The organism is Blastopirellula marina DSM 3645, assembly GCF_000153105.1.
Taxonomy (GTDB): Bacteria; Planctomycetota; Planctomycetia; order Pirellulales; family Pirellulaceae; genus Blastopirellula; species Blastopirellula marina.
In genome coordinates this window covers 3877082-4068484 of record NZ_CH672376.1, presented here as the reverse complement: position 1 = coordinate 4068484, position 191403 = coordinate 3877082, and the positions used below count along the sequence as shown (strand labels likewise).

151 protein-coding genes, 2 tRNA genes and 1 other RNA gene (1 of these 154 running past the window's edge) are annotated in these 191403 nt (G+C 56.6%); 103 read left to right on the top strand and 51 right to left on the bottom strand.

Translation table 11 applies throughout. From position 1 onward, the window contains the following. The 9 genes from DSM3645_RS30695 to DSM3645_RS18165 form a co-directional block, all read left to right on the top strand. On the top strand, positions 1–315 hold a 315-nt coding region (locus DSM3645_RS30695; RefSeq protein ID WP_002653747.1), incomplete at its 5' end, for a hypothetical protein. 549 nt (positions 316–864) lie between these two features. After that, complete coding sequence (locus DSM3645_RS18210) at positions 865–1881, top strand: DUF1559 domain-containing protein (protein ID WP_002653746.1); 1017 nt, start codon at positions 865–867, stop codon at positions 1879–1881. Between the two features lie 62 nt (positions 1882–1943). Beyond that, positions 1944–2492 carry a hypothetical protein gene (locus DSM3645_RS18205; protein ID WP_040351959.1) on the top strand — a complete coding sequence of 183 codons (549 nt, stop codon included), beginning with the start codon at positions 1944–1946 and terminating at the stop codon, positions 2490–2492. Between the two features lie 311 nt (positions 2493–2803). Beyond that, positions 2804–4099: an aminopeptidase P family protein gene (locus tag DSM3645_RS18200; protein WP_040352770.1), complete on the top strand. Its 1296-nt coding sequence runs from the start codon at positions 2804–2806 to the stop codon at positions 4097–4099. 611 nt (positions 4100–4710) lie between these two features. Then, positions 4711–6474 (top strand): TolC family protein, encoded by a 1764-nt coding sequence (locus DSM3645_RS18190; RefSeq protein WP_202594957.1) that lies wholly within the window; start codon positions 4711–4713, stop codon positions 6472–6474. Positions 6475–6673: 199 nt separating this feature from the next. Next, positions 6674–6747, top strand: a tRNA-Met gene (locus DSM3645_RS18185). A 296-nt stretch (positions 6748–7043) separates the two neighbouring features. Next, on the top strand, positions 7044–8351 hold the full coding sequence (locus DSM3645_RS18180; RefSeq protein WP_131282692.1) for a hypothetical protein: 1308 nt from the start codon (positions 7044–7046) through the stop codon (positions 8349–8351). Positions 8352–8442: 91 nt separating this feature from the next. After that, positions 8443–8928, top strand: a complete 486-nt coding sequence (locus DSM3645_RS18175; protein WP_040351957.1) for a hypothetical protein — start codon at positions 8443–8445, stop codon at positions 8926–8928. A gap of 1022 nt (positions 8929–9950) precedes the next feature. Next, the gene (locus DSM3645_RS18165) at positions 9951–10763 is read left to right on the top strand and encodes a hypothetical protein (RefSeq protein ID WP_002653738.1); all 813 of its coding nucleotides are present in this window, start codon (positions 9951–9953) and stop codon (positions 10761–10763) included. Positions 10764–11773: 1010 nt separating this feature from the next. Here the strand turns inward: DSM3645_RS18165 and DSM3645_RS18160 are convergent. Together DSM3645_RS18160 and DSM3645_RS18155 are read right to left on the bottom strand one after the other, a co-directional pair. Beyond that, positions 11774–13081, bottom strand: a complete 1308-nt coding sequence (locus DSM3645_RS18160; RefSeq protein ID WP_040351614.1) for an IS701 family transposase — start codon at positions 13079–13081, stop codon at positions 11774–11776. Between the two features lie 272 nt (positions 13082–13353). Next, positions 13354–13941 (bottom strand): recombinase family protein, encoded by a 588-nt coding sequence (locus DSM3645_RS18155; protein WP_002653737.1) that lies wholly within the window; start codon positions 13939–13941, stop codon positions 13354–13356. A 443-nt stretch (positions 13942–14384) separates the two neighbouring features. Between DSM3645_RS18155 and DSM3645_RS30270 the strand changes: the two genes are divergently transcribed. Further along, positions 14385–14906, top strand: a complete 522-nt coding sequence (locus tag DSM3645_RS30270) for a hypothetical protein (RefSeq protein ID WP_131282690.1) — start codon at positions 14385–14387, stop codon at positions 14904–14906. 3 nt (positions 14907–14909) lie between these two features. On the opposite strand, the gene DSM3645_RS18140 is transcribed toward DSM3645_RS30270, so the two are convergent. The 9 genes from DSM3645_RS18140 to DSM3645_RS18100 form a co-directional block, all read right to left on the bottom strand. Next, positions 14910–15371 carry a hypothetical protein gene (locus DSM3645_RS18140; RefSeq protein ID WP_002653734.1) on the bottom strand — a complete coding sequence of 154 codons (462 nt, stop codon included), beginning with the start codon at positions 15369–15371 and terminating at the stop codon, positions 14910–14912. A gap of 2 nt (positions 15372–15373) precedes the next feature. Further along, positions 15374–15712 carry a hypothetical protein gene (locus tag DSM3645_RS18135; RefSeq protein WP_002653733.1) on the bottom strand — a complete coding sequence of 113 codons (339 nt, stop codon included), beginning with the start codon at positions 15710–15712 and terminating at the stop codon, positions 15374–15376. A 4-nt stretch (positions 15713–15716) separates the two neighbouring features. Next, entirely contained in the window at positions 15717–16052 is a 336-nt protein-coding gene (locus DSM3645_RS18130) for a hypothetical protein (protein ID WP_002653732.1), read from the bottom strand. Then, a complete protein-coding gene (locus DSM3645_RS18125; RefSeq protein WP_002653731.1) occupies positions 16049–16249 on the bottom strand; it encodes a helix-turn-helix domain-containing protein in 201 nt (66 codons plus the stop codon). Before DSM3645_RS18125 ends, DSM3645_RS18130 begins: the two co-directional genes overlap by 4 nt. A 2-nt stretch (positions 16250–16251) precedes the next feature. Next, complete coding sequence (locus DSM3645_RS18120) at positions 16252–16647, bottom strand: hypothetical protein (RefSeq protein WP_002653730.1); 396 nt, start codon at positions 16645–16647, stop codon at positions 16252–16254. After that, positions 16640–17155 carry a hypothetical protein gene (locus tag DSM3645_RS18115; RefSeq protein ID WP_002653729.1) on the bottom strand — a complete coding sequence of 172 codons (516 nt, stop codon included), beginning with the start codon at positions 17153–17155 and terminating at the stop codon, positions 16640–16642. The genes DSM3645_RS18120 and DSM3645_RS18115 overlap by 8 nt, the downstream gene beginning before the upstream one ends. Before the next feature lie 9 nt (positions 17156–17164). Next, entirely contained in the window at positions 17165–17479 is a 315-nt protein-coding gene (locus DSM3645_RS18110; protein ID WP_002653728.1) for a hypothetical protein, read from the bottom strand. A 9-nt stretch (positions 17480–17488) separates the two neighbouring features. Next, the gene (locus DSM3645_RS18105; RefSeq protein ID WP_002653727.1) at positions 17489–17797 is read right to left on the bottom strand and encodes a hypothetical protein; all 309 of its coding nucleotides are present in this window, start codon (positions 17795–17797) and stop codon (positions 17489–17491) included. Positions 17798–18248: 451 nt separating this feature from the next. After that, positions 18249–18932, bottom strand: coding sequence for an SOS response-associated peptidase (locus DSM3645_RS18100; protein WP_002653726.1), 684 nt, complete (start codon positions 18930–18932; stop codon positions 18249–18251). Positions 18933–19014: 82 nt separating this feature from the next. Between DSM3645_RS18100 and DSM3645_RS18095 the strand changes: the two genes are divergently transcribed. The 3 genes from DSM3645_RS18095 to DSM3645_RS18085 are packed head-to-tail and all read left to right on the top strand — an operon-like array spanning position 19015 to position 24332. Next, positions 19015–19761 (top strand): ImuA family protein, encoded by a 747-nt coding sequence (locus DSM3645_RS18095; RefSeq protein ID WP_081444884.1) that lies wholly within the window; start codon positions 19015–19017, stop codon positions 19759–19761. Continuing rightward, a complete protein-coding gene (locus DSM3645_RS18090; RefSeq protein WP_002653724.1) occupies positions 19712–21247 on the top strand; it encodes a Y-family DNA polymerase in 1536 nt (511 codons plus the stop codon). The genes DSM3645_RS18095 and DSM3645_RS18090 overlap by 50 nt, the downstream gene beginning before the upstream one ends. Then, on the top strand, positions 21213–24332 hold the full coding sequence (locus tag DSM3645_RS18085; RefSeq protein ID WP_237564852.1) for an error-prone DNA polymerase: 3120 nt from the start codon (positions 21213–21215) through the stop codon (positions 24330–24332). Before DSM3645_RS18090 ends, DSM3645_RS18085 begins: the two co-directional genes overlap by 35 nt. A 6-nt stretch (positions 24333–24338) precedes the next feature. On the opposite strand, the gene DSM3645_RS18080 is transcribed toward DSM3645_RS18085, so the two are convergent. The 4 genes from DSM3645_RS18080 to DSM3645_RS18065 form a co-directional block, all read right to left on the bottom strand. Further along, complete coding sequence (locus DSM3645_RS18080) at positions 24339–24701, bottom strand: SpoIIAA family protein (protein ID WP_002653722.1); 363 nt, start codon at positions 24699–24701, stop codon at positions 24339–24341. 120 nt (positions 24702–24821) lie between these two features. Further along, positions 24822–26525 carry a glycoside hydrolase family 88 protein gene (locus DSM3645_RS18075; RefSeq protein WP_040351951.1) on the bottom strand — a complete coding sequence of 568 codons (1704 nt, stop codon included), beginning with the start codon at positions 26523–26525 and terminating at the stop codon, positions 24822–24824. A gap of 106 nt (positions 26526–26631) precedes the next feature. Then, positions 26632–29019, bottom strand: a complete 2388-nt coding sequence (locus tag DSM3645_RS18070) for a DUF1588 domain-containing protein (RefSeq protein WP_002653720.1) — start codon at positions 29017–29019, stop codon at positions 26632–26634. 50 nt (positions 29020–29069) lie between these two features. Beyond that, a complete protein-coding gene (locus DSM3645_RS18065; RefSeq protein ID WP_002653719.1) occupies positions 29070–30389 on the bottom strand; it encodes a DUF1552 domain-containing protein in 1320 nt (439 codons plus the stop codon). Positions 30390–30833: 444 nt separating this feature from the next. Between DSM3645_RS18065 and DSM3645_RS18060 the strand changes: the two genes are divergently transcribed. Then, positions 30834–33446, top strand: a complete 2613-nt coding sequence (locus DSM3645_RS18060) for a PSD1 and planctomycete cytochrome C domain-containing protein (RefSeq protein ID WP_237564851.1) — start codon at positions 30834–30836, stop codon at positions 33444–33446. Positions 33447–33460: 14 nt separating this feature from the next. Next, positions 33461–34915 carry a DUF1501 domain-containing protein gene (locus DSM3645_RS18055; RefSeq protein ID WP_002653716.1) on the top strand — a complete coding sequence of 485 codons (1455 nt, stop codon included), beginning with the start codon at positions 33461–33463 and terminating at the stop codon, positions 34913–34915. A gap of 9 nt (positions 34916–34924) precedes the next feature. Here DSM3645_RS18055 and DSM3645_RS18050 read toward each other — a convergent pair whose 3' ends face one another. Further along, a complete protein-coding gene (locus DSM3645_RS18050) occupies positions 34925–35653 on the bottom strand; it encodes a YebC/PmpR family DNA-binding transcriptional regulator (RefSeq protein WP_002653715.1) in 729 nt (242 codons plus the stop codon). Between the two features lie 967 nt (positions 35654–36620). On the opposite strand from DSM3645_RS18050, the gene DSM3645_RS18045 reads away from it, so the two are divergent. Beyond that, positions 36621–37325, top strand: coding sequence for a tetratricopeptide repeat protein (locus DSM3645_RS18045; RefSeq protein ID WP_002653713.1), 705 nt, complete (start codon positions 36621–36623; stop codon positions 37323–37325). Between the two features lie 1306 nt (positions 37326–38631). Here DSM3645_RS18045 and DSM3645_RS18035 read toward each other — a convergent pair. The 19 genes from DSM3645_RS18035 to DSM3645_RS17940 form a co-directional block, all read right to left on the bottom strand. Beyond that, positions 38632–40920: a hypothetical protein gene (locus DSM3645_RS18035; protein WP_131282688.1), complete on the bottom strand. Its 2289-nt coding sequence runs from the start codon at positions 40918–40920 to the stop codon at positions 38632–38634. A gap of 693 nt (positions 40921–41613) precedes the next feature. Continuing rightward, complete coding sequence (locus DSM3645_RS18030) at positions 41614–42525, bottom strand: dihydrodipicolinate synthase family protein (protein ID WP_040351949.1); 912 nt, start codon at positions 42523–42525, stop codon at positions 41614–41616. Between the two features lie 30 nt (positions 42526–42555). Continuing rightward, positions 42556–44286, bottom strand: coding sequence for an L-arabinonate dehydratase (gene araD / locus DSM3645_RS18025; RefSeq protein ID WP_002653707.1), 1731 nt, complete (start codon positions 44284–44286; stop codon positions 42556–42558). 513 nt (positions 44287–44799) lie between these two features. Continuing rightward, entirely contained in the window at positions 44800–46467 is a 1668-nt protein-coding gene (locus DSM3645_RS18015) for a GntP family permease (protein ID WP_002653706.1), read from the bottom strand. A 278-nt stretch (positions 46468–46745) separates the two neighbouring features. After that, positions 46746–47225: a carboxypeptidase-like regulatory domain-containing protein gene (locus DSM3645_RS18010; RefSeq protein ID WP_002653705.1), complete on the bottom strand. Its 480-nt coding sequence runs from the start codon at positions 47223–47225 to the stop codon at positions 46746–46748. 66 nt (positions 47226–47291) lie between these two features. After that, positions 47292–48314, bottom strand: coding sequence for a DUF1559 domain-containing protein (locus DSM3645_RS18005; protein ID WP_002653704.1), 1023 nt, complete (start codon positions 48312–48314; stop codon positions 47292–47294). Between the two features lie 144 nt (positions 48315–48458). Beyond that, positions 48459–49760, bottom strand: coding sequence for a DUF1552 domain-containing protein (locus DSM3645_RS18000; protein ID WP_002653703.1), 1302 nt, complete (start codon positions 49758–49760; stop codon positions 48459–48461). Between the two features lie 11 nt (positions 49761–49771). Then, positions 49772–52471 carry a DUF1592 domain-containing protein gene (locus DSM3645_RS17995; protein WP_237564850.1) on the bottom strand — a complete coding sequence of 900 codons (2700 nt, stop codon included), beginning with the start codon at positions 52469–52471 and terminating at the stop codon, positions 49772–49774. A 48-nt stretch (positions 52472–52519) separates the two neighbouring features. Next, entirely contained in the window at positions 52520–53512 is a 993-nt protein-coding gene (locus DSM3645_RS17990) for a hypothetical protein (RefSeq protein ID WP_002653701.1), read from the bottom strand. Next, complete coding sequence (locus tag DSM3645_RS17985; RefSeq protein ID WP_002653700.1) at positions 53509–54024, bottom strand: sigma-70 family RNA polymerase sigma factor; 516 nt, start codon at positions 54022–54024, stop codon at positions 53509–53511. The genes DSM3645_RS17990 and DSM3645_RS17985 overlap by 4 nt, the downstream gene beginning before the upstream one ends. 435 nt (positions 54025–54459) lie before the next feature. After that, positions 54460–55524: a methyltransferase gene (locus DSM3645_RS17980; RefSeq protein WP_002653699.1), complete on the bottom strand. Its 1065-nt coding sequence runs from the start codon at positions 55522–55524 to the stop codon at positions 54460–54462. Positions 55525–55608: 84 nt separating this feature from the next. After that, on the bottom strand, positions 55609–56325 hold the full coding sequence (locus DSM3645_RS17975) for a hypothetical protein (protein ID WP_002653698.1): 717 nt from the start codon (positions 56323–56325) through the stop codon (positions 55609–55611). Positions 56326–56506: 181 nt separating this feature from the next. Continuing rightward, positions 56507–57883 carry a DUF1552 domain-containing protein gene (locus tag DSM3645_RS17970; RefSeq protein ID WP_040351947.1) on the bottom strand — a complete coding sequence of 459 codons (1377 nt, stop codon included), beginning with the start codon at positions 57881–57883 and terminating at the stop codon, positions 56507–56509. Positions 57884–57923: 40 nt separating this feature from the next. Continuing rightward, positions 57924–60203 carry a DUF1592 domain-containing protein gene (locus tag DSM3645_RS17965; RefSeq protein ID WP_081444883.1) on the bottom strand — a complete coding sequence of 760 codons (2280 nt, stop codon included), beginning with the start codon at positions 60201–60203 and terminating at the stop codon, positions 57924–57926. Positions 60204–60405: 202 nt separating this feature from the next. Continuing rightward, positions 60406–61611: a hypothetical protein gene (locus DSM3645_RS17960; RefSeq protein ID WP_131282686.1), complete on the bottom strand. Its 1206-nt coding sequence runs from the start codon at positions 61609–61611 to the stop codon at positions 60406–60408. Between the two features lie 42 nt (positions 61612–61653). After that, complete coding sequence (locus DSM3645_RS17955) at positions 61654–63036, bottom strand: DUF1552 domain-containing protein (protein ID WP_002653694.1); 1383 nt, start codon at positions 63034–63036, stop codon at positions 61654–61656. A 41-nt stretch (positions 63037–63077) separates the two neighbouring features. Then, positions 63078–65486, bottom strand: coding sequence for a DUF1592 domain-containing protein (locus DSM3645_RS17950; RefSeq protein ID WP_040352765.1), 2409 nt, complete (start codon positions 65484–65486; stop codon positions 63078–63080). A gap of 117 nt (positions 65487–65603) precedes the next feature. After that, a complete protein-coding gene (locus tag DSM3645_RS17945; RefSeq protein WP_002653692.1) occupies positions 65604–67196 on the bottom strand; it encodes a FecR domain-containing protein in 1593 nt (530 codons plus the stop codon). Then, on the bottom strand, positions 67193–67723 hold the full coding sequence (locus DSM3645_RS17940; RefSeq protein ID WP_237564849.1) for a sigma-70 family RNA polymerase sigma factor: 531 nt from the start codon (positions 67721–67723) through the stop codon (positions 67193–67195). The genes DSM3645_RS17945 and DSM3645_RS17940 overlap by 4 nt, the downstream gene beginning before the upstream one ends. A gap of 483 nt (positions 67724–68206) precedes the next feature. On the opposite strand from DSM3645_RS17940, the gene DSM3645_RS17935 reads away from it, so the two are divergent. The 3 genes from DSM3645_RS17935 to DSM3645_RS17925 all read left to right on the top strand — a co-directional run bounded on the left by DSM3645_RS17935 (position 68207) and on the right by DSM3645_RS17925 (position 75113). Continuing rightward, entirely contained in the window at positions 68207–69205 is a 999-nt protein-coding gene (locus DSM3645_RS17935; RefSeq protein ID WP_002653690.1) for a DUF1559 domain-containing protein, read from the top strand. A 113-nt stretch (positions 69206–69318) separates the two neighbouring features. Next, a complete protein-coding gene (locus DSM3645_RS17930) occupies positions 69319–69708 on the top strand; it encodes an Ig-like domain-containing protein (protein ID WP_002653689.1) in 390 nt (129 codons plus the stop codon). A 134-nt stretch (positions 69709–69842) separates the two neighbouring features. Continuing rightward, the gene (locus DSM3645_RS17925) at positions 69843–75113 is read left to right on the top strand and encodes a FlgD immunoglobulin-like domain containing protein (RefSeq protein WP_002653688.1); all 5271 of its coding nucleotides are present in this window, start codon (positions 69843–69845) and stop codon (positions 75111–75113) included. A gap of 314 nt (positions 75114–75427) precedes the next feature. Here the strand turns inward: DSM3645_RS17925 and DSM3645_RS17920 are convergent. Further along, positions 75428–75501, bottom strand: a tRNA-Met gene (locus tag DSM3645_RS17920). Between the two features lie 361 nt (positions 75502–75862). Here DSM3645_RS17920 and DSM3645_RS28600 point away from each other — a divergent pair. The 3 genes from DSM3645_RS28600 to DSM3645_RS17900 all read left to right on the top strand — a co-directional run bounded on the left by DSM3645_RS28600 (position 75863) and on the right by DSM3645_RS17900 (position 81850). Further along, entirely contained in the window at positions 75863–78088 is a 2226-nt protein-coding gene (locus tag DSM3645_RS28600) for a prenyltransferase/squalene oxidase repeat-containing protein (protein ID WP_002653687.1), read from the top strand. Positions 78089–78331: 243 nt separating this feature from the next. Then, complete coding sequence (locus DSM3645_RS17905; RefSeq protein ID WP_002653685.1) at positions 78332–80683, top strand: MJ0042-type zinc finger domain-containing protein; 2352 nt, start codon at positions 78332–78334, stop codon at positions 80681–80683. A 177-nt stretch (positions 80684–80860) separates the two neighbouring features. Then, on the top strand, positions 80861–81850 hold the full coding sequence (locus DSM3645_RS17900) for a nucleoside hydrolase (RefSeq protein WP_081444928.1): 990 nt from the start codon (positions 80861–80863) through the stop codon (positions 81848–81850). A 133-nt stretch (positions 81851–81983) separates the two neighbouring features. On the opposite strand, the gene DSM3645_RS17895 is transcribed toward DSM3645_RS17900, so the two are convergent. From DSM3645_RS17895 to DSM3645_RS17875, 5 genes are all read right to left on the bottom strand, one after another. After that, complete coding sequence (locus tag DSM3645_RS17895; protein WP_002653683.1) at positions 81984–83435, bottom strand: sodium:solute symporter family protein; 1452 nt, start codon at positions 83433–83435, stop codon at positions 81984–81986. 204 nt (positions 83436–83639) lie between these two features. Continuing rightward, positions 83640–84299 carry a non-canonical purine NTP pyrophosphatase gene (locus DSM3645_RS17890; protein ID WP_002653682.1) on the bottom strand — a complete coding sequence of 220 codons (660 nt, stop codon included), beginning with the start codon at positions 84297–84299 and terminating at the stop codon, positions 83640–83642. Between the two features lie 4 nt (positions 84300–84303). After that, positions 84304–86820: a DUF3656 domain-containing U32 family peptidase gene (locus DSM3645_RS17885; protein ID WP_002653681.1), complete on the bottom strand. Its 2517-nt coding sequence runs from the start codon at positions 86818–86820 to the stop codon at positions 84304–84306. Positions 86821–87072: 252 nt separating this feature from the next. Then, positions 87073–87810: a TVP38/TMEM64 family protein gene (locus DSM3645_RS17880; RefSeq protein WP_116344431.1), complete on the bottom strand. Its 738-nt coding sequence runs from the start codon at positions 87808–87810 to the stop codon at positions 87073–87075. A gap of 97 nt (positions 87811–87907) precedes the next feature. After that, positions 87908–88165: a hypothetical protein gene (locus DSM3645_RS17875; RefSeq protein WP_002653679.1), complete on the bottom strand. Its 258-nt coding sequence runs from the start codon at positions 88163–88165 to the stop codon at positions 87908–87910. Between the two features lie 297 nt (positions 88166–88462). Between DSM3645_RS17875 and DSM3645_RS17870 the strand changes: the two genes are divergently transcribed. The 26 genes from DSM3645_RS17870 (at position 88463) to DSM3645_RS30265 (ending at position 106122) form a co-directional block, all read left to right on the top strand. Beyond that, positions 88463–89008 (top strand): hypothetical protein, encoded by a 546-nt coding sequence (locus DSM3645_RS17870; protein ID WP_002653678.1) that lies wholly within the window; start codon positions 88463–88465, stop codon positions 89006–89008. Next, complete coding sequence (locus tag DSM3645_RS30510) at positions 89005–89181, top strand: hypothetical protein (RefSeq protein ID WP_002653677.1); 177 nt, start codon at positions 89005–89007, stop codon at positions 89179–89181. The genes DSM3645_RS17870 and DSM3645_RS30510 overlap by 4 nt, the downstream gene beginning before the upstream one ends. Then, the gene (locus tag DSM3645_RS17865; protein ID WP_050769417.1) at positions 89160–90236 is read left to right on the top strand and encodes a GNAT family N-acetyltransferase; all 1077 of its coding nucleotides are present in this window, start codon (positions 89160–89162) and stop codon (positions 90234–90236) included. The genes DSM3645_RS30510 and DSM3645_RS17865 overlap by 22 nt, the downstream gene beginning before the upstream one ends. 93 nt (positions 90237–90329) lie before the next feature. Beyond that, positions 90330–90704, top strand: a complete 375-nt coding sequence (locus tag DSM3645_RS17860; RefSeq protein ID WP_002653675.1) for a DNA-directed RNA polymerase subunit alpha C-terminal domain-containing protein — start codon at positions 90330–90332, stop codon at positions 90702–90704. Between the two features lie 73 nt (positions 90705–90777). Then, on the top strand, positions 90778–91239 hold the full coding sequence (locus tag DSM3645_RS17855) for a hypothetical protein (protein ID WP_002653674.1): 462 nt from the start codon (positions 90778–90780) through the stop codon (positions 91237–91239). Then, positions 91232–91549 carry a hypothetical protein gene (locus DSM3645_RS17850; protein ID WP_040351945.1) on the top strand — a complete coding sequence of 106 codons (318 nt, stop codon included), beginning with the start codon at positions 91232–91234 and terminating at the stop codon, positions 91547–91549. The genes DSM3645_RS17855 and DSM3645_RS17850 overlap by 8 nt, the downstream gene beginning before the upstream one ends. Then, positions 91539–92024 carry a hypothetical protein gene (locus DSM3645_RS17845; RefSeq protein ID WP_040351944.1) on the top strand — a complete coding sequence of 162 codons (486 nt, stop codon included), beginning with the start codon at positions 91539–91541 and terminating at the stop codon, positions 92022–92024. The genes DSM3645_RS17850 and DSM3645_RS17845 overlap by 11 nt, the downstream gene beginning before the upstream one ends. Before the next feature lie 202 nt (positions 92025–92226). Continuing rightward, the gene (locus DSM3645_RS17840; RefSeq protein ID WP_131282684.1) at positions 92227–93396 is read left to right on the top strand and encodes a hypothetical protein; all 1170 of its coding nucleotides are present in this window, start codon (positions 92227–92229) and stop codon (positions 93394–93396) included. 8 nt (positions 93397–93404) lie between these two features. Continuing rightward, positions 93405–93698, top strand: coding sequence for a hypothetical protein (locus DSM3645_RS17835; protein WP_002653670.1), 294 nt, complete (start codon positions 93405–93407; stop codon positions 93696–93698). Positions 93699–93781: 83 nt separating this feature from the next. Continuing rightward, positions 93782–94351, top strand: coding sequence for a thioredoxin family protein (locus tag DSM3645_RS17830; protein ID WP_002653669.1), 570 nt, complete (start codon positions 93782–93784; stop codon positions 94349–94351). 72 nt (positions 94352–94423) lie between these two features. Beyond that, a complete protein-coding gene (locus DSM3645_RS17825; RefSeq protein ID WP_002653668.1) occupies positions 94424–94792 on the top strand; it encodes a hypothetical protein in 369 nt (122 codons plus the stop codon). 173 nt (positions 94793–94965) lie between these two features. Then, complete coding sequence (locus DSM3645_RS30690; protein WP_040351943.1) at positions 94966–95403, top strand: hypothetical protein; 438 nt, start codon at positions 94966–94968, stop codon at positions 95401–95403. Then, a complete protein-coding gene (gene terL, locus DSM3645_RS17815; RefSeq protein WP_002653666.1) occupies positions 95297–96586 on the top strand; it encodes a phage terminase large subunit in 1290 nt (429 codons plus the stop codon). The genes DSM3645_RS30690 and terL overlap by 107 nt, the downstream gene beginning before the upstream one ends. A 76-nt stretch (positions 96587–96662) precedes the next feature. Then, positions 96663–96824: a helix-turn-helix domain-containing protein gene (locus tag DSM3645_RS31840; RefSeq protein WP_081444878.1), complete on the top strand. Its 162-nt coding sequence runs from the start codon at positions 96663–96665 to the stop codon at positions 96822–96824. Positions 96825–96911: 87 nt separating this feature from the next. Continuing rightward, positions 96912–98477 (top strand): phage portal protein, encoded by a 1566-nt coding sequence (locus DSM3645_RS17810; RefSeq protein WP_002653665.1) that lies wholly within the window; start codon positions 96912–96914, stop codon positions 98475–98477. Positions 98478–98530: 53 nt separating this feature from the next. Continuing rightward, positions 98531–99682, top strand: coding sequence for a hypothetical protein (locus tag DSM3645_RS17805; RefSeq protein WP_002653664.1), 1152 nt, complete (start codon positions 98531–98533; stop codon positions 99680–99682). 103 nt (positions 99683–99785) lie between these two features. Then, positions 99786–100514, top strand: coding sequence for a hypothetical protein (locus DSM3645_RS17800; protein WP_002653663.1), 729 nt, complete (start codon positions 99786–99788; stop codon positions 100512–100514). Positions 100515–100687: 173 nt separating this feature from the next. Then, a complete protein-coding gene (locus tag DSM3645_RS17795) occupies positions 100688–101917 on the top strand; it encodes a phage major capsid protein (protein ID WP_002653662.1) in 1230 nt (409 codons plus the stop codon). Positions 101918–102068: 151 nt separating this feature from the next. Further along, positions 102069–102419, top strand: a complete 351-nt coding sequence (locus tag DSM3645_RS17790; RefSeq protein WP_002653661.1) for a hypothetical protein — start codon at positions 102069–102071, stop codon at positions 102417–102419. A gap of 178 nt (positions 102420–102597) precedes the next feature. Next, a complete protein-coding gene (locus DSM3645_RS17785) occupies positions 102598–102840 on the top strand; it encodes a hypothetical protein (RefSeq protein WP_002653660.1) in 243 nt (80 codons plus the stop codon). Next, the gene (locus tag DSM3645_RS17780) at positions 102837–103166 is read left to right on the top strand and encodes a hypothetical protein (protein WP_002653659.1); all 330 of its coding nucleotides are present in this window, start codon (positions 102837–102839) and stop codon (positions 103164–103166) included. Before DSM3645_RS17785 ends, DSM3645_RS17780 begins: the two co-directional genes overlap by 4 nt. A 131-nt stretch (positions 103167–103297) precedes the next feature. Continuing rightward, positions 103298–103741 carry a hypothetical protein gene (locus DSM3645_RS17775; RefSeq protein ID WP_002653658.1) on the top strand — a complete coding sequence of 148 codons (444 nt, stop codon included), beginning with the start codon at positions 103298–103300 and terminating at the stop codon, positions 103739–103741. Positions 103742–103745: 4 nt separating this feature from the next. Beyond that, positions 103746–104657 carry a phage tail tube protein gene (locus DSM3645_RS17770; protein ID WP_002653657.1) on the top strand — a complete coding sequence of 304 codons (912 nt, stop codon included), beginning with the start codon at positions 103746–103748 and terminating at the stop codon, positions 104655–104657. Between the two features lie 41 nt (positions 104658–104698). Further along, positions 104699–105124, top strand: coding sequence for a hypothetical protein (locus DSM3645_RS17765; protein ID WP_002653656.1), 426 nt, complete (start codon positions 104699–104701; stop codon positions 105122–105124). Continuing rightward, positions 105124–105507, top strand: a complete 384-nt coding sequence (locus tag DSM3645_RS17760; RefSeq protein ID WP_002653655.1) for a hypothetical protein — start codon at positions 105124–105126, stop codon at positions 105505–105507. The genes DSM3645_RS17765 and DSM3645_RS17760 overlap by 1 nt, the downstream gene beginning before the upstream one ends. A gap of 9 nt (positions 105508–105516) precedes the next feature. Continuing rightward, entirely contained in the window at positions 105517–106122 is a 606-nt protein-coding gene (locus DSM3645_RS30265) for a hypothetical protein (protein ID WP_002653654.1), read from the top strand. 273 nt (positions 106123–106395) lie between these two features. Here DSM3645_RS30265 and DSM3645_RS17745 read toward each other — a convergent pair whose 3' ends face one another. Beyond that, positions 106396–106659, bottom strand: coding sequence for a hypothetical protein (locus DSM3645_RS17745; protein WP_002653652.1), 264 nt, complete (start codon positions 106657–106659; stop codon positions 106396–106398). Positions 106660–106808: 149 nt separating this feature from the next. On the opposite strand from DSM3645_RS17745, the gene DSM3645_RS30505 reads away from it, so the two are divergent. From DSM3645_RS30505 to DSM3645_RS17715, 6 genes are all read left to right on the top strand, one after another. Next, positions 106809–106952 carry a hypothetical protein gene (locus DSM3645_RS30505; protein WP_154657812.1) on the top strand — a complete coding sequence of 48 codons (144 nt, stop codon included), beginning with the start codon at positions 106809–106811 and terminating at the stop codon, positions 106950–106952. A gap of 520 nt (positions 106953–107472) precedes the next feature. Continuing rightward, positions 107473–108210: a hypothetical protein gene (locus DSM3645_RS17735; RefSeq protein ID WP_002653650.1), complete on the top strand. Its 738-nt coding sequence runs from the start codon at positions 107473–107475 to the stop codon at positions 108208–108210. 22 nt (positions 108211–108232) lie between these two features. Beyond that, positions 108233–111142 (top strand): hypothetical protein, encoded by a 2910-nt coding sequence (locus tag DSM3645_RS28595; RefSeq protein ID WP_002653649.1) that lies wholly within the window; start codon positions 108233–108235, stop codon positions 111140–111142. A gap of 9 nt (positions 111143–111151) precedes the next feature. After that, positions 111152–111697 (top strand): hypothetical protein, encoded by a 546-nt coding sequence (locus DSM3645_RS17725; RefSeq protein ID WP_002653648.1) that lies wholly within the window; start codon positions 111152–111154, stop codon positions 111695–111697. 6 nt (positions 111698–111703) lie between these two features. Beyond that, complete coding sequence (locus tag DSM3645_RS17720) at positions 111704–113344, top strand: hypothetical protein (protein WP_131282682.1); 1641 nt, start codon at positions 111704–111706, stop codon at positions 113342–113344. After that, the gene (locus DSM3645_RS17715; protein WP_002653646.1) at positions 113341–114486 is read left to right on the top strand and encodes a hypothetical protein; all 1146 of its coding nucleotides are present in this window, start codon (positions 113341–113343) and stop codon (positions 114484–114486) included. Before DSM3645_RS17720 ends, DSM3645_RS17715 begins: the two co-directional genes overlap by 4 nt. Before the next feature lie 25 nt (positions 114487–114511). Here the strand turns inward: DSM3645_RS17715 and DSM3645_RS17710 are convergent, their stop codons facing one another. Continuing rightward, the gene (locus DSM3645_RS17710) at positions 114512–114799 is read right to left on the bottom strand and encodes a hypothetical protein (RefSeq protein ID WP_131282680.1); all 288 of its coding nucleotides are present in this window, start codon (positions 114797–114799) and stop codon (positions 114512–114514) included. A gap of 190 nt (positions 114800–114989) precedes the next feature. On the opposite strand from DSM3645_RS17710, the gene DSM3645_RS30500 reads away from it, so the two are divergent. The 7 genes from DSM3645_RS30500 to DSM3645_RS17685 all read left to right on the top strand — a co-directional run bounded on the left by DSM3645_RS30500 (position 114990) and on the right by DSM3645_RS17685 (position 121790). After that, positions 114990–115127 carry a hypothetical protein gene (locus tag DSM3645_RS30500; RefSeq protein ID WP_154657811.1) on the top strand — a complete coding sequence of 46 codons (138 nt, stop codon included), beginning with the start codon at positions 114990–114992 and terminating at the stop codon, positions 115125–115127. A gap of 499 nt (positions 115128–115626) precedes the next feature. Further along, positions 115627–115851 carry a hypothetical protein gene (locus DSM3645_RS30260; RefSeq protein ID WP_002653644.1) on the top strand — a complete coding sequence of 75 codons (225 nt, stop codon included), beginning with the start codon at positions 115627–115629 and terminating at the stop codon, positions 115849–115851. A 14-nt stretch (positions 115852–115865) separates the two neighbouring features. Beyond that, entirely contained in the window at positions 115866–116066 is a 201-nt protein-coding gene (locus DSM3645_RS17705) for a hypothetical protein (RefSeq protein ID WP_002653643.1), read from the top strand. A gap of 154 nt (positions 116067–116220) precedes the next feature. Then, entirely contained in the window at positions 116221–116913 is a 693-nt protein-coding gene (locus tag DSM3645_RS17700; protein ID WP_002653642.1) for a family 16 glycoside hydrolase, read from the top strand. A gap of 32 nt (positions 116914–116945) precedes the next feature. After that, complete coding sequence (locus tag DSM3645_RS17695) at positions 116946–117638, top strand: rhamnogalacturonan acetylesterase (protein WP_002653641.1); 693 nt, start codon at positions 116946–116948, stop codon at positions 117636–117638. A gap of 217 nt (positions 117639–117855) precedes the next feature. Further along, positions 117856–120414, top strand: a complete 2559-nt coding sequence (locus DSM3645_RS17690; protein ID WP_002653640.1) for a DUF1592 domain-containing protein — start codon at positions 117856–117858, stop codon at positions 120412–120414. A gap of 50 nt (positions 120415–120464) precedes the next feature. Next, positions 120465–121790, top strand: a complete 1326-nt coding sequence (locus tag DSM3645_RS17685; RefSeq protein ID WP_002653639.1) for a DUF1552 domain-containing protein — start codon at positions 120465–120467, stop codon at positions 121788–121790. A 239-nt stretch (positions 121791–122029) separates the two neighbouring features. On the opposite strand, the gene DSM3645_RS17680 is transcribed toward DSM3645_RS17685, so the two are convergent. Both DSM3645_RS17680 and DSM3645_RS17675 read right to left on the bottom strand, forming a co-directional pair. Beyond that, positions 122030–125545 carry an efflux RND transporter permease subunit gene (locus tag DSM3645_RS17680; protein ID WP_002653638.1) on the bottom strand — a complete coding sequence of 1172 codons (3516 nt, stop codon included), beginning with the start codon at positions 125543–125545 and terminating at the stop codon, positions 122030–122032. A 13-nt stretch (positions 125546–125558) separates the two neighbouring features. Beyond that, the gene (locus DSM3645_RS17675) at positions 125559–126728 is read right to left on the bottom strand and encodes an efflux RND transporter periplasmic adaptor subunit (RefSeq protein ID WP_002653637.1); all 1170 of its coding nucleotides are present in this window, start codon (positions 126726–126728) and stop codon (positions 125559–125561) included. Between the two features lie 1385 nt (positions 126729–128113). On the opposite strand from DSM3645_RS17675, the gene DSM3645_RS17670 reads away from it, so the two are divergent. The 9 genes from DSM3645_RS17670 (at position 128114) to cas2 (ending at position 139293) form a co-directional block, all read left to right on the top strand. Continuing rightward, entirely contained in the window at positions 128114–129559 is a 1446-nt protein-coding gene (locus DSM3645_RS17670) for a hypothetical protein (protein WP_131282678.1), read from the top strand. Between the two features lie 90 nt (positions 129560–129649). After that, complete coding sequence (locus tag DSM3645_RS17665) at positions 129650–130528, top strand: alpha/beta fold hydrolase (RefSeq protein WP_002653635.1); 879 nt, start codon at positions 129650–129652, stop codon at positions 130526–130528. Further along, entirely contained in the window at positions 130528–131436 is a 909-nt protein-coding gene (locus DSM3645_RS17660) for a triphosphoribosyl-dephospho-CoA synthase (RefSeq protein WP_002653634.1), read from the top strand. Before DSM3645_RS17665 ends, DSM3645_RS17660 begins: the two co-directional genes overlap by 1 nt. Continuing rightward, positions 131433–131924 (top strand): 6-pyruvoyl trahydropterin synthase family protein, encoded by a 492-nt coding sequence (locus DSM3645_RS17655; protein WP_002653633.1) that lies wholly within the window; start codon positions 131433–131435, stop codon positions 131922–131924. Before DSM3645_RS17660 ends, DSM3645_RS17655 begins: the two co-directional genes overlap by 4 nt. A 219-nt stretch (positions 131925–132143) precedes the next feature. After that, positions 132144–132623: a chemotaxis protein CheX gene (locus DSM3645_RS17650; RefSeq protein ID WP_002653632.1), complete on the top strand. Its 480-nt coding sequence runs from the start codon at positions 132144–132146 to the stop codon at positions 132621–132623. Positions 132624–132731: 108 nt separating this feature from the next. Beyond that, positions 132732–133760, top strand: a complete 1029-nt coding sequence (gene fliG, locus DSM3645_RS17645; protein WP_002653631.1) for a flagellar motor switch protein FliG — start codon at positions 132732–132734, stop codon at positions 133758–133760. Between the two features lie 1053 nt (positions 133761–134813). Beyond that, on the top strand, positions 134814–137972 hold the full coding sequence (gene cas9, locus DSM3645_RS17640) for a type II CRISPR RNA-guided endonuclease Cas9 (protein ID WP_081444877.1): 3159 nt from the start codon (positions 134814–134816) through the stop codon (positions 137970–137972). 110 nt (positions 137973–138082) lie between these two features. Beyond that, on the top strand, positions 138083–138973 hold the full coding sequence (gene cas1 / locus DSM3645_RS17635) for a type II CRISPR-associated endonuclease Cas1 (protein ID WP_040352758.1): 891 nt from the start codon (positions 138083–138085) through the stop codon (positions 138971–138973). A gap of 14 nt (positions 138974–138987) precedes the next feature. Beyond that, complete coding sequence (gene cas2, locus DSM3645_RS17630) at positions 138988–139293, top strand: CRISPR-associated endonuclease Cas2 (RefSeq protein WP_002653628.1); 306 nt, start codon at positions 138988–138990, stop codon at positions 139291–139293. Positions 139294–139652: 359 nt separating this feature from the next. Here the strand turns inward: cas2 and DSM3645_RS17625 are convergent, their stop codons facing one another. Continuing rightward, positions 139653–140513, bottom strand: coding sequence for a formate/nitrite transporter family protein (locus DSM3645_RS17625; RefSeq protein WP_002653627.1), 861 nt, complete (start codon positions 140511–140513; stop codon positions 139653–139655). Positions 140514–140982: 469 nt separating this feature from the next. Here DSM3645_RS17625 and DSM3645_RS28590 point away from each other — a divergent pair, with 469 nt between their 5' ends. The 6 genes from DSM3645_RS28590 (at position 140983) to rpoN (ending at position 146756) form a co-directional block, all read left to right on the top strand. Next, positions 140983–141654 carry an ester cyclase gene (locus tag DSM3645_RS28590; protein WP_081444876.1) on the top strand — a complete coding sequence of 224 codons (672 nt, stop codon included), beginning with the start codon at positions 140983–140985 and terminating at the stop codon, positions 141652–141654. 298 nt (positions 141655–141952) lie between these two features. Further along, positions 141953–142049: signal recognition particle sRNA small type (gene ffs, locus DSM3645_RS29530), an RNA gene on the top strand. A 269-nt stretch (positions 142050–142318) separates the two neighbouring features. Then, entirely contained in the window at positions 142319–144175 is a 1857-nt protein-coding gene (gene dnaX / locus DSM3645_RS29525) for a DNA polymerase III subunit gamma/tau (RefSeq protein ID WP_002653624.1), read from the top strand. Between the two features lie 48 nt (positions 144176–144223). Further along, positions 144224–144586: a YbaB/EbfC family nucleoid-associated protein gene (locus DSM3645_RS17610; RefSeq protein WP_002653623.1), complete on the top strand. Its 363-nt coding sequence runs from the start codon at positions 144224–144226 to the stop codon at positions 144584–144586. 32 nt (positions 144587–144618) lie between these two features. Then, positions 144619–145218 (top strand): recombination mediator RecR, encoded by a 600-nt coding sequence (gene recR, locus DSM3645_RS17605; RefSeq protein WP_002653622.1) that lies wholly within the window; start codon positions 144619–144621, stop codon positions 145216–145218. A gap of 41 nt (positions 145219–145259) precedes the next feature. Then, a complete protein-coding gene (rpoN, locus tag DSM3645_RS17600; protein WP_002653621.1) occupies positions 145260–146756 on the top strand; it encodes an RNA polymerase factor sigma-54 in 1497 nt (498 codons plus the stop codon). Between the two features lie 12 nt (positions 146757–146768). On the opposite strand, the gene DSM3645_RS17595 is transcribed toward rpoN, so the two are convergent. After that, on the bottom strand, positions 146769–147848 hold the full coding sequence (locus DSM3645_RS17595; RefSeq protein WP_161603383.1) for a glycosyltransferase family 2 protein: 1080 nt from the start codon (positions 147846–147848) through the stop codon (positions 146769–146771). A gap of 270 nt (positions 147849–148118) precedes the next feature. Here DSM3645_RS17595 and rfbB point away from each other — a divergent pair, with 270 nt between their 5' ends. Genes rfbB through rfbC form a run of 3 tightly spaced genes read left to right on the top strand, consistent with a single transcriptional unit; the run spans position 148119 to position 150687 of the window. After that, positions 148119–149195: a dTDP-glucose 4,6-dehydratase gene (rfbB, locus tag DSM3645_RS17590; RefSeq protein ID WP_002653618.1), complete on the top strand. Its 1077-nt coding sequence runs from the start codon at positions 148119–148121 to the stop codon at positions 149193–149195. A 3-nt stretch (positions 149196–149198) separates the two neighbouring features. Next, positions 149199–150110, top strand: coding sequence for a glucose-1-phosphate thymidylyltransferase RfbA (gene rfbA / locus DSM3645_RS17585; RefSeq protein WP_002653617.1), 912 nt, complete (start codon positions 149199–149201; stop codon positions 150108–150110). A gap of 46 nt (positions 150111–150156) precedes the next feature. Beyond that, positions 150157–150687, top strand: a complete 531-nt coding sequence (gene rfbC / locus DSM3645_RS17580) for a dTDP-4-dehydrorhamnose 3,5-epimerase (protein WP_002653616.1) — start codon at positions 150157–150159, stop codon at positions 150685–150687. Here the strand turns inward: rfbC and rfbD are convergent. Then, the gene (rfbD, locus tag DSM3645_RS17575; RefSeq protein ID WP_002653615.1) at positions 150679–151548 is read right to left on the bottom strand and encodes a dTDP-4-dehydrorhamnose reductase; all 870 of its coding nucleotides are present in this window, start codon (positions 151546–151548) and stop codon (positions 150679–150681) included. The genes rfbC and rfbD overlap by 9 nt on opposite strands. A gap of 255 nt (positions 151549–151803) precedes the next feature. Here rfbD and DSM3645_RS17570 point away from each other — a divergent pair, with 255 nt between their 5' ends. The 9 genes from DSM3645_RS17570 (at position 151804) to DSM3645_RS28585 (ending at position 162942) form a co-directional block, all read left to right on the top strand. Further along, positions 151804–152745, top strand: coding sequence for an ABC transporter permease (locus DSM3645_RS17570; RefSeq protein ID WP_002653614.1), 942 nt, complete (start codon positions 151804–151806; stop codon positions 152743–152745). Beyond that, the gene (locus DSM3645_RS17565; protein ID WP_002653613.1) at positions 152745–153995 is read left to right on the top strand and encodes an ABC transporter ATP-binding protein; all 1251 of its coding nucleotides are present in this window, start codon (positions 152745–152747) and stop codon (positions 153993–153995) included. The genes DSM3645_RS17570 and DSM3645_RS17565 overlap by 1 nt, the downstream gene beginning before the upstream one ends. A 131-nt stretch (positions 153996–154126) precedes the next feature. After that, entirely contained in the window at positions 154127–154837 is a 711-nt protein-coding gene (locus tag DSM3645_RS30255; protein WP_131282676.1) for a class I SAM-dependent methyltransferase, read from the top strand. Between the two features lie 378 nt (positions 154838–155215). Beyond that, positions 155216–156370: a polysaccharide pyruvyl transferase family protein gene (locus tag DSM3645_RS17555; RefSeq protein ID WP_161603382.1), complete on the top strand. Its 1155-nt coding sequence runs from the start codon at positions 155216–155218 to the stop codon at positions 156368–156370. Then, a complete protein-coding gene (locus DSM3645_RS17550; protein WP_002653609.1) occupies positions 156357–157259 on the top strand; it encodes a phytanoyl-CoA dioxygenase family protein in 903 nt (300 codons plus the stop codon). Before DSM3645_RS17555 ends, DSM3645_RS17550 begins: the two co-directional genes overlap by 14 nt. A 128-nt stretch (positions 157260–157387) precedes the next feature. Next, positions 157388–158533, top strand: coding sequence for a hypothetical protein (locus DSM3645_RS17545; RefSeq protein ID WP_131282674.1), 1146 nt, complete (start codon positions 157388–157390; stop codon positions 158531–158533). After that, the gene (locus tag DSM3645_RS17540) at positions 158530–159735 is read left to right on the top strand and encodes an acylneuraminate cytidylyltransferase (RefSeq protein ID WP_002653607.1); all 1206 of its coding nucleotides are present in this window, start codon (positions 158530–158532) and stop codon (positions 159733–159735) included. The genes DSM3645_RS17545 and DSM3645_RS17540 overlap by 4 nt, the downstream gene beginning before the upstream one ends. A gap of 68 nt (positions 159736–159803) precedes the next feature. Continuing rightward, complete coding sequence (locus tag DSM3645_RS17535) at positions 159804–160697, top strand: N-acetylneuraminate synthase family protein (RefSeq protein ID WP_002653606.1); 894 nt, start codon at positions 159804–159806, stop codon at positions 160695–160697. Between the two features lie 361 nt (positions 160698–161058). Beyond that, positions 161059–162942 carry a glycosyltransferase gene (locus DSM3645_RS28585; protein WP_081444875.1) on the top strand — a complete coding sequence of 628 codons (1884 nt, stop codon included), beginning with the start codon at positions 161059–161061 and terminating at the stop codon, positions 162940–162942. A 143-nt stretch (positions 162943–163085) separates the two neighbouring features. Here DSM3645_RS28585 and DSM3645_RS17525 read toward each other — a convergent pair whose 3' ends face one another. Both DSM3645_RS17525 and DSM3645_RS30250 read right to left on the bottom strand, forming a co-directional pair. After that, on the bottom strand, positions 163086–164570 hold the full coding sequence (locus tag DSM3645_RS17525) for a sulfatase family protein (protein ID WP_002653604.1): 1485 nt from the start codon (positions 164568–164570) through the stop codon (positions 163086–163088). Positions 164571–164772: 202 nt separating this feature from the next. After that, a complete protein-coding gene (locus tag DSM3645_RS30250; RefSeq protein ID WP_131282672.1) occupies positions 164773–164991 on the bottom strand; it encodes a hypothetical protein in 219 nt (72 codons plus the stop codon). A gap of 374 nt (positions 164992–165365) precedes the next feature. Between DSM3645_RS30250 and DSM3645_RS17515 the strand changes: the two genes are divergently transcribed. The 7 genes from DSM3645_RS17515 to DSM3645_RS17485 all read left to right on the top strand — a co-directional run bounded on the left by DSM3645_RS17515 (position 165366) and on the right by DSM3645_RS17485 (position 177894). Next, the gene (locus tag DSM3645_RS17515; RefSeq protein ID WP_237564846.1) at positions 165366–166523 is read left to right on the top strand and encodes a hypothetical protein; all 1158 of its coding nucleotides are present in this window, start codon (positions 165366–165368) and stop codon (positions 166521–166523) included. A gap of 155 nt (positions 166524–166678) precedes the next feature. Continuing rightward, a complete protein-coding gene (locus tag DSM3645_RS17510) occupies positions 166679–169423 on the top strand; it encodes a hypothetical protein (protein ID WP_131282668.1) in 2745 nt (914 codons plus the stop codon). Between the two features lie 32 nt (positions 169424–169455). Then, complete coding sequence (locus tag DSM3645_RS17505) at positions 169456–171534, top strand: vWA domain-containing protein (protein WP_002653600.1); 2079 nt, start codon at positions 169456–169458, stop codon at positions 171532–171534. Positions 171535–171560: 26 nt separating this feature from the next. Continuing rightward, complete coding sequence (locus DSM3645_RS17500) at positions 171561–172445, top strand: ABC transporter ATP-binding protein (protein WP_116344519.1); 885 nt, start codon at positions 171561–171563, stop codon at positions 172443–172445. Positions 172446–172466: 21 nt separating this feature from the next. Continuing rightward, complete coding sequence (locus DSM3645_RS17495; RefSeq protein WP_002653598.1) at positions 172467–174773, top strand: ABC transporter permease; 2307 nt, start codon at positions 172467–172469, stop codon at positions 174771–174773. After that, complete coding sequence (locus tag DSM3645_RS17490) at positions 174773–176374, top strand: SUMF1/EgtB/PvdO family nonheme iron enzyme (protein ID WP_002653597.1); 1602 nt, start codon at positions 174773–174775, stop codon at positions 176372–176374. The genes DSM3645_RS17495 and DSM3645_RS17490 overlap by 1 nt, the downstream gene beginning before the upstream one ends. A gap of 116 nt (positions 176375–176490) precedes the next feature. Further along, the gene (locus tag DSM3645_RS17485; protein ID WP_161603380.1) at positions 176491–177894 is read left to right on the top strand and encodes a formylglycine-generating enzyme family protein; all 1404 of its coding nucleotides are present in this window, start codon (positions 176491–176493) and stop codon (positions 177892–177894) included. A gap of 30 nt (positions 177895–177924) precedes the next feature. Here the strand turns inward: DSM3645_RS17485 and DSM3645_RS31405 are convergent, their stop codons facing one another. Further along, positions 177925–178068, bottom strand: coding sequence for a hypothetical protein (locus DSM3645_RS31405; RefSeq protein WP_002653595.1), 144 nt, complete (start codon positions 178066–178068; stop codon positions 177925–177927). A 457-nt stretch (positions 178069–178525) separates the two neighbouring features. Between DSM3645_RS31405 and DSM3645_RS17480 the strand changes: the two genes are divergently transcribed. The 8 genes from DSM3645_RS17480 to DSM3645_RS17445 form a co-directional block, all read left to right on the top strand. Further along, entirely contained in the window at positions 178526–179920 is a 1395-nt protein-coding gene (locus tag DSM3645_RS17480) for a PepSY-associated TM helix domain-containing protein (protein ID WP_040351936.1), read from the top strand. A gap of 500 nt (positions 179921–180420) precedes the next feature. Next, entirely contained in the window at positions 180421–181437 is a 1017-nt protein-coding gene (locus DSM3645_RS17475) for a DUF1559 domain-containing protein (protein ID WP_002653592.1), read from the top strand. A 101-nt stretch (positions 181438–181538) separates the two neighbouring features. Next, positions 181539–183191: an alpha/beta hydrolase gene (locus DSM3645_RS17470; RefSeq protein ID WP_002653591.1), complete on the top strand. Its 1653-nt coding sequence runs from the start codon at positions 181539–181541 to the stop codon at positions 183189–183191. Positions 183192–183447: 256 nt separating this feature from the next. Then, complete coding sequence (locus tag DSM3645_RS17465) at positions 183448–184398, top strand: DUF1559 domain-containing protein (RefSeq protein WP_002653590.1); 951 nt, start codon at positions 183448–183450, stop codon at positions 184396–184398. Positions 184399–184455: 57 nt separating this feature from the next. Beyond that, positions 184456–185280 carry an ABC transporter ATP-binding protein gene (locus tag DSM3645_RS17460; protein ID WP_002653589.1) on the top strand — a complete coding sequence of 275 codons (825 nt, stop codon included), beginning with the start codon at positions 184456–184458 and terminating at the stop codon, positions 185278–185280. Next, positions 185277–188123, top strand: a complete 2847-nt coding sequence (locus DSM3645_RS17455) for an ABC transporter permease (RefSeq protein ID WP_002653588.1) — start codon at positions 185277–185279, stop codon at positions 188121–188123. Before DSM3645_RS17460 ends, DSM3645_RS17455 begins: the two co-directional genes overlap by 4 nt. 47 nt (positions 188124–188170) lie before the next feature. After that, positions 188171–188929: an ABC transporter ATP-binding protein gene (locus DSM3645_RS17450; RefSeq protein ID WP_002653587.1), complete on the top strand. Its 759-nt coding sequence runs from the start codon at positions 188171–188173 to the stop codon at positions 188927–188929. Then, positions 188926–191403: the 5' portion of an ABC transporter permease gene (locus tag DSM3645_RS17445; protein WP_002653586.1), read on the top strand. Its footprint extends 300 nt past the window's final position; only the first 2478 of its 2778 coding nucleotides appear in the window; its start codon is at positions 188926–188928; its stop codon lies beyond the right edge, outside the window. Before DSM3645_RS17450 ends, DSM3645_RS17445 begins: the two co-directional genes overlap by 4 nt.

The window sequence follows — 191403 nt, the reverse complement described above, 5'->3', positions numbered from 1 at the left end:
GACGTCCAAGTCTACGAAGGAGCCGTGGACGTCTACTTGCATGCCTTCCAGGGAAACGTCTCGCAAGACAATCGCCTGAGTGCCGGCGAAGCGTATTCGTTTGACAAAACGAGCCGAGCGCTGCCGTTCGCTCCGGAACGATTTCTGCGCACCTTTCCCAAGACGCCTCGAAAGACCAAGACCGAGCTCGCATACAATCGCAGCGAAATCGAAATGATCCATGTCCGCCGTACAGCCCAACCGCCGGTCATTGACGGCAATCTGGAAGAGTGGGACCTATCCGAAGCGTTCACCGCGGCGTGGATCGAACCATAGCCCCCTTTATTGATGGGATCAACGGACTGCGTCGCTGTCGACTCAACTGAGCCGAATCCTTTCCGTAGGCGTCAGCATCGGAAAAGTTCTGCGACGTTCGTGACCGCAACGATTGCTGCAAATTTGCGCCTGCTTGCACGTCATGTCGGCAACTCTTACTGGAACATGACGCGCGACTCAGCAACGGATTCGCTTTTTCTATGCGCCGCTTTCCGTATCGGTTTCGCTGCTGCTCTCAAAATCCCATCTAGGGGAGTATTGCAGTCCGCCTATCGGCGTGGGCTAGGTTGCTAAGCTGCGCAACTAGTCCGTCCCAAATTGCAGGCAAGTTGGCCGACTGCAACAAAAACTATGGAATTATCGAAGATATCACGAAACATCGATGACCCCAAAAGTGTGGCTACTCAAGAATTGCGCAGAAACGCCCAACTTGCGATTGGCATGTAAAGTGCTTTAGCACTTTGCACCTCTCCTCTTTGATACGCCCATCTTGATCGGACGAAGTTCGATCAAGATCGATTCATCTTTTTTAAAGGGCCATGTCGATTTATGTCGCAATCTCATCAAAATCAAAAAGGCTTCACTCTGGTCGAACTGCTGGTCGTGATCGCGATCATCGGAGTCTTAATCGCGTTGCTTTTGCCGGCGGTGCAACAAGCGCGCGAAGCGGCGCGGCGGATGCACTGTAGTAACAACTTAAAACAGTTGGGACTAGCGCTGCACAACTATGTCGACACGCATGGCAAGCTGCCGGCGTCGAGCAGCGGATACGGCGGCTGCGTCGGGGACGCCGTGAACGGCGAGATCAAAAATGCCAATGGTCTCGTTGCGCTGCTCCCTTATGTCGAGCAACAGAACCTTTACGATCAATTCAACCACAAAGAAGCGTATTCGATCTCCAGCAGTCACCAGAAGGCGACCGGCACGATCGTGGGAGATCCGCTCACCAATGGAAACGCCGCGCTCGCCGGAACGGAGCTGCAAGCTTTCAATTGCCCTTCAGATAACAATCCCACCAAAGGGAGACTTGTCGGCGGAGCTTACGGCCCCGGCGGTTCTTTTTCAGGCGCCGCGACCAACTATGATTTCGTCGTCTACTGCTCGCTCGAATATTCTACCTGCAACAGCTACGTTACTCAGTCTAGTACTTCCAAGCGGATGTTTGGCGCCGACCACAATACCAAACTGGCGGATGTCGTCGATGGTCTGAGCAACACGTTCATGATGGGCGAAACGACCAAGTATCACGTCAACGGCGGCGCCTTCGCCTGGTCGTATCGCAGTTGGGTCATGACCGGCGTCGATCCTTATTACAACGGGACGAACGGCGGCATCAACATCTGGCACCAACCCCAGGTGGATCACCCCGCTTGGCAAAGCCCTCCGTTTGTTCCGATTCGAGGACGCGCTCGCAGCTGGTGGTGTGCGACGGCCAGTTTGCATCCCGGCGGATGTCACGTGGTGATGGGGGACGGATCCGTTCAGTTCATCCCTGAAACGATCGACAAAGCGACGCTGTTCAATCTGACGGCGATGGCCGACGGAAACGTCGCCAAGCTGCCTTAGAGTGCGCCGCTTGCAAGTCACATCATTACCAACGTTATCTTTAATCCTGGTAGGTGAAATTGATGTTTTGTCGATGGAAATTTAGTATCCTGCTTGTCTTGTTCGTGACCATCGGGTGCAGTGATCCTGGACCGCTGCGCCATTCCGCCAAGGGAACGCTCTTGCTCGACGGAGAGCCGCTGCCCTACAAGAGTCTTTACTTTTGGCCGATTGACGGAACGGTCGGTCAAGGCGCCGGCGGTTGCACCGATGGAGAAGGGAAGTTCAACTTGCATACCGTCGTCCCTGGCGCTTTGAGGGACTATCGTGGTTGCCAGCCTGGGCGCTATTGCGTGATCGTCGGTGAGCCGCTGTTACCAATCGGCGATACTTCCTCGGAAGCCAACATCCAAGGAGAAGTCGTCGACGGCGAAGGGCCCGCCGCCGCAGTCGCGATTGCCGAACCTACCCGCCGAAGCAAAGGCAAACCCAGCATCCCCGCGATTTACCAGTCGCAAAATACAACCCCGTTGATTGTCGAAGTCAGTGAAGAAGTTGAGTTCTACGAATTGACGATGGATTCAAAACCGAGAGCGTCGCTCACGGCGGTGCAGTACCATAAGCGAAACTAGGTCGCTGCGGCGAAACACCGCCACGAGTTCTATACTCCTGCGACTTCTGATAATTCAACAGGGCGGCTTCTCACGAGAAGTCGCCCTGCTTTCGTTCCTACTCTTTGAACGGACGAGCCAGAACGTTAGTCTGGCGGTTGTCCGTCGGCCGGCGAAGATGCGTTTTCAGCGACGGGGCAGTTGGTTTCGGCGGTTCTTTCGGCTATGACTGGGGACAAAATGCGGACGCAGCGGTCTTCTACGGCGGCTGGACGCCGCAACTTGTCGGAATCGAATTCTCCGCTTCGGCTTCACTTTCAGGGAAACATTGGATGCGTCATCAACCTATCGATTCGGGCCTGTTTGTCGAAAATCGAGCCAATCTGAAGCAGCTTTTACCTGCTAACTCGTTAGCGATCGTCCACGCCAACGACGTGCTGCCGACAAACGCCGATGGTACGTTCAAAAATTTTCCCAATACGGATTTGTTCTATCTATCAGGCGTTGAGCAGGAAGAGTCGATTCTATTGCTGTTTCCCGACTCGCCCGAGCCGGCGCAGCGTGAGATTTTGTTCGTTCGCGAGCCGATCGAAATCTTGGAAATCTGGGAAGGGCACAAGCTGTCGAAGGAAGAAGCGACCCAAGCTTCCGGCGTCACCACGATCAAATGGCTGAGCGAGTTTCCCGGAATCTTGCGCAACTGCATGTTGAGCGCAGAGCAAGTCTTTTTGAATCAAAACGAACACCGCCGCGCCGCCGCGATCGTACAAACGCGGGACGATCGGTTTGTGGAAGATTGCCAGCGCCAGTTTCCGCTGCATACCTATCGCCGCCTGGCGCCGCTGTTGCATCAATTGCGAGCGGTCAAATCGGATGCCGAAGTTGAATTGATCCGTCGCGCCTGCAGCATCACCAAGGGGGGATTCGAACGGCTGCTGAAGTTTGTGAAGCCCGGCGTCACCGAACATGAAGTGGAAGCGGAGCTCTGGCACGAGTTCATTCGTAATCGCGGCGCGTTCGCCTATTCGCCGATTATCGCGTCCGGCAAAAACGCGTGTGGATTGCACTACGTTCAGAACGACCAGATCTGTAACGATGGCGATATGTTGCTATTGGATGTCGCGTCTAACTACGCCAACTACAACTCGGACCTGACGCGCACAATTCCGGTCAATGGTCGCTTTACGTCGCGACAACGCGATGTCTATGACGCCGTATTAAGAGTGATGCGGGCCTCGATCGCAGGCGCCGTCGTCGGCAAGATGCATCGCGACTGGCATCACGAAGCGCAGTTGATGATGAACGAAGAACTCGTCCAGCTAGGCTTGCTGACCAAGGAAGATGTGGCCAAGCATACGCGGGAAGCGCCTGCCTGCAAAAAGTACTTCATGCATGGTCTAGGACATCCGATCGGGCTCGACGTGCATGATGTGGCGCCAACTAACGTCCCCTTCGCCGCCGGTTGGGTGCTGACGGTCGAGCCCGGCATCTACATCCCAGCAGAAGGCTTCGCCGTGCGGCTCGAGAACGACATTCTGATTACTGAAGCGGGGCCGATCGACCTGATGGACGATATCCCCGTGGAAGCGGATGAAATCGAAGCGCTGATGGCCGCAGCAGCGAAGTAATTTGGCCCTGACGCTCGTCCGGCCCTGATAGCTTTGCTATCGGGGCTGACGGGAGTCTCATTTTTCTCATCTATCCGCACGAGCCTCTTCTGTGTGCTGTCGGCTATCGCTAGCGAGTGAGCGCAGCGACCTCTCTCTCGCGTGATCAAGACCGTTCGAAATGGGCGATAAAGCCGCTCATTCGGGTCAGATGAATGTCCCCAACAAGGCGGAGTCTTAAGGCCTTTTAATGTAGACCAATATCGAGCGTAAATCCGCTATTTCCTAGGGTTTCGCGACGCGCTGCAAGGCAAACCGAAAGCGGAATAGCGCAGGCAAGCTGGTCAAGGTAGGGATTCTCTGGTCTGTGTTCAATCTTCTGCCGATAAGAATTTTGCCGGCTGTTTCTACGCCTATGCATGTGCGGTCAATAGCAATATTGCCGTGCGGGAGGGGGAAACGGAATTTTTCAGAAAATTTCGCCGGGTTGAGGAGCGCTGCTCCTTTCCAGTTCCAACGTGACGAACTGCAAGTACTTCCTATTCAGCAGATTTGCGACAATCGCAGGGTGTTCCATGATGCGACAGAACAACTTGGTGTGCTTCTTCAAGGCGATGCCCGAGAAGCATGTGATGACGAATTTGGCAGCTTTTCTCCTGCTGCTGATTCTGTCTGGTTGCTCCATCCCCTGTCTGCGCCGTGCTGAACAGGGGCCCATTATGCCGCCTGACTTCACCGGGCGAACCGACGCTGAGAACTCTGCCCACATGGGCATCGTTGAGTTTTTTGATGATCCAACGTTGGCCGAATTGCTGACCGTGGGGCTGGTCAACAACCAGGAGTTGAAGATCCGGAATCAAGAGATCCAGATCGCGAACAACGAGATCCTCGCTCGTCGCGGCGCCTATCTTCCGTTTATCACCGCCGGACTGTCGGGCGGAATGGAAAGAACGAGTAAGTTCACACCGCTGGGAGCTGCGGAAGAGCAACTCACCTATCCGGTGGGCGGGAAGTTTCCGGATCCTCTGACGAACACGCGAATCTCCGCCAATCTATTTTGGGAGCTCGATATTTGGCGGAAATTGCGGAATGCTCGGGATTCGGCGATGCAACGCTATATCGAAGCGATCGAAGCGCGAAATTACTTCGTCACCCAACTGGTTGCAGAGACCGCCAAGAGCTACTACGAGCTGGCGGCCCTCGACAAGCGACTTGTCTTCCTCAATCAAACGATCCAGCTGCAACAGCAAAGTCTAGAAGTCGCCCAGGCGCAAAAAGACGCCGCCCGCGGCACCGAGTTGGGCGTCCAGCGTTTTCTGGCCGAAGTTCGCAAGAACGAAAGTCAGTTGTTGATCGTCAAACAGGACATTATCGAGGTCGAGAACAGGATCAACTTCCTAGTCGGTCGATATCCGCAGCCGGTCGATCGTCAGGCGTGGGACTTCATCAGTCTCGACTCGAACATGCTGCAAGTCGGCGTACCGGCGCAGCTGCTCCGAAATCGCCGCGATATTATCGCCGCCGAACGCGAAGTGGCCGCTTCGGGACTCGACATTATGGTCGCTCGAGCGAACTTCTATCCTCGAGTTGCGATTTCGGCTGGCGTTGGCTTTGAGGCCTTCAATCCAAGATATCTGTTTGATCCGGGCGCCTTTATCGCGAACGCCATGGGAGACCTGGTCGCGCCGCTCATCAACAAGAAGGCGATTCAAGCCGACTACATGAACGCGAATGCCCGACAGTTGCAGGCGGTCTATAACTATCAACGCACGATCCTCAACGCGTTCACCGAGGTGGTGAACAGCATGGCCAAAGTAGAGAATTACCGCGACAGCGTCGCGCTGAAGCAGCAACAGGTAAGAGCACTCGAAGAGTCGGTCAACGTCGCGACCAATTTGTTCCAGGGAGCCCGAGCCGAATATGTCGACGTGTTGTTCTCGCAGCGTGATCTGCTGGAAGCCAGAACCGCTTTGATCGAAACCAAGCAGCAACAACTCTCGGCGATCGTCAGTGCTTATCAAGCGCTGGGCGGCGGCTTTTTGGTGACCAGCAGCGGCATGGAATTTACAGAACTCTTCTGCTTGCCGCCGCAAATTGATCTGGGCGAAGTCGTGACGCCGCCGGTTCCGGTCGATGCCGTCGGTCCGCCGACGCCGAATGACGAAAACCTGCCGGCCCCACCGATCCCGCCGGCGCCGGTCGGCGAAGCGATGCTGACGCCGACTTCGCTGGACGCGATCGAACAGCCGGGGCCGCGCGATATGCGACTGCAGCAACCTGTAACGCAAACCGCGCTGACGCTGCCGATCAGCGGTTCGGAGCGGGGCGCGCGGATTCCGACAGCGATCGAACCTGTCGCGACCCCGTTTGAATTGGGAAACCCGCTGCGGCGCTGATGCGGCCGAGACTCTCCTGACATTCCCACAACCGAGGGGGATGTCAGGTTCAGCGCCGTTTTCAACGGCAAAGCGGGTCGCAGGGGCGCCGCAAGGATTCGTTTCGAGCGATTCGATCCAAAAAAACCGACAGAACCTTCCCGCCGCGTTAGCCCTCCTTGACCTATGTAAAGGTGATGCTTAGATTTAACCATCTTCTGGCGGCGTAGCTCAGTCGGTTAGAGCAGCGGAATCATAATCCGCGTGTCGGGGGTTCGAATCCCTCCGCCGCTACTTCTAAGCTGTTTCTCAGCTAGAACTTACATCAAAACGGGTGATTTTCGGATCGCCCGTTTTTTTGTGCCTGGAACCCAAAGGGCTCCCAAAGTGGTCCCAGAGGGCTCCCGAGAGGTCAAAAACTCCAATCGGTAATTGGAGTCGATGATTCTTGAGCACGATTAGAACGCGTTCGGTAAGTTGCTACCCCATGACCGGCAACAGGTCATTTTCGGGAGTGAAGCAACGTGCCGTATCTACACAAACTAACCTGGGCGACTCATGCGAAGCGATGGCGGAAACGCTATCGGGGCGTGACGTACTATCTCAAGACTTCCTGCAGAGGAAAGAAGGACCGCCAAGGCTACGAAGCAGCGTTTCGAGAGTGGGAACGACTGAAGGCATTCGTTGACGGTTTGGGCCCGAATCCCTACACCGAAACCGGGGTCCTCATTCCAGAGGAACATCTTGCCAGCTTCGCCCCTGCCTACGCTCCATCGCCAGCCACGAGCCTGCCGCCAATTCAGGCGACAACAATAGCCATTAGCCGCAAGCTTCCAACTCCCTTGGCGGCGAAGTCGCCTGACCTGCCAGCCTGGATAGAATCAGTAGGTCTCGACGCTGGGCTTAATCCTGAATTGATTGCGAGCAATGACTCTGGCAATCCCTACGAAGGTGAACGCCGAATCTCTGCCTTGGCTGACTTCTGGCTCGCTCATCGCCACAAGCAAACCGAAAGAGGCGAACTCAGCCTAAAGCAATGGGCCGAAGACAAGACGAAGCTGGAAGTCTTTCGCAAGTTCCTGCGGGTCAACTACGCGGGGGTAGTGTTCATCGACCAGCTAGAACCGTCGATTCTCAATCGCTACCGTGACTTGCAATGGAACTTTGTAGACTGCGGGGGCGAATTCCAAATCAGCAAGGCGACGCTTAAGAAGCGTCTTGACTCTGTTGCCAAGTGGCTGACATGGCTGGTCGATCAGAACATTCTGAAAGAGCTACCCAAAGACTTGCGAACCTATGGCCGCGTGAAGCTCGACAAACCCAAGCCATTGTTCTGGACGGTTGACGAATGCAAGAGCCTAGCGACGAAAGCCAGCAAGCGGACCCGGCTTTATATCGCCTTGGCTCTCAATCTTGGATACACCCAAAAGGATATTGGCACGCTGGAAGCGGACATGATCGACTGGGATACGGGCATAGTCATTCGGGACCGTCACAAAACAGGGGTTCCCAGCAAGGGAAAACTCTGGCATTCTACGCTGAAGATGCTTCAAAAGCATCGGAATTCCGATCCGAAAGGCCCGCTATTGGTTGGAACCAATGGCCTACCGCTCTACACCGAAAAGGTAAATGACAAAGGGAATCTAATCGTCAATGATTCGGTTCGCTTGGCGTTCAACCAATTGAAGCAGACTAAGAAAGCCGGTTTCAAAGAAGACCCCAGAAGCTTCAAGCATCTTCGCAAGTCTGCCGCCAACGAAATTGAAAAGGCACGCCCAGAACTGACAGAGCTTTTCCTTGCTCACGCAGAAGCTGGCATGAAACGGCACTACGTGAGCCAACATTTCGAAGAGCTTTTTGCAGAGACTGACAAGCTGGAATCACTCTACGGCTTCTGACCCCACGGCATGACATTAGTAGTACTATTTTAATTGACTTTTGACATATTACTGTCATAATGAGTGATTCCACAATACTGGAGCACGTGGCATGTCAATGACAGTAAGCGTTCGGTTTCTGAAAAATCACAAAGCCATGTTTCCGCGAGTCTGGGAACTGTGCAACACGCTCGGCTACACTCAAGCAGAAGCAGCGGAAATCCTCACGAAAGAGGGCTTCAAGACGGAAAGGGGTGGCCCAATCAATCAACCTACCGTTTGTAGGTGCGTGGCACTTATCCGGCACCAAATCAAAGCTGGCCAATTCGGCACACATGCCGCAGCAGCGGCCATGGCCAAGCAGGCCCACGAAAACAGTAAAAGGCCCGAAACCCCAGAGGAAACGAGCCTTCGACTGTATAGAGAAGAGCAGGAGCAGATTGCTCGACAAGTGCATGCGATGATGCAACAGGACATGGGATTTTTGCCAGCCCCTGCCCAGCCAATCGCCCCCAAGCCTGTAGATGAAGGCGGCTATTTGTCTGAAGATTGGTTTGCATTTCAGGCACAGCTAGAGCAGGCAGAGGCAGCAAGCTAAAAAAACAGCCCCACCGAGGACCAACTCGGCAGGGCTTTTGATTCGACTGCGATTGCGTCAACAATCGCAAATCACATCCATGAATGAGGTAACGTCTCATGGACAATTCTATTGTATTCGATTCGCTTGATAGCTCAAACTCTCATGCATTATTTCCAGACAACTTACATGATGCCGAATCGTTTCAGAATTGTTTCGATATGGGCGGGCTAATCACCTATTGCCGCAACTCTCCAAGTCAATCGCTAGCAAAGAATTCTGCCCCAGCTTGGCAGGTCGCAAAGTTCGAGCAATTCGCAAGGGCTCGAAACCTATCTATTGCTGAAGCGTACTACGGCCTTGGAGAGAATGGCCATCGGGTTGGCCCAAAGTCTCGCCCCACGCTCCATCAGGCGATTGCCAACGCAAGGGCTACCGGCTTCCCTGTCGTGGCGTTTGAGTGGCGACGATTCGCAAGAGAGCCTTGGAAGTTGGCAAGGTTCGCTGACGTCAACTTCGTTGCCCTAGTTCCATTGGCTATCGACTCCAAACGATTGGACAGGATTTGCAAGGTAACCGCGAATGAGCACTATCGCGAAACCTCTCCTGAAATGCTTGGCGGACGCCCCAGAGACAGTAACGCCCCTTTCGCACTTCCTTTCATCATGGCGAACCTGGGGAAGCCCTGGACGACCATTGCCAAGCAGCTTGGGCCAGAGTGGAACGACAACAAAGCGAAACGGGTTTTCGGTCGCTACTTCACTTACGAAGACACGCTCAAAAGCCATTCGACAAAACTCCCTAGACAGTCTAAGAGGTCCTGTAGGTCAGAATGGTCTAGATGGTCCAAGTTGTCAGTACCGAGATACCTGCATAGCCGTTAGCTACATTCCTATTCCTCTATGGGATTAGTTTCTAAAAGAGATAAAAGCGGCCTCTCTGGCGATTTTTCGGCCCGACCTTGGAAGCATTCCAGTCACGCCAAAAGCAGGGTAAACTGGCTCCAATCAATTGGAGTTTCTACAACGAAACATGAGCGAGCGATGAATCGAAAAGAGCAGCAAGCTGAGTTGATTTACAAGCTAGGCCTATTACTTCGCCCGATTCAGGACATAGTCGACTACCCCGACCAGCAAACCCCTCAGACTATCGCTAGAGCAATGGCAAAGTATGCGGCAGATCGCGATTCGTTATTAACCGACGTTAGAAATTTCATGCAATCCGAACCGGGCCATTTCTACCTCTTCGAGTGGCAAACCTTCGACGACAGCCTTGGAAGCCTTGGACTTGAAATCAACAGAAACCGCAATGCCATCGATGGAATTCGAAGCATCCTAGATAAAAATCGACGACAAGCGTTGAACGCCATTCACCTGATTCCCACCGAAATAGAATCCGAAGTTTTCGAGGCGAACTCTCCCTTTCAAGCCTATTGCAAACTAAAGACATATTGCGAAACGACTCTCAGCAACTTTACTTGGGCTGATCCTTACATGGGGGCGAGTTTGTTCCATCGCTACCTAAACGACCTGCCCGATGCTGCAACCGTCACGTTAGTCACCAAAGACAGAGCCAACCAGCCTGAATACCAATCGTACCTAAATATCTCTCGCCTCTACGCCTCCGAACGCGGGCCAACAAAGTACCGATTGATTGTCGAGTCAAGCAACCATGACCGTTGGCTTAGATGCGATGACCAGCTTTATCATCTAGGAGGATCAGCGAAGGACGCGGGCCATAGAAGCCCCTTCACAATATCCAGCCTATCGCCGACGCCTGAGAACTTTCAGAAGTTAGACGAACTGATTAATTCCGGCACCGAATTGTTCGGGCCAAACACTCCAATTCACCAATAACCGCACTTATAACTGAATAACTCAAAAACGCCTGAAATTGCGACATTTGGGACGATTTGACATGTCTAAAATGTCTGCTTTTTGCAGATTAAAAAGTCCAAGCTCCAAACGTTTGGAGTCGAAAGTTAGCCGAGCAAACAGAATGAGCGATTGGGAGCGAATTCGAGAGGCGAGATCCGATTTGACGGACTACGTCATTCACCTTACGCGAAACTTTGTAATTGATGATGCGGGGCAAACGACGCATGAAAACGGCATGGCTCGCCTAAAACAAATTCTAAAATGCGGCTACCTAAAACCATCTGGAGCACGTCGCATCACGTACCAAGGAAATTCAACTTGGACTATACGCGGTAAGCACAAAGCAGTTTGTTTCACTGAGCAACCGCTAGAACAGATTCCAATTACACTTTCTAAATGCTCTGCATATACGGGCTATGGCATCGCCCTAAATAAGGTCGACCTTTTCAGGTATGGCGGGCGACCTGTAATCTATGGCGACAAAGAATGTTTTTACCGGCTCTCAGAGGACGACGAGTATCTGTGGGTTCAGTACCGCCCTATCCATTCCGGGGAAGATGGCTACCCAAACGATTTCACTTTTGAAAGAGAGTGGAGAAGCAGGGTGTTCAACAATCAGATGTCGATGTTGCAAAATCTGGTTGGACTCCCCATCCTTCTCCCGGATGATCTCAAGCGAGTGAGGGTGCGAGCAGTCCGAAACGGCAAAGTTTTATATCGGATCAGATTAAACCCGCTATTCCGAGTAATCGTTCGTCGTGATACTGAAGCAATAAGAATCAGCGAGTTCATTAAGAAGCTTGGAACAATCAGTCCTGAGTCAACCTATCTGAAGTACTACTACCGGGCACTCCAGAAGGCTCAGATTATTTCACTTGAGGAAGTAGAGCGAAAAATTGAAGACGGCAAGTGGGAATACTGCCACATTGAATGCCTTCCCTCTCCCAAGGAAAAGCGAATCCTTGCCCCTAAGTTCAACTTTTGCACTTTTACACGGCGATTGCGAGCGTATGTTCCAGGAGTTGTCTTACTTTTCGCGAGCCTGGGCCATTCAGCGCGAGTGACAAAACCTTTTGTCGCACGGTTTGCCGGCGGAGCGTGGCCAGCATGTCGGCGAAGGAAGCGTCGGCTTTAGACGTGTACCAGGGACAAGCCAGCGGTTGGTATTGGCGATGACCTGCGCGAGCGAACCACAGCACGACAAGCGAATACAACAACATCGCGACCGGGGCGGTGCGCTCGACCGAGCGGCGGCTCCAGCCTTGCGGTTCTTCGAAACCAAGCTGTTGCTTGCTATCGTGAAACGCGACTTCGATGCTCCACCTTTGAGCGTACCAAGCGATCACCTGCTCGGCTGTCGCTTCACAACGAGTCGAATAAAACGCTTGCGGTTTGCGGCCGCCGGTCAGCGGTTCGACTGCCACGACTCGTAGCGGTCGGTCGGGAGCGCTATGAACTCGTGCTTCGACATGGGCGACACGAGCCGTGTCGGTTCGCCCATAAATTTTGAATGACAATCGCCGGCAGCGCCCCTCCAGCATGGCCGCCGGCGTCGGCAACAGGTTGCCTCGCTTGCGTGGTCGGCCGTTGGTTCCCGGTTTTCTGACGGGCGGCGCCTCGTACAAACGAGCGTCCATCAGCAATCGGCTGGTCAAATCGCAATTCGGCGGTAAATTGTTCAGCACGCTTTGACCGCCGTAGGCGCTGTCGGCCACGGCATGAAAACGCCTGTTTTTCCGGTGGGAACAGAGCGTGCCGAGCATCTGCACCGCCAGTTCTGGTCGGGTCCGATAAACGCGGCGATGTTGGTTGGCCTTCGCCTTGTTCAGATACAAACGAAACAAAATCGGCAGGCAGTAATAATGTCCTGGACGAAAGGGCAACTCGACGATTACTCCCAGCACGACCCAGCTATGCCCCCAATTCATCACCGCCTTGCTGCGCGTTGAAATAAGCGGATCATGATGCATGCCGCAGCCGAAGATTTTCAAGCCGCGCTTGCGGGCCAACGTGTCATCCAACGCCAACAGGACGTCGCCATCGATCCACGGTTCGATCAAGTCGAACACCGCCAGACCGACGCGGTCGAGCGACCAGCGGGCGGCGCTGAACACGCGATGGTACGACGAAAAATGTTTGTCGGCCGAATCGCCCGCCGCGAGAATCATGCGTGTAACAGTCCGTCGACTGGCCAGCACCCACCCGGCCATCAGCGTCGCCAGACTCTCGAAGGTCGGAGTCGTCATCGCTTGGGCAAAGGGTTGCAAAAGGGCAGCAAATTCGGGTACAAGTTCCATTGTGAGCCTCCTTGCTCAAGTGCCTGGATGTGAGATACCCAAGCATCTTGACGGAGGCTCACGCTATTTCGGAAGAGCAATTCCAGAGGCGGTAAAAGTGCAAAAGTTGAACTAAGAATCCGATCAAAAAGGTTTCAAGATTTCTAAAACGGAAATAGACTCCGATTACGTGCCCCTCATTTCAGTTTCCACATCGAATTGTGCCCCCTCAATTCAAATTTCACTACCTCGCTTTGTGTGTGGGAAGGGAACTAGTAAACCCTTAATTCAAATCAGCCCAGATACCGGATTACGGTACGGCGACTAACACCCATCGCCACAGCGATTTCGTCATGCGTTAGCCCCTTCTCACGCAATGCCATAGCTCTGGCTGGCTTGCCTTTGGTGGTTCCCGGCTTGCGGCCCAAGTAGACTCCATTGGCCTTGGCAGCGTCGATGCCTGCCTTCTGGCGTTCTCTTCTGGTTTCCTGCTCCATTTCGGCGACAGCAAACAACACCGAAGCTATGAGTTTTCCGGTAGCTCCCGCAAAATCTAATTGCTGCGTGACAGAAACAACCCGCAGGCCCTTTTCGCACCAATTGCAAAGGGTGTTGATCCCATCCTGAAGCTTCCTAGAGAGCCTATCGAGCTTCCAAACTACGATTGTGCCAACTTCACCATTGAAGACCGCACCTTGCAGCTTCTCAAAGGCTGGACGCGTCAGGGTGTCGCCTGTCTCTTTGTCAAAAAACCAAAGAACGCTTTCAGGATCAATTGAATTTCCCGAAAGCCATTTAGCAATTTCTCGCTTCTGGCCAGCTTGGTTTTGACCAATTGTCGAGACTCGAATATAGACAGCAATTCTCTTCATTTTCTTCATAGCCAAAACTCCACACGATTGGACAAGTAGAGTATAGGCTACTTGGCACTTGGCTAGCCAGACCCAAAACGCCCAAATCTTCGGGAAAGGCGAAAGGGATTTCGGGCCAAATCCGGGCAGACCCTAAATGGCACTTTCCAAGAAAGAAAGTCAGGCGACGAATAGAAGAGGATAGAGAAAGGGAGCAAGGCCCAAGCCTGAAGGTCTGTAAGCTTCAAGCCGGGCCCGCTCAACCAATCGAGTCGTCCGCAACAGTGCTCTCACTCCCCAAGAGCAGCCATTGCAAGACGACTACCCAAGCCACGCGAACATAGTCAAAATGGGCGAAAATCGCGTTAAAAAGTAGGGTGTCCATTTTTCCGCAGAAGTGGCCATAACTGCTAACGTTTGTGTGTTTTTTTGGGTGGGCAAATTCAGTTATTCAATTTTTGAAGGGCAGCAACTTGGACAATCCCGCTATCGTCGCCGCATGGGCAGCAGCTATTGCAGCGATCCTTGGCCCAATCGTCAGTGTTGCGATGGCCCACGCAATGATTCGCCGAGACGAGCGACGAAAAACTGCTATCGAACTGTTTCAGCGATTGACCATCGATGTCGTTCAATTTGGCAATTCGGTACGACGCTTACTTGCCAAGCGAGAACTAATGAAGAGCAAATACGAAAGGGAGGATCACAATGAACTCATTGAAAACGACTTAGATGAATTCACCAAATTTTTTGGACCTTTGGACCTTTGTGGAGCAACTCTTCGAGCAGATATTTTGACAATCGATCTTTTTTTTGGAGAGCGTGGCAAAAACTGCATCGACGCGATCAAAACTCTTCTAGAAAATTGCAATACGTCCGGACTTGACGAATTAGATGCCTATTACAAGACGAATTTTCGGAAGGACGTGCATGCTGCTTACGATTCAATAAAAGAACTGCACGCGATAGAGAAAAGTGGGAACTATCTGGTTGAATGAGCTCTACCCCTTCATGCCTTCACGTCGTCGCTGATTGAGTTCCCAGCTTTCAATGTCTTGCTCAATTCGAGACTGGGGGGCGTGCTTCAATTTTTCGCCTGTCGCTCTTCCCCGCTGGTTCGCTCGATAGTCGTTCACAAATTCCCTGGCGTCATCAAGCGTCAGATGCGTCAGCAGATTGCAGCTTGCGGTATTGGCAGCTTCGCGGGGGTCGTCGATCCGATCAACTACTCTGCTGGCGACTTCCCAGTTCGCACCATAGTTCAGATTCATCCGTGCGTGCAGCTTTCGCACTGCCTCTTCATGCGTCAGGGCATAAACCCAGACAAATTTTTCGGGGCGGCAACGAAACCGGAAAAACGACTTGAGAGCAGAAGGCAGCAATTGGCGTAGCTCGAAAATTCTGGTTTCGTGCTGGGATATCTCTTGAAGGATCTCTTCACGGGTTTGGGCAACAGTGCTCATGGTTAATTCCTGATTGGTTCCAGTTGTTCGAGAAGGTCTAAGACGGTGCGTTCAACGCTCTGTTTATCAGCCAGTTGTCTGGCTTTTCGATCCCGCAAAAACTCACAAAGCTGGTCGTCTGGCAGCTTGCGAATGAAATCAAGGTGAATCTGGAGATGCACCATTTCTTCCAGAATTTGACGATGGCTCAAAAGCTGGTACTGCTCACGCTCAATTCTCTTGTTCCACATCCGAAAATCGAAAGCAGACGCTGCTTCCTGGTAGCTCACCGCATAAACCGCCATGAGCGAGACAAGCGGCGAACGCGTCATCTTGTAACGCATCAAAAACAGAGATCTCATGCGACTACTCCATATCCAGAGGGGCAATCTCGATGTTGTGAAGCAGGACGACGCTACGCGTCTGGCCATTGGCGAACAACACTTGCAGCACTGATCCGGCTTCCCACTTATGCCCTTCGTCATCTTTTGAGACGATCGAAGTAAGTAACGGGTTTTCGGGATTGAGATGCAGCTTAGGCCCAGACTTTCTAGGCCTCCCACGCGTTTCCCCTGCTGAACCTGACCCCCCAGACTTGCCTTGCGTACGGTTTACCATTTCGGCCCCGTCAGCAACTTGGGCAGCCTTGGCGACTTCCAATCTGGGAAACGCAGAATCTAAGATCGCGTTAGGATCGCTCATGATTGGCTCCCATCCTGGGATTCAAAGTAAACAGCCAAAAGTTCCAAGGTAGAAAGCGTGGGGGTTCCGCCATTTCGCAAGCGATAGACATTGCTGGCAGAGATCCCGCAGGCCTTCGAGACCTTTTGCACGTTGGCTTGAACTAGCTTTCCGTGGACTTGAGCCATCACTTGCTGAAGTTGTTCCGATAGTTTCATGACTACTTTCGGGGGCGAAGGAATGCCGGAAAAATGCCAATAAGGCTGTCATCGTCAGAATTAACAGATTTTGCTATCTCCTCGACTCCAAACGATTGGATATCATATTTTGGTAGCAAAGCAGACGCATCAAACATCGAATTTGGGTCTTCTTGCAATTCAGATGCAAGTCCGTCAGCAATGCCAAGCCCAGATTGAGCAGATTTTGCTACCTCTTCCTTCTCAATTTGACGCTTTATCTCAGCTGGGGCAACTTGCTCTCCGGGAGCATATCCGATGATGCTTCCTGTCGAATTTCGCAGGCAGTAGATTTTGGGACCAGTTGCAGACTTGCTGACGAGCTGTTTGCGGGAAGATGCTTTGAGGGCATCAAAATAGCTTTCACGCAGCTTATTCATCGTCCGGTACCTCTGCGATAAAATCTGGCTTGGCTTCAGGGCCGTACTGGCTTTTGGCAAAATTCATAGCAACTTTGAAAGCGGGACCCAAGCTAGGGGCCATCGTTTCATAAAACTTGACTTCCCCCTCAGGGTTCTGAACTGCAAATCTGAAAATCTTGAAGGGCTTGGTTTCGCTTTGCATTTTCTCTTTGATCTCCAAGGCTCTGGCCATTTCCGTTACCGTCGACTGAAGAAAAACAACTTGGCGTTGCATCACGTCGACGATTTCAAGCAGCGTTTCGGTGACGAATTCAACCTGATCGGCTTTTGAGCAATTCTGTAGAAGCTGGTTTCGTTTCAGAGTGCTGGCCGTTGCATCGCAAAGCCGGTAAAGGTGTGTCATGCGTCCCGATTCGCCAAGCCGGGCCGATGCTTTGTGTGCTGCGTCGTCTGCGTTCATGGCAAGCACGAAAGCACCGACCGGATTTCCCTCTGAAATCGCCGTGATGGCGTAAAGCCCCTTCATGCTTGCTCCTTAAATGTCCGCTTGGATTTCGGCTAGGTCTGCTTTTGTAAGCACGTCTTCGAGTTTCAGTCGTTCACGCTGAATGACAGTAGTGAAATAGGTCCCGAGAACCATTTTTCGCTCACCTTCACCGGCGAGAATGCCCAACGTGAAACCGTTTGCCCCTGAATACTCAAAGACGTTGTCTTGGATTTCAGCGTCAGGCAATCGGGCAGCGAGTTTGCTGCGTGCAGTGCTCTCATCCGCTGCATAGACGTAGCAAGGGGATGGGCGAGTTTGACCGGACGACAGTGCGTAAAGTTGGTAGATATTTTTCAGTGCCATGACTGCCCTCTAGATTGGAAGAATGGATTCAAGGCAACTATTCGGGTCGGCAGACTGGGACCACGAATCGAAAGGTGGCAGCGTCTCATCCCTGATGAATTCGCCATTCGGGATGAAGGAAGCAAGAGAGTGGGCACGCAGAGAGGCAGCCTTGGCGACTTCAAACCGTTGACGCTTGAGAAGGTTCGACGTATCGACAGTTTCAGCGTGAACCGCTTCGACGATTGCGGGAAGATGGGCCCGCAATTGATCTTCAGACAGTGAAGCTAGATCAATCCCAAGCCGCTTGCGGCAAAGCCTAGAGAGAGCGTCAGGCATAGCAATTCCTTACCTTGAGGACAAAACAGCGTTGGTGGCTTCTCAAGGTAAGGTGGTAGACCGGGCGACTATCCAGCCACACAAGAAATAGGCGTAGCCGATCTGCCCATAATTATACTGAGAATGTAAAATATTTGCAATAGAAAAGCACTTGCTATTTTTATGCAAATCGTGTCTTGGATTGCAAGCCGGGACCCAAGAGGACAAAATGGGGTCAAGAAAAGGTCAAAATGGGGACAAGAACCACCGAACCCGTTGACGTAAGCCAAAAAATTAGAAGTAGTTACGGAAAAACCAACACCCGGAATCATAATCCGCGTGTCGGGGGTTCGAATCCCTCCGCCGCTACTTCTAAGCTGTTTCTCAGCTAGGATTTACATCAAAACGGGTGACTTTTGGGTCGCCCGTTTTTTGGGTGGTAGGAAGCCCGCAGGGCTCTCAGTGGGTTATGTCAGCCTTCTTCCACCTGCACGCACTCGGCCGAGTCATTTTTGGGCGAGTTGACTCGCGTGCTGACTTGATCGATCTCAAAATACTCTTCGTCCGCCAGCGGGTGGAGCATCTTTTGCAGGCGTGGTTTGTCGGCGAACTCGGGGTCGAGCCAGAGGTCCCAGTCTTCTTCGGTCAGGATTGCCGGCATGCGGTCGTGGATTTTGCCGGTTTGGTCGTTGGACTCGGTGGTGATGATGGTAAACGAGCGCCAGGGATGGGTTTCGCCTTTGATTTCGCCGGTCCACTCTTCCCACAGGCCGGCCATTGCGAAGGGTTGGTCGTCGGGCTGGTGAAAGTAGTACGGCTGCTTCTTCGCGCCGCTACGGCGCCATTCGTAGTAACCATCGGCGGGGATCAGACAGCGGCGGCGTTTGAACGCGGCGCGGAACGCTGGTTTCTCGGCGACCGTCTCACCGCGTGCGTTGATCATCTTGGCGCCGAGAGACGCTTCTTTCGCCCAACTGGGAATCAGCCCCCAGCGCATCGTCTGCAAGACGCGGCGTTCCTCTTCGATCAACACGACCGGCGCGTGTTGCGTGGGGGCGATGTTGTAACGGGGCTCCCACGTGGCGCTGGAACTCTCGGCTGCAAATTGCTGCAGCACTTGATTGAGTTGGGTTCGCAGAGTGTAACGTCCGCACATTTTTTAACTCGCTGCGGGGTAAGCGTTTGGTTGGCGTCCTGCTCTATCCTGCGCGGCTCGACGCTTGACGGGAAGTGTACGTATGTATACACTCCGTGTCGAGGTCCTGCCCATGATGGAAATGCACCGTGACGCCAAACAAGAGACGATCGCCCATTTGCAGCGGCAGATTCGCCAAAGCGAATATGGGGGGCGCCGCGCCGCCGACATTACATCGACCGGTTCTACGGCGCTGGATGAACTACTTCCCTGCGGCGGCGTACGACGCGGGGGAATGATTGAGTGGATCGGCTGCACCCCCGCGAGCGGTGCAGGGACGTTGGCGTTGATCGCGGCGCGACACGTTTGTGCAAGCAATCAGACGTTCCTGGTGATCGACAGTCGACGGCAGATTTCGCCTGCCGCTTTGGCGAATTTAGGCTTGGATCTGGCCAAAATCTTGATCGTGCGACCCCAAACAAAGCAGGAGGCTTGGTGGGCATGCGAAGAGGCGCTCCGCTGCAAAGCGATCGGCCTGGTGTGGGCCGACATCGAGCAAGCTTCCGCGACGGTGCTGCGGCGACTGCAACTAGCTGCCGAAGAGTCGTGCGGAGTCGGCTTTCTGCTGCGACCTGCGGCAGCGCTGCGGCATTCCGCTTGGGCCGACGCACGCTTGTTGGTCCGCTCGGTCCCCTCCTGCAGCGCATCGCCGCGGTATCAGGTCGAAAGCGTCTACAGCCATGGCAGGGCGCTGCGCAACAACGTTGTCGTTCAAATCGATCGATTCGCGGGGACGACTCATGAGTTTACTAGCAGCCGCCAAGCGAGTCTTATGTCTCTGGTTTCCTGATTGGCCGATTCAACGCCTGACCATCTCCCAGCCAGAGCTGGCCGCGGCGATGTTCGTCTTGTCGACCGAAACCAAGCAGGGCGAACTGGTTCGTTACTGCAATCGCACCGCACGCAGTCGCGGCGTGCGCAGCGGCATGCCGATCTCCGAAGTGCGCTCGCTGGCGCGACCGCGCGATCTGCTGCAGAGCGAGCCGTGGAGAGCCGAAGACGACAAGCTGGCGCTGCAGCAAATTGCGCTGCGCTGCGAGCGATTTAGTTTTTGTATTGGGCTCGAAGATGCTGAGCCGCCAGAGTGCTTGCTTCTCGACGTAACCGGCATTGCTCACTTTTTTGGGGACGAACAAACGCTGGCCGAGCAGTTAGGCCAGTCGTTGGCCAAGCGGCGGCTTGACGGGCGAATCGCCGTGGCCGATACGGTCGGAATCGCCTGGGCAGGCGCTCACTTCCTGGCGCATGCGGGCCAACCAGCGGTGATCGCCAGCGGGAAGCGGTTAGAAGTGCTGCCGATCGAGGCGCTTCGTTTGCCGGAGGCGACGCTTCACAAGCTGCATCGGCTGGGCGTAACGACGATCGGGCAAGTCCTGGCCCTCGATCGCGCGTCACTCGCGAAACGCTGCGGGAAGTCGCTGCTGATGCGACTCGATCAATGGAGCGGCCAACTGCCGGAAATGATCACTCCCTGCCGCCCATTGCCAAAGTTTCAAGTCGACCAGCGTCTGGAAGAGGGGATCACGCAGCCAGCGCCGCTTGAGCAACTGTGGCAATTGCTGCTCAAGCGGCTATTGGGATTGCTGACGCCGCGGCGGCTGGGGGTCCGGCAGTTGCTTTGCCTGGTCAACATGGAAAACCGACAGACGTGGGAGACCTCGCTGCGGCTTTGCGAAGCGGTGGCAGACGAGCGGCGGCTGGGCGAACTGTTGCGACTGAAGCTAGAGAAGCTGCGTCTGACGGCGCCGCTGGTTCGCATGACGTTGGATGCGAGCGAGGTAGCGCCCCTCTCCGCAGCGCAGCAAGATTGGTTGGCGGGGCGCTCGCAAGACGAGGCGCGGCAGTTGGCGAAGTTGGTCGATCGACTCAGCTGTCGGCTGGGCGATCAGGCGATCGGCGTGGCGCAGTTGTCGCCGGAGGCGACGCCTGAGCATGCGGTTCGCCTGCATGCGGCGAACGAGACGAGCGCCGTCTCCTTCACCTCTCACCTGCGCTGTTTTCAGGCGCTCGATCGTCCGACGGCGTTGTTTCCTCAGCCGCGGCCGATAGAAGTAATCGCCGTGACGCCGGATGGCCCCCCTGTCGTTTTCTTTTGGAAGCAAACGCGCTCAGAGATCGTCGCTTGCTGGGGACCAGAACGAATCGAATCACGGTGGTGGCGTCAAGCGTTTGTGCGCCGAGATTACTACTGGATCGAAACGAGCGCCGGCGAGCGGCTCTGGATCTTTCGGCGGCTGCAAGATGCGTGCTGGTTCTGGCATGGGGAGCTGCTTTAAGAAAATGCGTTACGCCGAACTTTACTGCCGTACGAACTTTTCTTTTTTGGAAGCGGCGTCGCATCCCGAAGAGTTGGTTGCGCGTGCGCAAGAGCTGGACTACGCCGCGCTGGCGATTACTGACTTCAGCAGCCTGGCCGGCGTCGTACGGGCCAACACCGCTGCTAAAGAATGCGGTCTGAAGATTTTGATCGGCGTCGAGATCACGCCGACCGACGGTTGGCCCGTGGTCCTGTGGGCGAAGAATCGTGCTGGCTACGCGAATCTCTGTCGGTTAATCACGACCGGGCGGCGGCGAGCGCCGAAAGGCGAGTGCCAGCTGACGGTCGCGGACATCGCCGCCCACGCCGCACATCTGCTCTGCGGCGTTGTGTCGCCGGCTAACAGCGAGCAGTTTTCGCCGCAGGGCGTAGGCCGTTATCGAGAGATCTTTGGCGCCGGGGGCTATCTACTGGCGCAACTGCAGCGGGGGCCGCATGATCACGATCGGGTCGATTGCTTGCAGACGTTATCGCAACAAACGCGTCTGCCGTTGGTCGCCGCCGGCGGCGTGTTGTTTCATACGCCAAAGCGAAAGCCGTTGCATGACGTGTTGACGGCGATCCGTCATCACACGACCGTCGCGCAAGCGGGCCCGTACCTGCAAACCAACGCCGAGCGGCATCTGCGTGAGCGTGACGTGATTGCTCGATTATTCGCCGGACTGCCGCACGCGGTGGAACGAACCGTCGAGATCGCCGATCAATGCACATTTTCGTTAGACGAACTGCGGTATGAATACCCCGAAGAGCTGGCCCCGCCGGGGATGACGCCGATCGAGTATCTGCGGCAGCTCACCTGGCAAGGCGCAGCGATGCGTTACCCCGGCGAGTTGCCGACCAAGATTCGTGAACTGTTGCAACATGAATTGACGCTGATCGAGGAACTGCGATACGAGCCTTATTTTCTCACGGTGTGGGATCTGGTCCGCTTCGCTCGCACCAGAGATATCTTGTGTCAGGGGCGCGGCTCTGCGGCCAACTCGGCGGTCTGCTATTGTCTGGGAGTGACGGCGGTTGATCCAGGCCGGGTCAACGTGTTGTTCGAGCGGTTCATCAGCCGCGAACGGGACGAAGCGCCCGATATTGACGTTGATTTTGAGCATGAGCGCCGCGAAGAGGTTTTGCAGTATCTGTACGAAAAGTATGGCCGCGAGCGGGCCGGCATGACCGCGGTGACAATCACCTATCGTCCTCGCTCGGCGATTCGCGACGTCGGCAAAGCGCTGGGGCTGTCGCTCGACCTGGTCGATCGTCTGGCGAAGAACGCCGATCATTACCGCGCGCCGACCGACTTTCAGGTTCGTTGTCGAGAAGCAGGGCTCGATGGCCGCAGCAGCGTCGGCAGGCAATTTCTTTATCTGGTGCAGCAGTTGATCGGGTTTCCGCGGCACTTATCGCAGCATACCGGCGGCATGGTGATTACTCGGGGGCCGCTGCACGATCTGGTTCCGATCGAGAACGCCGCGATGCCGGGACGGACCGTGGTCGAATGGAACAAAGATGATCTCGACGATCTGGGGATCTTGAAGGTCGATTGCCTGGCGCTGGGCATGCTGACGGCGATTCGTAAATGCTTTGCGCTGATCGAACAAACGACGGGTCAGCTGCATACGCTCGCCAGCATTCCGGAAGGGGACGAGCAGGTTTACGAGATGATCTGTCAGGCCGACACGATCGGCGTGTTTCAGATCGAGTCGCGAGCGCAGATGTCGATGCTGCCGCGGCTTCAGCCGCGTTGCTATTACGACCTGGTGATTGAAGTCGCGATCGTCCGGCCAGGGCCGATCCAGGGGGACATGGTTCATCCCTATCTGCGGCGCCGGAGCGGTGAAGAGGAAGCGACCTATCCTAACGACGCGATTCAAGGAGTGCTCGAAAAGACGTTGGGCGTTCCGCTGTTTCAAGAGCAGTGCATGCAGTTGGCGATCGTCGCCGCCGGCTTCACGCCGGGCGAAGCGGATCAGTTGCGCCGCGCGATGGGCGCTTGGCGACGTCCCGGCGTGATCGATCAGTTTCGGATCAAGCTGCTTGAGGGGATGCAGCGAAATGGTCTGAGCGGCGATTTCGCCGAGCGAGTCTTTCTGCAGATCCGCGGCTTTGGCGAGTATGGCTTTCCAGAGTCGCATGCCGCTAGCTTTGCGTTGTTGGTCTATGTCAGCGCATGGCTCAAATGTCATTACCCGGCCGAATTTGCGGCGGCGATCATCAACAGCCAACCGATGGGTTTCTACGCGCCGGCGCAGTTGATTCAAGACGCGCGAAAACATGATGTCGCGATCCGGCCGATCGAAGTTAATAACAGCGATTGGGACTGCACGATCGAAACAGGTGCGCTGCGGTTGGGCTTGCGGATGATCGGCGGACTGCAACAAGCGGCGGCGCAGGCGATCATGACGGCTCGTCGCGATGGTCGGTTTCACTCGCTGAGCGACTTCGCCAAGCGAACCGCTCTGCCGCAATCGCAGATCTTGCCGTTGGCTGAAGCCGACGCGCTGTCCAGCATGAACCCGACGCGCCGTGACGCGCTCTGGAACGTGCTGGGAGTCGATGCGCCCACGCGGCAGAAGACGCTGTTTGACGACCTGGAGCCAGACGCTGAGCCGCCGGTTTGGTTGCCGGCGATGCTGCCAGAGGAAGAAGTCCATGCCGACTATCGAACGACAGGGCTCTCGCTACGCGCTCATCCGCTGTCGTTTCATCGCGAGCGTCTAACCATGCTGGGCGTAACGTCAGCCGCCGCGCTGGCTGCGATCGCCAACAATGCAGCGGTCAAGGTCGCTGGCATCGTCTTGTTGCGACAGCGACCGAGCACAGCCAAGGGAATTACTTTTGTCACCCTGGAAGACGAAACCGGCGTCGCGAATCTCGTGATTCATCAGGCGACCTGGGATCGCTTTCGCCAGATCACCCGGCATTCGCAGGCCTGGATTGTACACGGCAAAGTGGAAGCGAAAGATCGCGTGATCCACGTGCTGGTCCGACGTGTGGAAGACATGTCAGCGCGACTGACCGCGCTGCAGGTGAAATCTCGCGATTTTCGCTAAGCCGACTTAGTCCGCTTCGACCCAGCTTTTCGCTTTGTCGAGTTCGGTGTGATCAAAATATTGAATTTTGGCCATCGTAAACGGCTTGCAGAATGTCGCCATTCCTTGTTCCCATTTCGACTCGCCGACGATCGCCAGGCGCTCGATATCCCTCCAATGCTTCATGTCAAACTTGATGTCATCCCACAGCGCGCCAGCGGTCCAGCCGTGGAAGTCGTGCATTTCAAACAAGATCCGCAGCTTGCCATGCTCTTGGACCAGTTGATCGACCTTGGGGGTAAATATGGCGTACGACTCTTTGGTTAGCTTGCCGGTCACTTTGACGTGCAGCAGCTTTCCGCTGGAAATGACTTCTAAAGAGTTGTTCATTCGACGGTCTCCTTGACTCGGAATGTTTCGCAGATGGAATCGCGACTATCCTCTTTTTAAGCTGCGGACGCGTAAGTGGGAAGCTGGGAGCACCAAAAGGGAGCCCCTAGGCGATCGATCTCAATTCCGCATCCGCTCAACGGCGAACAACAGCGCCATCGCTCCGCCCCGTTCGTCGCGGGCAAGAATCGCAGTCCGATCGAAGTAGGCTTGCAGCGACTTCATTTTTCCGGTGCCGGTACAGACATCGAAGAGGACGCCGTCGGCGCCGCAGCGTTTGGAAACGGCGGACCAGGCTTGATCGACGCTCGATTGAAAACGCTCGGCGTCGAGCCAGCTGCGGTCTATCCCGCGCTGGAGCGTGAAGCCGATCATGCAGGTCGCCGTCATTTCGCGATAGGCGGATGGCTCGTCGATGACCTGGCGCCACATCCCGGTAGGGTCTTGATGGGGGAGCAGCGCTTCAGCATGGCGTTGTAGATTTTTGAGCAGCGCTTGTTTGAGCTGCGTCGCTCGTTCACGTAGCGACTTTTCTTTGGATTCGTCGTGCTCGATCGCTTCGAGATCGGTGATCGCCAGCGCTAGTCCCAGCATCGGAAACCCATTGCCGCGACCCCAAGCCGCTTCGCAGAGTGGAGAATGCCGGTAGAGACCATCGCTGCGGAGACAGAGCTTTTGCATGAACTGCAGTTGCCGCTGCGCCATGTCGAGATATTTTTCTTCCCCGGTTAGGCGCCCGGCGGATGTAAGTATCGGACAGGCCATAAAGACGGCGTCGCTCATTTCACTGTGGCCCGGCATCGCCGACAGCGGCTGGCCTTGCGAATCAAACGCCTGGTCGGCGACGCGGCGGACCAACTCGATCGCTCGGGGGTCGCCGGTTTGCTCGGCCCACGCCGCGAAGACCAGATGGCCAGCATTGGCGCTGCCGTTGACTCCCTTTTGCTTAGAGTCTTTGGGAGCGGACGACTTTTGCAGCCAGGGCTCGACAACCTTCTCGATCTCCACCGCTACGCTTGAATCGTCCAACTGCGCCGCCAGATCGAGACGGGCCATAACGGCGAGCGCCGGTTGATACATGATGTTCTTCAAATCATGACCGTAAACGGCCGCTAATTGTTCGGCACATTTCGCCGGCGTGCGCCGCAGGCGTTGTTGCAACTCTGCCCGCAATGGAGAGACGCCTAACTTTTCGGGAAGTGGAGTCGGTTGCCAAGCGAACGTAATCTGCTGCTGCGGTTGCGCGGCGGCGGGGCCCGTATTTTCCGAAATTCGGACCAGCGCTGAGGGGACGGTTCCGATGGGCGCCGCCGGCTGAACGGCGACCGCTTTCCAGAGCATCGAAGCGTCGTTCAAGTCGACATCCTCCGGCGTGCATTCGACGACCAGATCGGGCCCTAGCCAACCGATCGCGCGCCAAATGGTCGCCGCCATTCGTTCCCGCGGCGTGTTATAAGCGGAACCTGAGGGCGGATACTTCTGCCCTGGTCCGCCGTAGACCATCACGCAACGTACATCCTCGCCAAATGTCTGACGCAGCGTCTCATGCATTCGCAGCGCATGTTGGCCGCTGGGATCTTCGTCGGCGGCTTCGTCGAAAACGACAAACGCCAGCGCACCTTTGCCAAGCGGATCGAGCGCACGGGAGTCGATCCAAGCGATCACGCTCTTCCCGGCATCGTCACGCCCCAGCGTCAAAGAGGTCGCTCCCGGCCAGAGTGCGAGCTCGGACTTGGAGGCCGTCGACTGGGGCTCTTCGGCCTGCGCGACCGGCACGGCGAACATGAGAAAGCATCCCGTCAAGAGAACTGCGATGCGAGCCATTAATTTCCGACCTGTTTGCGTAACGAACTGTGAGCCGATACCGATCGATTATAGCAGAGGCGTCGCGTCATGCTGGTCGGGCCACCCGGTCACTGTATGGGGCCGACTATGGTCGATCAACGTGTCGGTAGAGAAACGCGTCCGACGTGAGGAGCGAGGTCAGCAATGCGTTCATGCTCCCTTCACTCTCTTCGTAAGCTCGGTAGGCGTCTTGCAGAACCGGCGCATCGTTGATCGTCTCGTTGCGGCCGATCCAGAAACGGAACGCGTGACGGACGAAGACCTGCTTGACGCGTTCGCTTTCGGCCAGTTTGCGGATCATGTCGAGCGCGTTGTCGACCGGGCCGTCCAAGCTCGGCTCGCCGCTGTCAATGATCTCGCCGGTCGCATCGACCGGCTTGTCGTGGTCTTGGGTGCGATAGAGTCCGATATGATTGAACATCTCAAACGGCAGGCCCAACGGATCCATCTTTTGATGGCACTTCCAGCAATATTCTTCACGCGTGACCCGCATTCGATGGCGGAGCGTTTCGCGCGGTTCAACCGGCAGCATCGCGTTCACCGTGATCGGCACATCGGGAACCGCTCCGCCGAGCAACCGTTCGCGAATCCAACGTCCCCGCAATATCGCGTGGTTGTCCATCGCGTCTGAATGCGAGACCAGCCAGCTCGGGTGCGTGAGGATTCCCATGCGTTGTTCGGCAGGGAGCGTCGTCAACGATCTTTCGGTTTTCACCGGCGTGATAACTTGCGCGATCCGCACATGGATTGGGTCGCCCGGCGGAAGCTGGGCGGCGCGAATCGTATTGGGAAGAGCAGGGGCCTTCTTCTTGGGGGCGGTCGCAGGCGCTTTTTCGATGGTCTTGGATCGAGACTTGGCTTTGCCGACAAACTCGCCAAAGTACCGTTTATCTTGATTGGCGTCATAAACGACGCGATCGGTCGTCAACAGTTCGTAAAGGACCTGTTTGTCCTCTTGAAGAATCAATTCGATCAAGCGATCGGTGTTGGCCGTCATGCCGAACATCGTCCGGTAGTAGGCTTGCGCTTTGTTGTCGCCCCCTGCGGTGATCAAAGCTCGGGTGTCTTTGCAGATGTAGCCGGCGCGGTCGTAGTCAAAATACTCGCGAAAGAACTGCAGCACGCGCGGTTTGCGAATCGTGTCGTCTTGCAGGATCCGCTCGACCTCGCGCTCGACATCCTCGCGGGTCTGCAACCGCCCCTCTTTCACGGCTTGCGTGAGAGACTTGTCCGGAGCGATGTAGCAAAACGCTGCGTTCACCGCTAACGCTAATTCATGACCCTGCAGCATCACGCGGCCATACTGGTCGGGCGTTCCCTCTTCGGCGAGTTCTGGCCGGAAGAGCGCGTCGCGATCCAGGAAAATGGGAGTCAGCCCCAGGATCGCGCCTTCTTCTTTGCCGAGATCGGCGATGGACTGACGCGCCAAATCAACATAGGTCGCCGTTTCCTGCTCGGTAGGTGGTCGCAACGTCAGCGACTCGAACAGGTAGTTGACCGCCGCCGTTAGTTTCTCGTCCGAGACGCCTGGTTCGTGCATCAGGTCATAGACCGGCGTCAGGGGACGCTTGACCGACTTGCCGTAGAACAAGCTTTGGCTCAATCCACGCAAACTTTCGTGCTTGTACTTTCGATCGATCTGGCTGACTTTGTCGGCAAACTGATACGGCTCGGCATTGGGGCCGTAGGCCATGAAGTGGAGGATGTCCTCGGCGTTGCCGGCGATCTGAACGGCTTCGGCGCCGTTGACCGAGTAGAGGATCGGATAGTTTCGCAGTCCATGATGATCGTCGGTGCTTAGCATCGGCGGAAAGCCGGTGATCGCGGCGGCGTATGCGGCCGTTCCGCCGACCCAGCCGATGACGCGGTCGAGCCCGTAGTAGACTTTGATTTCACCATCTTCATTCGGACCGATCTGGTCGCCGCGGGTCCGCAATCCAGGGCGCTGCGGATTGAAGTCAGGCTCTCGATTGATCAGTTCATTCAACCGCGTGAGATGTTCCTGGGGATGAATTCGCCAAATCCGCGCCGGTGTCGAGGTTGGTTCTAATCCAGCCGGCAGGGGGCCAAACAACAGTTCATGATCCAGGTGATTTCCCTTGGCCGGAACCAAGTGGGTTTGAAATCCCCCTTGGTCTTGGAGGGCGCGCTCGAGATTACTGGTGATCCAGTTCGAGAGCTGCAGCCGCTCCATTACGCTCGGTTGATTGCTCTCGTACGTCGGCGGCATTTGTTTGAGCGCGACTTGCTCCCAAACGGTTTGCCACAGCTGAGCGTTATCGGCTTCGACCGAAGTGAGTTCATGCAGCGCCAGATCGGCTTCTGGCGTATCCGCGCCATGGCAGTCGATGCAATACTTTTGCACGAAGGTTTGGGCGAACGATGGCGAGTGGATCGCATCCTCTGCATGAACGGCCGCAATCATCGCGGTCCAGATCAGCCAACAAGCGAGCCGCGCCAAGGTCTTGGTCATGTTTTTACCGTCTGTCTCAGAGTCTCTGCGTGGCCCGACATTCCGCGGTTTTAGGCGAACAGTTCTTCGATCGGGCCGACCTTCGGATCGAGCGTCCGAGCGGCGCTGTCATCCATGTTAAATCGATCGCGAGGCGCGGCGATCGCATGCAACAGCGTTGTGTAAAGCGCATTGATGGGGCGCTTGCCGTCGAGCTGCGTAAACTGACCCGTCTTCAATCGTCCGCCGCAATTCCCTAGCAGAATAAAGGGCCAGTTAGCCCCGCCGGTGTGCTGCTTATCGGCATTATTGCTGGTGTACACGATCAACGTGTTGTCCATCATCGTGCCGTTCCCTTCGGGCATCGCTTCTAGCGATTCCATCAGCTTGACCAGCATCTGACAGTTGTATTGCCGAATCTTGATCCAGATCGGATTGTCGGGCTGCTCCATGTGTCCCAGATTGTGACCTGCTTCGACAACGCCCAGCCCTTTCCAAGAGCCAAAGATTTCTCCGCGGCCAGAGCCGATGGTCAGGGTATTCGTTAGACCGGCCTGCAGCGCCGCGATGCCGATATCGAGCAGGGAATCGTGCCAGTCGGTTTCGAACTTCGGTTTCAGAAATTTGTCGCCGTAGACCGGTGCGAATTTCTGCAGATGATCCGATACTTCGCCCAACCGCTGACGCAGGCCGTTCATCTCGCGAAAGCCATCGACATAGCTGCGATAAAGATCTCGATCACGTTCCGGCAGCGTCTTGCCGCCGTTGCTCGCGAGTCGTTCGACTTGACGGAGCACTTTTGACCGGGCTTCAAACCGGCGCTTCACGTCGCCGGTTGCGATGCCGCCGAAGAGCATCTGGTAGAGATCGTTCGGGTTCGAGTGCATGAAGATCGGTTGGCCGGCGCCGGTCGCCGAGAGGGTCGCCAACGTAGGTCGCGACACCATGTTCTCGAGCGCGTCCATGCCGATACAAAGATGCGGCAGGATGGTTTCGGGCAGGCGTTGGCTGACGACATGATCGATCGTCTCGGCCGACGCCGCCACGCCGATCCCGCCGCGATAACCACCAAGCGCGCCAAAATAGGCGCTGTGAGACGGGCTCGTGTGTCGACCATGCAGGCCGTTGATAATGTGGATCTTGTGCTTGTGCGGTTCGAGAGGGCTGATCGGTTCGGGCAGCGTCACATCGGCCAGCGAGGCGCTGCTCTTTAGGCCGGCAGGGACGCAAGTCGCCGGATCAAAACCTTGGTTTTGCAGAAAGAAGATAATTCGCTTCGGCGAGCTTTGGGGGGCCGCGGCTGCTTTCGCAATATTCAGCGAAAGAGACGAGCAAAATGCGGCGCCAGCGCCCATGGCCGCGCTTTGCAGCAAATTTCTGCGATTAAGCATAGAACAATTCCCTGGTGGGGAGATGTGAAGTGAGTAGCCGCGAACAAGCAGACAGGGTGCAACAGTTGGCAGGAATGAGCAATGCAGCGGTAGGTTGTGGTCAAACGCAGGATAGCGGGGGCAAAATAGGCGAATTGATCGTGGTTCTCTGGGGAAACGAAGACTCGTTTGGCGTGCAGAACGGCCCTGGAAAACAGAGACGATCGAAGCAGGCGATTTATTGCCGTGTAGTTGGAAAATAACGGGAACGGGGTCAGGTCGCAAGTTTCTTTTCTGAAGCAGTCGTGGGTGGTTGACCGCGGCTTCGCTTAGCGTGGGTAGCTCATTTTCGGGGTGACTCCCGCGGCGCTCGTCACTATACTTAGGGTCTCGCCGCCATTCCTCCCGATCTTCTGCCGCCGTCTTCCCCCTAATATCCCGCCCGGGTAAACGCAGGTGATTATGATGTCTCGTGGAATCGTCGCAGCGCTGCTGTTCGTTCTGTCCGGGACCTGCGCAGCCCAGGCCGAGCCTCATTTCGAATCGGATGTCCGCGGGATCTTCAAAAAGCATTGCTTTCATTGTCACGGCGAAGAAGAGCATCCCGAAGGGGGTCTCGACTTGCGCCTGGTTCGCTGGATGCTGACCGGGGGCGACTCTGGCGCCGCGATTATCGCCGGGCAGCCGGCCGACAGTTTGCTTTATCAACGGCTCGAGTCGCACGAGATGCCGCCCGACGAAAGTAAACAGATTTCGCCAGCCGAGTTGGCGGTGGTGAAGCAGTGGATTGCGGCCGGCGCCAAAACGGCGCGACCTGAGCCTACGACGCTTGGCGACGAGTATCTGATCACCGCAGAAGAGCGAGCGCACTGGTCCTTTCAGCCTATTCAACGGCCGGCAGTTCCGGCGGTTCAACATGCCGAAGATGTCGCCAATCCGATCGACGCATTTTTGCTGACCAAGTTGGAGCAGCATGGGCATCGCTTCAGTCCGCAAGCGACGCCTGAAAAGCTGGTGCGACGATTGACGTTGGATCTGCACGGGCTTTCTCCCGAAACCAAGTTGGTCGCCGAGTTTCAAGCAAGCGGCGGCGAAGCGGATTGGAGCAAGCTGGTCGACAAACTGCTCGCATCTTCGCATTACGGAGAGCGGTGGGGACGGCATTGGTTGGACGTCGCCGGCTACGCCGATAGCGAAGGGTATAGCGACATCGACGCCGAACGCCCGCACGCTTGGCGTTATCGCGACTATGTGATTCGTGCGTTTAACGACAACAAGCCGTTCGATCGATTCATTGCTGAGCAATTGGCCGGCGACGAATTGATCACGTCGCCGCTGAATGATCTTTCGCCTGACGATGTCGAGCTGCTCTCGGCGACCGGCTTCCTGCGCATGGCGCCTGACGGAACCGGCGGCGCCGTTGACGACGTGAATATGGCGCGGAACGACACGATCGCCGATACGGTGCACATCGTCTCTTCCTCGTTGATGGCGATGACGCTCTCCTGTGCTCAGTGCCATGACCATCGTTACGATCCCATTTCACACGCCGACTATTTTCGCTTTCGCGCGATCTTTGAGCCGGCGCTCGACTGGCAAAAATGGAAGCGACCCAACCAACGGCTTGTTTCGTTGAACACGGAAGCCGATCGTAAGGCCGCCGCAAAGATCGAGGCCGAAGCCAAGTTGATCGACGCCGCCGTCGCCGAAAAGCGAGCCGAGTTCATTCAGGCGACGTTCGACGAACAGTTGGCCAAGGTTCCGGCCGAGTTGCACGAACTGGCCAGAGCCGCGCATGCCGCCGCCGCCGCCAAGCGAACGACGGAGCAAAAAGCGATCTTCCAAAAGTATCCCCATCTCAACGTCACCGCAGGTTCCCTTTATCTCTACAACCGGAAAGCTGCCGACGAGCTGAAGAAGATGGGGGAAGAAGCGGCCAAGGTTCGCGCCGCCAAGCCGAAACAACAGTATGTTCGCGCGTTGACCGAAGTGCCGGGCCAGGTTCCTACGACGCGGCTCTTTTATCGCGGCGACTATGCTCAGCCGAAGCAGGAGTTGCAGCCTGCCGGACTGACGGTCGTCCGAGAATCGGCCGGGCTCGCCGAGATTCCGGCTCAATCTTCCCACTTGCCGACAACCGGCCGACGCTTGGCGCTGGCCGAATATCTGACCGATGCGAAGCACCCGCTGACCGCCCGGGCGATTGTGAATCGAGTTTGGATGCATCACTTTGGCGTTGGTTTGGTGACGACGCCCAACGATTTTGGCGTCTTGGGAGAACTGCCGACCCATCCCGAACTGCTCGATTGGTTGGCCGCCGAATTTATCGAAAGCGGTTGGGACATGAAACATTTGCATCGGCTCATTCTCTCGTCGAACGCTTGGCGACAGCAGGTTCGTAACAATCCCGCGTTGCAAGAGCTGGACCCTGACAATCATTGGTACGGCGGAGCTCGCTTGCGTCGCTTAGAGGCCGAGGTGATTCGGGATAGTCTGTTAGCGATTTCGGGAGAGTTAAATCCCCAGCAGTTCGGGCCGCCGGTTCCGGTCATGCCCGACACGGTGGGCCGGATCGTTGTTGGTAAGGAAAACCTGAACGCTGGGCGACCAGGCGCCGTCATCGACATGCAGGGAGAGGATCTCCGCCGCAGCATCTACGTTCAAGTTCGCCGCAGTCGTCCCCTTAGCTTGATGGAGACCTTCGACCAGCCGACGATGAGTCCCAATTGCGATCAACGTCGCCCTTCGACCAACGCGACGCAATCGTTGCTGATGTTGAACAGCGAACAACTGATTCACCGTTCCCGCAAAATTGCGACCCGCCTGATTCAAGAACGGCCCGACGATCAACAGCAGCAGCTCGAACTTGCCTGGCGATTGATTTACTGCCGACCTATGGCGGCGGCGGAGCTTGCCGACGCCCAGGCGTTCATCCAGCAACTGGTTGAGAGTCTCGCATCGCAGCCCGCCTACCAGCCGCAGGGTGACAAGCCGGCGGCAAAATCGGCGGAGGAGGAGGCGCTGGCCGTCTTGTGTCAGGTATTGCTTAGTTCCAACGAATTTCTGTACGTGCAGTAGGAAGAACGAATCGCATGAATTCTCCACTCGACCACGCGACGGGAAGTCGTCGGCACTTTCTCGCGACCAGCGCGATGAGCGTCAGTTCGCTGGCCTTCGCTTGGTTTCAGCAGCAGGAAGCGCTAGCGGCGGAGCAGGCCAAGCCGGCGATCGAGCCGCAGGTATTTGACACCGCGCCCAAGGTTCCGCCTTCGCCGCCTAAAGCGAAAGCGATGATTTCGTTATGGATGCAAGGGGGGCCGAGCCATCATGACCTGTTCGATCCAAAGCCCGAGATGGCGAAGTACGATGGTCAGGTTTTCCCCGGTGAGCTGAAACAAGACAACGCCGCCCAGGCAAGCTCGAAAGTCTTCGCCTCTCCGTTCAAATTCAGTCCTAGCGGTCAGTGCGGCATGGAGCTGTCCGAGTTGCTGCCGCACACGCAACAAGTGGCCGACGACATCTGTCTGATTCGCTCGATGAAGACCGGCGTCAACAATCATGGCCAATCGATTCGCGCCCTGCAAAGCGGCCGGATCTCGGCCGGACGACCGACGCTCGGCAGTTGGTTGACCTACGCACTGGGAAGCGAGGCCGACAATTTGCCGGCGTTCGTCGCATTGATTGATCCCGGTCAACTGCCGGTCTTGGGGGTCGAAAATTGGTCGAACGGTTGGTTGCCGTCAATCTATCAAGGCACGGTCGTTCGTCCGAGCGAGCCGCGGATTCTCGACCTGACGCCGCCGGCGCATCTGAAGGGGAAGACGCAGTCGCAAGCGATTGAGTTTCTGCAGAAATTGAATGCCCAGCATCTAGAGCAGTTCTCCGACGTTTCCGACCTGCAGGCCCGGATGGCTAGTTACGAACTGGCCGCCAAAATGCAAATGGCCGCTACCGACGCTTTGGATCTCTCGCAAGAGACCGCAGCGACTAAGAAGATGTACGGCATCGATCAAAAGGAGACCGCGGATTACGGCAGTCGTTGTCTGATTGCGCGGCGTTTGATTGAGCGCGGCGTTCGTTTTGTGCAGGTCTATACGGCCAATCAACTTTGGGACAGTCACGGCAGCATCATCTCGCGTCTGCCGTTGGCATGTCAGAAGGTCGACAAGCCATCGGCGGCGCTGGTCGCCGATCTAAAGCAGCGGGGGCTGCTCGATTCGACGGTGGTTCACTGGGGTGGCGAAATGGGGCGCCTGCCGGTCGTTCAAAACGACGCCGGCCGCGCCAAAGCGGGCCGTGACCACAACACGCATGGCTTTAGCATGTGGGTCGCCGGCGGCGGTTTTCGCCCAGGTCACGTCCACGGCAAGACCGACGAGTGGGGGCACAAAGCGATCGAAGGGGTCGTCAATCACTTTGACTACCACGCGACGCTCCTCCATCTGCTCGGGCTCGATCACGAGACGATGAGCTTCCGTCGCGGTGACCGAGAGCAGACCATCACCGACGGTCAGCCGGCGCAAGTCATTCGCGAATTGCTGGCGTAACCGCCGCGGCTATTCCTGATCCGGCAGTTGGGCGTTGTGATAGACGTTTTGCACGTCCTCGCAGTCGTGCAGCAGGTCCATGAACTTCTCGAACATTTTCGCGTCGTCCTCGCTCAGTTCGGTGCGCGATTGGGGGACGTAGGCGATCTCCTGAACTTCAAAATCAATATCGGGCAACGTTTCTTGCAGCGCCTGCTTGGTTTTGAAATAGTCGCTCGCGGCGGCGAAAACCGTCAGCTGGCCATCCTCTTCTTCCACGTCCTCGACGTTGACGTCCGCTTCTAGCATCGCTTCCAAAATCTGATCTTGCCCCTCGCCTTTGAAGGAGAAGATCGCCAAGTGATCAAATAAATGACCCACCGAACCGGCGTTCCCCAGCTTCGAGCCGGTTTTGGTAAAGCAATTTCGGACGTCGGTAATCGTGCGGTTGGCGTTGTCCGTCAGACATTCGACAATCACCGAACAGCCCCCGGGCCCGTACCCTTCGTACCGCGATTCCGAATAGTCCTCGCCGCCGGCGCCTTTGGCTTTTTCGATCGCTTTATCGATCACGTGAGCCGGGACCTGCTCGCGTTTGGCCTTTTCCATCATGTTTTTCAGCGACCCGTTCAACTCGGGGTCGGGCACGCCGTTCTTGGCGGCCACATAGATCATTTTCCCGTATTTGGAATAGAGTTTGGTCTTCTGAGCCGCCGTCTTGGCGATAGAGTGCTTCCGGTTCTCGAAACTTCGTCCCATGAGCGTGATCTACGGATTCTTTACGGGGATAGTTGCATGGAAAAGCCAAACTAGCAGGATAAACAAGTTCGCCGCTGCGAGCAATTACGACGCGCCCCCCACGGTAGGTCTGGCGTCGGCCTGACAAACCGGACCGGACTGCATCATTTTTTCGATCCAACCAGTCGAACCAATCCAACACTAGCCAGCGTGCGCAATCCGAGGGAAAACGGTCGCCATTCCTAACAACAAAGGCCCAATTGCCCCCCTAGTCACCTTACGCTCCCACGAAAGCAGCTTCCTCCCCCCACCTCCTTCACTTTCACAGACGCGATAGATCGGATTGGACCGGACCGCTGCGCATTTTTTTGGAGCCCGTCGATCCGAGCATTCGATATTTTGATTTCGACATTCGACATTTGCCCGCCGGTCGGACCGGACCGCTAAATTTTTTTACATCCAACTACCCAGTCTGCCTGAGGGTTAAATTGGGCAATCTGCCGCTGCCGCAGACACGGACGGTTCTACGGTTTCCCTAGTTGGACCGGACCGCGCTACTTTTTTTGACGTCTCCATGAGCTCACAGTTCGCCTTCGCAAAATCCCGCGCAGCAGCGAACCCAGCCCATCTTTATAGGAAGGGGCGTGTTGAGCGTGAAGTTGTAAGTAAAGTTTAATAAAAGATTGCGGAGATGGCAAGAAGAATCGTTGGAGGCCCGACCGCGCCGCTTGGTCGTCGATCTCGAGATCTTGAACTTTCGAGCGAACGATGCGGGCCACTGCGGAGGCGAAAACCGTCGGGCGGGTCATCAGGGAAATTGACGAGACCCTCGAGTCTGCGCTCATGTCTGGAGCTGAGCCAGGATCTGCATCCGTTCCACTTTTTCAACGCCTTCATCCAAAGGGGGTCCCTGAATTAGCTTCCAGTGCCCCCACGATTTGGCTAATATGGGGCGGAAGCTATCCCCCTCAGAACATAAGGTCTCCCCATGATGCCTTCGCACAGCAACCTTTCGCTTCTCTGCGCTCTCGCCGTCGCGCTCGTCGGATGCGGACCGCCCAGTGGTTATCGCGCGGCGGAGACGGCTTATCAGAATGGCGAATACCAAAAGGCGATCGAGCTGTTTACCGAAGTGGCGAAGTCGTCGGACAATCCGGCGATTTACGGCAATCGCGCCAACTGCTACTCAAGCCTGGGTGACATCGATGCAGCGCTCAAGGATTACGCGACCGCCATCGAAAAAGCGACCGAAGCAACCGGGGACCCAAATGACCCAAACCTTGCCTATTTCTACTACAATCGCGGCTACGCTTGCGAACTAGCAGGCAAATATAAGCAGGCGGTTGATGACTACGAAAAGACAATCGCGCTGAATACCGCCTATCCCGATGCGAAGAACAACCTGGCCTGGGTTCTGGCGACCTGCCCGGAGAAGAAGTTCCGCAATCCAAAACGTGCGATCGAAGTCGCCATCCTGGAATGCGAAATGAGTGAATGGAAAAACGGATTCGCGATCGACACGCTTGCCGCGGCCTACGCTGCAGCAGACGACTTCCCGAAAGCGATCGAGCGACAAGAGCAGGCCATCGCCCTCGTTGAAGACGAGGCCGCTAAAAAGGAGTTGGCGGAACGACTCCGGTTGTACCAGAACAAAAAGCCGTTCGTGGATTCTCCGCCCGAAAAGAAGGGATAATAAAGGCCTGACGCGGAGCCGCCGACAGCGCGTTTTGCATGTGGAATTTCAACCGCGGCGGCCCGGTTACGCCAGTCGTTACCCCATTCAGGACATTAAACGGAGTACCCATGGGTTTTAGTGTTGCACAGATCGCAGTTCGTGGAATTGACGCGGATGTACTTTACGAGCGATACGGAGTTCGACGCACTGGCGAACGCAATGAAATCGCCGAGCCTCCGGTATGCGGCGCTTCGGTATCAACCGGGTGGTAACTGCTTTACTTGAATAACTACCCGCGACCGCACAGCGAAATTTTGGCGGAACTTTCGTCTTTCGCCGAACTGCTAGTTTGCGATATCAACGAAACCTGCATGTTGAGTTTTGCGACTGCTTGGGATAACGGCGTAGAGAACTGGAGTGTCTTTCACGATACTCGGCAGTCGCTAACGCATTTGGTCACGTCTGGTGATCTGCCGAGCGAGTAAGAGGCAATTCGCGACGCCAAGCTGCAGGAGCAGGTTGACGATGGCGATGATGTGGATCACGTTTTCGATGTGCCTGTCGAACTGTTCGCTGCCTTTACGGGAATTCGCTATGACATGGACCTGCCAGGCTCAACGGGAGACGACTACGAAACGCTCCAACCGATTAGATAGATCGTAGAGTGCGTCTGGCGCACGAGTTTAGAGGTTGCGTTATTTCCCTGGTTGGCCGCGATAGCTCCGCTATCGGGGCCGACGAAGTCGGTAAGAGGCATCGAGCCGCGGTCGGACGAACTTCGGTGTTCGCTATACCGTTGGAAATGGCGAAAAGCCCCTGAACTGCTTACGGAGAACCAATGCCTCTTACGGCTGCGCCGCCCCGATAGCGGAGCTATCGCGGCCAACCGGAATCCGTTCGGCCAAATAGCGCAACCTCAAAACTGGCGCTGCGGACTATGAAGAGAAATAGACGCTTGCAACTTCCAAAAGCGCCACTTCAAAGCGCACGAGTCCTGCTAACCAACCTTGAATTCGTCGCACCTGGCGGTGCGAGTGCGTTGCTACGCTGGGATATTGGTCGCGCTGTGGGCAGGTTCGCGGTGCGTCGCGACGCACCCTACCTAGCTAAGGTCAGCCAGCAGTTCCATCCACTTCTTGAACTGCTGGCGTTGTCCCAGCCCAGGACTTCCGCCCCGTTAGACGCTTCTGGCTCAGCAAACTACTTCGCTTGACTCATCTGCTGCAGCGCCGCAGTGATCCGGGTTTTGATCGCTTCGTCTGGTTATGACAGGTCAGTTCAATCACTCCCGGATGCGAGTTACAATCAAGACGGTGTTTAAACTCTATCGAGCATTCGTCTTATCCGATTCGGCCAAGTCGAGATCGTCAACTACTTCATAAGAGAAGTTGATGATTCGGAAGTTGACGTCCCGTGCGGGGGTCTGCATTGGTTTCGCGGTTGAGTTGAACTGAATGCTGGTCACACCTGGCGGGACAGGAATCGTTTTCGAGAAATGCGTTGCGACAGCGCCAATCGGTGATGTCACTTCCCAATCGTCGCTTTTGATTCGACATTCGGCGGACTGGGGGAGACCGGTCGCTAGGGCAAATTGCAATTTCACAAGCCGATCGACGCTGCCCATGTTGTTCAGTTTCAGAATTGCGTGGTTTTTCCTGCACCAACGCCATGTCTCGTTCTCGTTCTGCTCTTCAGCATCGAATCCATTCCAACCGACAACTGTAGGATAAATATCCCGCTTGAGAGCGGCGACCTGCTCGGGTGTATGAGTCGAATGAAACTGATACGCATACTCTTTCAACGAAAAATAAGTTAAACGTTGATCCTCGCTGACGACCGGCTCAGCCTTAAGCAGCCGGGCAAAATCCGACTCGATCTCGGCCCCATGATCCGCGTACAGTTTGCGATCGATATAGATGCCATTGAATTCAAACAGGGTCAGAACTGGAAGGGCTTCTTCTGGTTCCAGCGAAGCGATCCAGTCCTGTAGGTCAGCTCCCTGCCGACCAACGACGGCGCCGAAACTCCATGTCAGCGTATCCGAGTGCAGGTAGCCGCGGAAATGAGTGTAAGGATCGATCGCTATCGCAGGGCCTGCGTAGGAAAGGAAATTCTGCAGCGGGTATTGGAAGACTTTGCCCGTAGGACCTGCATCCTGCTCGATTTGCCGAACAAAACTGCGATCACTATCAAATTCCGCGATTTCATTCACACCGGCCTTTCGGAAATAGCGGCTTTGCTCAAACGAGCCCAGCAACGTCAATAATAGGAGGCCGATGACGAAGCCGGTTCTCCAATGAAGATGGTCCCAGCACCTAGCTTGCAAGTAGCTTAGCCAGAGCCCCACCGGGACTAAACTGAAGAACATAATGAAGATGCTGATTCGATTGTAGCCTCGCAAAACACCGGTGGCCAGGATACTACTGAGGGCGCTGAACCCCCCAACGGTTGCCAGCAAGAGCGTGGCAATCGTCAAGAGACTCATCCAATCTATCGTCCGGGTTGATTCTGTTTTGCCATGGTTTTGCCGCCATAGTAGCCACCCAATCAAAAACAAAAAGCCTCCCGAGGCGATCATGCCCAGTGCCGGCGATCCGTCTTCGCTGGCAGTAATGGTTCCTGCGTTATATTTATTCCGCAACTTTTTCAACACGCGGATTGGATGTTCTTCCGCGGGGAGTACTAATGAGGCAATCTTGAGTGCGTAACGTTCCGAGTCAGTCCAAGACCGGGTCGAAACCATCGCAGGAGAAGGGTTTTTCCCATATTGGATTCGATAAACTAGATTCGGACTGACATTCGCAGCGAAGAAAAATACAATTGCCGCGATCAAAAACCCGGATCGAATGACAGGGGTCCAGGATTTTGTCTGCAATGCCGCGTACGGACCGACGATGAGCAACAGAAACGCGGTGAAGACTGGATAGTATGGAAAGTCGAATCCCAATGCGGCGCAGATAACCACTGCGGCCAAGGTTGGGAGCGAGAACAGAGTCCATTTCCAGCGGCCATCGTGTACGGATCCAATTAGGCTTGCTCGATTCTGCAACACCCAAGCCACCACGATCATCGCCAGTGGTACCGTCAGGTAACATCCTAGCCATAGATGAGCCATTCCTCGCCAGAAATGGTACGGGGCGAAGGCAAAAACGATACTAAGTGCCGAACTTGGTAGCGGAGCCAATCGTAATGTTCGGAATGCGAACAGAGTAAATAGCGTGATCAGCGGAAAGCTAAGCAAGAAATAGAAATTCAGAAGGGTAAATGCATCACTACAAAAGAGCGACATGCACTTCAGCACGGCAATGTGCAGGTTCGGGCTGGACGGATAGTCGTAGAACTCCATTTGCGCTGGAGCACCTAGCTTGTCATTCTCATACCACCAGCCCTGCTCGAGCATCGTTTTAACAGGTACGGTAACTAAAAATGAGTCATGGGCATACTCGAATGGGATCGTGTGATTCCAGGTAAAGGCGCCCACGGACAACGCACCACCCAGTAAAGCCAATAACGGTGCGACTACAAACGCAATCGTCCAGGCATGGCGGCTAGAGAACGGAAGGGTTGGCAGCGATGACTTCGATGTATCCGATTCAGAGTTGTCTGTACTCATTACTGATTCCTTTAATTCGAAAACGCAAGAGCCGTGTGAGGTACGCGTTTAAAACTCGGCACGGATAGATGGATATTGTAGGTTTGACCGTAATCGACAGTCGCTCTACTATCCGACCTTCCGTGTTGAGTGAATGGGCCTTAGACTTTTCATCAGCATTTTATGAGGGGCCCAGAATTGCGGTGCGTTAATTACGCGGGAAGTCTAGCAACAAAGCTGGAATGAGAAAACGTCAACCTCCAACCAAACCGTGGAGATCCGGCCGTTTAGTCTGGCGGTGGCTCCCCAAAAAAAGTGGCGCCTCAAATCCCGCAAACTGAGGTTGCCCAAAACCCTGCATTTCAAGTAGATTCCGGGCCCTCCAATAGATTTCAGTCACGCTAATCTTGCCACAGGTCTCGGGAACCTCGAATGACGGACAGGCCAATCGTTTCGATTTTCGATCCTCGTGCCTGCGTGCAATGAAGAGTTGAACTTGGAACGCGCGCACGCGGAGATCACCGCTGTGATTGAGTCACTGGTCGACTACGACCACGAATTCATTTTTACGGAGAACCATTTGGAAGGGCCGGCAGTTCTGATGCGTACAAGCAGAACATAGCCCAATAATTCAGCAAGCAGTCCAATCTAGCTTGAACTGCTTGCGGCACTCCCCAGGGCTTCCGCCCCGTTAGACGCTTCTGGCTTAACAAGCTACTTCGCCTGACTCATCTGCTGCAGCGCCGCCGATATCCGGGTTTTGATCGCGTCGTCTGGCTCTGACAGTAGCGGAATAATCGGGCCCGTTTTTGCGATTCCGGCTAGCTCTGTCGCGCGGTGGAGGATGCTGATGGGGCCGAGCGAATCTCGTAGGCGTTCTAGCGGCAGGAATTGTTCGCGGATCGATTCCGCTTCGTCCCACTTCTTGGCTTGAATCGCTTGGAGGAGCGCGACCGAGAGTTGGGGGAAGACGCAGCCGCAGCCGGTGGTGAAGCCGCCGAGGCCGAAGTCTTGCATGTGGACGATCGCCGGCTGATCGCCGAGGCCGCTGAGGATCAGGCTAGTGTCTACTTTGTCGGTGAGCTCGCGTAGGTAGTCGTCTTGGGTGTAGTCTTCACGGACGACGGCGTATTTGATGGCCGAGATGAGCCCGTCGTTGACCAGCGCGGCGGCGTCTGCGACGCTCACGGTGCGATCATATTTGAGATACAGGACGATCGGCTTGCCGAGTCGTTCGGCGATCTTCCGCACGGCGGATGCGATGCCGGCCGACGAGACGACATCCCGCTGCGGCAAAATCATGGCCGTCGGAAAGTCGAAGTCTTGCAGGATCTCGGCCTGATCGAGCATCGTTCCGTAGGCGGGGCCGATCGCCGGGATGACCAGCGTATCCGCGGCGGCGCACTGGCTGATTAGCTCGAGCGCCGTGCGATATTCGGCAAGCGTCAGGTGATAGAAAATCGCATTGCCGCCGTACAGCAGCGTCGAGATCCCCCCTTGTTCGATATGGCGGATGATCTTCGTGTTTTCTTCGCGATCCAGGGCGCCTGCGGCGGATCGCGCCATTGAGGGGACCGCCCAGACGGAACGGGAAATTGTTGCAGCGGTGATGGGTTGGGTATCCATGGCCAATCAAGTTCCTTGAGGGTAGCTGTCTCAGAAAATATCGGGATCCGGCGTGTCAGCGCCGTGATGGAGAAAATCAAAATCGCAGCCGGCGTCGGCTTGGGTGACGTGTTTCAGAAACATCGCGCCATAGCCGCGTTTGTAGCGGGCCTCGCGCGGCGACCACGCTTTGCGGCGCTCGGCCAATACTTCTTCATCGACCAGCAGGTTCAGACTGCGCTGCTCGACATTCAGCTGAATCAGGTCACCGTTGTGGACCAGCCCCAGCGGCCCGCCGACGGCCGCTTCGGGAGCGACATGCAGAACGCAGGTTCCATAACTGGTGCCGCTCATCCGCGCGTCGGAGATGCGGACCAGATCGCGGACCCCTTGTTTAAGCAGGTGATCGGGAATCGGCAGCATTCCCCATTCGGGAAAACCGGGGCCTCCCTGAGGGCCGGCGTTTCGCAAGATCAACACCGAGTCGGCCGTGATATTGGAGGCCGGGTCGTTGAGCTGCGCTTTTAGTTGGGCGTAGTCGTCAAACACGACCGCGGGGCCGGTGTGATCCAGCAGTCGCGGAGAGGCCGCCGTCGGTTTAATGACGCAGCCCGACGGGGCCAGGTTGCCGCGCAGGACAAACGTGCCGCCGGTTGCGGAAATGGGATTGTCGAGCGAGCGAATAATGTCGGCGTCAATCACTTCGGCGGCGGCGACGTTTTCGGCCAGGGTAAAGCCGTTGACGGTGCGGCACGTGCCGTCGATGTGCGAACCAAGTTCTTTCAGCAAGGCCGGCAGACCGCCGCTGTCAAAAAAGTCTTCCATCAAAAATTTGCCGGCAGGGCGAATGTTGGCCAGGACCGGCGTCGTACGCGAGAGCTCGTCAAAACGCTCCAGCGTCAATTCGATGCCGGCGCGGCGGGCCATCGCGATGATGTGCACAATTGCGTTGGTCGAGCCGCCGATCGCCATGCTGGTGACGATCGAGTTGTCAAACGACGCCGGCGTTAAAAAGGAGGAAGGCCGCAGATCGGTGAGGGCCATTTCGACGGCGCGTCTGCCGGTGGCGACGGCCAGACGCGAGTGTTCGGCGATCACGGCCGGTACGGATGATGCGCCCGGCAGCGTGAAGCCCATCGATTCGGCGATCGCCGACATGGTCGAAGCGGTCCCCATGGTCATGCAGGTGCCTGCCGAGCGGGCGATGCAGTTCTCGATCTGTCCCCACGATTCATCGCACAGGTTGCCGGCGCGGCGTTCGTCCCAATACTTCCAAGCGTCGCTGCCGCTCCCCAGCGTCTGGTCTTTCCAGCGTGCTTTTAGCATGGGGCCAGCCGGCAGAAAAATCGCCGGGCGATCAGCGGAGATCGCGCCCATGATCATCGCGGGGACTGTTTTGTCACAGCCGCCCATCAGGACCGCGGCGTCGATCGGGTGACAACGGAGGACTTCTTCGGTCTCCATCGCCAGCAGATTGCGATAGAGCATGGTCGTCGGCTTCATCATCATCTCGCCGAGCGACATCACCGGAATTTCGACCGGAAAACCGCCCATCTGCCAGATCCCGCGTTTGACTTCTTTGACGCGTTCGGGGAAATGCGAATGGCAAGTATTAAGATCGCTCCACGTATTAAGAATCGCGACAACCGGCTTGCCGCGAAAGTCTTCGTCGTCGTAGCCCATCCCTTTCAGACGTGAGCGATGCCCAAAGCCGCGCAGGCTGTCGGGGGCAAACCAGCGGCTGCTATTTAGTTCTCGATTTTCAGAGGGTTCTGGAGGCATCGCAGGAACATTTCAACGGAAAGAAAGTAAACAAATCACGCAGGGAATCACACTCGGAGCAATGCCTATCTTAGTCTTATTGGGGCGTCGAGAAACAGACGTGGAACGCGGCTCTTCGTCGCCCGCCAGCGCAAGTTTTGAAGTTTCGCTATTTCGACCCGATTGGACACGAGTGTTCTGTCAAACCGCTATTCTCGGCTGCTACGAAATCAGCCGCACGGCGTTGGCCCCGGTTTCTGTCACCAATTGTCTTTCGCAAATGAGTTCCCGGCAGAAACCGGTGCTAACGCACTACGGCTAATAAGAAAATGGCGCCCGAATATTGTCACGTGACAAAACATTAGCCCGCTGCGCCCGCGTGGGAATGGGGGCGCTACTTCCATCTGTGTTGGTATCGCCAAGCGGATTCCCTCGCTTGCGCAGCGGGCGAATGTTACGGCGTTCGACTTGGTTGCGACCCTGTCTACCGTTCTTCATCCGTGGCTTGGCGTTTCTCTATTCTTAAAATTAGCGTTAAACAAAGGGGAAACAGACTGCACAGACGAGCGTCGCCAAGAACGAGACGACGCCCATGATGGTTAGCAGGACCGAAAAAGTTTTTAACGTCTCCTGTTCGGTGAAACCGCTCATCCGGCTGATCACCCAAAAACCGCTGTCATTCATCCAAGGGAGCGGCTTCGATCCGCAGCCGATCGCCAGGGCCAAGTAGACCGGGTGAAAGGGGAGGCCGATCTGCGTCGCGACCGGGACGACAATTCCGATCGCGGCGATCATGGCGACCGTCGCGGATCCTTGAATCACGCGAATGATGACGGTGACGAGAAACGCCGTGATGAGCAGGCCGGTTCCGCCCACTGACGCAGGCAAGGAATGGGCGATGGTTGCGCCGACGTTGGTCTGGCGAATCATCTCGCCAAACGCGCCGCCGGCACAAGTGATCAAGACGACGACGCCCCCTTCGCTGAGCGCCTTTTGCACCGATTTGCTGAGCCCGGCCCAGGTCATCTGAGGTTTGCCGAGCAAGGTCAACAGCGCGAGTACGGCGCCGAGTGAGATCGCGATATTTTTGTCGCCGAAAAATGAGATCGTCGAATTCCAGAACGGCATCCAGGGAGCGTCGAAACCGGATAGCCATGTTTGGCTGACGGTCTTCATTCCCAACAGGAAGATGGGGACGACCACCGGCAGAATGGAAAAGCCGAAGCTGGGGAGTTGCGACTCGCGCTGTTGGTCCAGATTCGCCGATTCGTGCGGCGCGGCTTCCGGCGGATCGAGTCGCAGCGGGATTTGCCAGCGGCGATTGGCCCATAGCATGTAAAAATAGCCGGCGATCACGCCCCAGATGCCGACGCCGATTCCGCCGATCGCCATCGCGCCGATGCTGACGTTCAGTTCGGTCGCGACAAATAACGGCCCTGGGGTGGGCGGCACCAGCGAGTGAGCCAACGATCCGCCTACGATGATCGACATGACATACTTCAAGTAGTCGCGACCGGTTTTGCGGGCCATCGCTTGCGCGAGCGGCAGCATGAGAAAAAAGACGGTGTCGAAGAAGACCGGGATCGCGAGTACGAAGCTGCTAACGACAAACGCCAGCGCGGTCCACTTTTCGCCCATCGCCTGGCGAATACCTTGGACAATCCGCTCGGCCGCGCCGCTGGCCAACAGGCACTGACCGATGATCGACGCCATTGCGATCAGCAGGCCGATTTTGCCAAACGTTTCTCCCAACGCGTTGGCGACGCGATTGATGGGGCTGGTCTTGGCTAACCGTACGGCGTATTGGTACTCGTCGTGGGGAATAAGTCGCGCGCCGGTTAAGCTTGCAGCGGCGGGAAGCTCCTCGGCGAAAAAGGCGGTGGTCGAATCGTCGGTGATCTCGAAACGCTCGATCCAAACCAAGGGAGGAGTGGACTTCGCGATCGCTGCGACGTCGCCGACTAGATAGTAGGCGCCTGGCTGGGCGCCGAGGTCTTTGCCGACCTCCGACAGATTAAGCTGCTGCCCCGAGATCGAGTCAACCTGCGCCGTGCAGTGGAGCAACACGCTTTCTGACACGCTGTGAGCCGAGGTCGCTGCGGCGACGACTAGGGTTGCGAAAAAGAGGGCCAGGAACGCATGCAACCGTAAGAACAGCACGCCGAAAACGACGATGAGCATTCCCAAGACAATCGCAAACATGTTTAGCAACGCCCAGTCATTTGGAAACTAGCGGGAAGCGGGGAAGAGCGAATCTGGGAGGGAGTACCGGCAGGCGATCTGCATGGGGCGACTGGGCTGCACAGATAGCGCTAAGCTGGTTTGGCGCCACAATTTTGACAAATAGTCAGTTTTTATGGCTTCCGGAAGGTGACTAGAGCGTAGCAGAAGAGAAGAGGCCAGGCAAACCGGGGTCTGGCGGCTACGGCAGCGCAGTGCGAAGACCGCTCGACGCTGCTTCTGGTGAGGATCGGCGTTCGTTACTTCGCATCGGACTGGATGTCGAAATCGAATTGGTTCGGCCCAGCGGGAGTGACGATCGCCGTCAGTTCCGATTTTTCAAAGTCTCGATATTTGGCGGGCGTCAACGGCACCTTTTTTAAAGGCCGTCGATAGGTTCCGCCTTCGGGATCGCCTGTTTCTGGTCCGATCTCAATCCAATCGTTCTTTTCTACACTGACCTGAAATTCACCCTCGGTGACGCCGTCAAAGTCTTCGAAGGTGGTCATCTGATATCTACCGGCAGAGTCGGTGAGCGCTGTGCCAGAGTAATTTCCGGTAGTGGTGCTGAAAATAACCGTCGCACCCGGCAAGGGTTGACCGTCCATGCGGACAACGCCTTGGGTTTTGAAGACCGGCGGACGCATCGCGGTCCATTTGTCTTGACCGCTAGAGCATCCCACCGCGGCAATCATCGACATCACGCAGAGAATCAAGCCGATAATGGTTCGGTGGATCATGAGACTATCCTTAGAGAGTGTTTTTCTGTCGCAACGAAAACTAGAACGGGCATGCGAGTGCGCGGATTAGAATTCACTGACCACTTCGCCTTGGGCACGAGTTCCCAATGCACCCCAAACGCCAGACTTGCTCGGGCCCGTACGAGAGGGGTGAGCCAAATTACCGGCGTCGATGTTTTCGCTGACGAATCGAACGGAAGCATCGCCCATCAGGAGATTCACGCCTGAGATGTGCATGGACTTGGGAGGCATTACTCCTTGATTGCCAGCGTGGTCGACGCAAACGGCCGAGTTGGGGGGGAGGGTAGTGTTGAAGCTGGTGATGCCTGCGATGCCATCGCTCCAGCGTCCGCCGGGAGCTCGGTCGCGATTGGCTGCGTTCGCAGTTGCATAGCCTGTGAACTGGTTGTTGATCCACTTCGCCTTGCAATTTGCCGGGCTTTGCGTATCGGCACGCGAGACGGCGCCATAGCCGTTCCTGGTGAGTCCGCCGCCATCATCTTCCCAGGGAAGGGCCTCGGACATCATCGCGGTATTGGACAACCCGTCGAGGACATCGCGAAATGCAATGATAGCCCCGCTGCCGAAAAGACCCCGAACACTCTCTACTTGATGGATGTTGAACGAGACATCTCCGATGTTCACAACGTAGTTCGTGTATGGAAGTCCCGCGATCGGGTAATCTACCTCAGGCGCAGTCGGGCATCTCAGAGTGGCGATATAAACTCCATTGCCGCCGGCCGAACTCCACGCGTTCTGAGGATTCGCGGCAATCGTATCGTAAGCCGCAGTTTGCTCGAAGTAGGGGAGCAAGCGAACAAAGGTGCTATACCGTCCGGCCGCGCCACCATTGGCCGACTCCGACGGTCCCATCGCGTTCGGCGGCAAGACGCTGTTGGTATCGTGATAGTTGTGGACTGCGAGCCCCAATTGTTTCAGATGGTTTTTGCATTGCAACAAGCGAGCCGCTTCGCGGGCCTGTTGTACCGCAGGCAACAGCAGTGCGATCAAAACGCCGATGATTGCGATGACGACAAGTAGTTCTACCAGCGTAAAACCGCAACGGGAATTTGCATAACGGATGTTCATTGAATGAAGCTCTCTATAAATAGTCGATGAAAAGAGGGAGCGACTGCGAGCGTGGTTTTGAGGAGAATGAATGAGAAGTGCTTTCCTTTCTCCTGAAAGCTGAGGATCTATGAGTTTGAAAAATTAGTACGGGGCTGGTATGGATCAACTCTGTAGTTCGGGAATGACGCCTGTGCTGTCGCCGTGACGCTCGGCGGGCACGCCGATTCCTTGCAGCATCGTCAGCCACGCGTTGCAAAGCGGCGTATCTTTGGCGACCACAATGTTCTCGCCAAGTTTGACTCCGGCGCCGCGCCCCGTGACGATGGTCGGGCAGTTGGTCAAATCGTGACCGGTGCGGATGTTGCTGCCATAGGCCAGAGCGATGTGATCAAACAGACTGCTGCCGTCCGTTTCTTGCGTCGCTTTCAGCTTGTCGATCAGACCGGCCAGTAACGCGCTTTGCGTTTGATCGCGGAGCTGCGAACAAACGAGCTTTTCACCCCGCGTCGAATGGTAATGGCTCATGTCGTGCGGCGCCGTGCTATTGCCGAGGCTCTTCAACAACGTCGCAACCGGCTGGCGATAGGTAATCACGCGCGTACTGTCGGTTTGGAACGCGGCGACGATCAGGTCGTACATCACTTTGATTTCGTCGCGTCCCGACAACGTCGAGTTAGGCTCGCCTAGCGGCGCATCAGGTCGCGGCCGATCGAGCCATTTCTCGTCTTTGCTCAATCGAGTCTCGATGTTGCGGATGCTGTCGAAGTATTCGTCCAACTTTTCGTTGTCGTTTTGCCCGAGGCCCCGCTTCAGGCTGCGCGCATTCTCGAGGACGGTATCCAGCACGCTGCGCTTCTGGGCGATCAGTTGTTGGCGCTGCTCAAGCGGGACCGAATCTTTCGAGAACATCCGGTGGTAGGCGGCTAGCGGACCGTTTTCTCCGCCGATCGGTTTGCCGCTCGCATCCCAGGCCAACGAGAGGCCAGGCCCGTGCCCTGATTGATCGTTAATCTCGCTATGGTTGAGCGGCAGCGAAGCGAATCGCGTGTACCGGCCAAACTCGTCGGCGGCGACTTGATCCGCCGAGATCGTATTGCAATAGCTTTGTCCCGCTTGTGCGTAAGGGTTGGCTCCGGTCAGCCACCAAGTGCTGCCGGCGTGACCCTCGACCGAAAACTTGTTGCGCAGCCCCTGCACAATCGAAAAGTCGGCTTTGTGACGTTCCAAAGGACGCAATCCGGCGGGCAACACGTAGTCGGCGCCGGGCGTGTTCTTGCCGGGGTACCACGACTCTTCCGTCACGCCCCAGCCAAAGCCCAAGAAGACCAAACGCTTGGGAGGCGCAGCCGCTGCGGCCGCTCTTGCATAGCGGCGAAAGCCGAACGATTCTAGCAACGGCAGCGCGATCACGGCGGTCGCGGAACGCAGAACTTGACGACGACTAACGTTATTGGTTGGAAACATGTTTCCCTCTTTTATTTCGTATGAAATTCGGTGCTGTGAACTACGGCGCGGACAAAGCTACGGATCGCGTAATCTTTCCGCTTGCCCTGCTTCATCACATCCTCGATAAGTGTCGCGTCCGTAAAGCCGATGGGTCTGCCCAACGCGTATTGAATCAACGCTTCGGTAAACCCACGAGCGAACGCGTCGTTTTGCGCGGCGATGACGCTGCGTAGTTGGAGGTAGTTCTCGAACGTGGGACCTTTGTGCAACTTACCGGCCGGGTTGATCGTCCAGGTCACTTTGCCATCGGCGACCGGTTTTCCGTTGTCGTCGAGAGCCTGGTAGCTGTCCTCGGTTCTCCAGATGCCGACGGCGTCGAAGTTTTCGAGACCAAAGCCAATTGGATCGATCTTGCGATGGCAGCTGGCGCACTGAGGTTCTTCCTGATGCGCGGTCAGTCGCTGCTCGGTTGTCAGCGGTTTTCCGGACAATCGCGCCAATTGCGGCACATTGGCCGGCGCCGGAGGAGGAGGATCGTGCAGCAGCTTTCGCAACACCCAGACTCCCCGTTCAATCGGATTCGAGGTATCGCCGTTGCTTCCCATCAAGTGCACGGCCGCCATGCCGAGCAAACCGCCCCGCGGCGAATCGGCAGGCACCGTGACCGGGCGATAGAAATCGCCGTGCACGCCATCGATCCCGTAGTAGTTCGCGAGCACCCCATTGATGACGATCTGATCGCTTTCGAGCAACTCGTTTAACGAGCCGTCATTCTTAAGCAGGCGCCCGACCGTTTCATAGATCTCGCGGCAAGCATCCATACGGGTGCTGTTGTCAAACCGCGGATGATGATTTTTATTGACTTGAAAAAAGTCGAGTCGTTCCAATCCGAGCCACTGATAGGTAAACGCATCCACAAAATCGTCAGCACGCGGGTCGTTAAGTAGCCGGGTCACTTGCTGGTCCAAGACTTGGCGGTCTTGCAGCTCGCCGGCGTCGGCCAGGTCTTGCAGCGGACGATCCGGAGGAGATCCCCATAGGAAATAGGAGAGTCGATTGGCCAGTTCGCGATCGGTCAGTTGGCGCGGCTGGTTCGGATCGCTCGGTTCCGAATGATAGAGAAACATGGGAGACGCCAGGACGATCGCCAGCGTGTCTTTGAGCGAGTCGCTCGGCTTCTGGCCGAGCTGCCGATACGAATGGTAGATCTCCACAAGTTGGTCGAGATACGCTGGCGTGGGCTCATCCCCGCGGAAGGCTTCGACGGCGAACTGTTGAAAAGCGGCGCGGAGATCCGCGTCTTTCGGCTCAGGCGACTTGTCGTCTAGCGGAAGTTGGTTGAGCGCGGCGACGCCGGGCGGTTGCTCGACGTTGGGGACGCGTTCGATTTCCATCCAGTCGACCCACAAAGCGAACTTTCGTCCGATGCCGTTATTCTCATCGCGTCCCTCTCTAGCGACGCGGGTCGCCTGCTCCCAGTCGTCTCGCGTCCCTTTTTCACGCAGGTAGAGCGAGCGATTGGCGCGTTCCGCATTGGCGCGCGTGAACTTCAGCGGGATCTCGATCACCTGGGGCTCGTCCATCGTGCCGGTGACTTCATGCACGCTGATCGCTTGTTGCAGACGCGGGTTGATCCCAAACTCAATAAACCGCCGGTCGGGCGTCGCGTGTTCTGTCGCCGCGATGCGGAAACGAACGACATAGTCGCCGACGGGCCAACCCCAGGGAACCAGCATATTGATCGTCGCGTTATCGAGCACTGAGGGATGCTCACTGGAAGCGGCTAGGTAGGCGCCGGTCGCGATCGCCGGTTGCTCCATATAATAGCGGTGATAAGGAAGGTGGAAGGGACGCGACGCCGCCAAGGCTTTGTCGGCGTTGTCTTCCTCTGTTTGAAATCCGAACGTTTCCGGAGCAGGAGCGCCTTTGAGCTTCTTCCAGTTGCGGTAGAGGATGTCTCGGTGCTTGCCGAGCGGTCCTGCACGGATTTCTTCGATCGCCGCGGCGTTTGCTGGGTCGGCAACGGCTTTGTCCACCTCTTTGATCCAATTCTCGGCGCGCGCTTTGGCGTCGACTTGGTACTCAATAAATTTGGCGACCTTGGGAGTGATCTCCTCGGTCTCAAAACGAGTCTTCTTTTCGACGCCGGCGGCCGCTTGCCGATCAAACGCTTCGTTGAGTGACTCGCGTCCTAAAGCGATATATTGTTCGAACTGAGTGCTCGACATGTACAAGTTGGAACCAACCGTATCAAACGCTCCTGTTCCCGTGTCCCCCGGCAGTTCGCTGACGTTGGCTTGCACGCCGAGCAGTTCTCGCAGCGTGTTGCGATATTCGCGGCGATTCAGGCGCCGCATGGTGATCTCCCCCTTCTGATCGGCCAGCAGGCGGCGCGCGTCGACCATCTTGTTGGCCAGGTGCTCCAGAAAGTTCGCCTTCTCCGCTTTGTCGATCGCAGGCTCTTCTTCCGGAGGCATCTCTCCCGAGTTCAGTGCGTTGAGCACTTTCTGCCAGCGCGTCGCCGATAACTTGTCGTCGATCGTCAGCGACAAGTTATCGACCCGGAAACCGGCTTCGGCGTCTGTCCCGGAATGACAGTCGGTGCAATGCTTTTCGAGGATCGTGAACTGATTCTGCTCGATCGCGACGATGGGAAGCTCGGTCGCGGAGACCGATCCGGACCCGAAAAAGAGCGCGGCGAATAAGTAGGTTGTGAGAAGCGGTTTCATCATAATTGTCTTGGAATCAAGTCTGGGCAGGAGGGATCGCAGCAGGAACTAGTGGGCGTAATTCGATAGCGATATTTGGATGTCATCCACATAATGGCTAGGGAACGTAATTCGACGGATGTCGTCTTCCGCGTATCCATAGGAAACGCCGAGATGAATCAAGATGAAATCGGTTTGGGCAGGTAATCGCAGTTCGCACTGCGCTAGCTCCCATGTTTGGGGATTGTTGTCGAGCCGAACGTTCTGTCGGGCCGTCGCTAACGCATATTCATCGATCATGAGGGGATCAAATTGTTGCGGGTTCGCAATCAGATCCGTTGTCAGGGCCAGAATTCGGACGCTATAGCGATATTCCTCGGCTGCGGGTTGCGTCGACATATCGAACAACGCCGAAGCATGCGCGATCGTCCCTTGCTTCGCGAGTTGTTCTCGCAACGAGCGGACATCGATCAAGCGATAAAGGTCGCCGCAATAGCTTCCTTCAGGCGTGGGCTTGCCGTCGTAATCTGCCCGCAGAATTTGCAGCATCTTCTCGCCATCGGCGGGGACGACTCCTTGTTGCGTCCCCACAACTTCGCTGAAATCTCCGCTCCAGAGATCGGCGATCGTGGGCATCCCTGCGACCGCAGGCGACGCACCAGACTCGAAGCTCTCCGTCGTCAAGCTAGTCGGCGTCGACATCTCAGGCATACCGCGAACCGGCCAGGCAAAAGCCGAGATCAGAGCACCCAGTAAAACGCCCCCGGCGAGGGTCAGCCCCGATTGTCGGAGAAGCATGAACGAAAATTTGCGACTCCACAAATTGCCGGCCGATGGGGGCGCAGGAAGACGACGCGCTGGCGTCACTACATCGTTCTCCAGTTTCAATCCCAGCGCGGCGACGGCCTGCGGAGCCAGCCCGTGGACCTCGGCGAGTTCCCAGAATCTTAATCGTACCGATTCGGATTGCAGGAGGATCGATTCAAACTCGACCAGCTCTTGTTCGGTAAGCGAATCATCCAGATACGACTGGATCAGCCGATCGACGTAGGGGTCATTCATTGCGAACTCTCGGTCTGAAGTTGTCGGTCCATGCAATCACGTAAGGCGAGCCGCGCCTTGGAGAGAGCGACGTTGATGGAGTTCACGGTCCGCGAAAGCATCTCGGCAATTTGCGAAGGAGAATGCTCTCTTTGGTAACGAAGTAAAATGATTTCACGCGACTTGGGAGCGAGATTCTGAATGCATTCGGTCAGCTTGTGCAGACGCTCCTCGTTGGCCCATTGATCGGGGCAAGAAGCGACCAGCGAGTCGAGGTAATCGACCGTTTTAACGCCTGCGGCGCGGCGAGCTTCCAGCACTTTGAAGCGGAGGATGGTTCGGCTCCACGCCAGAAAATTACTCTCCAGGTCAAACTCATGCGCCTTAGCGGTAATCGTCAGGAAGGTTTCCTGCATCAGGTCGTCTGCCTGGACAAAGTTGGGGCTTAATACGAGCGCAAACGCTTTCAACTGCGATTGGTACTGCACAAACAGTTGCTGTACCCGCAGCGTGTGATTCGTCAATTCGTTCATGAGTTACTTCTCTATGACACGGGCAATCGCAGACTTACCAATGTTTTTATTTATTCCAGCAAAAATTGTCTAAATCAAGGGAAGGGGGCGGTGTTTTCCCTTGTAGCGCGTTGTGGTGATCGAACTGAGCATCGGCAGATTTTCGCTGGTTCCCAATGTCGATGATCACCACTCTATACCGAGCCCTTTTAACGTCTGGCGAAGAGACTACGGCTCCACGAGTTCGCTTCTGCAAGTCGGTCGAAGGCATCGAGCCGCGGTCGGACTTACTGCGGTGGTCTGGGCATCGTTTGAAATGGCGAAAGATCCTGAACTGCGTCCTGGGAACCAATGCTTTCTACGACTGCTCCGCCCCGACAGCGGAGCTATCGGGGTCAACCGGGAAAATTGCGCACTTGGAAAAGTCGAGAGAGGGGAGGCCTTTCAGCCAAGTGGTTATTTTGTTCCGGCCAGAACGCCGCAGTGCACCAAGGTGGGAACAATCGGCTTAGGCTTCAAACCGGCGAACTCCAGCATGCTGCGATATTCGGCGCCGCTGTAGGCTCGTCCTTCGGTGAAGGAGAAGAGCGAAGCCGAATAGAGCGCGATCGGCAGCGGACCATCTAACGCGTCGTTGAGAAAGACGTCGTGAATCAGCAGGCGCCCGCCGGGGGGAAGGATCTGTGCGCAGCGGTCGACCAACTGCTGGCATTGCGGCGTATCCCAGTCGTGCAGGATGTTGGAGAGCAAGATGGTGTCAGCGCCCTCTGGCAGCGGATCCGCGAACATATCTCCGCTGACAAATTCGCAACGATCGTTAACGCCGTATGCTTCGCCCATTTGCGCCGCGATCTTCAAAACTTGAGGACGATCAAAGACGATGGCCCGCAGGTGAGGATTCTTCTGCAAGAGTGCGTGCGAGTAGATGCCGGTGCCGCCGCCGACGTCGAGAAGAAGTTTCGCATCGCTCAGCGAAACCACATCGGCTAAAGCGGGAGCGACATTCTTGGCGCGACCGGCCAGAGCCAAGGTAAAGTGGCGCGCCGAGTCTTCGACTTCCATCGCCGACTTCATGCCGTCGCGGTAGATAAACGCGGCGCCGCCGGCGTCATCGTCGTCGCTTCCCAGCGGCCGATTGGTCTTTAGCAGATGAACCATCGACAGCACGCCGGGGCTTTGTGCGGCCAGCCCGACGTAGTCTCCGCAGTCGAAGGCCCCGCCAGGCACAAGATGCTCCGCCGCCAACTCGGTCAAGGAAAGCTGACCAGCGATTTCTTTCAATAGCCCCATCGCCTTTAATGCGGTCAGCAGTACTATCGCGGGGCGCAGTTCTAGCTGCAACTCGTTGCGGAGCGTCTCGATGTCGGCCGGCGCTTGATTCAACCGGCCAAACAGATTGAAGTGCGCGACCGCAGCGGTCAGCAATTCGGAGCCGTGCATCCCGCGAAAATGCTCGAAAAGGGGAGTCGGATCGGTCGTGGGACGCTCCGTCAGCGATCGGCTGGTTGACTTGGATTGCATGCTCTGGGGCCTCGGGGGAGCGAAGAAAGTTCTGGGGTGGTGGATTATTTCATGGCAGCGCCCGCTGTCGATGGCGCAGTGGTCTTACGGGGGCGGCGCAACTGTTGGATGGCGCCGCCTAAGGCCGCTTATGCCGAGGAAACACAAGCCGCATTGGCCGGCCGCCATCCAAGCAAAGATGGTTGTGGCTCCGATTGCCGCTAGGTTCACCCAGCGGATGACCTGTTGTTTTAAGTCTTTCAGCATGGACTCGACTTTGGCTAAGTGAGTCTCAACGGCTTGGATTCGAGAATCGATGATCCCTAGCGTCGCAACGACGCGCAAGACTAACTTGGCGATCTGATCCGATTTGTCGGCCGTCAGTTTCCCTTCGCCAACCTCCGCGGCACGCTGGCTGATGTTGTTTGCGATTTCGATCCCTTGGCGCAGTTGTTTTTGAATCTCTGCGACCTCTTCGACCAGATTGTGGACCGAATCGGTTTTTACGGAGACGCCCAGCGACTGACTTGCTGCTGCCGCTTGCTGCAGCAGTTGGACCGAAGATTCAGTCAGTTCGAGCCATTGTTCGGCGCGGTCTAGTTCGGTCAGAAGTAACTTCGCTTTCTTCTCGACCCCCAGCCGCGAGCCGACCAGTTCCGCCGCTTCTGCTTGTGCCCAGGTTTTGGCGTCGTCCTGGATCTCTTGAGAGGTGATCTTGAGAGCTTGAACGTGAACCTCGGCTTTCGCGACGCGCTCCCGAACGCCGGCAAGAACGCCATCGGCAGCGTTCAATACTTGGTCCGTCGCCTGCGTTACGCGCATTGTGACAGTCCATACCGCGATGATGGCGACGACGCAGCCGATGGTCCCAAGTACCCCAGCGGAAAGTAACAGCACAGCAAGAAGACGTCGGCACATGGTCTGATTGTCATCCGAGATCCAATCGGTCGCGAATCTGATCTCGGCGTCAGGCTTCGACCAGCCAGCAGGAAATGGCGTTTGCCTAGCTCCATCCTTCCAGGTGACCGGTGCTGTCGCCAAAGCTTTCCGCTTTGACGCCCATGTGTCGTAGCAGCGAGACGTACATGTTGCAAAGCGGCGTCTCTTTGGGAGCCGTGATGCGGCGGTTGGTCTTGAACGAGCCGCCCCCTTTTCCGGCCAACAGCAGCGGCAGGTCTTCTTCTTGATGCGTGTTGCCGTCTTTAATGCTCGAGCCGTACATCACCAAGCTGTTGTCCAAGAGCGAACGGCCCCCTTCATCAAGGCCGCGCATCTTATCGATCAGATAGGCGTATTGCGTTAGGTGCCACAGCACGATTTTTTCGTACTGTTCGCGTTCTTTCTGCTCGTTGCGATGATGCGAAAGGCCATGGAACGAACCGCGAACTCCATCGAGGAAGCCGAAATTGCGTCCGGTTTGGGCGTTGCCAAGCATGAACGTTGCAATGCGCGTGGTATCGGTCCAAAACGCCAGGACCATAATATCCAGCATCAAGCGGACATGCTCTTCGTGGCTTTCCGGAATACCGGGGCCAGGCCGCGGCAGGTCGAAGCGTCCTTGGTTGATCCAGCGTTTCTGCGGTTTGAGCGCGGTTTCGATACGTTTTTCTACGCTGCGTACTGATTCGAGATACTCATCCAGCTTCGCTCGATCTCCTTCGCCCACTTTGCTGCGCAGCGATTTGGCGTCTTCCAGCACCAGATCAAGGACGCTCGCGTCGTCGCGGGCCAACGAATCGGCGACCGCTTTTTGATGGGGATTGAATCCTGACACCACCGGCCCGGCCGTGGTCGTGCGGAACAAGCGATCGAAAGCCAAACGCGGGACGATCTCTTTCGGAACCGGCGTATGGGGGTCTCTCCAGGCAATATGCGAACCATAAATGCGTGTGAAGCCGCCCCCTACATTGTCGACGCCGGTGTAGGCCGCATCGACGCCGAGCTCAAGCGAAGGAAGCGGAGTTCGATCGCCCACTTTGCTGGCCAGGACCTGATCGATCGAGACGCCGCCGGTGTTGATGTCGCGGCCCGACGTTCGTTCGACGAAACCGCCAGAGAGCCAAGCAGGAACCTTGGGCCAGTGCCCGTTGCGACCGACGGTCTGCTTATGCCACAAGTTTTCGAGGATGGTGACTTCTTCTTTGACGTCCTTCAGCGGTTGCAGCATCGGCGTTAGTTCGAAGCTGCCGTCCTCGGTTTTCGCCGGGTTCCACTGATCGCCGCGTACGCCGTTGGGTACGAAGAGAAAAGCGGCTCGCTGCGGCGGATCGCTGAGCGATTCAGAACCCCAGCTGCGCTGACTCATTGATTCGAGCCACGGCAAAGCGAGCGCCGCGCCAGTTCCCTGAAGCAACATCCTGCGCGAAATAGGTCGTGGCATCGGCGATTTCCTGGTTGAAGGGGAGAAAGCGGAGGGAGGCTTAGTGGGAAGTCGGATCGGCGGAGTTCACCTGTTGCCGATACTGGAAAGGAGTGCTCAGGACGATCTGTTCGATCAACGTCTGCATGCGAAAATCGTTTTCTTCCAGCGAGGTCACCAGCGATTCGATGGTGCAACTATCGGGATCTTCCAAACTGCGTCCTAACGCATAGCCTAAGACCTTGCGACTTAAATGACGAGCGAATTCCTGCTTTCTTTCGAGCAGAATCGCTTTCAGTTCGGCCGGCCCAGAGAATTTTTCTCCCGAAGGCAGGACGCCGGTCGCATCCACCGCTTGGCCGTTCTCGGTTTTGTCGCGCCAGCGTCCCAGCAGGTCGAAATTGTCCAGGCCAAAGCCGATGGGGTCGAGCAGGTCATGGCAAGCGGCGCACGAAGCGTTGTCGCGATGCTTTTCCAACTGCTGGCGGAACGTCTTCGCGTTCTTCGCACTCACTTTATTGGGCAGAGCGGGTATGTCGGCCGGAGGGCTCGGCACCGGCGTACCGAACAACGTTTCCAAGACCCATGCGCCGCGCAGGACTGGGCTCGAACGTTGCGGGTACGAGGTCACCATGTGAACGCCGCCGAGCCCCAAGAGACCGCCGCGTTGACCGTTGGTCACTTCAACCTTGCGCAGTTGACGCCCTGCGACTTTCGGCAGGTCATAGTGCTTGGCCAGTCGATCGTTCAAGAAACAATAATCGGCGTCGAGAAAATCGAGGATCGAACGGTTCTCTCTGGCGACGTAGGTCGTTAGTTGAATGGCTTCGGCGCGAAAGTCGGCGGCGAGTTCGCTCGAGTAAATGCCTTTGAACTGGCCGTTGATCGGAGCAACGCTTCCTCCGACTTCCTTGGTGCCGAGCCACTGTCCGGTGAACGTTGCGAAAAAGACATCCGCTTTCTCGTCCTGCAGCATCCGCTGGACTTCCGCTTTCAGCACCGGCGTTTCGTGGAGCTTCTGTTGACGAGCTAAGTCGAACAACCGCTCATCCGGCATGCTCGACCAGAGGAAATAGGAGAGGCGCGTCGCCAAAGCAAAGTCGTCGATGCGTTCTAGTTCTGCGGATCTCGGCGTCGCTTCGATTCGAAACAGAAAGTGAGGGGAGACGAGAATCCCTTTGAGGGCCAGCTTTATGCATTCTTCGTAGGGATCGGCCCGGTCAGCGGCACGATCGTACAAAGCCAGAAACGGCGCTAGATCGCCATCGCTGACCGGATGACGAAAAGCTTGCGTCGCGAATCGACGGAGAAGCTTCTCGGCGGCGATTCGACCTTTCTCGTACTTACCCTCTTTCGCTTGAAAGATGTGATCATGGAATTTTTGAGCCGCTTTGGGTCGTTTGACGCCCAATTCCTGCACCTTTAACCGCAATAGCGCGATCTCCGGCTGATCCTGGGGATTATGGAGGGCGATCGCATGAAAACCACGACTTAGTCGCACAGTGGTGCCGAGCGATTGTTCCTTTTGCGAACTCAGCTGGAATCGGTCCGCAGGAAGTCCATCGAGTTTCAGGACTAGCTTCAAATCCTGTTTCGACATGTTGCGAACGTCTGCGGTTAATTCGTAGTCGCCGGCAACATAGATGACTACGCCGGCCGAAAGCTCAAGTCCTGGCGCTAGCGTGCGCGGCTGGTCGTTTGGCGATTCGACGAGCGGTATTAGCTGGTCCGCAGCAAATTCGGTTCGCAAGGAAGGCGTGATGATCGCGGCGTCCAGAATTTGTTGGGCCGCTTCAACGTAACGCTCCATCAGCATCGGCGGTAAAAAGAGGGTTTCGCCGTTGTTATTAAAGCCTTCGCCGCCGCCGCCATCGGTCGGAAACGTTTCGTCGTATCCAAGCTGCGGGCCGATGAGATCGCGAATCGTGTTTTCGTATTCCGAACGATTCAATCGACGCGTCGTCACGTTGCCGGCATACGGACCAAGTTCGCACGCGGTGGCTCGCAAATGGTCGTCAATCCAATTCGCCAGTTCCAGACGCTGCTGTTCGCTGGGTTGGTCCTCATCCGGCGGAGGCATCGTACGATTACGAAGCTGCGCCGCAGCGCTTCCCCAGATGCCGCGCAGATGTTGAAGATCGGCCGTCGTGTTCGCTTTGAGAAACTCCACGTGGTTACTCGGATCTTCCGGATCATGGCAAGCGGCGCAGTACTGCGTGAGAACCGGCCGGATCTTCTTCTCAAAGTGGTCGGCGGACTCAGGCTCTTGGGCGACGACAGGCGTGATCCAGCCGTATGCCAAGAGAGCGCATAGCAGAAAAAGAGGGTAACGGGATGACATGGAAGGAAACTAAGGAGGGAAGGATCGGCGGGATGTCATCCTTATGGTAATGGGGATAGAAACTGGTGAACAGCGCAAAATCCGTCCATTTCGACTGGGTGATATCCCAAAGCGGAATCCCCCGGGCAAGACCATGGCCGGCAATTGGCGAAAGAAACGGAAAAAATGCTTGCCAGCGCGGCGAACTTCGCTTCTTTCGTGCTTACTCTCGACCGTAGTATTGTTCTTCGCGCGGCAATGCGACGACTTTCCACGTCGCCGGGTAAAAGCGAATGATACCGCCGGGGCGAAAGCCTTCGAGCAGCATTCCACATTTCACTTGGATTTGCACGCCGCTGCTGCCTGGCTGCTTGGGGATCGACTTGATCTCCAGGATGTTTCCCCCTTTGCGATCATTCACGGGGTCATAGGTCATCAACGATTCTCGCGCCACGCAAATGCCCCCTTTGGGCGCTTGGGGGTCATCTTCTGGATACGAGAAGGGCCAACCGTGCGGTTTTTCGTGCGTGTCGTCTAGTTCTTCGAACAACACAGGGTCGACCCCGTCGAAGAATGTGATGGTGACGGTTCGCTTATAGTCATCCACAGCGTCGATCCACCCGGCCAGGCCCCGGTCGCGCGTATGCACGTGATGCTGATTCCGCTGCAGTTCGGATGCGAGATCGCGACTTGCTGGGTCGAGCCAGAGCTCTTGAACTCGCCCCGGACCGTAAAGTGTCGCCCAGGTCAAGTTGAACAACACTTCCTGGCCGACTTTGATCGACTTCAGGGTAGCGAAACCGGTTCCCTGAAAGACGCGCGTGCTGCTTAGCAGATCAAAAGCTCGTGTATCGCCGAGCGGTTTTCCTGCCTGATGAAGCGTCGCAGTGAGGGTCATCTCGTCAAGATTCACCTCGTCGATTCGCCACGTTTGGTTCTGCCGAGCATAGAACGAAAAGTCATCCTCCAAACGCAGGCAACGACGAAAGTTGACATCCTTCGTGGTCCGTCCATAAGGACCGTCCGGCTTGTCCGCTTTGGCCTGGGGATCTTCCAGAAAAAAGAGACCGTGCAAGTGCGTCCCAAGAGGAATATCCTGCAACGCAGCCGGAGCGCCAAGGTAATAGATCGAGCCATAGGGAAGCATATCGCCTTCTAACGGCAAGTCGAGTCTTCCCTTGTCCTGCGTGTCATCTCGATCGACCCGGATCCGAAACCTGCGCTCCACATGATCCAGCGAGATCAATTCTCCCGAGATGGCATGCCCCGCGCCATCTGGCGGGAACTCGCCATCCACCAACTGAAACCAGGGGAGATTGGAGTCCTGATTTGCATCGGTACGAAATTTCGGCTGTTCCTGGGCGGAAAGGCCGCTGGCCAACAGAACCAGCGGCAGGATCGACCAGAGACATCGCGGAAGAGTCGGCATAAAATGGCCTACGATTTCGTGCATCATTGGAAAGGGAACGCGTTAGGTCACGATCTCGGAAATCGGACCGACGCTGTCTTGGAACTGATCGACCTCGACATCCATCCGCTGCAACATGGTCAGCAGCAGATTGCTCAGACGAGCGTTTCCGTCGACCGGACGCGAACAGATCCGATAGTGGCCGTCGGTGTTGGTGACGTCATACTGGCCGATCTTTGGCAGATTGAAGTCAACGTGCTGCCCATGCTTCAGACCCAAGGCCTTGCCGCCGGCCAGGATCGTCGGCAGGTTGGCGTTACCATGACTATGCCCATAGGCCATGCCGCTTCCCCAAAGAACTTGCGTCGTATCTAGCAGCGGCTGATCATCGTCGTGATGCGCCTTCAGTTGATCGAGGAAGTAGCTGTACTGTTCGACCAGGAACGTATCGGTCGCCGTCAGACGTCGCAGTTGTTCGGGATCGCCGTTGTGGTGGGAAAGCCCGTGTCGCGTTTGCGAAATGCCGATGTCAGGAATCGCACCGCCGTTCGACTCGCTGCAAATCATACAGGTGATTACGCGGGTCGAATCGGTTCGCAGAGCGAGAACCATCAGGTCGAAGAACAGACGGTAGTATTCGGTGACTTGGCTCATGTCCAGCTTTCGCGTCAGACGAGCTTCCTCTTGCGGTTGGATCGTTGGCTTGGGAACGTCCAACCAAGATTCGGCCCGCGTCGTTCGAACCTCGACTTGGCGGACGGCGGTCAAGTACTCGTCAAGTTTAGAGCGGTCCTCGGTTCCCAGTTTGCGCTGGACGCGACTTGCGTCCTCGGCGACTGCATCCAGAATGCTGCCGCGTCGATTCAGCCGTCGACGAACTTCGCCGATGCTCTGTTTCTCGACGCCAAACAATCGGTTGAAGATCACGCGCGTATTTCGTTCGGCCGGGATCGGAATGCCATCACGAGACCAAGCCAGCGAGTGCCCTTCGATCGCGAGTTCTACCGAAGAGAAACGCGTGGACGGCCCTTGGACTTCGGCCATCAGTTGGTCGGCCGACACCGTGTTGCGAAAGGCGCCGCCATCCGACGGCACGTTCGCTCCGGTCAGCCAAACTTTATCGCAGTTATGATGCTTGCCGAGCACCATCGGATGATGCAGACCGCTGATCGGCGTCACGACGTCTCGATGTCGTTCGAGCGACTTCATGGGAGTGCTGAACTGATAGTCAGCGCCGGCCTGTTCGATTTGCCAGGTCAGCGTGTTTACGCCGTTGGGAATGTAGAGAAAGACGCTCCGCTTCGGTTGGTTCGGCGCGGGCCGCGGCGCTGCGTGCAGCGTGGGAAGTTCCATCGCGTTGAGCAACGGCAAAGCGAGAGAGACGCCGGCGCCGCGCAGCATTTGGCGGCGATTGACCTGCCAGCGGTTCATGTTCAAATTGCTCATCGGATCTCACCTTTGGGGTTCGGAGCGAAGTGGAGGCGGGCTTAACGCTTTTGGAACAAGTCGGATAGGACGAACGCTTCCAGGATCTCTCGCAAGCGATAGTCGCTCGCGCGGCTGGCCGCGGCGATCGTCTCCAGGTCTTCACGGTCTTCGAAGGTCATGGCTCGGCGCATTCCGTAGGTCGCTAGTTTTTCGATGAACGCCGCGTTGAACTTATCGATATCTTGCAGCATCAATTGTTTAAACTCGGCTGGCGTTTGAAAGCTGCGTCCATCGGCCAATTGTCCAGACGGATCGACCGCAGGGTCTTCGCCGGAGCCGCGCACGTTTTCCTTGGTTCGCCATTGGCCGATCGCGTCGAAATTTTCAAAGGCCAGGCCCAGCGGATCGATCTTACGATGGCACGAAGCGCATGACGCATCGTGCACATGGGCCTCCAGCTTCTGACGCAGAGTGGACTTGGGAGAATCGACCGGATTGGTCGGAATCGGATCCACATTGGCAGGCGGCGGCGGAGGCGATTTACCAAAGAACGTTTCCAGAATGTACTTGCCGCGATGCACGGGGCGATGTCGCGTGCCGTCGGAGGTCAACGACAGGATGGCGGCTTGGCTTAATAGTCCGCCGCGATGTGCGTCGGGCTGTAACGAGACCCGCTCGAAATTATGTCCTACCGAATCGGGCAGGTCATAAAACTGGGCCAGACGCGAGTTGACCATCGTCCAGTCGGAATCAATGAACTCTTGCAGCGTCAGACCCTTGTGCAGGACTTCGCGGAAAAACTGCGTCGTCTCTTGAGCCATGCTTTGCTCTAACGACAGATCGTAGTCGGGATAGAGCTGCTTGTCGGGCGGAAACATGCCGACTTTGTCGAGTTGCAGCCACTGCTGAGGGAACGACTCGCAGAATCGGTCCGCTTGGGGATCGGCGAGCATGCGTTTCACCTGACGGCGAAGCTCCGCTTTATCTCGCAGTTTCCCTGCTTCGGCCAGACGAAACAACTCATCGTCCGGCATCGTGCTCCAGAACAAGTAAGACAGTCGAGACGCGATTTCCCAGTCGTTCAGCGTATGGCGCACCTGGGCTTCGTCCCCTTCGGCAATGTAAAGAAAGCTTTTCGAGCACAAAATCGTCAACATGCCGGCTTTGACCGCATCCGAAAACTGCTCGCCGGCGTCGAGTTCGGCCTGGACGATCTGCATGTATGTATCGATCTCGACCTCCGCGACCGGACGTCGAAAGGCCCGCTGGGCCAAGTTGCGCAGACCTTCACGAACGAGTTGCAGGTCCCCTTCTTTGGCAGGCCAATACTCTTCGCGGCGACGCTGCTCTTGCTCGGTAATGAAGGGGCCGCGCCAGGATATGGAATCGAGAATGAGGAATGGATGGAGCGGTTTGCCTTCGCTGTCGGTCAGCTTCATCTGCCAAGGTAGACGACCATCTTTGGTGCTGACAAACGGGCGGCCGCCGTGTCGACCTGAACGGAAGTTCGTGGATAAGCCGGGGATTTCGTTGATGATATGAACGTTGGGCCGGCCTGCGGGCAAGTGAGCACGGAAGGTGACCGTGATCGGCTCCTCTTCCGGGGCGATGATATCATGCTCGAAAAGAACGCGATCGAGACTGTTTTCATAGACGTACAGTCTCGGGGCGCGCCCTCCTGCCGGCTTCAGTCCGCTGAGCGTGATGCTCATTTCGTAGATGCCTGGAGCGGGAAGCGATTGGAAGTTGGAGTCACGATAGAGATCTCCGGCCCACATCTCGTAGCGAACTTTGTCGAGCAATCCCAGCTTGCTTAATCGTTCTTGGTGTTCTTTGCGGATGCGACTATCCGGCACCGCGCGACGGGTCGCATCAATAAATTCCGCTTCTTTCGCGGGATAGGCTTCGGCCAAAATCGTTTCGGCGGCGACCAGATATTTTTCGACGTTAGAGGGCGCGAGCGTCAGAATCGAGCCGATTCGCTGGATGCCGCGCCACTGGGGGTCTTCTTGAAAGCCGCCGGGATCGGTCGCATCAAAGTGAACGCCGATGAGATCGCGGACCGTGTTCACATATTCGTCCCGCGTGAGGCGGTTGTAGGTGACGCGCCCTCGCTGGGCCATGCGGGCCGCTTCGCCTTCTTCGATTCGTGCCGCGAGCCATTCGACGATTTGAGCGCTTTCCTGAGCCGACGGCAGATTTTCCGCATCTTCCGGCGGCATTTCTCCCGACGTGATTCGTTGCATGATCTCGGCCCATTGGGGAGTACTTTCGTACCCCACGTTGGTCGAAAGCGTATCGATGCGGAACTCGCCTTCTTGCGTTTCCGATCCATGACAGCCGATGCAATTGGCTTGGAGGTAGGGCGCAAGATCCTTCTTGAAGCTCGGTTCTGCGGCGGCCAACGGCGCAATCATCACCGGCAGAGAAAGTGCGGTCAGGAAAGAAATCACCGTTTTGCGTGTCATCTCATCCTCTGTTGCGATGCGGAAGCTGAAGGCCGCGCAAGCGTAGCGCGGATGCTTGATGTACGGCAAGTCGCGAGGTTAGGGCGGAAAGCGTTTGAAGGGAAAGGGGTGACGCCGCTAGGGATCGAAAACAAGTTTGCCCCACGTCGCGGCGTCGAAAGTGCGGAAAGGAGTTTGACTTTGATGAGTAATCTCGAGCAGCCGTCCCATGCAGGTCCGGCCATCCTGATCGCTCCAGTGAATCGCCAAAGTCGATGCCCAGACGTCGCCGGGCTGCGGCGGACTGGCATGGAGCAGTTCGTAGTCGATGGCATATTCCAAGGTATAGCCCAGGCCGTCGGCATCGCGCCGGAAAGCGCCTTGCCAACCCTCGGAGGCCAAAACTTGCTCGTCGCACCGGATGCCGTATTGCAGGATCAGCTGCGACACTTCTTGCGGTTTGGAGTACCACATGCCGATATGAACGATCTGACGGCTTGCATCTTTCGCCGGGTCGCGTTGGCGGCCTCTCAAGGGAGTACCCGGTTTGGACGCATTGAGCGGCCAGCCCAGTTGGTTGTCGGCGCCAACACGCAGTACGACGCTTCCCCCGGTCCAAAAGAAGGCAGGCTCCTTCTCGGGATCGGTCATGCTGGCCATCGGCGCCGGATCCGCAATATGCATCGCGATATAAATACGTTGGTCGTCGTAACGAATCATCCCTTGCGCGTGGTAGGTCGCTGCGTAGGGTTCGATACACGCGGCGGTGAACGCTTCGGATAGGTCCCACTCTTCCAGATTGCCGTCAATGACCGGCGGTTGGGCTGTACGGCGGACATGGATCATTTCGATTTCGCTGCGATTGTATGCGAGCTCGGTCTTGGTCTTTCGAGGCGTCTTGGGAAAGGTGCGCAGAAATCGTTCCGGAGCGAACGGCAGCGCTCGGCTCGTTTTGTCGAACGAATACGCTTCGCCGGCACTCAGGCGATTGTCTTGCGAGACGTTTCCCTGGAAGGCATGCGAGTAGACGTCCACGGCTCCTTCGTAGACTTGGACGTCGGTCGCACCGCTCAGGCCAACCGAGACCCCAAACTCGGTTCCCAGGTCGACCAGGCGAACCCGTTCGGTTTCCATCACGAACCCGACGCCGCTCGCTGGGACTCGAGTCACGACTCGACCCGTATGCAAGATTACTTTTTGGTGATCGACCAGTTCGAGACGCGTCGGCGATTCCAGGATCATGCGAACGCCAGAGGGCCACGCTAATTCCACAACGCCTTGCGAGAGCTCGAAGACGCCATTTTCAAGCTTCAGGCCGGGCCGAATCGTTTCGAGATCGTCTCCCCAGCGTCCGACCGCTCGAACCACGGTCGCCAATCCGATTGCGTGCATGGGAGGCGTCGCCGGGTGAATCCGAAACGTCCACCAAGCGAAGCCCATGAGTAGCGAAACCGCGATGGCCGCCGAGAACCAGACCGCTCGGGGAACCCCGGTTCTGCGCGTCGTCGGTTTCGGCACGTTAGGCTCGGCGAGAATCGGTTCGCCGCTGCGCGCCTCCCAACAAAGGCGTGCATGCAAATCAAGATAGCCGATAAATCGCCGTTGGTTCTCGGGGTTATTCCGTAACAACTCCTCGAGACGACGCACTTGCGCAGCGTCCAATCGCTCGTCGCAATATCCGCGTGCGAGGCTCACTAGTTCATCGGAAGTGTGCGGATTCAATTTGCTCATGATCGACTTGCTAATACCAAATTCCGTTGAACGCAATCGTGCAACAGGTCGCGAATGCGTTGCAACGCTTTGTAGAGCGCATCGGGGGATTGTCCCCGCTGTTTCGCGACAACCTTCATGGAGGCCTCGCTTCCATAACAAAGGTGAATGAGATCACGCTGTCTTGACGGCAGTTTTTCCAGGCAGTCGTTCAGCGCTTCTTGCTGTTCGACTAGATGTTCTTGTTCGCGTAAGCGGCGTTCGGTCAATTCGGCGATTACATCGTCTGTCAATTCGCAGTGCCTGCTTCTTCTGGGTCGGATGAAATTTCGAGACTCATTGCGTGCGATACCAAACGCCCACGGCAAAAACTCGCGATCGGGATCGTAGCGATCCCAAATCGTCCATAACGTGAGGTTGGTTTGCTGGAACACCTCGTCCGCATCGGCGCGATTGGGGATCAGGCTCACGATATAGCGATAGACGGCCGCCTCGTTGCGGACGAACAGTTCCGCAAAACGTTGATGCTTTTGCTGATCCACATCCACCGTATTTCTATCTGTGCACAATCGATCGCGTCTTTCTACTAAGCATTTGTCAGTAAGTCCGAGAACCTGACATTGTTTCTTGACCGGTCCTTTCTGGGACCGGCTGTTGCCGGCAACGATGGACGGGAATTCCATTAAACGCTTTGCCTGCGAATGAAGCTCCTGCGTTTTTTTAAAATTTGAACTTTTTTATCGAATTCGAGGTCAGGTTCCGCTTTTATTCGACAAAAGCTATGGAGAGGCCATGCGCGGCATCTTGTTAACGATGCCTCTTACTTCTCTGGAAAGGCCCATTTTGAATTCCAGCACCAAAGCTTGGCGTTCTGCACGATTCCGCATTCGAAGCAAACCTTCCGGCCAAGCTGAGTTTCTGACTGGTTGTTTCTGTCGACGCACCTTTGGTTGTCTCGATCCTTCCTCATTTCCTTATTCCTTATTTTCGTACTGTCTTTTCGTCGTCATTTCATGGGAGCTCTTGTCACTATGCACCAGCCATCTTCTCATCCCAAACGCCCAGGCTTCACCCTGGTCGAGCTACTGGTCGTAATCGCAATTATCGGCGTCTTGATCGCCCTGTTGTTGCCTGCCGTTCAGCAAGCGCGCGAAGCAGCGCGACGAATTCAGTGTTCTAACAATCTGAAGCAGATGGGACTGGCGCTGCACAATTATCACGATACGCATCTCGTGTTTCCGCCGATGTTTATCTACACGTCTCCTTATGAAGATACGCGATCGATCGGCGGCGGGACCGGTCAGTTGACGATGGAAACAACTCGTAAGACGGCATGGGGTTGGTGTGCGTTTTTGTTGCCCTTTCACGAACAAGGCGCGTTATATGATCTCGGCGGAATCGGCGCCGGCACCTATCCGGCTGAATCCGCCGCCGCTTGTGCGACGGCTGTCTCTGGTTTTTCCTGTCCGAGCAGTTCGGCCGACGCACAGGTGAGTGGGATCAATCATGGTCGCAATTTTTTCGCGGAAAAAATTGATGACGACGACTTTCTTGCAACCGCCAGCTATGTCGCTTCGCACGACAATACGGCCGGGCGACAAAAGGGAAACGAGGGCAAAGAGATCGGCGGATTTGGACTCAATAGCAAAACCCGGTTCGCGAAGATTGGGGACGGATCCAGCAACACGATCGCCGTTGGCGAGCGTTCTTATGCGAAGTCGGCGACCTACTCAGCGAACCGAACCGTGCCGACCTGGATCGGAACTTGCAGCGCCGATACGAACAATCAGGACTTTATGTTCGACATCGGCGGCTCCAGTTACTATCCGATCAACTATAGCGGCAGCGGAGACAACGAACGCGGCAAGACGTTTGGCAGCCAGCATCCCGGGGGCGCCCAGTTCGTCTTCTTTGACGGGTCGGTTAATTTTATTCCCGAAACGATCGACTTGGACACCAACTCATCGGTGAATAGCGTGTTTGAGTATCTGATTGGAATCGAAGATGGCCATTCAATTCCGGCGTTTTAACGCTCTCCGGCAATAAATCTACTCGTTGCGTGCTTGGTTCAACGGCGCCCAACGAGTCTTTCTCGTTACCGAATGTTTCGCATGTAATATTTTGAAAGATACTGGAGTATCTCGTGAAAGCCCCAATCGCGTTTGTTGTTCTGGCTGCTCTCGCCGTACTTGGGTGTGGCCCCGGCGCGAATAGTGACTTGGGGGAAGTTAAAGGACTCGTCAAGCTCGACGGTAGTCCGCTTCCTAATGCCCAAGTTCAATTCCAGCCCACGCAAGGTCGACCGTCGTATGGATTAACCGACGCCAACGGCGAATTCGAATTGCAATATACCGGCACTGCCGCCGGAGCTTTGATCGGCAACCATCGCGTCATGGTTTCGACCGCGATCTCCCAAGAGAATGGACAAATGGCGCCAGAATTGGTTCCTGCCAAGTACAATTCGAAATCGGATCTCCAAAAAGAAGTGCAGCCAGGCGTCAATGAATATGAATTTGATTTGGTGAGCCGATAACCTTGATTGCGTGATCGCTTGCGATCGCGTGCGTCAACCTTGTTGCGTTTAACGAGCGAAAATCTTGTGCGCATGGCCGAATGCGCACAAGATTTTCGCCGCTTCTCCCGCCCCGATCCTCCCCCTGAGTCCCCATGAATCGCACAAAGTTTTCCTTGCTGCTTTTCGTAGTCTGCTGCACTCCATCTCTCTATGCGGAAGACCTGCGTGTCGTCGGCGTACTTGGTAACTCTGGGGAAGCGGGACCCGAGTTGGCTCAGTTCGCCGACCATGCGATTTATGGCCTGGGCGTGGTCCAGGACGAGCAAGGGGGGCTATGGGAACGCGCCGGCGACGGTCGTCTTGCACATTACTCGCTCGATGGTCGACTGCTTGGCCAATTCGATCTTCCTCGCACGAACTCGCGCGAGGACGTCCTCGCACTCTCGGGCGATCGGTTGGTCCTCCTGCTAAGAGGTTCCGTCTATACCTTGTCGGTGGATGCGAAGTCTGGAGACGTACCGCAACGCGTCGCAACGTCGGTCAACGCGATGTCATGTAACGCGAAAGATGGCCGTGTGGTGATCGCCAGCGACGGTGCGTTACAGTGGTTCGATCTGAACAGCGGCCAACGTGAACCGATCGTCAGGTTTGCGGAAACGATCGATTCGATCAATATCGGCCCAGACGGCACGGTCTACGCCAAGCGGCGAGGCGCAGACATGCATGCTTGGAAATCGGGGCGACCGGTGGAAGGTTTTCCGAAGCCGATCGGTGGTGATCGACCGCAGCGACTGGGCGACTATTGGTACGCCTACGCTTCGCACGGCACGATCAAACGCTACAACAGTCAATTGGAGCCGGCGCCTGGCGTTGTGCTCGGTGGAGCGTCTGGTTCGTTCATCGGATTTCTGCCGGAAAGCGCCGACCTGACGTTGGGACGCGGGATGGCCGTTCTTCAAGATGGTCGGTTCGCAGTGACCGGTATGGAAGGAATCATCCAGATCGCAGAGTGGGACGATGAGCAAAATAAGTTTCGGCTCGTGCGACGAATTGGATCGGCTGTCGATATGCAGGGGCTAGGACTCGATCAGGAGGGGAATATCTGGACCCCTTTGGGAGCATGGCGTTGGAACGATACGCCAGACGCGCCACGCACGATCGGTGCCCCTGCTGCACAGGATCATGCCCAGCCGATCGCACTAGATGGAGAAACGATCTGCGTCTTGCAACAGCGACACTCCAATACGTTCCTCGCCACGGGGCCCTTCATCGACGAGCATGGCTGGTCGAAGTACGAAACCGATCGCCTGAACGGGCTCAAGGAGGTCGAGCAACTTCGCGGAGCTGCCGTGATTCCGGCGGAAAAGGGGCAGTTGCGGATGATCGTCGTAAAACCCGATGGCGCCGGTTACCAGATCCCTCTTCAGTCGCAAGGACGTCTCGCAGGGGCTCCACAGCCGATTCAGTTGGGCAAGCTGAGCAATTGCACGAGCTTGGCGTACGCGCAAGGAAAACTATTCGCCGCCAGCGAAGGGCAGGTCATCGCGTTTGCGCAAAATGGAGACCAGCCCTGGCAAGAGATCGAGCGTTGGAATCAACCAGCCGGAAATTCCACCCAGCCGTTTGGCGATACGATTTCGATTCATAGCGATGGAACCCAACTTGCTGTTTCAGACACGCAGCGCCACCGCGTGCTGCTGCTCGATCCCTCCAGTCATCGCGTGATCGGCCAGTTTGGTCAGCTTGACCAGGCGGGCGGATCGCTAGAGACGCTCCATGCTCCGACCCATATCGCCGTACAAGGCAATCGGGTCGTCGTTTACGACTCGGCGAATCAACGCATCGTACGTCTAGAACAGGTCAGCAAATTTCCGACGCAATCGGCGGCAGCGCGAGTCACGCTCTCGCCGCCGTCGCAGACTTCGTTCGCAGAGAGTGACTTTGTGGATGTCAGCAACCTAGGCGGACCGAGGGCGGCGATCGCGCTGCGGCGAGAGCAGGGGATGCTGTCCATTTCGGTGCGAACCGAGATGTCATCGCCGCCGGCGATTGAGCTGGGCGTTGCGGGGACGAAATCGATGGTGCTGGATTCTTCCAGCGCGCTGATCGACGAGAATGGCTTCCATTTCCAGGTACCAATATCCGCGCTGGTCGATTCGGAAGAAGGTTGGCATGAGATTCGTTGGGGAGCCGCCCTCACATGGAATGGAGCCGGCGAACAGCGTGAGCGGCTGGGGCATGTCGATCATCGAGCGACGTTCCGTCCGCTCTCGACGAATCCCAGCGACTGGGCCGCACTCTCTTTTGCGGAATACCAGCGGCGCGTTTCCGAACAACGAAATGAGATTTGGGTCGAGTTTGAGCAGCCGATGGATGGGAAAGCGACGATTGTCGTCGAGGATGACCAGGGGAATCGGATCCGCAACTTGATCGCCGGAAAGGCGACGTCGGCAGGAAAGCATCGCGTGGCCTGGGATGGACTCGATGAACGGGGCCGGCTCGTACCTCCCGGCAAATACCACTGGCGCGGCGTCAGTCACCCCGGGCTGAAGCCGGACTATCTGATGAACTTCGCCAACGGCGACGAGCCGACCTTCCAGCCCTGGGGGCCCAATCACTCGACCATTCATGATGTGACCAGCAACGGAAAGTACGTCTTCTTCGCCGCGCCCGTCACCGAGGGAGGCTGGGCGTTGATCGCTTTGGACGCAGAGGGAAATTGGGTTCAAGGGTACGAGCATCAACATGGTTTGGGGATCAATCACGATGCGATCGCCGCCGATGACCGTTACTTGTACTGCGCCCAGGACGGCTTCACCTGGGGAGGAACGCGGGGGATCGATTTTAAGAGCGATCAATGGCAGTCGACTTGGAATCTTTCCCTGGTGCGATACGACATCAAGAGCGGCAAGATGGTCGATTTTCCCGGGAAGAAGCGGCATTTGATCATCGACGAAATGCAGGTCGGTCCCGGCTCGAAAAATGCAGCATTGGAAGGCTATAACCTGGGCGGATTGGCGGTGCATGACGGCCAAATCTACGTCGGTTCGCGGCAGCACAATGCAGTCTTGGTGCTGGACGCCGAGTCGGGCAAATTGATGAAGAAGATCCCCGTACAAGGTCCTCGCATGATCGCTGCGGCCGACGACGTTTTTGTGGCTGCAGACCGCGGCGTGATTCGTCTGCGCGATCAAAAGTTGATTGTACCTGCCGCCAATCTTGACTTGGCGGGGATTGCAATCGCGTCCAACGGCGACATCCTGGTGAGTGATCGCCATTCGCACCAGATCCATCGCTTCGACTCGGCAGGAAAGTTTGTCACGAAGATCGGCTCACCCGGCGGGCCTTACGCCGGCAAATACGATCCTTCCCGCATCGTTGACCCCGAAGGAATTGACTTCGGCCCCGACGGCAAGCTGTGGGTTACGGAAGACCGCTGGAGCCCCAAACGAATTCATGCTTGGGATCTGAAGAAGAACCAAGTCGTCTACGAAAAATTTGGCGTACCTCATTACGGCGGAACCGGCGCCGGCTTCGATCCCCAAAGTCACCGCCAGTGGGTTGGTCTCGGCTGCCGTTGGGAGCTCGATTTTGATAAGAAGTCGGCGCGACCAACGCATATCTTGGCGATTGATGACGCTCATTTCGAGCATTACCATCCGCTGAACTACCGGATCGTGCGCGAGCAAGGTCGGACTTTCCTGATCAGTTTTGGGAAGATCACGATCATCTCTGAAGTCCACTCCGACGGATCGATCCAGGACTGCGCCGCTTTGTCGGACACGCATCACTTCAGCTATGGATGTAACTGGGAGCCGCCGCAAGCGTATATCGACGCGTACTACGAGCGTTGGCCGGAGGATCGTAAAAACGAGAGAGTTGGTCAAAAGGGAGATGGCAAGCCTTATGCACAAAAGGGGCCCGGCGTCCTCTGGATCGATCGCAACAACGACGGCGAGACTCAGCAGGAAGAATTTGAATTCACCGATAAATCGGTCAACTTCGGCGGTTCCTCGTGGGGGCATCGTCAGCTCGGTCTAAGCATGAAGGCGCCGCTGGTGATCGATGGCCAGACGAAAATCGCCACGCTAGCGCCCAGCGGATTCACCAACGACGGCGTTCCTAATTACCCCACGCTTGCCGAAGCGGTCGCTAACGCTGCCGATATTGCATTGACTCCGGGGCATAATCGCAACAATGCGGCGTCGTATGACGATCGCTTTGGCCGGTTTGTGATCAACTCGGATCCGGAGATGAATGCTTACGACGCCAGCGGCAAGCATTTGTGGAGCTTCGCCAATCAATGGAGCGGCGTCCACGGATCCCACAAAGCTCCGCTTCCCGAGCCCGGCGTGATGCAAGGCACATTGTTCTTTTTAGGCATGGCCTCGTTTGACGATCAAGCCGATGTCTTCATGCTGAACGGAAATCATGGGCGTTGTTTTTTGATGACCAGCGACGGACTTTATCTGGACGAAATGTTTAGCGACGTTCGCATCAGCTATGTGAACAACGCCTATCGTCTAGGGGGCGAAATCTTTGGAGGCTATTTCGGCCGGTCCGAGGAAAACGGCCAGTACTATGTGCAGATCGGCCACGGCAGCTACCGTCTCTTTGGCATTTCGGGCATCAACCAAGCCGTCCGGATTTCGGGCGAACTGACCGTCTCCAAGCAACAGGCCGACGCCGCAGAACAAAAGAACTTGCGTTTGCTGGTCGAAACCAAGCAGGACAAACATGCCGTGATCGCGATGGCGCAGACGCCGCCCACGATCGATGGCGATTTGAAAGACTGGAAAGAATCTCCCGTCGTCCGCTGGGACCAGCAAGGCAAGTTCCCGGTCGAGATGTTTGGCAGTTGGGATGAGCAAAACCTCTATCTCGCTTATCGTGTCGAAGATGGATCTCCCTTTGTGAATGAAGGACGACGCTGGAACACGCTCTTCGCCACCGGCGATTCGGTCGACTTCCAGTTCGCGGCCGACCCGCAGGCGAACCCGCGGAGAAATTCTCCGGTCCCCGGAGACAAACGCTTGATGATCGCGCCGTTTGAAAGCAAGCCGACAGCCGTCTTGTACGAACATCGCAAGCCCGATGGGCAGAACCCGATCGAGTTCACCTCACCATGGCGCGGCGAACAGGTCGACAACGTGGAGCAACTTGCCGACGCGGAAATCGCCGTAAAAAAATCTCGTGGCGGATACTCGGTAGAAGTCAAAGTGCCGCTAGCCGCGCTGGGCTGGAAGATCACGCCTGGCACGACCTACCGCGGCGACTTTGGCGTCACCTTTGGCGATCCCACAGGGCATGAAACGCAACTGCGATCCTACTGGGCCAATCCGTCCACGATGCTCGTTGACGACATTCCCGGCGAGATAATGCTGCATCCGATCATGTGGGGCGAAATCGAGTTCGTCAAATAACCATCAGCGATATAAGCGTGGATGAGCATCTCTCCGGGTTGGAAGTTCTGGGCGAGCGTACGTCGCAACACTTTGCGACGAACGCAACCAGGTAACTCTTCCCAACCGTCATGCACGGATTCGGCAATCGCCCTTACCTTCGCAAGGCATCGGCGAAGTGCAGCGTGTCTCCCCCGGGCTCGCTTCGACTGATGAATCCGGTGGGCATGATCTTGCCCTAGAAGGTGATGATCTCCGCCGATGGGAAGTTTCCACCCATGAAAAAGAAAAACCCCAGAAGTCCACAGTTGTGTGGGCTTCTGGGGTCCTATAAGTGGCGGGGGCCGGATTTGAACCGACGACCTCGAGGTTATGAGCCTCGCGAGCTACCTAGCTGCTCCACCCCGCGACATTAATTCCTACTAGCGACGTAATTGCCGCTGTTGTGAAGTGGTGAATTGTAAGGGAACGGTGAACAGTGTCCAGGGGACCGACCGAAAAAATTTGAATGCGGCGTATTGCAGAGCGCTCTGCCGCGACGATAGCAGGAGGAGAATCACGCTCGATTCTTGCAGACGCGGAAAGCCGTGGTGACGCGTTCTGCGAGTTGACGCGTCAAAATCGACAAAACCGGCGCAAATTCCGCGTGGGGCCGCCTGAGTACAAAGTCGGTTCCTTGCCGCTTGAAAAAGCGACTGGTAGAGTGACGTAACCCCTTTTTTCGCTGGTATTTTGGCCGTCTGTCGTGATAGCGGTCTTGGAGCTTGTGGATGTCGAGCGAAGAACATCCGAAAGACCGCAACAAATCGCCAGAAAAGCGACCAGCGCCGATTTCGCAACCGCCAACCCAGCCAACGACTCCGCCGCCTGACGGTGAAGAGACGAAAGCGCCAATCTCGTTCGGGCAAACTCCGCCGCAATCGGCGCCTAATTATTTTCCCCCCCACAGTTACCCGCAGCCGGGTCAGTTTGGCCCAGCTCCGTCATATCCGCCGCCGCAATATCCACCGTCCCAGTACCCGCCGCCGGGCCAAGGTGGACCTCCGCAACAGTATCCGCCGGCTGGTCAATATCCGGCGCCTCCGGTCGGCCCGTATCAGCCGCCGAGTTATCCCAATCCATGGCCTGTCGCGCCGACAGCTCCGGTGACGCCGCAACCTCCTGCTGCGCCGCCGAGTGAAGCGACGCCAACACCGCCCGTCGCGCAGCCAGCGCCTCAGCAACCGCCCGCGAAGGCTGCTGCGCCAAAGCTGTCGACACCCAATAGGCCGCCCTCTAAGCCACCCACTTCGCCCGGCGCGAAAAAGCCGCCTGCGGCGAAAACGCCGACACGCGACTCTGGCGAAAAGCCGGATCCGCCGAAGTGGAAAGGGGAAGCGGAGGGGCCAGCGGCGGGTGAGAAAAAACGAACGGCGAAATCCGATGCAGTTAAAAACGCCTCCTCGAAACCGCAGCCGAAAAAGTCTCCCTCCTCGGCAGCAGCAAAACCTGACAAGTCCGCGCCGGTCAAACGCATCCCAGCCGATCGCAAAGGTTTACCGCAGCAAGCTCCCAAGCGGACTGCGCCGGCGATTGTCGATCCTCAGTTAAAAGTCGCCGAGCATACTGCGCCAGCCGAAGATCTGACGGCGAAGTCGACCAAGCTAATGCCTCCGTGGATGGTCAGCACGATCGTTCACTTTCTATTGGTCATCGCGCTGGCCATGTTCGCATTTACGCCGCGGCAAAATCAGACAGTCGTCGTTACGGCGACCTATGCCGAAAAGCTGGGCGAACAATTGGACCAACCGTTTGTGTTGGACGAGGCCGACCTGATGGAGGATGACGTCACCGGCTTTGACATAACGTTGTTCGAGTCAGAGGAGCCTCCCCCGGCGTCGCTGACCACGCTTGCGGCGACCGGAACCAAGTCGAGGCAAAGCGAAATCGAGACTCCCGGCGTGGAGTACAACTTTCGCAGCGACGGCGGCGGTAAGAAGGCGCTGTTGAAGGCCTACGGCGGAAGTGCGACGACCGAACAAGCGGTGAAAGAGGCGCTCGATTGGCTAAAGCGTAATCAGCGCCGCGACGGATCTTGGAGTTTGAAAGGCCCCTATCGTGACGGCGCCGGGATCGAAAATCACGTCGCCGCGACGGCGATGGCGCTGTTGGCCTTTCAAGGAGCAGGACACACGACGCTGGTAGGCGCTTACACCAAAGAAGTTTCTCGCGGGTGGGACTTTTTACTGTCGCAGATGGACAACGACGGCACGTTTATTAGTGGACCGCTGGCCAATCAGCATCGACTTTATACGCAAGCGCAAGCGACCATCGCGCTGTGCGAATTGTACGGCATGACGCATGACGAGCAGTACAAAAAACCGGCGCAACGAGCGATCGACTACGCTGTCCGAATTCAATCGCCCGAAGGGGGGTGGCGCTATACGCCAGGCGACGGCGCCGATACTTCGGTCACCGGTTGGTTTGTGATCGCTTTCGCCAGCGCGCAGATGTGCGGGCTGAGCGTTCCGGAAGATACGCTCCAACGCGTCGGCGGTTTTCTCGATAGCGTCTCTAAAGAAAATGGAGCTCGCTACACTTACCAGCCGACCCGCAATCAACCGCCGACCTTATCGATGACGGCCGAAGGTTTGCTCTGCCGACAGTATCTTGGTTGGACGCAAGAGGACCCGCGTTTGAGCGACGGCGTCGATTTTCTGGTCGGCAATCCGATCAGTTGGACTGAGCCGGACGTTTACTACTGGTACTACGGCACGCAAGTGGCGCATCACTACGAAGGCGCGGCTTGGCAAGAGTGGAACAAAGTGATGCGTCAGGCGATCCCCGAACAGCAAGTCAAGGTCGGCGGCGAAAAGGGAAGCTGGTCACCCGACGGCGACAAACATGGCGTCATCGGCGGCCGCCTGTTCATGACCTGTTTGTGCGTCTACATGCTGGAAGTCTACTACCGACATCTGCCGATCTACTCGAAGTCCGAAGTGCTGTCGCTGCAGTAAGCAGATCGGACGATGCGGCCATCTTGATTGTCGATCGAAGTTCCGGCTTTTTGCGTCGTTCGTCCCTGATCTATCGCGAGGGACGGGGCGACGCGATTGATCTAGACGACGATTCCGCCTTGGATTGCCTAGCGGTCAAAACGGTTGTGATAATAGGTCTTCTCAATCCTTTGCTCGCGTCCTATCTCTGGGGTGGTTATACTTGCAGCGAATCGTTTCGCATCACTCGAATCTAAGAAACGCATGAACGCATTCCTGATCATTTGCCCCCATTGTCAGTCCAAGTACCAGGTCGCCAGCGCCGACATGCAAGGCAAGACGGTCACCTGTAAAAAGTGCAGCCAAAAGTTTGCCGCCAAAGTGATGCAGGCAAAACCCAAAGCGGCCTCGACCGCTGCGACGGCGCCGGTGCAATCGGCGGCGGATGATCCCTTTGGCGATCTGATCAGCGAGGCCTCGTCCCTGCCGTCCAGCGCTTCGCCGCTGGCCGCGGTTCCGCGCAAGAAAAAGGCGAACAGCTTTAATTGGATGCCGCTGGCGATCGGCGGTGGTGCAATTGCGATGTTGGTCTTCCTGCTGATCACCGTCGTTTCATTCTTGCCCAGTATCGATTCCAGCGGGCTCAATGGCGCTTCTGGCAACGAAGCGGCGCGACTGGCGGAAGCCGATTTTGCAGCCCACTCGAAGATTGCCGATGCACAGGTTGAAATCATGAAGGACTTCGTCGACGCAGTGGAAGGAGTTCAGCAAGAAGAAGACGTTCCGGCGCTGATTCAAAAGCTCGAAGCTTTGACCGCTCGGATCCGGAGTCAGGCCGACGTGGTGCGGGGCCTGCCGAAGCTGACCGAAAAACAAAACGAGCAACTGACCATGTCGGTCAAAGAACGCACGAAACCGTTGGAAGCGCGCACGAAAGCAGCTGGTCTAAAACTGGCCAACTTTCAGGCGCCCGGTTTGATGAAGGCGTTGATGGGATTTCAAACGGCCGGCCGCGAAATAGGCGAAGCGATCTCTGCGGCCCAGCCGCGTACGGCGAAGCAGTCGGTGGTGAACATCGATTCTGGGAATGCGGAAATTGACTCTCGTGAAGAGGAAAGAAACGCTCGAAAAGCGGAATTCGAAGCCCGTAAAGCCGAAGTCAAGGCGAAAATCGCGGCGGCTCAAGCCAGTGCGGCGGAGGAGCAATCGCACACGATGGAGAAGGAGGAGGATGTCACCGAATCACGGCCGAACGCGAGGGACAATTTTTCCAATTTGTGGGATATGCAAGTAAACACTGCGGGGCGAATGTTCGACATCCACGAAGAAATGATCAGCGCCGTCAACGCGACTTCGCAAGCGAATGACGTCCCCGCGTTGGTGCAGAAGATGCAAGCATCGATAGCTCAGTTTCGTGCGTTGGCCGACGAGGCAATCGGGATTCGCGTGCTCACGAACGAACAGAGCGTGAGATTAGCCGGTTCGATTGATAGTCGACTGAAGACGCTTGAGTTCGAAGGGGGGACGTTCGTTCCAAAGTTGCAAGCGTTGAAATCGCAAGAGCTGCTGACCGCACTGGTTGATTACCTTGCGGCCGCGGCGGATGTCCGGCAAGCGGTTATCGCAACCAGACCGATGGGGCTTAACTCGGCGACGGTTTCGGCTGATTTGGCCAAGTATCGAGGGTTCCTCGACGAAACCCTCCGCCTTCGCAAGGAACAGGTGGAAATAGACTATTCTTTTACCAGTTCCGACGATCCGAATCGTTACATAAAGGCGCTGGGAAAACTGACGCAAAAAGTGAACGACCTGAACCAAAGGGCGAAAGACGCCTATGGGGTGTCGAAACTATTACAGGATTGCGTCGGACTAGAAATGATGGCCGAGCTCGAGGCTTTTGCGGATGGGATTGACGAGGGTCGGCTTACCGAGAAACTTAAAAACAGGGAGTTTCGAACTCCTCAGGTGAAAGCCGCTCGCGATCAACAAACGGCCGCATTCGCCGAGTTTTACCGCATACTCGACAGCCGGAAACCGCGTGGTTCGAGCGGTATCGGCGAGGCCCCTAGCAGTAACACGGCGTTGAACGCTCAGATGGCGGACGCGATGGGGCAATTCGGCGGCTCAGGCGGCTTTTCAGGAATGGACCGCATGCGGGGGATGAGACAGCCCAAAGATGAAGACGCATCTATCCAATGGGCCAAAGAAAAGGAAAGAAAACTCGCAGCAGCCCAGCCGCCTAGAGCCCAGCCGCCTAGAGCGCAGCCGAGCGGCGGCATGCCGGGGCCTGCTGGGTTTGGACGTCCCTCTCGCGGTTTTGGTCCTCCTCCTACCGATCAGTTCCGCGACCGCGCTGGTGGAGCCGATAAGATGGTGACGCTTCTTGCGCCCACTTTCACCAAGTCGCAGATTGAAGCGATCAAAGGTCGTCTGAAAGATCAGCTCGATAATTCGGGCCATTCCAGTCGCTCTAGCAGCGGTCAGGCCGCGATCTTGCAACTCTTTTACAGCGGCGACATGGAAGAGCTCGCCAAGCAAATCGATTTCGGCGAAATCGAGGAGGTCAATGTCAAAGAGCGTCAGATTCGTTTGAAGTCGATTTCGATTCCGGAATAATTTCTTCGTAGCAGCTGCGATTGTTTCTGCGGATTTCACCCGCCGTTGGTTCGAGTAAGATGGTTTTTAGCGCCGTCGCCTCTCCGACTAAAAAACTTCCTCCGCTTGCTCGAAGGTTTCCGAAACGTGAAATTGATCGCTCGCTATGTCTTGACCTGCGCTTTTGTCACTTTGTTCATGTCGACTGCGATCGCCCAATCGCCGCCGCAGCCGATTCCGTTGATTTTTGATACGGACATCGGCAACGATTGCGACGATGTCCTGGCGCTGGGGATGATTCACGCTCTGCAGTCTCGTGGAGAGTGCGAGTTGTTGGCGGTGACGATTACCAAAGACAACCCGCTGGCGGCGGCGTTTACCGATTGCGTGAACACCTTTTATGGGCGCCCTGATATACCGATCGGCGTTTGTCATAGCGGAGTGACGCCGGAGCCGGGGAGTTTTAACGGGCTCGCCGATACAACCGACGAAGGCAAGTTGCGTTACCCCCATGATTTGCTGTCCGGCGAAACTGCGGTTGATGCGGTTACCTTGTTGCGAACGACGCTTGCCGGGGCCGAAGATCATTCGGTGGTGATCTGTCAGGTTGGCTTTTTCACGAATCTCGCCAATCTGATCGATTCGCCCGGTGATGACATTAGCCCGCTGAGCGGCGCCGATTTGGTGAAACGCAAAGTGCGGCTCCTCTCGGTGATGGCCGGCTCGTTTGTCGACAACGTCGATCCGGCGACCGGTCAGCGGAAGCGACTGGGCGAATACAACGTGATCAAGGATCTGGCCGCCGCGCGCCGACTGGCCAATCGTTGGCCAACTCCGATTATCTGGAGCGGCTATGAAATTGGGATCGCGCTTCGGTACCCGTACCGCAGCATCGTCAACGACTACAATTACGCGGCGCATCATCCGCTGGTCGAGTCGTACAATAGGTTCACCAAGCCGCCGCACCATCGACCGACCTGGGATCTGACGACCGTTCTGTACCCGGTCCGACCTGATCGCGGATATTTTGAACTCTCCCCGGCCGGCGACGTGACTATCGACGAAAACGGCTACACCAACTTTGTCGCATCGCCTAAAGGACGCGATCATTACTTGATCGCCCCTGACGCGCAAAAGGAGCGAACGCTGGAAGCGCTGACCCTGTTATCGAGTCAACCGCCGGAGTAAGCCGACCTAAAACGAATAACCCCTACACTAGCCCGCCAGCGCCAGCGAGGAAAGCGGTTGGCGATTCTAAGACGGATGGAAGTAGCAACCGCTTTCCTCGCTGGCGATGGCGGGCTAGTGTTCCGTCACACGATTATTCTTTGTCCTCTTCTTTCGCCCACTGCATGCGCCACGGCGGCTCGAAGGCCAGGTACGCGAGTAATGAGATCGCGGTCGCGGCGATTTCAAGCGGAATGAGCAGCGGGTTAGCGAGCCACGGTTCCAGGAAGCTTTCGTAGCCCCACGGTTGATGCAGTCCCCACACAATCGCGCCGGCCAACATGCTGGCCCCGCCCGACCAGCGATTGCGCGGCTTGGTGTAGATGCCAAACATCAGCGGCACGAAGAGTCCCACCAGCGTCATCGCGTAGGCGGTCTCCAGCAGACCGTAGGCGGTTTCGCCCGAGTAGGCCATCCCTAGTGCGCCGACAGCGACAATCAACGTGGCGATCCGGTTGAGCTTCAGCGGTTCGATCGTCGTGCAGCGGCTGAGCAGGTTTTGGGCGAGCACGCTCGACGGCGCGATAATCGCGCTGTCGATCGTCGAGAGCACCGCCGACATCAGCGCCAGCACAAAAATAATCGCAACCGGCGGGCTGAGAAACGCGGCGGCGAGCGTGGGTAAGACGCTCGCTTCGATCTGGTGCGGTAGCAGGTTCGCCGCCAAGCCCAGACCGACTGGGATCAAGCCAAACGTCAGATAGGCGCCTCCCGCGATAAAGCAGGCGCCTTGTGCGACGCGAGCGCTTTTCGCGGCGAAGATTCGCTGCATCAAGTCTTGTCCCGGCAAGTTGCCCAGGGTCGCGACCATCAAGACGGCGATCCAATCCCACGTCGCTTTGGCGTGTTCGCGGGGGATCCACTGCAGATGTTCCGCCGGCGTTTGGGCAATGACTTTGTTGTAGCCCGCGATCAATTGACCTTCACCGATCTCCCAGAGCACGACCAACGTCAGCACAATCAAGCCGAGCAACACCAGCGAGATCTGCACCGCGTCGGTCAACGTGACCGACCACATGCCGCCGGCGATGGTGTACCCCGTGCCGACGATCGCGACGGCGGCGACGCCAATGGATAGGTCGAGTCCGAAGTAAAGCTCCAGCATCTTGGCCAGCGCAATGTACTGCGCGGCGATCCAGCCAAAATAGCTAGGGATCATGATCAGCGAAGCGACGATCTCGGCGAACGATCCGTACTTCCGACGAAACAAGTCCGGCAACGTCAGCAGCTTCATCCGCCAGATCGGCCCGGCGACAAACAGACCAGCGATCAAGAGACAAAAGCCGGGCCCCAGCGGATCGAGCGCCGCCGCTTGTAGCCCTTCGGCGTTCACCTCATCGGCGGCTGTCAGCAAAGTGCCGGCGCCAAACCAGGTCGCCAGCAGAGTCATCCAGGCCAACGACAGCGGCAGCTTGCGACCGGCGACGATATAATCTTCGCTCGTCTCGACCTTTCCCTGGGCGACGATCGCGAGCGCATACATGCCGATCACATAAATCGCAATGACGACGCCGAGCGTCCATTTCAAGCCGACGCCGATTTCCACGGGCCAACGCTCCGGTCAATAGAGGAGGGGATGTCGCCGCACTATCATAATCAGGAGAAGCCGATCATGAATAGCGCCCCGCGTCTTGTAGGACCCGCAGTGCGGCCCATGAAACGCCTACACGCTCGCTTTGAAGGGGGCGCTTTAAAGAAGCAGGCGATCACCCGCCCAGAGGCGCAAGCCGATGGAATACGGCGGGATACTTCAGTCCGGGTTAGGATCGCCGAGCGTAGTCCATCGGCTTGCGCCTCTGGCGAGTGTGACGATTTTCAGCTGCTTCAACAACTGGTAAACGGCTCTGCCGCGATGTCCGATCAGTTGCGTCGCCGCCGGGCTTAGTTCGGCCAAGCGGCGGCGGTATTCAACAATTTCTAGCAACGTGTCGTAACCAATGCCATACGCGCCGCGGGCGGCGTCGCAGATGCGACCGTGGCACTCGCCGATCGCTTCGTATCGAATCTGACCCTGCGGGTCGGCGATCACTAGGTGACAGACGAAGCGGGCTACGCGCTTTTCTAACGGCACATCGCGCAGCCGATCGAGCAGCTTGGTGCGATTGTCGAGCGCCGTCGCTTGCTCGCCGGCATAGCGGGCCGATCGTACTCCGGGTTCACCATGCAGCACGGCGACTTGCAGCCCGGTGTCGTCGGCCAAGACCCATTCGCCCAATTGCTGTGCGTAGCCGGTCGCTTTCTTCTGGGCGTTGTCACGCAATGTGGCGCCGTCTTCTTCGACCGGCGTCGCTTGGGGAAAGTCTTGCAGCGACAGCAGCGGAATCGACAATGGCGCGAGCGATCGGGTCAGTTCTTTCACTTTATGTGCGTTGCCGGTCGCTAGGGTCAGCGCAGGGAAGGGGAGCTTCATCGGTTTACAGGATCGCGAGCGGATTGCGGCGTTCTTCCAACGTACCGCGTGTCACGCCGACGCGGTTGAGCGCTTTCAGTTCGGTCCAGACTTCTTTGCCGCTGATCTGCCCAGTTAGCAATGACGAGTAAAGGTCGAGCGTTTGGTAAACCTGCGATTTGGACGCTTCGTCCAGCAGTTCGACCCGAAAGTAACGAACCCCTAGGTCAATCAACGCGGCGACCGCTTCGGCGCCGCTCTGCGGCGCGGCGTTGTAGAGCGTGTTGCGACAGCCGACGTCGGCGGTCAACAGATGTTCGCTGCCGACCCGATCACGCAGGCGGACGACATGATCGTCGCAGGGGCGGCCGCAGTTGGTCTTGTTGGTCCCCGGCGAGAGGACCGCGCAGAAGACGCAATGCTCCATGTGAAACATCGGCATGTGTTGGTGGATGACGACTTCTAGCAGTTGCGACGGAGAACGGCGCGCCATCTCAAACAGCTGTTCGCGGTTCAAGTCGTACGACGTCGTGATTCGTTCGGCGCCTTGCTGACGCAGAAAGTCGACCGTCAATTCGTTGGCCGCGTTCAGCGCAAAGTCGGCGACGCACGCAATTTGGCGTTCGCGATAGTAGCGGAGTCCAGACAGGTTGCGAACCAGAATTCCGTCGGCCGCTTGCTTCTCAAGCGCTTTGAAGACGCCGATTTCGCCTGGCTTTTGGATTCGCGGGGTCGCCAGGTAGATCTGTGCGCCGGCGGCGTGGGCGATCTCGACCGCTTGACGATACTCACGGATATCGGCGAACTCGGCGTATAGTCGCTTGATGCCGATCTCGCTGGCCCAGGTCAATTGATCCAGCGTGCGGCAGAGCAAATGCAGATGCGGCGTCTGATCGGTGGGTTTCGTCGCTGGGATGTCGGCCCGCAGTCGCGGCAACACCGGCGTCGGATCAACGGCATGCGCCCGGATGGCCGTTTCGCGGCGTGCGGCCGAAAGTTGTTCGACCATTTGCTTGCGTAGTGCGCCCAACACGCTGAGCGGCGCCATCGGCGCTCCGCTGATCTCGGCTGTCAATTGCGTCAGGCGAAAGCCGGTTTCTCCCAGCCGCGAGAACTGTTCTTGCAGCGTCTCAGTTGTCAGCGGATGTTTGCGGGCCGCTTCGAGCGGTTGTTCGGTCTGCAGTTGCAACTGCGGCAGGCCGGCGACCGTTGCGATTAGTTGCAGCGGCTGGTCGATCGCCGCGGTCACGTGCAATTGCAGATCGACTTCACGCGGCGTGAGCTCGCCGTCAAAGCTTTTACGGAGGCGGCGATTCAGCTCGGGATCGTCGCTCTTCCAGATTTTTTGACCCGGGTAAAGCTGCGATACGTCGACCGAGTCGCGCATTAGGGCCAGCTCGATCACGCCGTGGGAGACTTCTCCTTCGATCCGATTTTGGCCGCGGTAGAGCGCGAAGATGCGGCCTCCCTGTTCATCGCCGGTGCTGCGGTCTCCCTCAAAGACCACGCCGTCGCCGGCTTTTAACGAGCGACGCAGCGCGATGCGAACGCGTTGCCCTTGCACCTTTTGCACTTCGCCGACGAGCACGCCGCGTTTGGCCGAACTGATGGCCGGAACCAGCATCTTGTGATCGCATCCTTGCAGCCAACCGACCGAAAACCCGCGCGAAAACGACAGCTCCATCTCTTCGACGTCGCGCGGCGTGAACTCGATTGGGCGCCCGGCGACTGCGGCGTCGATTGCGCTGCGATAATGCCGCGTGATGTTGGCGACATACTCGGGCGTTTTTAAGCGACCTTCGATCTTGAGCGAGACGACCCCTGCCGCGATCAGCTCAGGCGTGATCTCAAATGCCGCCAGATCTTGCGGGCTTAGCAGATACTTTTGATCGCCGAGATCGACATCTTCCCCGTCGCAGATCAATTCGTAAGGCAAGCGGCATGCTTGGGCGCATTGGCCGCGATTGGCGCTGCGACCGCCGAGCGATTCGCTGGTCAGACATTGTCCGCTATAGGCGACGCACAGAGCGCCATGTACGAACGCTTCAAGCGGCATCGCGGTCTCGGCATGGATCGCGGTGATCTCGTCGAGCGAAAGCTCGCGCGCGAGCACGACCCGTTCGACCCCCATTTCGGCCGCCAACGCGATGCATTCGCTGCTGGTCATGGTCATTTGGGTGGATGCGTGGATCGGCAAGGTCGGCGCGATCTGGCGGATCATGCCGACCAGCCCCAAATCCTGCACTAATAGCGCGTCAACGCCGGCGGCGGCGATCTGGCGCACGAGCTGTTCGACCGCGTCCAGCTCGGGCGAAAAAGCGAGCGTATTCAGCGTGACGTAGCCGTGGACTCCGTGCCAATGCAAGAACGACATCAGCGGCGCCAGGTCGTCGACCCCAAAGTTATCGGCGCGTGCGCGAGCGTTAAACCCGCTGGTCAGCCCAAAATAGATCGCATCGGCCCCGTTGGCGACGGCCGCTTTGGCGCACTCCCAGTTGCCGGCAGGCGCCAGAAGTTCAGGGGCAGTACGGTTTTCTGGCATAAATAGAGCGATCGCTAGTGAGAGAGGTCGAAACTTCTATTCTAGCAATCGCGGCGATCGTTCGTCAGAAGATTAGTTGCGGGAAATACGAGGCGCCGGTTTGTTGCAGAAAATCAGGGGCAATTGGGTGGGACGTCACGAGTTCGGGCGCCATTGCGACGCAAAGCCACGGCAATAGCGCCCGCAACCCCCAAAAGCAGAGTCCTACCGTGCGCGAATATCGTGCGGAACATCATTGGGCCAAGGCCGGACCTATTTGGGTTGGCGGCGAAATCGTTTTACGGCTTGTTTGGTTAGCAGCGGCAGTAAGCCCAGCATTGCGAAGGCGGCGAGGGTCTGCCATTGGACGACGGCGCCGAAACCTTCCTCTTGAATGGTCCGCATGGACGGCAAACTTGCGCCTGCCCAGACGTAGACCACGGTTCCGGCCAACATGCCAAGCTGGCTGACCCACCAAAAAGTTCGCAGGCGAATCGGCGTTAGCGCCATCAGCAAATTGACCAAGAAGAAGGGGATGACCGGGATTAAGCGAAGCGTAAACAGATAGTAGGCGCCTTCCGCTTCGACCGCTGCGTTCAGTTTTTCGAGTCGCTGCTGGTAACGCCGCTGAATCATGTCCCGAAAGAGATAGCGACTCAACGAAAAGGCGATCGTCGCGCCAAGCGTCGAAGCGAAGCTGACCAGCAAAACGCCGGCGATGGGACCAAACAGCCAGCCATAAAAGATGGTCAGCAGCGCGGCGCCGGGAAGCGATAGCCCGGTGATCACCACGTAGATCAGAAAACCGCCGATCAAGGTGATCCCCGCATGTTGCCGCTGATAGTCACGCAGCGCCTCTTCCTGCGCGGCCAGCGTATCGATCGAGAGATAACGTCCCAACGTGAAATAGGCGACGATAATCGCGATGATCACGATCAGGCCCAGCGTCCATTTCCAGCGAGTGGAACGACGGGGCGAAGATTGTTGCGTTGGCGCGTCGGTCGAAGGCATGGGGGATCGTTCTTCGTTTCGACGGTATCCAGGAAGGTCGATCAGGCCGCAGCGATGGCGCACGGCCTCATGACATGTCGAAGTAAAGTGAAAAACTCTACTTCTTCTTTTTTTTGTCCATTACCTTCTTCTTTTCGACTTTGCTCGCCGCTTGTCTGGCTCGCGTCAGGCGGGCTTGCTGCAGCGGCGTCCAGGCTTCGAGATAGTCGATCGAACGGATCGCCATGGTGGTTTCGATCATCACTTCCTCGGGCCCCTCTTTGGCCCAATCTGTCCTGAATTCTCGCAATTTTGCGAGGAATTTGACGAGCCGGTCCTCCATCGCTTTGATGTCGTCGATGGTCTGATATTCCATTCCCATGATCGTACTCCGCGAGTGCAAAAAAAGTATTTAGACCCATCTTATTGCCACGCAATAGCTTACGTCAAGTAAGGGTAAAGTCTAAGGACTTTGCCCTACTTTCTTGACTCTTGAGTGTTGAAAAAGACTTAGACTTTGCTTAGAATTGTGTAAGACATTGAGGGCAAGAGGGACGCTTGGGGAATCCATGGGATCAGGTCTCATTTTCGCCGCGAAAATGAGATCTGACCCCCTTAATTCCGACGCCCTGTCGCTGCGATGAAGTCACGGTGCGAAACCCAGGGGACTTGGATGCTAACTCTTCCACCGCCGACGGCGCCAACGCCGCTCAGTTATTACCGGATTCGATCGATCCAAGACAAGGTCGACGGCGTTTACTACTGGCTGAAAGCGGCCAGGTCGCCGGAACAACAAACCTTATTCGCGGATTTGCAAGTCGCCAAAAACTTGCTGAACGATCTGCCGGTGCTGCTTGACGCAGAACGACACGAAACCGATCGCCGCTGGCGGACCGCAATTCAAGCAATTCCCTCGTTGCGTAACGAATCGCTCGCCGCGGCGCCGGAAGCATCGCTGACCGAGTCGCGCGGTTGGAGCGACATTCAGGAAGACCATCCGGCGCAGCGACGCTTCGAGAGTCACGAGACTGGTGTTGGCTGTTATGAATTTGAGGCCGAGTTTCACTTCGTTCGCGGACCAATGGGAGATCAACTGCACGGCGTCACCATCACGTCGCCGCTCCGGTTGGATGAGGACGAACTGGTCGAAGTGACGCGTGCGGCCGAATTACGGCTGTTGGCGAACGAAGCCGAGACCTGGTGGGAGGGACGCCGATGAGCCGAGAAACAACCACCAACGGCAACAAGCGGCGACGCCCAAAACGGATCCAGCCGACCGAATGTCCGCCGCTGCACCAAGTGGTCGCCGAATGTGAAAACGAACGAGAGCAACGCAAGTTGTACGACGAGTTGAAAGCGAAAGGATACCGATGTCGGTTATTGAATCTGTAGTCTCGTGCCGCGTGCTCGATTCGTTCCGCGTACAAATGGTGAGCGGCATGTTTGACGTTTCGCTGGACGAAAAGTTGTCAAATCGGTTCGCGATCGAAATCCCGACCGACGACGATTGGCGCGTCGGCATGATCGTGGGGCCTTCCGGATCGGGCAAGTCGTCGATCGCGGCCAAAGCGTTTGGCTCGCAGGTTTATCGTGGATTCCGTTGGCCTGCACGCAAAGCGATTGTCGATGCGTTTCCGGCCGAACTGGAGACGCGTTCGATCTTGCGGACGTTGATTTCGGTAGGCCTCAGTTCGCCGCCGGCCTGGTGCAAACCGTATCGCGTCCTTTCGACGGGCGAACAATTTCGGGCCGACCTGGCGATGTCGCTCGTTTCGCCTGATCCGTTGATTGCGTTTGACGAGTACACGAGCGTTGTGGATCGACGCACCGCCCAAATGGGATCGGCGGCGCTGCGCAAGTCGATCGACGCAGGGCACATCGACAGACAATTTGTCGCGATCACTTGTCACCGCGACGTCATCGATTGGCTGCAGCCTGATTGGGTCGCCGACATGTCGAGCGGCCAACTATCGCGGAGGCGTCTTCGGCGACCGAAACTGGAAATGCAAATCCGCGCCGGCAGCATTTCGGACTGGCCCCTGTTTGCGAAACATCACTATCTAGATCCGCGGCTGAACCCGGCGGCGCGCTGCTTTCTGGCGACGCTCGACAATCAGCCGGTCGCGTTTGCTGCGGTGCTGAATCACTTTCGTAAGCATACGTTTCGCTTTACGCGCTTGGTGACGCTTCCCAGTTTTCAAGGGATCGGCGTCGGCGGCGCACTGTTGGATGGAGTCGCCGCTCATTTGGTCGACAACGAAGACGCCGAGTTGGTCTCGATCAGCGGCAGTCACCCTGCCGTGATTCACCATTGCAACGCCTCATCCCGGTGGGAGTTCCGTGAACTGAAAAAAACAGGGCGCCGCGCCAGCGGATTCTTTCGCGATCATCCCGATTGGAAAGTTTCCCTCGGCCGAGCCGTCGCATCCTTCCGCTACCAAGAGTAGGGTCCGCTGTGCGGACCAGAAAGGGCCTTCAGCAGCGCCCAATCAATCCTCGGTCCGCATAGCGGATCCTACTATCCCTAAGGAGCTTTTTTCATGACCCGAATTACGGCTGCTCAAGCGGCGATGGTGGCGCGGCAAATTGAATTGCAATTAGCGCAGGGAAATTTTGCGGCGGCCGACGATATTCTCGCGCGGTGCCTCGCCGAGGTGAAGTCGCAACGGCGCGAGTTGTGCGACGAATACGCATTGCCGCGCGAAGTTCCTCTGGCCCGTTTGAATCTGGAGCCGCAGATTTTGAACGCGCTGGAGTATTGCGAGATCAATACCGTCGGCGATCTTCAAGGCGTCACCTACGAAGATCTGCTGTCCGTGCCGAATTTGGGACAATCCCGGGCCAGTGAAGTCCGTGATAGCGTACGGCAATTGTTGCGAGATTTTAAGACTCGCAGTTTTGAAAAAGCGCTGTAGACGTAAGGAATTGACCACGGTTTTTGGGGGAGGAGCAAGCGGCGGCTAGTCGCTTACTCACTGAATCGGGCGAATGCGACTGATCATCGCAAAGTCGCCCAATACGACGCTGCCCGATTGGGAGGGTAAGCGGCTGACCGCCGTTTGCGCCTCCCTTTTTTCTTTCTCGGAGCAACGTTTGATGGTAACGACATTCACCGACAAGCTGTCTGAACTGCTTGCCGACGCCCAGGCCAAACTGCGGCAAGGTTTCACATGGGACACGTTTAGCGAAGCGTTTCTCACTTTCATCCATTCGGCGATGATCGCCGCCAAAGAAGAGCTGCTGAATCCCGGTCCCGAAAAGAAAGCGGCCGTGCTCGAGTGGGTCGGCGCCTTTTGGGACTTTGTCGTCGCCAAAGTTCCGCTGCCGACCTGGTTGTTCTGGATGAAACTGCCGTACGTCAGCACCGCGATTCGCAGCATCATTTTGACGATCGCGGCCGGTTTGATCGAAGGTCTCTACACCCAAAACCTGGAGCAGTTCCGTGCTTAACTTTTTTCTTCTCGCGGCATTGGCGTTTGGCGTTATCGGCGTGATCACGCTCGTCTGGTCCCCTGCGCTGACGGCGCCGGCCAGCAGCGGCGCGCCGGCGTCAACGTCAATCCCGTTGAAGCTGATCCCCAAAAATCCGGCGCGCGGCGAACTGCCGAAACAACCCGATCCGGTTGACGCGTTTCGCGCTTGGTTCACCGTCGTGCGACCGGTGCTTGTCGCTAGTCAAGCGTCGCCAGAAGAGATTCGCCAAGCGGGTCTCGACCTGGTGAAGCACTTGATCATGGAGGCGCCGACCAATGAAGCCTAACGTTTTCTTTCTGCTAATGGCCCTGATGTTGGCCGCCGCAGGGCTCTTGCAGCTCGACCTATGGCCCACCATCACGCCGCCGCCTGAAAACCCAGGCGCGCCCGAGCTGCTTGCGGCGTTTCGCGAGAGTGATGACGCCGGCGCGGCGAGCGATGACGCGCAGAGATTTGGCGATTTGTGCGGCGCTTTGGCCGATGTCATCGCGTACGACGCCGCTCTTGCAGAACCGCAATTGCGCACCGGCGTGCAGCTGGAAAATCTGCGCATGATCGCTCGCGATACGCAACTGAGCGGCGCGAGCTACTCAGCAAAGTACCCGCGACTTGGCGACGAGATCAAGGTTTACCTCGATCAACAACTGGGCGTCGACGGCGGCGCGCTAGACGAAGATCGCCGCCGGAAGTGGATCGCCGCCTATCGCCAACTCGCAAAGTCAGCGCACTACGCCGCCGACTATTTGAACTGGAAATCGTAAGGTCCGCTGTGCGGACCAACCTAACCAAACAGAACACTCGCCCGTTGCGCCAGCAAGGGAATGCGGCTCGCCACGCCCAAAAAAACATGGTGCGCCATCGGGCGCAATTGCAATCATGTTCAACAAATCCGAATCGATTCCCTCGCTCGCGCAACGGGCTCGTGACAAAACTCAGAACCCAAATGAGAAAGGAAACCCCCACATGTCGAATGATCGAATCGACCCAATACCGAATCAAAAAAATTCCGTAACCGGACTCTTGTCTCTGTTAGTTATCGGCACGATTGCCGGGCTCGCTTACTTCTCTAGTAAGGAAGCTCCAACAGCAACCGATCCACACGACGTCGCCGGCGCCCAGATTCAGCCTGGCCGACCTTCGGCCGATGTACTGCCGGGTCAGCATCAACCTGTAGCGGCGCTGTTTGGTTATAAACCACAGCCAGCCGAAACGCGTCAGTTTTTGCGTTCGCTGCCGCAACCCAATCTGCGTGAAGCGGCGCCGCAACTTTTCGTCGCCCGTGGGCCTCCGCAAGACGCGCTGTTGTACCGGGCGCTTTATAAAGCGCATCGCGACAAGTTTGGCTCCGATTGGCAAGTGGGACGGCAAGGGATCGGCGATTGCGTCAGCTGGGGCTGGGCGCATGCTTGCGACATTCATCTGGCGATCATGTACTGCGAAGGAGACAGCGCCGATTGGCGGCCGGTCGCAACTGAATCTATCTACGGCGGGTCACGCGTCGAGGCCCGCGGCGTGAAGTCAGGCGGCTACAGCGACGGCAGCTACGGGGGCGCCGCGGCCAAGTGGGTTCGCGACTACGGGCTGATCTTTCGCGAAACGTATCCGTCGGTCGATCTGTCCCGCTATTCCTCACGCCGCGCCAAAGATTGGGGCAACTATGGGAACGGCGGCCGCGAAGACCATGGTCAGCTCGATCTTCAGGCGAAGAAGAGCCCGGTGCGCACCGTCGCGCTGGTCAAGACGTTTGACGAAGCGGCGGCCGCGATCCAAAGCGGCTATCCCGTGCCGGTTTGCTCCGGACAAGGGTTCAGCAGCCGGCGCGATGACGACGGATTTTGCAAAACGTCCGGCAGTTGGTCGCATTGCATGTGTTTTATCGGCGTGCGGCACGATCGACGCGGGCTCCTTTGTCTCAACAGTTGGGGGCCCACGTGGGTCACCGGGCCGAAATGGCCTGACGATATGCCGGATGGCTCGTTCTGGGTCGAAGAAGCGACCGTCAATCGAATGCTGCGGCAACATGATTCGTTCTCGGTTAGCGGTTACGACGGATTTCCTTTTCGCCAATTGGATCACGCCGCTTGGGTGCATCGTTTGCAACCAAACGAGCCGATCTTCGCTCTCGCTTTATAGGTGCTGTGATGAAAGTTTTGACTGCCGGTTTGTTTGCGTTTGCGCTGTTGCTGGGCGGCTTGCTGCTGCTGGAAAAAGTGGATGACGTGGTGAACGGACCGGTCCCAACTGACGTGCAAAAAGATAGCCTGCGAAAGCGATTCACCCGCGCGATCGCTAACTGGATGATCGACAAAGGAATGCGCGACGGCCCGCCAGAAAACCAAAGCGAGCCTCCCGCCGCGATGACGATTTACACGCCGCGAGCCAGCGAGTTGCTGCTGCACGACGGCGACCCAATCAATCACGCCCAAGGATGGTAACGCCGCAGGTCAGGCCTAGGCCTGACGCAGCATAGTTTCATTCTCCAACAGCTGAGATTTCAATCTCTAACAGGAAGCACGCAATGAAATCGGATTGGACGCGACGTCGATGGTTGTCAGGCCAAGGCCTGACCTGCTTGGTTTTGATTCTCTTCGTACCTTCGTTCGCGTGGGCGCAGGAGTCCTCTCGGGCCGATGCTGCTGTTTGCTTGGCTTATGCGGCGGTGGTTCGTGAGATGCCGCTGTTGGTGACGCCCAACAAACCGGCGGCGCCTGAGTCGCCGGTGAGCGAGCCAGCGGACTACCGCGAAGCTTATGCGCTTTACAAACGCGACCACCGTCCGATGGTGGTGATGGTTACCGCCAGCTGGTGTCCCTATTGTCCAGCGATGAAGAACGAACTGCTGCAGATGAAACAAGCTGGCGAGCTGTCAGGCGTATCGCTGGTGATCCTGGATCATGATCAAGATCGTGCGACGGCTCGCCGCGTGATGGGCAAGCGGCGGACATTGCCCGCGCTATCGGTTTATCACTACGTCGGTGGAAAAGCGAAAGAGTCGCGCCCGCAGGCCGTTTGCGAGATCGTCGAGATCCTGCGGCCGCCGCCAGCGGCGAAAGGCTCGCTTCAGCTCTCGCCTGCTGGCGCTTCCTAAATTCGCAGACGGTTGCTGGGTCGCATTCGGACATTTGACGCTTCTCAATTTCTCATGCAGAGGAGAAACTTCATGGTCTCGCTTCTGTTGCTTTTTATGGCAATTCCACAGGAATCAGCCGCAATCGACCAGGTCGATCTCATCGAAGTGAATCATCTGTACGATCAGCAGGGTCGGCATGTGATCGATCAACTCATCTTCTGGGATTGGGATCGCGATCGCTTTCAGATCCGGGCCTGGAGACTGATCAAGAGTGACTCGCAACTTCCGCTGCGAGACTGGAATCGCGGCGGTTATGTCTGCTACTGGCGCGATGGTCAGCAGTTGCGAAAGGTCTATGCGCCGCAAAGATGCGAGACCTGGACGAGCTACGATCCCGAGGTTCGTCAACGCGAATTATTACCGCTCGAGCAGCGCGCCGAACTAAGCCGCGTTCGCTAAAGCGAAACGCCGTTTGATCCCATCAAGGGACGACGCGCGCCTCTCTTCGTAGCCCGAAGCGCAAGCGAGGGAAATGCGATTGGCAATTCCAATACGGTTTGAAGTAACCGAGCGAGTTTTTCTCGCTTGCATTTCGGGCAACGAAAAATCTGTCACTCCAACTTCGAAAGACTATGAACGAAACATCCATCAACAACAGAGACGCCAGCGTTAGGCGGCGACTTGAGGTCTTGCAAACGATCCGAAACGCGGGTCGAGAATCTTATCACCTGGATGACCAATTGCGTTGGCTGTGCATCGAGCAAGCTCGTGACACTCTCCAAGGTCACGAGGCCAACACGCGGGAGCGGCTCAGTGCTGCGGCGTTTGTGTTGAAGTTGAACGAATTCAATCTCGAACGGACTCTCCTTATGGCCGAGATCAACGCGATTTTGGACGAAAGCGAAGTCGACGATCAAACGATCGATGTGGTGATCAACGAGAACTTCTTCCGGAATGAAGCTCATGAAAAGACTGAACGTGCGCATCAAAACGCATCTGACGAAACGAACGAAAAAGCGGCGGATCGAAGTCCCGCTGCCGCTCCCTCATCAACGGGAGATCCTACGTGATCGTCACCGGCATAAACGAGTCATCTGCGGGCGTCGCTGGGGCAAGACCGGCGCCGGACTGATCGCCGCGATCCTCGGTCATGGAGATCCGTCAGGCCCGGGCCATTGGAAAGGGATGGTCGACGGCGGGACGTTGTACTGGGTCGCGCCGACCTTCGCTCAGTCAAAGAAGATCGAGCGAGACATCATGCTGGCGTTCGCCAATAGCGGATTGGTTTATGTGAAAAGCGAAGGCCGCATCGAACATCCCAGCGGCGGCAGTATCACGATCAAAACGGCGGCAGCGCCGGTTAGTCTGCGTGGTGAAGGACTCGACGGCATGATCGGTGACGAATTCGCTTTCGTGCGCAAAGAAGTCTGGTCCGACGCACTACGGCCGGCGCTGTCGGATCGCCGCGGTTGGTCGATGTTTTTGACCACGCCGAATGGACCCAACTGGATGAAAGACCAGCACGACCTCGATGGCGTTGATCCCACCTACAAGTCATGGCAATGCCCGACCAGCGACAATTGCCTGATCGATCAGGCCGAGCTGGATTCGGCGCTGTTAGATCTTGGTCAGGCGTCGTTCGATCAAGAGTATCGGGCGCAGTTTGTCGACGTCAGCGGCGCCGAATTTTCGGGGCTTTACTTTCAAACGCCCAAATTCTGGTTCGATGATTGGCCGCCAGAATCGGAGATTCGCTTTCGCGTGATCGGGCTTGATCCTTCGAAAGGGAAGAACGACAAAAGCGATTACAGCGCTTTCGTGATGCTGGCTCTTGCCGGCGACGGTCAGATCTACGTCGACGCCGACATCGAACGCCGCGACGTGCGGAAGATCGCCGAAAAGGCGTTCGAATTGTGTGCGTTGTTTGAGCCGACTGGAATGATCGTCGAGACAAATCAATTTCAAGAGCTATTGCGCTGCAACATCGAAGACCTGGCGAAACGACACGGTCGCCCATTGCCGATCTTCGGCAAGACGCATAGCGAGAACAAGCGGACTCGCATCCGCAGGACGATAACGCCGTTTTTGTCACGCGGCGAATTGCACTTCAAAGCAAGCAGCCGCGGCGCAAAGTTGCTGGTGTCGCAGCTGCAAGATTTTCCGGTCGGCGCCTACGACGATGGGCCCGACGCACTGGAAATGGGCATCTCCCTCTTAGTCGATCTATTACACGGCAAGACGCCGCCGGCGTAGGTCCATTTCTTCGTGGCCCGAAGCGCCAACTAGTCCGCACAGCGGTCCCTACAGAATTCAACACACGGAGATAGCGATGGACAATCGTGGACGACCTTTGAGCGAGAAAAAGCGAGCGAGGATTCGGCGTTTGTTGCGGGAAGGAATGTCGGTTCGCAACGTCGCTCGCAACCTGCATGTGGCCGCATCAACTGTGCAGAAATTGTCGGTTGACAAAGCGCACGCAGTGAAAATTTAATGACCCCACAACGACGCGCAGCGACGCTTGAACACTTCCAAAATTGTCCGTTGACAAAGCGCACGCAATCAGGATCGATTACTTCTCATGAATGAACAAACGACAAGTTGGGTGACGCAAGAGCAGGAGCTGCGGGCCGAAATTGAAGTCCGCAGCCGCTTGCAACCGCTTCGTGATCACCTGGTGGAGACAGCGTCTCGTCCGCAACAGGTCCGCGAGTCTTTGGACGATCTTCGTCTTGCTCACGGTCCGGCCGTATCGCGGCCGATCGATTTCTATGAAACCGTCAGTCTAGAATCTTGGGCGACGCCTGATGTGGCGACCAATCGCAAAGATGGCCACTATGGGCCGGTCTTTCGATCGGAGTCAGAGCTATCGCTTTATCGCGGTATTGCTCGCGCCTTGGCTGATGGAGACGAAACGGCGGTAGGGGTCTTGGGAAACCTGGTCCACTACGTCGTGCATACCGGTTTCACCTATACCGTCAACGCGATGGTGAAATCGGTAAGCGTCGACCTGTTGCGAGACGAGGCGCGCCGCTGCGTCGAAGAGTTCCTCGCCCAAAACGAGTGGGAGCTGGACTTTGAAGAGGAGTTGGTGAAAGACTCGATCATCGACGGCGAAATGCTGATCGCGCTCGAGCAGGACGCAGGCAGCGTAAAGGCGCGGCACGTCGAGCCTGCATGGTTGACGCAGCCGATCGATCCGCGGCCATTAGAAGAGCAGCTGCGCCGTCAGCGACCGATTCCGCATGCAATCGACTGGCGCTACGGGGTCGCGACGCGACGAGGAGATGCGACCGAAATCTACGGCTACTTCGTCAGCTGGAACGGCGACGGTAACGAGTGGAACTTTTATCCGCCGTCCCGATTCGTCCACTTGAAACGCAACGTGCCGCGGCATGTGAAACGGGGACTGACCGACTTTTACCCCGTCAGCAGCCGCATCACCGGCGCCAACGAACTGCTTAGTCGGATGGGAACCGGCGCTGGAATTCAAGCGTCGATCGCACTGATCATCAAAAATGCGACCAGCGGCGTCGGCGGCGGTTCGATCGAAAGTTTGACCGGCGGGTCGCAAAGTTCCAGCGGCCGTCCTCCGTTCGCGAGCAGCAACTGGCGCAACGGCGAAGTGATCGATACCTTCGGCCGCGAGTTTCAAGCAGGCCCCATGGCGGGGCAGCAAGCGGCCAACTTTGTGCAGATCTTACAAGCGATGCGACGCGCGACCGGTGTTCGCTGGAGCATGCCGGAGCACATGATTAGCGGCGACGCCAGCAACAACAACTACGCGTCGATCCTGGAAGCCGGCGCTCCGTTCACCCGCTCGATCGAAGCGGCCCAGCAAAAGTACATCACCGCGTTCGAGACGCTGCTATGGCGCGTGCTGAGAATCTATTTCGAGCTAGGACGCTTCAACCGCTTCGGCTTCGCTTGGCGCCAGATTCGGACGTTGCTGGCGATCGCGATCGAAGGAACTTCGCCTGCGGTCAACGACAAAGAAAAAGAGCTGCGCGTCGCTCAAACGTTACGAGCCGCCGGCGTCATGTCACGCCGCACCATGGCGAGCCGCTTCGATCTCGACTTGGACGAAGAACAACGCAACGACGCGAATGAAGAACAGCGGAAGGCCGAAAGCGGAGAGCGGACGTAGGTCAGGCCTTGGCCTGATGAAACGCGACCGCAAGCCAGCAATCGGTGAGGCGGATGAATGACCCCATTTATGAAGACAAAGTTCAAATGACCAAACGACAAAAACAACGACATCTCCAAGTCAAAGAAGCGGTCGGCGTGGCGCAAGCGTCGCGGATGGTGGATCGTGACGCCGGCGTCATTCGCCAGGTGCAGATATGCGGGCCGCTCTCGCGCAACGGGCGCAACTATTCCCAGGCGCTGGACGGCGCCGTCTCGCTCTACGAAGGAGTGAAGGTCAACATCGATCACGGGTTTGCGCCGGGCGAAGAACGCTCCTTTTTCGCCGGGTTCGGCGTGATTCGTCAGGCGAAACGTCAGGGAGACGCGATCTACGGCGATCTCCATTTTTTGAAATCGCACGAGTTGGCCGAGCTGGTTTGCGAACGAGCGGAACGCTTTCCCGAAACTTTCGGCCTTTCACATGACGCTGATATCGACGGCTACGTCGACGGCGAAGGGATCTTTCAAGTCACAAAAATCACCGCCGTGCGTTCGGTCGATCTGGTAGGCGATCCAGCGACTGCCCGCGGCATTTTTGAATCGGAGCGAACTGCGATGAAGAAGACGATAAGCGAGTGGATCAAGTCGCTGGACGAAGCCGTCTATCCGGCGCAAACCACCGTGCTGGCGATGCTCGACGAGCTTGAAATTGACGGCAAGCCGCTGTTAGAGCGAACGGTCGAAGCCGATGAGCAGACGCTGGAAGCGACGATCGCCGCCAACTTTCGCGCGTTGGTCATCGCCGCGCTCGACGCCAAAGCGACGGCGGAAACGATCCACATCGTTTGCCAGGCTCAAGAGCTGCTGAGCGGGAGCGACATTCCGGCGAGCCAGGCGACCGCGCAGGAGAGCGTCAGCAAACGGCTGCTCGCCAGCGTGCGACGGCTCGGCGAGCGGCTTGATTCGTTGGAACGTGATCAATGGGCGTCGGCCGTGTTGGAGTCGGCCGGCTTGCCGCACGACTCTCCGCTGCGAGCGGAACTTGGCAAGTTGAACAGCCGCGCCGAAATGGAAGCTTACATCGACGCCGGCGATCTTGGCGGCTCCTTCGCGCCGCTTAGCGGCGGCGAAATGCCGATCTGGGAATCAACCTCTAGCCAAAACGAATGCAAACTGCGCACGAAAGACGAGATGCTCACCGCATGGGGCGTATCAAGCAAGTAGTCGTAGGGTCCGCGGTGCGGACCAACAAACGCCGTCGATTTCGGTCCGCGCCGCGGGCCCTATCCCGATTTCCATTCACTTCACTTTTTCAGGACGATTGAAAATGCCGTTGACTTTGAATCCCACCAGCCCTGTCTACGGGCTCGATTTTCACGCCGCTTATGCGGATCACTGTTTTGGTCTCGACGCGAACGTGTTCGAAAAGCTGAGCGATAACGGCTCGGCCGCGATCGGCGTGACCGACGCGTCAGGCGGAGTCCTGTCGATCGCGACGGGCGCGTCGACTCCGGCCGATAACGACGGCTGCTATCTTGCGACCAAAGGCGAAGTCGTCAAGATGGACCGCGCGTTCGTCTTGAAGTCGAAGTTCAAGTACAGCGAAGCCGGCGCCAACGTCGCCAACGCCGTCGCGATCGGCTGCATGAACAACGCCGCAGTCGGCACGATTCTGCTCGCCAACGGCGCCGGTCCGTCGGCCAGTTTTTATGGAGCGATGATCTACAAGGTCGACGGCGAAACGACCTGGAAGTGCATCAGCTCGGCCGGCGCGACGCAGCAGATCGACGATACCGGAATTACGGCCGCTGCGACCGATCTGGCCGACTTCGAGATCCAGTTTGAAGTCTCGCCGGACGGCGCCTATGGACGCTTCGTCTTTCTGATCGACGGTCACGTCTGCATCAAAGCGACGTCGAACCTGAACGAGCCGATCACGCACGAAGTCCCCTTGAGCGGCGCTACCGAGATGAACGTCTTCTGCGGCGGCCAAACCGGCAGCGCCGCACAGGAAGTCTTTTACCTGGACGCAATCGCGTTCGGCATGACGACGTAAGAGCGGAAAGCCGTAAAGTTGTCGGTCAGGCCGCGTCCTGTCGCATGGCGACATCGATAGCGTAGGGTCCGCTGTGCGGACCATCGCCCTGTTGAGTGACCTGGATCGAACTCACTTCTTTGGTCCGCAAAACGGACCCTACTTTTTACAAATTACCTTCTACGGAGTTATCCATGAACTATTTGGAACTAGCGCACGATTTTGAAGTGGGCGAACATCAGCGGAAAGCCGTTTGTCGGCGGATGGGCGTGCATGAATCGATCAGCTACGACGAAGTCCCGAACCCGGCGATGGAGGCGATGAAGTCCGCGCTGAAGTCAGGGCAGCTCAGTCCGGACGAGATCAGCATTCGCAGCATCTTTGAAGCGACCGTGACCGATCGCATGGGCAAACGTTGCGGCCGCGAGATGGTCAACAGCTGGCGCGACACCAAAGATGGCCGCGTCACGGGGCATCGCATTTATGAGTCTGGCGTTCGCAGCGCGGCGTTCGCCAACCTGATCGGTCAGGTCTTCTACTCGCGGATGATGGAAGAGTTCAACAAGCCTGAGCTGATCGGGATGTCATTGGTCGAACTGATTCCGTCGACCCATCAGTGGGAAAAGTTCGCCGGGATGACGATGCTCGGCGATCACGCGCAGGAAGTGAAAGAAGGGCACGATTACCCGACGGTCAGCCTGGCCGAGGACTGGGTGATGTCGCCCGAGACGAAGAAGTACGGCTTTATCGTGCCGATCACGCGTGAAGCGATCTTCTTTGACATGACCGGCATGGTGCTGCGTCGCGCCGGCGAAGCGGCGATGATTTTGGCCGTGAATCGCGAGAAGCGGATTTTGGATACCTGCTTGGGGATCGTCAATTCGTATCGTCGCAAGAATCGCCCGATCATCGACACCTACGGCGACAACAGCGGCGACCATGACTTCGACAATCTGGTCGCGTCCAACGCGCTCACCGATTTCGACTCGCTGATTGCGGTCCACGAGCGATTCCAGGCGATGATCGACCCGCAAGATGGCGAGCCAATCGTGCTGGGCCAGACGCAGTTGGTTTGCCCCAAGTCGCTGGCCTGGAAAGCGAAAGCGATCCTCAACGCGACCGAAGTGCGCGAAGTGAGCGGCGATCGTGAAACGATCGTGCAAGGGAATCGCCTGCCGCGGGATTACGAGATCCGCTCGAACGAGTATGTCCAGTCGCGAACCGGATCGCCGTCGACCTGGTTCTACGGCGACTTCCCCGGTGCGTTCGCCTATGTCGAAAACTGGGCGCCGGAAGCGGTTGAAGCGCCGACCGGCAGTCATCTCGAAATGACGCGAGACATCGCCGCCCAGTTCAAGATCAGCGAACGGGGAGTGATGGCCGTCAAAGAGCCGCGCAAAGTCGTCAAGTCGACCAGCAGTTAGCGCTTTTTGGCGCCCACGATTTTCTCTAAACCGGCTGGTCGATAGCGGCCAGTCGGATTTCCTCCCCTTTGAGAACAAGCAATGACACAGACAAAACAAACGAACCCTCTCTGGCCGAACAACGGGCCGAGCTAGAAAGCTGCGGATCGAGTTGGCCGAAGAGCGGCAGTTGCTCGACGAAGAGACGGCGGAACTCGAAAAGTCGCAGCAGATCGCGGCGCTGCGGCAACTGGCCGAGCAAGCGAACCTGCCGTCGACCCGCATTCATCGCCGGGATCTGCCCCAGGATATCGACAACATCCCCGCTTGGCTCACCGCGCACGGCAAGAAGGGGATCGTGCAAGATTACGAAGTGACGCTGCGGAGCGGAAAAGGACGCCCGCGCGTGGTGAGCCCCGTCGTTGCGATCGACGAATCGGAAGCGATCAGCATCGCGTTCGCTTCGCTCAAGATCGAGAACACGCAAGCTTACAACCCGCACGTACGGCGGATTGATACGTAGTCCGGCCGAAGAAGTCGTCGCCGGAAACTTACTTGTGACAAAACACTAGCCCGCTGCGCAAGCGAGGGAATGCGGTTGGCGTCGCCAAAACGGATTGAAGTGGCAAGCACATTCCCTCGCTTGCGCAGCGGGCAAGTGTCGCGTTATCCGAGCGATTTATTCTCTTACAGGAGATCCAGTGTCACTAACCAGCATTCAGCAGATCGAAGCGTTGCAAACGCGGCGGGATGCGATCCTCTCGCAGATCGCGGCGTTGACCGACGGCGAGGTCGGCGGCGGGCCCGATACGTCAGGCCCCGGCGATCATGTGCAGCAGGTCGCTTATCGGAAAAGTCTCTATGACGAACTGGCGCAGATTGATCGTTCGATCGGTCTGTTGCGAGGACCCTGGGCCGTCAAGCGGCAAGGACGGATGACATGAGCTATTACGATGCGCTAAAAGAGAACTGGCGCGCCTTTGGCGACATCGAGCAAGTCACTTACGCCGACGCCGCCGGCGAAGCGAGCGACGTGAGGGCCCGCTTGATCGAGCCCGACCAAAAGATGTTGTCCAAGGTCGGCGGCCTGGCGGCGTTTCAAGGAGACTACGCGACGTTCATCGTGTGGGACGTTTCGCTCAGCGAGAAGAAACCAGCCGGCGGCGGCGTGATCACGCAAGCCGACGGCGTCAAATGGACCGTGCAAGCGGTCCAAGGCGCGCAGTGGAAAACGCAGTGGCATTGCTTGTGCATCCGGCAAGTGTCGTAGGGTCCGCTGTGCGGACCAAATCGGCGCGGCGCGCCTAATGACGTTATGAAGTCACGATTGATACCGCTTCCTTGGTCCGCACAGCGGACCCTACTTGAGGATGAACAGACGCACCCTACAGAGGTTCGATGATGGCGAGCACGTTTGAGACGATTTGGGATGCGGTATACGCCGACATTGTGGGCCTTGGCCTAAGCGGCTTGGTATCCGACCAAATCAAGCAACAGCAGTTTGCGTACAACCCGGCCAGCGAGCTGTTTGTCGAGGGCATCTTTCTTTGTCCGGCGAATGAACTGCTGCCGGATGCTGGTTCTAACCAGCGCATGCTGACCTCCTATGGGGTCAGCGTCACGCTGATCAAAGCGTCGAATGGAGTATTGGGGAAAGGAGTATTGAGTCCCGTTCTGCAATGGCGCGAGACGATTCGCTTGCGATATCACGATCGACGCCCGATCACCGTCGCAGGCGTGCATCGATTTTGGTGTGAACCTGGCGGCATGGTGTTGCCAGAAGCTTTTGAAAAACAGTTTGACGCCAGCGCTTTTGTGATCCGCGCTGACACTTATGAAGGGTAATTCAATGGTTACGACAGTTTCCGGTTTTCAAACGCAGTTCGGCTTGGGCGTTCAGCACGCCAGCAACTTGGCCACGCGGCAGTTCGAGCATTTTGGCTGCAACCTGGACAAGCAAGAGAGCATCATCGTCGCCGACGGCATGCTGGGGAAACGTTCGCCGCTCGGCGATTCGGCGCAGTTTGGCACTTACACGGTGGGAGGGACCGTCACGCTGCAACCGCGGCCCGATGACCTTACTTTCCTGCTTCCTTACATCCTGGGCGCCGCGGAAGATGACGATACGTTCGCGCTGTCCGATTCACTGCCTGAGCTGGTCGCCTGCGTCGATCGCGAAATCAATGTGCAGACCTACCGCGGCTTGAAGGTCAATCAGGCGACGTTCCGCAGCGCGACCGGCGGGACTTTGGAGCTGGAGCTTGATCTGCAAGGCAAGTCGGCCGACGCCGACGCAGATTCCGGTACGTTTCCTGACATTGCGTCGACGCTCAGCGCGAAGCTGCCGTTTATTCATCACCAAGGATCGATCACCGTCGACGGCGCCGCGATCGCGATCGACAACAGCGTCATCACGATCAACAACGCGCTCGAACTGACGCAGTTCAACAATTCGCAAACGCGAACGGTCATCCCCGAAGGACCGCGCGTCGTCACGTGGGCGTTTGATACGGAACTTGGTGACGACGCACTCGCTCATTTGATCGCCAACGCCGCTCGCGGCGTGACCGGTTCGATCAGCTACGCCAATGGAGTCGACACGCTCACGCTGACCTTTGGTTTGCTGCAAAAGCCGCGCACGCCGATCCCGATTCAAGGAAAGGGAGTGATTCGGCCGAGTCACCAGTTCACCGCTTACGAAGACCTGGCTAACAGTGCGCCGCAGTTGGTGGTGACCTGTACGGATGAAACGGAAGAGTAAGAGAGTTAACGCGTTTACAAACTTCAACCAGAGAGAAATCCATGCAAGGCGATCCCCACTTTATCGAAGATGGTTACACGGAGCAGGGCTACATTGCCGAGGCCCCCAATCTCTACGGCGCGCTGCAGTTTGAATTTCGTCCCATGCTGCATCAAGAAAGCGACGATGCCGTCGCGGCGATGACGAGGGCGCCCAACAGTTCGACATCGGTCGTCGCGGCGGCGCTGGCGCAGCATCTCACCAAATGGTCGGCGAAAGGTCCGATTACGGCCGATCGATTGGTGAAGATGCGGGTCAAGTTGTTGGAGCGATTGTACGGCATCGTTTCGGGCGCCCGCGTTTCGGACGTTCCGCCCGAGGCGACGCATGACGAAGTCCAACAGACCGCCGCCCGATTGCACATGGCCCCCGGCGAAGCGGAGGCGAGGGACCTAAAAAACTCCGAGACGGGGTCGCACTCCTCTTGATGCACCCCGGTCCTGCACTGATTGATTGCGACGATTGCCGGCAGTTCGTCTACGACCTGGAGAAAGGAACGCGACAGACGATTGCTTGCGGTCCTGAGCGTCGCGAACAACCGCAACCCCGTTTGCCGGGCATGCCGCTGCAATGCGGAAAATGTCCCAAGCAAAGTCCCAGCAATGCAGAGCGGTTGAAGCTCTCGCCAAAAAATTGGCGGACGTTGAAACTATGGCGCGAAGCGAAGGCGACCTTCGGACGTTGCTTGACCCGCAGGATGGCCCGCGATGCGATAATTCGCCGCAACTTCGCCGAGCTGGACGCGATACACGCGCAAGTTGAACGAGCGGAACAGGCGGCGCAGTTTTCCTTATTGGCGATGAGATCTTAGGGAGGATCGATGACAGAAGTCAACCTAGAACGCAGAGCAATTTACACGCTGGGAATTGAAGTTGAACCAGATAGTCTACGTGCAGCGAAACGTTTTGTGCAGCGAATCCGAGAGATGCAACAAGACGTCACCAGGGTTGCACGGGAAGAGACGGAGCAGCGCGTAGCGATAAATAGGAAGTATGTCAAGGAATTATTAGACGAGGACGAAAGCTACTCGACACGGATTAGTGCGATGCGCGAATCAGATAGCTATGGTATTGACCCATCTTCGCGCGAAGAACGTACTTCTCCTCGCGGTGCGGGGACAAAAGGGGCCGAAGACCTAGCCCGGCAACGCGAGTTGTTATCAGCGCAACGAGCCGGTTTTGATCGTTACTTTGGCGGAAGCGAACGCCAGGCGATCGAATCCGCCGAGGTGGAGCAATCTCGGCTTCAACTGCAGGTGAAAGCCCGGCGGGAGTATGTCGTCAAAGTGGAAGAAGATGTCGAAGGAATCGTCGAGGGCGTCGCTAGGCAAGTAAATGATCTGCTTGATCATCGTGATCTACGAATCATGGAGCTAGTGAGACGACAACTTGTAGAAAATCGAATTCAGCGCAACAACGCGCTCTAGTCAGTAAGTTAACTCCAAATCGAAAGTGCCGCTTTAATAAAGATGTACAGAATGGGCGATGCCATCAAAATCACAATCACCCAGGCAATAGGCCCACCGGCGCCAAAGACGGCATACAGAAAAATCAACAAGAGGGCAGTTGCATAGACAAGGCGGACAGCACTTTTCGTGGAATTTTCGTCTTCTAATTTCGTGAAAGAATCCAAGTTGTTTGCTTCATCGAAACCAAACGTAGACCAATCCTTTATCTGACGAAACTAATTCAGGTCGTCATCACAGCTGATCTTCATCTTTAAATTGTTTCTCGATGAACTCCACTTGCTTCTGAATACCGCTCCCAATTTCAACAGCAGTTCGACCGAGGCCTTTGACCAGGAAAATGAGCAGCGGGATCGATATGACGAATACCGCGATTGAAATGAAATAGAGACCGGGTTGGAGACCATATAAGAAGAGTAGGCCGCCGAAGATCACCCACATAGACAACGCGAACCCAAAGAGGACTTTCTTGCTGTTTTTATCGTAGATCTGCACCATCGCACTCCTCGCATCAGGAAATGTCAACCAAGGAATGAGCCAAAATACCAGCGAATCAATGCGAAATCAATGGTTGAAACGCTTGGCAACGCGGCCAGATTCAAACGTAAAAGTGTTCCGAACATCAACACTTAACTCCATAGGGCGCAATGTACTTAAAAATCGGCAACTACACGCACGAGATCGGCGGCTCGCAGCTGGCGATCATGCAGCGAAGGAGAACATTTCGCGATCAAACGCCAGGCGATCGAATCCGCCGAGGTGGAGAAGTCTCGGCTTCAACTGCAGGTTAAAGCAAAACGCGAATACGTCGTCAAAGTAGAAGAGGATGTCGACCAATTAGTGAGTCGCATCGCGGAACAGATCGAGACGCAATTAGAAGAGCGCGAGCAGGTGATTATGTGGCGATTGAATAAACGCCTAGCGGATTTCGTCTCGAACAGGTCTCACTGAACGAGATGTCGCAGCGGCTCGCGATTGTATCAGCCAGCATAGACGCTAGGCGCGTCAACAGTGTGGACCTCCGTACGGCATTCCGTATAAGCCCATCAATGCGGCCAAAGAAAACGTAGCGGTAGCCGCAGAGATGAGGACAACATTGTCTGAATCAGTCGTAAACATAACAAGTACAGAAACTATCAACGAGAACGCGACCACAATTCGAGCGGCGCGAACAGCAGGTCTGACGGGAGGTGGGGCGTTCATGCAAACAAGCCATTGGCTTAGGAATTTCGTACGCACAAAGAATAGCACAGCCTCAGCGAATCGCAGAGTCGGTCTCTGTGCTGATCATTTTCAACATCGTAACCAGCAATGGGCGCAATCGCAATGTACTTAAAAATCGGCAACTACACCCACGAGATCGGCGGTCCGCAGCTGTCGATCACGCAGCGGCCTGTGTTGAGCGAAGGAGGCGTTCCTCTCGCGCAGCTTCACACCTGGCAGATTCAAGGGATCGTCACCGGCGGCGGGCAAACGGACATCGACGCGAAGATCGCGGCGCTGGTCGCTGCGTATCGCGGCGGCGGGTTTGACGCGACGCTGTTGCTATCAGACGGCGTCACGCCGAGTCAGCATGTCTTAAAGAACAACCGCGCGGTCGGCGGCGTGCGGGTGATCAGCGGGCCTGATTTCCCCAGCGGCGGCGGCGCCGAGTACGCGACCAAGCGGACCTTTGCGGTGACGCTGGAAGCGGAGGTTCCGATCGAGAACGGCGCGACGGCGCTATTGAACTTTCGCGAGTCCCTTGCACTCTCGGGCGGCGATCGTCGCGTGGAATGGACCGAAACGAAGCTTGGCCCGCCGCGGCCGCAGATCACGCGGCGGCAAACCATCTATCGCGCGGTGCAAAGTGGTCAAGCGGTCGGGTATTTGCAGTATCCAACCTTCCCAGGCTTTCTGTTTCCGCAGCAGTACGCAGTTGAATCTCCCCGCCTGACGTATGGCGGCGGGAAGCGGCGATCGAGCGGCGACTTTACTGATTTCTCGCTCAGCTGGGAGGTCCGCTACGAGTCGGATCGTCCTTTGGCTGGACATCCTCATTTCGCTTAACCCTACGGAGCAAGAATCTACGATGGCACTTTATGTATGGCGCGGAGATGCCCGGGGTCGCGCCCAGGTTGCGGCGGTCACCGCCGAGTTTGTCGAAGCGGGGGACGTGTTCACGCTGACGATCAACCGCAAAACTGTCAGCTTTACGGCGCTCGGCGATTCGGCGCCGGCGCTCTACGCAGGGCTGGCCGATGCGATCGACAAGAGCGAAATTCCAGAGCTAGCCGACATCACGGCGGAGGTAATCGCGGGAACTGACGCGGCGCCTGCCTATTTGAAGCTGACCGGCGGCGAAGATGGGCGCCCCTTCACGATCACGACCAACGCCGATAACGGTAGCATCGGCGACGTAGCGGTCTCGACCACGGTTCAGGCCAGCGGCGGCGCGAACGAGAAACAGCAGGTCGCGCTGCCGATCGGCGTGACCGGCGGAACCTTTACGCTGACGTTCAGCGGGCAGACCACTTCGGCGGTCGCCTACAACGCTAGTGCGGCGACGCTGCAGACCGCGCTCGAAGCGTTGTCAAATATCGATAGCGGCGACGTGGAGGTGAGCGGCGACGCGGCGGGGCCATGGACCATTGAATTTAAGCAGGCGTACGCGTTGACCGACGTGCCGGCGATCACGATGGATTCGTCGAGCCTGACTGCTGGCAGCGTCAGCGTTTCGGAAGCGGTCAAAGGCTCCGGCGGCGCCAACGAAATCCAGCGGCTGTCGTTCTATCACGACAAAAACGGAACAGCGCCTCCGGGGTTCGTCAATGAGTTTCAGGTTTATTTCGAGGGGCCGACTACCGCCGCGTTTGCGTTCACCGGACGCGACTTTAGCGAGATCAATACCGCCTACAAGCTGGGCAACTTGTTGGCGCTGCACGCCGACATCACCGGCTCGAACATTTCGATCACGACCGTTACGTCAACGCCCAACCTGGTTGTCTATGACGTGGAGTTCATCGGCTCGTTAGGAAGTCAGAATTTCCCGCTGATGGTCTGCTACGACACGAACTACTACGGAACGGCGGGGACCGGTCCGGCGGATCACGTCCAGAACGGCGATGCGTCGGGCAACAATGAACAGCAAGTCGTGACGCTGCTGGGCTCTCCTTCGGGCGGCACGTTCACGCTGACCTTCAACGGCCAGACAACCAGCGGCATCGCCTACAACGCAAGCGCGGCGACGGTGCAGTCGGCGCTGGAAGCCTTGTCGAACATTGCGAGCGGTGACGTTGCGGTGACCGGCGACGACGGTGGCGCGTGGACGGTCGAGTTCGACCAGGCGTACGCGAATCAGGACGTACCGATTATGAGCGCCAGCGGTGCGAGTTTGACCGGCGGAACCGGCACGATCTCGGTCACGCAGGCGGCGGCCGGCACGGTCAATGAGCGGCAGCAAGTCAGCCTGTCGAGCGGAGTAACCGGCGGCACGTTCACGCTCACCTATGCGGGCCAGACGACCAGCGCTCTTTCGTACGTAGCCGGCGCCGCGGCGATTGAGTCGGCGCTGGAAGCGTTATCGAATATCGACGCGGTATCCGTCACCGGTCCGTCAGGCGGACCATGGGCAGTCGAGTTTCAAGGCTCGCTGGCCGCGACCAACGTCGTGTTGATGACCGGCGACGGCGACAACCTGACCGGCGACGACTCGCAGACGCTGTCGATCACGACGCTGGTCGCTCCGACCGGGCCGAGCCATTGGAGCGAACCGCAGAACTGGGATCAGCAGCAAGTTCCTGGGGATGGAGACGAAGTGCGGCTCGAAGATTCGGAGACGCCGATTCTGTATGGACTCAATCAAGCCGACGTTGTGCTCGCTAGTTTAGAAGTACGTGCGAGCTACCGCGGCGCGATCGGTTTGCCCACGCAAAATGCCGCGGGTTATTACGAGTATCTGCCGACGCATCTGGCGATTGGCGCAACCCTTGTGCGGATCGGAGAAGGGGAGGGGAGCAGCGTCGGACGTTGTCGGTTCGATGTTGGCGCTGCGAAGTCAGAAATCACGATCTTCAAGACCGATGTCCCAAGCAGCGACAACGGTTACGCCGTCGAGTGGATCGGAACGCACGCCGAAAACGTGATGACGATCTACAAGGGAGCGGTCGGCGTTGCGACGCAGGCGGGTCAAACGGCGGCGCTCGATCAGCTGAACATCTGTTTTGTCAGTAGTCGTCAGACCGACGCGCTTGTCTATCTCGGTGACGGAGTCACCGTGGGCGATATCGTGAAAACCGGCGGCGAGCTGATCGTGTCAGGCCGCAGCGGTGTGGCGATCCATTCGATCCAAGCGACGGCCGGTCGAGTCGAGATGCACGGCGCCGACGGCGTCGAATCGCTGAGCGTCGAAGGGGGAGAGTTCTACTATTGGACCACCGGCGCGCTCGGTGGAAGCGCCGTGATCAGCGGCGATGGCCAGCTGATCTTTGATGGTGATCTGCGGGCGAAAACGGTCACGGGCGCTCTGCAGGTTTACGGCGATTCGGCCAGCGTGATCGACACGGCCGAAGTCGTCAACGCGGCGGGACTTTTGTCGATTCATTTTCAAGGAACGTCGCGATTTGCGGATCTCGGCAATGACATCATTATTTCACGCGGCTTGCCCGCAGAAAGTGAGCAAGAGGTGAGCATTTCGGTTTATGCAGCGGCGATGAAAATGATCTCGATCGCTGTGGATGACGAACTGGCGACCATCGACGCGATGTTGACGACGGCGGAGTATGCGCATCCCAGCGGCAAAACGGTCGCCGACATTATTCAGATTGACGTGATCTCGCCGAGCGCCGACGTCGCGGTTCATGACGCTGACAATGACACCGACGGACAAACCATCGCCGCGGACGGCGTCGAGTACTTTCCGATTGTGGGCGCGGCGGCGACGGCGCTGCGGATGGTTACCGATTCGAGCGCCAGCGCTCTTTTGAAAATCTACTATTCGTAAGGGGGCGAGATGCCTGAATTTTACCGCATTCCGTCCGCCGCTTGGCAAGGACCGAAGACCAGCGGCGTCGAAGGCGCGATCGACGGCGACTACGTGCTAGTCAGCAATGTCAACGTGGGGGCCATACTCGGCAACAATCTCAATGAGGTCGTCTGCACGCCGACATTTCCGCGTGCAGAGTACACAGCCTATGTCCGGTTCCGCGCCGCCACCGGCAGCGGAATCAACATGCGGATCAATGATTATGGCGGTGGCGGCGTCATTTACAAAAACACGTCAGAAACCGTCGCCTTTGCGGGCGCCGATCGATGGTTTGTCGTTAGCGGAGAGGCTTTTGGCTACTACCTCGCGGGTGTGCTGACCGTGGGGATCGGCGGCAACCTGCAACTGTTTCGTCAAGCAGGCGTGGACGGTCACGTCGACGACGTGATCTTTGCGGAAGCCGGCGCCGGCTATGCGACTGAGGAAGAGGCGCTCGCGAATCTGGGCGGCAGCGCAGAGACGCGGCGCATTCATCGTTTAGGACTCGGCGGAAATCTGGGGGTACGACGATAAATGAATATGCCTGAAGCAGTTTTTGAGTATCCCGGAATTGGGGACTTTTCGGAAGTTCGCTACACGCTGTCGCATGGGATTTCGCCGGGGCGAATTACGATTCGCGCGGCGCCGGCTGCGATTCGGCCGATGGCCGAGGGAGCGGCCCTCTTTCGCTATGCCGGCGCCGTGATCCAGATGCCTGACTGTCGATTGGATCAGTTGACCGTTGAAACCAGCGGTGATGGCAGATCGGTGATGCGGGTCGAGATCCTCGATCAACGCTGGCGCTGGCGGTTTGGCCAACTCTCTGGCGAATACAACGTTCGGATCGATGATGGAGATGCGATTGCTAGCGGGACCGAAAAGGCGCCGCAAGATCTAGCGCGGCTCTGTCTGCAAGCGATGGGACAACAGCGGTTCGACGTTTCCAAAATGCCAAATCTCCTTCGCCCTTACGTTTATTGGGACTACAAGATCCCGGCGCTGGCGCTGGCCGACCTGGCCGACGCGTGTGGTTGTCGCGTGGTGCTAAAGATCGGCGGAGCGGTCGCGATCGAGCCGGCCGGGCAAGGAGAAACATTGCCGATCACGCTGGCCGCAACCGCCGGCGAAGCGATCTACGATAGGCCCGAGACGCCGGCGGCGCTAAAGTTTGTCGCCGCGCCCAACGTCTATCAGATGGACTTTGACCTGGCGCCGGTTGCGGTTGAACCCAACGGCGACATCGTGCCGCTGGATGACGTAAGCTATGCGCCGTCGCTTGGCTGGAGGTCGGAACCGCTGGCGGAGTTGGGAAACGTCGAAGCCGCGCACCGCGAGTTGGCGCAAAGTTGCGTCTGGAAGTACTACCAGATTCAGCCGAAGTTCACGCTGCCAGGCGATCCTCCTACACGGGAGAACATGATCGAGAAGATCGCCGAAGTACTGCCGCTGCTGCCGCATCAGGTCGAAGCGGACAAGACGCCAGACAAGACGCTGCGGAGACGTCCGCCGTGGGTTTATGGTCTGTTTGAAAAAGGAGCGGCGACTTTTCCGCAGATTCGCGAGCATGAACAGCCCGATCCTGAATTGAACGAAACGCCGCAAGATCTTTATGCCCGCGGTTTTACCGTGGACCATCATCGCGGCCTGGTGATCTTCGCCGAGCCGGTCTATCTCTATCGACAAGTCGACGACAACTACGAGGTCCATCCAGCGCGGTTAAAGCTGCGGATCGCGTGTCAGCGTCGCGACAAACAGACGCGCGGCGTCGTGCGGTTCGAAGTATCGCCCCAGAAACCGGCGCGACAAACGGCGGCGCAAACGATTTTGCGGGACGACATCGCTCGCGAAGTCTACTTCAACCACCAGTCCAAGAAAGTGGTCAGCAACGAGCCGGACGTCAAACGACAAGCCGAGTACTATCTGCAAGCGGCGGCCAAAGAGCTGCAAGCGGCGCAGCCAGGCACGTTGACATACGACGGGTTTTGGCCGATCCAGCCGGACGGCGCGATCCGCCAGGTGAGCTGGATCATTCACAGCAGCGGCAAGGGAAGTACGATCGTCAGCCGCAACCGCGAAGACGATCTGGTCGACATGAGCTATCGCGAACGTCGTCTGCTGGAACGCGTGGTCGAAATGTCGCGCACCGAACGCCGCCGCGAACAACGAGGAGAACGCCGATGATTTCCGCCCGCAGCTGGTTGTCGTTTGTAAACCGCGGATCGCAGGAGATCCCGCCGTTCGCCGTGATGTCGCCGGCGACGATCGCGGCGCGTTCCAGCACCAAACTTGGCGCGATCGAAACGGCCGATCAAGACGCGCTGCTCCGTTTGGCCCTGGTCGATGCGCCGCACGCCGCTTTTCAAGACGCAGGTCTGCTGTTTGTGAATGGGCCGCAAGCGGTTCCGCCGGGTACGCGCGGCAGCTGCTCGCAAGGCGCCATCGTGCAAGCGCTCATTCGACAAGACGCGAGTGATGGTGTCGATCACCGAGCGTTGGTGCGTCCTGATTCCCTGTTGGGCGCCGCCGCCGATTGTCTGGGTTTGATTGCCGGCGGCACGGCGTTTCGGTTTCTCGGTTTTGATGGATGTCCGACGACCGACTACCGCGATCGCCGGCAACCGCAGCAGCGGTTTCGAGTCGGCTGGGTGACTCCTTCGTTTTCGGCGCCGACGCGGTTCTTTAAAACGGAAGAACGCCGTCGCCAATACGTCTATCCGTATGCCGGCGTCGGGTTGATTCTCGAAAGCAACCGAGCATCCTTGGCCGGCGGTGCGACGCGTCCGCAGCTGTCTAGCGTCGTCGACTTCGCCTATCGCGCGTACGACCCGGACGTCGCGCCAGATGCAGCGCCGGACTTCCGGCATGTGAACTGGGGAGCGCCTGCTTTGCCCCCGGCGCGCGACGGCGATACGCAAGCCGTGATCGCCGCCGATGAGAAAGGAGCGATGCAGATCTTGTGCAATAACGACGGCGTTTATCAACTGGGATTCACGGCGTCAATTAAAGCGGTGCAAGCCGGGGTCGATCTGCGGGGGATGACGCTCGGCTTTCTGGTCGAACGCAATCAGTTTGATTTTCACGCCGCACGATCCGTCGACTTGGCCGCTGACGAAAGCGGCGTCTTCCTGCCGGCCTGGCAAGAAGGTGTTTATACCCGACCCGAAAACTGGGCCCAGTTTGAAGAGATCGATTCGTACTTTGTCAACGTTTCGGGCACGACGATCGTCGCCGCTCAGAAAGGAGACCGCTTTCACGTGGTCAACGCCGCGACGGGAGTCTTAGAAATCCGCTACCTCAACTGCTGGGCGAATTCCCTGATGTAGGTCAGGCCTGGGTCTGACGATGTACTCAATCCTGCGTCAGTTGCGATTCACGCTGATTGAGAAGAGACTCTAGACGTCGCACTTCGCGCTGCGACGCGATCAATTGGGTTTCCAGATCCAGGCAATGACGCTGCATGTCTCGGTGGATCATCGTATTGTCGCCGGGGGCCAACAGGTTGCCAACTTCAGCGCGATTCAAGTCGTTCAGCTCGCGATAACAGTTCGTATAACCATAGTGATAGCTGCCTGCAGTTAGGGTGACGACGGCGATCAGACTACCAACGCCCATGATTGCGAAGCGTATAAATGACATGATGATTCACTACTATTCATCAAAGGCGAAGCAAGCTGCGAACGGTATCGGGATGTAACTACCGTATCGTTAATCGTGGGGGAATGGAAACCCCCTGCATTTATATTTTAGAACGGGGAGGTTGGGCTTGCGCCTTTTGCGTCGGCACGCAAGGAGACAACGATTCCTCTGACTAGATAGATCCAAGCCGATGAACGCTTTGTCGAAAGCAGCCGGTCTGTCCAACAAGCGGGCGACCCGACGAATTGTGCACGCGTTGTCGCTATTCGTCGCGCTTGGTTTGGCCATCGGCGGCGGCGTGTGGGGGGGGAGAATCTCGGCGTTATGAAGTCGCCGATTTGCCCGTGATTTCAAGGGGTGATGCGCCGCCGTCAATCGATGACATGGAGCAGCGGACGGAAGAGAATTGACCGACGAATGCGACAGGACGGTAAAGGGTGTTGAGGGCTTGAAAAAGAGCAATTTACGGGAGCAGTGAGGACTGGTATTTGGCTTTTTCTGCATGGCGATCCACATTCCCTTAGCTTGCGCCGCGGGCAAGTTTCGCCGCGGTTTTTGGCGAGTCGTGTTAATTCGCTTTTCGAGATTCGCCCGTCCCCGGATTTCGCTTCCAAACCCCGTAAAAACAAGGGTCAGAATAGTGCTTGCAGTGTGTATGGATGTCCACTATTCTATAGGTCGTAATCGAAATGATCGTACCAAGACAGTGCTGGGTTGCTGCCGGCCGCGACAGCCGTTGACGTCGCCTCTATCGCTCGAATTCTTGAGCCGCCGAAACTGTCTGAAACTCTATCGACCCAACTTCTTTGCGCCCCAGGTAGGTACCTATGTTGCCGAGACGAACCAGCCCGACATCGCCTGTCGACGAATCCCGCGTTTCACTCGTTCGTCAGCGCTGTCTACTGCGACGCTGCACCGCTTGTAGGCGTCAACTTTTCTGCACGATTCCGATTGACTGCTGGGATGGAGAGCTGCTGGCCGCCGCAGCCGATGCGGAATCGAACGAGCAATGCGCTGCGGAGACGACCCAATTTGAACTGAGCGAACTTTAGGGAGAACCGGAGAAATGAAGATCATGAACAAGTACCTGGTTGTAACATACACGCGGTTCGCAGCTGAAATGCCGGTCGCTATCTATCGTGCCGAGTCGCTGGAAGAGGCGCGCGGCTTTGTCGTTGAATTTGAAAAACGGGCGCTGCCGCTGGCGACCGAGATCGTCTTGGATCGAACCGGCGGAGAGCCCAGCGTTCAACATTCGGCGGCATGAGATGTATGGCGCCGCCGGTACGGTCCGCCGCGCGGACGAACAAAACGGATGGGAGCCGCCAGACGGCTCCCATCCTGCTTTGACTCGGACTCGCCGCTGGTCTATCTTCCAATAGTTCGATTTGTCACTTCCATCCCCCTCCGAAGCTCCCTCCATGCACCGCACTTTGGCGTTTGTTACTCTGGTCTGCCTGACTTCGCTGGTTCAGGCCGAAAATCCAGCACCGCCGCCGACGCAACTTTGTCAGCCGATCGATCTTGTGACTTGCGAGAAGTTCGACCAGCCGGCCGCGTTTGGCGAAAAGGGAAAGCCTGGCGCCAACGGTTGGCGCGGTGGGATTGGCCAATGGAGCATTGTGGAGGGCGCCGCGTACGAGATCCAAGAAGGCCCGAGCGAAAAGCGCCCCCATGGTCATGAAGCGGTTTGCGAGTATGTGACCGATCTTGGCGACCTGGTGCTTAGGGGTGAGTTTCGTTTGGGCGATTCGCCGCAGGTCGGCTTCGTCTGTCGTGACACCAACCAACCGAACCATCATCTGGGCCGCGTGGTCATCACTCCCCAGGCGATTTGGATTCAAAAGATGAGCGGCATCGCCAAAGAGACTCGCAAAGAAGAACTGACGCGAATCAAGGTCGACATCGATCCAACCGCCTGGCACACGATTGCGATCGAAGTTTGCGGCGATCGCTGGATTGCCCGAATCGATCAGCACATGATCGCAGCGCAGCACCAGCGGTTCCAGGATCGCAAAGGGCGCGTCGGCATGGTCGCTCGCGGCGAAGGCGCCCAGTTCCGCAATCTCGCGGTGTGGAAAGCGACGGCCAAGAAAAAACCTTCGGCGGAATAGCGGATTATTAGACAGCATCTAGGAGTGACAACATGTTCCTGAATTTCTCGCGCGGATTGATTTTCTCACTCGTGTTCCTCTCAATCGCGCCGGCATGGACCGCCGAGGAAAAGCCGCTTACGATCGGCTTGATCGGGGACTCGACGGTCGCCAGCACCTATGGCTGGGGGCCATCGTTCGCCGAAATGGTGACCGAGCGGACGAAGGTGCTGAATTACGCCAGGAACGGCGCGACATTGCAGTCCCTCTCGAAAAAATTGGACGAGCTGTTGCGGCAGCAGCCCGACTATGTGCTGATTCAATTTGGTCACAACGACCAAAAGAGATACGACACGACGGTGTACGGCGCCGAACTCACCTCGTATGTCGAGCGCGTCAAGAAGGCAGGCGGAAAGCCGATTGTTTTAAGCTCGGTCACGCGGCGCGGATTTGACGAAAACGACCTGATCCTCCCGCGCAGCGGGAAAGACGTGTTGAAGGCGACGTTGCCTTTCTACGCCCAAGCGGCGAAAGCAGTCGCCCAACAACAGAACGTGCCGTTTCTGGATCTCTATACGATAAGCGTGGCGCATCACAACAAAATTGGGCCGACCGAAAGCGCAGCGTACAACCCAACAGAAACGGACATAACTCACTTCACCAAACAGGGCGCTGACGCAATCGCGGGACTGGTCGTCGCAGAGCTAAAGGTTGTCGCGCCGGAGTTGACCGGCAATTTGAAATAATGCTTGCGAGGTCCGGGAATTGCCGATCTGGAAGTTCGCACGTGATGTTTCTGGATGTTGTGCGGCCACTCCGCTCCAGGCAATTCGCTTGGTCTTTCTAGAGGTTTACGGCTAAGATGAACGGCTCACCATCCGCGTGAAGAATTGGGCGCCGCCCCCACTTGCGCCCAACTCGCCGCTCCTTTTCATCCGCTGGCCCCATCTCGCGACTTCCAAGATGCAAATCCGTTTTTGTTTGTGCTGGACCATCGGTTGGCTGGCGATTGCCGGCGCAATGGCCAGCGGTCAGTCGCCGGCGAGTTTTACGCCAGACGAATCAGGTTATCAGCGCGAAGCGGTCCTCTTTTTGAAACAGAATTGTCTGCGCTGCCATGGGCCGGAAGAAGCGGAAGCCGAGTTTCGCGTTGACACGCAGCTAAGCGCGGCGTTTGACGATCTGACTACCAGCGGCCGCTGGCGCGAAGTGGTCAACGTGCTGAACAGCCACGAAATGCCGCCTGAGGAGGAACCGCAGCCATCGCCTGAGTCGGTCGCAAAGTTTGTCGATTATGTGACCGGCGAAATGATCCGCGCCGAGCAAGTCAAACGCGACAGCGTGATCATTTTACGCCGGATGAATCGGGACGAATATCGCAACACGATCCGCGATCTGGTGGGGATCGACTACGACACTTCCCACTTCCCGCAAGATCCGCCGACCGGCGGCTTTGATAACAACGGCGGAGCGCTGACGATCTCGCCGTTGCACATGGAGCAGTATTATCACGCGGCGCGGGAGATCCTAGACGAAGCGCTCGTCGCAGGCGAACAGCCTCCACTGATCCGTTGGCGGTTTCAACCCGAGTCAGGGCACTCCGATAGCAACCGCGTCGAGTACGACAAACAACGACTCATCATCAACAGCGGTAAAAATCGCGATGAGGCGGACGCCGTGGTGATGCACCACAACTCGTGGGATCGCAACATCAACGTCCGAGACTTTGCGGTGAAAAACGGCGGCAAGTATCTCGTCCGCATTCGCGTCGGCGGGCGAGTTCCGACCCGCGACGAAGTCGTCGAGTCGGCGAAAGGCTTTTTGCAACGTCGGCTGGACGAAGCGATCCAGAAGAACCCGAGTCAAGAGAAATGGAAGCGCCAAGAGTACGAACGCGGGCTCGAGCATTTTCAAACCTTCCGCGACTATGACTATGGCCGGCCGCGCCTGAAAGTGACGCAGCATCTGGCCGGTCAACCGAAAGTGATCGCCGAGTTTGATGTAAACGCCGATCTGCCCCAGATGCAGACGATCGAGATCGAAACCGAGCTTTCGACCGACAAGGCGGGGCTGACCATCAACTATGCCTACGACATTCCAAAGGAAGTCGAAAACTTTTGGATGCAGGGACACGACGAGTTTGCGCGGCCAGAAGCGGCTGTCGATTGGATGGAGTTGGAAGGACCGATCTATCCAGAGTGGCCGCCGCAGTCGCAGACCCGTTTGCTGCCCGAATCTCCCCTGCGCGAGAGCAACCCGCGGGAGTATGCTCGCACAGTAATCGCCCGCTTTTTGCAGCGCGCCTATCGACGTCCTGCCGATCGGGCGGAAATCGAGCAGAAGCTGACGCTTTTCGATCAGGCCTACAAGCAATCGGACTCCCTAGAGACCGCGATCCGTGCCCCATTGATCGCGATCTTGATCTCGCCCCACTTCCTCTACCTGGCCGAGCCCACCGCCGGCAGCGATCAGGCGGCGACGCCGCTGGATGATTTTCAACTGGCGACGCGCCTGTCGTACTTCTTGTGGAGCAGCATGCCGGACGACGCGCTTTTTCGGGCGGCGAAGAGCGGCAAGCTGCAAGATCCGCAAGAGCTGGACCGCCAGGTCGATCGAATGTTGGCCGATCCAAAAGCGGAAGCATTGGTCGAAAATTTCGCCGGACAATGGTTGAGCTTACGCGAGGTCGGAGCGAACCCGCCGGTCGCCGAACTCTTTCGCCGTTACGACCGACATTTGGAAACGTCCATCATCGCCGAAGGAAAAGCCTTCTTTCGCGAAGTGCTGCAGAATGACCTGAGCGTGATGAACTTTATTGACTCTGATTTTGTCGTAATCAATGAACGGCTGGCCCGCTTTTACGGCATCGACGGAGTTCGCGGCGATCACTTCCGCCGCGTCACGGTACCTGCCGGCGTTTATCGCGGCGGCGTGCTGACTCAGGCGTCGATGTTGTCGATCACCTCCAACGGTACGCGGACCTCGCCGGTCAAACGGGGAGTCTGGATCTTGAAGAACATCTTGGGGACCGATCCCGGGTTGCCGGTCGCCAACGTCGGCGAGATTGCTCCCAAGGTTCCAGGCATCGACAAGGCGACCGTTCGTCAGCGATTAGAAATTCATCGCGAGTTGGCGCAGTGCGCTCGCTGTCACAACAAGATCGACCCGCTCGGATTCGCCTTAGAAAACTTTGACGGATCAGGCGATTGGCGCGAGCGGGAAGGGCACGGCTATCAGGGACGGATCGGTGCGAATGACCCGCTGATTGACGCTTCGGCGACGCTGCCCGACGGAACCGAAATCGACGGGATCGAATCGCTTCAGCAGGCGCTGCTCGAAAAGGAAGAGCTGTTTCTGCGATGTTTGTCCGAGAAAATGTTCACCTACGCTTTGGGGCGAGAGCTGAGTATCGTCGATCGCCCGCAAATCGAGGACGCGGTCGCCGCGATGCAAGCGAGCGACAAGTCGCTCCGCGCGCTGCTCCATTTTGTCGTGCGTTCCGAACCGTTTCAGTCCAAGTAGTCGACGCCGCTCGTCACAACCGCAATTCAGCAACACGCAAAGGAACCAAGATGCCGAAATCGATCTCACGCCGGACGGCGCTGCGCGGACTTGGAGTTTGCTTGAGTCTGCCGCTTCTCGACGCGATGAATCCCCGCTCGCTGGCCGCTCCGTCGCAGTTTTCACCCCTCGCAAAGACAAACGCGCGGCAACCGCGGATGATCTGTTGCTATGTTCCTAACGGCGTCAACATTTTAGAGTGGTCGCCAGAATCGGCCGGCGCCGACTACAAGCTGTCTCCCACGCTCGCCACGCTGGCCGATCATCGTGACGATTTCACGGTCTTCTCCAACATGGGGCATCCCCATTCTCAGGGAGGTCACAGCGGCGCCGATACCTGGCTCACCGGCGCTGACCTGACCGCAACCCCAGGCAGCGACTACACCAACTGGGTCTCGGCGGATCAGATCGTCGCCGAGCGTCACAGCAAAGAGACCCGTTTTGGTTCGCTGCAGCTATCCGATAGCAGCGGAACCGGATCGGCGGGGCACTCACACACGTTGTCATTCGATCGCCGCGGCACGCCGATTCCGGCCGAGAATTCGCCGAAACGCTTGTTCGAGCGCCTCTTTGTGCCAGACAACGCCGGCGATCGGGCCGCGACGTTGCGGCGCTATGCCGAGCAAAAGTCGATTCTCGACAGCGTACTGGCCGAAGCGCGTTCGCTGCACAAGAAACTGGGGAAGAAGGACCAGCAGAAACTCGATCAATATCTCGGCAGCGTGCGCGAGACCGAGCAGCGAGTCGAGCGTTTGGAAGCCTGGATTGACGTGCCAAAACCGGAACTCGACGCCAAGTTCTTACAATTAAACAGCAAGTCGCATGACGCGCATGACCGCCCGATGTGGATCGACGTGATGCTGGAGTTGTCTTACTTGTCGTTTGTCACCGATACGACGCGGGTCATCACCTTCGAATGGTCGCGCGAAGCAGGCGGCTACGGCGGCGGAGGCGAAAACCATCACGAACTGTCGCATCATGGGGGTGACGCCGGCATGTTGAAAAAGCTAGGCGTGATCGATCGGTTTCACTTGTCGCGCCTGGCCCGCTTCCTCGATTTTTTGAAGCAAACCGACGACGGCGACGGCAATATGCTTGACCATACGATGGTGCTGTACGGCAGCGGAATGAACAGCGGCAAAGGAGGCGAGCACTCGCCCAAGAACTTGCCGCTGCTACTAGCCGGCGGAAATTCGCTTGGTCTGAAGCATGGAAAGCATCTCGCCTATGACGAAAACAGTCATCCGCCGCTCAGCAATCTGTTGCTGACCATGATCCAAAAGATGGGCGTCGAAACCGATCAGTTCAGCGACGCGACGGGGACGTTGATCTCCTAAGCGAAGTTTCTTCGTAGCCCGATGCGCGAGCGAAATGCGGCCACCACGAGAATGCCTAATGAAGCCCGAGCGACTAAGTCGTTACTTCGTTCATTAGACATTAGGATTTAGATATTAGGCATTTTATCCAACCGCATTTCCCTTGCTGGCGCTTCGGGCGACGAAAAGAGGTAGACGTCCGCTGCTCGCAAAATCTAGCGACCCAGCGCTGTTCGCTGGGTCGCTTTCGCGCGAGTTGATTAATGGGCCGGCGACTCCGCTTCCGGTGATTCATCTTCATCGGAATCATCGTCGTCGGTGCTATGGCCGTGCCCGTCGTGGCGCTCGAGGATCTCACTTAACGGGTCGTCATGTTCATCACGGATCAGCTTCTTACCGTCCGAGATTTTCGCGAACAGGTAGTACAGACCCGGTATGACCACGACGCCGATCAGCGTGCCCATGAGCATGCCGCCGACCGCTGTGGTGCCGATGGTTCGGTTTCCGATCGCTCCGGGACCGGTCGCACGCACCAACGGAATCAGACCGGCGATGAACGCGAACGAGGTCATCACGATCGGGCGGAAGCGGAGATTACCCCCCTCGATCGCCGCATCTCGCAGGCTCAACCCTTCGTGGCGCCTTTGGACGGCGAATTCGATGATCAAAATCGCATTCTTACCCAACAGACCGACCAACATGACCAGACCAATCTGACAGTAGACGTCATTGGCAAGTCCCATCGCTTTGAGCATCAAAAACGAGCCGAACAAGCCGACCGGCAACGAAGCGAGCACCGCCAACGGCAGGAGGAAACTTTCGTACTGACCGACCAGAACCAAGTAGACGAAGATCACGACGACGATGAAAATGTAGATCGCCGTGTTCCCCTTGCTGGCTTCGTCATACGAGAGACCTTGCCAACCGATGCCATAACCATGGGGCAACGTCTGTTCGGCGACTTCCTGAATCGCCGCGATCGCTTGACCACTGCTATACCCATTCGCGGGAGCACCCTGGATGATCGCGGTCGTGTAAAGATTGTAGCGGTTGATTTCGTTCATGCCCTGCAGCTTTTCGAGCTTCATGAACGAAGAGTAGGGGACCATTTCTCCTTCGTCGTTCTTGACGAACATGTTCTCCAAGTCTTCGGGGTACCGCCGGAACTCGGGAGCCGCTTGGACGTAGACCTTATAGAACTGGCCGAAACGAATGAAGCCTTGTTCCCAGGTGCTGCCCACAACGATCGAGAGGTTGTCCATCGCGTCGGCGATCGTCACCCCTTTCTGCATGGCCACGTCATTGTCGATGATGATTTCGTACTGCGGATAGTTGCTGGCGAAGAACGTGAAGATACCCTTCAGTTCCTTTCGTTTGTCCAACTCGGCCAAAAAGTTCTCGGTCACTTCGCCGAACGCTTCGTAGTTGCCGCTGTTGGTCTTGTCGAGCAAGCAGAGCGAGAAACCGCCGGCGGCGCCAAACCCAGGAACGGCGGGCGGTTCAAAGAACTCCAGCTTCACGTCGGCGATTTCCTGCCCTTTTTCCTCGAGTCTTTCAATGATCTCTTTCGAGGTCAGCTCACGATCGGCCCACGGCTTCAAGTTGATCAGACAGGTACCCGCGTTGGAGCCGCGACCTTCGGTCAAGATTTCGTAGCCAGCCAACGAAGTGACCGAGGTGACTTCTTCAAACCCTTGACAGATCTTCTGCAGTTCGTGCGCCTTCGAGTTGGTGTATTCGAGCGTCGAGCCGGGAGGAGTCTGAATGATCCCGTAGATAACTCCTTGATCTTCCAGCGGAATAAAGCCGGAAGGAAGAACCTGGTTCACCACCAAGATGCCGTAGCTAAAAGCGCCAATAACAATCATGGTCACCAAACGTCGAGTGACGATCAGGCTCACGATGCCGACGTAGCCCCCGGTCACCATTTCGACGCCGCGGTCGAAGTAATGCAAAAAGATGCCGAGCGGCCCGCGTTTCTTCGCTTCGCCGGGCTCACTTCCCGAGAACATCGAGCGAAATGTGAAGATGGCCAGCACGGCGATGACGCCGGCGATAATCATCATCCGTTGTTGCGTCAGCGGCAACTGTTCCGAGACCAGTTCGTGAACGAACTCAACATGCAGCAGTTCGTAGACGCCGTATCCAACGGCCAAGCCGAGAAGCGCCGACAGCACCAGCCGCACGATGTTGGCGGAGGGGCCGGCGACCCGCTTGATGAGCCGATTCACAAAACCAATCAAGCCGGTTTGCTTGTCGCCGGCTTTGGCGTGGGGCTTCAAAATCATGGCACACAGCACCGGCGTCAGCGTCAGAGCCACGATGCCGGAGAGCACGATCGACATCGCCATGGTAAGCGCGAACTGGCGATAAAACACGCCGACCGCCCCAGGCATAAAGCAGACCGGAATAAACACCGAGGTCATCACCAACGTAATCGCGATAATGGCGCCGCTGATCTCGCCGACCACTTCTTTGGTCGCCAGATACGGAGAGAGGTGTTTCTCGTGCATCTTGGCGTGCACGGCTTCGACCACCACGATCGCGTCGTCGACGACCACGCCGATCGCCAGCACCAACGCAAAGAGCGTAATCAGGTTGATCGACATCCCGAACATGCTCATGAAGAAGAACGTTCCGATCAACGACACCGGAACGGCCAGCGTGGGAATGAGCGTGCTACGGAAGTCGCCGAGGAACAGGTAGACCACCAATGAAACGAGGATGAACGCTTCAAACAGCGTGTGCAGCACCTTCTCGATCGACGCGTCCAAAAAGCTGGAAACGTCGTAGCTGACCGCATAGTCCATGCCCGGCGGGAACGACTCCGCTTTGAACTCTTTCAGCAAGTCCTTGACCTGCTCAATCACGTCCGCGGCGTTCGATCCAGGAGTTTGCTTGAGCACGATCGAAGCGGAAGGGAGACCGTCGATATCGGAATAGAGGTCATAGAACGAAGAGCCGAGCGAGACCTTGGCGACATCCTTGAGCCGCAGGATCTCTCCTTTTTCGTTTTCTCTTAAGATGATATCGGCGTACTGTTCCGGCTTGTCATAGCGTCCGACCCAGGTCATCACGTATTCGATAGTTTGCGATGTCGTTCCGGTCGCTTGGCCCAATCGACCCGGCGAACCGATGATGCTTTGTTCTTTGATCATCTCCATGATGTCGGCGGAGGAGACGTTATAGGCGCGCATGCGGTCCAGATCTAACTCGACGCGCATCGCATAGGCGCGGTTGCCGAGGATCTTGGCGCGACCGACGCCGCGGACGCGCTGAATCTCGGGCAAGAGATTGGCGCTGACGTAGTTGTAAAGAAAGTTCTGATCGTGGTTGGGGTCTTTGCTGTAAACGTTCACGTACATCAGCATCGACGTCATGTTCTGCATGACGATGATGCCCTCGCGCTCGACGATCGGAGGAAGCTGATTCTTGATCATCTGGATGCGGTTGTTGACGTTCAAAACCGCGACGTTGGGGTCGGTGCCCGGCTCGAACGTGATCATGATCGACGCTTCGCCGGCGCTGGTCGCGGCGGAAGTCATGTACCGCATGTTCGGCACGCCGTTGATCGCTCGTTCCATAATCACGAGCGTCGAGTTGACCAGAATCTTGGCGCTGGCCCCGGGAAAAGAGACCGAGACCACCACGCTGGGCGGCGCGACCGACGGAAACTGCGAGATCGGCAGAGAGGTAATCGCCAATCCGCCCATAAACAAAATGAGCAGAGAGATGACGATCGCCAGCGCCGGTCGATGGAGAAATTTGGAAAACATGACCTGGGGCTGCCTATTCTGCGTGGTACTTCAAGTGGCCAAGAACTTCTTCAGGAGCGGTGTACTTGAATTCGATCTTGTCGCCATCGCGAACCTGTCGAATCCCTTCGAGGATGATCTTGTCACCCTCTTCGAGTCCCTCTCTGATCACAAAGATGTCATCCTGTTCGCTTTCGATCGTGAGGTCGCGCTGGTGAACAACGTTGTCTTTGTCGACGACGAAAGCGTACCGCTTGGCGAGAATCTCGTAAGTCGCTCGTTGTGGGATGACAATCACGTCCTTCAGCGTGCGGTGGATCAAGATGGTGCCGGTTTGGCCGTTACGCAGCAGGCCCTTCGGGTTATCGAAGTCCGCGCGAAACGCAATATTGCCGGTCGTGTTGTTGAAGTCCGCTTCGATCGCGCCAATCTTTCCCGGCTGGGGGAAGACCTTGCCGTTGGCCAGCTTCAGTTCGATCTGCAGCGGATCGGCGCTCGGGTTGTCGTCGAGATCCGACTTGTATTCGAGGTAACGCGACTCAGGCACGTTAAAGTAAACCCACATCACGCTATTGTCGGAGAACGTGGTGAGCACGTCTCCATCTTCAATCAAGCTTCCCAGCTGGCAGTGCTGGCGATCGACAATCCCGTCGAAAGGCGCGGTCACGTTGGTGAAGTCCAACTCGGCTCGCGCCAGTTCAACTTTGGCTTGGGCCTTCGCGAGTTCGGCTTGTTTGATCGCGAGTTCCTGCGGCGAGACGATCCCTTTTTGATTGAGCGTTTGCGCGTTTTTCAGCTCGATGCCGATTCGGTTGGCCTCGGCGACCTCGGCGTTGAGTTTGGCTTGAAAAAGGGTCGGCAAGATCTTGAACATCAGATCCCCCTTCTTCACCGCTTGACCTTCGTTGACGCGAATCTCTTCCAGATATCCACCTTCTAAGGCGCGAACTTCGATGTGTTGGCACGAGTGGATCTGGCAGACGTACTGTTGCGTACTGATCACATCTTTGCGGAGCGGGCTGGTGACCAGAATGACATGTTCATGGTGTCCCTCTTCGTGCGACTCGCCATGGGCCTGGCCATGCGACGCTTCTGGCGTTTCAGAATGCGCGGCTTCGTGCGACTCGGCCGTCTGCGACTCGCAGCCGGACAGAGAAAGAGAAACCAGCGCCAAGATGACGGCTGCAATCGCGGAGATTTTCATATTGCTCGTGCGTACCTCTAAGTTACCAGCCTGGAAAGGCCCGAAGAACAATTGTTGGGGATATCGCTATCTGTTCCGAAACGAGAAGAAAGTAATGTCCCAACGGGTCAAATTGACCCTGGTTTTCAAGGATTCATAAATTCTGACAGAGACCGTAGGGATGGCTCCTGGTCAGCAGGCCGCGATGGCGTGTCCGCCTCGGGGGGACAAACGAAATTCGCATATTAGGCATGCCGCTATAGCGGGGCGTTAAAGGCGGGACGCTATGCCGTTTGGCTGCGACGCGGATTGTTTCTGCTCGAGACGAAGCGTCAGGAACGCCCAATCTGGAATCGCGGATCACTCTAATGTTGTCCCTGCGTCGAGGATGATTTGTTACCTGCTATTAGGGATTATTATCGCACGATATGAATGACGGCAACTGCGACTGTCCGTAGTCGCTCAGCGCGATCGGCGGCCAATTTGACCTGCTTTGACGGTTCGATTTCACGCTCAAAATCTGGTCGCGGATGCGTCTCCTGGGCAAGCTCAAAATCAGGGGAAAAAGATTCTGAAAACAGCGTCGATAGCTCGCCCCAAATTCAATCCCGTCACGCTAAGTCGACCTCGAAAAAGGAGGTGGAAAAGCGCCGATCAAAATTGTCTCTAGACCGGATCAGCGAGACCTAAGACAATGGTTTGTGTTGCCAGGAAGGAAGCGCCAAACGCAAGCGGTCATGACGCTGAATGTGCGAGACGTATAGGCGTTTTTCGCTAAAATGGCGAGCTGACGGCGGTGCTCGAATCGGCTAGAGACGGCGTGTTGCCAAGCCTTCGACGAAGGCGGTGAGGATGAGCGACGTGGTCCGCATCGCGCTACTTGATGCGTGCGTGGAGAGCCACGTCAGCTCGCTGCTATTTCACCATCGGCGGCTTGGGGGAAAGGGCTGAAACGATCGCTTCATTTCACCTTCCTACGGGCCTTGATAGCCGCCCGAATTCGCGAGGCAAACGAGTGTGATTGGAGGCGCTAATTCGCACTGTTTACGCGCCCCCTACATGAACACTTATTAATGTAACTCGCACCCTGGGTTAGCAAATAATGTGCCGACTCATTCAACCCGAGGGGGGGCGCTTTGGTGATCGGCCAAGCGTTCGCTTTGAACGCGTCTCGCGCTCAATCAAAGTCGTATCGGCGGAGATCGGCTTCGTTATCGTGTGGGATAACCGTCACACCAGGACGCGATCGCTTATTTTTGGGGTAGGATTGAACGATATGGTCTGAATCGATCCTTCTTATGGTTGGCGGCGACGTGCGGAAACTGCGGAATCTAGTGCGATTGACGATGATCCTGATCGGCGCATCAGCGTGTCTTGCCGCTTCCTCTGCGCAGGCGGCAAAGGGAGTGTTGCATCTGAAAGTGGTCGATTCCGAGACGAAGGCTCCGCTCAGTGCGCGGATGCATCTGGTCAATCCCCGCGGCAATCGCCAGCGGATACCAGGCGTTCCCAATCTGGACGATCACTTTTCGTTCACCGGTGAATTGCATCTAGAGCTCGCGCCGGGGCGATATACGTTTGAAATGGAGACCGGTCCTGAGTATCGCACGCGCTCCGGCTATTTCGAGCTGAAGAGCGGTGACGAAGATAACACCACGCTAGAGATGACCCGCTTTGTCGATATGGCGGCCGACGGCTGGTGGTCGGGGGATCTATTTGTGCAGCGCGGCGAGATTGACATCGAGACGCTGATGCTGGCCGAAGATCTACATGTCGCGGTCAATCATGCGTGGGATAACAAGCAAAACGCCTATGAAGGAAAACCGGTCGGCGATCCGCTGGCGATCTTCGGCGGCGACCGCGCCTGGTGGCGGTTGGGTGGTCGTGACGAAAGAGCAGGGGGGCGAATGATCTTCGCCAATGTCGACGCGCCGCTAGCGGTGCAATCGGCAAAACCTGAATATCCGTCGACGCTCAGTTTCGTCAACGAGTTGAAGAGTAACGCTCGTGTGCATCGCGCGGCGGACGCGACCGCCTGGGACTTGCCGCTGTGGATCGCCCAGGACGCGGTCGACTCGGTGGTGATCGCTGGGCCAGAGTTAGAGAGCAAGGGGGGGGCGGCGAAACCGGCGCCCGGTTCTCGCCCGGCCGATCGTTTGTTGTATCGCGGGGCGCAGGGGAGAGCACGCTGGGCGCAGCAGATCTACTTTCATTTGCTCAACTGCGGGATACGGATTCCCCCTTCAGCGGCCAGCGGATCGGGCGCAACGAGCAATCCGCCGGGCTACAACCGAGTCTATGTTCACTTGGACGGCGAGTTTTCGTATGACGCTTGGTGGCGCGAGTTGGCGGCCGGTCGCGTGATGGTGACCAACGGCCCGATGATTCGCCCCTTTGTCGAGAATCGATTGCCGGGGGACGTATTTACGGCGTCCGCAGGGGAATCCCTGGAAATCGAAGTAGCGTTGAATCTGGGAACGCGCGACAAGATCGCCTATCTCGAAGTCCTGAAAAATGGCCAGGTCGAACATGAAGTGCGGCTGGACGACTTGGTCAAAAACCAAGGACGACTGCCGAAGATTCATTTTGACGAAAGCGGTTGGTTTTTGGTCCGCGCGGTGGCCGAAGTGCCCGAGACCTACCGGTTCGCGCTGACCGGGCCGTACTACGTTCAGATCGGGGATCAGCCGCGGATCAGCAAGACGTCGGCCCAGTTCTTCTACGATTGGGTATTTGAGCGAGCGGCGGCGATTCAGCTGGAAGCTGGGGACCAACGGAACGAGATTCTAGAAATGCACCGCGAATCGAGGGATTTCTGGCGTGATATCTTCGAGCGAGCCAATGCTCCGTAGCCGCGTTGCGGCGTCGTCGCTAGGAGGTGACATTCCAGGGCGATTCTCTTGTATAATCGGGGTTTTCACCCTGATTAGCTGATTGCCTGTATGCTCGCGCCGGCCGATTGGCGGAAGCTCTATCCTTTCGCCTCCCATACGCTCGACCTTGATGGTCAACGATATCACTACGTTGACGAAGGAGCGGGAAAACCGATTCTGTTTGTGCATGGGAACCCGACCTGGTCGTTCTATTGGCGGAACTTGATCCAGGCGTTTCGGGGGAGTCATCGCACGCTGGCGGTTGATCACATCGGTTGCGGGCTGAGCGACAAGCCGCAGAACTACGAGTACACGCTCGAGCAGCATATCGACAACCTGACGCGGTTTCTCGAGCGATTGGATTTGCGCGACGTGACGCTGGCCGTGCATGACTGGGGAGGCGCGATTGGACTGGGCGCCGCCGTTCGCCAGCCAGAGCGCTTTGAGCGACTGATCTTGTTCAATACCGGGGCCTTTCCGCCGCCGTACGTGCCGTGGCGAATCTTCGCGTGTCGCGCGCCGGTGATTGGTAACGCCGCGATGCGCGGATTGAATTTGTTCGCTCGCGCGGCGATTACGATGGCGACCGAAAAGCCAGAGCGAATGACGCCGGAGGTAACAGCGGGACTGCTTGCGCCATACGATAGCTGGGCGAACCGCGTCGCGATTTCGCGGTTTGTCGGGGATATTCCGCTTTCTCCGCGCCATCCGACCTACGCGACGCTTCAGCATCTCGAACAGCATCTGCCGGACCTGCAGCAGAAGCCGATTCAGATGATCTGGGGCGCGCAGGATTGGTGCTTTACGCTGGAATGTCTGAAGCGATTTCAATCGTATTGGCCTCAGGCCGAATCGCATGTGTTTGACGACGCTGGCCACTATGTGGTGGAAGACGCACACGAGCGCATCATTCCGTTGGTCGAATCCTTTCTGCAGCGGACCGCATAATGAACGACAATCACTGTTCTGATGGGCGTTGGTCGCAGCTGACAATTGGCCAGATGGCGACGCTCGCCTGTCTGCTGGAAGTCAACGCGCCAAAGCCGGGCAACGTCCATCGGGGGGCCGATTTCAGCAATCTGGGGCTCAACGATTTTGCCGCCAGCGCCGTGGCGATTGGGCCGGCGTTTGATGTCGCCGCACAAAGTCGCATCGGCCGCACGATTCTCGCGGCGGTTCGCGCGACGCGCTGCGTGGTCGACACCAACACCAACCTGGGCTTGTTGTTGCTGCTGGCGCCGCTGGCGGTGACGCCGGTCAGGGAGTTGAATCCCCGCGGCGTCTCGCAAAGGCTCGCCGATTTGAACGAAGACGACGCGGCTGACGTCTACCGGGCGATTGCCTTGGCCAAACCCGGCGGCATGGGGCAAGTCGACGAGATGGACGCTTTTGGGCCGGCGCCGGCCGATTTGCTGGATGCAATGCGGGCCGCCGCCAAGCGGGACCTGATTGCGCGGCAGTACGTCAACGGCTGCGAGCAGGTCTTCGCCGCGGTCGACTATTTACTGGATGCGAGCGCGGCGCATCTGCCGCTCGCGGATCGAATTGTCCATGCGCATGTCCGGCAAATGGCCGAACATCCCGATAGTTTGATCCAGCGAAAATGTGGAGACGAGATCGCCCTCAAAAGCTCGCTGCTGGCGCGGCGCGTGCTGGACGCTGGAGCGCCGATCAGCGAAGAATACTTTCATGAGCTACGGAATCTCGACTTCTGGTTGCGGGCCGACGATCATCGGCGTAATCCCGGTACGTCCGCCGATATCATCGGCGGCGCGATCTTTGTGGCGCTGCGTCAGCGGAAAGTGACGCTGCCGTTGCGATCGGCGCCGACCTTCTCAGCGGAATCATCCTCATGACCGAAACCTACTGGGTACGCATCGCGAAAGACAATCTCGTCTTTAGCGCTGGCCACTTTATTACCTTCGCCGGCGGAACCTGCGAACGGGTGCATGGTCATAACTATCGCGTCGAAGCCGAAATCTTCGGCCCTCTCGACGAGAACCATTACGTCGTCGACTTTATCGCCGCGCGCGACGCGTTGGCGCAGATTGTGGGAGAGCTTGATCACCGGATGCTGCTGCCGACCGCACATCCCCAGATCGACGTTGTCGCCGATGGCAAAGAGGTGACGGCCAAGTTTGAGGAGCGTCGCTGGGTTTTTCCGCAGGCTGAATGCGTTTTGCTGCCTGTGCCGAATACGACGACAGAACTGCTTGCTCGCTACGTGGGACGCCGCTTGTTGGACCTGCTGCAAGAGCGGACCGGCGTGCGCCCCCAACATCTACGCATCGCAATTGACGAGAACTACGGTCAGTGGGGCGTCTGCGAGTTGCGGGGCGAATAGCGATCGCAGCGCACGCCGCATCTATCGCCATCCGCTTGGCGGCAGCATCTTAAGGAAGCCGAACTGCGGCTTTTACCGAAGTGCGCTAAATACGTAAGAAACTTTCTTGACCAAGGTGAAGTCGGACCTAGGTTTGCGTGACGCAATGGAGCGCCACACGCACAAATTCCCTTCTCGTACTACCGAGACATCCACGCAGTTCGGCAGGATACCCGAGAAATGCAGGTCGAATATATCAATCCGTTCATTCGTTCGATGACTAATACCTTCGATACGATGCTCGGGTGCGGGATCAAACGGGGAGCGTTAGTTCTCGCCCAGGATTTCAATGGTTCCTACGACGTTTGCGGCGTGATCGGACTTTCCGGTCGAGCCCAAGGAGTCGTGGTTGTCAATCTTTCGCAAAGCGTCGCGATTCAAGCGGCAGCTGCAATGCTGATGATGGATCCCTCCGAGTTCGATGGGCTGAACGATGATGTCGTCGACGCCGTGGGCGAGATCGCCAACATGGTCGCCGGCGCCGCCAAAGCGGAACTCGAAGAATTCGAGCTTTCGATCAGTCTGCCGAACGTAGTGGTCGGATCGCCTCCGGACATTCGCTTTCCGTCCGAAGTGCATGCGATTGCGATTCCGTTCGAGTGTGCTTGGGGTCCCATGTCGTTGAAAGTCGGCTTCACGCCGGTTGGCGTGCTGGCCTAAGCTAGCACTCGCCCCGATGAGGCGGCAAAGTTTTCCTCATCGATACGAACCTCCGCGACGATAAAAGAGAGACGGCGCTTTCATCGTCGGTAGTCGTAGGGAAGGGGCATGGCAAAAGTTCGCGACAACGGGTCTCACCAGACCAATCCCAATCTGCGCAAAGCGGCCATCGTCTTGATGAGCCTGCCCGAGGATGATGCGGCTCAACTGATGGGCCGGATGAGCCCCAAGGAAGTCGAAGCGGTCTGTATCGAGATCGCGCATCTCGATCGACTCACCGGCCAAGAACAAGAAACGGCGATCCTTTCTTTCGCCGAGCAGAATCCCAATCAACTCGCTGGCGCCGGCGGCGGCATCAGCTTGGCCAAGAATCTGGTCACGCGAGCCCTGGGCAAAGGGGCCAACGAAACTCTCGACAACGTTCGCCAATCGGTCGAATCGATCCCGTTCGGCTTTCTCCGCAAAGTCGATAGCCAAAACTTGCTGACTTTTATCGTCGACGAGCATCCGCAAACCATCGCGTTGATCTTGTCGCACCTGCCGGCGTCGTACGGCGCCGAAATCATCTCCGGTTTGCCGGCCGATCGGCAACTGTCGGTCATCCGCCGCATCGCCAACATGGGGCAAACCAATCCCGAAGTAATCGAAGAAGTCGAAAAGGGGCTCGAGACGCGGATGGCCAGCGTGATGAGCCAATCGTTTGAAAACGCCGGCGGCGTCCCCACCGTCGCCGAGATCTTGAACGTCACCGATCGCGCCACCGAACGAGCGCTGCTTGAGCATCTCGCCCAGGAAGATCCCGATCTGGTCGAAGAGATCCGTCGTTTGATGTTCGTCTTTGACGACATCCAAAAGCTGGCCGACAAAGACATGCAAGCGGTCCTCAAAAACGTCGAAAGCGCCCAATGGGCTATGGCCCTCAAAGGCGCCAGCCAAGAGCTGCGCGACAAGGTCGTCGGCAACATGTCAAAACGGGCCGCCGACATGCTGCTGGAAGAGATGGACTTTCTGGGCGCCGTCAAGGTTTCGGAAGTCGAAGGAGTCCAACAGCAAATCGTCGACATCGTCCGCCGCCTGGAAGACGCCGGCGAAATCGCCCTCTCGGCCGGAGACGAGGAAGAACAACTCGTTCAGTAGTCTGCTTGTTCGAGCCCCCCTTTCTTCATCGCCCGCCGCGCCGGCAAGGGAAATGCGGCCTCTATCTCGACTAACGAAGCCGCTTCCCGCGTGGGGGAGTTTACCCTTCGGCATTCTGGTTTCAACATTCGACATTTGCCCGCCAGGACTGGACCGGACCGCTTCGTTTTTTCCAACGGCCTAAACCAATCCAACACTAGCCCGAGTGCGCAAACCGAGGGAATACGGCCTCCATCCCTCGCGCCTAAAGCCCGATTAATCGCATCGTCGCCTTTCGCTCCCGCAAAAAGTAGCGTCTTCCGCCCGCCAGACAGGACCGGACTGCTCCGTTTTTTTTCGTCCAGTAGGTTGGACCGGACTGGACAAGGTTGGACCGGTAAAACACTAGCCCGAGTACGCAAGTCGAGGGATGCCCCAGCCCAGGACTGGACCGCTGAAATTTTTTGCGCCAAATTACCCAAACTGCCTGAGGGTTAGTTTAGGCGGTTTGGTGCTACGGCAAGCACGGCCTGCCCTACGGTTTCACTAGTTGGACTGGACAATTCAGCTTTCCTGTCAGTGTCCCGATCCCAGAAACGAGATCGCTTAGCGCACGCCCGGCAAGATTACCGCCGATCGTTCACTCTCCACATTGGGCCGCATGGCTGCTGGAACCATTTTCGAGCCCGCGCAGCATTTCAACCCGCCAACCTCTCCCGAAGCTGACTCCGCGCACGAAAACATGTGAAGACATTCTAAGAAAATTGCGAGACTTTAGCAATTCTAAAATGAATCGCGGCAGCGCAACAAGTCGTCGTAGGTTGGCCTAGACGCGATTAACGATGACTCTGCAACAGGCATAAAAAAAGCCGCCCTGTACGAGACATGACGGCTGGTTGCTCCGTAGAGCAGTGCCTGCGAATTTTTCATTCTTGTTACGAAAAGAGTCGCAAGCAGAAATCAGATACACTTCCCCATTTATAGCAGTAGGTATGGGGCTGTCAAGGGATTTCTATAGCGGTATTATGGCGATGGTTTTGACGCGAATCTTATTCAACAATCAAGTGAAGCGATATGCCATCAAAGTCCCCCTCCGTTTCCCCGCTTCTCCTTGGTCTTGATATCGGCCCATCCTCCCTGGGATGGGCATTGTTTTCTGAGTCAGGCGATCAACCCTCTCTGGTTGACTGTGGAGTCCGAATCTTCCCGGAAGGGGTCGAGCGGGATCAGCAAGGCGGCGAAAAATCGAAGTCGCAAAGTCGCCGCGTCGCCCGCGGCATTCGACGGCAAGTGCGCCGCCGCGCGCAACGTCTTCGGCATTTAAAGCATGCGCTCATTACGACAGGTCTTTTTCCCGCCGATGTCGTTGACCAGCAAGAAGTCCTCGCCAGCAATCCGTATGAGCTTCGCTCAAGAGCGCTTAGCGAAAAGTTGGAGCCGTATGAAATCGGGCGAATCTTGCTGCATCTGGCGAAGCGTCGAGGTTTTCTCTCCAATCGCACGACCGATCGGAGCGGCGGCAACGAGTTAAAGGGCATTCTGGCCGAGATGACGCAGTTGCAGGGAGAGATCGCCGCCCATGGTTGCCAAACTTTAGGGCAATACCTTCATCAGTTGGGCGATGACGGCGAAACCTTTGCCCAGCGACTCCGCGGACGTCACACGCTCCGCGCGATGTACGAGGACGAATTCGAAAAAATCTGGGAGCGACAGGCCAGCTATTATCCCGCGTTATTGACCGAAGAACTGCGGGGCGGTGAAGAAGGAAAGCAGAGCTACCCGCTTGTTCCCACGGCTCGTCGCAAGAGCGAATCGTTGCTCAAGCGATTTGGCCTGCATGGCCTACTCTTCTTTCAGCGCAAGATGTACTGGCCCAAAAGCGTCATCGGGCGCTGCGATCTAGAGCCAAAAGAAAAACGTTGTCCGAAAGCGGATCGGCTTGCGCAGCGATTTCGCATTTTGCAGGAGGTCAACAATCTGCGTTTGATTTCGCCTGCGGATCGCAAAGAGTACACGTTCGCCGAGTTTGTAGGAGCCGGCGCCGATAAAAAGCTCGTCGACTATCTCTGCGAAGCGAAGGAGCGAACATTTCCGCAGATTCGTAAGAAATTCAAATTGCCCGAAACGATTTCCTTCAACTACGAGCGAGGCGAGCGCTCGAAATTGCAAGGACACGAAACCGATGCGCATTTCAATGGCAAGAAAGGACTCGGCAAGCGGCGGTGGAGCGAAATCGCAGAAGACGTTAAGGACCATATTATTCAAATCGTGTTGGAAGAAGATCGGGAGGATGTCGCGCTGCGGAAGTTGACGCAAGATTGCTCGCTCACCGTGGAAGAAGCGCACAAGGCAATGGCGCTGCATCTTCCCGCCGGCTACTCGCAATATTCGCGCGTCGCGATTTCTCGGTTGCTGCCGCATCTTGAATTGGGGAAGCTCTTAATGGGCAATGATGCGTCGGACTCAGCCATGCATGCGGCGGGGTACCTCCGGCCTGACGAACGAGAAGTCCGGCAATATGACCTGTTGCCAGAACCTCCGGATATTCCCAATCCGCTAGTACGTCAGGCATTATACGAAGTTCGCAAAGTGATCAACGCGATCATTCGGGAGTACGGCGCCTTAGGGACGATCCGCGTCGAGCTTGCTCGGGAAGCGAAGAAATCGGCCGAGCAACGCACGCAAATTCGAATTGCCAATGCGAAACGGGAGCGAGAGAACGCCGCAATCGCCAAAACTTTGCAAGAGATGTCCCCTGCGATTCGACCAACCCGGCGGAATATCCAGCGCTACCTTCTCTGGAAAGACCAGGGAGGCGTCTGCATCTACACCGGCAAGGTGATTAGTCAGGCCCAACTCTTCGATTCTGGCGAAGTTGACGTCGATCACATCCTCCCGCGCTGGAGAAGCCTGGATGACTCGATGGCGAACAAAGTCATCGCCCATCGATCTGCAAACAATGAGAAAGGAGATCGAACTCCCTGGGAATGGCTCGGTCATGACAAGCCGCGTTTCGATGAGCTCCTTTTGCGCGCCCAGCGGCTTCCCTATGGAAAACGCCAACGTTTTATTCAGAAGGAGGTGGAGCTAACCAATTTCGTAGAGCGTCAACTTCGCGACACGACCTACGTGAGCCGACTGGTTGTCCAGTATCTAAAGGGGCTTGGCGTTCCGATTACGACGGTAAAGGGGCCGATGACCGCGGAACTGAGACATCATTGGGGATTGAATGCGCTGCTCAACGAAGATGGTTCTCAGAAAAAGAATCGTTCCGACCATCGGCATCATGCAATCGACGCCATTGTGATTGGGCTTACAGACGCCAAGCGTTTGCATGCGCTGGCGAACGCTCGAGGCAAAGACCTGCAACCTCCCTGGAGCGAGTTTCGTTCGGATGTCGCGACGGCGTTAGGTCGCATGGCGGTTTCGCATCGGGTTCGCCGTCGGATTCAAGGGGCCCTGCATGAGGAGACGATCTATGGACCGACCCAAAAAGCGGCCCAACCAACGTCCACCGACCAAAGGCCATGGGCCAAAGATTGGATTGAGGATTCGCAAATTGTCGTCCGCCGCAAATCCGTTTCCGATCTTACCAATACGAAGCATTTAGCGAAGATTCGGGACGTGACAATTCGGAAAATTCTGGAAGATCATTTGCGTCGTCAAAAAGTCGATCCCACCAAGCCGGGCGTGATCCCCAAGGACGCCTTCGCCGGCAGCAACGCTCCTCAAATGCCCTCGGGCGTGCCGATCAAAAAAGTGCGTCTGGTGGAGCGTGGAGAAACTTGGCGAAAAATCGGAAGCGGCGAAGCCTCGAAGTTTATCAAACCAGGCAGCAATCATCACATTTCTTACTTTGCAATTTCCCGGAAAGGGCGTGAAAGTTGGAAAGCACACGTAACTATTATGTTAGATGCGGCGTGTATTGCGAAAGAATCAATCAATAATGGGAAGATTGTCAATCGCAGTATTGGTGATCAAGGGCGATTTTTGATGTCGTTATCGATCGGAGAAATGTTCGAAATTACCAATAATGGCGGAGAGATTCTGCTATGCGTTGTTCGTAAGATCGACCAGAGTGGACGGATCTATTACAAGATTCATGACGACGCGCGTGAAAGTATGGATCTAAAAAAGGACAACTTATATATGTCACCGTCGAAGATGCAGCAATTCGACGCGCGAAAGGTCACTGTGACCCCGCTAGGGAAAATTCGTAACGCCAACGACTGAAATTATTGAATTACCTCGGCTTGCAATTACAATTCGAGCTAGGCGCGATCCGCGCCTTCGCGTCACGGACGACCCAACTTCAACGTAATTCCTCCGAAGTTTGGGTTCTTATGATTAAACGTACGGTCGAGATTTCCCAAGAGCCGTTTCATTTGGGGTTGCGGCACAAGCAACTCACTTTCAAGCGTGAGGGAGCTGTCGTTCACACCATTCCCTGTGAAGAAATTGGGGTAGTGGTGATCGATCATCCCGGCACGACGTACACGCACGCGGCGCTGCGACAATTGGCGGCGTCGGACGCGGCCGTCGTTATCTGCGGCGCCAACCATCTACCCGCGGCGATCCTGCTGCCTTTGGCCGATCACAGTGAAGTCGTCTGGCGTTTGGTGGAACAAATCGAAGCTCCCAAGCCGCTCTGCAAACGGCTTTGGAGGCAAATCGTGCGTGCGAAGATTGACGCTCAGGCCTCCGTTTTGCCCGACGATTGTCCTGGTCGTCAGAAATTGAAATCTTTGATTCCACTCGTGAAGCCTGGTGACGCCGCTAATGTTGAGGCGCGTGCAGCCAAGACTTATTGGCAGTTCTGGTATCCAGAGGCGGGCTTTCGCCGTGATGCGGATAGCGACGGCGTTAACGCATTGCTCAATTACGGATATGCGATCGCTAGAGCCGCCATTGCTCGTGCAATTGTTTCTGCAGGGTTAACGCCAGCGCTGGGGCTTCACCATCGGAATCGCTCGAATCCGTTTTGCTTGGCGGATGACTTGATCGAACCGTTCCGTCCGATGGTTGACGAGCGAGTCCGAGAACTCCATCGTCAAGGTTACGACTCGTTGACGCAGGAATGTAAGGGCGAGTTGCTAAAACTGCTTGCTCGCCAGACCAGTCTAGATGGTGAAAAAGGCCCGTTCATGGTCCAGTTGCATCGTATGCTCGGTTCCTTGGTGCGATGCTTGCGCAAGAAACAGACGTCGTTAGAGATTCCCGTCCCATGCGAATAAACGGGTACCGCGCAATGTGGCTTTTGGCGATGTTTGACCTGCCGACCGATACGAAAAAGGCAAGGAAAGATTATGCGCTCTTCCGAAAAGGTCTCCTGGAGAACGGTTTTCATCGGTTGCAATACTCGATCTATCTTCGCCCCTGTGCATCCAAGGAAAGCGCCGAAGTTCATCGGCGACGAATTCGGGCCTTCCTGCCGCCGGAAGGAGAAGTAGCGGTGCTATCCATTACTGACAAACAATTCGAACGCATGGAATTTATGCTGGGAAAACTACGCGAATGTCATCCGCAAATGCCCAATCAGCTCGAATTATTTTAATCAATTACGAACGTAATTCATTGTGCGACAGGTACTTAGCAAGAAGGGAGTGTATCTGATTCCTGCTTGGGACCAATCCGCAACTACGAACATGGATGGGCGGATCGCCTTTTTAGTGTATCTGATTCCTGCTTGGGACCAATCCGCAACTCAATCTCTTCGGGGTCCGACGCCATTGGTAGTGTATCTGATTCCTGCTTGGGACCAATCCGCAACCATGCCGATCCGATGTCTTCATCTTCACGGAGTGTATCTGATTCCTGCTTGGGACCAATCCGCAACCTCTGCGCTGTTCTGGTCGACCGAATTCAAACCGATGCAAGGGCCGGCATGGCGACGCCGCCTAGGCTCGGCTGGTCTTACTGGTCGTTTTTGTCGGTCTCGTGCAGCGCGACGTTTCCGTCCTCATCGATCGAGCCGTCATGACGGCTTTTTCGGGCGTGGCCAAATTTGAGGACTGCGACGAAAAAACCGCCGCCGAATGCGTTGCCAAGCGTTGTCCATAGCAGGAAGTGGGCGAAGTCGGCGAATGTCGTTCGGTCTCCCTGAAAAATGCCGGCTAAGACTTCGACTGTGCCCACAATCGAGTGATGTAAGTGCCCGAGACCGATCGTCGCCGTAATCAAAAATACGATCACAATTTGACTGATGGTGTCGCGGCCGGCGACGACGAGCCACGACAAAAGCCCCATAAGCCAGCCGGCCAACGTGGCGCTTAGCAGGATGACCCACCAGTCGTAGCTTACGATTTTCTCGGCGATCTCTTCAAAGACCTGCGGGTCGATCACATGCAGATTGGGACCGACCAAGACGACAATGCCGGCGAAGATGGCGGCGCCCAATAGGTTGGCGATATACACGATGCCCCACAGTCGCATCACCATCTTCCATGTCGCTTGACCAGACAGCAGCGGAAGAATCGCCAGGGTTGTCTGCTCGGTAAATAACTCGGAACGTCCCATCACCACCAGGATAAATCCGAGCGGGTAAACGAGCGCAGTCCAAAGCTCGACGACCGGAGGTGATACTTGGTCGGCGGCCAAGGTGCGGACGACAGCGATCAAGAAAAAACTGAATCCAAGATCGAGACCCGCCGAGATCGACGAAAGGAACAAGCGAGTCGAAGAACGAGACAGCGCCTCCATCCCCTCGTGGAGTTCTTCGCGGAGGATCTGATTGGGAGACTTTTTCGGCTCTTCGCTGGGCAAATCGGTGTTCAAGTGGCGCTACCTGTCCAGACGTGACAGCATTTCTTACCCAGCTGTAGCGTTACAGCCGGCTGCGGCGCGGGCCGGCGTGGATCGCCTTCGCCTAGTTTGCTCTCCCGCGACGCTGACGACGTGACGGTCTTCTGGAAAAGCAAGCCAATTATACCAGCACAGGTCGACTGAATGGTGCAAATCGCGCGCCTTTTCATCGGTTCAAGTGCCGCGCTAAGAAGGGCCAATTTATCTGAACGTGCCTGCGGCAAGATGCTTGTTCAGCGGCCACGGCGAATGTTCTGCGATCAGTAAGGACAGCGGAGCGGCGTTTATTCGGCGAATTCGTCGCTGCGGAACGCGATGCAGCACCATCGCCATCGGCCCTACTAGAAACAGATGACAGACGGAGGCGCCGCTTGTAAACTGATTATCCTACAGCGCTAAACCAGAGATTAACCGATTCTTACCCAGCCCCGGGGGCATCCGCATGTCTTCGTCAAGCAATGGAACTACGCCGCGGCGAAGCATTCATGTGGACGGAGCCCGCTTGAAGGCGGTTCGTTTGCAGTTGGGTTTAACCCAAGAGGCGGTTGCGGCGGCGACAGGCTACACCGATAGACTTGTTCGCAAGCTCGAAAACGGCGGCCCCGTTAACTATCAAACTCTCAACGACTTTATTTCCTACTATAGATTGATGCTTTCTCGCGTTGGGACGAGTTCTTTGGAGCCCGACATTAGCTTTCAGACGTTGAGCATGCAGCCTGAGCCCGAACGAGAAACGATCGTGAGGAATTGGTTTGAGCAGGCGTACAACCAAAGAAACGTCGACTACGTCGCTGAAGTGTTCCATCCCGACGTTAGCCTGATCGCGGAAGGCCAAGTGTTGCAGGGGAGTGAGGTAATCACGCAGCGAGTCGCCGCTGTTTTGGCCGGATTTGATCCCCTTCAGATTGAAGTCGAGAGTTTGTTCACTCAGGAGAATACGGTGATCGCCTATTGGCACGTCACCAAAACGCATTCCGGCTCCTTCTTTGGCATCCCTCCCACGGGACGGACCATCAGCATTCGCGGGAGCTCGATGGCGGCGTTCCAGGGGAACAAAATCATCGAGGTCCGCGACCATTGGGATGTGCAGGACTTAATTGCAAAGCTGACTTAACCCTGGGGCGATTTTTCGTTCGGCCGCCGTTTGCTGGGTGAGATCGGAAGTTCTTAAGCAGGGCGCGCGCTGCCGAACATCATTGACCCGCCCCCCCGCTTCTTTCCGCGAAGCCTGAAAGTGGCCGAAGTTTGCCGCCGGATGGTGCGGGCAACTGGTTGCTGACGCAAGCCGGCCGGGCTTGGACAGACTAGGCGGGCCACCCAGTCGCCTGGGGCGGATTACGGCGATTCGTTCGTCTACCCCTTTGACTCGGGGGGAAAGAGTCTTTAAGCTGATTCGTTCCACTCAACTGTCGAAGAGTGACCCTCGCAGAGGGGAACCGGCAACCTGGTCAGGCCTTAACTGGAGCAGCCATACCCGGGGTACTCTGGTGCGGGGGTCTCTCCTCGACAGTACAATCGGAGACATGAAGTCAGCGCCAGTGATCTGATGCACCCTGGTTGGCTGTCACCGTGGCCTGAGGCGCGAGCCGAGGGAAACGGATTAAGCACTTTGAAGCGGATTCGAAGTCGCCGACCACATTCCCTCGGCTCGCGCCTCGGGCTACGATGGGAAATGCCCTGACAAATCGTCCCAGTGCGCAACTTCAAAGCTCGCGCCTCGGGCCATGGTGGATTTGGCGGCAGACCGAAATTCCCCCTCTCAAGCCGGCCGCTAAACGATGACGGAAGAAGGAATCGAACACGTCGAGCCATCGCACGCCAACGATCAATATGTGGTCGTCGCGCGCCGTTATCGCCCGCAATCTTTTGAAGAGCTGGTCGGTCAAAGCCAAGTCGCCCAAGCGCTGAAAAACGCGATCGAGCGCGGCCGGGTAGGCCATGCTTACCTGTTTACCGGCGCTCGCGGAGTCGGCAAGACTTCATCGGCCCGGATTTTGGCGAAGGCGCTGAATTGTCAGCGGGGGCCGTCGGCGACTCCCTGTAACGAATGCGACATTTGCCGCAGCGTGACGGTCGGGGAAGATGTCGACGTATTGGAGATCGACGGCGCCAGCAATCGCGGCATCGAAGAGATTCGCCAATTACGGTCGAACGTCAACATTCGCCCGAGCCGCGCCCGGTTCAAGATCTATATCATCGACGAAGTCCACATGTTCACCAAAGAGGCCTTCAACGCGCTGTTGAAGACCTTGGAAGAACCGCCGGAGCATGTGAAGTTCATCTTTTGCACGACCGATCCCGAAAAGATCCCGATCACCGTCCTATCGCGCTGCCAGCGATTTGACTTCGGCGGGATTCGAATGGACGAGATCGTCACGCGGTTGGCCTATATCGTCGAGAACGAAGGGGTCACCGCCGAGCCGGAAGCGCTGCGCTTGCTCGCTCGCAAAGCGAACGGGTCGATGCGCGATAGTCAATCGCTGCTGGAGCAACTGTTGGCCTTTGGCGGCCGCGAGATCACCGTCGCTGACGTCAATCAAATGTTGGGCGCCGCCGGCAGCGAGCAGATCGCGGTGATCATGACGGCGCTGGCCGCACGCGATGCGGCGGCGGTGCTGGCGTATTTTGATCAAGCGCTGACTCGCGGGATCGATCCAGGTCAATTGATTGAACAGTTGCTCGGCTTCTTCCGCGACATGATGACGCTCGCGGTGGGCGCCGGTCCGACGCTCTTGCAAACTGTCCTGCCGACCGACGCCGAGAAAATTGAAGCTGTCGCCAAAAGCTACGGACTGGCCAACGTGATGGCCGCGGTGCAGATCTTGGATGATGCGCTCGTCCGCATGCAGCGCTCGGCCCACGCGCGGATCTTGGCCGAGATGGCGCTGGTGCGCGTTTGCCAGCTTGAGGACTTACAAAGTGTCGCCGACCTGGTGGAGACGATCCGCTCGGGAAAGCCGTTGCCGGCTCGGCCGGCCATTCAAATCGCGGCGGCGCCGCAGCCGTCAGCAGCACCGCAACTTCCGCCGCAGGCCGCACCACAAGCGATGTCCACGGTCCAGACCGACGTCGCGGCTGAGCGGACGGAATCACGCGTGAACAGCTCGGATCCGGCGTCTTCTGGCCCTGTCAGGCAGGCTAGTCCTTCTGAGGTAACAAGTTATGTCGAAGAGCCGGATCCTGAACTAGGATTGAGCGAGCCGCCGCGGACGAATGGGATTAAGTTGACCGATTCGACTGCGAAAAATATCTGGGAAGGAATTCTGACAGATATGTCGGATCTAGTAGGGGAGTATGCTCGCCCTTACAAAACGGTAGCAACTTCTGGACCAAACCGACTGGTCGTTTCATTTTCCGCAGCGTATAATTCGCAGGTCGAGTTCTTGCGACGACCAGCGGCCAAAACCCGCTTGGAAGGAATGTTGACCGAAGCGGTCGGCAATCCGGTGACGCTGGAGTTTAAAGTCTTAAATGACGTTCCAGCGGCTAAGACGCAAGAACCGCCGAAACGAAGTGCGCCCTCCTCGGGCCAAATGATTCGAAAGGTACAGCAGAACCAGTTGGTTCAGCAGGCGATTGAGATGTTCGGCGCGGAAGTCACCAGCGTCCGAGCGCCCGAGTCGGGAGGATCTTAGCCGCCTATCTGAGCTCTGCTGTTCTCTCACCAATCAAGGAGAAACACGGTGTTCAATCTCGGCAATCTCGGCGGTATGGTCAATATGGTGCGTCAGGCCCAAGAGATGGGGGGCAAGATGCAAGGTTTGCAGGAAGAGCTGCGGACAAAACGAGTTACCGGATCTGCTGGCGGCGGCATGGTCGAGGTCGAAATGACCGGAACCGGCGAAATGCTTTCGCTCCGCATCGATCCCGATCTTGTCGCTCGTGGCGAACGCGAGATCATTGAAGACTTGGTTCCCGCCGCGGTGAATCAAGCCAGCGCCAAGGCGAAGCAGTTGCACGCCGAGATGATGCAGTCCCTGACGAGCGGCATGAATGTGCCGGGCTTGGACGACGCGCTGGCTCAGATGACCGGGGGCGGTAAGTAGTAATTTTCGCCTAGGTGAACGGACGCCCTGTGATGGTTCAAACGACAGATTCAGTAACGCGTTTGGTGGATGAATTCGCCAAGCTGCCCGGCATCGGTCGCAAAAGCGCCGAACGGCTCGCGTACCACATTCTGCGCGTACACGAGTCGGAAGCGCTGGCGCTGGCCGATTCGATTCGCACGGTAAAGCAGAACGTCCGCTATTGCTCGCAATGTTTCAACTTGGCCGAGTCCGAGCTTTGCACGGTTTGCCAGGATACGCGCCGCGATCAAACGCTGCTTTGCATTGTCGAACAGCCGCGTGATTTGATGGCGCTGGAGCAGTCCGGCATGTTCCCCGGCTTGTATCACGTACTGCTGGGACGCATCGCACCGCTCGAAGGTATCGGTCCTGATCAATTGACGATTGATGCGTTGGTCGATCGCGTCCGAGCCGGCAAGTTTCGGGAGATCATCATGGCGACCAACCCCACCACCGAAGGTGACGGGACGGCGCTGCATATCTCGAACTTATTGGCCGAGTTGCCCGTAACGTTAACGCGGCTGGCGCGAGGAATCACGTCCGGCAGCGTCTTGGAGTTTACGAATAAAGAGATTTTGGCCGACGCACTTTCGGGTCGCCAAAAGCTATAATTCACGTTGTTCATTCATCCACTTGAAACCTAGAAATTCCTATGCGACTTTCGCTTGGTCTCGAACAGAAGCTGGTCCAGAAGCAAGTTCTGGCGCCCAGGATGATCCAGTCGATGGAGATCCTGCAGCTGCCCGTCATGGCGCTGCAAGAAAAGATCGAACAGGAGATGAACGAAAATCCGTTGCTCGAGATCCAAGAGGCCGAGCCGGACAGTGTTCCCGACGGGATGGACGATCAGGTCGAGAAATCCGACCCCGATTCGCTTGCGGATACGGAAAAAGAATTTGTTGTTGATGAGAACAAAGACAACGCCGACGACTTTGAGCGGTTGCTGGAACTCAACAACGAATATCCCGACACGTTTGACGATCGCCCGCAACGCTCGCTGAATCAGATGGAGGATGACGCGAATCGCAAGCATGACGCGTTGGCGAACGTCGCGTCGCGCGTCGAGACGCTGCAAGATCATCTCGATACGCAGTTGGGCGAATTGAACATCGAGCCAGAACTGCTGGAGTTGGCGATGCGAATTATCTCGTCGCTTGACTCCAACGGTTACTTGTCGACTTCGCTCGAAGACTTGCTGCCGCCGGACTCTAGCGAAGAACTGGTCGCGCATGCTCGCGAAGCGTTGGCGATTGTGCAAGCGCTGGAGCCTGCCGGCGTCGGCGCTCGGGATTTGCGTGAATGCTTGCTGCTGCAGCTAGAGCCTTCGCAACCCTACTTCGATGAACTGCGGACGCTGATCAGCAATCACCTGGAAGATCTTTGCGAAAATCGTCTGCCGCTGATTCAGAAGAAGACCGGCTATTCGATCGACTTGATCCAGGACGCCTGGTCCGAGCTGCGAAAGCTGAATCCGAAACCGGGCTCCGCCTACAAAGAAGATTTCATTCCGAACGTCATGCCTGACCTGACGTTGGAGATTTCGGACGACGGCGAATACGGCGTGAAGACGGAAGATGGCGAAGTTCCGCAGCTGCGGATCAGCAACTACTATCGCAAACGTTTGATGGACCCCACGGCGACCGCCGAAGAAAAAGAGTTCATCAAGCGAAAGATCAACGCCGCCCAGTGGCTGATCGACTCGATCAATCAACGCAAGAACACGCTCGCCCGCGTCGCCCAGGCGATTGTCGATCACCAGCACGACTTTATCGAGAAGGGGCCCGAGTTTATCGAGCCCCTCAAGATGCAGCAGATCGCTGACAAGGTCGGCGTGCACGTCACGACGGTCAGTCGCGCGGTCGATGACAAATGGATTCAAACTCCCCGCGGCATCTTTCCGCTCAAACGATTCTTCGCCGGCGGCACGACCAACGAAGCCGGGGACGAAGTTACCTGGGATGCGATCCGTCTGAAGCTGCAGGAGATCATCGACAGCGAAGACAAAGCGAAGCCCCACAGTGACGACGAGCTAGTGACGCTGCTCAAAAACGAAGGGCTGAACGTCGCGCGCCGCACCGTCACGAAGTATCGCAAAAAGATGGGGATCCCTAGTTCGCGACAGCGGCGCGATTGGTCGAAGAAGGGCTAAACGCAGTTCCGGCTAGACGCTGTGGTTGACGATCGGCTGGGAACGCATCATTTCCAACAACTGGTCCGCGTATTGCTCGACCTGCGCGATGACCTCTGGGGTTGGATTGGTGCGCGACAGGAACAAGCGACGGTACACCGGCATCAGCGGCGTCGCCGCGAGTTGGGCGGCGCGTCTCGGCGTCCAGCCGGCGATCGACGCCGTCTGGCGAATCAAACGCGTACCGACATCGACGCGGCCAAAGGCGGCGACGTTCCAGCCTGACTCGATGATTCTCCAGGCCAACGCCGATCGCAGTTTGGGATCGGCCAGCAAGTCGGCGCGATCCTGCAGACGTTCCGAGATCGCTTGCAACGTTTCGGCAAATCCCAGCGTGCTGTGATTCGACAGGTTTTGCCCATGCACGCGCCGCTGATAGAGCGGTTGGTCGACAATCAGGATGTCGGACCGTGCGGAGAGCGCGAGCAGAAAGTGAAAGTCGGACGCGACGGTAAATCCTTCCCGAACGCCGCCGATCGATCGCCAGGCGTCGCGGCGAAAGCAAAGTCCCGGATAGCCTGCTGCGTACATGCCGTGTCGAACGCAATGGGTGATCGCTTCGCCGCTTGCAAGCTGAAAGACGTCACCAACCAGGCGACGTCGTCTCCAAGTCTGGTCCCGCACAAAACGCCCTTGAGCGACGGTCGCCGCTTTGTCAGGTGCGTGCAGCAGATTGCCCAGCGACACAACACAGTCCACTTGCGGGTTGGCGGCGTATGCTTGCGCCGCTTGTTGGAGACGATCGGCGTGAAACAGATCATCTTGATCGAGGACGGCGATCCAGTCGCCGGTAGCTGCGCTGATGCCGAGATTGGTCGGCTGCGGAGGCCCCCCGCTATTTTGTGCGGTCGAAAGAATCTGCACCGGCGAACCGTGCTCGCCGTTCCACGCTTTGATCTGATCGAGCGAGTCATCCGTCGAGCAGTCATCCACGACGATGATTTCTGCAGCGGGGTGCGACTGCGCGACAATCGATTCAAGCGTTTCAAGCACGAACGGCGCGCCGTTATAATGCGGCACAATCACAGAAATCGAGATTGCAGAATCGTTCACGAGTTCCTCAGCCATGCCGAAACGATCGATTAAGATTGGATTGTTAGCAAAGAGTTAAGTCAGGGTGAAGTCTGGCGCATTCCAGTGGCATCCTCACTCGATATCCCATGCGTGCGAATGCGGTTGAGTATACTCGATCGCTTCCGGGGAACGTTGCGTCATGAAGAAAGTTACGCACTGCTATCCGCTTTGCGATTCGCGCTGTCCGGCGACAGCACGCGATCTGCTTCGGCGGAGTCAACGTATCGAGGCGAAAGGCGAATCGAACGCATGAGTAAAACCGTTCTCGTTACCGGCGGAGCAGGCTTTATCGGCAGTTGTCTGGTGCGACAATTGGTGCTGCAAGATGATCTTACGGTCATTAACCTCGATAAGCTGACCTACGCCGGCAATCTCGATTCCTTGGCCGAGTTGGCGGACGACTCGCGACATATTCTGGTCGAGGGCGATATTTGCGACGCCGATCTGATCGCTCGCTTGCTTGCCGAGTTTCGACCAAACGCGATCTTCAATCTGGCGGCCGAGTCGCACGTCGATCGCTCGATTGATGGGCCGGCGGAATTTGTCGCAACCAACGTCGTAGGGACATTCACTTTGTTAGAAGCCGCCCGAAACTACTGGCGCGAACTTGCCGCAGATCGAGCGGCTGAATTTCGTTTTCTCCAAGTTTCAACGGATGAGGTGTATGGTTCGCTCGGAAAAACAGGGCTCTTTACCGAAGCGACTCCCTATTCGCCGAATTCTCCCTACTCAGCATCCAAAGCTTCCGCCGATCATTTCGTCCGCGCGTATTTTCATACCTTTGGACTGCCGACGCTGACGACCAATTGCTCGAATAACTACGGACCGCGTCAGTTTCCCGAGAAGCTGATTCCGGTAATGATCTTAAACGCGTTAGAAGGCAAGCCGTTGCCGATTTACGGCGACGGACAAAATGTGCGGGATTGGCTCTTTGTCGAAGATCATTGCCGCGCCATTCGTCGCGTGCTGCAGCAAGGAAGGCCCGGCGAGGTCTACAACATCGGGGGCAATTGCGAGCGAACCAATCTAGAGATCGTCACAGCCGTTTGTGCGGCGCTCGACCGGCTTTGTCCTGATCTGGCCCACCGCCCATGTGAAAAGTTGATTACGTTTGTCAAAGATCGACCTGGCCACGATCGACGTTATGCGATCGACGCCGCTAAGATGAAATCCGAACTGCAGTGGAGCCCTGTAGAAACGTTTGAAACAGGCCTCGAAAAGACGATTCGTTGGTACTTGGAACATCGGACTTGGCTCGATCGAATCGCCAGCGGCGGCTACCGCCGAGAACGGCTGGGACTTTGCGAGATCGGAAAAATAGGTTAGGCGATGACGGTGAGTTCATTCCAAAAAGGGATCATCCTGGCAGGCGGATCGGGAACGCGACTTTATCCGTTGACCCGCGCCGTCAGCAAGCAATTGCTGCCGGTGTATGACAAGCCGATGATCTTCTATCCGTTGACCACGCTCATGCTGGCCGGAATTCGCAAAATCTTGGTCATCAGTACGCCTGAGGACATCGGCGGATTTCAGCGATTGCTCAAAGATGGAGCGGAGTGGGGACTGCGCATCGAATACGCCGTTCAACCGAAGCCGGAAGGTTTGGCGCAGGCTTTTGTCATTGGTCGTGATTTCATCGGTGACGATAACGTCGCGATGGTCTTGGGAGACAATCTCTTTTACGGGCAAGGTTTTCAGCAGATCCTCGCGCGCGCCGCAAGTCGCAAGACAGGCGCCACCGTGTTTGGATATCCGGTTCGCGATCCGGAACGCTACGGCGTTGTCGAGTTTGACAACGAGGGACGCGTTGTTTCGCTCGAAGAGAAGCCCCAGAAGCCGAAGTCGAACTACGCCGTGCCGGGGCTCTATTTCTACGACAACAGGATCGTCGAGATTGCCGCCAATCTAAAACCATCCGCACGTGGTGAGTTTGAAATCACCGACGTTAATATCGAGTATCTGCGTCGCGAGCAGTTGCACGTCGAATGTTTTTCGCGCGGGTTCGCCTGGCTGGATACCGGCACCCATGCGTCGCTGATGGAAGCGGGCAATTTTGTGCAAACCGTCGAGAATCGACAGGGGCTAAAGATTGCCTGCGTCGAAGAGGTCGCGTTCAACAAAGGGTTTATTTCGGCCGATCAATTACGAGAACTCGCGCGTCAACTGAATAACGACTACGCCGGCTATCTGCTTCATCTGCTGGAACCGACGATCGGCATGCGTAACGTGAAACACGCTTAAGGGAAATGGGGATCGTGAAAGTAACCGCTACGGCGCTGCCTGAAGTTTGTTGATTGAGCCGCGCGTCTTTCAGGATGAGCGGGGCGAGTTTTTCGAAACGTTTCAAGCGGAACGTTATCGAGGAATCACCTCCGTCGATTTTGTTCAGGACAATTTCTCCCATTCGAAACAGAGCGTGTTGCGTGGGCTTCATTACCAGATCGAATGCCCCCAGGCCAAATTGGTGTCGGTGTTGCAGGGAGAGATTTTCGATGTCGCGGTTGACATTCGGAAAGGTTCCCCCAACTTCGGTAAATGGGTCGGCGTCTCTCTGAGCAGCGAGTGTCGCAAACAGCTGTTTGTGCCGATCGGCTTCGCCCACGGTTTTTGCGTCATCAGCGAATCGGCGGATGTGATTTACAAATGTTCCGACGTTTATCATCCCCCAGGCGAACGGACCATTCAGTGGAACGATCCTGAACTGGCGGTCGAGTGGCCGATCAAAACGCCGCTCCTCTCTCCCAAAGACGCCGTTGCGTTGTCACTAGCCGAAGCGCCTTGTTTCAATATCGGCGTCAAGGATCGCTGCCTAAGCTAATTTGCGATCGTTCAGATATCGCTCGAGTGCGTTGCGCCACGAAGGCATTTCGCGCTGGACGCACGCGGAGTACTTCTCCAGACTCAGCACGCTATAGGCAGGGCGCGGAGCAGCGGCGCCATATTCGGCGGTCGAGATCGGTTGGACAACCGTCGGCTTTCGTGTGAGTGAAAATAAGGTCTGCGCCAGTTCAAACCAGGTCGTGCTTTCTCGGTTGGTGACATGATAAAGTCCTGTCGCTTCTTGCTCGATCAAGCGGAGCACCGCGGCGGCGACATCGACGCAATAGCTGGGAGTGCAGCGTTGGTCGTCAACGACGCGCAGCTCTGGATTGGTCGCGGCCAAGCGGATCATCGTTTCCACAAAATTGCGCATCGTCGGCCCGCCGCCGTAAAGTCCGCAGGTTCGCACGATCAGATTTTCTGGCGTCGCGGCTGCGGCGATTTCGCCTTGTAGTTTCGACTGGGCGTAAATCCCGCGCGGCGACGCAGGAGTCTGCTCGTCGAGGGGACGCTGCGAACCAGCAGCATTGTCAGCAGCGTAGTCGTCAAAGACGTAGTCGGTGCTCAACTGAACCAATCGGATGTTCCGCTCGCGACAATAGCCGGTCATTGTCGCGACGGCCTCAGCATTCGCGCGAAAGCAAGCCTCGGCATCGCTTTCCGCCTTGTCGACGGCCGTGTAGGCGGCGCAATTGATCAAGATGGCCGGGCGGATTTCGCCCAGCGCGTCCAAGATCGACGCATCGGACGCGAGGTTTATGTGGGCACGCGACAGCTGTACGGCGCGGCTTCCCAATTGCCGTGCCAGTTCGCTCCCTAACTGGCCTGCTGATCCGGTGATCGCGATGGTGGTTTTCATCCGCGTTACTGTAGCAATTTCTGTGTAGGGAAGGGATGAGGGATAACGAGGCCGAGGGCGTTTTAACGATTCCGGTTGGTTAAGAAGTCGTTAAAGCCAGAGTCGCGATCCATTGTTGCCGTAGTCTTCGCTAAATCTTCACGACTTCACGACTAGAATAGGAGCTTCCATACCAAGCCTGTGCGACCAGCGGCAAGTTCATCTTCGGAATAGGTGATCGCCGCGCGACGTCGCTTTCGCCGATCCCTTTGCAGCATGCACAAAGCCCTCGATATTTCGGCAACTCGCGATGATAACGCAGCGAGCGACGATTCGAATCACGAGAGCAGTCCGATTCCGTTGGAATGGACGACATATACCCCCGCCACGCCATTGCGCCGCCCGCTTCGACTTTTGTCGCAGATTTTTGGTGACCTTTGGAAGAATCGGGAGTTGACTTGGATACTATTCCAGAGAGATCTGAAGGCCCAATTCCGCCAGAGTTTTCTAGGATACGTTTGGCTGATAATTCCCCCGTTGGGCAGTGCGTTGGTATGGTACTTGTTGAATGCGCAAAAGGTTCTGAACGTCGACACAGGAGAGGTGCCTTACGCCGCGTTTGTTTTGGTGGGAACAACTTTGTGGGCCGCGTTTTCGGCAACTGTAATGGCGCCCATCAGCACGATTACCGCTAATCGTGAGGTCTTGGTTAAGCTGAATGTTTGTCTGGAAGCTTTCATTCTGGCCGGCTTTGCAAGAGTCCTGTTCAATCTCGCGGTAACGGTTGCGGTGCTGTTTTTGACGCTCATCGCGATGAGAGTAGGTTTGCACTGGACGGCAATTTTCTTTCCATTGAGTGCGTTCGCGTTCCTCACTATTGCGTTCGCCGTCGGCATGTGCATTTCACCTTTGGGAGCACTGTATAGCGACATTCAAAACGCTCTATCGCCATTTCTGGCCATTGTGATGTTTACTGCTCCGGTCGTCTTTCCACTTCCTGAAGCAAGCGGGCAGTCGACGGGAGTTCTAGCGACGTTGATGGCCTACAATCCTCTGACGCCGGCTATCGCGTTGTCTCGTGACAACTTGTTTAGCGGAAGCTGGAACTGGTTCTGGCTAACTTTGATCTGGGTTGGGATCAGCGGTTTAGTGCTGTTAAGCAGTTTTGTTGCGCTTCGAGTGGCGAAACCTCATATCATCGCAAGGATGGGCATGTAATGGCCGAGGACGTCTTAATTCTTTGCGAAAACGTCAGCAAAAGATTTTGTCGTGAACTGAAGCAGAGTCTTTGGTATGGCGTCAAAGATATTGCGCATGAAGTCGCGTTCAATCGTCAGAGGCATTTGCCGCAGAACGCGGCGGAAGTTGAATTGCGGCCCGGCGAGTTTTGGGCGAACAAGGATATAAGTTTTGAAGTCAAACGCGGCGAATGCTTGGGCTTGATCGGCCGCAACGGTGCTGGCAAGACGACGCTCTTGAAAATGCTCAACGGCTTGATCAAGCCTGACACCGGCCGCATTGATATGCGTGGCAAGATCAGCGCATTGATTGCACTCGGCGCCGGTTTTAATCCGATCTTGACCGGCCGCGAAAACATTTTTGTGAACGGTTCGATCCTCGGCATGAGCAAACGTCAGATTGCGGATCGACTAGAAGAGATCGTCGACTTCGCTGAGCTCGAGGAATTCATTGACACGCCGGTTCGGAATTATAGTTCTGGCATGCAAGTGAGGCTTGGATTTGCGATATCTGCGGTAATGATCAAGCCGGATGTTCTGTTGCTTGATGAAGTTTTGGCAGTTGGAGACGCAGGATTCAGGTCAAAGTGTTATAACGCGCTGCTGGACCTGGCGCGGGATTCCGCACTTGTAATTATCTCTCATTCCATGCCTCAGATCGCGCGTATGTCGACGCAAGTAATCGTCCTTGAGAAAGGAGCAGTCGCGGCGCACTCTCATTTGGCCGCGGAAGGAATAAACTCCTATTTCCTCCAGTTCGAACCCCCTGAAGCGTTGAAGTCTTGGAGTGAAGCGGCTGAAGTCATTTCCATTTCCGCCGGCGAAAATAGCGTATGCGGCGATGGAACAGTGCTCGTTCTGAATCGACAGCAGAGTCGTTATGTGGATCTGGAACTAAAAGTTTCGGACACCATCGAATCTCTGCTTCTGATATTAACGTTTTACAACCGAGAACAGAGAGGCGTTCTGCGGACAGACTGCCTAGTCGCTACTCGCGTGACAGGAAGATGTATGGTGCGCATCCATTTGAACGAACTCCCGCTTACGCCTGGGAGCTATCAGCTTCACCTCATGGTGTGCGACTCGGCGGATCCGCGAAGACCGCGGCACTTAGCGCGTTATGACCCATTTTGTGGTGTCTCAGTAGAGAGTGAAAATCAGTTGGATCATACGGTTACGTGTCCTGTATCACAACAAGCGACGGGTGAAATACTCAATGTCTTGCGGTGATAGTTTTTGAGGGCCGAGAATCATGCCTGCATTGAAATCAGATTTATCCCTAAGGAGAGCTTTAGGATTTCAAGGTAGGACGTGGGGCAAATGCGTTCTCGCAATCATTTCTGGAAATATGTGGATTGACGATGAGATTTAGCTTTCTGGGCATATCCGTTTGTATTGAACGAAACGATAGGAGAAGCCGAGCGTTCAGCAATGTTAAGATTGATGGAGCAGCAACTTACAAACTTCACTTCGGCCCGGGACCAAACTGGTCAAAACCTGATGTAACCTGGTTGGCTGTTGACGCTGACCCTCGTCGTGGTGATCTGGTTGTGGACTGGAACCAATGCCAAAGGCTTCCAATTCGTGACAGCGGAGTGAGTCACATTTACGGAAGTCATGTCTTTGAACACATGTCAATTTTCGCCGCACCACGAATATTCAAGGAATGCTTTCGCGTCTTGAGTTCACAAGGCGTAATGAGGCTCGTTCTTCCTGACGCTCGGAAATCTGTGGAGAAGTATCTCGAAGGTGAGGATGGGTTTGAACTCTTCAGGCGGCGAAGGGAACGCGCGATGCATCGTGGAGTCTCCTATACCCGTTGGGAATGCATGCGTGAGTGCTTTTTGTCCGCGAGTCAGCAACAAAAAGTACTGGGGAGCGAAACGCTAGCTCATCAGAATGCCTGGGATTTTGAGACAATTGAAAGAGATCTTTTGCGTGTAGGGTTCTCGTCTGTTGAGCAAAGTGCGTTCCAGTCTTCCGGGCAGTCTGCGTTCTCCTTTGAAGGATGTTTTGAAAGTGAAGCAAATGAAGATTATCGTTCGCTTTATGTAGAGGCAACAAAGTCGTAAAAGTGCGACTCGTATCGGCCTTGCCTTTTAATCGAGGTAAATAACGGGGACTGTCAAGTGACGTGGCGCTTGAGCTTATAGAAAAGGTCGTTTACCTGTTCCGTTCTTGTTGTTAACGCGGATCGTGAAATTTGGCGGTTTGCTTTCAGCCGACTGGTTAGTCCGACGGCCGACATTTCGACGGATCGTGTTTTTGTTTGAGCCTATCGGATTCAAAACCGCTGTCGCGCAGACTTCCTAAGTACCTTTATTCGGACGCCGCAATCGAAGAATAGCAACATGAGAGCGTTTTTTTATAAACTTGCGGATTACGGATATCGCGTTTTTCGCTGTCGGACCTCTATGGCTCACGCTCCGCGTTGGGAACCGAGCCAGCTTTTGGATCGCGAAAGTAGTGGTCGTCAGATAGCCCACGTAGCCGCGTTTACCGCCCAGGGAAGCAACGCGGGTGACATACTTTTACCTGCTGTGCTGCGAGATGCGATCACATTTTATGGCGGTGGTATCGATTGGAAGGCAATTCATGCTCGATCCGCCGTGGATGAGTCGACCATCGACGAAATTAACTCTACGCAGGGGTTGATCATCGGCGGCGGGGGACTGTTTCTAAGGGACACAAACGCCAATCAGATTAGTGGTTGGCAATGGCCATGTTCAGTCGAGCAAATCAAGAGGATTCGCGTTCCGTTTTGTGCCATGGGAGTTGGCTACAACCGCTTTCGAGGCCAGGCTGATTTTGACCCCGTGTTTACTGATAACATCCGTGTGTTTGTCGAGCGAGCGCAATTCGTCGGCCTCCGTAACACGGGCAGTATGAACTCCATTCGCAGCTACCTGCCAACCGAGTTACACAGCAAAATTCGTTTCCAACCATGTCTTACGACATTGATTGCAAAGTTGTACCCGCACCTGATCTTGAGAGAATCAGAGAGTTCTTTTTTGGCGCTTAACTGCGCGTTCGACCGACCCGAGTTGCGCTATGGGAATGACAAGGAAAGTATTCTGAAGAGCATTTCCCAGGGGGTTAAAACAGTTGCCGATCGCTTCGGATTAAGCATCAAGTATTATTCCCATTACAGTGCTGACGAAGAGATGATACCCGTATTGCGCTCTCAAGGAATCGATTGTGAAGTGGTTGACCTGAGCAAATTCGATTCGCGTGAGATAATTGCGGCGTATAGCGAACCCGCGCTCGCAATTGGTATGCGAGGTCACTCCCAAATGATTCCTTTTGGATGTAATACGCCAATTCTGTCGCTCATCTCACACGATAAACTTCAGTGGTTTTTGGACGACATAAATCGGAGTGAATGGGGCGTGGATTTGCATCAAGCCAATATTGCTGAGCAGATCATTGAACGAGGGAGCCAAATCCTGAGCGCGCCTTCCATCGTGGCGGAATTTTTGGAAGAGTCACAATCCTCGCTGTGGGAAGTTGCAAGAGGTAGCATCACAGAGTTCCTCGGATGCATGCCGATTGCGAAGGAGTTGGGATCTTGTCATTTGCAAGAGAAAAACAATGAATCCGTTTGAAAGAGATGGCTATTCGGTCATTCGAAGTCTTTTGACGGAGAAAGAGATCACGGAATATCGCCAACAGATTCAAAGGCTCTCGGGCATTTGCGACACCGACTATAAAAATAAAGTGTTTGCTTGCCCGGACGGCGTAAGCAGGAATCGTGAGTTTTGGCCGTTGATTTATAGTGATCGGCTAGTTTCTGAGGTGGAGAAGTTGTCTGGGCGTTCAGTTCGCTACACCCAACATTCCGATCTCCATGCACACCGTACCGGTGGATGGCACCGCGATTGCGCATGTCGTCAATTTGGCGTTGGGCCAGATTGGGATGAGCGCGAAGAGCCCTATCAAGTTGTCCGGGTTGCGATCTACCTGCAAAGCTACGAAGAAAGTGGTTCTGCACTGGGTGTCGTGCCGGGCAGTCACCGTTACGAAAAAGCGCTATCCGATCGAGAATGGAAAATATGGTTGCGCCGGACGCGGGGCTCTCTTTTCAATCGGATAAGCCGGCAAATCCAAGGATTGCCGCTAGTTGATATTCCGCCGCGTCGGATGACTATGTGGACAAAGCCTGCTCAAGATATCGCAACCGATGAACCGACGCAGCCCGTTTGGATTCCAACCGGCCCAGGTGATTGCGTTATTTTTGATCAACGACTTTATCATTCGGCGTCAAATATCTTTGGCCCAAAATACGCGATCTATCTCTCGTACTCTCCTGAGAACAGGCACTCCCGCAATCATATGGGGTATTATCGGCACATCCGAACAGACTTAGGCTATTCGGAGCTAGAGCCAGAACTCATCGAGAGGCTCAAGCAAAGAGGATTGTACATGGATGCTCCGCCACCAGACAAAGTCGATCGCTTCTTTGCAAACGGCTTGCAACGGATTGATGCTAAGTAATGTTTCTTGGCATCCTTCCAGTTCGAGGGACGCCAATAGATCGCCGCAGAAGAACGTGTCGCCGATCGGGTAAGCCCTGGATTGCCTGGACAAAGGAGCAGTAAGACTTGGAAGATGAAGGCTTAATAGTGAAGCAGCACCTAGCGATAGACCAGGTTGCACGCGATGAAGCAGTCATACTCGGTTGCGGTTCGTCAATCTTGCAATTGACGGAGGAAGAACGCGCGTATGTCAATTCTTGTTCCGTCCGGATTGCGATCAACAAATTCGCCGCGTTTCATCACGACGTTGGTATCGCTCCGACGCATCTTTTCTTTCTCGACGCCTATGACGTCGCGTGTGCAAATTGGTTGCAATTCGCATCATCCGAAATTCTTCATCGCCAACTGTCAGGCGTGACGTTTGTTATTTCGGATACGCTTCGTGATCGTCTGCGAATGTGCGATCCAAGTGACTATCGGCGACTTGAGGAGGCTGGTTACTTCGGTTCGCTTACCAAGAATCCGTTTGGCTGGAGACGGATCCTAAAAGAACCTCGCAATTTAAATCGCATTCTGGTCCCCGAGTCGGGGCTGTTTCAATTTGTTTCGCACCACCACTCGATGGTCGGCGGGGAATGGGCGCAGACGCTGGATCAGCCGCTGTTCCATTTTCGGGGGAGTTTAACGAGCGCACTCAACTACTTGTCGATTTCGTATCCCGGCAAAACGGTAACGCTGGTCGGAACCGATTTCAATCAAGGGACCAGCTTCTTTGAAGATCGCTTGAAGGATGTCTCGTTTGCGTATGAAGACTGGACCACAGACATCGTTCGCAAAGCAGGGCGCCACTATAGCGCAATCGAGATTCGAGGGGGAACGATGTTCGATCGATTTGTCTTTATCGTCGATCGGATGCTGAAGTCAGGTAACCGACTCCGTTGCACTAATCCGGAAAGTTTGCTCGTAACAAGAGGCGTTATCCCGTTTCAGCCAATCGTCGAAACGTCATGTGACAACGCCTGGCAAGCGGGAATCGTGTCGGAAGAGAATTGTACGCCAGTTGCTCATAAGGAGGTCTGGCGTCAGTGCATGGCGGTCACCGAGAAGTTGATCGATTTGGAAATGCGCACGCTGGAACTTCAGCAGAAGTCCGAAGAACTCGAAAGCATTAAGAATTCCTGGAGTTGGCTTATTGGGACTACGTTAACTTGGCCAGTAGGCCAGCTGGTCGAACGTATTTCTACTATCCGAAGGCATCTGACGAAAAAACCGGTCCGTAGACAATTGAAATGAACAACACGACTCCATCCACTTGGGCGATCATACCAGCACGCGGCGGGTCGGTAACGATTCCGCGCAAGAATCTGATCTCGATCGCCGGCAAGCCGTTAATCGTTTGGACCATCGAAGCGGCCCGCAGTGCGGCGACAGTCGAACGGGTAATCGTCACTACCGATGATGGTGAAATCGCCGATGTCAGCCGGAAGGCAGGCGCTGAGGTGGTGGTACGCCCTGAGGCGCTCAGCGGACCGGATGCGTCGTCCGAGTCGGCTCTCATGCATGTGCTTGAAACCTATCTAGCTGATGGGAAGTCATTGCCGGATTCGATTGCCTTCCTTCAGTGCACTTCGCCGTTGACGCGAGCCGAAGATATCGACGGCACGGTTGGGGCTCTCTACCGAGATAAGGCTGATACGGCGCTTGCCGTCGTTCCGTTTCATTACTTCCTTTGGAAGAAGGGAGCGTCCGCGGATGCGGAAGGGGTCAACCACGATAAAAGCGCACGTTTGTTGCGACAACAACGCGAACAGGAATACTTGGAAGCGGGCGCAGTTTACGTAATGCGCACGAAAGGGTTTCTGGAACGTCGCTTCCGGTTCTTCGGTAAGACGGCGATGTATGAGATGCCGATTCGCCGCCGCTGGGAAATTGACGAATCGGACGATATTCCCATCGTCGAGGCGTTATTAGCGGTCGATGCATCCCGTTTAGCGGAGAGCGCAGGGCGCGTGCGGCGGTTTCCGCGGGTGCAAGACGTTGACGCGGTCGTCTTCGATTTCGATGGCGTATTCACCGACAATAAGGTCCACGTGAATGCTGACGGAACAGAGACGGTGGTCTGCAATCGGGCGGACGGGCTTGGATTGGGATTGCTGAGAGAGACCGGCGTACCGCTGTTGGTGCTGTCGAAAGAACGTAATACGATCGCGAGCGTCCGTTGTAAGAAACTCGACATTCCTTGCCAGCTAGGAATCGACGACAAGCTGACCTTTCTCAAAGCTTGGGTGGAGGAGCGGGGATTCGCATTGCAGCGAATTGTCTATGTCGGAAATGACGTGAATGATGTCGAGTGCCTGGACGCTGTCGGCTATGGTGCGATCGTTGCCGACGCCGAGGCTGCGTTGTTCTCGGAGGGACGATATGTGCTTCGTCGCGCCGGAGGCGAAGGCGCTGTTCGCGAAGTTTGCGATTTTCTTCTCCGCCAAGATGCGTGATATCGATCAGTAACGCTATTTACCCATGTGACACCTAGAACCACATTATTCGCAAACGGGACGAACGCATGTTGACGATAGGTCGACGCGCTGTCGGTAAAGGACAGCCAGCATACATCATCGGCGAGATCGGGTTGAACCATAACGGCGACATCGAGATCGCGAAGAAACTAATCGACGTCGCTGCGTTCGCAGGCTGTGACGCCGTAAAATTTCAAAAACGGGATCCCGAAACGTGCGTTCCTCCGGAACAGCGCAACGTGCTTCGCGAAACTCCCTGGGGCACGATGACCTATCTTGAGTACCGCCATGCCGTAGAGTTCGGCGAGGATCAGTACGCAGAGATCGACCGATATTGCAAAGCCAAGGAAATCGACTGGTTCGTTTCGTGTTGGGACGCATCGTCGGTTGGCTTTACGGAGAAATTTTCACCGGTCTGCTACAAGATTGCGTCGGCCACGCTTACGGATCTATCGCTGATGCGAAGAATTGCGTCTACCCGGCGTCCCGTCATGCTTTCAACTGGCATGTCGACAATGGAGGAAATCGACGCAGCTGTCAACGTTTTTGATCGAGAGCAACTATTGATCGCCCATGCCACAAGCGCCTATCCCTGCAAAGCGGAAGAGATCAATCTGCGGATGATCCACGTGTTGCGAGATACCTACGCCGATGTTCCGATCGGATATTCTGGGCATGAAGTCGGTCTGCAGATTACGCTCGCCGCCGTTGCGTTGGGGGCGGCGTTCGTCGAGCGTCATATCACTTTGGATCGCACCATGTGGGGTTCGGACCATGCCGCGTCGGTCGAACCTCAGGGATTGATACGGCTCTGCCGGGACATCCGCGTCATCGAACAAGCGATGGGGGACGGAGTCAAACGCGTGTATGATAGCGAACTACCGATTCGAAAGAAGCTGCGTCGGGTTGGAATTGCCGATCTGCAAGGTCAAGCCAAGTGATTTGACTGGCGAGATTGACGGCGTCCGCTACGGTTTATACTTGCAGTAAGATGCGAGATTCCAAATCGCAATTGCCAATGCTGGGTAGCAGTCGTTCCTTTCAGACGATCTGCCTGATGGTGATAACGGTTAGTTGGTTCAAGCGACAAAAGTTTTCTTCCGCTTTGTCTCGAATAATCCGTTCGTGATCAGTGTTTTCCGGGGTGTAGCGGGCCTAGGTGAACGACGGGTTTGCGGAGGTTATGGCAGACTGCCGTGGCGATGTCGACTTATCGCGTCATCAAGGCGATGGGCATCGCCCCACGTCGAATTACGTAGCGCGTGCGATGGCCGTTCCTTGGGGACCCCGTAGGGATTAACGATGCGATTAATAATCAAACTTCACTTGCAAATCTATGGTGCAGTGAAGAAAATTCTACGGAATTTGTGGGGCGTTTTCCGTCGCGGCGCACTGCTAATCGCTGATGTCAGCCGTGCACTATTTCTCTGGTATTTGCTTGGCATGCGTCCCCGGTTTGACCCTCTTCCCGATGAAGAGTTGACGCGGCGTTTGGCCAAGTATCGTAGTTCACGTTCGCCCAAGCGGGTGGTTGTCTATACGGCGCTGGTCGGTGGTTACGATGATCTGATAACGCCCGAATTTCTGAATGACGACTACGATTTTGTCTGCTTTTCAGACTCGATGATCGAAGGCGACCATCCCTGGAAGATCGTGCCGATCGATTACCACAACGCGGATCAAACGCGGATCTCCCGATTCTATAAGCTGCATCCGCATTACTTCTTTGTCGATTACGACGTGGCGATTTGGATCGACGCGAACATCCTTATTCGTGAGGATATGGGATCGCTTGTCGACCGGTTTCAATGCGGCTCGAACTTGATCGCTACCTTTGAGCATCCCGATCGCAATTGTCTCTTTGATGAAATTCAAGCGTGCTCGAAGTGGTCCAAGGATGATGCCGAGCTCCTCAAAAAGCAGCGGCGGCGTTATCTTCAAGCGGGGGTCCCGCGCGGGCTTGGTTTGCCGGAGACGAATGTTTTTATGTCGAAGCCGGGCGACCCGCGGACGGTCGAGTTTTTTGAGCGGTGGTGGAAGGAAATGGATAACGGGTCCCGTCGGGATCAAGTGTCGGTGATGCCGGTGCTGCATGCGATGGGGGAGGACTTCACCCGCTTGGTCGACAGTCGCGAGCAGACGGCGCGGCACGATACGAAGCGATTTCTCCTCTTTTCTCACAAGCGTGGCTGGGCGTTTCTCCGCAAACTGAATTACCGTGTTCCGGCGTTCCTGCGTGATGCCTATGCGAACGCGACTAAGCGTTGGTGGGAGCAGGCCAAGGGGGGCGAACTGAAGAACGCCGCCTTTTTGCAGTTCCGTTCTCGCTTTGTCGATATCGTGATTCCTGTGCATAACGCTATCGATGATGTGAAAGCTTGTCTGGAATCGGTTGCTCCGACCCTGGAGGCGAATCACCGCCTGATTATTGTGGACGACGGGTCTGACGCGCCGACGCGTGATTACCTGCAAGACTTTGCCGCGGGAAGAGAGAACGTCACCCTGATTCGGCATGATTTGGCGCAGCGCTATACCAAGGCGGCCAATGCTGGACTTCGCGCTTCGACAGCAGAGTACGTCGTATTGCTCAATAGCGACACGATCGTTCCGCCGCAGTGGTTGCTAAAGCTGCTCCATTGTGCCGAATCGGCGGATGAAATCGGCATTGTGGGGCCTCTTTCCAACGCCGCAAGTTGGCAGTCGATTCCAGAAATGCTGGACGCATGGGGCAGCATGGTGGTCAATGCGCTGCCTGGCGATAAGTCGGTTTCCGACATGGATGCGCTTTGTCAGGACCTGTCGCTTGACGCATTTCCTCGCGTGCACCTGATTAACGGATTTTGCTTTTGCATCAAACGGCGGGTGATCGAGAAGATTGGCTACCTGGACGAAGAAACGTTCCCTAAAGGGTATGGCGAAGAGAATGACTACTGCTTCCGAGCGACCGACGCTGGGTTCGTGCACGCCGTCGCTACCCATACGTACGTCTATCACGCGAAATCAAAAAGCTACACCTCGGCGGTGCGTCTGGTGCTGTCGGCGGAGTCTGCGGAAAATTTGACGCGCAAGTACGATGCAGCTCGAATTCAAAGATCCGTCAAATCCGATCAAACGCATCCTTTGATTGAACGGATGCGAAATGAAGTTCAGGGAGAACTGCAGGCAGGGAAAGCCGCCTCGAATTGACAGTCGCTGGCCAGAGCTTTGAAGCAAGGCCAGCGGTTGGGGGAATCCTCTCCGTTCCCTTTCTCGAAGACGATTCAACACTGGGTTTCTTGCAGGCCGTCCGACTTTTGGAACGGAGCATGGCCGCCGAGATGAAGAGTGGTTCAGTTTGGCGCGTTGGAAGAAGTCAGAGCGCGACGGAAGAGTGTTCCGTATCGCTGATAGTCGTTGTAGTCGACGGCCTGACGCGTCCACTTCGCTAGTTCTTGATCGTACCGCGTTCGCATCTCCTGAAGTACCGGTTGGCTCGTGGGCTTGTCGGCCAGATTGGTAAGTTCGAGCGGATCGTTCTTCGTATCGAACAATTCTTCGACAGGCTTCATTTGGTCATCGGCGTACCACCAGTAGGTGTATTTGTATTGCGGCGTCAGGCAACTCAGACTGTGTGTGGGGAGTGGGCCGTACACGTTGATGAAGGCCAGCTGATCGTGTCCTCCAGTTTTCGGGTCCTGTAGCAACGGCAGAAGGCTTGTTCCGTCCATGTTGGCAGGAATCGGCAGGCCGGCTAGCTCGAGAATCGTGGGGGCAAAGTCGATATTGCCGGTGAGTTGATCGCAGCGCAAGTGTTTGCCGTTAAGCGGACTGCGGGGGTCGTAGATTATCAGCGGAACACGAGAGGATTCTTCCATGGGCAGAACCTTCGAGCCGTATCCATGCGAGCCGCAGATGTAGCCGTTATCGCTGGTGTAGATGACAACGGTGTTATCCGCAACGCCCTGGGCCGCGAGTTCGTCGCGAATCATGCCGAGGGCTACATCGATACCGTAGACCTGCTGATGGTACTTCGCCATTTCTCCGTCGTAGTCGGTATCGTACTTCCACTCGATGAATCGCGGGAATTGCCGTCCTGACTTGCTTTGTGGGGCAAGATGCTCACCAAATTCACGGCCAAAATTATCAGGCTTGGTGAATTTCTTGCCGGCGTAAACTTCGTTGAATCGCGGGTCAGGAGTCGCCGGTTTGTGAGGAGCTTTAAAACTGATCGACAAGCAGAACGGCTTTTTCTGCTCGACCGATTGGCGAATCACATCCTGGGCGAATGCTCCGTACGATAAGGTCGAGTGAGGGTACTTGGTTGCGTATTTCTTCATCGACTTGTTGTTGGCCGTCCGGTAGTCGGTTTGGCCAGGACTGCCGCCCCAGAAATCAAAATCCTCTTCGCAGAGTCCTTTGCCTTCCACCACGATTCCAAACTTGCCTGCAAACGCCGTTAGATAGCCTGCTTTTCGCAGCAGCACTGGATATGACTTTTCCCAGACATCGGCATGCATGTCGCCGTGGTCGAAATTACAGCCGGTCTTGTATTCATACATGCCGGCGAAGACGTTCGCACGGCTGGCCATACAGATGGCGGTCGTGTTGTAATGTTTGTCGAAGACGATTCCATCCCGGCCAAGCTGGTCCATGTTGGGCGTCGTGACGTCTTTATTTCCATAGCAGCCGACGGAATAGGTCGATTGATCGTCTGCGAAAAGAAAAATGATGTTGGGACGTGACCTTGGTATTTCTTCCGCCGTGACCAGTGGAAGTAATGCTTCCGGCACGATGAGCGAAACGCAGACCAGCAAAAGAATTCTGAGGTTGTTCATTGGGTGCTATTCACTCTCTGAAAGCTACGTCGACAATCCGAACCTTCGTGAAATTCTACTCGTTCCGCCTGCGCTGCGAAAAGTCGACCTATGAGCCGCAACGCGCCGCGACTGTCGGGACGGGATACATGCGTGCGTACGCCAGAAAAGCGGCGTTTTCCGCACAAGAGGCTTCTCCTCGAAGGCCGGCTGTATGCTCCCCCTATCGATCGGCCGGCGGCGGGGTTCCGGTAACGTCCAACAGGGTCGCGAAAATGTCGGAGCCAATCACCGACACATCACTTGCCGTCCCTGGCCGGATATGGTCCGGCCAGCGCACCACGACCACTTCGTTCAGGACATCACCGGCGATAATCGCATTGGGAACGACACGGAATTGCCCGAAGTACCGCCACGAATCCGCTCGATCGGATCGACGCACAGCGCGGGACGCCGCGGCCACATGGTGGTAAGTCTGGTCATTCGGGCAAACAGCGATCGATGTTGTTTGGAATGGGGCGGTTTGTGATCGAACGCGCTTGGCGCCGATTTCTTTCTGGACGAAAACCGACAATCGAAGCCGACCCTGTGGGGACGGATTGGATTGTTTCTATCTAGTGATTGCGACACCTGAAGCGATGGCGATCTCATTTGGCTAACTGGCAAGCCATTGCGTGACGAGCAGGACGGCCTGGGATCGTGCCGGCAGGTCTGAATAGCTGTGAGTGGTGGATTATATGTCAGCAAGGCTGGTTTAGGGCGCAGTATTTTTCCTTTTTTTGTTGCTACCATTGGGGGAACCACCGGGTTATAGTGATGCAACTATCCTGCAGAGGGGGTGTTGTGCTCCGTTTATTGACCGCCACATCAGAGGTGTTCCGAATGACTCAAACTGTGGTTTGGACGGTGAAGTCCGCGACAATTTTTGTGATCCACGCAGCTTGCGCGGCAATGCTCTTCGGACAAGCTCCTGCTCCTGCCGACGTCCAATCACCTGAGTTGTTGTTGGTGGTGCACCGGCCGACGGAACTTAGAGAAGCTTCGGATTTCAAGAGAACGCAGAGAACGGATCGTCGGATTTTAGCTGCTGATACAGTCGTTATAGGTTTGCGTCAGGAAAGTTTGGACGATGGAGCGGTTCACGGCTGGCAAGTCGCGACCTATGACAAGCCTGCCCGGCGCGGTTGGATACCATCCAGTGCGATCACAGAATTTGGTCAGCGGGTTTCGGAACTGCAGGCGACGGCGGTCTCACTTCAAGCAGAACGATTGCCGGCCAGTGAGATCGACACGCTGCCGGAATTGATCTTGCGGCAGCAGAACAGGGAAATCCAAACCGCTTGGCGTGAGATCGCGATAGCGGTTGAAGAGAATCAAAAACTTCCGGAGTCAGAGCGACTGCCGGAACCCTATTTTGCGCGTGCCGAAATCTGGGCGGCGGTCGATAACTATTCCGACTCGCTCCAGGATTATCTCACTGCGATTCGCTACGCACGGCAGTCGGGACGCGATCTTCTTTCGTACTCCGATTATTTCCAGCGGATGTACAACGTCGCAGAGGAACTTGAGAAGATGCCGGTGTCGGCTGCGGGCGCCGAGTCGAACGCCGCCGCGGCTGCGGTTAAGCACTATGGAGCGGGACTGCATCGCTATTTTGCCGGTGATATTCCTGCGGCGTTGGCGCACTTTGATAATGCGGTGCAGCTTTCGCCGAACAAGGCGATCTATTGGTACCTGCGCGGGCTTACGCATCGGCGAGTAGGGGATCATGCCCGAGCGCAATACGACGTGCTAATGGGGGCGGCTTTTGAAAAGACGCTTCCATCGTGGAAACAACGCGCGTTGAACGGTCAACTCATCCGCATCCAGGGAGAGTCGCGACAATGGCTCGAAGCTTTTCGCCTGGGAGCTGCTAAGAATCAACTGCCGAATTCCCCCCTCATCGACGCCAGCATCAGCAGAGCAAATCCATGACGTTGCAGCACCAAGTCCGAGAAGCGACTTTTACGCGATCGAACCGAGGTGCGTTGCGCTTCGCAGTACTTTTCGCATTTGTCCTTTGTTTTTCTGATGGGAGCGCTTCGTGTTTAATCGCCCAAGAAGCAGGCTGGGCGGAAAAGGTAACTGAAGTGGCCGGTCAGGTCGCCACGGCGGAAGCGAAAGCGAAGGACGATCCATCGCTGGAGAATCAAATCAATTTGGCGACCTGGCGGATCATGCTGGGAGAAATGGCGACCGAACAAGGAGAAAGGTCGGACTTGTGGAGTCTGGCCGTCGACCAGATCGAGTTCGGCCGAAAGGCGATTGCCGAGATTGAAGCGGCGCTGGCGGCGTCTCCCGAAGAAGAACGGCTTCTTTCTAAATCGCCGAACGCAGCGATGCGTCTCGACGCGACGCGAGTTCGTATGACCGCGATTCAACAACGTGAGGCGACGGCGCGTCAGGCTGAACGCGACCGATTGAATCAACTCCGCGAAATCGCCAAAAAGTACCGTGACGTGTTGGCGAAAATCGCGGAGGTTGACCTCTATCTCCGGTTGGATGACATGCAGCACGCCCGCTCGGCCAATCTTGAAGCGTTGCAAGGCGTTAACGACGTCTTGGCAATTGCCCGATCGCGTGACGACATTCATCTTTTCCACGACGAACCGCAACTCGAAGATGGCGTCGACCTGAAGGCGGTCAACGCGAACGTAAGTCCGTTAAGCGTCGAAATGATCGCTCATATCAAAGCGATCCAAGCTTTGGCGAGCAGCCAGTTGGCCCTTCGGCAGTCGCCGGTGGATCAAAAGCTTTTGGAAGAATCACGCGATTGGGCGCTGGCGGCGCTAAACGGCACGGAAGTCCCAGGCTTCCCTACGCCAGCAGGAAGTCATACCGGCAATCCAATCGGATTGTACGTCCTAGGTCTGGTCAGCGAAGCGCAAGGGGTCGAGCAGGTTCGCCCGGCGCCGGCGAGCCTCCAACTCCATCAGCAAGCGGAAACGCACTTCGCAGCGGCGAAGGAGAACTACGCCAAAGCGCTTTCAGCGCTCGTTAAAAATCGAACTGGCGCAGGCGTGTTGGCGGAATTGGAAGCGACGATCACAGCGAAAATCAAATCGCTCGAATCGCCGGCTCCTTTTCTCGCGCAAGCCGACCAAGCGACCCTGTCTGGGCGCCCCGAAGCCGCCTGGAAAATCTTACAAGAGGGATCGCTCCGAATACGCGAGCCGCAACTTTGGAGTTCGATGATCGAAGCAGGGCGCCGTGGTGCGGCAGGCGAGCAAATCCTACTGGCGCAGGTCGCCGAAGGGACCTCCAATCGCCTGTTGGTGAAGGAGACGTGGGAAACGCAGCTCTTGCAGATGAAAATTGCGCTGGATGCGGTTGGAGAGAATTTGAGTCAAATTGGAGCGAAAGGGCTGACGCCGGAGCGACGCCAATCGCTGTCGCAACGACTGACCGAGCGGAGCACTGCCTTACGAGGCTTGCAAGCGACGGCGACGACCGCTCTCGAGAAGGCGGAGACCGCCGCTTTCCTGGCGCTGGCCGTCGCGTACCAATCGGTGCTGGGGGGCGACGCCAAACGGACCGATACGCTCATTCGCGAAGCGCAGCGGCTCTCAAGGGATGCAATGGCCGAACTGGAAGCCGGTTTGAAGCTGGAAAAGGATCCGGTCAAGGCGATTCCGCTGCGCGAGGCGCTGATCGCAAGTCGCTTGGCGTACGGACACATTTCGATTCGGGCACTTCCCGACTATCGTGACGACGCATCACTCGCTTTTGCGGCAGCTTTTGACGAAATGGCGAAACTGCCGTTCGCCGCCAGCAATTTGGAGCTTTTGGGATCGCCGACGATTTCCGCAATGATGTCCCGCGACGGCGATTCGGCCACGCGACTGGCGCTCGAAGAACGTCGTTATCGCGAGCTGGTTACGAGATTCCTGGAGGGAATGTTTACGCTCCACTTTGGCAGCCCCGACGCCGCTTCGCAGCAAATGGCGAATGCGTTGCAAGCTGGAGCGACGAGCCAACAGCTGGCTTCCGGCGGCGGCCCGGTTGACGCGTCGGCGATGCTCGGACAGACCGATGGGTTTGACAGTCAAGTGACCCTGCAAGATTCGGTACGGGCGTTTGCGATTCTGGCAAGCATCCAAGCTGACAAGCCGGACGAAGCTCTCGTGGAGTCGGTTCGTCTTCTGAATCCGGCGTCCAAAATCACTTCGACAAATCAAGTTGACGAAGCGGCGCTTGACGACGCGTTGGACAGAATCCAGTCGCCGTTGGTTGGTTACGCTTTTGCATCGGCGGTCGAGAGTTACTCTGATTCCCTCAATATTTCCGACGGAACGCGGCACGAAATGCTCGCCGCTCAGGCACGGCTTGCCTTTGAGAAAGTTGATCAGCAGTTGCAGTCGCGCCGACTTCGCAACCGTTATCCTCATCTGGTTGCGTTGGTCGAACAAGCCGCGAGCCGTCTTGGCTCGATTGAGGGATACCAAGCAGACGCGACGCAAAAGCAACGCCAGGGAGACGCCGACGGGGCTATTCGCACCTTGGAGGCCGGCCTGAAACGTCATCCTCGGTCGAGCGAACTTTGGGTGGCTTTTTTAGAAGCGCAGTTAGAGCAGTCGCGCCGCGGCGCCGCCTCGCGAGAATCGTACGTCGGCGTCTTGAAGCAGATTGAAACGGCGCACCAGCTGAAGATGATCTCGAGCTTTGAACATGACTTGTTGAGCGCAAGTTTGTTGGAACGGATGAACGAATTGGAGAGGTCGCTCGACGCCTATCAGCGGGCGCTCGCCGGCGCTGCCGATCCGCGCGACGTGGTTCGAACTCGCTCTAAGATTTCAGAAGTACGAATTCGGCTCGTTACGAAGTCGACGAATTAAGTTAATGAGCATACTACGGGGGCGAGACGCTTATGTCACAGATTTTGCGAAAGTCAACTTGGCTGATATCGACAGCTATTCTTCTCTTCCTGGTCCCAAGCGCGCAGGCGGATTCAAGTCAGCTGATCAAATCGACAAACGGTAGCGGTAACCTGTACGAAAAGTTGATCGTCAAGTCGAGCAGCGCCGTCTATGTCAAAGAACCAACGGTCGGCTCAACCCGCATTTTCGTACCGGCATTTAGCATCTTCTATCGGCTAAAGACCGATACGCCGAACAACGAGCAGGAAGGCTACTATCGCATCGGCAAACGTAACGGCGAATCGATCGGCTGGATCAAGAAGGAGTTTGTCGCGGCGTGGAATACGCGATTCGGCTTAGAGCCAGGGCTTCCGCAGCCGGATCGCCATTTCACGATTTATCGTGACGAAAAAGGGGAGTCTGCGCACATCGAATTTGTCGGCAAAGAAGGGCAAATTCCGGACGGAGCGAAACGTTTCGCTCTGATCACCGACGTTCCGGCCGAAGAGAACGGAGACGAGGTCTATCCGGTTGTCGTCTTTACGGGCTCTGTCGAAAGCGGGGGCGCTCGCGAGAAAGAGCAGATGGCGCTGTACAACTTGCAGTTGGAAGTAGTGTTCGTGATCGATACGACGGCGAGTATGGAGCCCTTGATTGAAGTCGCGCGCCAAGTAGTCAAGCGAACGACCGACTCGTTGGTGAACATGCCCGATGTGAAGCCAGTCGTTCATTTCGGTCTGGTCGAGTATCGCGATGCGCCTCCCCAAGCGGAATTTGCATCGCGACTGCTTTGTCGGCTGAACGAGGATCACGGCGTGTTCTGGCAGAAGTTGCAAGACTTGAAAGTGTCGACCGCAGATATGAATGATATTCCTGAAGACATGGTAGCTGGGCTGAAACTGGCAATTAACGACGTCGCTTGGCGGCCAAACAGCTCGAAGCATATCATCATCCTGGGGGACGCGCCGGCAAAAGACGGCTTCGATGCGATCTCAGACGAGACCTATCGGAGTGACTCGGGCTGGACGCTGGATCAAGTGAACCAAGCGGCGAGACCGCAAGGGGGCAGTGATAGCGAACGCGCACTAGGAGCGAAGAATTTTCACTCGATCTCGAATGATCATCAGCCGCTCCTTGATACGTTTATGAATGCACCGGAAATCAAGAAACTTCCTGTGAAAGAACAAAGGGAACTACGAGAAGTTTTAGAAGATCCGCAATTGACCGCCGAGATCCGCAGGGATGCTGACGCGGTTTTTCGATCGCTCCAACAGAGCGGCATGGAAGCGGATGTTGCAGATGCGTTGGTTACCCTGATTGCGACGAGCGACGCACTCGATCGCTGGCAAGTTGCACTTCATACGCAACTAAAGCTCTTGGCGGGCAATGGACAGCAGCTTCAGGGCTATTACGCCGAAGTCAACACGCATAAATCAGACAATGCGAAGGAAAACGCAATCCAGGGGCTGACTGATATTCTCAACAAGGCATATCAATCCTTGGCGACCGCCCGCGACGGCAAGGCCGTGGAAGCGGCTGGTTCGTTCGCCAACGGCGGCAGTATCAGTCGCGCCATCTATCAAATTGCCGGCACCAAAGGAGACGCCGCTGGTTTGCAACAAGTGGAAAACGGTTATGCGACCCTGCGTGACGAAAATGGTCGTCAGGTGGCGCACAAGCGCGTGATGGTCTTCAAGACCGAACTGATGCGTTTGTACAGCGTCCTCGATTCGCTTCATACGACGTTTCAGAGCAAGTCGAACAAAGCGGATCGACAGAATGTTTCCGATATTCTGGACGAGCTGAAACGAGCGGTCGCGTCGCAGGTCTCGGGACAGCAGATCGACGAGAACGTCAATCTGAAGGATTTGATCACATTTGATTTCCCGTTGAAGACGCCGGCGCTGGAAGTGAGCGCGCAACAACTTGGCGTTATGACGACTCCGGCGTTTAACAATTGGCTCGAATCTTTGGCGACCGCGCGTGACCGCTCCAAGGCGCTAGTCATGGGGGGAAACGCCAACTGGACGACGCTGAACAACGAAGATGATGAGCAGTTTACTTTCCTCGCCTTGTCGGAATTGCCTTAGCGCAAATGAAAATGGAATCGGAATTAATGCCTTTGGAGACCGAACGGGAAACTGCCGACAAGCAGACTCCCGTCCTGCTGGTAGAGGACCTGCAGCAACGGCTGCGCGATCCGCAAACCGGAGAACAGTTCGTCGTTACGCTGGAGGGACGCCTGGCGATTCCTCCCGGCGCGTTCGCGGCGATGCTGGGCCCGAGCGGCTGTGGAAAGTCGACTCTGCTGTCGGTTTTCGGGTTGCTTCGCCGTCCATCGCATCCCCACGAAATCGGTCGCTTTGAGATCGCAGGGATCGACGCCGACGGAGCTGTGCGAGTTCATGATCTGAAAGCGCTCTGGCGAAGCAATCAACAGGGTCAGATCGAACGACTGCGACGTCAAAACATCGGTTTCGCGTTGCAGTCAGGCGAGTTGTTGTCGTCGCTGACGGTTCGGGAGAATATCGCCGTTCCGCTTCGCTTAAACGGGATCGGCAGACGGCAGGTCAACGGCCGAGTCGATGAGTTGCTCGCTTCGTTCGGCTTAGATGCATCAAGCGATCTTGAGTCGGAAAACGGCGATCAGAGGAAAAACCGACTCGCACATGCGCGCGTCAATAAGCTATCTGGCGGCGAATATCAGCGCGTCGTGTTGGCGCGAGCGATCGCCCATCAGCCGAGAATTGTGTTTGTTGACGAGCCGACGTCGGCGCTCAATCGCGAACTGGCTCGCAAGTCCTTAATCCAACTAAAACTATCGCAGTTGACGGGTGACAATCCCGGCGCGGTCGTGATGATTACCCATGACGAAGAGTTGGCGGCCGAGTTCGCCGATATGGTCATTCGCATGGAGCCCGAGCCAGGCAAAGCGGCAGGGCGAGTCGTCGAGATCGCCTCCACTACGCCGACGTATGATGCGGCCGCCTTCCTTCGTTAAGCGTCTAAGCCGAGTTAAGCCATGAGTCGCTGGATTCTCTACCATACCCTTACCTTTCTCGATGTCCTTCGTTTGTGGCCGACGGTGCAGCATCACATCGTGATCGTCGCAGGCATTTGCTTCCCGATTCTCCTGCTGTTGGGATTGAAGAATGGCCATGTCGCCGACTTGCGGGCCGAATTGCTAAAAAGCGCTTCAGGCAGACAGATCGTCTTTTGGTCAGGTCAACAGGGAGAGCTGCTGACGGTCGACGGCGTCCGCCGAATGGAGGAGGGGGATCCTCGAATTGAGGTCGTCATTCCCGAAATTCAACGCCTAGCGTCGGTCTCTTCGATCGACGCAGCTGGCAAGAAGCATTGGGCCGAAAGCGTCACGCTTTACTCCACGAAACCCGGCGATCCCATCTTACGCCAGTACGGCGTTGACGACGCGCGATTGGGTAAGCTCGACGTTATCTTGTTGCAAGGCGTCGCAAAAACGCTTCAGGTCAAGCCGGGGGACTCGGTCACGGTGACGCTCACTCGAGCTCGCGAAGGAATCTTCGAAGAAGCGTCGCTTGACTTAAACGTGGGCGCGATCGTTGAATCGAATGACGCAGAGTCCAGCGCAGTTGGGTATCTCGACCTAGAGACGCTCAGTCGTATGGAGCAGTACGTGATGGGATATCAGGTCCCCGAGTTTCATTGGCCAGCATTTCGCGCGTCGGCGCCTGACACGTATTCAAGCTACTTAATTCTGTGTGAAAAGGGGGGAGACCTCACTGAGGAAGATCTTCGCACGCTAGAAGAACGAGGATATCACGTCGCCAACGTCGAATCGGAAGAGTTGCGATCCCTCTACGGCCTCTTGAAGCCGGAGGCGCTCTCCGAGTTGGTGATGTATCAGATGGCAATTGAGGGGGGAGAGCGGAATCAGTCGCTTGATATGGCGCCTGGGCAGCTCGCGCGAATGACGCAAGCGGATGATGTTTTTCTCCCCTGGAATCGGCCGTTGGAAGTAGAGATCGAAGGCGTCCAGCAGGTCATGGTAGGGCTTTCCCTGCCGCAGCGAACCTGGCTTCGGCTTTACCTGCAAGAAAAGGAAGCCGGTTTCGGTTTCGATTCGCCCACTTTTTCGGTCCAGCTGTTCGGCGGCGAAGCCGATGATGCGCTGGCGCACGCGACCTTTACGGAAGGAGCCAACATCCCGCTCGCCGCGACACGTTTCGTAGCGCCGCAGCCGTCGGAAATACCAGAGACACCCGCGGACCCACCAGAAATGACAAGGGAAAAGCCTCCGTTAATCGAACCAGTAGAGACCGCGAAATCTGCAGCGGTGGAAGCAGCCGCCGAGTCGATGCAGCCGCCGAATGAAGTGGAAGCCCCGCCTATGCCGCCAACCGTGGACGGAGAATCGAAATCCGAGACGAGCGAAGCGGAAACGACCGACGTTACGGACGAGACTACCCAACCGTCTCCGGAAGCGGCGGCCGGCGAGGAGACGTCAGCAGAGCCCAATTCGGACGCGCTCTCTTCGGCTCCAACGGAAGCGAAAAAGGACGGCGAGGAGAAAGAGGCGACGGACCCTGCTCCTGTCGATCGGACGGAAATGGAAACGCCTGCGAATCCGCAGACGCCGTCGCCGCCAGAGCCGGAGCCTGTCGAACCGGCTACGCCAAGCGTCGCCATCGTCCCGATGGACTTGTTAGCCCATTTTCATGCGGCCAAAGCGGGACGCGTCGAATACGATCCCAACAGCCAGTTGTTCGTCGCGCTTCCCAGCGAACCGTTGTTTCCCAAAGCGAGGCTCTACGCCGAAACAATTGATGATGTACCAATCGTCGTCGAGCAGCTCCGCAATGACGGTTTCGCCGTTATGTCAGAGGAGACCCGAATTCGCGAGATTCACCAGCAGGATCATTCACTGCAGCTATTGGTGGTGATCGTCGGCGCCGGCGTCTTCCTGTTTGGCACTATCACGGTTGTCAGCGTGCTGCTCGACTCGACCGATCGCAAACGAGGCACGATCGGAATTTTGCGAGTGATGGGAGTTTCCCGGGCCGGCGTCTTCTACATGGTCTTTTTGCGATCGGCGATTATCGGCGTCCTGGCCGCAGCCGTCACGGTCGGATTTGGGATTTTGATGGCGCTGTTGCTCGAATGGTCCCCGCCCGTCGATTCCTGGATGTACGGGTGGAAACCGGTCGTGCATCTGATAATTCGCCCGATCGATATGGGAATCATTGTCGTCGGAGCGCTGTTGTGCTGCATGTTCGGTTCGCTATTGCCGGCGAATCGCGCTAGCCGAATGGATCCGTTTGATGCAATCTTGGAGGGACGTTTCCGCTAATGTTGGTTTATCGGCGATTGTGGCGTTCTCTTTGCGCATCGTTAGCGGCGCTGCTTGTCGTTGCGCCCTCGCTGACGTTAAGAGGAGACGAGGGTAGCCGACAAGGCAAAACGGACGAATCGCCGACGATTGATTCGCCGGTCGAGGTCACGCCTTCAAGTGAAGCAGGTAACCCGGAGGAGAGCTCGAGTGACGCCGCATTGGAAGCGGGGCTGAAAGCCGCCCACCAGAAGCTTTGGGCGACGGCGATCGAACGTTTTTCGGAAGCGATTCAACTCAATCCACAGGACGCCGGCGCCTATTACTTTCGCGCCCAAGCTCAAAGGGCCTATGGCGAGACGTCTGCCGCAAAAGAGGACTTTAAAGCGGTGGTGCGAATCGCCGAGTCTGGGAACGACGTCGTTTCGTTACATGCCCGCGCCGTCGCTAATTTCCATCTCGCACAGTACGACCAAGCGCTGGCCGATCTGAGTCAGGGGCTGGCGATCGATCCCGCTCACTTTCCGTCGCTGTTACTTCGCGGGCAAGCGCAAGAACAACTGAAGGCATCGCAGGACGCTTGGGCGTCGTATTCGGAGGCGATCAAGCAGGCGCCGAGAATGGGCGAGGCGTACCTTCGCCGCGGTAATTTGGCGATGCGAACCGGCCGCACCAAGGAAGGGCTCTTGGATCAAAGGCAGGCAATTCGTTACGGCGGGTTTCACGAGGGGGAATTGGTTTATCGCACAGCGGAGGCTGGCGTTGAGTTTCGCTTCATCTTTATAGCGCCGGGACATTATTGGCTGGGATATGATGACGCCCAACGCGTTGCGCAAACGCACGGTTCGCTGCAATTGCTGTTTGGACATAACGCGACGCCGTCGCGACATGTGATTTTGCGCGAAGGATTCTTCATTCTCGATCAGGAGATAACGAACGCGCAGTTTGCCGCGATCGACTCGCCGCGTCGACGGGCCACGCCCCAAGAACAGGCGTTATCTGAGGCTGAAGTCGCAGAGGCGCAAGCGGAATCGAACGTCGATAATTTCCCCAAGACGGATCTCGCTTGGAATGAGGCAATGGAGTTTTGTCAGCGACTGCAACAAAAACTGCAAATCGCGACCCGATTGCCGACGGAGATCGAATGGGAGTGTTCCGCCCGATTGCGGCCAGAGTGGATCTATCCTTGGGGCGTAGCGCCGGGCGATCCATTCCGAGCTTGGGCAAGTAAGGAGGCGACAGGTCCAAGGGCGTTGGCCCGCAGCCAGAATCAAGACGTGACGCCGCATGGCGTATTTGACATGGCTGGCAACGTCAGCGAGTGGTGCCTGGATGAGTATCAGAACTCACCTTACCAATCGGCCCCCGCTCCGATTTTTTATGTTCCGCAGCCTTTTACCGGGGCCAAGTCGAAAAAGTCTGCGCTTCGGGCGGGCGAATCAATGAACCGTCCCCAACCGTCGATTGCGTTGTCCACCGATTCGCTTCGTTGCTACCGCGGCGGATCTTATCGCGACAATCCGTTCAACTGCCAGGCGCCGGTTCGCCGAGCTCGCCAGAGCGACCAATCTAGCCCGCAGATCGGCTTTCGGCCGGTAGTTTTAGTAAGGCTTATAAAATGATCGATCCACGATTTTTGCAATCTTTTCGACGTTTCGGCATCTGGCTATTGTTCCCGTTGTTCGGCGCATGCATTGGGGGTTCCGTCCTTCTGGCCGAGCCGGGGGCAGGGGAGCTTTTGAGCATTGATTTCCCGACTCCGCGCGGTTCGGTCGCACTTCGTTTTCGCTTTTGTCCTGCGGGAGAAGTGGTGCGAGGCAGGCCGGCGGAGATTCCGAGCGGGAACACGCTCGCGGATAAGCTCCGCCGTGGTCGAATGGTCGGCGCGGTCGAACATTTCTACATGGGGGAAACCGAAGTTTCGCAAGGTCAACTGCGAGCCATCTTAGGCGAGGACGCGATGGCGATGATCGCAGAGCGAATGTTGGGGGGCGCCGAGGGGACGCATGATCCGGCATTGCCCGTACGTGGATTAACGCTGTTCGAAGCTGGCAAGTTTTGTGAAAAGCTTCAGGAATTCGATCGCCAGGCGCAAGGGGGCGTTCCGACGTTGGAAGATCGCCATTTTCGCATTCCCACCCACGATGAATGGCAATACGCTTGCCGTGCGATTCAGGACGCCCAGCACGCGGCGGAACTGCCGCAGTTTAATGCTTGGCCGCGACTTCAGAATATTTCGAAGGACGTTCTTGCCGACTGCCAAGACGTTTGGTCGAAGAAGCTCAACGCACCTGCGCCATTTGTCGGAAGTCAGGATCAGATCTTGCAGATCATCGCCGCTCACGACAACCCGGTTCGCGGCGTCGAGATTCTCTCCGCATTTTTACAAGCAGGACTCGGGGTGCAACGAAGCTATGCGACTGCGGAACTTGTTCCGCAACCGATTGGAAGCGGTCAGCCGAACAATTGGAATATTACGGAAATGCACGGGAACGTCTTTGAATGGACGATCGCCGAAACGAACAAGGATGCCGCCAAGAAGCTATGGGAAGCGTTGATGGCGGGAGATCTAGACGCCGCAGGTAACGATGAGGCAAAGTCGTTCTTTCTCGCCGGAGGCGGGTTCAATCACTCACTTGACCGAAACTTCGCCGACTGGGTTACCTTTAGTATTTGGGGCGGCTATCCGATGCAAGATGGCGCCGCCTCCGCCTATTCGATGGCTCAGATCGAAAGCGACAATATCGTACAAGACATGCTACCGGGACTACGGGTCCTACTGGATCGACGACTTACCCACGATTGGCTGTTTCTTGTCCGGAAAGAGGCGGTGCTCACGCCGAGCGATTCGCTCGACGAGATTCAACAACGGCTGATCCGATTTCGAGCGAACGTTCAAGAGTTGGCGACAAGCGATGAGCTGGAACCCTCCGCCGGCAAGATATCTTTTTACGAGTCGCTGTCGGTGTACGCTCACGGCGACCGGGTCAACGCCGCGCAGCGATTGTCCGACGCGAGCAAATCTTTGGCCGCGGAAGATTCCTTCTTCGGATACTTGCCTGAACTGGTTTCTAGAGACGCGATGGAAACGCCGGTCGCAGAAGTAGTTGCGATATATACTCCCAATGATCAGATGCGTTAACGAAGTTTAGGCAGAGGGACGTCAAGGAATTCAAATACTCGTTCCGAAATCCTTGAAGGTCTGAATTCTGCCGATGGCAGGATTGCCTTTGCTTTTGAAAACGTTCGCGCCGCGGAAAACTCCCGCATCCAAGGGCGCAACGTCCTGCGCGGCAAATACCGTGCGATTGATCAAGGATATTGACCATGCGGTCCGGCGCCGTTTGGCCAAGCCTTTGAAATTGTCGCTATCGAAAACGGGGCCGTCGAGAGGCCAGGCATCACCTTCTGATTCCCGATGATCCGAATACGTCGAACATCATTCGGCGGCTCTTCGCCAAATCTCTGGAGAAGCCTTCTTGGCGACAGTCTCGTTTCGCCCGACGCATCGAGCGTGTCGAGGGCTTGTCTGTGCTTGCGGAACGAAAAGGGGCGGGTATCGCCTTCCAAGTAGCGTGGCTTTCAGTCTGGGAAAACAAGAGTCGGTGAAGACGCCACGGAATTGCTCGGCGGCGCACGTAAGATCACGGCCAAAAAGCGTTGTTAGCGATTGTCGTCACCGATTGAATCACGCTCCCCCTTGAATTCGGCGCTCGGGGAATTCATGCTATTACGCACACGCCAATGAGTCTCAATATCAGTACGGTTGACACATGAACGAGCCGCCCACTTCCGTTGATGCAGGCCCTAAATCGCAAATGGCGACGCGAGCCCCTGCGGTATCCGGGGCATCGCAGCTATATCAGGTCGTCTGGCGGTGGCACTTTTACGCTGGAATCCTTACCGCGCCCATCTTCTGGATCGTTACGATCACAGGTGCGCTGTATGTTTTTCAGACCGAATTGACAGCTTGGCGGGATCAGACGCTACGTGAAGTAGCGGTTGGCGAGACGCGGCTCAGCTACGACAGATTGCGCGAGTTGGCCGCCGCAGAGACTGCCCCCAACGAGTTGGAAGCGATTGTCGTCTCCGCCGACGCCGCTCGTTCCGTCGCGTTTGTTGCTCATGCCGAGGAGCAGGTCGCAGGGGAAGTGGGCGGCGAGGATCATGACCATGGTCAGGATAGGCATCAGCACATTTATCTGAATCCTTACACCGGCGAGTTGCTGGGATCAAAAATCGCGGAAGAGGACTTCTTCGCGATTGTTCTCGATCTGCATCGCTCCTTGATGATGGGAACGACTGGTCGTATTTTGTCGGAGTTGGCGACTAGTTGGGGGCTCCTTTTGCTGGCGACCGGCGTCTATCTGTGGTGGCCGCGGGGGAAGCGAAACGTCGGCGTTTGGGTTCCTCGGATAAAGGGGAAGTTATACGCCGTTTTACGGGACTGGCACGCGGTTTCGGGGCTCTATTTTGTGCCGCTCGCTGTGATTGTGATGGGGACTGGTCTGTTCTTTTCGGTCGTCATGGGATCGGCGTTTAACGCCTCGGTCAAAGCGGCGGGACATTGGGCGCCCAAGTGGTTTGCGCCAGCACTTTCGGCGCCTGTTGCGGCGGACGTGAAGCCGGCTTCTCTGGATCAAGTGGTAACGACCTATCTCTCGCATAGCCGGGGAGCGGATGACATGATCCCGATTCGCTTTGTCAAGAATCCTGATCACGCCTATAAGGCGTTTCTCATGCAGGATGACGACAAGAACAAGCTCCGCATGGTGTCGGTCGATCAATATACGGCAGAGACGATTGAAGTTGTCGATGCGGCGGATAATCCGTTTCTATACCGCGTGCGCGTCTGGGCCGTTTCGATTCACATGGGAAAGATCTTCGGGATGCCGACGAAGATTTTGGCCCTCGTGACGTCTATCGTGCTCTTCCTGTTGTCAGTGACGGGGATCTGGATGTGGTGGAAGCGTCGCCCCACCGGCAGGACCGGCTTTCCGCGTCGTCCCGTGGATGGCGCGATGCCGGCATGGGGCTGGGTCGTGATCGCTGTGGCCGCAATTGCCTTGCCGGTGGCGGGGATCTCTATGTTGGTCGTCGCTTTGGTCGATGCGATTTGGGCAACGGTTCAGCGAATGCGGGGGGCGTCATATTCCGCCATTCAATAAGCCTGGGGCTTCCAGGGAGAAGTGTTCTGACTTTCTGTTGCGCTGAACGACAGCTTTGTAGAAATTAACGACAGTGGAGTGTTGCAGATTGTCGCTATGCCGTTGATTTTTCGGGGTTTGGCAGTGCAGTCTGTTAGGGCCCGGGACTTGCTTTTGCGATCGTGCCGTTTGAAAAGGAGCGTTTCCTCGAAGCATGGTCGCTATTGCGCAGCACCGGGAAATTCGCCTCCATTCGACTATTTTTGATTGCCTCTCTTGCGGAAAGAAGTCTTAATAACTATAAAGATGAGACAGAGTCTCAGTATTGATTCCTGCCCTTGGCGCCAGCCTCTTTTTTGCCAGCCTTCCTTGGGAGACTGCTCGTTCACTTCAGCGGCTTCGCGGCCTAAGTCGAACGTGTTTGTCATCCGCAGATCGATTCGCCTAGTTTCGATCTCCCGCCCGTTTCGCCCCATTGATGCCGTGTAATCCCGGCAGTCCTAGCAAGAAGAGGTGTCCTTATGTTGTTCCGGCGTCGCGCGTTTACGTTAGTTGAACTGTTGGTTGTGATCGCTATTATCGGCGTGTTGATCGCACTGTTACTTCCTGCGGTGCAGCAAGCCCGCGAAGCCGCGCGGCGAATGTCGTGCACCAACAATCTGAAGCAAATCGGCCTTGCACTGCACAATTACGCATCAACCTATCAGGAAGCGTTTCCTAATAACGGCACGTCCGTCTCCGGCGGATATCCAAGCGATTTTTCGCCGATTGCTAAACTGCTTCCTTACATTGAGCAAGCGAATCTTTCCAATCTCGTCGACTACGGCATCTACATGGGGCATCCGGCGCTAGTTGACCTGCCGACCGATTTGCAGGGGCCGGCCGGAACCGTAGTAACGCCATTTCTCTGCCCCAGCGATCCAGGCGATTCGACTTCCGATCTGACGCTGCAATCAGGCGCCGTCATTACGGTCGCAGGCAGCAATTACTGCATGAATGTCGGTAGCGGCTTAGACGGCAACTTTCATCCTGGAAATGGAACGCCGAATGACGGGCTTTGCTGGGTCGGATCGAAGATCAAATTCGCTTCCGTGACCGACGGCACCAGTAACACAATCGCCTTCGCCGAATCGAACAAAGGTCCTGGCGGAACGATTGCTGCAGCGACGCCATCTCAGGATGTACGCAAGTATCGCGCCGCCGTTGAGTCGATTACTGCAACGCTCGCTAGTGACGCCGCCGCAGGCAACGATATTTCTTCTTCGATCACGTCGTGGGACGGAACGCGTCAGTCCTATTGGTTACGTGGTTCCGTTCCGAATGGGCCGACGCTAAACGGTTGGCTCCCTCCCAACTGTAAGAATCCAGACCTCGTTGTAGGTTCGTCGAAGGCCACTGCCGCTCGCAGTTTTCACCCCGGCGGCGCCAACGCTTGCTATGTCGACGGCAGCGTCCATTTCGTCGCCGATACGGTCGGTCTCGCCCTGTGGCGCGCCGCGTGGACGCGGAGCGGAAACGAAGTCGAGGTCGCTCGATAGCGAATCTGTCGCTATCAATTGTTTTTTTGAGCCGTGCGAAGTCGCACGGCTCAAATTGATGAATCAAAACACTACCTTTTCTGACAAGCAAGCTCCAGACAATGACTGCTCGCTCTTACGTCGTATGCGTCACTTTACTGTTGCTCGTTGGTCGCTTCTGTTTCTCCGCGGAGGAGACGAACAAGTCGCCTTCGATTTCCGTGGGAGAAAAGCGACAAGGGACGCTTCAACCCGAGGAAACTCAGGCGATCGCGCTGCAGGCTACGGAAGGAGATTTCGTACGTGGTTCGATCTCTGGATCAGGAACGATGCTGATGCTGATCGATTCCAAGAAGCAGCTTGTTCGCTGTTTGGCGGATGGTCGCGGCCCCAACCTTCCGTACATGTTTGTCGTCGGCGACGCCGGCCCCTACGAACTGCAAGTTACGTCGCAGACTGGCGGCGACTATCAATTGAGCGTCGATGCGATTGTCGCGGCGAAAGATCAGGTTGCGCCAGCGCGAGTTCTGGCAAGTCCGCGTTTGCGCCAGCTTCAGCAAACGCTCGCGACAGGCGGAACAACTGCTTCGTTCTGGGAGAAATTGGAAGCGGAGGGGACTCCGCTGGTCGAAGCCGACGGCGTGCTTCCGCCTTTGGCTCGTGATGAAGCGCTCGTCACATTCTTGTATCGTGGCGCGAAGCGAAATGTGCGCCTGTTTGGGGCGCCATCGGGAGATCATGACGATCTGCAGCGACTGGGAGACACGGACGTTTGGTATGGCAGCTATCGTGTTCCATCCGCTGCGCGTATTGATTACCGCCTAGCTCCAGATGTCCCAGAGTTGCCGGGATCTGGATGGGAGCGGCGCCGAGCGATCCTAGCGACTGCGCAGCGCGATCCGCTCAATTCGCTCGCGTTCCCTGCGGACAACATCGATATCTACGCCGGTAGTTCCGTGGTTGAACTGCCCGATTCGCCCGAAGCGCCTTGGCTCGAGCGGCGAAGTGATGTCACGGCCGGGAAGATCGAGCGGCATCGCTTCGAAAGCAAGGTCTTGGGCAATACGCGCGACATCTATTTTTATCGCCCCGCTGACTATGACCCGCAAGCTGCGGAAAACGGCTTGGCCGTTTTCTTTGACGGCGATGTCTATTTGAACGAAGTTGGGATCGATGCGATTCTTGACAATCTGATCGCAACTGGCGAAATTCGCTCGACGGCCGCGATCTTGATCAGCAATCCGTCGCCCCAAAGCCGATCGAATGAGCTTCCTTGTAATGCAAAGTTTGCGCAGTTCGTCGCCGAAGAAGTAATGCCATGGGCGAAGTCGCAAGGTTTGGACGCTGATCGGCAGCGTACGGTCGTCGCGGGAGCCAGCTATGGTGGCCTGGCCGCCGCCTATCTTGGATTAGAGCATCCCGAATTGTTTGGCAACGTCTACAGTCAGTCTGGATCATTTTGGTGGGCGCCAAATGCGCTGAACGCTTCCGTCACCAAACCACCGGCCGAGTGGTTAACACGTGAATATGTGACCTCTCCTCGTCACGAGGTCAAGTATTTTCTAGAGGCAGGTTCGTTTGAAGCGAATGACCGAATCGGCAGTATTCTGACAACTACCAAGCACTTGCGGGACGTGCTCGAAGCGAAGGGGTATGACGTGCAGTTTCGCGAATTCCCAGGCGGTCACGGCTTTTTCTATTGGCGTTACAACCTGCCGCGGGGATTGATCGACGTGCTGTGTCCAGAAATGACGGCCGTAATCAAGATGAAATAGTATTTGATAATGGCGCCCCGATTCGCTGCCGGCAGCGGAGAACGAAGCCATGCTGATGTTCGTGCAAACGACAAGCGCGTCGCTTTCAACGACACGGCAAACTTGCGTATTGTCGCTGCGATCGCAATTTCTCTACGAATCGTTATCTCCTGATCGTTGGCACGTACTTTGCTTCCAAACTTTTTACTGAGTCGCGAAAGAAGCGATGTTCGCGATTCGGGAAATAGATCGAAGCCTCCAAGGTCAGAGGAACAGAATGAGAGTCACGCGGCGCGGATTTACGTTGGTTGAACTGCTGGTAGTGATTGCAATTATCGGTATCCTCATCGGACTGCTATTGCCAGCGGTGCAACAGGCTCGCGAAGCGGCCCGACGGATGCAATGCACGAACAACCTGAAGCAAGTCGGGTTGGCGTTTCACAACTATGCCGACGTCCACAAGGGCTTCCCGCAATCCCGGATTACAGGTCCCGCGACGCTTCCCGACGGAACTTCGGTGGGAAATGCCGTTCGATCCGGCTGGCCAACCGCGATTCTTCCATACATTGAACAGGGGAATCTTAACGATCAGTACGACCATAACCAGCCGTTCTTCGCCACGGTGAACGTAACGGCGATTAAGACAGTGATTCCGATGTTCATTTGTCCGTCCACTCCAAACGGCGATCGAAGCGTACCGGTGGGATATGGTCCGACCGACGCTCAGTTGATCTCGGGAGCGACGGCGGCGCCGGGAGACTACTACGTTCGATTGCAGACGATCAGAAACTCGCAAGGGGCGGTGGCGAACGCTGGGTTTGATTCAAATGCCGCGACCAGATTGGCCAAGTTTACGGACGGGCTTTCCAACACGGTGCTCGCCGGAGAAGTGGCGGCGCGACCGCAACTCTACTACAAGCGTCAAGCCCAATCGGGACAAGTTACGACGCAACAAGGCTGGTCATGCTGGGCCGGACCACAAGCGCTCCGACTTTACACCTATTCGCCTGACGGGACGCAGGAGCAAGTCGACACGGCCGGTTCCGAGACCTTCTACTCGTGCGTAATCAATTGTGCAAACAAAATGGGGATTTACAGCTTTCACTCTGGCGGCGCTAACGTTGGGCTTTGCGACGGCAGCGTCCGATTTCTGCCCGAATCGACTGATGTCGACATGGTAATGGCGATGCATACGCGCGATGGACAAGAGGTGATTACCTGGCCGTAGGGGCGAGCGTGGATCGGTTACGCCATCCTCGCGTTTACAAATATTGGGATCTGGAACATGTCGGAAAATAAAGCAGTTGTCTCTCGCGCTATTGCTCAAGGAGAGGCGAAGTCGATCGGCGTTCCCTTGCGAACGACCAAGCTTGTCAAGACCTTTCGCCAGGGGACTAGTAGCGTCCGAGCGCTCAACGGCGTGTCGCTCGAGGTTCCGCAGGGACAATTCACCGCGATCATGGGAGCCAGTGGCTCGGGCAAGAGTACGCTCTTGCACGTAATGGGTGGTTTGGCGCGTCCTGATTCGGGAGATGTTTTCGTCGAAGGAGAGCGACTCTCGTCGCTTCCCGATGCGAAGTTAACCGACTTTCGCCGGCGCCGCATCGGGCTTGTCTTTCAGCAGTTCAATTTGATCCCGGCGTTGACCGCGATTGAAAACGTGATGCTGCCGCTGATGGCCGGTGGCGCCGCGGCCAATGGCAAGTCGCGTGAGCAGGCCGTTGCTCTCTTAGAGCGGCTCGGCCTCGGAAATCGCCTGACGCATCGCCCCGACGCGATGAGCGGCGGCGAGCAACAGCGGGTCGCCATCGCGCGGGCCTTGATCACCGACCCGGCGATCGTCATGGCGGACGAACCGACCGGGAGTCTCGATTCGGCCAATGGACGCGCGATTTGCGAATTGCTAAAGGAGCTGAACGAAAAAGAGGGACGGACGATCGTCGTCGTCACGCATGAGCCGGCGGTCGCCGCCTGGGCGGGACGGGTCGTGATCATGAAAGATGGCGCTATCTGCACCGAGTGGTTAGCGGATGGAGTACAAGATCCCCATGAATTGGCCGGCCGATATCAAGATATCGTCTCTGGTTCTTCCTTGGCGAAGGCAACATGAGTTTAATTCTACGATTGTTTCTGGCGCATGCGCGTCAGCAAAAAGTTCGTCTGGCATTGACCCTGACGGCGATGATTGCCGCGATTGGCGTTGTCTTGTGGGTCGTATCGGCGTACGAAAAGATCGCTTCGAAGTTCGACGATCAGACCGCCAATTTCGTCGGCAGTTACGAAGTCTTTGTGATTCCGAAAGAACTGGATGACCAGCTCTCGGCGGAATTGTTGGCGGAGCTCGAAAGCGATCAAATGATCGCCGAGGTTAATCCAGTCGCCCAGTTTCGGATGGCGATTCGTCGCGTCGGACCACCGCCAGAGGGCTCCGGTCCGCCAGGACGTGGAATGGGACGGATGGGGCCGACCGTGGTCGGCACTTCCGCCGGCGAACCTCGTTATCCCTTGACTGACGGTCAATGGCTGCACGAAGGTGCAACCGACGAAGCGGTTGTTAGCAGTGGAATTGCCGAAGCGCTCAAAGTCCGACCTGGCGATTCGATCGAGATTGTCGACAAGGAGAAGCGCCCATTTCCTTTCACCGTGGTTGGCGTCGTCGAGCAAGTGGATGACGTTGAGTTCGCGATGATGCGTACGAAAGGGGGCGCACCAGGCGGCACGAATCGTGGCCCCGCTTCGCTAGCCGCGTATGTTCCGATGAGCGCCGTTGAAAAGTTTACGGGCTCCGCGCCGGCGATCAACCTGATCGAGATTCGTCTGGATGGAGCTGCGAAATTGGATCAATTGGGGCAACGAGTCGACGCCGTCGCAGATAACGCCGAGCTGCTGCGGCCGGAGGATATCCAAGCAAAGATCGCCGGCGGGTTTGAAGCGGAAGGGGCTCGCAAACAGGCCTACTTCGTCACCGCGTTGTCGATTCTCGCTTCGGCGTTCATTATCTTCACGACGCTCAGCATGGGAGTTAACGAGCGGGCTCGTCAGTTAGCGGTGTTGCGAGCCGTCGGTTTGCGCCGCACGCAAGTTGCGACTCTCGTCCTGACCGAAGCGCTCGCGCTTGCTCTATTCGGCTGGCTGGGGGGACTTCTTGGAGGCTGGATTCTGCTGCTCGCGTTGGCCAGTGCGACGCCGCAGCTGTTTCCCGATGGCGTGACTCTGGGAGGAACTAGCGTTTTACTCACCGCAGGCTGCTCGCTATTGGGGGCGATGTTGGCGGCAATCTTCCCGATTTGGAAAGCGACGCGGATCAGTCCGCTTGAAGCGATGGCGCCGTTGCAGGTCGCGCCGGGCGGATTTCGCTCGTATGGCGCGGTCGGCCTTGTGAGTCTCGTCCTGATTGGGATCAATCCTCTGCTGGTCTATTTGCCGTCGCTGCCTGAGACGCTTCGCTTGGCGCTGGTGCTTTTTGTTGGTGCGCCAGCGACGATCGTCGGATTCATCCTACTTGCGCCGCTGGTCGTTTTGGTCGTTGAAAAGTTAATCAGCCCAATCCTCGCGACTGTGATGCGGCTCCAAAACAATCTGGTGCAAACGCAACTAAGCACCAACATGTGGCGCAGCGCCGGCATCGCCGCTTCGCTGATGTTGGGATTGGGACTATACACCGCGACCCAGGTGTGGGGCTGGTCGATGCTGAGCGGATTCTTGCCGGGGCGGTGGACGCCGGACGTGATCGTCAAGTTTGATCCCGGCTTGCCGGTCGAAGCAGTGGAAAAAGTTCGCCAAACAGAAGGCGTGTTGATCGATCAGTTTCTGTCCGTAGCGGTCGAACAAACAAAGCTGGTCGGCGATCCGCTGAAAAGCCGGCAGCAAGACTCCGCAGTTCGACAGGATAACGTTTGTTTGATCGGTTTGGATGCGGCGGCCGGACTCGGCGGCGACCGACCTCTTTTTCCGCTCGATTTCGTTCAAGGAAGCCGTGACGAAGCAATCGCCAAACTCAAACGGGGGCGCTACTGCATCGTTCCCGATACGTTTCACAAGTTCGCCGGACTGAACTTAGGCGACAAGATTGGATTTATCCCACCGAACGACCCGGATCATCCGATCGAATATGAGATCGCCGGAATTGCGGCGATGCCAGGTTCTAACTGGATCACAAAAACGACTGGGTTGCGACGCAATTCTGTTCGCACGGCCGGGTTGGCTTTCGCGTCCGAGCAGCAAGTTCGCGACGACTTCGTATTGCCGCGACGCGAGTATTTCTGGCTTAATACTGCTTCCGGCGTGACTGCCGAGCAGTTGCAAGAGCGCCTGCAATCTCTCGTCTCCGTTTCGTCCCGCGGCGGACGACCGGAAGGGAAAGAACGAGCAGACGGCCAAGAGAATCGTCGACCTCCGATTGCAGCGGCGACCGATGGACCAACGCGACGCGGTCCAGGCGCCGGCGGACGACGAGGCGACGGTCCCATTCAGGTTTCGTCGATCAAAGAAGTTCGTGACGGCATGCGTTTGCGGGCCGGAGCGGCGATCAGCGCAATGGGTTGGCTCCCTCTAATTACCTTGATCGTCGTTTCGCTCGGTATCGCCAATACGATCGCGGCGTCGGTGCGTGCTCGTCGATGGGAGTTTGGCGTGCTGCGGGCTGTCGGTCTAAAGCGATTGGGATTGAGTCGACTGGTTCTCTCTGAGGCGCTGTTGATTGGCGTCGTCGCCAGTCTGCTCAGTTTAGCGTTTGGCGTTATCGTCGGTTGGAGCTGTTTGGGATTAGTGCGTTACGTGAGTAACGCCTGGTTTGAAGGAGTCGCGACGACGTTGATTATTCCCTGGAATTCGCTCTGGTTCGGTTACGTGTTAACGTTCGTGCTCTGCACGATCGCGGCGCTTTGGCCAGCGATTTCCGCCGGTCGGACCGAACCGCTGACTTTGCTGCAAGCCGGACGAGCCGCGACTTAGCCCGGCCTTCAAACGAACTTCCTGCTTATTTAGGAAATAGCAAGCGTATGTCCTCGGAATGTCTGCCGTTGGAAGTCAACGGCGTCGTAAAACGTTATCGGCAGGGATCAAGCGTCATTGAAGCGCTGCGCGGAGTGCAATTGACGATCCGCCCCGGCCAGTTCATCGCAATTATGGGAGCGTCCGGTTCTGGCAAGAGCACGCTGCTGCATGTCATGGCGGGATTGACCGATGTCGACGCAGGCCAAGTGCTGGTCGACGGCCGCGATTTGGGGAACTTGTCCGACGCACAGCTGACCAGTTTTCGTCGAGATCACATCGGGCTCGTATTTCAGGCGTTTAACCTGATACCCGCCTTGTCGGCCGAGGACAACATCCGTTTGCCGGCGATTGATGGTCCAGAGTTGTCGCCCAAAGTAAACGCCCTACTGGATCGGCTGGGAATGTCCGAGCGCAGAACGCACAAGCCGGGCGCACTGTCGGGCGGTGAGCAACAGCGAATTGCGATCGCGAGAGCGCTGATATGCGATCCAGCGGTTGTCTTGGCGGACGAGCCGACCGGAAGTCTCGACTCGGTTTCGGGGCAGGAGATCTGCCAACTACTTCGCGAGCTTTGCGACGAGCAGGGGCGGACGATTGTGATCGTGACGCACGAACCGCATGTAGCGATGTGGGCTGATCGCGTAGTCGTGTTGAAGGATGGCGCCAATTTGACTGAGTTCGCGCCGTCTGGCAAACGCGACGCCCAGGAACTTGCGTTGAGTTACCAGTCCGCTTTCTCGCCGGTCGCCGAGGCGAGCCGATGAGCAAAGTTGCAAAACTAGCGATCGCGTTTCTACGCGAACACCCCACGCGCGTCGTGTTGACGTCGCTGGCGACGACGGCGGCCGCCTGCATGGTGATTTGGCTAGCGTCGGGCTATGACGCGCTGCTGCAGTCGTTTGATCAGTGGGCCACTGTGGCGCTGGGTCATTACGAACTTTCAATCGCTCCGATTTCCACCACCGAGCTGACCGCGGTTCCGCAAGAAGTCGTCAAGGCGATGCGGGCAGACTCTTCCGTTGCGGTCGCTGACCCAATGTGGTTGAAGCGAACCGTCGTCCGTGGAAACGCCAAGCCGTTTGATCCAACCGCGCCCCGCAATGAAATCAAACAGGGGCGACTTGAGGAAGGCCCGCCAAACGTTCGCTCCGAATACTCGGTCTTGAGCAGTTCGACCGCCAATCCGCCGTTTGACGTCGAGGGGGAGTGGCTGGACGCCGATCAATCTGACGCGTTGGAGGTAGTCGTTCGAAGCGATACCGCCCAGCGGTTGGAAGTGACGACCGGCGACTTCATTACCGTCTCGTACAATGATAAGACATGGAAGCTGCAAGTCATCGGCTTGCTGAAAGCCCCGTCGTTGGGCGCCGGAGCGTACGCCGTTCCCAATATGCTAACGCCGAGCGCCGGCGACATCTTTATCGCGACGCAGTTAGGCGAAAAGATTTTCGGCCAGCCCGCGCAGATCAGCTTTCTCGGACTTGCCATGGCGCCAGACGCCGACGTGAATCAATTTCGCTTCAGTTGGGCCCCGAAGCTGAGTCGTTTTGACGTGCCCGTGCAGTTTCAAGAGGCGTATGAAATCGAGGAGGCGCTCGACGAAAGCGCCGCCGCCGATAACCTGCGGATGCAGTCCTACGCCGGGACCGGCATTTCATTGCTAGTGGCGATGTTGGTGATCTTCTGCACGTTGAATATGGGCGTCACCGAGCGCGTCCGGCAGTTCGCTATTTTACGGGCAGTCGCGCTGACGCGGCGGCAGGTGTGCCTGTTGATCTTCGCCGAAGGCTTGTTGCTTGCGACGATCGGTTTTTTGGGCGGCTTGCTCATCAGCTGGCTCATGCTCAGCGGCGTCTCGCTTGCTGTTCCTGGAATATTGCGACACGGCGCCACCATCGGCGCTTCCAGTTTGACGCTCGCCGCCGTTGCGACCTACGGCGGCGCGATCTTGGCCGCCGCTATTCCCGCTTGGCGCGCGACGCGAGTCCGGCCTGTAGACGCGATGGCTCCAACGGCGCAGTCAGCTCCGATGGGGTTACCCACTCCGCTGATTCTCTTTGGCGTGGCGCTGATTCCAGTGAATCCCATCATCACGTTCATCTTTCCCCCAACGGCCGAAACGCAAGTGCTCAGCTACTTCGGCATCGGTTCCGTTTCCATGGCGATTGGGTTTGTGATGATCGCGCCCACGGTCGTGTTCCTGGTCGATCGTCTCATGGGACCGATACTGGCTCGGGTATTAGGAATCGACGCCAAGCTGCTCGAGAGTCAAATCACGAGCCAACTGTGGCGGACTACGGCGGCGTCGATCTCGTTGGCGGTCGGCATGGGACTATTCATTAGCGTCCAAGTTTGGGGATTTACCATGCTGGACGGATTTCTGGTCGGACCTTGGGCTCCGGATGCTGTTCTAGCGTTTCCGAAAGGGGGACTACCGCTCGAAGACGTCCGGAAGATTGCCCAGATCCAAGGTGTCAATCCTCAGCAATGCTTGCCGATTGTCGTCGAACAGCCCCGATTTGTCGAAGACTTGACCGGCAGCGCAGAACGTCCCTCCGTGATTAGACAAGACAATCTGGTTATTGTGGGAATCGACCCGGATGCCGCTTTTGATGGATCGAACCCGCTTTTCGATTTGGAGTGGGTTGCGGGTACGCCGCAAGAGGCGGTGCGTCAAATGCGAGCCGGTCGCGCCTGTATTGTGCCAGATCATTTTCTTGCCGAAAGCGGGCTGCATGTTGGCGACAATTTCGATCTTGCGCCGCCCGAAGACGCGGGAGGCTCGGTGCGATACGTAATTGCAGGAGCAGTACGTCTCCCAGGTTGGCACTGGCAAACCAAATTGACCGGTTTCCGCTCGCGAACGCATCGCGCTGCGGCGCTCGCCTTTGCGAACTATGACGTCGTTGCAGAAGATTTTGACTTTTCAACGGCGACGCACGTCTGGTTAAATTTCGCTTCTACCGATGTGAATCCAGACCAAATCGCGGAAGCCGCCGAAAGGATTTTGGCCGTGGATCGCCCACCGATCGCTGCGACAAGCGAAGTCGGCGACGGCGTGAAGATTATGCCGGTCGAAAAAATCCGGCAAATGACCCGCAACAACGCCGCCCGCTGGATCTGGGCCGTCAGCCAACTTCCGATTGCCGCGGTGGCGATTGCGGGCTTCGGAGTTCTTAACGTCATTCTCGCTTCAGTCCGCGCGCGCCAATGGGAAATGGGAGTTCTTCGCTCGATT

Bases quoted from the DNA above. Each gene is read 5' to 3' on its own strand.
- DSM3645_RS18210 (WP_002653746.1), top strand. From the start codon at position 865: ATGTCGCAATCTCATCAAAATCAAAAAGGCTTCACTCTGGTCGAACTG.
- DSM3645_RS18205 (WP_040351959.1), top strand. From the start codon at position 1,944: ATGTTTTGTCGATGGAAATTTAGTATCCTGCTTGTCTTGTTCGTGACC.
- DSM3645_RS18200 (WP_040352770.1), top strand. From the start codon at position 2,804: ATGCGTCATCAACCTATCGATTCGGGCCTGTTTGTCGAAAATCGAGCC.
- DSM3645_RS18190 (WP_202594957.1), top strand. From the start codon at position 4,711: ATGACGAATTTGGCAGCTTTTCTCCTGCTGCTGATTCTGTCTGGTTGC.
- DSM3645_RS18175 (WP_040351957.1), top strand. From the start codon at position 8,443: ATGTCAATGACAGTAAGCGTTCGGTTTCTGAAAAATCACAAAGCCATG.
- DSM3645_RS18165 (WP_002653738.1), top strand. From the start codon at position 9,951: ATGAATCGAAAAGAGCAGCAAGCTGAGTTGATTTACAAGCTAGGCCTA.
- DSM3645_RS18160 (WP_040351614.1), bottom strand. From the start codon at position 13,081: ATGGAACTTGTACCCGAATTTGCTGCCCTTTTGCAACCCTTTGCCCAA.
- DSM3645_RS18155 (WP_002653737.1), bottom strand. From the start codon at position 13,941: ATGAAGAAAATGAAGAGAATTGCTGTCTATATTCGAGTCTCGACAATT.
- DSM3645_RS18140 (WP_002653734.1), bottom strand. From the start codon at position 15,371: ATGAGCACTGTTGCCCAAACCCGTGAAGAGATCCTTCAAGAGATATCC.
- DSM3645_RS18135 (WP_002653733.1), bottom strand. From the start codon at position 15,712: ATGAGATCTCTGTTTTTGATGCGTTACAAGATGACGCGTTCGCCGCTT.
- DSM3645_RS18130 (WP_002653732.1), bottom strand. From the start codon at position 16,052: ATGAGCGATCCTAACGCGATCTTAGATTCTGCGTTTCCCAGATTGGAA.
- DSM3645_RS18125 (WP_002653731.1), bottom strand. From the start codon at position 16,249: ATGAAACTATCGGAACAACTTCAGCAAGTGATGGCTCAAGTCCACGGA.
- DSM3645_RS18120 (WP_002653730.1), bottom strand. From the start codon at position 16,647: ATGAATAAGCTGCGTGAAAGCTATTTTGATGCCCTCAAAGCATCTTCC.
- DSM3645_RS18115 (WP_002653729.1), bottom strand. From the start codon at position 17,155: ATGAAGGGGCTTTACGCCATCACGGCGATTTCAGAGGGAAATCCGGTC.
- DSM3645_RS18110 (WP_002653728.1), bottom strand. From the start codon at position 17,479: ATGGCACTGAAAAATATCTACCAACTTTACGCACTGTCGTCCGGTCAA.
- DSM3645_RS18105 (WP_002653727.1), bottom strand. From the start codon at position 17,797: ATGCCTGACGCTCTCTCTAGGCTTTGCCGCAAGCGGCTTGGGATTGAT.
- DSM3645_RS18100 (WP_002653726.1), bottom strand. From the start codon at position 18,932: ATGTGCGGACGTTACACTCTGCGAACCCAACTCAATCAAGTGCTGCAG.
- DSM3645_RS18095 (WP_081444884.1), top strand. From the start codon at position 19,015: ATGTATACACTCCGTGTCGAGGTCCTGCCCATGATGGAAATGCACCGT.
- DSM3645_RS18090 (WP_002653724.1), top strand. From the start codon at position 19,712: ATGAGTTTACTAGCAGCCGCCAAGCGAGTCTTATGTCTCTGGTTTCCT.
- DSM3645_RS18085 (WP_237564852.1), top strand. From the start codon at position 21,213: ATGCGTGCTGGTTCTGGCATGGGGAGCTGCTTTAAGAAAATGCGTTAC.
- DSM3645_RS18080 (WP_002653722.1), bottom strand. From the start codon at position 24,701: ATGAACAACTCTTTAGAAGTCATTTCCAGCGGAAAGCTGCTGCACGTC.
- DSM3645_RS18075 (WP_040351951.1), bottom strand. From the start codon at position 26,525: ATGGCTCGCATCGCAGTTCTCTTGACGGGATGCTTTCTCATGTTCGCC.
- DSM3645_RS18070 (WP_002653720.1), bottom strand. From the start codon at position 29,019: ATGACCAAGACCTTGGCGCGGCTCGCTTGTTGGCTGATCTGGACCGCG.
- DSM3645_RS18065 (WP_002653719.1), bottom strand. From the start codon at position 30,389: ATGCTTAATCGCAGAAATTTGCTGCAAAGCGCGGCCATGGGCGCTGGC.
- DSM3645_RS18060 (WP_237564851.1), top strand. From the start codon at position 30,834: ATGTCTCGTGGAATCGTCGCAGCGCTGCTGTTCGTTCTGTCCGGGACC.
- DSM3645_RS18055 (WP_002653716.1), top strand. From the start codon at position 33,461: ATGAATTCTCCACTCGACCACGCGACGGGAAGTCGTCGGCACTTTCTC.
- DSM3645_RS18050 (WP_002653715.1), bottom strand. From the start codon at position 35,653: ATGGGACGAAGTTTCGAGAACCGGAAGCACTCTATCGCCAAGACGGCG.
- DSM3645_RS18045 (WP_002653713.1), top strand. From the start codon at position 36,621: ATGATGCCTTCGCACAGCAACCTTTCGCTTCTCTGCGCTCTCGCCGTC.
- DSM3645_RS18035 (WP_131282688.1), bottom strand. From the start codon at position 40,920: ATGAGTACAGACAACTCTGAATCGGATACATCGAAGTCATCGCTGCCA.
- DSM3645_RS18030 (WP_040351949.1), bottom strand. From the start codon at position 42,525: ATGGATACCCAACCCATCACCGCTGCAACAATTTCCCGTTCCGTCTGG.
- araD (WP_002653707.1), bottom strand. From the start codon at position 44,286: ATGCCTCCAGAACCCTCTGAAAATCGAGAACTAAATAGCAGCCGCTGG.
- DSM3645_RS18015 (WP_002653706.1), bottom strand. From the start codon at position 46,467: ATGTTTGCGATTGTCTTGGGAATGCTCATCGTCGTTTTCGGCGTGCTG.
- DSM3645_RS18010 (WP_002653705.1), bottom strand. From the start codon at position 47,225: ATGATCCACCGAACCATTATCGGCTTGATTCTCTGCGTGATGTCGATG.
- DSM3645_RS18005 (WP_002653704.1), bottom strand. From the start codon at position 48,314: ATGAACATCCGTTATGCAAATTCCCGTTGCGGTTTTACGCTGGTAGAA.
- DSM3645_RS18000 (WP_002653703.1), bottom strand. From the start codon at position 49,760: ATGTTTCCAACCAATAACGTTAGTCGTCGTCAAGTTCTGCGTTCCGCG.
- DSM3645_RS17995 (WP_237564850.1), bottom strand. From the start codon at position 52,471: ATGAAACCGCTTCTCACAACCTACTTATTCGCCGCGCTCTTTTTCGGG.
- DSM3645_RS17990 (WP_002653701.1), bottom strand. From the start codon at position 53,512: ATGAATGACCCCTACGTCGATCGGCTGATCCAGTCGTATCTGGATGAT.
- DSM3645_RS17985 (WP_002653700.1), bottom strand. From the start codon at position 54,024: ATGAACGAATTGACGAATCACACGCTGCGGGTACAGCAACTGTTTGTG.
- DSM3645_RS17980 (WP_002653699.1), bottom strand. From the start codon at position 55,524: ATGCAATCCAAGTCAACCAGCCGATCGCTGACGGAGCGTCCCACGACC.
- DSM3645_RS17975 (WP_002653698.1), bottom strand. From the start codon at position 56,325: ATGCGCGTAACGCAGGCGACGGACCAAGTATTGAACGCTGCCGATGGC.
- DSM3645_RS17970 (WP_040351947.1), bottom strand. From the start codon at position 57,883: ATGCCACGACCTATTTCGCGCAGGATGTTGCTTCAGGGAACTGGCGCG.
- DSM3645_RS17965 (WP_081444883.1), bottom strand. From the start codon at position 60,203: ATGTCATCCCGTTACCCTCTTTTTCTGCTATGCGCTCTCTTGGCATAC.
- DSM3645_RS17960 (WP_131282686.1), bottom strand. From the start codon at position 61,611: ATGCCGACTCTTCCGCGATGTCTCTGGTCGATCCTGCCGCTGGTTCTG.
- DSM3645_RS17955 (WP_002653694.1), bottom strand. From the start codon at position 63,036: ATGAGCAATTTGAACATGAACCGCTGGCAGGTCAATCGCCGCCAAATG.
- DSM3645_RS17950 (WP_040352765.1), bottom strand. From the start codon at position 65,486: ATGACACGCAAAACGGTGATTTCTTTCCTGACCGCACTTTCTCTGCCG.
- DSM3645_RS17945 (WP_002653692.1), bottom strand. From the start codon at position 67,196: ATGAGCAAATTGAATCCGCACACTTCCGATGAACTAGTGAGCCTCGCA.
- DSM3645_RS17935 (WP_002653690.1), top strand. From the start codon at position 68,207: ATGCACCAGCCATCTTCTCATCCCAAACGCCCAGGCTTCACCCTGGTC.
- DSM3645_RS17925 (WP_002653688.1), top strand. From the start codon at position 69,843: ATGAATCGCACAAAGTTTTCCTTGCTGCTTTTCGTAGTCTGCTGCACT.
- DSM3645_RS28600 (WP_002653687.1), top strand. From the start codon at position 75,863: ATGTCGAGCGAAGAACATCCGAAAGACCGCAACAAATCGCCAGAAAAG.
- DSM3645_RS17905 (WP_002653685.1), top strand. From the start codon at position 78,332: ATGAACGCATTCCTGATCATTTGCCCCCATTGTCAGTCCAAGTACCAG.
- DSM3645_RS17900 (WP_081444928.1), top strand. From the start codon at position 80,861: ATGTCGACTGCGATCGCCCAATCGCCGCCGCAGCCGATTCCGTTGATT.
- DSM3645_RS17890 (WP_002653682.1), bottom strand. From the start codon at position 84,299: ATGAAGCTCCCCTTCCCTGCGCTGACCCTAGCGACCGGCAACGCACAT.
- DSM3645_RS17885 (WP_002653681.1), bottom strand. From the start codon at position 86,820: ATGCCAGAAAACCGTACTGCCCCTGAACTTCTGGCGCCTGCCGGCAAC.
- DSM3645_RS17880 (WP_116344431.1), bottom strand. From the start codon at position 87,810: ATGCCTTCGACCGACGCGCCAACGCAACAATCTTCGCCCCGTCGTTCC.
- DSM3645_RS17875 (WP_002653679.1), bottom strand. From the start codon at position 88,165: ATGGAATATCAGACCATCGACGACATCAAAGCGATGGAGGACCGGCTC.
- DSM3645_RS17870 (WP_002653678.1), top strand. From the start codon at position 88,463: ATGCTAACTCTTCCACCGCCGACGGCGCCAACGCCGCTCAGTTATTAC.
- DSM3645_RS30510 (WP_002653677.1), top strand. From the start codon at position 89,005: ATGAGCCGAGAAACAACCACCAACGGCAACAAGCGGCGACGCCCAAAA.
- DSM3645_RS17865 (WP_050769417.1), top strand. From the start codon at position 89,160: ATGTCGGTTATTGAATCTGTAGTCTCGTGCCGCGTGCTCGATTCGTTC.
- DSM3645_RS17860 (WP_002653675.1), top strand. From the start codon at position 90,330: ATGACCCGAATTACGGCTGCTCAAGCGGCGATGGTGGCGCGGCAAATT.
- DSM3645_RS17855 (WP_002653674.1), top strand. From the start codon at position 90,778: ATGCGACTGATCATCGCAAAGTCGCCCAATACGACGCTGCCCGATTGG.
- DSM3645_RS17845 (WP_040351944.1), top strand. From the start codon at position 91,539: ATGAAGCCTAACGTTTTCTTTCTGCTAATGGCCCTGATGTTGGCCGCC.
- DSM3645_RS17840 (WP_131282684.1), top strand. From the start codon at position 92,227: ATGTCGAATGATCGAATCGACCCAATACCGAATCAAAAAAATTCCGTA.
- DSM3645_RS17835 (WP_002653670.1), top strand. From the start codon at position 93,405: ATGAAAGTTTTGACTGCCGGTTTGTTTGCGTTTGCGCTGTTGCTGGGC.
- DSM3645_RS17830 (WP_002653669.1), top strand. From the start codon at position 93,782: ATGAAATCGGATTGGACGCGACGTCGATGGTTGTCAGGCCAAGGCCTG.
- DSM3645_RS17825 (WP_002653668.1), top strand. From the start codon at position 94,424: ATGGTCTCGCTTCTGTTGCTTTTTATGGCAATTCCACAGGAATCAGCC.
- DSM3645_RS30690 (WP_040351943.1), top strand. From the start codon at position 94,966: ATGAACGAAACATCCATCAACAACAGAGACGCCAGCGTTAGGCGGCGA.
- terL (WP_002653666.1), top strand. From the start codon at position 95,297: ATGAAAAGACTGAACGTGCGCATCAAAACGCATCTGACGAAACGAACG.
- DSM3645_RS31840 (WP_081444878.1), top strand. From the start codon at position 96,663: ATGGACAATCGTGGACGACCTTTGAGCGAGAAAAAGCGAGCGAGGATT.
- DSM3645_RS17810 (WP_002653665.1), top strand. From the start codon at position 96,912: ATGAATGAACAAACGACAAGTTGGGTGACGCAAGAGCAGGAGCTGCGG.
- DSM3645_RS17805 (WP_002653664.1), top strand. From the start codon at position 98,531: ATGAATGACCCCATTTATGAAGACAAAGTTCAAATGACCAAACGACAA.
- DSM3645_RS17800 (WP_002653663.1), top strand. From the start codon at position 99,786: ATGCCGTTGACTTTGAATCCCACCAGCCCTGTCTACGGGCTCGATTTT.
- DSM3645_RS17795 (WP_002653662.1), top strand. From the start codon at position 100,688: ATGAACTATTTGGAACTAGCGCACGATTTTGAAGTGGGCGAACATCAG.
- DSM3645_RS17780 (WP_002653659.1), top strand. From the start codon at position 102,837: ATGAGCTATTACGATGCGCTAAAAGAGAACTGGCGCGCCTTTGGCGAC.
- DSM3645_RS17775 (WP_002653658.1), top strand. From the start codon at position 103,298: ATGGCGAGCACGTTTGAGACGATTTGGGATGCGGTATACGCCGACATT.
- DSM3645_RS17770 (WP_002653657.1), top strand. From the start codon at position 103,746: ATGGTTACGACAGTTTCCGGTTTTCAAACGCAGTTCGGCTTGGGCGTT.
- DSM3645_RS17765 (WP_002653656.1), top strand. From the start codon at position 104,699: ATGCAAGGCGATCCCCACTTTATCGAAGATGGTTACACGGAGCAGGGC.
- DSM3645_RS17760 (WP_002653655.1), top strand. From the start codon at position 105,124: ATGCACCCCGGTCCTGCACTGATTGATTGCGACGATTGCCGGCAGTTC.
- DSM3645_RS30265 (WP_002653654.1), top strand. From the start codon at position 105,517: ATGACAGAAGTCAACCTAGAACGCAGAGCAATTTACACGCTGGGAATT.
- DSM3645_RS17745 (WP_002653652.1), bottom strand. From the start codon at position 106,659: ATGGTGCAGATCTACGATAAAAACAGCAAGAAAGTCCTCTTTGGGTTC.
- DSM3645_RS30505 (WP_154657812.1), top strand. From the start codon at position 106,809: ATGTACTTAAAAATCGGCAACTACACGCACGAGATCGGCGGCTCGCAG.
- DSM3645_RS17735 (WP_002653650.1), top strand. From the start codon at position 107,473: ATGGGCGCAATCGCAATGTACTTAAAAATCGGCAACTACACCCACGAG.
- DSM3645_RS28595 (WP_002653649.1), top strand. From the start codon at position 108,233: ATGGCACTTTATGTATGGCGCGGAGATGCCCGGGGTCGCGCCCAGGTT.
- DSM3645_RS17725 (WP_002653648.1), top strand. From the start codon at position 111,152: ATGCCTGAATTTTACCGCATTCCGTCCGCCGCTTGGCAAGGACCGAAG.
- DSM3645_RS17720 (WP_131282682.1), top strand. From the start codon at position 111,704: ATGCCTGAAGCAGTTTTTGAGTATCCCGGAATTGGGGACTTTTCGGAA.
- DSM3645_RS17715 (WP_002653646.1), top strand. From the start codon at position 113,341: ATGATTTCCGCCCGCAGCTGGTTGTCGTTTGTAAACCGCGGATCGCAG.
- DSM3645_RS17710 (WP_131282680.1), bottom strand. From the start codon at position 114,799: ATGTCATTTATACGCTTCGCAATCATGGGCGTTGGTAGTCTGATCGCC.
- DSM3645_RS30500 (WP_154657811.1), top strand. From the start codon at position 114,990: ATGAACGCTTTGTCGAAAGCAGCCGGTCTGTCCAACAAGCGGGCGACC.
- DSM3645_RS30260 (WP_002653644.1), top strand. From the start codon at position 115,627: ATGTTGCCGAGACGAACCAGCCCGACATCGCCTGTCGACGAATCCCGC.
- DSM3645_RS17705 (WP_002653643.1), top strand. From the start codon at position 115,866: ATGAAGATCATGAACAAGTACCTGGTTGTAACATACACGCGGTTCGCA.
- DSM3645_RS17700 (WP_002653642.1), top strand. From the start codon at position 116,221: ATGCACCGCACTTTGGCGTTTGTTACTCTGGTCTGCCTGACTTCGCTG.
- DSM3645_RS17695 (WP_002653641.1), top strand. From the start codon at position 116,946: ATGTTCCTGAATTTCTCGCGCGGATTGATTTTCTCACTCGTGTTCCTC.
- DSM3645_RS17690 (WP_002653640.1), top strand. From the start codon at position 117,856: ATGCAAATCCGTTTTTGTTTGTGCTGGACCATCGGTTGGCTGGCGATT.
- DSM3645_RS17685 (WP_002653639.1), top strand. From the start codon at position 120,465: ATGCCGAAATCGATCTCACGCCGGACGGCGCTGCGCGGACTTGGAGTT.
- DSM3645_RS17680 (WP_002653638.1), bottom strand. From the start codon at position 125,545: ATGTTTTCCAAATTTCTCCATCGACCGGCGCTGGCGATCGTCATCTCT.
- DSM3645_RS17675 (WP_002653637.1), bottom strand. From the start codon at position 126,728: ATGAAAATCTCCGCGATTGCAGCCGTCATCTTGGCGCTGGTTTCTCTT.
- DSM3645_RS17665 (WP_002653635.1), top strand. From the start codon at position 129,650: ATGCTCGCGCCGGCCGATTGGCGGAAGCTCTATCCTTTCGCCTCCCAT.
- DSM3645_RS17660 (WP_002653634.1), top strand. From the start codon at position 130,528: ATGAACGACAATCACTGTTCTGATGGGCGTTGGTCGCAGCTGACAATT.
- DSM3645_RS17655 (WP_002653633.1), top strand. From the start codon at position 131,433: ATGACCGAAACCTACTGGGTACGCATCGCGAAAGACAATCTCGTCTTT.
- DSM3645_RS17650 (WP_002653632.1), top strand. From the start codon at position 132,144: ATGCAGGTCGAATATATCAATCCGTTCATTCGTTCGATGACTAATACC.
- fliG (WP_002653631.1), top strand. From the start codon at position 132,732: ATGGCAAAAGTTCGCGACAACGGGTCTCACCAGACCAATCCCAATCTG.
- cas9 (WP_081444877.1), top strand. From the start codon at position 134,814: ATGCCATCAAAGTCCCCCTCCGTTTCCCCGCTTCTCCTTGGTCTTGAT.
- cas1 (WP_040352758.1), top strand. From the start codon at position 138,083: ATGATTAAACGTACGGTCGAGATTTCCCAAGAGCCGTTTCATTTGGGG.
- cas2 (WP_002653628.1), top strand. From the start codon at position 138,988: ATGTGGCTTTTGGCGATGTTTGACCTGCCGACCGATACGAAAAAGGCA.
- DSM3645_RS28590 (WP_081444876.1), top strand. From the start codon at position 140,983: ATGTCTTCGTCAAGCAATGGAACTACGCCGCGGCGAAGCATTCATGTG.
- dnaX (WP_002653624.1), top strand. From the start codon at position 142,319: ATGACGGAAGAAGGAATCGAACACGTCGAGCCATCGCACGCCAACGAT.
- recR (WP_002653622.1), top strand. From the start codon at position 144,619: ATGGTTCAAACGACAGATTCAGTAACGCGTTTGGTGGATGAATTCGCC.
- rpoN (WP_002653621.1), top strand. From the start codon at position 145,260: ATGCGACTTTCGCTTGGTCTCGAACAGAAGCTGGTCCAGAAGCAAGTT.
- rfbB (WP_002653618.1), top strand. From the start codon at position 148,119: ATGAGTAAAACCGTTCTCGTTACCGGCGGAGCAGGCTTTATCGGCAGT.
- rfbA (WP_002653617.1), top strand. From the start codon at position 149,199: ATGACGGTGAGTTCATTCCAAAAAGGGATCATCCTGGCAGGCGGATCG.
- rfbD (WP_002653615.1), bottom strand. From the start codon at position 151,548: ATGAAAACCACCATCGCGATCACCGGATCAGCAGGCCAGTTAGGGAGC.
- DSM3645_RS17570 (WP_002653614.1), top strand. From the start codon at position 151,804: ATGCACAAAGCCCTCGATATTTCGGCAACTCGCGATGATAACGCAGCG.
- DSM3645_RS17565 (WP_002653613.1), top strand. From the start codon at position 152,745: ATGGCCGAGGACGTCTTAATTCTTTGCGAAAACGTCAGCAAAAGATTT.
- DSM3645_RS30255 (WP_131282676.1), top strand. From the start codon at position 154,127: ATGAGATTTAGCTTTCTGGGCATATCCGTTTGTATTGAACGAAACGAT.
- DSM3645_RS17550 (WP_002653609.1), top strand. From the start codon at position 156,357: ATGAATCCGTTTGAAAGAGATGGCTATTCGGTCATTCGAAGTCTTTTG.
- DSM3645_RS17540 (WP_002653607.1), top strand. From the start codon at position 158,530: ATGAACAACACGACTCCATCCACTTGGGCGATCATACCAGCACGCGGC.
- DSM3645_RS17535 (WP_002653606.1), top strand. From the start codon at position 159,804: ATGTTGACGATAGGTCGACGCGCTGTCGGTAAAGGACAGCCAGCATAC.
- DSM3645_RS28585 (WP_081444875.1), top strand. From the start codon at position 161,059: ATGCGATTAATAATCAAACTTCACTTGCAAATCTATGGTGCAGTGAAG.
- DSM3645_RS17525 (WP_002653604.1), bottom strand. From the start codon at position 164,570: ATGAACAACCTCAGAATTCTTTTGCTGGTCTGCGTTTCGCTCATCGTG.
- DSM3645_RS17515 (WP_237564846.1), top strand. From the start codon at position 165,366: ATGCAACTATCCTGCAGAGGGGGTGTTGTGCTCCGTTTATTGACCGCC.
- DSM3645_RS17505 (WP_002653600.1), top strand. From the start codon at position 169,456: ATGTCACAGATTTTGCGAAAGTCAACTTGGCTGATATCGACAGCTATT.
- DSM3645_RS17500 (WP_116344519.1), top strand. From the start codon at position 171,561: ATGCCTTTGGAGACCGAACGGGAAACTGCCGACAAGCAGACTCCCGTC.
- DSM3645_RS17495 (WP_002653598.1), top strand. From the start codon at position 172,467: ATGAGTCGCTGGATTCTCTACCATACCCTTACCTTTCTCGATGTCCTT.
- DSM3645_RS17490 (WP_002653597.1), top strand. From the start codon at position 174,773: ATGTTGGTTTATCGGCGATTGTGGCGTTCTCTTTGCGCATCGTTAGCG.
- DSM3645_RS17480 (WP_040351936.1), top strand. From the start codon at position 178,526: ATGAACGAGCCGCCCACTTCCGTTGATGCAGGCCCTAAATCGCAAATG.
- DSM3645_RS17475 (WP_002653592.1), top strand. From the start codon at position 180,421: ATGTTGTTCCGGCGTCGCGCGTTTACGTTAGTTGAACTGTTGGTTGTG.
- DSM3645_RS17470 (WP_002653591.1), top strand. From the start codon at position 181,539: ATGACTGCTCGCTCTTACGTCGTATGCGTCACTTTACTGTTGCTCGTT.
- DSM3645_RS17465 (WP_002653590.1), top strand. From the start codon at position 183,448: ATGAGAGTCACGCGGCGCGGATTTACGTTGGTTGAACTGCTGGTAGTG.
- DSM3645_RS17460 (WP_002653589.1), top strand. From the start codon at position 184,456: ATGTCGGAAAATAAAGCAGTTGTCTCTCGCGCTATTGCTCAAGGAGAG.
- DSM3645_RS17455 (WP_002653588.1), top strand. From the start codon at position 185,277: ATGAGTTTAATTCTACGATTGTTTCTGGCGCATGCGCGTCAGCAAAAA.
- DSM3645_RS17450 (WP_002653587.1), top strand. From the start codon at position 188,171: ATGTCCTCGGAATGTCTGCCGTTGGAAGTCAACGGCGTCGTAAAACGT.